Source organism: Pseudomonas sp. RC2C2 (genome assembly GCF_018390435.1).
Classification (GTDB): Bacteria; Pseudomonadota; Gammaproteobacteria; order Pseudomonadales; family Pseudomonadaceae; genus Aquipseudomonas; species Aquipseudomonas donghuensis.
This window is the reverse complement of the sequence record NZ_JAHBAX010000001.1, coordinates 2,887,763-3,116,998: the sequence shown is the minus strand read 5'-3', so window position 1 is coordinate 3,116,998 and position 229,236 is coordinate 2,887,763. Positions and strand designations below refer to the sequence as shown.

At 63.2% G+C, this 229,236-nt stretch carries 197 protein-coding genes, 4 tRNA genes, 3 rRNA genes and 3 pseudogenes (2 of these 207 only partly in view); 106 read left to right on the top strand and 101 right to left on the bottom strand.

The window, feature by feature from the left end:
- The 5 genes in view from murI to hemA are tightly spaced (each overlapping or abutting the next) and all read right to left on the bottom strand, a layout consistent with a single transcriptional unit that may run on beyond the window.
- On the bottom strand, positions 1-648 hold the 5' portion of the coding sequence (gene murI / locus KHO53_RS14325; protein WP_036993824.1) for a glutamate racemase. 153 nt of this gene lie to the left of the window's left edge; the window shows 648 of its 801 coding nt (coding positions 1-648); it begins with the start codon at positions 646-648; the stop codon falls past the left edge of the window.
- Positions 641-1,396: a molybdopterin-synthase adenylyltransferase MoeB gene (locus KHO53_RS14320; protein ID WP_010225739.1), complete on the bottom strand. Its 756-nt coding sequence runs from the start codon at positions 1,394-1,396 to the stop codon at positions 641-643. The genes murI and KHO53_RS14320 overlap by 8 nt, the downstream gene beginning before the upstream one ends.
- Complete coding sequence (gene prmC, locus KHO53_RS14315; RefSeq protein ID WP_010225738.1) at positions 1,390-2,220, bottom strand: peptide chain release factor N(5)-glutamine methyltransferase; 831 nt, start codon at positions 2,218-2,220, stop codon at positions 1,390-1,392. The genes KHO53_RS14320 and prmC overlap by 7 nt, the downstream gene beginning before the upstream one ends.
- Positions 2,221-3,303: a peptide chain release factor 1 gene (gene prfA / locus KHO53_RS14310; RefSeq protein ID WP_010225737.1), complete on the bottom strand. Its 1,083-nt coding sequence runs from the start codon at positions 3,301-3,303 to the stop codon at positions 2,221-2,223.
- Positions 3,300-4,577: a glutamyl-tRNA reductase gene (hemA, locus tag KHO53_RS14305; protein ID WP_036993821.1), complete on the bottom strand. Its 1,278-nt coding sequence runs from the start codon at positions 4,575-4,577 to the stop codon at positions 3,300-3,302. The genes prfA and hemA overlap by 4 nt, the downstream gene beginning before the upstream one ends.
- A gap of 176 nt (positions 4,578-4,753) precedes the next feature.
- Here hemA and KHO53_RS14300 point away from each other — a divergent pair, with 176 nt between their 5' ends.
- From KHO53_RS14300 to ppk2, 9 genes are all read left to right on the top strand, one after another.
- Complete coding sequence (locus KHO53_RS14300) at positions 4,754-6,478, top strand: tetratricopeptide repeat protein (protein WP_010225734.1); 1,725 nt, start codon at positions 4,754-4,756, stop codon at positions 6,476-6,478.
- Between the two features lie 4 nt (positions 6,479-6,482).
- Entirely contained in the window at positions 6,483-7,100 is a 618-nt protein-coding gene (gene lolB, locus KHO53_RS14295) for a lipoprotein insertase outer membrane protein LolB (RefSeq protein ID WP_010225732.1), read from the top strand.
- A 3-nt stretch (positions 7,101-7,103) separates the two neighbouring features.
- A complete protein-coding gene (ispE, locus tag KHO53_RS14290; RefSeq protein WP_213570437.1) occupies positions 7,104-7,955 on the top strand; it encodes a 4-(cytidine 5'-diphospho)-2-C-methyl-D-erythritol kinase in 852 nt (283 codons plus the stop codon).
- Positions 7,956-7,989: 34 nt separating this feature from the next.
- Positions 7,990-8,064, top strand: a tRNA-Gln gene (locus tag KHO53_RS14285).
- 48 nt (positions 8,065-8,112) lie between these two features.
- A complete protein-coding gene (locus KHO53_RS14280; protein WP_010225730.1) occupies positions 8,113-9,054 on the top strand; it encodes a ribose-phosphate pyrophosphokinase in 942 nt (313 codons plus the stop codon).
- 138 nt (positions 9,055-9,192) lie between these two features.
- The gene (locus KHO53_RS14275; protein ID WP_010225729.1) at positions 9,193-9,789 is read left to right on the top strand and encodes a 50S ribosomal protein L25/general stress protein Ctc; all 597 of its coding nucleotides are present in this window, start codon (positions 9,193-9,195) and stop codon (positions 9,787-9,789) included.
- A gap of 77 nt (positions 9,790-9,866) precedes the next feature.
- Positions 9,867-10,451: an aminoacyl-tRNA hydrolase gene (gene pth, locus KHO53_RS14270; protein ID WP_010225728.1), complete on the top strand. Its 585-nt coding sequence runs from the start codon at positions 9,867-9,869 to the stop codon at positions 10,449-10,451.
- Positions 10,452-10,472: 21 nt separating this feature from the next.
- The gene (ychF, locus tag KHO53_RS14265; protein WP_010225727.1) at positions 10,473-11,573 is read left to right on the top strand and encodes a redox-regulated ATPase YchF; all 1,101 of its coding nucleotides are present in this window, start codon (positions 10,473-10,475) and stop codon (positions 11,571-11,573) included.
- A 148-nt stretch (positions 11,574-11,721) separates the two neighbouring features.
- Positions 11,722-12,531, top strand: coding sequence for a polyphosphate kinase 2 (gene ppk2, locus KHO53_RS14260; RefSeq protein WP_010225726.1), 810 nt, complete (start codon positions 11,722-11,724; stop codon positions 12,529-12,531).
- Between the two features lie 34 nt (positions 12,532-12,565).
- Here ppk2 and KHO53_RS14255 read toward each other — a convergent pair whose 3' ends face one another.
- The gene (locus KHO53_RS14255; RefSeq protein WP_036993818.1) at positions 12,566-13,735 is read right to left on the bottom strand and encodes an MFS transporter; all 1,170 of its coding nucleotides are present in this window, start codon (positions 13,733-13,735) and stop codon (positions 12,566-12,568) included.
- 372 nt (positions 13,736-14,107) lie between these two features.
- Between KHO53_RS14255 and KHO53_RS14250 the strand changes: the two genes are divergently transcribed.
- On the top strand, positions 14,108-14,665 hold the full coding sequence (locus tag KHO53_RS14250) for a hypothetical protein (protein ID WP_036993816.1): 558 nt from the start codon (positions 14,108-14,110) through the stop codon (positions 14,663-14,665).
- Positions 14,666-14,671: 6 nt separating this feature from the next.
- On the opposite strand, the gene KHO53_RS14245 is transcribed toward KHO53_RS14250, so the two are convergent.
- A complete protein-coding gene (locus KHO53_RS14245) occupies positions 14,672-15,886 on the bottom strand; it encodes an MFS transporter (RefSeq protein ID WP_036993814.1) in 1,215 nt (404 codons plus the stop codon).
- 190 nt (positions 15,887-16,076) lie between these two features.
- On the opposite strand from KHO53_RS14245, the gene KHO53_RS14240 reads away from it, so the two are divergent.
- Together KHO53_RS14240 and KHO53_RS14235 are read left to right on the top strand one after the other, a co-directional pair.
- Positions 16,077-16,859, top strand: coding sequence for a FecR family protein (locus KHO53_RS14240; RefSeq protein WP_213570436.1), 783 nt, complete (start codon positions 16,077-16,079; stop codon positions 16,857-16,859).
- An 85-nt stretch (positions 16,860-16,944) separates the two neighbouring features.
- Positions 16,945-17,021, top strand: a tRNA-Met gene (locus KHO53_RS14235).
- A 66-nt stretch (positions 17,022-17,087) separates the two neighbouring features.
- On the opposite strand, the gene KHO53_RS14230 is transcribed toward KHO53_RS14235, so the two are convergent.
- Positions 17,088-17,702 carry a LysE family translocator gene (locus tag KHO53_RS14230; RefSeq protein WP_036993813.1) on the bottom strand — a complete coding sequence of 205 codons (615 nt, stop codon included), beginning with the start codon at positions 17,700-17,702 and terminating at the stop codon, positions 17,088-17,090.
- 123 nt (positions 17,703-17,825) lie between these two features.
- Between KHO53_RS14230 and KHO53_RS14225 the strand changes: the two genes are divergently transcribed.
- A complete protein-coding gene (locus KHO53_RS14225; RefSeq protein WP_100781931.1) occupies positions 17,826-18,704 on the top strand; it encodes a LysR substrate-binding domain-containing protein in 879 nt (292 codons plus the stop codon).
- Here KHO53_RS14225 and KHO53_RS14220 read toward each other — a convergent pair.
- A complete protein-coding gene (locus KHO53_RS14220) occupies positions 18,692-19,303 on the bottom strand; it encodes a YcbK family protein (protein ID WP_026001465.1) in 612 nt (203 codons plus the stop codon). The genes KHO53_RS14225 and KHO53_RS14220 overlap by 13 nt on opposite strands.
- A gap of 88 nt (positions 19,304-19,391) precedes the next feature.
- On the opposite strand from KHO53_RS14220, the gene KHO53_RS14215 reads away from it, so the two are divergent.
- A complete protein-coding gene (locus tag KHO53_RS14215) occupies positions 19,392-20,531 on the top strand; it encodes a hypothetical protein (RefSeq protein WP_213570435.1) in 1,140 nt (379 codons plus the stop codon).
- Between the two features lie 98 nt (positions 20,532-20,629).
- On the opposite strand, the gene can is transcribed toward KHO53_RS14215, so the two are convergent.
- Positions 20,630-21,268 (bottom strand): carbonate dehydratase, encoded by a 639-nt coding sequence (gene can, locus KHO53_RS14210; RefSeq protein ID WP_010225713.1) that lies wholly within the window; start codon positions 21,266-21,268, stop codon positions 20,630-20,632.
- 120 nt (positions 21,269-21,388) lie between these two features.
- Here can and KHO53_RS14205 point away from each other — a divergent pair, with 120 nt between their 5' ends.
- Entirely contained in the window at positions 21,389-21,718 is a 330-nt protein-coding gene (locus tag KHO53_RS14205; protein ID WP_036993810.1) for a hypothetical protein, read from the top strand.
- Positions 21,719-21,722: 4 nt separating this feature from the next.
- On the opposite strand, the gene rimI is transcribed toward KHO53_RS14205, so the two are convergent.
- Together rimI and KHO53_RS14195 are read right to left on the bottom strand one after the other, a co-directional pair.
- Positions 21,723-22,175: a ribosomal protein S18-alanine N-acetyltransferase gene (rimI, locus tag KHO53_RS14200; protein ID WP_036993809.1), complete on the bottom strand. Its 453-nt coding sequence runs from the start codon at positions 22,173-22,175 to the stop codon at positions 21,723-21,725.
- Entirely contained in the window at positions 22,168-22,965 is a 798-nt protein-coding gene (locus tag KHO53_RS14195) for an energy transducer TonB (protein ID WP_213570434.1), read from the bottom strand. The genes rimI and KHO53_RS14195 overlap by 8 nt, the downstream gene beginning before the upstream one ends.
- 179 nt (positions 22,966-23,144) lie before the next feature.
- Between KHO53_RS14195 and mksB the strand changes: the two genes are divergently transcribed.
- The 3 genes from mksB to mksF are packed head-to-tail and all read left to right on the top strand — an operon-like array spanning position 23,145 to position 27,941.
- Positions 23,145-24,422: an Mks condensin complex protein MksB gene (gene mksB / locus KHO53_RS14190; RefSeq protein WP_036993806.1), complete on the top strand. Its 1,278-nt coding sequence runs from the start codon at positions 23,145-23,147 to the stop codon at positions 24,420-24,422.
- Positions 24,412-25,113 carry an Mks condensin complex protein MksE gene (gene mksE / locus KHO53_RS14185; protein ID WP_010225708.1) on the top strand — a complete coding sequence of 234 codons (702 nt, stop codon included), beginning with the start codon at positions 24,412-24,414 and terminating at the stop codon, positions 25,111-25,113. The genes mksB and mksE overlap by 11 nt, the downstream gene beginning before the upstream one ends.
- The gene (mksF, locus tag KHO53_RS14180; protein ID WP_213570433.1) at positions 25,110-27,941 is read left to right on the top strand and encodes an Mks condensin complex protein MksF; all 2,832 of its coding nucleotides are present in this window, start codon (positions 25,110-25,112) and stop codon (positions 27,939-27,941) included. The genes mksE and mksF overlap by 4 nt, the downstream gene beginning before the upstream one ends.
- A 108-nt stretch (positions 27,942-28,049) precedes the next feature.
- Here mksF and KHO53_RS14175 read toward each other — a convergent pair whose 3' ends face one another.
- The 5 genes from KHO53_RS14175 to rplU all read right to left on the bottom strand — a co-directional run bounded on the left by KHO53_RS14175 (position 28,050) and on the right by rplU (position 31,726).
- On the bottom strand, positions 28,050-28,493 hold the full coding sequence (locus tag KHO53_RS14175; protein WP_162471134.1) for a CreA family protein: 444 nt from the start codon (positions 28,491-28,493) through the stop codon (positions 28,050-28,052).
- 22 nt (positions 28,494-28,515) lie between these two features.
- Positions 28,516-29,634 carry a glutamate 5-kinase gene (proB, locus tag KHO53_RS14170; protein WP_213570432.1) on the bottom strand — a complete coding sequence of 373 codons (1,119 nt, stop codon included), beginning with the start codon at positions 29,632-29,634 and terminating at the stop codon, positions 28,516-28,518.
- A 75-nt stretch (positions 29,635-29,709) separates the two neighbouring features.
- Positions 29,710-30,933, bottom strand: a complete 1,224-nt coding sequence (cgtA, locus tag KHO53_RS14165; RefSeq protein ID WP_010225700.1) for an Obg family GTPase CgtA — start codon at positions 30,931-30,933, stop codon at positions 29,710-29,712.
- Positions 30,934-31,125: 192 nt separating this feature from the next.
- On the bottom strand, positions 31,126-31,383 hold the full coding sequence (gene rpmA, locus KHO53_RS14160) for a 50S ribosomal protein L27 (protein ID WP_010225698.1): 258 nt from the start codon (positions 31,381-31,383) through the stop codon (positions 31,126-31,128).
- 31 nt (positions 31,384-31,414) lie between these two features.
- Entirely contained in the window at positions 31,415-31,726 is a 312-nt protein-coding gene (gene rplU, locus KHO53_RS14155) for a 50S ribosomal protein L21 (RefSeq protein ID WP_010225695.1), read from the bottom strand.
- 252 nt (positions 31,727-31,978) lie between these two features.
- Between rplU and KHO53_RS14150 the strand changes: the two genes are divergently transcribed.
- The 3 genes from KHO53_RS14150 to KHO53_RS14140 all read left to right on the top strand — a co-directional run bounded on the left by KHO53_RS14150 (position 31,979) and on the right by KHO53_RS14140 (position 33,798).
- Complete coding sequence (locus tag KHO53_RS14150; protein WP_010225693.1) at positions 31,979-32,947, top strand: polyprenyl synthetase family protein; 969 nt, start codon at positions 31,979-31,981, stop codon at positions 32,945-32,947.
- Between the two features lie 136 nt (positions 32,948-33,083).
- Positions 33,084-33,425 carry a zinc ribbon domain-containing protein YjdM gene (locus KHO53_RS14145; RefSeq protein WP_010226371.1) on the top strand — a complete coding sequence of 114 codons (342 nt, stop codon included), beginning with the start codon at positions 33,084-33,086 and terminating at the stop codon, positions 33,423-33,425.
- A 124-nt stretch (positions 33,426-33,549) separates the two neighbouring features.
- Positions 33,550-33,798: a PA4570 family protein gene (locus KHO53_RS14140; protein WP_010226372.1), complete on the top strand. Its 249-nt coding sequence runs from the start codon at positions 33,550-33,552 to the stop codon at positions 33,796-33,798.
- A gap of 116 nt (positions 33,799-33,914) precedes the next feature.
- On the opposite strand, the gene bamJ is transcribed toward KHO53_RS14140, so the two are convergent.
- The 5 genes from bamJ to KHO53_RS14115 all read right to left on the bottom strand — a co-directional run bounded on the left by bamJ (position 33,915) and on the right by KHO53_RS14115 (position 38,601).
- Positions 33,915-34,532: a BamJ family beta-barrel-assembly machinery protein gene (gene bamJ, locus KHO53_RS14135; RefSeq protein ID WP_010226378.1), complete on the bottom strand. Its 618-nt coding sequence runs from the start codon at positions 34,530-34,532 to the stop codon at positions 33,915-33,917.
- An 86-nt stretch (positions 34,533-34,618) separates the two neighbouring features.
- On the bottom strand, positions 34,619-34,924 hold the full coding sequence (locus tag KHO53_RS14130) for a DUF6482 family protein (protein WP_010226380.1): 306 nt from the start codon (positions 34,922-34,924) through the stop codon (positions 34,619-34,621).
- 134 nt (positions 34,925-35,058) lie between these two features.
- Positions 35,059-35,547: a TIGR00645 family protein gene (locus KHO53_RS14125; protein WP_010226381.1), complete on the bottom strand. Its 489-nt coding sequence runs from the start codon at positions 35,545-35,547 to the stop codon at positions 35,059-35,061.
- A gap of 100 nt (positions 35,548-35,647) precedes the next feature.
- Positions 35,648-35,989, bottom strand: coding sequence for a PA4575 family protein (locus KHO53_RS14120; protein ID WP_010226382.1), 342 nt, complete (start codon positions 35,987-35,989; stop codon positions 35,648-35,650).
- A 173-nt stretch (positions 35,990-36,162) separates the two neighbouring features.
- Positions 36,163-38,601: a Lon protease family protein gene (locus KHO53_RS14115; protein WP_036993802.1), complete on the bottom strand. Its 2,439-nt coding sequence runs from the start codon at positions 38,599-38,601 to the stop codon at positions 36,163-36,165.
- Between the two features lie 277 nt (positions 38,602-38,878).
- Here KHO53_RS14115 and KHO53_RS14110 point away from each other — a divergent pair, with 277 nt between their 5' ends.
- The 4 genes from KHO53_RS14110 (at position 38,879) to KHO53_RS14095 (ending at position 42,403) form a co-directional block, all read left to right on the top strand.
- On the top strand, positions 38,879-39,367 hold the full coding sequence (locus KHO53_RS14110) for a DUF3015 domain-containing protein (protein WP_010226385.1): 489 nt from the start codon (positions 38,879-38,881) through the stop codon (positions 39,365-39,367).
- 77 nt (positions 39,368-39,444) lie between these two features.
- Positions 39,445-41,298: a DUF7840 domain-containing protein gene (locus KHO53_RS14105; protein ID WP_213570431.1), complete on the top strand. Its 1,854-nt coding sequence runs from the start codon at positions 39,445-39,447 to the stop codon at positions 41,296-41,298.
- A gap of 184 nt (positions 41,299-41,482) precedes the next feature.
- Complete coding sequence (locus KHO53_RS14100; protein WP_010226388.1) at positions 41,483-41,839, top strand: hypothetical protein; 357 nt, start codon at positions 41,483-41,485, stop codon at positions 41,837-41,839.
- A gap of 66 nt (positions 41,840-41,905) precedes the next feature.
- On the top strand, positions 41,906-42,403 hold the full coding sequence (locus KHO53_RS14095; protein ID WP_010226390.1) for a GreA/GreB family elongation factor: 498 nt from the start codon (positions 41,906-41,908) through the stop codon (positions 42,401-42,403).
- Here the strand turns inward: KHO53_RS14095 and gdhA are convergent.
- Complete coding sequence (gdhA, locus tag KHO53_RS14090) at positions 42,400-43,737, bottom strand: NADP-specific glutamate dehydrogenase (RefSeq protein WP_010226392.1); 1,338 nt, start codon at positions 43,735-43,737, stop codon at positions 42,400-42,402. The genes KHO53_RS14095 and gdhA overlap by 4 nt on opposite strands.
- Positions 43,738-43,981: 244 nt before the next feature.
- Positions 43,982-45,646 (bottom strand): energy-dependent translational throttle protein EttA, encoded by a 1,665-nt coding sequence (gene ettA / locus KHO53_RS14085; protein WP_010226393.1) that lies wholly within the window; start codon positions 45,644-45,646, stop codon positions 43,982-43,984.
- Positions 45,647-46,027: 381 nt separating this feature from the next.
- Between ettA and KHO53_RS14080 the strand changes: the two are divergent.
- Positions 46,028-49,744: pseudogene (locus tag KHO53_RS14080) on the top strand (sensor domain-containing protein); the annotation flags it as partial.
- A 196-nt stretch (positions 49,745-49,940) separates the two neighbouring features.
- Entirely contained in the window at positions 49,941-51,194 is a 1,254-nt protein-coding gene (gene glyA / locus KHO53_RS14075) for a serine hydroxymethyltransferase (protein WP_010226395.1), read from the top strand.
- Positions 51,195-51,315: 121 nt separating this feature from the next.
- Here the strand turns inward: glyA and yjiA are convergent, their stop codons facing one another.
- From yjiA to KHO53_RS14060, 3 genes are all read right to left on the bottom strand, one after another.
- On the bottom strand, positions 51,316-52,284 hold the full coding sequence (gene yjiA, locus KHO53_RS14070) for a GTPase (protein WP_010226396.1): 969 nt from the start codon (positions 52,282-52,284) through the stop codon (positions 51,316-51,318).
- Positions 52,285-52,374: 90 nt separating this feature from the next.
- Positions 52,375-52,572 (bottom strand): YbdD/YjiX family protein, encoded by a 198-nt coding sequence (locus KHO53_RS14065; RefSeq protein WP_010226397.1) that lies wholly within the window; start codon positions 52,570-52,572, stop codon positions 52,375-52,377.
- A gap of 18 nt (positions 52,573-52,590) precedes the next feature.
- Positions 52,591-54,657, bottom strand: a complete 2,067-nt coding sequence (locus KHO53_RS14060) for a carbon starvation CstA family protein (protein WP_010226399.1) — start codon at positions 54,655-54,657, stop codon at positions 52,591-52,593.
- Positions 54,658-54,840: 183 nt separating this feature from the next.
- Between KHO53_RS14060 and KHO53_RS14055 the strand changes: the two genes are divergently transcribed.
- Together KHO53_RS14055 and KHO53_RS14050 are read left to right on the top strand one after the other, a co-directional pair.
- Positions 54,841-55,206 carry a PilZ domain-containing protein gene (locus KHO53_RS14055; RefSeq protein WP_010226401.1) on the top strand — a complete coding sequence of 122 codons (366 nt, stop codon included), beginning with the start codon at positions 54,841-54,843 and terminating at the stop codon, positions 55,204-55,206.
- A 262-nt stretch (positions 55,207-55,468) separates the two neighbouring features.
- Entirely contained in the window at positions 55,469-56,989 is a 1,521-nt protein-coding gene (locus KHO53_RS14050; RefSeq protein WP_213570429.1) for a nucleobase:cation symporter-2 family protein, read from the top strand.
- Between the two features lie 60 nt (positions 56,990-57,049).
- On the opposite strand, the gene KHO53_RS14045 is transcribed toward KHO53_RS14050, so the two are convergent.
- The 10 genes from KHO53_RS14045 to radA all read right to left on the bottom strand — a co-directional run bounded on the left by KHO53_RS14045 (position 57,050) and on the right by radA (position 70,149).
- Positions 57,050-58,216 carry a Fic family protein gene (locus tag KHO53_RS14045; protein ID WP_213570428.1) on the bottom strand — a complete coding sequence of 389 codons (1,167 nt, stop codon included), beginning with the start codon at positions 58,214-58,216 and terminating at the stop codon, positions 57,050-57,052.
- Positions 58,217-58,378: 162 nt separating this feature from the next.
- Positions 58,379-59,725, bottom strand: a complete 1,347-nt coding sequence (locus KHO53_RS14040) for a TolC family outer membrane protein (protein ID WP_213570427.1) — start codon at positions 59,723-59,725, stop codon at positions 58,379-58,381.
- A 5-nt stretch (positions 59,726-59,730) separates the two neighbouring features.
- Entirely contained in the window at positions 59,731-61,065 is a 1,335-nt protein-coding gene (locus tag KHO53_RS14035; protein ID WP_159388091.1) for an HlyD family type I secretion periplasmic adaptor subunit, read from the bottom strand.
- A 2-nt stretch (positions 61,066-61,067) separates the two neighbouring features.
- Positions 61,068-62,837 carry a type I secretion system permease/ATPase gene (locus tag KHO53_RS14030; RefSeq protein ID WP_213570426.1) on the bottom strand — a complete coding sequence of 590 codons (1,770 nt, stop codon included), beginning with the start codon at positions 62,835-62,837 and terminating at the stop codon, positions 61,068-61,070.
- A 160-nt stretch (positions 62,838-62,997) separates the two neighbouring features.
- Entirely contained in the window at positions 62,998-63,615 is a 618-nt protein-coding gene (locus KHO53_RS14025; protein ID WP_010226413.1) for a heme acquisition protein HasA, read from the bottom strand.
- 81 nt (positions 63,616-63,696) lie between these two features.
- A complete protein-coding gene (locus KHO53_RS14020) occupies positions 63,697-66,390 on the bottom strand; it encodes a TonB-dependent receptor (protein ID WP_502937695.1) in 2,694 nt (897 codons plus the stop codon).
- A gap of 178 nt (positions 66,391-66,568) precedes the next feature.
- A complete protein-coding gene (locus KHO53_RS14015; protein WP_010226415.1) occupies positions 66,569-67,030 on the bottom strand; it encodes a hypothetical protein in 462 nt (153 codons plus the stop codon).
- A gap of 76 nt (positions 67,031-67,106) precedes the next feature.
- Complete coding sequence (locus KHO53_RS14010) at positions 67,107-68,105, bottom strand: FecR family protein (RefSeq protein ID WP_010226416.1); 999 nt, start codon at positions 68,103-68,105, stop codon at positions 67,107-67,109.
- A 68-nt stretch (positions 68,106-68,173) separates the two neighbouring features.
- Positions 68,174-68,677: an RNA polymerase sigma factor gene (locus tag KHO53_RS14005; protein WP_010226417.1), complete on the bottom strand. Its 504-nt coding sequence runs from the start codon at positions 68,675-68,677 to the stop codon at positions 68,174-68,176.
- A 104-nt stretch (positions 68,678-68,781) separates the two neighbouring features.
- Positions 68,782-70,149 carry a DNA repair protein RadA gene (gene radA, locus KHO53_RS14000; protein ID WP_010226418.1) on the bottom strand — a complete coding sequence of 456 codons (1,368 nt, stop codon included), beginning with the start codon at positions 70,147-70,149 and terminating at the stop codon, positions 68,782-68,784.
- A 174-nt stretch (positions 70,150-70,323) separates the two neighbouring features.
- Here radA and mscL point away from each other — a divergent pair, with 174 nt between their 5' ends.
- Entirely contained in the window at positions 70,324-70,737 is a 414-nt protein-coding gene (gene mscL / locus KHO53_RS13995; RefSeq protein ID WP_010226419.1) for a large-conductance mechanosensitive channel protein MscL, read from the top strand.
- Positions 70,738-70,785: 48 nt separating this feature from the next.
- Here the strand turns inward: mscL and KHO53_RS13990 are convergent, their stop codons facing one another.
- Positions 70,786-71,562 (bottom strand): ferredoxin--NADP reductase, encoded by a 777-nt coding sequence (locus tag KHO53_RS13990; RefSeq protein WP_010226420.1) that lies wholly within the window; start codon positions 71,560-71,562, stop codon positions 70,786-70,788.
- Between the two features lie 278 nt (positions 71,563-71,840).
- On the opposite strand from KHO53_RS13990, the gene KHO53_RS13985 reads away from it, so the two are divergent.
- Both KHO53_RS13985 and KHO53_RS13980 read left to right on the top strand, forming a co-directional pair.
- The gene (locus tag KHO53_RS13985; RefSeq protein WP_213570424.1) at positions 71,841-72,545 is read left to right on the top strand and encodes an autoinducer binding domain-containing protein; all 705 of its coding nucleotides are present in this window, start codon (positions 71,841-71,843) and stop codon (positions 72,543-72,545) included.
- A 92-nt stretch (positions 72,546-72,637) separates the two neighbouring features.
- Positions 72,638-73,762, top strand: coding sequence for a methyltransferase (locus KHO53_RS13980; RefSeq protein WP_036993779.1), 1,125 nt, complete (start codon positions 72,638-72,640; stop codon positions 73,760-73,762).
- A gap of 170 nt (positions 73,763-73,932) precedes the next feature.
- Here KHO53_RS13980 and KHO53_RS13975 read toward each other — a convergent pair whose 3' ends face one another.
- The 3 genes from KHO53_RS13975 to KHO53_RS13965 are packed head-to-tail and all read right to left on the bottom strand — an operon-like array spanning position 73,933 to position 76,551.
- On the bottom strand, positions 73,933-74,088 hold the full coding sequence (locus KHO53_RS13975) for a DUF2474 domain-containing protein (protein WP_010226425.1): 156 nt from the start codon (positions 74,086-74,088) through the stop codon (positions 73,933-73,935).
- A 12-nt stretch (positions 74,089-74,100) separates the two neighbouring features.
- The gene (gene cydB, locus KHO53_RS13970; protein ID WP_010226427.1) at positions 74,101-75,108 is read right to left on the bottom strand and encodes a cytochrome d ubiquinol oxidase subunit II; all 1,008 of its coding nucleotides are present in this window, start codon (positions 75,106-75,108) and stop codon (positions 74,101-74,103) included.
- Between the two features lie 3 nt (positions 75,109-75,111).
- Complete coding sequence (locus KHO53_RS13965; RefSeq protein ID WP_036993776.1) at positions 75,112-76,551, bottom strand: cytochrome ubiquinol oxidase subunit I; 1,440 nt, start codon at positions 76,549-76,551, stop codon at positions 75,112-75,114.
- Positions 76,552-76,912: 361 nt separating this feature from the next.
- On the opposite strand from KHO53_RS13965, the gene KHO53_RS13960 reads away from it, so the two are divergent.
- Positions 76,913-78,139 carry an MFS transporter gene (locus KHO53_RS13960; RefSeq protein WP_010226430.1) on the top strand — a complete coding sequence of 409 codons (1,227 nt, stop codon included), beginning with the start codon at positions 76,913-76,915 and terminating at the stop codon, positions 78,137-78,139.
- A 94-nt stretch (positions 78,140-78,233) separates the two neighbouring features.
- Here the strand turns inward: KHO53_RS13960 and KHO53_RS13955 are convergent, their stop codons facing one another.
- Together KHO53_RS13955 and KHO53_RS13950 are read right to left on the bottom strand one after the other, a co-directional pair.
- Positions 78,234-78,782, bottom strand: a complete 549-nt coding sequence (locus tag KHO53_RS13955) for a DJ-1 family glyoxalase III (protein WP_010226432.1) — start codon at positions 78,780-78,782, stop codon at positions 78,234-78,236.
- A 39-nt stretch (positions 78,783-78,821) separates the two neighbouring features.
- Positions 78,822-79,301, bottom strand: coding sequence for a GNAT family N-acetyltransferase (locus tag KHO53_RS13950; RefSeq protein ID WP_213570423.1), 480 nt, complete (start codon positions 79,299-79,301; stop codon positions 78,822-78,824).
- A 204-nt stretch (positions 79,302-79,505) separates the two neighbouring features.
- On the opposite strand from KHO53_RS13950, the gene KHO53_RS13945 reads away from it, so the two are divergent.
- Both KHO53_RS13945 and trmA read left to right on the top strand, forming a co-directional pair.
- The gene (locus tag KHO53_RS13945; protein ID WP_010226435.1) at positions 79,506-80,801 is read left to right on the top strand and encodes an NCS2 family permease; all 1,296 of its coding nucleotides are present in this window, start codon (positions 79,506-79,508) and stop codon (positions 80,799-80,801) included.
- A complete protein-coding gene (gene trmA, locus KHO53_RS13940; protein WP_036993770.1) occupies positions 80,798-81,883 on the top strand; it encodes a tRNA (uridine(54)-C5)-methyltransferase TrmA in 1,086 nt (361 codons plus the stop codon). The genes KHO53_RS13945 and trmA overlap by 4 nt, the downstream gene beginning before the upstream one ends.
- Before the next feature lie 77 nt (positions 81,884-81,960).
- On the opposite strand, the gene KHO53_RS13935 is transcribed toward trmA, so the two are convergent.
- Positions 81,961-83,133 carry an alkaline phosphatase family protein gene (locus tag KHO53_RS13935; RefSeq protein WP_213570422.1) on the bottom strand — a complete coding sequence of 391 codons (1,173 nt, stop codon included), beginning with the start codon at positions 83,131-83,133 and terminating at the stop codon, positions 81,961-81,963.
- Positions 83,134-83,304: 171 nt separating this feature from the next.
- Here KHO53_RS13935 and KHO53_RS13930 point away from each other — a divergent pair, with 171 nt between their 5' ends.
- Positions 83,305-84,165 carry a shikimate dehydrogenase gene (locus KHO53_RS13930; RefSeq protein ID WP_026001507.1) on the top strand — a complete coding sequence of 287 codons (861 nt, stop codon included), beginning with the start codon at positions 83,305-83,307 and terminating at the stop codon, positions 84,163-84,165.
- Between the two features lie 100 nt (positions 84,166-84,265).
- Here the strand turns inward: KHO53_RS13930 and KHO53_RS13925 are convergent, their stop codons facing one another.
- Both KHO53_RS13925 and quiC read right to left on the bottom strand, forming a co-directional pair.
- On the bottom strand, positions 84,266-84,934 hold the full coding sequence (locus tag KHO53_RS13925) for a TetR/AcrR family transcriptional regulator (RefSeq protein ID WP_213570421.1): 669 nt from the start codon (positions 84,932-84,934) through the stop codon (positions 84,266-84,268).
- Between the two features lie 77 nt (positions 84,935-85,011).
- Positions 85,012-86,922 carry a 3-dehydroshikimate dehydratase QuiC gene (gene quiC / locus KHO53_RS13920; protein WP_010220551.1) on the bottom strand — a complete coding sequence of 637 codons (1,911 nt, stop codon included), beginning with the start codon at positions 86,920-86,922 and terminating at the stop codon, positions 85,012-85,014.
- 302 nt (positions 86,923-87,224) lie between these two features.
- Here quiC and KHO53_RS13915 point away from each other — a divergent pair, with 302 nt between their 5' ends.
- The gene (locus tag KHO53_RS13915) at positions 87,225-88,565 is read left to right on the top strand and encodes an MFS transporter (protein WP_026001163.1); all 1,341 of its coding nucleotides are present in this window, start codon (positions 87,225-87,227) and stop codon (positions 88,563-88,565) included.
- Here the strand turns inward: KHO53_RS13915 and KHO53_RS13910 are convergent.
- From KHO53_RS13910 to KHO53_RS13900, 3 genes are all read right to left on the bottom strand, one after another.
- Positions 88,562-89,440 carry a DMT family transporter gene (locus KHO53_RS13910; protein ID WP_213570420.1) on the bottom strand — a complete coding sequence of 293 codons (879 nt, stop codon included), beginning with the start codon at positions 89,438-89,440 and terminating at the stop codon, positions 88,562-88,564. The genes KHO53_RS13915 and KHO53_RS13910 overlap by 4 nt on opposite strands.
- An 18-nt stretch (positions 89,441-89,458) precedes the next feature.
- On the bottom strand, positions 89,459-90,265 hold the full coding sequence (locus KHO53_RS13905; protein WP_213570419.1) for a sugar phosphate isomerase/epimerase family protein: 807 nt from the start codon (positions 90,263-90,265) through the stop codon (positions 89,459-89,461).
- 151 nt (positions 90,266-90,416) lie between these two features.
- Entirely contained in the window at positions 90,417-91,193 is a 777-nt protein-coding gene (locus KHO53_RS13900; RefSeq protein WP_213570418.1) for an IclR family transcriptional regulator, read from the bottom strand.
- A gap of 172 nt (positions 91,194-91,365) precedes the next feature.
- Between KHO53_RS13900 and KHO53_RS13895 the strand changes: the two genes are divergently transcribed.
- Positions 91,366-93,078: an FAD-dependent oxidoreductase gene (locus KHO53_RS13895; protein ID WP_213570417.1), complete on the top strand. Its 1,713-nt coding sequence runs from the start codon at positions 91,366-91,368 to the stop codon at positions 93,076-93,078.
- Positions 93,079-93,204: 126 nt separating this feature from the next.
- Here the strand turns inward: KHO53_RS13895 and pcaG are convergent, their stop codons facing one another.
- Together pcaG and pcaH are read right to left on the bottom strand one after the other, a co-directional pair.
- A complete protein-coding gene (gene pcaG / locus KHO53_RS13890) occupies positions 93,205-93,810 on the bottom strand; it encodes a protocatechuate 3,4-dioxygenase subunit alpha (RefSeq protein ID WP_010226894.1) in 606 nt (201 codons plus the stop codon).
- Positions 93,811-93,823: 13 nt separating this feature from the next.
- On the bottom strand, positions 93,824-94,543 hold the full coding sequence (gene pcaH / locus KHO53_RS13885) for a protocatechuate 3,4-dioxygenase subunit beta (protein WP_036993763.1): 720 nt from the start codon (positions 94,541-94,543) through the stop codon (positions 93,824-93,826).
- A gap of 201 nt (positions 94,544-94,744) precedes the next feature.
- Here pcaH and ypfJ point away from each other — a divergent pair, with 201 nt between their 5' ends.
- From ypfJ to KHO53_RS25990, 3 genes and pseudogenes are all read left to right on the top strand, one after another.
- On the top strand, positions 94,745-95,629 hold the full coding sequence (gene ypfJ, locus KHO53_RS13880; protein WP_213570416.1) for a KPN_02809 family neutral zinc metallopeptidase: 885 nt from the start codon (positions 94,745-94,747) through the stop codon (positions 95,627-95,629).
- Positions 95,630-95,838: 209 nt separating this feature from the next.
- Positions 95,839-96,903: pseudogene (locus KHO53_RS25995) on the top strand (methyl-accepting chemotaxis protein); the annotation flags it as partial.
- Positions 96,895-97,758 carry a methyl-accepting chemotaxis protein gene (locus tag KHO53_RS25990; protein ID WP_374045265.1) on the top strand — a complete coding sequence of 288 codons (864 nt, stop codon included), beginning with the start codon at positions 96,895-96,897 and terminating at the stop codon, positions 97,756-97,758. The pseudogene KHO53_RS25995 and the gene KHO53_RS25990, both read left to right, overlap by 9 nt.
- Before the next feature lie 113 nt (positions 97,759-97,871).
- Here the strand turns inward: KHO53_RS25990 and ggt are convergent, their stop codons facing one another.
- The 3 genes from ggt to mdaB form a co-directional block, all read right to left on the bottom strand.
- Entirely contained in the window at positions 97,872-99,539 is a 1,668-nt protein-coding gene (gene ggt / locus KHO53_RS13870; RefSeq protein ID WP_100781913.1) for a gamma-glutamyltransferase, read from the bottom strand.
- Positions 99,540-99,656: 117 nt separating this feature from the next.
- Positions 99,657-100,553, bottom strand: a complete 897-nt coding sequence (locus tag KHO53_RS13865) for a LysR substrate-binding domain-containing protein (RefSeq protein WP_213570415.1) — start codon at positions 100,551-100,553, stop codon at positions 99,657-99,659.
- Positions 100,554-100,620: 67 nt separating this feature from the next.
- Complete coding sequence (mdaB, locus tag KHO53_RS13860) at positions 100,621-101,211, bottom strand: NADPH:quinone oxidoreductase MdaB (RefSeq protein ID WP_010226902.1); 591 nt, start codon at positions 101,209-101,211, stop codon at positions 100,621-100,623.
- A 190-nt stretch (positions 101,212-101,401) separates the two neighbouring features.
- Between mdaB and KHO53_RS13855 the strand changes: the two genes are divergently transcribed.
- Positions 101,402-101,716, top strand: coding sequence for a putative quinol monooxygenase (locus KHO53_RS13855; RefSeq protein WP_010226903.1), 315 nt, complete (start codon positions 101,402-101,404; stop codon positions 101,714-101,716).
- On the opposite strand, the gene KHO53_RS13850 is transcribed toward KHO53_RS13855, so the two are convergent.
- A complete protein-coding gene (locus tag KHO53_RS13850) occupies positions 101,706-102,470 on the bottom strand; it encodes a sulfite exporter TauE/SafE family protein (RefSeq protein ID WP_213570414.1) in 765 nt (254 codons plus the stop codon). The two genes, KHO53_RS13855 and KHO53_RS13850, sit on opposite strands and share 11 nt — an antisense overlap.
- 77 nt (positions 102,471-102,547) lie before the next feature.
- Here KHO53_RS13850 and KHO53_RS13845 point away from each other — a divergent pair, with 77 nt between their 5' ends.
- The 7 genes from KHO53_RS13845 to KHO53_RS13815 are packed head-to-tail and all read left to right on the top strand — an operon-like array spanning position 102,548 to position 109,260.
- The gene (locus KHO53_RS13845) at positions 102,548-103,480 is read left to right on the top strand and encodes a LysR substrate-binding domain-containing protein (RefSeq protein ID WP_010226905.1); all 933 of its coding nucleotides are present in this window, start codon (positions 102,548-102,550) and stop codon (positions 103,478-103,480) included.
- A gap of 46 nt (positions 103,481-103,526) precedes the next feature.
- Positions 103,527-104,132 (top strand): CDP-alcohol phosphatidyltransferase family protein, encoded by a 606-nt coding sequence (locus tag KHO53_RS13840; RefSeq protein ID WP_010226907.1) that lies wholly within the window; start codon positions 103,527-103,529, stop codon positions 104,130-104,132.
- Positions 104,133-104,162: 30 nt separating this feature from the next.
- The gene (locus tag KHO53_RS13835) at positions 104,163-105,917 is read left to right on the top strand and encodes a bifunctional alpha/beta hydrolase/class I SAM-dependent methyltransferase (protein WP_010226909.1); all 1,755 of its coding nucleotides are present in this window, start codon (positions 104,163-104,165) and stop codon (positions 105,915-105,917) included.
- The gene (locus KHO53_RS13830; protein ID WP_213570413.1) at positions 105,917-107,236 is read left to right on the top strand and encodes a phosphatase PAP2/dual specificity phosphatase family protein; all 1,320 of its coding nucleotides are present in this window, start codon (positions 105,917-105,919) and stop codon (positions 107,234-107,236) included. The genes KHO53_RS13835 and KHO53_RS13830 overlap by 1 nt, the downstream gene beginning before the upstream one ends.
- Entirely contained in the window at positions 107,233-107,691 is a 459-nt protein-coding gene (locus KHO53_RS13825; RefSeq protein ID WP_010226913.1) for a hypothetical protein, read from the top strand. Before KHO53_RS13830 ends, KHO53_RS13825 begins: the two co-directional genes overlap by 4 nt.
- An 11-nt stretch (positions 107,692-107,702) precedes the next feature.
- Entirely contained in the window at positions 107,703-108,326 is a 624-nt protein-coding gene (locus KHO53_RS13820; protein WP_213570412.1) for a lysophospholipid acyltransferase family protein, read from the top strand.
- A 1-nt stretch (position 108,327) separates the two neighbouring features.
- A complete protein-coding gene (locus KHO53_RS13815; RefSeq protein ID WP_010226917.1) occupies positions 108,328-109,260 on the top strand; it encodes a phosphatidate cytidylyltransferase in 933 nt (310 codons plus the stop codon).
- Positions 109,261-109,263: 3 nt separating this feature from the next.
- On the opposite strand, the gene KHO53_RS13810 is transcribed toward KHO53_RS13815, so the two are convergent.
- Positions 109,264-110,022 carry a sulfite exporter TauE/SafE family protein gene (locus KHO53_RS13810; RefSeq protein WP_010226919.1) on the bottom strand — a complete coding sequence of 253 codons (759 nt, stop codon included), beginning with the start codon at positions 110,020-110,022 and terminating at the stop codon, positions 109,264-109,266.
- 101 nt (positions 110,023-110,123) lie between these two features.
- Here KHO53_RS13810 and KHO53_RS13805 point away from each other — a divergent pair, with 101 nt between their 5' ends.
- Both KHO53_RS13805 and KHO53_RS13800 read left to right on the top strand, forming a co-directional pair.
- Positions 110,124-111,032, top strand: coding sequence for a LysR family transcriptional regulator (locus KHO53_RS13805; protein WP_036993738.1), 909 nt, complete (start codon positions 110,124-110,126; stop codon positions 111,030-111,032).
- Between the two features lie 105 nt (positions 111,033-111,137).
- Positions 111,138-111,482 carry a cupin domain-containing protein gene (locus KHO53_RS13800; RefSeq protein WP_036993735.1) on the top strand — a complete coding sequence of 115 codons (345 nt, stop codon included), beginning with the start codon at positions 111,138-111,140 and terminating at the stop codon, positions 111,480-111,482.
- Positions 111,483-111,584: 102 nt separating this feature from the next.
- Here the strand turns inward: KHO53_RS13800 and mmsB are convergent, their stop codons facing one another.
- Together mmsB and KHO53_RS13790 are read right to left on the bottom strand one after the other, a co-directional pair.
- A complete protein-coding gene (gene mmsB / locus KHO53_RS13795) occupies positions 111,585-112,472 on the bottom strand; it encodes a 3-hydroxyisobutyrate dehydrogenase (protein WP_010226922.1) in 888 nt (295 codons plus the stop codon).
- 10 nt (positions 112,473-112,482) lie between these two features.
- Entirely contained in the window at positions 112,483-114,009 is a 1,527-nt protein-coding gene (locus tag KHO53_RS13790; protein ID WP_036993732.1) for a CoA-acylating methylmalonate-semialdehyde dehydrogenase, read from the bottom strand.
- A 136-nt stretch (positions 114,010-114,145) separates the two neighbouring features.
- Between KHO53_RS13790 and KHO53_RS13785 the strand changes: the two genes are divergently transcribed.
- Positions 114,146-115,093, top strand: a complete 948-nt coding sequence (locus KHO53_RS13785) for a LysR family transcriptional regulator (protein WP_010226925.1) — start codon at positions 114,146-114,148, stop codon at positions 115,091-115,093.
- 1 nt (position 115,094) lies between these two features.
- Here the strand turns inward: KHO53_RS13785 and yfiB are convergent, their stop codons facing one another.
- From yfiB to aptA, 13 genes are all read right to left on the bottom strand, one after another.
- Positions 115,095-115,586 (bottom strand): outer membrane lipoprotein YfiB, encoded by a 492-nt coding sequence (gene yfiB, locus KHO53_RS13780; RefSeq protein WP_026001547.1) that lies wholly within the window; start codon positions 115,584-115,586, stop codon positions 115,095-115,097.
- Positions 115,587-115,598: 12 nt separating this feature from the next.
- Positions 115,599-116,870, bottom strand: coding sequence for a diguanylate cyclase DgcN/YfiN (dgcN, locus tag KHO53_RS13775; protein ID WP_036993730.1), 1,272 nt, complete (start codon positions 116,868-116,870; stop codon positions 115,599-115,601).
- Positions 116,867-117,442 carry a regulatory sequestration protein YfiR gene (gene yfiR, locus KHO53_RS13770; RefSeq protein WP_010226930.1) on the bottom strand — a complete coding sequence of 192 codons (576 nt, stop codon included), beginning with the start codon at positions 117,440-117,442 and terminating at the stop codon, positions 116,867-116,869. Before yfiR ends, dgcN begins: the two co-directional genes overlap by 4 nt.
- Before the next feature lie 113 nt (positions 117,443-117,555).
- The gene (gene recD / locus KHO53_RS13765) at positions 117,556-119,637 is read right to left on the bottom strand and encodes an exodeoxyribonuclease V subunit alpha (RefSeq protein WP_213570411.1); all 2,082 of its coding nucleotides are present in this window, start codon (positions 119,635-119,637) and stop codon (positions 117,556-117,558) included.
- Entirely contained in the window at positions 119,634-123,323 is a 3,690-nt protein-coding gene (gene recB / locus KHO53_RS13760) for an exodeoxyribonuclease V subunit beta (protein WP_213570410.1), read from the bottom strand. Before recB ends, recD begins: the two co-directional genes overlap by 4 nt.
- Positions 123,320-126,799 (bottom strand): exodeoxyribonuclease V subunit gamma, encoded by a 3,480-nt coding sequence (gene recC, locus KHO53_RS13755; RefSeq protein ID WP_213570409.1) that lies wholly within the window; start codon positions 126,797-126,799, stop codon positions 123,320-123,322. The genes recB and recC overlap by 4 nt, the downstream gene beginning before the upstream one ends.
- A gap of 127 nt (positions 126,800-126,926) precedes the next feature.
- A 5S ribosomal RNA gene (rrf, locus tag KHO53_RS13750) occupies positions 126,927-127,042 on the bottom strand.
- Between the two features lie 137 nt (positions 127,043-127,179).
- Positions 127,180-130,069 (bottom strand): 23S ribosomal RNA (locus KHO53_RS13745).
- A 214-nt stretch (positions 130,070-130,283) separates the two neighbouring features.
- A tRNA-Ala gene (locus KHO53_RS13740) sits at positions 130,284-130,359 on the bottom strand.
- A gap of 10 nt (positions 130,360-130,369) precedes the next feature.
- Positions 130,370-130,446: transfer RNA gene (locus KHO53_RS13735), tRNA-Ile, on the bottom strand.
- A gap of 85 nt (positions 130,447-130,531) precedes the next feature.
- Positions 130,532-132,068, bottom strand: a 16S ribosomal RNA gene (locus KHO53_RS13730).
- Together the 16S, 23S and 5S rRNA genes with 2 tRNA genes alongside form the textbook arrangement of a ribosomal RNA operon.
- 593 nt (positions 132,069-132,661) lie before the next feature.
- Positions 132,662-134,155 (bottom strand): CoA-acylating methylmalonate-semialdehyde dehydrogenase, encoded by a 1,494-nt coding sequence (locus tag KHO53_RS13725; protein WP_036995578.1) that lies wholly within the window; start codon positions 134,153-134,155, stop codon positions 132,662-132,664.
- Between the two features lie 74 nt (positions 134,156-134,229).
- Positions 134,230-135,576, bottom strand: a complete 1,347-nt coding sequence (gene aptA / locus KHO53_RS13720) for an omega-aminotransferase AptA (RefSeq protein ID WP_010221755.1) — start codon at positions 135,574-135,576, stop codon at positions 134,230-134,232.
- A gap of 238 nt (positions 135,577-135,814) precedes the next feature.
- On the opposite strand from aptA, the gene KHO53_RS13715 reads away from it, so the two are divergent.
- The 7 genes from KHO53_RS13715 (at position 135,815) to KHO53_RS13685 (ending at position 142,750) form a co-directional block, all read left to right on the top strand.
- Positions 135,815-136,834 (top strand): AbrB family transcriptional regulator, encoded by a 1,020-nt coding sequence (locus tag KHO53_RS13715; RefSeq protein ID WP_010221754.1) that lies wholly within the window; start codon positions 135,815-135,817, stop codon positions 136,832-136,834.
- 48 nt (positions 136,835-136,882) lie between these two features.
- Positions 136,883-137,797 carry a LysR family transcriptional regulator gene (locus tag KHO53_RS13710; protein WP_010221753.1) on the top strand — a complete coding sequence of 305 codons (915 nt, stop codon included), beginning with the start codon at positions 136,883-136,885 and terminating at the stop codon, positions 137,795-137,797.
- 58 nt (positions 137,798-137,855) lie between these two features.
- Positions 137,856-138,518, top strand: a complete 663-nt coding sequence (locus tag KHO53_RS13705; RefSeq protein ID WP_010221752.1) for a TetR/AcrR family transcriptional regulator — start codon at positions 137,856-137,858, stop codon at positions 138,516-138,518.
- 9 nt (positions 138,519-138,527) lie between these two features.
- A complete protein-coding gene (locus tag KHO53_RS13700) occupies positions 138,528-139,112 on the top strand; it encodes an IMPACT family protein (RefSeq protein WP_213570408.1) in 585 nt (194 codons plus the stop codon).
- A gap of 338 nt (positions 139,113-139,450) precedes the next feature.
- Complete coding sequence (locus KHO53_RS13695) at positions 139,451-140,137, top strand: SDR family oxidoreductase (RefSeq protein ID WP_010221750.1); 687 nt, start codon at positions 139,451-139,453, stop codon at positions 140,135-140,137.
- Positions 140,138-140,252: 115 nt separating this feature from the next.
- On the top strand, positions 140,253-141,608 hold the full coding sequence (locus KHO53_RS13690; RefSeq protein ID WP_010221749.1) for an 8-oxoguanine deaminase: 1,356 nt from the start codon (positions 140,253-140,255) through the stop codon (positions 141,606-141,608).
- 188 nt (positions 141,609-141,796) lie between these two features.
- Positions 141,797-142,750, top strand: a complete 954-nt coding sequence (locus KHO53_RS13685) for an adenosine deaminase (protein WP_213570407.1) — start codon at positions 141,797-141,799, stop codon at positions 142,748-142,750.
- A 102-nt stretch (positions 142,751-142,852) separates the two neighbouring features.
- Here KHO53_RS13685 and KHO53_RS13680 read toward each other — a convergent pair whose 3' ends face one another.
- The 3 genes from KHO53_RS13680 to vimR all read right to left on the bottom strand — a co-directional run bounded on the left by KHO53_RS13680 (position 142,853) and on the right by vimR (position 146,515).
- A complete protein-coding gene (locus KHO53_RS13680; RefSeq protein ID WP_213570406.1) occupies positions 142,853-144,229 on the bottom strand; it encodes an MFS transporter in 1,377 nt (458 codons plus the stop codon).
- 122 nt (positions 144,230-144,351) lie between these two features.
- Positions 144,352-145,068 (bottom strand): ArsR/SmtB family transcription factor, encoded by a 717-nt coding sequence (locus KHO53_RS13675; RefSeq protein ID WP_010221746.1) that lies wholly within the window; start codon positions 145,066-145,068, stop codon positions 144,352-144,354.
- Positions 145,069-145,606: 538 nt separating this feature from the next.
- Positions 145,607-146,515, bottom strand: a complete 909-nt coding sequence (gene vimR, locus KHO53_RS13670) for a transcription regulator VimR (RefSeq protein ID WP_010221745.1) — start codon at positions 146,513-146,515, stop codon at positions 145,607-145,609.
- A 116-nt stretch (positions 146,516-146,631) separates the two neighbouring features.
- Here vimR and KHO53_RS13665 point away from each other — a divergent pair, with 116 nt between their 5' ends.
- A complete protein-coding gene (locus KHO53_RS13665) occupies positions 146,632-147,645 on the top strand; it encodes a zinc-binding alcohol dehydrogenase family protein (RefSeq protein ID WP_010221744.1) in 1,014 nt (337 codons plus the stop codon).
- Between the two features lie 125 nt (positions 147,646-147,770).
- On the top strand, positions 147,771-147,935 hold the full coding sequence (locus KHO53_RS13660; protein WP_010221743.1) for a hypothetical protein: 165 nt from the start codon (positions 147,771-147,773) through the stop codon (positions 147,933-147,935).
- Here KHO53_RS13660 and KHO53_RS13655 read toward each other — a convergent pair.
- Together KHO53_RS13655 and KHO53_RS13650 are read right to left on the bottom strand one after the other, a co-directional pair.
- Positions 147,919-149,100: a multidrug effflux MFS transporter gene (locus KHO53_RS13655; protein ID WP_213570405.1), complete on the bottom strand. Its 1,182-nt coding sequence runs from the start codon at positions 149,098-149,100 to the stop codon at positions 147,919-147,921. The genes KHO53_RS13660 and KHO53_RS13655 overlap by 17 nt on opposite strands.
- 114 nt (positions 149,101-149,214) lie before the next feature.
- A complete protein-coding gene (locus KHO53_RS13650) occupies positions 149,215-149,412 on the bottom strand; it encodes a heavy-metal-associated domain-containing protein (RefSeq protein ID WP_010221741.1) in 198 nt (65 codons plus the stop codon).
- 147 nt (positions 149,413-149,559) lie between these two features.
- Between KHO53_RS13650 and KHO53_RS13645 the strand changes: the two genes are divergently transcribed.
- From KHO53_RS13645 to cueR, 3 genes are read left to right on the top strand one after another with little or no spacing between them, the layout of a single operon-like run.
- Positions 149,560-149,946 carry a hypothetical protein gene (locus KHO53_RS13645; protein ID WP_010221740.1) on the top strand — a complete coding sequence of 129 codons (387 nt, stop codon included), beginning with the start codon at positions 149,560-149,562 and terminating at the stop codon, positions 149,944-149,946.
- 54 nt (positions 149,947-150,000) lie between these two features.
- Complete coding sequence (locus KHO53_RS13640; protein ID WP_010221739.1) at positions 150,001-152,403, top strand: heavy metal translocating P-type ATPase; 2,403 nt, start codon at positions 150,001-150,003, stop codon at positions 152,401-152,403.
- Positions 152,400-152,804 (top strand): Cu(I)-responsive transcriptional regulator, encoded by a 405-nt coding sequence (cueR, locus tag KHO53_RS13635; protein WP_010221738.1) that lies wholly within the window; start codon positions 152,400-152,402, stop codon positions 152,802-152,804. The genes KHO53_RS13640 and cueR overlap by 4 nt, the downstream gene beginning before the upstream one ends.
- Before the next feature lie 6 nt (positions 152,805-152,810).
- Here the strand turns inward: cueR and KHO53_RS13630 are convergent, their stop codons facing one another.
- Entirely contained in the window at positions 152,811-153,704 is an 894-nt protein-coding gene (locus tag KHO53_RS13630) for a PA4780 family RIO1-like protein kinase (protein WP_036995573.1), read from the bottom strand.
- A 280-nt stretch (positions 153,705-153,984) separates the two neighbouring features.
- On the opposite strand from KHO53_RS13630, the pseudogene KHO53_RS25985 reads away from it, so the two are divergent.
- Positions 153,985-155,073: pseudogene (locus tag KHO53_RS25985) on the top strand (cache domain-containing protein); the annotation flags it as partial.
- A 90-nt stretch (positions 155,074-155,163) separates the two neighbouring features.
- Entirely contained in the window at positions 155,164-155,931 is a 768-nt protein-coding gene (locus KHO53_RS25980; protein WP_502937694.1) for a methyl-accepting chemotaxis protein, read from the top strand.
- Between the two features lie 114 nt (positions 155,932-156,045).
- On the opposite strand, the gene KHO53_RS13620 is transcribed toward KHO53_RS25980, so the two are convergent.
- Positions 156,046-157,323 (bottom strand): acetyl-CoA C-acetyltransferase, encoded by a 1,278-nt coding sequence (locus KHO53_RS13620; RefSeq protein WP_010221734.1) that lies wholly within the window; start codon positions 157,321-157,323, stop codon positions 156,046-156,048.
- A 117-nt stretch (positions 157,324-157,440) separates the two neighbouring features.
- On the opposite strand from KHO53_RS13620, the gene KHO53_RS13615 reads away from it, so the two are divergent.
- The 7 genes from KHO53_RS13615 to KHO53_RS13585 all read left to right on the top strand — a co-directional run bounded on the left by KHO53_RS13615 (position 157,441) and on the right by KHO53_RS13585 (position 163,817).
- The gene (locus KHO53_RS13615) at positions 157,441-158,793 is read left to right on the top strand and encodes a 3-oxoacyl-ACP reductase (protein ID WP_213570403.1); all 1,353 of its coding nucleotides are present in this window, start codon (positions 157,441-157,443) and stop codon (positions 158,791-158,793) included.
- A gap of 1 nt (position 158,794) precedes the next feature.
- Positions 158,795-159,649 carry a MaoC family dehydratase gene (locus KHO53_RS13610; RefSeq protein ID WP_010221732.1) on the top strand — a complete coding sequence of 285 codons (855 nt, stop codon included), beginning with the start codon at positions 158,795-158,797 and terminating at the stop codon, positions 159,647-159,649.
- A 61-nt stretch (positions 159,650-159,710) separates the two neighbouring features.
- Positions 159,711-160,016 carry a MazG-like family protein gene (locus KHO53_RS13605; protein WP_010221731.1) on the top strand — a complete coding sequence of 102 codons (306 nt, stop codon included), beginning with the start codon at positions 159,711-159,713 and terminating at the stop codon, positions 160,014-160,016.
- Positions 160,013-160,762 (top strand): methyltransferase, encoded by a 750-nt coding sequence (locus KHO53_RS13600; RefSeq protein WP_010221729.1) that lies wholly within the window; start codon positions 160,013-160,015, stop codon positions 160,760-160,762. Before KHO53_RS13605 ends, KHO53_RS13600 begins: the two co-directional genes overlap by 4 nt.
- Positions 160,763-160,785: 23 nt before the next feature.
- Positions 160,786-161,412, top strand: coding sequence for a DUF4136 domain-containing protein (locus tag KHO53_RS13595; RefSeq protein WP_036995569.1), 627 nt, complete (start codon positions 160,786-160,788; stop codon positions 161,410-161,412).
- A 19-nt stretch (positions 161,413-161,431) separates the two neighbouring features.
- The gene (locus tag KHO53_RS13590) at positions 161,432-161,992 is read left to right on the top strand and encodes a DUF4136 domain-containing protein (protein WP_026001226.1); all 561 of its coding nucleotides are present in this window, start codon (positions 161,432-161,434) and stop codon (positions 161,990-161,992) included.
- A 100-nt stretch (positions 161,993-162,092) separates the two neighbouring features.
- Positions 162,093-163,817: a pilus assembly protein TadG-related protein gene (locus KHO53_RS13585; RefSeq protein ID WP_213570402.1), complete on the top strand. Its 1,725-nt coding sequence runs from the start codon at positions 162,093-162,095 to the stop codon at positions 163,815-163,817.
- Here the strand turns inward: KHO53_RS13585 and KHO53_RS13580 are convergent.
- Both KHO53_RS13580 and KHO53_RS13575 read right to left on the bottom strand, forming a co-directional pair.
- Positions 163,802-166,501 (bottom strand): PAS domain-containing sensor histidine kinase, encoded by a 2,700-nt coding sequence (locus KHO53_RS13580; protein WP_213570401.1) that lies wholly within the window; start codon positions 166,499-166,501, stop codon positions 163,802-163,804. The genes KHO53_RS13585 and KHO53_RS13580 overlap by 16 nt on opposite strands.
- Complete coding sequence (locus KHO53_RS13575) at positions 166,498-166,941, bottom strand: TadE/TadG family type IV pilus assembly protein (protein WP_213570400.1); 444 nt, start codon at positions 166,939-166,941, stop codon at positions 166,498-166,500. Before KHO53_RS13575 ends, KHO53_RS13580 begins: the two co-directional genes overlap by 4 nt.
- A 75-nt stretch (positions 166,942-167,016) precedes the next feature.
- Between KHO53_RS13575 and KHO53_RS13570 the strand changes: the two genes are divergently transcribed.
- Positions 167,017-167,487, top strand: a complete 471-nt coding sequence (locus KHO53_RS13570; protein ID WP_213570399.1) for an A24 family peptidase — start codon at positions 167,017-167,019, stop codon at positions 167,485-167,487.
- 134 nt (positions 167,488-167,621) lie between these two features.
- Positions 167,622-168,404, top strand: coding sequence for a response regulator (locus KHO53_RS13565; RefSeq protein WP_010221720.1), 783 nt, complete (start codon positions 167,622-167,624; stop codon positions 168,402-168,404).
- A gap of 87 nt (positions 168,405-168,491) precedes the next feature.
- Here the strand turns inward: KHO53_RS13565 and KHO53_RS13560 are convergent, their stop codons facing one another.
- The 6 genes from KHO53_RS13560 to cpaB are packed head-to-tail and all read right to left on the bottom strand — an operon-like array spanning position 168,492 to position 173,794.
- Positions 168,492-169,379, bottom strand: a complete 888-nt coding sequence (locus tag KHO53_RS13560; RefSeq protein ID WP_159388070.1) for a type II secretion system F family protein — start codon at positions 169,377-169,379, stop codon at positions 168,492-168,494.
- Position 169,380: 1 nt separating this feature from the next.
- Positions 169,381-170,262, bottom strand: a complete 882-nt coding sequence (locus tag KHO53_RS13555; protein WP_010221717.1) for a type II secretion system F family protein — start codon at positions 170,260-170,262, stop codon at positions 169,381-169,383.
- Positions 170,259-171,527, bottom strand: a complete 1,269-nt coding sequence (locus tag KHO53_RS13550; protein WP_213570398.1) for a TadA family conjugal transfer-associated ATPase — start codon at positions 171,525-171,527, stop codon at positions 170,259-170,261. Before KHO53_RS13550 ends, KHO53_RS13555 begins: the two co-directional genes overlap by 4 nt.
- Complete coding sequence (locus KHO53_RS13545; protein WP_010221715.1) at positions 171,524-172,714, bottom strand: CpaE/TadZ family protein; 1,191 nt, start codon at positions 172,712-172,714, stop codon at positions 171,524-171,526. Before KHO53_RS13545 ends, KHO53_RS13550 begins: the two co-directional genes overlap by 4 nt.
- A complete protein-coding gene (locus KHO53_RS13540; RefSeq protein ID WP_213570397.1) occupies positions 172,707-172,844 on the bottom strand; it encodes a hypothetical protein in 138 nt (45 codons plus the stop codon). Before KHO53_RS13540 ends, KHO53_RS13545 begins: the two co-directional genes overlap by 8 nt.
- Positions 172,845-172,864: 20 nt before the next feature.
- The gene (cpaB, locus tag KHO53_RS13535) at positions 172,865-173,794 is read right to left on the bottom strand and encodes a Flp pilus assembly protein CpaB (RefSeq protein ID WP_010221714.1); all 930 of its coding nucleotides are present in this window, start codon (positions 173,792-173,794) and stop codon (positions 172,865-172,867) included.
- A 316-nt stretch (positions 173,795-174,110) separates the two neighbouring features.
- Between cpaB and KHO53_RS13530 the strand changes: the two genes are divergently transcribed.
- Both KHO53_RS13530 and KHO53_RS13525 read left to right on the top strand, forming a co-directional pair.
- Complete coding sequence (locus KHO53_RS13530) at positions 174,111-174,317, top strand: Flp family type IVb pilin (protein ID WP_010221713.1); 207 nt, start codon at positions 174,111-174,113, stop codon at positions 174,315-174,317.
- 62 nt (positions 174,318-174,379) lie between these two features.
- Complete coding sequence (locus KHO53_RS13525) at positions 174,380-174,787, top strand: response regulator (protein ID WP_010221712.1); 408 nt, start codon at positions 174,380-174,382, stop codon at positions 174,785-174,787.
- Positions 174,788-174,867: 80 nt separating this feature from the next.
- Here KHO53_RS13525 and KHO53_RS13520 read toward each other — a convergent pair whose 3' ends face one another.
- Both KHO53_RS13520 and pbpC read right to left on the bottom strand, forming a co-directional pair.
- Positions 174,868-176,535 carry a ShlB/FhaC/HecB family hemolysin secretion/activation protein gene (locus KHO53_RS13520; protein ID WP_213570396.1) on the bottom strand — a complete coding sequence of 556 codons (1,668 nt, stop codon included), beginning with the start codon at positions 176,533-176,535 and terminating at the stop codon, positions 174,868-174,870.
- 98 nt (positions 176,536-176,633) lie between these two features.
- Positions 176,634-178,988: a peptidoglycan glycosyltransferase PbpC gene (gene pbpC / locus KHO53_RS13515; RefSeq protein WP_010221710.1), complete on the bottom strand. Its 2,355-nt coding sequence runs from the start codon at positions 178,986-178,988 to the stop codon at positions 176,634-176,636.
- A gap of 104 nt (positions 178,989-179,092) precedes the next feature.
- Here pbpC and KHO53_RS13510 point away from each other — a divergent pair, with 104 nt between their 5' ends.
- Positions 179,093-179,386 (top strand): hypothetical protein, encoded by a 294-nt coding sequence (locus tag KHO53_RS13510; protein ID WP_213570395.1) that lies wholly within the window; start codon positions 179,093-179,095, stop codon positions 179,384-179,386.
- A 50-nt stretch (positions 179,387-179,436) separates the two neighbouring features.
- Here KHO53_RS13510 and KHO53_RS13505 read toward each other — a convergent pair whose 3' ends face one another.
- Complete coding sequence (locus KHO53_RS13505) at positions 179,437-184,392, bottom strand: alpha-2-macroglobulin family protein (RefSeq protein WP_036995562.1); 4,956 nt, start codon at positions 184,390-184,392, stop codon at positions 179,437-179,439.
- 146 nt (positions 184,393-184,538) lie between these two features.
- On the opposite strand from KHO53_RS13505, the gene KHO53_RS13500 reads away from it, so the two are divergent.
- On the top strand, positions 184,539-185,882 hold the full coding sequence (locus KHO53_RS13500; protein WP_213570394.1) for an MATE family efflux transporter: 1,344 nt from the start codon (positions 184,539-184,541) through the stop codon (positions 185,880-185,882).
- A 124-nt stretch (positions 185,883-186,006) separates the two neighbouring features.
- On the opposite strand, the gene speA is transcribed toward KHO53_RS13500, so the two are convergent.
- The 4 genes from speA to KHO53_RS13480 all read right to left on the bottom strand — a co-directional run bounded on the left by speA (position 186,007) and on the right by KHO53_RS13480 (position 190,253).
- On the bottom strand, positions 186,007-187,920 hold the full coding sequence (gene speA / locus KHO53_RS13495) for an arginine decarboxylase (RefSeq protein ID WP_100782922.1): 1,914 nt from the start codon (positions 187,918-187,920) through the stop codon (positions 186,007-186,009).
- Between the two features lie 153 nt (positions 187,921-188,073).
- Entirely contained in the window at positions 188,074-188,445 is a 372-nt protein-coding gene (locus KHO53_RS13490; RefSeq protein ID WP_010221702.1) for a translation initiation factor Sui1, read from the bottom strand.
- 193 nt (positions 188,446-188,638) lie between these two features.
- Positions 188,639-189,175 (bottom strand): NUDIX hydrolase, encoded by a 537-nt coding sequence (locus KHO53_RS13485; protein ID WP_010221700.1) that lies wholly within the window; start codon positions 189,173-189,175, stop codon positions 188,639-188,641.
- A 4-nt stretch (positions 189,176-189,179) separates the two neighbouring features.
- Positions 189,180-190,253: a DUF2333 family protein gene (locus tag KHO53_RS13480; RefSeq protein ID WP_010221699.1), complete on the bottom strand. Its 1,074-nt coding sequence runs from the start codon at positions 190,251-190,253 to the stop codon at positions 189,180-189,182.
- A 281-nt stretch (positions 190,254-190,534) separates the two neighbouring features.
- On the opposite strand from KHO53_RS13480, the gene KHO53_RS13475 reads away from it, so the two are divergent.
- The 6 genes from KHO53_RS13475 (at position 190,535) to accC (ending at position 198,729) form a co-directional block, all read left to right on the top strand.
- A complete protein-coding gene (locus tag KHO53_RS13475) occupies positions 190,535-192,151 on the top strand; it encodes a response regulator (RefSeq protein ID WP_213570393.1) in 1,617 nt (538 codons plus the stop codon).
- A 107-nt stretch (positions 192,152-192,258) separates the two neighbouring features.
- The gene (locus KHO53_RS13470; protein WP_010221697.1) at positions 192,259-194,220 is read left to right on the top strand and encodes a methyl-accepting chemotaxis protein; all 1,962 of its coding nucleotides are present in this window, start codon (positions 192,259-192,261) and stop codon (positions 194,218-194,220) included.
- A gap of 164 nt (positions 194,221-194,384) precedes the next feature.
- Positions 194,385-196,175: a protein-disulfide reductase DsbD gene (locus KHO53_RS13465; protein ID WP_213570392.1), complete on the top strand. Its 1,791-nt coding sequence runs from the start codon at positions 194,385-194,387 to the stop codon at positions 196,173-196,175.
- Positions 196,176-196,346: 171 nt separating this feature from the next.
- Positions 196,347-196,799: a type II 3-dehydroquinate dehydratase gene (gene aroQ, locus KHO53_RS13460; protein ID WP_010221695.1), complete on the top strand. Its 453-nt coding sequence runs from the start codon at positions 196,347-196,349 to the stop codon at positions 196,797-196,799.
- 98 nt (positions 196,800-196,897) lie between these two features.
- Complete coding sequence (accB, locus tag KHO53_RS13455; protein WP_036995559.1) at positions 196,898-197,356, top strand: acetyl-CoA carboxylase biotin carboxyl carrier protein; 459 nt, start codon at positions 196,898-196,900, stop codon at positions 197,354-197,356.
- A gap of 17 nt (positions 197,357-197,373) precedes the next feature.
- Complete coding sequence (accC, locus tag KHO53_RS13450) at positions 197,374-198,729, top strand: acetyl-CoA carboxylase biotin carboxylase subunit (RefSeq protein WP_010221693.1); 1,356 nt, start codon at positions 197,374-197,376, stop codon at positions 198,727-198,729.
- A 135-nt stretch (positions 198,730-198,864) separates the two neighbouring features.
- Here accC and KHO53_RS13445 read toward each other — a convergent pair whose 3' ends face one another.
- Positions 198,865-200,739 (bottom strand): sigma-54-dependent Fis family transcriptional regulator, encoded by a 1,875-nt coding sequence (locus tag KHO53_RS13445; RefSeq protein WP_213570391.1) that lies wholly within the window; start codon positions 200,737-200,739, stop codon positions 198,865-198,867.
- A gap of 256 nt (positions 200,740-200,995) precedes the next feature.
- Between KHO53_RS13445 and KHO53_RS13440 the strand changes: the two genes are divergently transcribed.
- The 13 genes from KHO53_RS13440 (at position 200,996) to tspR (ending at position 216,897) form a co-directional block, all read left to right on the top strand.
- Positions 200,996-202,054: an ATP-NAD kinase family protein gene (locus KHO53_RS13440; protein WP_010221690.1), complete on the top strand. Its 1,059-nt coding sequence runs from the start codon at positions 200,996-200,998 to the stop codon at positions 202,052-202,054.
- Between the two features lie 22 nt (positions 202,055-202,076).
- Positions 202,077-203,054, top strand: a complete 978-nt coding sequence (locus KHO53_RS13435; RefSeq protein WP_010221689.1) for a thiamine pyrophosphate-dependent dehydrogenase E1 component subunit alpha — start codon at positions 202,077-202,079, stop codon at positions 203,052-203,054.
- A gap of 35 nt (positions 203,055-203,089) precedes the next feature.
- The gene (locus KHO53_RS13430) at positions 203,090-204,109 is read left to right on the top strand and encodes an alpha-ketoacid dehydrogenase subunit beta (protein ID WP_010221688.1); all 1,020 of its coding nucleotides are present in this window, start codon (positions 203,090-203,092) and stop codon (positions 204,107-204,109) included.
- Positions 204,106-205,212 carry an acetoin dehydrogenase dihydrolipoyllysine-residue acetyltransferase subunit gene (locus KHO53_RS13425; RefSeq protein WP_213570390.1) on the top strand — a complete coding sequence of 369 codons (1,107 nt, stop codon included), beginning with the start codon at positions 204,106-204,108 and terminating at the stop codon, positions 205,210-205,212. The genes KHO53_RS13430 and KHO53_RS13425 overlap by 4 nt, the downstream gene beginning before the upstream one ends.
- Positions 205,213-205,302: 90 nt before the next feature.
- Positions 205,303-206,367: a 2,3-butanediol dehydrogenase gene (locus tag KHO53_RS13420; RefSeq protein ID WP_232531862.1), complete on the top strand. Its 1,065-nt coding sequence runs from the start codon at positions 205,303-205,305 to the stop codon at positions 206,365-206,367.
- Between the two features lie 98 nt (positions 206,368-206,465).
- On the top strand, positions 206,466-207,344 hold the full coding sequence (prmA, locus tag KHO53_RS13415) for a 50S ribosomal protein L11 methyltransferase (RefSeq protein WP_010221685.1): 879 nt from the start codon (positions 206,466-206,468) through the stop codon (positions 207,342-207,344).
- A 40-nt stretch (positions 207,345-207,384) separates the two neighbouring features.
- Positions 207,385-208,650 (top strand): DUF3426 domain-containing protein, encoded by a 1,266-nt coding sequence (locus KHO53_RS13410; protein WP_036995553.1) that lies wholly within the window; start codon positions 207,385-207,387, stop codon positions 208,648-208,650.
- 213 nt (positions 208,651-208,863) lie between these two features.
- Positions 208,864-209,877, top strand: coding sequence for a tRNA dihydrouridine synthase DusB (dusB, locus tag KHO53_RS13405; RefSeq protein WP_010221683.1), 1,014 nt, complete (start codon positions 208,864-208,866; stop codon positions 209,875-209,877).
- The gene (fis, locus tag KHO53_RS13400; RefSeq protein WP_003186237.1) at positions 209,874-210,194 is read left to right on the top strand and encodes a DNA-binding transcriptional regulator Fis; all 321 of its coding nucleotides are present in this window, start codon (positions 209,874-209,876) and stop codon (positions 210,192-210,194) included. Before dusB ends, fis begins: the two co-directional genes overlap by 4 nt.
- Before the next feature lie 82 nt (positions 210,195-210,276).
- Complete coding sequence (purH, locus tag KHO53_RS13395; protein ID WP_213570389.1) at positions 210,277-211,884, top strand: bifunctional phosphoribosylaminoimidazolecarboxamide formyltransferase/IMP cyclohydrolase; 1,608 nt, start codon at positions 210,277-210,279, stop codon at positions 211,882-211,884.
- A gap of 168 nt (positions 211,885-212,052) precedes the next feature.
- On the top strand, positions 212,053-213,348 hold the full coding sequence (purD, locus tag KHO53_RS13390; RefSeq protein ID WP_010221681.1) for a phosphoribosylamine--glycine ligase: 1,296 nt from the start codon (positions 212,053-212,055) through the stop codon (positions 213,346-213,348).
- Between the two features lie 135 nt (positions 213,349-213,483).
- Positions 213,484-216,255, top strand: coding sequence for a hybrid sensor histidine kinase/response regulator (locus KHO53_RS13385; RefSeq protein ID WP_010221680.1), 2,772 nt, complete (start codon positions 213,484-213,486; stop codon positions 216,253-216,255).
- A 45-nt stretch (positions 216,256-216,300) separates the two neighbouring features.
- A complete protein-coding gene (tspR, locus tag KHO53_RS13380; protein ID WP_036995548.1) occupies positions 216,301-216,897 on the top strand; it encodes a type III secretion system genes modulator TspR in 597 nt (198 codons plus the stop codon).
- Here the strand turns inward: tspR and KHO53_RS13375 are convergent.
- From KHO53_RS13375 to cobG, 7 genes are all read right to left on the bottom strand, one after another.
- Positions 216,894-217,520, bottom strand: coding sequence for a hypothetical protein (locus tag KHO53_RS13375; RefSeq protein ID WP_010221678.1), 627 nt, complete (start codon positions 217,518-217,520; stop codon positions 216,894-216,896). The two genes, tspR and KHO53_RS13375, sit on opposite strands and share 4 nt — an antisense overlap.
- Entirely contained in the window at positions 217,513-218,199 is a 687-nt protein-coding gene (locus KHO53_RS13370; protein WP_036995547.1) for a hypothetical protein, read from the bottom strand. The genes KHO53_RS13375 and KHO53_RS13370 overlap by 8 nt, the downstream gene beginning before the upstream one ends.
- A gap of 70 nt (positions 218,200-218,269) precedes the next feature.
- A complete protein-coding gene (locus tag KHO53_RS13365) occupies positions 218,270-218,965 on the bottom strand; it encodes a hypothetical protein (RefSeq protein ID WP_010221676.1) in 696 nt (231 codons plus the stop codon).
- A 102-nt stretch (positions 218,966-219,067) separates the two neighbouring features.
- On the bottom strand, positions 219,068-220,768 hold the full coding sequence (gene cobJ, locus KHO53_RS13360; protein WP_213570388.1) for a precorrin-3B C(17)-methyltransferase: 1,701 nt from the start codon (positions 220,766-220,768) through the stop codon (positions 219,068-219,070).
- Positions 220,768-221,502 carry a precorrin-2 C(20)-methyltransferase gene (locus tag KHO53_RS13355; protein ID WP_374045236.1) on the bottom strand — a complete coding sequence of 245 codons (735 nt, stop codon included), beginning with the start codon at positions 221,500-221,502 and terminating at the stop codon, positions 220,768-220,770. The genes cobJ and KHO53_RS13355 overlap by 1 nt, the downstream gene beginning before the upstream one ends.
- Complete coding sequence (locus KHO53_RS13350) at positions 221,499-222,125, bottom strand: precorrin-8X methylmutase (protein WP_010221672.1); 627 nt, start codon at positions 222,123-222,125, stop codon at positions 221,499-221,501. Before KHO53_RS13350 ends, KHO53_RS13355 begins: the two co-directional genes overlap by 4 nt.
- Complete coding sequence (gene cobG, locus KHO53_RS13345) at positions 222,118-223,452, bottom strand: precorrin-3B synthase (protein WP_283772000.1); 1,335 nt, start codon at positions 223,450-223,452, stop codon at positions 222,118-222,120. Before cobG ends, KHO53_RS13350 begins: the two co-directional genes overlap by 8 nt.
- A 116-nt stretch (positions 223,453-223,568) precedes the next feature.
- Between cobG and cbiE the strand changes: the two genes are divergently transcribed.
- The 8 genes from cbiE to KHO53_RS13305 all read left to right on the top strand — a co-directional run.
- Positions 223,569-224,780 carry a precorrin-6y C5,15-methyltransferase (decarboxylating) subunit CbiE gene (gene cbiE, locus KHO53_RS13340; protein ID WP_159388056.1) on the top strand — a complete coding sequence of 404 codons (1,212 nt, stop codon included), beginning with the start codon at positions 223,569-223,571 and terminating at the stop codon, positions 224,778-224,780.
- The gene (locus KHO53_RS13335) at positions 224,773-225,870 is read left to right on the top strand and encodes a cobalt-precorrin-5B (C(1))-methyltransferase (protein WP_010221669.1); all 1,098 of its coding nucleotides are present in this window, start codon (positions 224,773-224,775) and stop codon (positions 225,868-225,870) included. Before cbiE ends, KHO53_RS13335 begins: the two co-directional genes overlap by 8 nt.
- On the top strand, positions 225,867-226,580 hold the full coding sequence (locus KHO53_RS13330; protein ID WP_010221668.1) for a cobalt-precorrin-6A reductase: 714 nt from the start codon (positions 225,867-225,869) through the stop codon (positions 226,578-226,580). Before KHO53_RS13335 ends, KHO53_RS13330 begins: the two co-directional genes overlap by 4 nt.
- 232 nt (positions 226,581-226,812) lie before the next feature.
- Complete coding sequence (locus KHO53_RS13325) at positions 226,813-227,250, top strand: NfeD family protein (protein WP_010221667.1); 438 nt, start codon at positions 226,813-226,815, stop codon at positions 227,248-227,250.
- A gap of 25 nt (positions 227,251-227,275) precedes the next feature.
- Positions 227,276-228,133 (top strand): SPFH domain-containing protein, encoded by an 858-nt coding sequence (locus KHO53_RS13320; RefSeq protein WP_010221666.1) that lies wholly within the window; start codon positions 227,276-227,278, stop codon positions 228,131-228,133.
- Between the two features lie 96 nt (positions 228,134-228,229).
- Positions 228,230-228,622 carry a DUF2946 domain-containing protein gene (locus tag KHO53_RS13315; RefSeq protein WP_010221665.1) on the top strand — a complete coding sequence of 131 codons (393 nt, stop codon included), beginning with the start codon at positions 228,230-228,232 and terminating at the stop codon, positions 228,620-228,622.
- 47 nt (positions 228,623-228,669) lie between these two features.
- Entirely contained in the window at positions 228,670-229,140 is a 471-nt protein-coding gene (locus KHO53_RS13310; RefSeq protein WP_010221663.1) for a copper chaperone PCu(A)C, read from the top strand.
- Between the two features lie 19 nt (positions 229,141-229,159).
- Positions 229,160-229,236: the 5' portion of a DUF2946 domain-containing protein gene (locus KHO53_RS13305; RefSeq protein WP_036995534.1), read on the top strand. It continues 343 nt past the right edge of the window; 77 of the gene's 420 nt are visible here — the first part of the coding sequence; the start codon lies at positions 229,160-229,162; its stop codon lies beyond the right edge, outside the window.

The following is a 229,236-nucleotide window of genomic DNA, read 5'->3' as shown; positions in this document are numbered from 1 at the left end:
GCGGGCAACCGCAGCGCCGGTATCGATAATTGCCACCGAGGCCGGGACCATTTCCGCCAGCAGAGGCTTGAGGAAGGGGTAATGGGTGCAGCCCAGGATCAGCGTGTCGCAGCCAGCGTCGAGCAAGGGATTTACATAGCCTTGCAGCAGTTCGCGCACCACCGGGCTGTTCAGGTCGCCAGCTTCGATGCACTCCACCAGGCCAGGGCAAGGCTGGGTAACAACCTGCACATCGTTGGCAAAACGATCGAGCAAGGCGACGAACTTGGCGCTTTGCAGGGTGCCGGTGGTGGCCAGCACACCGACCACGCCACTACGGGTAGCGGCAGCCGCAGGCTTTACCGCTGGCTCCATCCCCACCAGTGGCCACTGCGGATACTGTTCGCGCAAATCAGCCACCGCGGCCACCGTCGCCGTGTTACAGGCCAGGACCATGGCCTTGGCACCCTGCTCACGGAAGAACTCAGCGACGATGCGACAGCGCTGGCGAATGAATGCCGGCGACTTCTCACCATAGGGGATGTGCCCGCAATCGCCGACATACAGCAGCGACTCATTGGGCAACAGGCGCTGGATCTCGGCCAGTACCGACAGGCCGCCAACACCGGAATCGAAGACGCCGACCGGCGCCGCCGCGCCGTCAGCCATGATCCTTGCCACAGACGCTGCAGCCCGGGTCGCGCTTGACCCGCAGCTCACGGAAACGGCTGCCCAGGGCATCGATCAGCAACAAGCGCCCTACCAGCGGTTCGCCAAACCCGGCCAGCAGCTTCAGTGCCTCAAGCGCTTGCAGGCTGCCGACCAGACCGACCAACGGGCCGAGTACACCGGCTTCACTGCAGGTCAGCTCGGCTTCGCTGCCATGGCCGTACAGGCAGTGGTAGCACGGGCTTTCAGGGCGGCGTGGGTCGAACACCGACAACTGCCCTTCCAGGCGAATCGCCGCGCCGCTGACCAATGGCTTGCCCAGGGCCACGCAGGCGGCATTGACCGCTTCGCGGGTGGCAAAGTTGTCCGAGCAATCCAGTACCAGGTCCACCGCCTTAACCGCCTCGGCCAAGGAGTCTTCGTCCAGGGCGTGGCGATGGGCGAGCAACGTGATTTCCGGGTTGATCGCCGCGAGGCGTAGCAGTGCCGAATCGACTTTGCTCATGCCCACCGATGCGCTGTCGTGCATGACCTGGCGCTGCAGGTTGGTGACGTCCACCGTGTCGAAATCGGCCAGGTGCAGTTCGCCAACACCGGCAGCCGCCAGGTACAAGGCGACCGGCGAACCCAGGCCGCCCAGGCCGACAACCAGCGCCCGGCTGTTTTTCAGGCGCAGCTGACCGTCGATATCCACCTGCGCCAGGAGGATCTGCCGGCTGTAGCGCAACAGCTCCTGATCGGTCAGCACGACAGCCGGCCCAGGGTGATGCGCTCGTGGCCATTAAGGTCAAGGCGGCTTTCGATCTGTTCGAAATCATGCCGGGCCAGCAGCTCGCGCACGGCGGCGGCCTGATCGTAACCGTGCTCGAGCAGCAGCCAGCCGCCGGGCAGCAGGTGCGCCGGCGCCTGACTGACGATGCTGCGCAGATCGTCCAGGCCATCGTCGCCGGAGACCAGCGCGCTGCTTGGCTCAAAGCGCACGTCACCGGCCACCAGGTGCGGGTCGGCAGCGGCAATGTACGGCGGGTTGCTGATGATCAGGTCATAGCGCTCGCCGCCCAGGGCATCGAACCAGTGGCTGCTGCGCACCGTCACGTTGTTCAGTTGCAGGCGCTGGCGGTTACGCTCGGCCAGGGCCACGGCTTCCAGCACCCGGTCAACCGCAGTGACCTGCCACTGCGGGCGCTCACTGGCCAGGGCCAGGGCAATCGCGCCGGTACCGGTGCCCAGGTCGAGCAGCTTGACCGCACTTGCCGGCAGCAACTGCAGAGCGGTTTCGACCAGCAGCTCGGTTTCCGGCCGTGGGATCAGGGTGTGCGGCGCCACCTCCAGGTCGAGGTTCCAGAACCCCTGCTGACCGAGGATATAGGCGACCGGTTCACCGGCGCGCCGACGCTGCAGGTAATCGGCAAAGGTCAGCGCCGCTTCGCTGCTGACAATCCGCTCCGGCCAGGTGTGCAGGTAGCTGCGCGACTTGCCGATGGCCGCAGCCAACAGCAGTTCGATATCCAGACGCGCCGTCGGCGAATCCGGCAGCTCCGCGCCGCGGAGCAAGCTGGCAATAATCGTCATTTACTCACCCAGTGCAGCCAGTTGGTCAGCCTGATACTCGGCCAGCAATGGCTCGATGACCGCATCCACCCCACCGGCCAGCACATCATCCAGGGAATACAGGGTCAGGTTGATGCGGTGATCGGTTACCCGCCCCTGTGGATAGTTGTAGGTACGAATCCGTTCGGAGCGGTCGCCGGAGCCAACCAGCAGCTTGCGCTCGCTGGCCATGGCATTCTGCGCCGCGCTGGTCTGGATGTCGTTGAGCTTGGCCGACAGCCAGGACATCGCCCGGGCGCGGTTCTTGTGCTGGGAACGTTCTTCCTGGCACTCGACGACGATGCCGGTGGGCAAGTGGGTGATGCGGATCGCCGAGTCGGTCTTGTTGATGTGCTGACCACCGGCACCGGAGGCGCGGTAGGTATCGACGCGCAGGTCCGCCGGGTTGATCTCGATCGCCACCTGCTCGTCCGGCTCGGGCAGCACCGCCACGGTGCAGGCCGAGGTGTGGATACGGCCCTGGGATTCGGTTTCCGGTACGCGCTGGACGCGGTGGGCACCGGACTCGAACTTCAGCTTGCCATAGACGCTGTCGCCTTCGACCCGGGCGATGATCTCCTTGTAACCGCCATGCTCGCCTTCGTTCTCCGAGAGAATTTCCAGGCGCCAGCCGCGCTTTTCAGCGTAGCGCGAGTACATGCGGAACAGGTCGCCGGAGAAGATCGCCGCTTCGTCACCGCCGGTACCGGCGCGGATTTCCAGGAACACATTGCGCCCGTCGTTGGGGTCCTTGGGCAACAGCATGCGCTGCAGCTGGTTTTCCAGGACAGCCAGTTGCTCCTTGGCCTCGCGAACTTCTTCCACCGCCATTTCGCGCAGGTCCGGATCGCTGTCCTTGAGCAGCGCCTGGGCACCGGCCAGGTCATCCTGAACCTTGCGCCACTGGGCGTAGGCAACGGCGACCGGCTCGACTTCGGCGTATTCACGGGAATAGGCGCGAAAGCGAGTCTGGTCGGAAATGACCTCGGCATCGCCCAGCAGGGCGGTCAGTTCCTCGAAGCGGTCCTGGAGCGTGTCCAGTTTATTCAGCAGCGACGCTTTCATTGCGGGGTTTTATCCGTCGAACCCTCGGAGAGGGCAAAGAGTTCCTGGGCCATGGCCAGCGCATCGAGGCGGCCTTCGGCAGAGAGCTTTTTCAGCTGCACGCTGGGCGCATGCAGCAGTTTGTTGGTCAGGCCACGGGCCAGTTGCACCAGCACGTCATCGGCGCTGGCGCCATTGGCCAGCAGGCGCTGGGCCTTTTGCAGCTCCTCGTCGCGCAGGCGTTCGCTCTGCTGACGGTAAGCCTTGAGTACATCCACCGCAGCCAGCTCGCGCAGGCGCAGCATGAAATCTTCGGCGCCCACCGAAACCAGCTCTTCGGCGGCCTGGGCAGCACCCTGGCGGCTCTTGAGGTTTTCGGCGACCACCTCGTGCAGGTCATCGACGGTGTACAGGTACACATCGTCCAGCTCGCCAACCTGCGGTTCGATATCCCGCGGCACGGCGATGTCGACCATGAAGATCGGCTTGTGCCGGCGCTGCTTCAGGGCGCTTTCCACCGCACCCTTGCCGAGGATCGGCAATTGGCTGGCGGTGGAACTGATGACGATATCGCTGTTGACCAGCTCCTGGGGAATGTCGGCCAGCAATACCGCATGGGCGCCGAACTGTTCGGCCAGGGTGCTGGCGCGCTCCAGGGTCCGGTTGGCGACGACAATGCGCCGTACGCCCTGCTCGTGCAGGTGACGGGCCACCAGGGTAATGGTTTCACCGGCGCCGATCAGCAGTGCCTGGCTACGGCCCAGGTCGCTGAAGATCTGCTTGGCCAGGCTGACGGCGGCGAAGGCCACCGACACCGGGTTTTCGCCGATGGCGGTATCGGTACGCACCTGCTTGGCGGCGCTGAAGGTGGCCTGGAACAGGCGCCCGAGCAGCGGGCCGATGGTGCCGGCTTCGCGGGCCACGGCATAGGCCGACTTCATCTGCCCGAGGATCTGCGGCTCGCCCAGCACCAGCGAATCGAGCCCGGAGGCTACCCGCATCATGTGCCGCACAGCATCGTGATCTTCATGGATGTAGGCGCTGGCGCGCAGTTCATCCAGGCTCAGCTGATGATATTCGGCCAGCCAGCGCAGAATACTCTCTGCGCCCAGGTGGTCCTGCTCTATATAAAGCTCGCTGCGGTTGCAGGTCGAAAGGATCGCGGCTTCGCGGCTGGCGGTCAGTCGGCAGAGCTGCTGCAAGGCGTCCACCAGCTGCTCAGGGGTAAACGCCACGCGCTCGCGTACGTCTACCGAGGCAGTCTTATGGTTGATACCGAGGGCAAGAAAGGCCATGCAAGGTCGCTGATTGTGACGAGAAGCCGATAATTGTCCTACTTCGCAAGGCGCAGAACAACCACTGCTCGCTATTGTCTCTATAGTCTACCTCTACCGAGACCTTCGCTTATGGGTTTGCCCCGGCGCTTGTGTCATGATGATCCGACCGCTGGTAAGCCGCCCAAATCCCGATTATGAATAGATCCTACGCGTTGCTCCTTGCCCTTGCCTTGCTCCAGGGCTGCCAGACCCTGGCTCCGCATTCACCGGATGCCAAGTCGCCTGCAGAGGCTGCCCCGGTGCAACCGGCCAAGCCCACCGTCTACGGGTCGTTCAGCCAGGACACCGTCTACAGCCTGCTGGCCGCCGAACTTGCCGGCCAGCGCGACCGCTTCGACATCGCCCTGGACAACTACGTCAGCCAGGCGATCAAGACCCAGGACCCAGGCATCTCCGAGCGCGCCTACCGCATCGCCGAATACCTGGGTGCCGACCAGGCTGCCCTGGACACCGCACTGATCTGGGCAAAGAACGCCCCGGACAGCCTCGACGCCCAGCGTGCCGCCGCCATCCAGCTGGCCCGCGGCGGTCGCTATGACGAGTCCATGGCCCACATGGAAAAAGTCCTTCAGGGCCAGGGCGACACCCACTTCGACTTCCTCGCCCTGTCGGCCCTGGAAACCGACCAGGACACCCGCGAGGGCCTGCAAAAGAGTTTCGACCGCCTGCTGGTGAAATACCCCGACAACAGTCAGTTGGTGTTCGGCAAGGCGTTGCTGCTGCAACAGGACGGCAAGGCCCAGGCCGCCCTCGACCTGCTCGAAGCGCACCCGCCCGAAGACGGCGAGATCGCTCCGGTATTGTTGCGTGCCCGCCTGCTGCAGGGCTTGGACCGCGGCAAAGAGGCCCTGCCGCTGCTGCAAAAAACCATTCGCCAGTACCCGGACGACAAACGCTTGCGCCTGACCTATGCGCGCATGCTGGTCGAACAGGACCGCCTGGCCGATGCCAAGGCCGAGTTCGTCAGCCTGGTCCAGCAGTATCCGGATGACGACGAGCTGCGCTACTCGCTAGCCCTGATCAGCCTGGAAACCAAGGACTGGGACGAAGGCGCCGGCTACCTCGAAGAGCTGATCGCCCGCGACAGCCATGTCGATGCCGCACACCTGAACCTGGGCCGCATCCATGAAGAACGCAACGACCCCGAAAGCGCGCTGAACGAATACGCCCTGGTCGGCCCCGGCACCGACTACCTGCCGGCACAATTGCGCCAGGCCGATATCCTCATCGCCAACGGCCGTAGCGCCGAAGCTTCGCGGCGCCTGGCCGCAGCCCGGGAAAGCCAGCCCGATTACGCCATCCAGCTGTACCTGATCGAAGCCGAAGCCTTGGGCAACAACGACAAGGACGCCCAGGCCGAGCAGGTTCTGCAGCAGGCGATCAAGCAGTACCCGGACGACCTCAACCTGCTCTACACCCGGGCCATGCTGGCGGAAAAACGAAACGACCTGACCCAGATGGAAAAGGATCTGCGCAACATCATCAGCCGCGAGCCGGAAAATGCCATGGCCCTCAACGCCCTTGGCTACACCCTGGCTGACCGCACCAGCCGTTACGCCGAAGCCAAGGCGCTGATCGACAAGGCACACCAGATCACCCCGGAGGATCCGGCGGTGCTCGACAGCCTCGGCTGGGTCAACTACCGCATGGGCAACCTTGACGAAGCCGAGCGCCTGCTGCGCCAGGCCCTTGAGCGGTTCCCCGATCACGAAGTGGCCGCCCACCTGGGTGAAGTACTCTGGGCCAACGGCAAGCGCCGCGAAGCCCGCCAGGTCTGGGCCAAGGGCTTTGAAGCCCAGCCCGACAGCCCCATCCTGCGCAAGACCGTCCTGCGCCTGACCGGATCCGAGACTCTATAAGCCTATGTTTTTGCGCCACTGCATCACCTTCACCCTGATCGCCCTGCTTGCCGGCTGTGCCGGCTTCGGCTCCCGTGAGGCCCTGCGGGGCGAGGGCAGCCCACAGCTGTGGCGCGAGCACAAGCAACAGCTGAGCACCCTCGATGGCTGGCAGATCAACGGCAAGGTCGGCATCCGCGCGCCGAAAGACTCCGGCAGCGGCACGCTGTTCTGGCTGCAGCGCCAGGATTACTACGATATCCGCCTGTCCGGCCCGCTGGGCCGCGGCGCCGCGCGCCTGACCGGGCGCCCCGGTGGCGTCACTCTGGAAGTCGCCAACCAGGGCCGCTTCGAGGCAAATAGCCCCGAAGCCCTGCTCGAAGAGCAACTGGGCTGGGAGCTGCCGGTCTCGCACCTGGTCTGGTGGATTCGTGGCCTGCCCGCCCCCGACAGCAAGAGCCAGCTGACCCTCGACGGCGACAGTCGCCTGGCCAGCCTCAAGCAGGACGGCTGGGACGTGCAGTACCTGAGCTACGCCGAACAAAACGGCTACTGGCTGCCCGAACGCATCAAGCTGCACGGACAGAACCTCGACGTGACCCTGGTGGTCAAGGACTGGCAACCACGGCAACTGGGCCACTGATCTATGAACACTGCAACCCTGACCCTGCCGGCACCGGCCAAACTCAACCTGATGCTGCACATTCTTGGTCGCCGCCCTGACGGCTACCATGAGCTGGAAACCCTGTTCCAGTTTCTCGACCATGCCGACGAGCTTTCCTTCGCCTTGCGCGAAGACGGTGAAGTGCGCCTGCACAGCGAGATTGCCAATGTCCCCCACGACAGCAACCTGATCGTCAAGGCCGCGCGCAAGCTCAAGGCCTTGAGCGGTTGCAGCCAGGGCGTGGATATCTGGCTGAAGAAAATCCTGCCGATGGGCGGCGGCATTGGTGGCGGCAGCTCCGATGCCGCCACCACCCTGCTCGGCCTCAATCATTTATGGCAACTGGGCTTGAGCGAAGACCAACTGGCCGAGCTGGGCCTGACCCTGGGCGCTGACGTGCCGGTTTTCGTCCGCGGCCATGCGGCATTCGCTGAGGGTGTGGGTGAGAAGCTGACCCCGGTCGACCCCGAAGAGCCCTGGTACGTCGTGCTGGTCCCGCAAGTATTTGTTAGCACAGCAGAAATTTTTTCAGATCCGCTGTTGACACGTGATTCCTTGCCCCTTAAGATGCGCCCCGTTCCCAAGGGAAACAGTCGAAATGACTGCCAACCGGTGGTAGAGCAGCGTTACCCAGAGGTACGCAATTCATTGAATTTGTTAAACGAATTCACTGACGCTCGGCTTACCGGAACTGGAAGTTGTGTGTTTGGGGCCTTCCCAAACAAAGCTGAAGCTGATAAAGTTTTGGCCCTTCTTGCAGAGACCCAAACAGGGTTTGTAGCTAAGGGAAGCAACGTTTCGATGTTGCATCGCACGCTGCAGAGCCTGCTCTAGGAATCGAGCACCAGGTGCTCGCAGCAACAGATACAGGGGCGTCGCCAAGCGGTAAGGCAGCAGGTTTTGATCCTGCCATGCGTTGGTTCGAATCCAGCCGCCCCTGCCATTTTCCTTATACTCATCCAGGTATACCCTCAGCCTTCAGGTACTGCGCGTGTCCAAGATGATGGTCTTTACGGGGAACGCCAACCCCGATCTGGCTCGGCGTGTCGTACGTCAGCTGCATATCCCACTGGGTGATGTTTCTGTCGGAAAATTTTCCGACGGCGAAATCAGCACTGAGATTAATGAAAATGTTCGCGGTAAGGACGTTTTCATCATTCAGCCGACTTGCGCGCCAACCAACGATAACCTGATGGAACTGGTAGTGATGGCCGATGCCTTCCGCCGCTCCTCAGCTTCCCGAATCACTGCCGTGATTCCTTACTTCGGATATGCCCGCCAGGATCGCCGTCCGCGTTCGGCGCGTGTAGCTATCAGCGCCAAAGTCGTCGCTGACATGCTCACCGTCGTAGGTATCGACCGTGTTCTCACCGTCGACCTGCACGCTGACCAGATTCAGGGTTTCTTCGATATTCCGGTAGATAACATCTACGGCTCCCCCGTTCTGGTGGATGACATCGAAGACCAGCGTTTCGAGAACCTCATGATCGTGTCCCCGGACATCGGCGGCGTCGTGCGTGCACGTGCTGTTGCCAAGTCCCTGGGCGTTGATCTGGGCATCATCGACAAACGCCGTGAAAAGGCCAATCACTCCGAAGTGATGCATATCATCGGCGACGTCGAAGGACGTACCTGTATTCTCGTCGACGACATGGTCGACACCGCCGGCACCCTGTGCCACGCGGCCAAGGCCCTGAAAGAACACGGCGCTGCCAAGGTTTACGCCTACTGCACGCACCCTGTCCTGTCGGGTCGGGCGATCGAGAATATCGAGAACTCCGTGCTGGACGCACTGGTGGTGACCAACACCATCCCGCTGTCCGCTGCAGCACAAGCCTGTGACCGTATCCGTCAACTGGATATCGCACCGGTTGTTGCCGAGGCGGTTCGCCGCATCAGCAATGAAGAATCGATCAGCGCGATGTTCCGCTGAGGGTTTTACCCTCGCGAACTCACGTTGACGTAAAGCGCCCCGCCCCAACACTGGTTGTTGGGGCGGGGCTTTTTTGCCCATCCCGCTTTGGCGCTGGTCGCAAACGCCACTCGGGAATGGCTATTTTGGAGATACAACATGACTGATTTCATTCTGAACGCCCAAGCGCGTACTGACCTGGGGAAAGGTGCGAGCCGCCGCCTGCGTCATTCCGCCAACATCCCTGCCGTTGTCTACGGTGGTGGCCAAGCTGCTGAATCCGTGACCATCCTGACCAAGGAAATCACCAAGCTGTTCGACAACGAAGCTGCCTTCAGCCACGTTATCGAACTGAACATCGACGGCAAGAAACAAAACGTCGTTGTTAAAGCCATGCAGCGTCACCCTGCCAAGCAGTTCATCATGCACGCTGACTTCGTCCGCGTTGTTGCTGGCCAGAAACTGACCGCCAAAGTACCTGTGCACTTCATCAACGAAGAAGCTCCGGTCAAGAAAGGCGGCGAGATCTCCCACACCGCCAACGAGATCGAAGTTTCCTGCGAAGCCAAAGACCTGCCTGAGTTCATCGAAGTCGACCTGGCCAACGCCGAAGTCGGCGCGATCATCCACCTGTCGGACCTCAAAGCTCCGAAAGGCGTTGAGTTCGTCGCTCTGGCTCACGGTAACGACCTGGCTATCGCCAACGTTCACGCTCCGCGTGTTGCGCCTGAAGCTGCAGAAGGCGCTGCCGAGTAATCTACTCAGCACGCCGGCGTTGACCGGGTTACAGCGCCCAGCGCTGTAACCCACAACTCCAAGGAAGAGCCCCTGACGTGACCGCCATCCAACTGATCGTCGGCCTGGGAAACCCCGGCCCCGAATACGAACAGACCCGGCATAACGCAGGGGCTCTTTTCGTAGAACGCATTGCCAGCGCCCAGCGCGTCAACCTGACTGCTGATCGCAAGTATTTCGGCCTGACGGCAAAATTCAGCCATCAGGGCAACGACGTTCGTCTTCTGATTCCGACCACCTACATGAACCGCAGCGGCCAGGCCGTTGCTGCACTGGCGAATTTTTTCCGCATCCCGCCAGATGCCATCCTGGTGGCCCACGACGAACTCGACCTGCCTCCCGGCGTCGCCAAGCTCAAGAAGGGCGGCGGCCACGGCGGGCACAACGGGCTGCGCGACATCATCGCCCAGCTCGGCAACCAGAATGACTTTCACCGTCTGCGGCTTGGCATCGGCCACCCGGGTGACAGCAGCAAGGTCTCCAGTTTCGTCCTCGGCAAGGCGCCACGCGCCGAGCAGGAGAAACTGGACGCCAGTATCGATTTTGCCCTCGGCGTGCTGCCGGACATCCTCGCCGGCGACTGGACGCGTGCGATGAGAGAGCTGCACAGCCAAAAGGCCTGACTCCACGAAGAGGGATTCACCATGGGTTTCAATTGCGGCATCGTCGGCCTGCCCAACGTCGGCAAGTCCACCCTGTTCAACGCCCTGACCAAATCCGGCATCGCCGCTGAGAACTTCCCGTTCTGCACCATCGAGCCGAACAGTGGCATCGTGCCGATGCCTGATGCGCGCCTGGACGCCCTGGCGGCCATCGTCAAGCCGAACCGCGTGCTGCCGACCACCATGGAATTCGTCGACATCGCCGGCCTGGTGGCTGGCGCCTCGAAAGGTGAAGGCCTGGGCAACAAGTTCCTGGCCAACATCCGCGAAACCGACGCCATCGCCCATGTGGTGCGCTGCTTCGAAGACGAGAACGTGATTCACGTCTCCAACAGCGTCGACCCCAAGCGCGACATCGAGATCATCGACCTGGAACTGATCTTCGCCGACCTCGACAGCTGCGAGAAGCAACTGCAGAAGGTTGCGCGCAACGCCAAGGGCGGTGACAAGGACGCCCTGGCGCAGAAAGCCATCCTCGAAAAACTCATCCCGCACTTCACCGAAGGCAAGCCTGCGCGCAGCCTGATGAAGGCCATGGGCGCTGACGAGAAGGCGCTGATCCGCGGCTTCCACCTGCTGACCAGCAAACCTGTGATGTACATCGCCAACGTTGCCGAAGACGGCTTCGACAACAACCCGCACCTGGACGTGGTCAAGGCCATCGCCGAAGAAGAAGGCGCGCTCGTGGTGCCGGTGTGCAACAAGATCGAAGCCGAGATTGCCGAGCTCGACGACGGCGAAGAGAAGGACATGTTCCTCGAAGCCCTGGGCCTCGAAGAGCCAGGCCTGAACCGCGTGATCCGCGCCGGTTACTCGCTGCTCAACCTGCAGACCTACTTCACCGCCGGTGTGCAGGAAGTACGCGCCTGGACCGTACGCGTCGGCGCCACCGCTCCACAAGCGGCCGGCGTGATCCACACCGACTTCGAGAAAGGCTTCATCCGTGCCGAAGTGGTCGGCTACGACGACTTCATCCAGTACAAGGGTGAAGGCGGCGCGAAGGAAGCCGGTAAATGGCGCCTGGAAGGCAAGGACTACATCGTCAAAGACGGTGATGTGATGCACTTCCGCTTCAACGTCTGATCCGCTCCCTGATGAGCCCGAAACCCCTTGAGGCTATGCTTCAAGGGGTTTTTCTTTGCCTGCGTTGCGCACAAATGCTGGCCAAAACCCAGGTCTATACTCAAAGCCGCACTCAAACGGCTTTCGTCCACAGACCAGGTATCGGCGCATGGCTAAAAAGAAGGAAAAACAAAGCAACAGCGAACGCCTCCCCCGTAAAGAGTACGAGCAAGCACTCAAGGCCCTGCACGTCGAGCTGGTCAAATTGCAGCAATGGGTGGTAGCCAAGGGCCTGAAAGTCTGCATCGTCTTCGAAGGTCGCGACGGTGCCGGCAAGGGCGGAACGATCAAGGCCATCACCGAACGCGTCAGCCCGAGGGTGTTTCGCGTAGTGGCGCTGCCAGCACCGACCGAACGGGAAAAAAGCCAGATGTACGCCCAGCGCTACATCCAGCACATGCCCTCGGCCGGCGAAGTGGTGATCTTCGACCGCAGTTGGTACAACCGCGCCGGTGTTGAGCGGGTGATGGGGTTCTGTACCGAAGAGCAGTCCCGCAAGTTTCTTTCGGTGGTGCCATCGTTCGAAAAGATGCTGGTCGAGTCCGGCATCGTTCTCATCAAGTACTGGCTGGAAGTCAGCCCCCAGGAGCAGGAACGGCGCCTGAAAGAGCGCATCACCGACGGTCGCAAGATCTGGAAACTGACCCCGATGGACCTCAAGTCCTTCACCCGCTGGGACGACTACACCCGCGCGCGCAATGAGATGTTCGCCGCCTCGGATACCTCATGGGCCCCCTGGTACGTGGCCCCTTCAGAGGACAAACGACGGGTGCGCCTGAATATCATCAGCCACTTGCTCAAGCAGGTGCCCTACGAGGACATCACCCACAAGCAGAAGATCGAGCTGCCCAAGCGCGGCAAGATCGGGCGCGACAAAAGCACCAGCTACACGTCGCGCATGGTTCCCGAGCGCTTCTGAAAGACACCTGGCGCGCGACAGCGCTGCAAGTGTGCTACAGAGTGCCCTGATCGGCGCGCTGGGCCCTGAAGGCCCGCCGCCGGGCACTGCGGGCGAACACCACGAACAGCGCCGCCATGGCCGTCAGGGCCATTGGCAGGCCATGGGGCGCAACGTCCATGGCCGCGCCGCTGATCAGCGGCCCGAGCAGGCTGCCGACGCCCCAGAGCAAGCCGACGCTGGCATTGGCGGTGACCAGGTCCTGGCCCTTGAACTGCTGGCCGATCAGCACCAGCGCCAGGGTATAGACCCCGCCCGCCACCGCACCGAGCAGCACCAGTGCTGGCCATAGCAACCATTGCATGCCGATCAGCCACGGCAGCGCCAGGCCGATCAACATCGCCACCACGCCGCACACCAGGTGTACCGTCGTGCGCTCGCAGCGGTCGGCCAGCCAGCCGATCGGCAGCTGGAAGAGCATGTCGCCGGTAAGGATCACCGTCACCATCAACGCCGCCACCCCCACCGCATAGGCATGGTTGGTGGCGTACACCGGCAGCAGCGAAAGAATCACTGCATCGAAGAACGAGAAGAACAGCACGCCCATGCACAAGGCCGGCGCCACGCGGAAAAAGCCCGCCAGGGAAAAGCTCTTGCCGCCCTCCTCGCCATGCTCGACATGATCATTGGGCACCGTCAGCACGATACACAGCAGCGCCAGGCCGTAGCAGGCGGTCACCACTGTCGTCACCCAGGTGCTCTGTGCCCCGAGCAGCGCCAGCATTGCCGGGCCGAGCATCTGGAAACCGGTGAACGCCGTGGCGTACAGGGCCATGATCTTGCCGCGGTTGTGCTCCGGACTCAGCTCGTTGACCCACGACTCGCCGAGGATGATCGCGATGCCCATGCCGATCCCCAGCCCCAGCCGCAACAGCCCGAGCAAGTAGATCGAAGAGAAGCCCCACTCAAGCAAACCGATGCTCAGGGTGCACAGGCCGAAGCACAACAGGTAGATGGTACGCCGGGTCAGGTGCCGGCAACAGGCATCGACCATGAACGCCGACAGCATCATCCCCGCGGCCGGAATCGCCGAGACGATACCGATCTGCAAAGTACTGGCGCCGGCGTCGAGCAAACGCAGGGACACCAGCGGCAAGCTCGCCCCGAGACTGAAACCGACCACCGACACCGCAAACAACAAGCCCAGCAACAAACGCATATTCATCACAACTCCAGACTCACCGGCGCAGGCACGACATCGCACCTGCGCAGGCGCATACATGACCGTAAAAGGATTCGGTTAGCGGCGAGCTCAGCCACGGCAGAACGCCGGGCACACAGCCTCAGGGTCAGGAGGTGTGAAGGTGCGGCGAGAAGGTAAACGCGAACAACACGCTGCGCCGACGCTTGAGCACCGTGTCACACGGCCAGTCGCACACGACGGCCTGGATAACAGCCGGCTGGATGGCGCAAGGACGGGAAAAGCGGTTCATGGGTCGACTACAGGAAAAAGGCAGGCCGGCACTCTAGGGGAAGCCCGGGCCAGACGTCAATCTCGCTGTGCTACTCTCGCGCCATCATGGAAGAGGATCAGCGCATGTCCGAACATCATCAGTTCATTTTCCCCCGCTATCGCCACCTGCCCGCGCCCGATTGGAAAAGCCTGGAGCAACAGCTGCTGACCCTGGGCTGGCTCGAGCCCGCTGCGGCCGATGCCCTGGATGAAACCGGCGACAGTGACGACAGCCTCTGGTGCAGCCCGTTGTACCGACCGAGTGCCGAGTTGTTCCGAAGGCTCAGGGTCGAAGCGGACCCCGCGCAGGTCGTGCGCCTGTTCGAGTTCGAGCCCGGCCAGCCGTTTGTCTGCGCGGGCGAGAACTTCAGCCTGCCAGGGCAATACCTGCAGGCACAGGTGGCCGAAGAGACCTTCATGCAGTTCATGGGCGACGCTATCGAGGCGCCGCACACCACCTGGTGCAGCCCCGTCGACAAAACGACGTACTACCTGATGGATCTGGATTGGGACTTCAGCTTCGGCGTTGGCGAGCAGGTCCTGCGCAGCGACCGCCTCAACCGCGCCGAAACCGAACGCCTGGCGGCACTGATCGGCGAACTGGCCGGGCAGCCGATGAGCTGCGCCCACCGGCATCGCTAGGCAGCTTCAACGCTTGCCGGTGGACGGCAGGAGGATTGCCAGCAGGCCGAACAGCGGCAGGTACGAGCACAGGCTGTAGACGTATTCGATGCCCTTGAGGTCGGCCAGATAGCCCAGCGCCGCTGCGCCGATGCCGCCAAAGCCGAACATCAGGCCGAAGAAGATGCCAGCGATCATCCCCACGTTACCCGGCACCAGTTCCTGGGCATATACAACAATGGCCGAAAACGCCGAGGCGAGGATAAAGCCGATGATCACGCTGAGCACGCTGGTCCAGAACAGGTCGACGTAAGGCAGCAACAGGGTGAATGGCGCGACACCCAGGATCGAGAACCAGATCACCGCCTTGCGCCCGATGCGGTCACCGATCGGCCCGCCAAAAAAGGTTCCGGCCGCTACTGCGCCGAGAAACAGGAACAGGTGTAGCTGCGAGCTGGCCACCGAGAGGTCGAACTTCTCGATCAGGTAGAACGTGAAGTAGCTGGTGAAGCTGGACATGTAAAAGTACTTGGAGAACACCAGCAACCCCAGCACCACCAGGGCGCCGATCACCCGCTGGCGGGAAAGGCTATGGGTCGCGCGCTGGCCTTGCTTGGCCTTGAACAGGTTCAGGTGTGCCCTGTACCAGCGGCTCAGGCCATAGGTGACCAGCACGGCGCAGACAGCGAACAGGCCGAACCACACCACATTGCCCTGACCGAAGGGGATGATGATCGCCGCCGCCAGCAACGGGCCGAAGGCGGAGCCTGCATTGCCACCAACCTGAAAGCTTGACTGCGCCAGGCCAAAACGCCCACCCGAGGCCAGCCGGGCAATACGCGAGGTTTCCGGGTGGAAGGTCGACGAACCAATGCCCACCAGCGCCGCCGCCAGGAGGATCATCGGGAAGCTGGCGACATACGCGAGCATGACGATACCCACCAGGGTGCACAGGGTGCCCAGCGGCAGCAGGTTCGGCATCGGCTTGCGATCGGTATAGAAACCCACCCAGGGCTGCAGCAACGAGGCGGTGATCTGGAAGGTCAGGGTGATCATCCCGACCTGGGCGAAGCTCAAGCCATAGTTGGCCTTAAGCAGGGGGTAGATCGACGGCAGCACCGACTGGATCAGGTCGTTGATCAAATGCGCCAGGGCACAGGCGGCGATGATGCGCATCACCAGCGGGCTGCTCTGGGCAGTGGCGGTACTGGCGGGTGACGACGAGGCAGTGCTCACAGCCATGACAAAAGCTTCCATCCGGTGGGCGGGATCCAATTATCCAGAATTCGTTAGCAAGCGCACTATTCTTTTCGACCAACGTACTTTTGACGTTCTTGTTAATGATTATCAATAACGATATAGTCAGTGCGCTTTCACCACCCCCACTGCCCGCCTATCCGAGGCCTGCATACGCCATGCCCGCTGACCTGCCATGACCCCATCGCCAAACCAACTGGAACTGCCGGCGCGCCGCCTGCACAAGATCGAACGCCGCGTGGCGCCACGCTCCTGGGGCGTTTGGGCAGTGGCGGCCAGCCTCTTGCTGATCAGCGCCCTGGTGATGCTGCAACTGCCATTGCTGCAGCGCCTGAACAGCGATGTCGCCACCGCCGTTGGCGAACGCCGGCAGATCCAGCTGGCCGATGGCTCGCGGCTGACCCTCGACAGCGCCAGCGCCGTAGATGTCGACCTGCGTGGGCCTGTGCGTACGCTGCGCCTGGTGCAAGGGCAGGTGTTCATTGAAGTGACCCACGATGGCCGGCCTTTTGTCGTCAACATCGATCAGGCGCAGGTGCAGGTGCTGGGTACGCGCTTCTCCGTCAGCCGCGGCCGCGATCATGACGAAGTGGTGCTGCTCAAAGGCAAGGTCGAGGTCAGCAGCGGCGGCGACAAACGCATGCTCGCCCCCGGTGAGCGCGTGACCCTGAACGGCAGCCGCCTGGGCCAGGTCGAGAAGGTCGATGCCGAACGCCGGCTGGCCTGGCGCGAGGGCCAACTGCGGGTACGCGACGTGCCGTTGCGCCAGGTGCTGGAACAGCTTGCCGAATACCAGGGCGGCCGCCTGTTGTACATCGACGAACAGCTCGGTCAGCGCCCGGTCAGCGGCAGCTTCAACCTCGACCAGGCCAGCAGCGCAATCAATGCTCTGGCCCGCAATCAGAACCTGAGCGTAAGCAGCCTGGCCGGGCAATGGATCATCGTGCCGAGCCCATAAATGGCTAAGCAGTTGATCGCGCGTTAATTTTTTTGAAAAAGAGTGTTGACACAAATCCGTTTCAGGCGAATAATGCGCGCCACTTGGCTACATAGCTCAGTTGGTTAGAGCATAGCATTCATAATGCTGGGGTCCGGGGTTCAAGTCCCTGTGTAGCCACCAAGTACTAAAAAGGGCTTACCGCAAGGTAAGCCCTTTTTTCTTGCCTGCGATTTTTACCCCGCCCGCTTAACGTACATTGGCAAACACCACTGCCACCCCCAGGCCGATCAAGGCCACGCCAATCACCCGATCGACCAGGCGCTGGCGCTCAAGCATGGCCCGGCGCAATACCGCGCTCGAGAAGAATACCGCCACCAGGCTGAACCACAGCCAATGGGCGAACGACATGAACGCGCCATAGCCGAAGTTGATCGCCAGCGAGCTGCCCGGTTGCACCACCTGGGTGTAGGCGCTGACCACAAAGAGCATGGTCTTGGGGTTCAGGGCATTGGTCAGAAAGCCCGAGCGCAAAGCCACCAGCACCCCGAGCTGACGGGCGCTGGTACCGTCCAGGGAAATCCGTGTGGTGTTGGTCAGCGACTTGTAGCCAAGATAAATCAGGTACCCCGCCCCCAGCACCTTCATGGCCAGAAACAGCGCCGGACTCTGGCTGATGATCACCGCAATGCCCAACACGGTGTACAGCACATGCACCTGCACCCCCAGGGCAATGCCCAGGGCCGCAGCCAGGCCCGCACGCCGGCCGAAGGCGTAACTGCTGCGGGTCACCATGGCAAAGTCGGCGCCCGGGCTGATCACCGCTAACACGGTGAACAGGGCAACGGCGATGATTTCATTCACGTAAAGCTCCTCGATCTGCTAGGCCAATGCACAGATACGTCTGCGCGCGGCCATTATCGAAAGCTTCTGGCAAGGCAAAAAGCGATTTATAGTGAGTGAAATCCGCTAGTTTTTCTCACAGATATGAAGCTGCCAGCGCTTTCTGCCTTTCGCTATTTCGACGTCGCCGCACAAACCCAGAGCTTCGTGCGCGCTGCCGAGCTGCTCAATGTCACCCACGGCGCCGTGAGCCGGCAGGTACGCCTGCTGGAAGAGTCGCTGGGGGTGCAACTGTTCGAGCGGCGCAACCGGGCGATCTTTCTCACCGCCGCCGGGCGCGCCCTGCACGGCACCACCCTGTCGGTGTTCGAACAGCTGGAGGGCGCGGTGTACCGCCTGCAGCAACAGGCGCGGGAGAACGTGCTGGTGCTGTCGTGCGAGCCGACCATCGCCATGCGCTGGCTGATCCCCCGGTTACCGGCCTTTCATGCCGCCCACCCGGATATCCACCTGCACCTGGTGGCGGCCGGCGGGCCGATCGACTTCGCCCGCAGCGGTGTCGACCTGGCCCTGCGCCGCGATGATTTTCGCTGGGATGCCAACCTGCATGCACTGAAGATCTGCGACGAATGGGTCGGGCCGGTGTGCAGTGCCGGCCATGCCCTGCCCGAACCAGGCCTGGCCGGCCAACGCCTGCTGCACAGTGCTTCGCGGCCCAATGCCTGGGCTACCTGGCTACACCGAAGCGGCGAATCGGCCAAGGGCAGCAGCCGCGCCGATTACGAGCACTTTTACCTGTGCATCCAGGCGGCGGCGGCCGGGCTGGGCGTAGCCATGGCTTCGCGCTTGATGGTCCAGGACGAAATCGACAGCGGCCAACTGCAGGCGCCACGCGGCTTCATCCAGGATCAATCAGCCTACTACCTGCTCAGCCCCCAGGCGATTCTTGACGATGGCAAAAGCCGCTGCTTCGCCGAATGGGTGATCGAGCAATCACACGCTTGCCTGGCTCACCTGGCCTGAGCCTTGCCGGCCATCGCCGGGGCACAGAAGGAGGAACCGCTGCTGAAGTCGCTCCCCCAGGTGCGGTAGCCTGCCGTGTCGATGTGAATGCGCCCCGATGGGTATCGCCCCAGGCCCATGTTCCAGCCCTTGCCGTGGGCCTGCCAGAAGCGGCACAGCGGCGCCGGGTCGGCCCAGCCCGGCAACAGCAAGTCGACCGCAAAGGCGCGGGTATGGGCGCTGGCCACGGCGCCGCCAGCGCAGCGGTTGAGCACTGGGTTGCGGTAGGCCGACACCACTTCATAGCGTTTGAGCACGCCCTGATCGTTCAGGGTCTTGAGCAACTGCAAGGTCGAACGCACTGCCGGCCACTGCACCGCTGGCGCCACCGCAAACGGCTCGGCCTTGCACAGACGCCAGTCACTGGCCGAGCGCAGCAGTTGGTGGATTGGCACCACCCCATACAGGCGCGCATCCACCAGCATCTGGCGAAAGGGCCGGGTCTGATGATCGCCCGCCCACTGGGCAAACAGATGCAGGTCACGCTCCTCGGCCTGCGCAGTGCCCAGCACTGTCAGCAAAAGTCCTGCACCAATACCAGCCTTACGCCACGGATTCATCAGCTTGCCCCCCCTTCCCAACCCCCGGGAAATTCCTCCAGTATGGTAAGCCTCCCGACTGCAGGGAGAAACTGACAAGGAGTTAATCATGCACAAGACTGCTCCATTGACCTTTGCCCTGGCCGCCCTGACCTTGAGCAGCGCCGCCCTGGCTGACACCCGCATCGACCTGGGCAGCCAGGAACGCGTGACCCGGCTGTTTGCCTACCCCAACAACTGCAATGTCATCTGCTTTCGTGACTGGAGCCTGGAACGAACAGTAGAGCACTACCTGACCCAGAGCGTGCAACGCGACGGTTACGCCACCGCGACCGTGAAGGTCAATCGCGACAACGACAAACTGCATGCTGACATCCAGGGTGTGCCAAGCGACTACAGCAAACCCCTGCAAGCGCTGCTCACTACCGGCGATCTGGCCTATCAAGGCGCCAACCAGCTCAACAGCGAAGGCAAATGGGCCTACAGCTGGAACCTGTTCCTGCCGCTCGGCATGGCCCTGGAAAATCGCCGCAGCATTCAGCTCTTGCACTTCCCGCCGGACTACTCGCTGACCCAGGCCCAGGACTACCTGCGCTCCAACACTACCGACCGCTGGGCCACGCTGCTGACCTTCAACGGCATCCCCGCGGAACAAACCCCGGCCTACCAGACCATCGTCGACATCGCCCCGATCGCGGCGCCAGCCAGCGCCGGCAAAGACCTTGAAGGCGTGTATGGCTACTTCAAGGACTATCAGGTGCAGATGGTCAAGGAGGTGACCCGAACCGGCAATGGCGCATCCTTGCCAATGGTTGCCTTCGGTTCGCCGGTGCGCAGCTGGATCGAGCAGCAGTATGGGCCCAAGCTCTACGTTCTGGGCCTGGCGACTATCAGCCCGACGCCCGGGCAAAAGGTGTCGGTGCTGGGTGCCAACCACCCGAGCGCGATCTGGTATGCGGCGGATAAAACCAACTATAACGGCGACCAGGACAAAGCCGATCAGGCCGGGCTGAAGATGATGGGCCAGGACTTGAGCGCCGCCTGCTGGCAGTCGGGCATGGGCCGCAACCCGGCGGCGGATGCCAAGGCCACCCTGGGTGCCTGTACGCAGAAGTGGCAGGTGACAGCGAAGAAGCAGACGTGCGAGCTGTATTTCCGCACGATTCGCAACATGACCCCGGAGCAGGCCAGTGCCAAGTGCAATACCGGGGAGGTGACGCGCACGTTGCGTGACTTGCAGAAAGCTTGAGGGGTATCCATCGCGGGGCAAGCCCGCTCCCACATGGACCGGTTCATACAGATCCTGTGGGAGCTGGCTTGCCAGCGATTGGCCGCCCCGCGATAGGCTCAGTCCTGCGGACGCAACCGGTACTGCGGCGGCAGCTGGTCCAGGCCACTGATAGTCGCGTTCAAGCTCTTCCAGCGCCCATCCTTGATGCCGTAGATGCAGCCATGCACCGACAGGCTCTGCCCGCGGTGCCAGGCATTCTGAACGATAGTGGTATGGCCGACATTGGCCACCTGCTGGATCACGTTCAGCTCGCACAGGCGGTCCACCCGCTCTTCCTCGGTCGGCAGCTTGGCCAGCTCCACGCGGTTTTCGTAGTACAGGTCGCGAATCGAACGCAGCCAGCCATCAATCAGGCCCAGCTGACGATCCTGCATGGATGCCCGCACCCCGCCGCAACCGTAATGGCCGGTAACCAGGATGTGCTTGACCTTGAGCACGTCCACCGCGTACTGGATCACCGACAGGCAGTTCAGGTCAGTGTGCAGCACCACGTTGGCAACGTTGCGGTGAACGAACAGGTCGCCCGGCAGCATGCCGACGATCTCGTTGGCCGGTACCCGGGCGTCCGAACACCCGATCCAGAGGAACTCCGGTGTCTGCTGACGCGCCAGCTTGGCGAAGAAATCCGGATCTTCCTGCTTGATCGCATCGGCCCAGCGCGCGTTGTTATCAATCAGTTCTTGTAGATCGTGCATGTTCAAGCCTCATGGTTGATGCCCATCCTGTGACAGGCGCCGGCCTGTTCAGGTCACGCCTTTGAATCTTCCGGCAAACGGCAGGTCAACCGTTTAGGCCCCTCTGCAGGAGGATCGACCATGAGCCAGAAACACCGCCCGCTTCACGCCCCGCAGCCCGCCCCGAGCGATGAAGACGAAGACGAAGACCCCATGGGCTCGGTTGAAGAATTGCACTTTGACGAGGATACCCCCAACGTTGATGTCGGTTTCGACCCAACCGACGATGACCTCGAGCCGGAAACCCTGATCCCCGAAGACGGCGCCCGCTCCGCCAACGAGCCGGGAGCAAATCACCCTGCGGACTGGGACCTGAGCGTAGTCGACCAAGGTGACATCGGCGGCGGCAAAGGCCTGGATGAAGCAGAGCTGGCACGCCGCGACCCGCTGGACGGCAAGCCGGAGCGCTGACCCCTTACTCGAACAGGGTGCAGGCCATGACCAGGGCGTCTTCGCGACCGCCAGCAACCGGGTAGTAATCACGCCGGCGGCCGATTTCATTGAAGCCGTAGCGCTCGTACAGGCGATAGGCCGACTGGTTGCTGGCACGCACTTCGAGGAAACACTCACGACCGTTGAGCGCATAGGCGCGCCTCATCAGCTCCTCCAGCAGGCGCAGGCCCAGGCCGCGACCCTGGCTTTCCGGCTTGACGGTGATATTGAGCAGGTGCGCCTCGTCGATGATCACGTTGATCACGCCATGGCCGACCTGCTGCTCGCCTTCGAACATCAGCCAGATTTCATAGGACTTGAGACCGTCGAGGAAGATCCCGCGGGTCCAGGGGTGGCTGAAGGCGGCGTATTCGATCTTCAGTACGGCATCCAGATCCGCCTCGGTCATCCGGCGGAAGCTGATCGTGTCACTCATCACTTGGTTTCCAGCGCGCCATCAGCCGGCGCATGGCTTGCCAGACGTGCGCCTTGCGCTGCGGCTCGTCCATCAACAGTTCGAGCCCCGGCAAGGCCCAGGCAGCGCCCAGCCCTTCAACCGGCAACTCGCGGTAATAAGCATCGGCGTCGGCCTCGCCGGCAAAACGCACGGCAGGCAGGCCGATCAGCCACAGGCAGACGCACGGCGCTTCTTCAAGCCGGGCCTGGATAAAGCCCTGGACGAAATCGGTCGCCGCCTGCGGCCCCTGATCGAGGTTGCCGCGCACCAGCAACGGCCAGCGCACCGGCTCGCCGATGATCTGCGGGCTGTCCGGCAGGCCGGCGGCGCGCAGCATGTCCTTGAGCAACAGATAGGAGGGGTCGCGGCTCTGGAATGGCTCGCCGGTGGCAAGCTCCACCAGCAGCAGGCAATGGCCGGCGCGCAGCAGTTGCAGGGCAAAGCGTGGAGGCGGCACCGGGGCCGGCCTGGCCGGCACTGGCGCCTTCTCGGCCTCTTCCACTGCTTTGGCCGCCACTTTCGGCATGCTGCCCGGGCGCGGGATCTCGATCTTCGGTCGCTCAACGGTGCGTGCTACCGGCGCGCTCGCTGCTACGGCAGCGGCAACAGGCGCCTGCTCCTGCGGCTCGAACGCCGGTTCCTCCAGCGCCGCCACCGGCAACAACAGCTCCGGGCGCGACGGTGCAGCGAACGGCAGTTCGGCACGCGGCAGCCAGTGCACCACTTGCATGGCGTTGAGGTAAGCGCGGCGGCGGGACTCGATTAACAAGAAGGATCGGCCATCTGTGGATAAGTCAGGGGCGATATTCTAACGTTGTTCGCCGTTTGGCGCCGCTGTTGATCGGCAGAAAACCGCTCGACAGCAGGATCAAGCGATCAGGGGGTGAATCGACAGGCGTCTGATGCAGTACAATCGGCGCTTTTATTTGGCAACGAGTCGACCCGCCAATGATCGAACCCAAGCGCGTCCTGCGCGCCCTAGCCGAACACTGGGCCCTGCTCGAGCCGTTGTGCGAGCGCTTCGACGGGGGCACCCTGAGCCTGGCCGAACTGCGCCAGCAACTGGCCACCCAGCAGTTGGAGAGTACCCCCCAGGACATCACCAGCCTGCTCGACGTGTGGATCCGCCTGGATATCCTGGTGCCGGTGGCCAAAAGCCCGAACCGTTTCGAGCTCAACGCCCAGATCCATGACTTTCTTGCCTACCTGCGCCGTGAGCACCGCCTGGGCCTGTGCCTGGAGATCGAAGCCTACCTGCGCCACCTCGAGCGCCTGGCCGGGCATATCCAGGACGCCTTCGAGATTCGCGACGGCAACGACCTGGCGCGCCAGCTGCGCCTGCTCGACATGCGCGTGCGCGACGTCCTGAAGAAGCTCGACAACGACGAACAGGCGCTGGTCGCCGTGGCCGAACGAGCCAAGACCAGCGACCGGCAGATCCCCCTGCGCCAGCGTTACGCCGAAGTCCTGGCGACCTGGGACGAATATGTCGAACCGATGATCCAGCTGGTCAACGCCGACGGCGCCTTCGAGCAAGGCGTGCGCAAGGTCGAGACCGTGCTGCTGCGCTTGCTCGGCGAGCAGGCGCGCCTCGGCCATCTGGTCGACGACGACATGCTCCTGCGTACCCATGCGCGCATCCTCGAGATGCAGACCAGCGCCCAGTTGACCCTGCGCCATGCCCGCGAACTGCTGCTGCCGCTGCGTGAAGAAGCGCGCCGCCACAACGCCGTGACCCGTGGCGCCGCCCTGGCCCTGTCGGTGATCCGCCGCAAGGGCCTCGATGCCGTGCCGCAGGCGGCCATGCCGCTGTTCACCCGCCCGCAGAGCACCTTCCTCGGCAGCGCCAGCCAGGTCGAAGCCTATGTCTATGCCCTGGCCCGTTTCGAGCCCAAGCCTGCGCAGTTCCCCAAGGCCCACAAAAGCCACAAGGGCGACGCACCGCGCGCACCGCGCACGGTCAAGGAAATGCTCGAACGCTGCGAGGACGCCCTGCCGCTGCCGGACCTGATGGTCTGGCTGCTCGACCAGGAGCCCGAAGGCGCCACCGACGAGCTGCTGTACTGGTTCTCGCGCCTGTCGCGGGAAAAACGCTTTGCCCGCGAGCGCCTCGAGCGCCGTGAATACACCACCCGCGAACACCTGGTCAGCCTGCGTTCCTTCGCTCTGACATCGAGCCGCGAACCATCGCCTGAGCCAACTGCGAGCCCTGCCCATGCATCTTGATCTTTCCGAACTGTCCCAGCTCGCACCGATCTTCCGCGAGCTGTTCAAGGGCTTCCACATCAGCCGCCGCGACCCGGAGCTGTACGCCCAACTGTCGAACTTCCAGGACCAGTACCGCGGCCTGTTCAAGGCCCTGGGCTTTGAACTGGTGTGCGACACCCGTGGCTTCTACTACTTCGTCCCGGACCTGGCCGCCGCCCAGGTCAACAAGACCGCCCAGCGCCTGTCGCTGTTCACCTTCATCCTGGTCGAACACCTGGCCGACCAGGGCCGCGACCCGATGTCGGTGCTCGACGGCGGCAGCCTTGGCCGCGACGAACTGCCTTCGCTGCTGGAAAAGTACCGCGACCTGTTCATCCAGGCCGAAGTGCAGACCCCGGACGAGCTGGAAGAAAAGATCATGCGCCGCATGACCCAGCTCGGCTTTGCCCACGAAGAGAACGGCATCTACCGCTTCCTGCCGCCGATGCACCGCTTCCTCGACGTCTGCCTGTCGGTCCAGCAGGACCGCGACCTGGCCGCCAGCCTGCACAGCGCCCTGCCGCTGCCAACGCCGGTGCTGGTCGAGGAAGAGAGCCCGGAAGAGCTGAACCGTACCGACGACCCGCTCGACCTCAGCCCGTTCGAAGAAAGCGAAGAAGACGCCTTGGCCCGAGCCATTGCGCAAGAGCAACAGGAGATTGACGCATGAGCCAGGAACGCTACGGCATTCGCCGCTTCGCACTGCTCAACACCGCCGGCTACAGCCTGGGTCTGTTCCCCCTGGAACACCCATTGTCGGTCTACGGTGCCAACAACTTGGGCAAGAGTGCCTCGATCAACGCCCTGCAGTTCCCGATCCTGGCGCGCATGTCCGACATGAGCTTCGGCAAGTACAGCCTGGAGCAGTCGCGGCGCTTCTACTTTGCCAGCGACACCAGCTACATCCTCTGCGAGGTCAACCTGCCCCACGGCCCGCACGTGATCGGCGTGGTCGGCCGCGGCCCGGGGGGTGGCTTCGGTCACCAGTTCTTCGCCTATGCCGGCGAGCTGGACCTGGCCCACTACCAGAAGAACGACACCTGCCTGCGCCAGAAAGAGCTGTTCAGCAACCTCGAGCGCAACGGCCTGAAAGCCTATGAGCTCAAGCCTGACGAGCTGCGCCGGTTGCTGGTCGGCGGCCACACCTCGATCCCGCTGGACCTGACCCTGATCCCGCTGCGCTCCACCAGCGAACAGAGCCTGAAAACCTTCCGCGCCCTGTTCATCAACCTGCTGCACATGCGCGAGATCACCGCAGCCAAGCTCAAGCAGCTGTTCCTCGATGCCTTCGAGCACAGCCTGCGTTCGGGCAGCGTCGACTACATCGCCGCCTGCGAAGAGGCCTTCCGCGACGTACGGCGCATGGAGCAGGACTACAACTCGCTGGTCGCCGCCGGCCCGCTGGTCGAGGCCCTGGCCAACGGCGTGGCCCAGCGCGACATCCTGCGCGGCAAGCTGCATCGCCTGTCGCCACTGCTCGACTCGCTGCTCGGTACTTGGCAGGACTACGCCAGCACGCGCAAAGAAGAACTGGTGATCCAGGCCGAGCACTATAAAAACGAACAGGACAGCCTGCAGAACGACCAGCGTGGCGGCACCCAGGAGCTGATGCGCCTGGAGCGCGAGATCACTGGCGTGCAACGCTGGCTCGGTGAGCTGTCGGTGCTCAAGCACCGCTTCGCCCTGGTCGACGACGTCAAGGTCCTGGAACAGCAACTGCTGGCCGCCAAGGACGCCCACGACGAACTCGCCGGCGCCCTGGCGCAGTCGCGCCAGTTCAGCGCCGAAGACCTCGAAGAGCGTCTGCGCGAGCTGGAAAAACGCCTGAAGTCGGTCAAGCAGCAACTCGATCATGCCGACAACAACAGTTATGCACGCCTGCGTGAAGAGTTCTCGCAGCAGGACGTCGAGCGCCTGATGCGCCTGTTCAACGGCGCGCTGTTCAGTCTGCCGCTGGGCGAGCGCGGCATCGAGCTGGACGACAGTGATGTCTGGGTCAAATCCCTGGAAGCGGTGCTCGACGGCTTCAAGGGCGAGCGCTTCGAAGCCCCGGGCCTGTCCATCGACCTCTCGCACATCGAGCCCCCTGCCCTGCAGGCCCTGGCCGACCGCGCCGCCCTGCGTGACCAGAAGGAACGCCTGGAGAAAGAGCTCAAGCAGCTCAAGACCCAACAGGCCGTGGCCGCCGACCGCGCTGCGAGCAAGACCCAGACCGAAGCCCTGTACCAGCAGGTACTGGATGCGCAGAAGGCCCTGGAAGACTTCCGCCGCAGCGAGACCCTGTCCGCCGAAGAAGGCGACAAGCTCGAACAGCTGGCGCAGATGGAAGCCGCCCAGGACGAGCTCAAGCGCTCCAGCGACGCCTTCACCGAACGCGTCCAGCAACTGTCGGCCAAGCTGCAACTGGTCGGCCGCCAGATCGCCGACATGGAAGCCAAGCAGCGCACGCTCGACGACGCCCTGCGCCGTCGCCAGCTGCTGCCCGCCGACCTGCCGTTCGGCACGCCGTTCATGGAGCCGGTCGACGACAGCATGGACAACCTGCTGCCGCTGCTCAACGACTACCAGGACAGCTGGCAGGGCCTGCTGCGGGTCGATGGCCAGATCGAAGCGCTGTACGCCCAGGTACGCCTCAAGGGCGTGGCCAAGTTCGACAGCGAAGACGACATGGAACGCCGCCTGCAGCTGCTGATCAACGCCTACTCGCACCGCACCGAAGAAGCCCTGACTCTGGGCAAGGCACGCCGCGCCGCGGTCACCGATATCGCCCGGACCCTGCGCAACATCCGCAGCGACTACGACAGCCTCGAGCACCAGCTGGCGCTGTTCAACCGCGAGATCAACAAGCGCCAGGTGTCCAACCTGCAGAGCTTTCGCATCGTCCTGGCGCCGAACAAGGAAGCGCTCAAGCACATCGACCAGATCATCCACAGCGCCGGCCAGTACGAGGAAGGCGAAACCCTGTCGGTGTTCGACCTGAGCCAGAGCGCGGAGCAGGACAACAAGAACGAAGAGGCCAAGGAGTACCTGGCGCGGCTGGTGGCGGCCAACCACAACCAGCTGGGCCTGAAGGACCTGTTCGAACTGGCCTTCGAGATCACCAAGGTCGGTGGCCAGCCGGTGATCCACACCGACATCGACGGTGCGGCGTCCAACGGCACCACCATGACCATCAAGGCGCTGACCAACATGTACCTGTTGCTGCACCTGATGGACCGCGACCTGGCCGGTCGCGTGCGCCTGCCGTACTACCTGGACGAGGCGGCCGACATCGACGAACGCAACCAGGCAGCGCTGCTGGAAACCAGCTTGCAGCTGGGCTTCGTACCGATTCTGGCGAGCGTCAAGCCGCAGGTTTCGGCGCATGTCGCCATCGACCTGGAAGGCGGCAGTGGGCCGAACGGCATCTACATCGACGAGGCGGACTGGAAGTACATCAGCCGCCGTGATGTGGAGAAGGCGGTGGTGCGGGTAGAAGAGGAAGAAGCTTCGGCTTGAGGCCTCTCCAGGGGCCTTTCAGGCCCCATCGCCGGCAAGGCCGGCTCCCACAGGGATCACGGTGGTCCTTGTGGGAGCTGGCTTGCCAGCGATGCATTCAACTCGGTTTTACTGAGCCCACGGCAGGATCGGAATCGCCGTTACCGCGTTCTGCGGACTGCCTTCGATCACACGATCCGAGTACACCAGATAGACCAGGGTATTGCGCTTCTTGTCGAGAAAGCGCACCACCTGCATGGTCTTGAACACCAGCGAGGTACGCTCCTTGAACACCTCGTCACCGTCCTTGAGCTGCTCCTTGAAGCGAATCGGCCCGACCTGACGGCAGGCGATCGACGCCTCGGCGCGGTCTTCAGCCAGGCCCAGGCCGCCTTTCAGACCGCCAGTCTTGGCCCGCGACAGGTAGCAGGTCACGCCCTCGACCTTCGGGTCGTCAAACGCCTCGACAACGATGCGGTCATTCGGCCCGACGATCTTGAACACCGTCGATACCTGGCCAATCTCCTCGGCCGACGCCAGTACCGGCAACGCCAGCAGCGCCGCTGCAATCATCCCTTTGAACACACGTATTTCCTCAGACCAGAATCAGGTTGTCGCGGTGCACCAGCTCCGGCTCGGCGATGTAGCCCAGCAGGGCCTCGATCGCGTCGGACGGCTGGCCAATGATTTTTTGTGCTTCCAGGGCGCTGTAGTTGGCAAGGCCGCGGGCGACTTCGAGGCCATCCGGACCAACGCAGACCACCATCTCGCCACGCCGGAAGCTGCCCTGCACGGTCTTCACACCGACCGGCAACAGGCTCTTGTTGTCCTTGCGCAGGGCCTTCACTGCGCCATCGTCGAGCACCAGGGTACCGCGAGTTTGCAGGTGGCCAGCCAGCCACTGCTTGCGCGCGGCGAGCATGCCGCGCTCAGGCGACAGCAGGGTGCCCAGGCGTTCGCCCGCCTTGAGGCGGTCGAGCACGCGCTCCAGGCGGCCACCGACGATGATCGTGTGGGCACCGGAACGCGCTGCCAGGCGCGCGGCACGCAGCTTGGTCTGCATGCCGCCACGGCCCAGGGCGCCACCGGTGCCACCGGCCACGGCATCGAGGCTCGGATCGTCGGCACGGGCTTCGTAGATGAGCCGCGCATCAGGGTTGTTGCGCGGGTCGGCATCGAACATGCCGTCGCGGTCGGTGAGGATCACCAGCAGGTCGGCCTCCACCAGGTTGGCCACCAGCGCCGCCAGGGTGTCGTTGTCGCCGAAGCGGATCTCGTCGGTAACCACCGTGTCGTTCTCGTTGATCACCGGCACCACACCCAGTTCCACCAGGGTGCGCAGGGTGCTGCGGGCATTGAGGTAGCGCTTGCGGTCCGACAGGTCGTCGTGGGTCAGGAGGATCTGCGCGGTGTGCCGGCCATGCTCGGCAAAGCTCGATTCCCAGGCCTGCACCAGGCCCATCTGGCCGATCGAGGCCGCGGCCTGCAGCTCGTTCATCGCACTCGGTCGCTTGGTCCAGCCCAAACGGCTCATCCCGGCGGCAACCGCCCCGGACGACACCAACACCAACTCGACACCCGCCTCATGCAACGCCACCATCTGCTCGACCCAGACACCCATGGCCGCGCGATCCAGGCCCTTGCCATCTGCTGTCAGCAGGGCACTGCCGATTTTCACGACCCAGCGCTGCGCACCCGTCACCTTGCTCCGCATCTTCTTCCAACCTATTCAGATCTTTAGATACCAAAACGCCGCTCCTGAGAGCGGCGTTTAGTGTACTGCAACGAATCAGTCGCGCACGTAAATGATTTCCGGGCCGTCTTCGTCGTCCTCGTCCCAATCATCGTCATCGTCGTCGCCGATGTCGTGCACGCTCTTGACGCCGCTGCGGCGCAGGGCGCGGGCGTCGTCCAGGGCCTGCAGCTGAGCACGGGCTTCGTCTTCGATGCGCTGGTCAAGCTCAGCCAGCTCTTCGGCGTAGGCCGGGTCGTTGGCCAGGCGGTCGGCGCGGTCTTCGAGGTAGCGCATGATGTCGCGACTGAGCTGCTCGGTGCCCTGCTTGGAGATCGCCGAGATCACGTAGACCGGGCCTTCCCACTGCAGGCGCTCGACCACTTCCTTGACCCGCTCGTCACGCTCGTCGTCCATCAGCATGTCGGTCTTGTTCAGCACCAGCCAGCGGTCACGCTCGGCCAGCGACGGGCTGAAGCGGGTCAGCTCGTTGACGATGACTTCGGCGGCATCGGCGCTGCTGCTTTCATCCAGCGGCGCGAGGTCGACAAGGTGCAGCAGCAGGCGGGTACGCGCCAGGTGCTTGAGGAAGCGGATACCCAGGCCGGCGCCGTCGGAGGCACCTTCGATCAGGCCGGGAATGTCGGCGATGACGAAGCTCTTCCAGCGGTCGACACTGACCACACCCAGGTTCGGCACCAGGGTGGTGAACGGGTAGTCGGCGACTTTCGGCTTGGCGGCCGATACCGAGCGGATGAAGGTACTCTTGCCGGCATTCGGCAGGCCCAGCAGACCGACGTCGGCCAGTACTTTCATTTCCAGTTTCAGGTCACGCTGCTCACCCGGTTTGCCCGGAGTGGTCTGGCGTGGCGCACGGTTGGTACTGGATTTGAAACGGGTGTTGCCCAGGCCGTGCCAGCCGCCCTGGACCACCATCAGCTTCTGGCCCGGCTTGACCAGGTCGCCGATGACTTCCTGGGTGGCGGAGTCGATCACCGTGGTGCCGACCGGCACGCGCAGGATCAGGTCGTCGCCCTTCTTGCCGGTGCAGTCGGTGCTGCCGCCGTTGGAGCCGCGCTGGGCCTCGAAGTGACGGGTGTAACGGTAGTCGACCAGGGTGTTGAGGTTGTCGTCGGCAACCATGTACACCGAGCCGCCGTCGCCACCATCACCGCCGTTGGGGCCACCGTTCTCGATGAATTTCTCGCGGCGGAAGCTCATGCAACCGTTACCGCCATCACCGGCTTTGACCCGGATCGATACTTCGTCAACAAACTTCATAAAAACCGCCTCTCGTCAGCTGGACGAGCTGAGTGACACAAAGACATAAGGCTCTTGCAAAAGTGAGCGCGGCGGCCCCGTCACGATAGTAACAACCCACGCCGGCAGCCCATACAAACAGCTTTGCAAGAGACTCACCCCACAAACGAAAAAGCCCCGTCGCGAGACAGGGCTTTTCCAGCGTTCGCGCGATTACTCGGCGACAACGCTCACGTAACGACGACCGAAGGCGCCTTTTACTTCGAACTTGATCTTACCCGCGATCTTGGCGAACAGGGTGTGATCCTTGCCCATGCCAACGCCGTAGCCAGCGTGGAATTGGGTGCCGCGCTGACGCACGATGATGTTGCCAGGAATGATAGCCTGGCCGCCATACATCTTCACGCCAAGGCGTTTGGCTTCTGAGTCGCGACCGTTACGGGTACTACCACCAGCTTTTTTGTGTGCCATGGTTCAATTCTCCAGAAATGGATTCAGGCGATTAAGCCGAAATACCGGTGATCTTGATTTCGGTGAACCACTGGCGGTGGCCCATACGCTTCATGTGGTGCTTACGGCGGCGGAACTTGATGATGCGCACTTTGTCGTGACGACCTTGGGAGATCACTTCAGCAACAACTTTGGCACCAGCAACGACTGGAGCGCCGATGTTCACGTCGTCGCCATTGGCAACCAACAGAACGCGGTCGAAAGTCACGGATTCGCCAGTGGCGATTTCCAGTTTTTCGATTTTCAGGTATTCACCTTCGGCGACTTTGTACTGCTTGCCACCGGTAACAATTACTGCGTACATGGGTATTTCTCCGATAATCCTGCTCACCCAGCTCTTTATAGGAAGAGTATTGGCTGGCATGGCTGCATAGGGCTGGAACGGCCCAGTGCAATTGCGTAAGGCAGGTGCTGCCCAGGAAGTTCAGGGTGCGCGATTGTACGCAAGCCCTGCTTTGCTTGCAAGTCCCACCCCCGACCCGCGGGCAGCGCGCCTTGACACGCCGGGACCCGCGACCTAGCATGCCGCGCAACCTTTATGGAGCACCTGTGGCCGATGCAACCCCAAGCTTTCTACCGTGCGGTAGCGGACGACTTCAGCGCCGTTGACGAGATTATCAAGAAACAGCTGACTTCGCGTGTACCGCTGGTATCGAAAATCGGCGACTACATTACCTCGGCTGGCGGCAAGCGCCTGCGTCCACTGCTGGTGCTGCTGTGCGGCAAGGCCCTGGGCCGCGAAGGCGACGACCTGCGCCTGCTGGCCGCCACCATCGAGTTCCTGCACACCGCCACCCTGCTGCACGACGACGTCGTCGACATGTCCGGCATGCGCCGTGGCCGCTCCACCGCCAACGCCCTGTGGGGCAACGCGCCAAGCGTGCTGGTCGGTGACTTCCTGTACTCGCGCTCGTTCGAGATGATGGTCGAACTGGGCTCGATGCCGGTCATGCAGATCCTCTCCAAGGCCACCCGGGTCATCGCCGAAGGCGAAGTCCTGCAGTTGTCCAAGGTGCGCGACGCCAGCACCACCGAAGAAGTCTACATGGACGTCATCCGCGGCAAGACCGCGATGCTGTTCGAGGCCTCGACCCACAGCGCCGCGGCCCTGGCCCAGGCGAGCGAGGAACAGAGCGAAGCCCTGCGCACCTTCGGTGACCACTTGGGCGTGGCCTTCCAGCTGGTCGACGACCTGCTCGACTACAAGGGCGATGCGCAGACCCTGGGCAAGAACGTCGGTGACGACCTGGCCGAAGGCAAGCCGACCCTGCCGCTGATCTACACCATGCGCGAAGGCACCGCCGAACAGGCCGCGCTGGTGCGTCAGGCGATCCAGAAGGGCGGCATCGAAGACCTCGAGAGCATCCGCGCGGCCGTCGAAGCCTCAGGCTCCCTGGACTACACCGCCAAACTGGCCCGCGACTACGTGGCCCGCGCCATCGCCTGCCTGGACGTGCTGCCAGCCAGCGAATACCGCGACGCACTGGTCGAACTCAGCGAATTCGCCGTCGCCCGCACGCACTGATTCGCCACTTCCCTAATCGCGGGGCAAGCCCGCTCCCACACGGTGGGAGCGGGCTTGCCCCGCGATTGCATTCGCCCCACGACAACAAAACCCTATACAATGTAGGTTTTGTACCTGTACGTCTTGAGGAACCTTAGTGAGCACTTTGCCACCCTGCCCCAAATGCAACTCCGAATACACCTACGAAGACGGCGCCCAGCTGGTCTGCCCCGAGTGCGCCCACGAGTGGTCGGCTGCCGGTGATGCCGAAGCAGCCAGCGATGAGGCGGTAAAAAAGGATGCAGTGGGCAACGTCCTGCAGGACGGCGACACCATCACCGTGATCAAGGACCTCAAGGTCAAGGGCACCTCGCTGGTGGTCAAGGTCGGCACCAAGGTCAAGAACATCCGCCTGTGCGATGGCGACCACGACATCGACTGCAAGATCGATGGCATCGGCCCGATGAAGCTGAAATCTGAATTCGTCCGCAAGGTCTGATTCTGGTGGGTTCGGGGCCGCCCTGCGGCCTCGACAGCCCACAACCTGGAAAAAACCGCCAATAGGCACTTGCTATTTTGATAATAAGAATTATTCTCATTGAACGCTTTCAAGGAGAATAGCCATGACTTATCTGATAGACGCCTGGCTTGACCGCCCCCATCCATACTTGCGCATCCTGCACCGGGAAACCGGCGAGGTCTGTGCCGTGCTTGAAGAAGAAGCACTGGACGAACTGCGCGACCAGGGCGACCTGGATCTCAATGGTTTGAATTCGAGTGAGCCGGGTGTGCTCAAGGAACTGGTGAGGAACCTGTTCCTGTTCTGCTATGCGCGGGCGTTGCGCCCGGGTGGCGGGACCGATTGGAACTGAAACCGCATCGCCGGCAAGGCCGGCTCCCACAATGGACCGGTGTGAAGCGAATCCTGTGGGAGCTGGCTTGCCAGCGATGAGGGCCGAAAGGCCCTCTGACGTTCTTAAAGAACGTCTTACAGAACGTCCAGCAGCTCGACGTCGAACACCAGCACGCTGTGCGGCGGGATGCTGCCAACGCCCTGAGCGCCGTAAGCCAGCTCGCTCGGCACGTACAGGCGCCATTTGCTGCCGGCATTCATCAGTTGCAGGGCTTCGGTCCAGCCGGCAATCACGCCGCTGACCGGGAATTCTGCTGGCTGGCCGCGCTCGTAGGAGCTGTCGAACACGGTGCCGTCGATCAGGGTGCCGTGGTAGTGGGTACGCACGCTGTCGTCGCGGCTTGGCTTGGCGCCTTCACCTGCGGTCAGTACTTCGAACTGCAGGCCCGAAGCCAGGGTGGTGATGCCGTCACGCTTGGCGTTTTCAGCCAGGAAGGCCTTGCCTTCGCCAGCGGCAGCTTCGGCCTTGGCAGCAGCTTCGGCTTGCATGATTTCGCGGATGACCTTGAAGCTGGCCGACAGGTCGGCTTCGCTGACGCGGCTGTCCTGGCCGTTGAAGGCGTCGGTCAGGCCGGCCAGGATGGCGTCCAGGCTTACGCCTGGTGGCGGGTTGTCACGCAGTTGGCCACCCAGCTGACGGCCGATGCCGTAGCTGACGCGAGTTTCGTCGGTAGACAGGTTGAGTTCGGACATTTGCTTGCTCCGCTGCAGGGCGCATGACAGCCGCGCCCTTTATGAAAAGGGCGAGCAGCCTAGCACACTGCGCTGGCGCAGATCAGCTACCAGGCCGAACGTCGTGGCATCGGTATTTTCAGGTCGCCATCGCCGGCATCGCCACCGCCGCACATCTCATCATCCATCGACCAGTGCACCAGGTGCACTGGCACCGCTGGCAAACCGCTGAGCAGGCGTTGCGCATCGACTACCGAATGCACTTTCAGGCGCTGCCCATGGGTGTCCGAGAGCGGATGGGCGTGGCCCTTTACCCGTGCCTCGATAATGAAATCACCGCCCTCGATGGCGATCAGGTTGAGCTCTTCGACATGACCGGCTCTGGCCTCGGTGTTCAGTTGGTGAAGGTTCATTGCGATACCTCGTTACCGGAACTTCGAGTGACCGTTCATTCTCTGTACAGCCGCGCACAAAGCACAAGGCAAAACCGCAACCGCCCGTCCGTTTTGCAACGCACGGGCGGTTGTTGACTGGGCAAAACGCCTGATCAGTGCTTGGTGACCTTGTCCAGGTAACCCATGGCAAAGGCCGAGACCACGAAGGTCATGTGGATGATCACGTACCACATCAGGTACTGGGGCTCGATGTTGCGCGCGTCCATGAACACCCGCAGCAGGTGGATCGAGGAAATCGCCACGATCGAGGCGGCGACCTTCATCTTCAGCGAAGACGAGTCCATCTTGCCCAGCCAGCTGAGTTTTTCCTTGTCCTCGTCGATGTCCAGTTGCGAGACGAAGTTCTCGTAACCGGAAATCATCACCATCACCAGCAAACCACCGACCAGGGCCATGTCGATCAGCGACAGCAGCACCAGGATCAGGTCGGCTTCGGCCAGGGCGAAAACGTTGGGCAGGACGTGGAAGATCTCTTGGAAGAACTTCAGTGCCAGCGCCAACAGGCCCAACGACAGACCAAAATAGATCGGCGCGAGCAGCCAGCGCGAGGCATACATCGCATTTTCGATAATACGTTCCATTGAAAACTCGTCAGGTTGGCAAAAAAGCGAGCGCGAGTATAACAGCCACCCATGACAGAAAAAGCCCGTGGCACGCTGCCACAGGCGTGGCGCCTGCGACTCAGGTTTCCGGATGGAACTGGAAGTCGCCGACGTGATGGACGCGCTCGCCGTTGATCCGGCGCAGCTGGGCTTGCAGGTGCACACACCAGATCTGCGGATCATCGGCCAGCTGATAACCGTGCAAGGTCAGGCTGTCGACAATGGCATTGAGCACCGACTCGGCCACGAACGGCCCGTGAAACGGCCCTTGGGCCTTGATCGCAGAGGGCTGCTCGCCAGCCATGCCGGCGGCAAACAGCAAGGTCCACATGCCATTGTCACCGGCCAGTGGGCGGATACTGCATTCAATGCGGGTCACCAGGCCCAGGCATTGACGGGTGAGGCTGAGGCTGCGCGGCATGGCGAAGGTCCTCGGTAAACCCTTGTTCAGCCCTCAGGTGAAGGCTGTCTCGTTCCTGTACCTACGACTGTCCCTGATCTGAAGAATAGAAGAATTCCACCCAGGCGTGGAAAAACCGGCGCCGAATGGTCACACCCCATTTAGCGCCGTTTTTTTGACTCGTACCACTCAGTTCAAGAAGCTTTTACCTGCGCCAGGGCCTGCTCGGCATGTTCCTTCTCTGCCTCCTTGAGGTCCTCTTCACTGATCATCTCGGCGATGACCCGCAGGCGCTCCACCACCCGGGCGTTGACGCTGCCTTCAGGGAACTGGCCCTCTTCATCCGGTTCACCGGCAGGCTCACCGACCAGCAGGCTCAGGGCCTCGTCGGCCTGGCTTACCGCATAGACGTGGAACATACCGGCGCGCACCGCCTGCAGCACCCGCTCATCGAGCATCAGCGTGGCAACGTTGGCACGCGGGATGATCGCGCCCTGTTCACCGGTCAGGCCACGTGCTTCGCACAGGCGGAAGAAGCCTTCGATTTTCTCGTTGACCCCACCCACCGCTTGCACTTCACCGAACTGGTTGATCGAACCGGTAATGGCGAAGCACTGCTTGAGCGGCGTCTTCGACAACGCCGAGATCAGCGTGCAGGCCTCGCCCAGGGAAGCGCTGTCACCGTCGACGTAACCATAGGACTGCTCAAGGGCGATACTCGCCGAGATCGCCAGGGGGAATTCCTGGGCATAACGGCTGCCCAGGTAGCCGGTAAGGATCATCACCCCCTTGGAGTGGATCGGCTGACCAAGGTTGACCTCGCGCTCGATGTCGACGATGCCGCTGCCACCCGGGTAGACCGTGGCGGAAATCCGCGCCGGGATACCGAATGCCGAATCGCCGACTTCGAGCACGGTCAGGCCGTTGCACTTGCCCACCGCGGCACCGTCGGTGTCGATCAGGATGATGCCGGCCAGCATGTCGTCGAGAATCCGCGCCGACACGCGGCCAGTGCGGGTGGCCTTGGCCTTGAGGGCACGTTCGATGTGCCCGGCGTCGGTCATTTCGTCGTTGGCCAGGTGGCGGATGAAGTCCGCCTCGCTGACCAGTTGGAACAGGTCGCCGATGCGCGCCGACAAACGCCCCTGGTGCTCGGCCAGGCGCGCGCTGTAGGTGGCCAGGCGCGCCACCGCATCAGCGCTCAGCGGCGCCATGCCCTCTTCGCTGGTGCGGGTCTTGAGCAACTGGGCGAACTGCTCCAGGCTCTCGTCGACCATGGGGATGTCTTCGTCGAAATCGACCAGTACCCGGAACATTTCCTGGAAGTCCGGATCGTGATCCTGCAGGGCGTAGTACAGCTGCCGCGCGCCGATGATCACCACTTTGATATTCAGCGGGATCATCTGCGGATTGAGGGTCACGGTAGCCAGGCGGCCGTACTCGCCCAAGGGCGATTCCATCTTCAGCTTGCGCGACTGCAGGGCGCGCTTGAGCGCGTCCCAGACAAACGGCTCGCCGAGCATCTTCTCGGCCTCAAGAATCAGGAAACCGCCGTTGGCCCGGTGCAAGGCCCCGGGGCGCAGTTGCCGGTACGTGGTGTACAGCGCCCCCTGGTCGGTGCTGTATTCGATACGGCCAAACAGGTTGTCGTAGGTCGGGTGCGGCTCGAACACCACCGGCGCGCCGCCGCTGGCGTGATGGCCGACCACCAGGCTTGGCGAGTACTGCTCTTCGAGCAGCTTGCGCGCCTGGGCATCGGTCTTGCTGTCATCGACCAATTGCTCGACCACGGTGCGCAGCAGGTACACCTGCATGGCCTGCAGATAAGCGCAAACGGCGGCGTTTTCTGCGTACTTTTCAGACAGCGGCGCCAGCAATGGCTGCAAGGCCAGGGTGATGGTTTCTTCGTTGAGGTGGCGTAGCTGGTTGCTCGACTCGCGCTTCCATTGCGGCAGGCTCGCCAGCTCTTCGTTGAGGCGCTCCTCCAGGGCGGCGATGTCGTCGTGGAAACGCTCACGCTCGGCTTCCGGCAACTGGGCGAATTCGGCTTCGTCCAGCGCCTTGCCATCGGCCATCGGGGTGAAGGCGACGTTGCTGCTGTCGCGGTACAGGGCTACGTCCTTTTCCAGTGAGGCGCGCTCGATCACATCCAGGGCGCGGTCGTAGCGCTGGTTGAAGGCGCGATCGATGGCGCTCTTCTTCTGCTGGTAGGACGGGTGCTCGAAGACCGCCGGGAAAGTCGCCAGCAGGTTGTCGATCAGGCCACCGATGTCGCTGATGAACGCCCCGGCGCTGCCTGGCGGCAACTCCAGGGCGCGCGGCTCGCGTGGCTCGTCGAAGTTGTTGACATAAACCCAGTCCGAGGGCGTATGCAGGCGTTTGCCTTCCGCCTTCAGGTAGCGTTTGACGAACGAGAAACGGCCAGTGCCGGGCTCGCCCATGACAAATACGTTGTAACCAGGGCGCGGCATGGCGACGCCGAACTGCAAGGCTTCAACCGCACGCTCCTGGCCAAGCACACCGCGAAAAGGCTCCAGATCATTGGTGGTGGAAAAAGCGAACTGTTCAGCGGAAAACGGCCGGGTCAGGGCTTCGGGCGCAAGACGCAGGCTCGCAGCGACAGGATCGGGCATCGGGCTTCCTTACTTCGGCGGGGCAGATGTCAGCATTCTGGCGCCGTGCGCGTACGCCTTGCAAGGCTCATCGCTGCGAATTGTCGCAGGGGCGAAAAGCCGATCTACGTCAACATTTTCAGGCAATCTTTCGCAATAAATCACGCAACCCTTAGATCGTGCCTAAACTCCAAACTGCGCGGCTGGGTAAATAACCGACCCGCCCTGGCAACTGGTCCTACAGATATGCCAGACAACCCTGACCTTTGGTATGTACTTCTAGAAAGAGAACAATGCTATGAAACGGATTCTTCTGGGTACTCTGTTCACTGCGGTTTCCCTCAATGCCATGGCCCAGGCGCCTGGCGGACCGGACTGCGGCTGGGGCAACATGCTGTTCGAGGGCCAACGCGGGACACCGGCCCACTTCCTGGCCTCCACCACCAACGGCACGTCCGGCAACGCCACTTTCGGCATGACCTCGGGCACCAACGGCTGCTCGACCAACTCTGCGCTGACCTATGGCGGTAAATCATGGTTCGCCATGAACGGTATGATGAACGAACTCTCCGAGGACATGGCCAAGGGTCAAGGTGAAGCACTGACCACCTATGCCGTGGTGCTGGGCGTTGCCCCGGAAGATCGCGCGCACTTCGCCGCGGTTACCCATCAACACTTCCAGGACATCTTCAAGACCGCCGATGTCACGGCTGAAGACGTGCACAGCAACACCCTCGCGGTGCTCAAAAGCGACCCGCGCCTGGCCAAATACGCCACCCAGGCTTAAGCTCGGCCCACCCGCCCCGTCACCGGGGCGGGTTGTTGTCCGCCTCTATCGGCATCATTCAGACTTAGTTGCCCGACATGCTCAAACGCCTTGCCTACCTGGCGCTCTGTGCCTGCGCCCCGCTGCATGCTGCCCCTACATTCGATGACGCACGCCTGAAGCAACTGGCGGCCGAGCGCTACTGGATCGCCCTCGGTCACTACGAGACGGCCAAGCTTGGCGGTTGGCGCAGCTACGTCGACGACCAGCGCTTCTTTCTCGCCGCAGACGGCGCCCATCACCCGGACCAGGAGCTGCGCGCCACCGTCCAGGCGCTGTATGCCCCGGCGAGCCTCGGCAACAAACACGCCCAGTGCGTGTTCCCGGCGCGTACCCGCTGGTTGCGCGAGCAGTTGCAACTCAGCGACCTGCCAACCCCGGACTGCCAGGAATACACTCAGTGGTTCAAGGACGTCTCACCGCACAGCGCGGTGATGATCTTTCCGGCCGCCTACCTGAACAGCCCGTCGTCGATGTTCGGCCACACCCTGTTGCGGATCGACCAGGCCGACGTGCAGAGCAACGCAACCGCCCTGCTCAGCTATGCGATCAACTTCGGCGCCTATATCGAAGGCAGCGACAACAGCATCCTCTATGCCTGGAAGGGCCTGATGGGCGGCTACCCGGGCCTGTTCGCCCTGGTGCCCTACCAGGAAAAGCTCTCCGAGTACCGCAGCCTGGAAAACCGCGACCTGTGGGAATACCGGCTGAACCTGACCCCGGAAGAAACCGGGCGCATGGTCGAGCATGTCTGGGAACTCAAGCAGATCCAGTTCGACTATTTCTTCTTCGACGAAAACTGCTCCTATCGCTTGCTCGAACTGCTGCAAGTGGCACGCCCGAGCCTGGACCTGACCTCGCAGTTCCCGTTGACCGCGATTCCCACCGACACGGTCAAGGCCGTCAAGCAGTCCGGCCTGGTCGAACGCATCGACTACCGGCCGTCACGCGAACGTGAGCTGCTGGAGCGGGCCAAACCGCTGGATGCCGGCGAGCAACAGCAGGTGCTGGCGGTCAGTGCCGACACCGCCCAACTGCAAAGCCCCGAATTCACCGCCCTGCCGCGCGAGCGCCAGGCCCTGGTACAGGACGCCGCCTATCGCCTGGAGCGTTACCGGGCCAACGGCCAGGAGCGCGACCCGGCACGCAGCAAACGCAGCTTCGAGCTGCTGCGGGCGATTAACCGCAACCCGCCACCGGAGCTTGAAATCGAACGCCCGGGACTGCCTGAAGACGGCCATCAGTCGCGCACCTGGCAGTTGGGCCTGGGTAGCCGCGATGATCGCGCCTATGCCGAGTATGGCCTGCGCATGGCCTATCACGACCTCAACGACAACGCCTACGGCTTTCCCCTCGGCGCGCAGATCGAGATCCTTCAGCTCAAGCTGCGCCAGTACGAAGGCAACGACTGGCAGGTGCAACGCCTGGACCTGGCCACCATCCGCTCGCTGACCCCGCGCAATGCCTTGCTGCAACCCTGGTCGTGGCAGGTCGCCGGAGGGCTGGAGCAGGTGCTGGGCAAGCATGGCGATGAGGTACTGGTCAGCCACGTCAACGGCGGCGCCGGCGGTACCTGGCAGCTGGCCGATGACCTGCTTGGTTTTGCCCTGGGCACGGTGCGGGTCGAGCATAACAATGACTTTGCCGGTTTCATCGCCCCGGCAGCGGGGTTCAACACCGGGCTGCTGTGGCGCAATCCGCTGGGCAACCTGAGTGTCGAGGCCAAGGCCGACTACTTCACCAACGGCGAGGTGCGGCGTAGCCTGAGCTTGAACCAGCAGTGGGAATTGTCCCGCGATCTGGGCCTGCGGCTCAGTGCCAGCCGCGACTTCAGCAAGTTGGCGTCGGCGCAGAACGAGGTGATGCTGGAATTGAAGTGGTACCAGTATTAGCAAGGCTGCGCCTTGCATCGCTGGCAAAGCCAGCTCCCACAGGTCAGGTGTACACGGTCCAGTGTGGGAGCCGGCCTCGCCGGCGATGGGCTGCGCAGCAGCGCCAATGCCCTGATCACATCCTTTTGACACGCCAGCGACAATTCCCCACCTAGACTTTCCCTGGCAAGCGGAGAGTTTGAACATGCGGCGGTATTGGCTGGTCATGGTGGTAATGGGCGTGCTCACAGGTTGCCAGACAACCCACGAGCAACTGATCAATCAGGGTTATCCACCGGCCTACGCCGATGGTTTCCAGGACGGTTGCAGCAGCGGTCGCCAGGCCGCCGGGGTGATGGCCGGGGATTTTCGCAAGGACGTGCCGCGCTACCTGCACAACCGTCAGTACGAGTCCGGCTGGGACGATGGCTTTCGCCAGTGCCACGCCATGCAGGAGAACCAGGACCTGCAGGAATACCGCGCCCGACACTGGGATGACCGCGATGAGCAGTGGCAGGAAGAAAAGGATCGGGATGCCGCGCGCGCCTATCGACGCAAGTAGGTCGCAATCGGACATCCGATGCAACCACCGGGCTGTCAGCATGGTCTCCCATGAAAGGAGGCCCTCATGAGCCGAGCATTCGTCAACGAAGACCAGGCCGCCGCCCAGGCCAGCCAGCCGGTGGAACGCCGGATCAGCGAGCAGCCCAACCATGTTACCGCCTGCGGCCTGACCCTGCTGCAACAACGGCTCGCCGAGCTGAACAGCTTGCGCAGCGAACTCCTGAGCCAGGGCGATCAGGCTGACCAGCAGCGCCTGGCCGAAATCGAACGCGACCTGCGCTACTTCAGCGCCCGGGTGCAAAGCGCCCAGGTCGTCGCCCCCGCCACTTCCCATGAAAAGGTGCAGATCGGCAGCCGGGTACTGTTCGTCGATGAGCAGGGCCAGCAGCATCAGGTGCAACTGGTCGGTGAAGACCAGGCCTATGCCGCCAGCGGCCTGATCAACTGGGGTTCACCTCTGGGCCGGGCGTTGCTGGGAGCCGCGCCCGGTGATGAGGTGCTGTGGCGACGACCGGCAGGGGATCTGCGAATCGAGATCGTCGCCATCGAGCCGGAAGCTTAAACCACGCCCTGGGCCAGCATGGCATCGGCAACCTTGACGAAGCCGGCGATGTTGGCGCCCTTCACGTAGTTGATCCGGCCGTTCTCTTCGCCGTAGTGCACGCAGGCATGGTGGATCGATTGCATGATGTTGTGCAGCTTGCTGTCCACTTCACCGGCGGTCCACAACAGGCGCATGGCGTTCTGCGACATCTCCAGGCCACTGACGGCCACGCCACCGGCGTTGGAGGCCTTGCCCGGAGCGAAGAGGATGCCGGCTTCGATGAAGATATCCACAGCCTCGAGGGTGGTCGGCATGTTGGCGCCCTCGGCCACGCAGATGCAGCCGTTGCGCAGCAGGGTGCGGGCGTCTTCGGCGTCCAGTTCGTTCTGGGTCGCGCATGGCAGGGCGATGTCGCAGGCCAGGGTCCAGGGGCGCTGGCCCTTGCGGAACTCCAGGCCAAAACGTTCGGCCAGCTCGCTGATCCGGCCACGCTTGACGTTTTTCAGCTCCATCAGCGCATCCCACTGCTCATCGCTCATGCCGGCTTCGCAGTACAGCGTGCCTTCGGAGTCGGACAACGAGATCACCTTGCCGCCCAGGTCCATGACCTTGCGCGCGGCATACTGGGCAACGTTGCCGGAGCCGGAAATGGCCACCCGGCGACCGTCGATGCGCAGGTCCTGGCGCTTGAGCATCTCTTCGGCGAAGTACACGCAGCCGTAGCCGGTGGCTTCCGGGCGGATCAGGCTGCCGCCGTAGGTCATGCCCTTGCCGGTCAGCACCGAGGTGAACTGGTTGGCCAGGCGCTTGTACTGGCCGAACAGGAAACCGATCTCGCGGGCGCCGACGCCGATATCACCGGCCGGCACGTCGAGGTCGGCGCCAATGTGGCGGTACAGCTCGCTCATGAACGCCTGGCAGAAGCGCATGACCTCGGCATCGCTCTTGCCCTTCGGATCGAAGTCCGAGCCGCCCTTGCCGCCGCCCATGGGCAGCGAGGTCAGGGAGTTCTTGAACACCTGCTCGAAAGCCAGGAACTTCAGCACGCCGAGGTTCACCGAGGGGTGGAAACGCAGGCCGCCCTTGTACGGGCCGATGGCACTGCTCATCTGGATGCGGTAGCCGCGGTTGACCTGGACCTTGCCCTGGTCATCGACCCACGACACGCGGAACAGGACCGCCCGCTCCGGCTCGACCATACGCTCGAGGATACCGGCCTGCAGGTAATGAGGATTGGCTTCGAGGAACGGCCAGAGGCTGCGCAGCACTTCTTCGACGGCCTGATGGAACTCAGGCTGGGCCGGGTCGCGTTGCTTGAGGCGAGCGAGGAAATCTTCGACAGATTCGATCATGTAGACATTCACCAGATGGAGTGGGCTTATTGGTTTTTTCCCCGACTGTACCAAGAAGCCACCGCACCGCAACAGGGCGAAATGTCGTTTTTATGAAATTAAATGGTGCATTTGTATAAGTGTATACACTTCATCTTTCAGCGCTAAATCTGTGGGAGCTGGCTTGCCAGCGATGAATTCGACACAAATCCAGGCAAAAAAAAACGGGACCCGAAGGCCCCGTTCCAGTGCACAGCACTGAGGGTTATGCCAGTTTTTTGTGCCGTACCCGGTGCGGCTGAGCAGCGGCTTCGCCCAGGCGCTTCTTGCGATCGGCTTCGTACTCGGTGTAGTTGCCTTCGAAGAACACCGCCTGCGAATCGTCTTCGTAAGCGAGGATGTGGGTGGCCACACGGTCCAGGAACCAGCGATCGTGAGAGATCACGATGGCGGCGCCCGGGAAGTCCAGCAGGGCTTCCTCCAGCGAACGCAGGGTTTCGACGTCGAGGTCGTTGGACGGTTCGTCGAGCAGCAGGACGTTGGCGCCCTCTTTCAGGGTCAGGGCCAGGTGCAGACGACCGCGCTCACCACCGGAGAGGTCCTTGACGAACTTCTGCTGATCGCCGCCCTTGAAGTTGAAACGGCCCACGTAGGTGCGCGACGGAATCTCGTAGGTGCCGATGCGCAGTTGGTCGGAGCCGTCGGAGATCTGCTGGAACACAGTCTTGTTGCCGTCGAGGTCTTCGCGGCTCTGGTCAACGCAAGCCAGTTGCACGGTTTCACCGATCTCGATGCTGCCCGAGTCCGGCTGTTCCTTGCCCATCAGCATGCGGAACAGGGTCGATTTACCGGCACCGTTGCCACCGATCACGCCGACGATGGCGCCTTTTGGCATGGAGAACGACAGGTTGTCGATCAGCACGCGATCGCCATAGCCCTTGGTGACGTTCTTGAACTCGATGACCTTGTCACCCAGCCGTGGACCGGCCGGGATGTAGATCTCGTTGGTCTCGCTGCGCTTCTGGAACTCCTGCGACTGCATTTCTTCGAAGCGTTGCAGACGGGCCTTGGATTTGGACTGACGGGCCTTGGCGCCTTTGCGCACCCACTCCAGTTCTTCCTTCATGGCCTTTTCGTGGGCCGACTGCTGCTTGGATTCCTGGGCCAGACGATCGGACTTGGCTTCCAGCCAGCCCGAATAGTTGCCTTCGTACGGAATACCGGCGCCGCGGTCGAGTTCGAGGATCCAGCCGGCGACGTTGTCGAGGAAGTAACGGTCGTGGGTAATGGCAACCACGGTGCCCGGGAAGTCGTGGAGGAAATGCTCCAGCCAGGCGACGGAATCGGCATCCAGGTGGTTGGTCGGTTCGTCGAGCAGGAGCATGTCAGGGGCCGACAGCAGCAGACGGCACAGGGCCACACGGCGCTTCTCACCACCAGACAGGTGCTCGACCTTGGCTTCCCAGGCCGGCAGGCGCAGGGCGTCGGCGGCCACTTCCAGCTGACGCTCGAGGTTGTGGCCATCGCTGGCCTGGAGGATGGCTTCAAGCTTGGCCTGTTCGGCAGCCAGCTTGTCGAAGTCGGCATCCGGCTCGGCGTAGGCGGCGTAGACTTCGTCCAGGCGGGCCTGGGCGTCCTTGATCACACTGACCGCTTCCTCGACCACTTCACGCACGGTCTTGGCCGGGTCCAGCTGGGGCTCCTGCGGCAGGTAGCCGATGTTCAGTTCGGGCATCGGACGGGCTTCGCCGTCGAACTCGGTGTCTACACCCGCCATGATTTTCAGCAGGGTGGATTTACCCGAGCCGTTGAGGCCGAGCACGCCGATCTTGGCGCCGGGGAAAAACGACAGGGAGATGTTCTTCAGGATTTCCCGCTTCGGCGGGACAACCTTGCCCAGCCGATGCATGGTATAGACGTATTGAGCCATGGATAAACCTAGCGTCAGAGACGAAAAAATAAGGACGATACAGATGAAGGAAGCCGTAGCCCCCAGGAAAGGGCCAAAGCTACCGTAATGCGCCGGGTTGGGCAAACCGCCGACGAACAGGGCTGGCACTTTGCCACGTTTGCGGGCATGCTAGCCGCCCTTCGGGCGTCCGGCTTATAGTGCGCAACCGGAGCCGTCGCCAGGAACGCGGCACTTGCCAACCAGCAGCTCTAAACCTGCCATCCAGCCATACCGCAGGATCAACGTTTGACCAATCTCTCTCAGCCGTCATCCCTGCGCAAGCCGGCCACTGCGTCAGGCTCGCCGCTGCGCGGTTCATTGAAAGGCGCGCTGGCCCTGTTGGTGCTGTTGCTGCTCGGCCTGCTGCTGTGGCAGTTGATTGCCCAGTTCCGTCATACCCAGGCTGACCAGTATCAGCAAAGCTTGAACGACAGTGCCGAGCTCGCCGATCACATGAGCCTGAACATGGCGCTCAAGGCCCAGGTGGTGCTCAATCAGTTCCAGCAATACCGCGTGTCGCCTGGCCCGGAACACCTGCCAAAAGTCATCGCCCAGTTGCGCCAGCAACAGCCGAACCTGCTCAGTGTCGCCTGGATCGGCGCCGACGGCAGTCTACAGGCCGACAGCCTGAACGCCAGCCCCGATTACCAGGTGCTGGACGAGCTGCTGCGGCTGAACCAGGGGCGCGACTACTATTACAGCAACAGCGCCGATAACCAGCAGGTCTACCTGTTGCTGCGCCAGCCGGGCGAAGCGCCCAGCGGCTACTGGTTCCTGCGCCTGGCGCCGAGCTACTACAGCGACCTGACCACCCACCTGGACCGGCCCAACCACCCCTTGTGGTTGCTGGAAAACAGCCGTACCGGCGACATCATCAACCGCCATCAACCGACTCCCGGCAGCGATGAGCCGCTGCAAAGCGTGATGCTGGCGTTTCTCGACAACAGCACCTGGCAGCTGCGCGGCCTGTTCGATGCAGGCCTTGCCCGCCAGCAACTGTTGCCGGCACTGATCGGCAAATGCGTACTGGGGCTGTTCTGCGCATTGATACCGCTGCTGGCCTTGATCAACATGCGCCGCCGGCATCGCCTGCTGCAGGAAAGCCGTCGGCGCTACCACGACATTTTCGAAGGTACCGGGGTCGCCCTGTGCGTGCTCGACCTCTCCGGCCTGCCCGGTCAGCTCGAGCGTTATCGCCTGCGCAGCCGCCCGGCCCTGGAACAGCGCCTGGCGTTCGACCAGCCTTTGCGCCGGGTGCTGCTGCAAGAACTGAAAGTCACCGAAGTCAATCAGGTGGCCCTGCAACTGCTCGGCGTCAATTGCTGTGACAGTGCCTGGCAGCGCCTGGTCGAAGGTTCGCAGACCGACAGCGACGGTATCGGCGTCCAGCTGCTCGGGGCGATCCTCGACAACCAGCAACAGCTGGAGCTGGAGGTACGCCTGCCGACGGCGGATGGCGAAGACCTGCACCTGTGGCTGATGGTGCGCTTCCCGCAGCAGCGCCGTGATTATCAGGCGGTGATCCTCAGCATCAGCGATATCACCAGCCGCAAGCAGGTCGAGCTGTCGTTGCTCGAACGCGAAAGCTTCTGGTCGGACGTGGTGCGCACCGTGCCTGACCAGCTGTACGTGCAGGATGTGCAAAGCCAGCTGATGATCTTCAGCAACCGCAACCTCGGCCAGACCCTGGGCTACAGCCGCGCGGAGCTGGCGAAGATGGGCGATCATTTTTGGGAGTTGCTGCTGCACCCGGACGATGCCCAGCTGTACCGGCAATTGCGCCAGCAACAACGCCACTCGGGTTATGTCGAGCAACTGCATTGCCAGCTGCGTTTGCGCCACCACGACCAGTGCTGGCGCCGCTTCGACATTCGCGAACAGGCCCTGACCCGCAACAGCGCAGGTTGCGTGACGCGGATCATCGGCGTCGGCAAGGACGTTACCGAGCAGATCGAGGCCAGCGAATCCCTGCGCGACAGCGAACAACGCTACCGCATGCTCGCTGAAAGCATCAGCGACGTGATCTTCTCCACCGACAGCCAACTGCAACTGAACTACGTCAGCCCGTCGATCCAGGCGGTCCTGGGCTTTGAAGTGGAGTGGATCATCGAAAACGGCTGGCATTCGACCATCGCCAACCCGGCCCAGCTCACCGGCATCTACAGCCTGGTCGAGCGGGTCAACAAGGCCCTCGGCGACCCCGAACAGCTGGAGCAGTTGCGCACCCAATTGCCGACCCAGCTGTTTTTGTTCGACTGCCTGCGCGCCGATGGCCGCAAGATCCCGATCGAGCTGCGCCTGGTGCTGGTCTGGGATGACCAGGAGCGCTTCGAGGGCATCCTTGGCGTCGGCCGCGACATCAGCCAGCAACGCCGCGCCGAGAAAGACCTGCGCATGGCCGCCACGGTATTCGAGCACTCGACCTCGGCGATCCTCATCACCGACCCGGCCGGTTACATCGTCCAGGCCAACGAAGCCTTCAGCCGCGTCAGTGGCTACGCCGTGGCCGATGTACTGGACCAGTTGCCGAGCCTGCTGACCGTCGATGAGCACCAGGATGCCCACCTGCGCTACGTGCTCAAGCAGCTGCACCAGCGCGGCACCTGGGAAGGCGAAGTGTGGCTCAAGCGCCGCAACGGTGAACACTACCCGGCCTGGGTCGGCATCACCGCGGTACTCGACGATGAAGGCGACCTGGCCAGCTACGTGTGCTTCTTTACCGACATCAGCGAGCGCAAGGCCAGTGAACAGCGCATCCACCGCCTGGCCTACTACGATGCCCTGACCCACCTGCCCAACCGCACCCTGTTCCAGGACCGCCTGCACACGGCCCTGCAGCAAGCCGATCGGCACAAGGCCTGGGTGGTGCTGATGTTCCTCGACCTCGACCGCTTCAAGCCGATCAACGACTCCCTCGGCCATGCCGCGGGCGATCGCATGCTCAAGGACATGGCCGAGCGCCTGCTCGACTGCGTCGATGACGACGACACCGTGGCGCGCATGGGTGGCGATGAATTCACCTTGCTGCTGCAACCGCGCGCCACCCGGGAAATGGCCTTGAACCGCGCCATTCACGTGGCCGAACAGATTCTCGGCAGCCTGGTGCGACCGTTCGTGCTGGAGAACCGCGAGTTCTTCGTCACCGCCAGTATCGGCATCGCCCTCAGCCCGCAGGATGGCAGCGAGCTCAGTCAGCTGATGAAGAACGCCGACACCGCCATGTACCACGCCAAGGAGCGCGGCAAGAACAATTTCCAGTTCTACCAGGCCGACATGAACGCCAGTGCCCTGGAGCGCCTGGAGCTGGAAAGCGACCTGCGCCACGCCCTGGAGCAGAACGAGTTCATCCTTTATTACCAACCGCAGTTCAGCGGCGACGGCAAGCGCCTGACCGGCGCCGAGGCGCTGCTGCGCTGGCGCCATCCGCGACGCGGGCTGGTGCCGCCAGGGGACTTCATCCCGGTGATCGAGGAGCTCGGCCTGGTGGTCGATGTCGGCGATTGGGTGCTCAAGGAGGCCAGCCGCCAGCTCAAGGCCTGGCACCAGGCCAAGGTGCGGGTGCCGAAGGTCTCGGTGAACATCTCGGCGCGCCAGTTCTCCGACGGCCAGTTGGGCGAGCGCATCGCCACCATCCTCAAGGAAACCGGCCTGCCGCCGGCGTGCCTGGAGCTGGAACTGACCGAAAGTATCCTGATGCGCGAGGTCAACGAGGCCATGGTGATCCTCGACAGCCTGAAGAACCTCGGCCTGAGCATCGCGGTCGACGACTTCGGCACCGGCTATTCGTCGCTCAACTACCTCAAGCAGTTCCCCATCGACGTGCTGAAGATCGACCGCACCTTCGTTGACGGCCTGCCCGAGGGTGAACAGGATGCGCAGATTGCCCGGGCGATCATCGCCATGGCCCACAGCCTGAACCTGGCGGTGATCGCCGAGGGCGTGGAAACCCACGAGCAGTTGGAGTTCCTCCGTGAGCACGGCTGTGACGAGGTGCAGGGTTACCTGTTCGGGCGGCCGATGCCGGCGCATCAGTTCGAGGCGCAATTCAGCAACGAAACCTTGTTCATGTTCGAGTAGGCAGGAAGCTGCAAGCCTTAAGCTACAAGCGGCAAGTTAGAAGCGTTACGCGTTCGGCCTTTGACTTGCCGCTTGAAGCTTGCAGCTTGTCGCTCATGAGCCCCATTTGTCTGCGACATGATGCCCTTTCATATGCCAGACAAAAGCTGATGAGGTAGAATGCCCGCCTATTTCAGCACGATCCTTGAGGACCGCCATGTTCAGCCGTGATTTGACCATTGCCAAGTACGACGCCGATCTCTTTGCCGCCATGGAGCAAGAAGCTCAGCGCCAGGAAGAACATATCGAGCTGATCGCCTCGGAAAACTACACAAGCCCCGCTGTCATGGAAGCCCAAGGCTCGGTGCTGACCAACAAGTACGCCGAAGGCTATCCGGGCAAGCGCTACTACGGCGGTTGCGAATACGTCGACGTGGTCGAGCAACTGGCCATCGACCGTGCCAAGGAACTGTTCGGCGCCGATTACGCCAACGTCCAGCCGCACGCCGGTTCGCAAGCCAACAGCGCCGTCTACCTGGCCCTGCTGTCGGCCGGTGACACCATCCTGGGCATGAGCCTGGCCCACGGTGGTCACCTGACCCACGGCGCCAACGTCAGCTCCTCGGGCAAACTGTACAACGCCATCCAGTACGGCATCGACGCCAACGGCCTGATCGACTACGACGAAGTCGAGCGCCTGGCGCTCGAGCACAAGCCGAAGATGATCGTTGCCGGCTTCTCGGCCTACTCGCAGATCCTCGACTTCCCACGCTTCCGCGAAATCGCCGACAAGGTCGGTGCCTACCTGTTCGTCGACATGGCCCACGTTGCCGGCCTGGTCGCTGCAGGCGTGTACCCGAACCCGGTGCCATTCGCCGACGTGGTCACCACCACTACCCACAAGACCCTGCGCGGTCCACGTGGTGGCCTGATCCTCGCCCGCGCCAACGCCGAGATCGAGAAGAAGCTGAACTCCGCGGTATTCCCGGGCGCCCAGGGCGGCCCACTGGAGCACGTGATCGCCGCCAAGGCCATCTGCTTCAAGGAAGCACTGCAGCCTGAGTTCAAGGCCTACCAGCAACAAGTGGTGAAAAACGCCCAGGCCATGGCCGGCGTGTTCATCGAGCGCGGTTTCGACGTGGTTTCCGGCGGTACCCAGAACCACCTGTTCCTGCTGTCGCTGATCAAGCAGGAAATCTCCGGTAAAGACGCCGACGCCGCCCTGGGTCGCGCCTTCATCACCGTCAACAAGAACTCGGTTCCAAACGACCCACGTTCGCCGTTCGTCACCTCCGGCCTGCGCTTCGGCACCCCGGCCGTGACCACTCGTGGCTTCAAAGAGGCCGAGTGTAAAGAACTGGCTGGCTGGATCTGCGACATCCTCGCCGACCTGAACAACGAAGCGGTGATCGACGCCGTTCGCGAGAAGGTCAAGGCCATCTGCGCCAAGCTGCCGGTATACGGCAAGTAAGCACAGCGTCATGATGTGAAAAAGCCCGGCTCAAGAGCCGGGCTTTTTTGTACCTGTAGGAGCGGGCTTGCCCCGCGATGCAATAGTGATCGCACCATCGCATCGCGGGGCAAGCCCGCTCCTACAGAGTCAAAGCCTCAAACCCTTCGCGAATCTTCGCCTCCGGCAAATCGTCGGCAATGAACACCATCACACTCTCGCGCACTTCCCCCTCTGCCCACTCAGTATCCCAGTCAAAGCCATAAAGCTTGAGCACGCCCTGGAACACCAGGCGCCGCTCCTCTGCGGCAATGTTCAGCACGCCCTTGTAGCGCAGCAGCTGCTTGCCGTGCTCCTCCAGCAACTGGTTCATGAAGTCGCTGAGGCGATCAATGTCCAGCGGCGTATCGGTGCGCAGCACCAGGCTGGAGATCCGATCCGGCGTCGCCGTCTGCACGACCGGGCGCAGGCTCAAACCGCCACCCAGGTCGGCATTGAGGTTGAAGCCGCGCACATCGAGCAATTCGGCCAGGTCGATCTTGCCATGCTCCACCACCCGAATCGGCGCACGACGGTTGATCCGCCCCAGGCGCTCGCTCAGGGCCTGGAAGCTGGCGCCATCGACCAGGTCGGTCTTGCTCACCAGCAGGCGGTCGGCAAAGCCGATCTGCGCCTGGGCAATGGTCTGGGTCAGGTGCAACTCAGCGTGCGCCGCATCCACCAGGGTGATGATGCCGTCGAGGAGGTAGCGCTCGCGCAGTTCTTCGTCGATGAAGAAGGTTTGCGCCACCGGCGCCGGGTCGGCCAGGCCCGTGCACTCGATTACCAGGCGGTCAAAGGCGATCTCGCCGCTGTCCAGGCGCTCGAGCAGCAGGTACAGCGCTTTGGTCAGGTCGGTGTGGATGCTGCAGCACACGCAACCGTTGGCCAGGGTCATGACCTGCACCGGTTCATCGCCCAGCAACTGCGAATCGATGCCGGCATCGCTGAATTCGTTTTCGATGACGGCGATCTTCAGGCCATGCTCGGCCTTGAGCAGGTGACGCAGCAAGGTGGTCTTGCCGGCGCCGAGAAAGCCACTGAGTACGGTGACGGGAATGGGAGATAACAAACCGAATACTCCTGAACGCTGAAAATGACTGTGGGAGCCCGGCGCGAACCAGGCTCCCACAGCTTTGTCACTTGCCTTGCATGCCGCTTTTCAACAGCACTTGGGCCCACCCTTGCCGCCGTAACGAGCCTCCTGGCGTTCGCGGAAGAACTCCTCGTAGGTCATCACCGGCTTGTCCGGGTGCTTGGTCTGCATATGCTCGACGTAGTTGTCGTAGTCGGGCATGCCGACCATCAGGCGGGCTGCCTGCCCCAGGTACTTACCCAGTCGACCGAGATCGTTGAACATCACTGCATTCCTCTTCGGTTACGCATCCGGCAGGGCCTGGAACGGGGACTCTTTGTCAGTCCGCTCTTTTTTGCCCAGGGCAGCGATGCCGACCTTGAGGGCGAAGAACAGAATGCTGAAGACCACGAACAGGAACAGGCCGGTCAGGGCCGCGTTGGTGTAGGCGTTGAAAATCACGTGCTGCATCTGGCCGATGTCCTTGGCCGGGGCCAGCACCTGCCCGGCGTCGAGCGCCGCGCTGTACTTGTTGGCCAGGGCCAGGAAGCCGACTGCCGGGTTCGGGTCGAACAGCTTGATGAAGCCGGCAGTGGTGGTGCAGATCAGCAGCCATACCGCAGGCACCAGGGTGACCCACATGTAGCGTTGGCGCTTCATCTTGATCAGCACCACGGTGCCGAGCATCAGGGCGATGCCGGCGAGCATCTGGTTGGAGATGCCGAACAGCGGCCACAAGGTGTTGATGCCGCCCAGCGGATCGATCACGCCCTGGTACAGCAGGTAACCCCACAGCGCCACGCAACCGGCGGTGGCGAGCAGGTTGGCGCCCCACGATTCGGTGCGTTTGAGTGCAGGTACGAAGCTGCCCAGCAGGTCCTGAAGCATGAAGCGCCCGGCACGGGTACCGGCGTCCACAGCGGTGAGGATGAACAGCGCCTCGAACAGGATCGCGAAGTGGTACCAGAAGGCCATGGTGTTTTCACCCGGCAGCACCTGGTGGAGGATCTGCGCGATCCCCACCGCCAGGGTCGGCGCACCGCCGGCACGAGCCAGGATGGTGTGCTCGCCGATGTCCTTGGCCACCGCTTCGAGGGCGTCCGGGGAAATGGCAAAGCCCCAGCTGCTGACGGTCTGCGCCACCGACACGACGTCGGCGCCAACCACTGCGGCCGGGCTGTTCATGGCGAAGTACACGCCTGGCTCGATCACCGAGGCGGCAACCATGGCCATGATCGCCACGAACGACTCCATGAGCATGCCACCGTAGCCGATGTAACGGGCGTTGACTTCGTTATCCAGCAGTTTCGGCGTGGTCCCCGAAGAAATCAGCGCGTGGAAGCCCGATACCGCGCCGCAGGCGATGGTGATGAACAGGAACGGGAACAGGGTGCCTTTCCAGACCGGGCCGGTACCGTCGGTGAACTGGGTCAGCGCCGGCATTTTAAGCTCGGGAGCGATGATCAGGATACCGATGGCCAGGCCGACGATGGTGCCGATCTTGAGAAAGGTCGACAGGTAGTCACGCGGTGCCAGCACCAGCCACACCGGCAGTACCGCGGCAACGAAACCGTAGCCCACCAGCATCCAGGTGATCTGCACGCCGGTGAAGGTGAACGCCGGGCCCCAGACCGGGTCGGCGGCAACCTGGCCCCCCAGCCAGATCGACAGCAACAGCAGCACCACGCCAATCAGCGAAATCTCACCGATATGGCCCGGGCGGATGTAGCGCATGTAGATGCCCATGAACATCGCGATCGGGATGGTCGCCATCACCGTGAACATGCCCCATGGGCTCTCGGCCAGGGCCTTGACCACGATCAGCGCCAGCACCGCAAGGATGATGATCATGATCAGGAAGCAGCCGAACAGGGCAATGGTGCCCGGAATCCGGCCCATCTCTTCACGGACCATGTCGCCCAGCGAGCGGCCGTTGCGGCGGGTGGAGAGGAACAGGATCATGAAGTCCTGTACCGCACCGGCCAGCACCACCCCGGCAATCAGCCAGAGCGTGCCCGGCAGGTACCCCATCTGCGCCGCCAGCACCGGACCGACCAAGGGACCGGCACCGGCAATCGCGGCGAAGTGGTGACCGAAAAGAATGTGTTTGTTGGTCGGCACGTAGTCCAGACCGTCGTTGTTAAGCACCGCCGGAGTGGCCCGACGTGGGTCCAGCTGCATCACCTTGGTGGCGATGAACAGGCTGTAGTAGCGATAGGCGACCAGGTAGATGGCCACCGAAGCGACGACAATCCACAAGGCGTTGATGGCCTCGCCACGACGCAGGGCGACCACACCCAGCGCACAGGCTCCTATGACTGCCAGCGCCAACCACGGAATGTGGCGTAGCAGGCTATTATTGTTGTTCATGGTTTGCTTCCAGCTAGTGGATAAAAGACAGCCTTTCGAGTCTAGCGATACTGGCAGGAAAGGCCAGCCCCCACGTTGGTCTAGAGCCCTCCAGCGTGGGTTGGACAAACCTCGTTATGCGCCCTTGCGCGGGCCTTGGCAAGTGCTGAGCTATAGTCAGGAAGAACCCCGGAGTGCCTGAACATGAGCGACCCCCAAGAACGTCGACGTTTCCAGCGAGTAGCCTTCGATAGCCCCACCGAACTGCGTCAGGGCGATCGGTACTGGCCGGTCGAGCTGATTGACCTGTCCCTCAAGGGCTTGCTGATCAAGTGCCCAGAACCTTGGGACCCCGACCTGACCCAGGACTTCGAGGCCCTTGTCCACCTGGGGGAGCAAGTAACGCTATGGATGCAGGTGGAACTGCGCCATGAGGAAGGCAATCGACTGGGTTTTGTTTGCCTGCGTACTGATATCGATTCATCGTGCCATTTGCGGCGTTTGGTCGAACTCAACCTGGCCGACAACCCCGAAATGATGCGTGAACTGCGGGAATTGATCGAAGATTAGAATCTGTTAGCACCCTAACCACCAGCCTACCCCTTGCTTTTCTGTCCATCTGGACAGCTTTTTCAGCCTCCCTGTCATTTCTCACGCAGCCTTGCGAGGGCTGCGCGCAGCTGTTGGAACGATCTCTGCATCCAGCCCTGAAGCCAAACCATAGGTAGGACTGTTCCTACGCAAATCTAAAAATTGTATACAATTGTTCTGGCATTCATGTGTAGGACTTGTCTACAGTAGCGCCACAACAATAAAACTGAGAACTTGCCCCATGAATACGTCCTCCCCTAGCACGTCTTCAGCCCAGCGTCCCGAAGACGAGAACCTGGGCCTTGGCGCCAACCTGGCTTATGGCCTGCAGCATGTTCTGACCATGTACGGCGGTATCGTCGCCGTGCCTCTGATCCTCGGCCAGGCAGCCGGCCTGGGCCCCGCCGATATCGGCCTGCTGATCGCCGCGTCGCTGTTTGCCGGTGGCCTGGCAACCCTGCTGCAAACTCTCGGCCTGCCGTGGTTCGGTTGCCAGTTGCCGCTGGTGCAAGGGGTGTCGTTCGCCGGTGTGGCGACCATGGGCGCGATCCTCAGCAGTGAAGGCGGTGGCGGCTTGCCCGGGGTATTGGGCGCGGTCATGGCGGCGTCGCTGATCGGTTTTCTGATTACCCCGGTGTTCTCGCGGATCACCAAGTACTTCCCGCCGCTGGTCACCGGTATCGTCATCACCACCATCGGCCTGACCCTGATGCCGGTGGCCGCACGCTGGGTGATGGGAGGCAACAGCAAGGCGCCGGATTTCGGCAGCATGGCCAACATCGGCCTGGCTGGCCTGACCTTTGTCATCGTCCTGGTCCTGAGCAAGCTGGGTAGCGCGACCATCTCGCGGCTGTCGATCCTGCTGGCGATGGTCATCGGCACCCTGATCGCCTGGTCGCTGGGCATGGCTGACTTCAGCAAAGTTCTCGACGGCCCGCTGGTGGCGTTGCCGACGCCGTTCCACTTCGGCATGCCGACCTTCCACATCGCCGCCATCCTGTCGATGTGCATCGTGATCATGGTGACCCTGGTGGAAACCTCGGCGGACATCCTCGCCGTCGGTGAAATCATCGACACCAAGGTCGATTCCAAACGCCTGGGCAATGGCCTGCGCGCCGACATGGCCTCGAGCATCCTGGCGCCGATCTTCGGCTCCTTCACCCAGAGCGCCTTCGCCCAGAACGTCGGCCTGGTAGCCGTGACCGGGGTCAAGAGCCGCTACGTGGTGGCCACTGGCGGGGTGATCCTGGTGGTGCTCGGCCTGCTGCCGATCATGGGCCGGGTGATTGCCGCGGTGCCGACCTCGGTACTGGGTGGCGCCGGCATCGTGCTGTTCGGCACCGTTGCCGCCAGCGGCATCCGCACTTTGTCCAAGGTCAGCTACAAGAACAACGTCAACCTGATCATCGTTGCCGCCTCCCTGGGCTTCGGCATGATCCCGATTGCCGCGCCGAACTTCTACGCGCAGTTCCCCAACTGGTTCGAGACCATCTTCCACTCCGGCATCAGCTCGGCTGCGATCATGGCGATCGTGCTCAACCTGGTGTTCAACCACTTCACCGCCGGCAACTCCGACCAGCAGTCGGTATTCGCCGCCGCCTACGAACGCACCCTCCACTACTCGGACATTTCCGCCCTGCGCGATGGTGACTACTTCGAAGACGGCAAGCTGTTCAACGCCGAAGGCAAGGAGGTACCGGTGATGAGCGAGGCCGAGCATGGAGAGCCGCCGGCGCGACGAGAGGCGATTTCGGAGCACTGATTGGGTTGCGCTTGATTCAACAGGGCCGGTGCTTATGCACCGGCCTTTTCTATTGCGCCGTTATTGATGCGCCGATGACAGCTGCTGGGTAATGAATCCCTCGGCGGTCAGCGCACGGATAACCCCACGCAAAAGGTAGCTGTGGGAAAAGCCCAAGGTGTATTGGCGGGCATTGGGCTTGATCGGGACCAGCATGCCGCGCTCAACCAGTTTCTTGATCTGATACGTACGTTGAGGGCCATTCAGTCCCGGCATCGCGGCTGCCAGGTCACTCGATCTGGCAATTGCGCTGTCACTATCGAGCAGCAACCGGAGCACTCCGTACTCAAGCTCGGTAAGCAACGCCCGCTCACGGGCATGGGCCAGTGCTGGAGACAGGATGGCCTGTTTCAAATAACGGTAATCCAATAATCGATCAAGCTTCCTGAGTTCGTCCAGAATGCCCCGCAGAACATACTCGCACCACCGCTCCTGCCCTTCGGCCGTACCGGCATCCGCTTGGGCAAGCATTTCGTAATAGCGTTCGCGGTCATTGCAAAACACCGCGGTCGGGTTGAGCAAACGCCCACCTGCAGCGACGTTGAATCCATATTTGATCAACATCACATAGGTCAATAACCGCACCACGCGGCCATTGCCATTGCTGAACGGGTGAATCCAACCGAATCGATGATGAGCGATGGCAACCTTCATCAGATCGTACTTTTGGGGATCCCTGCGATTGATGAAAGCAACCAGCTCTTCCATGTAACCTTGGACCTGCACCGGATCGGGCGGGAGATGGCTCGACTGGGCGATACGCACCTGTCCAGCGCGGAAACTGCCAGGGGTTCGATCCCCTTCCCTGTCGAGGTCGTCGACGGTAATGGCATGCAACTCTCGCAGCAGATGCAAACCGACGTCATCCGCCTCATTGAAATGGTCCTCGACAAAAGTCATGGCTTTTTCGATATTGGATATTTCGCGAAGCTGGTCCGATGCGGAGTCAGTCCCCTCCACTTTGCTTTCGACATAGTCCGCAAGTGTCGTGTGGTTACCTTCGATACGTGCCGAACCCAAGCTCTCTAGAAGGTGGAAAATGCTCTTGAGCTGGAAGAACAGACTGGAAGGTGTGGTGCCAGCAAGCCGATAGCGACGTAAGTGCTCAAGCTCCGTCAAGACATCCACCAATGGCGAGTCGAAGGAAGGGTTAAGCAGTGCCAGTTCGTGGTGCTTGAAAGTCGGCATGTCGAATTATCTCAAGAGCACTTCTTCAGTAAGTCAAAAAATAGCACATGAAAGCCCTGTAAATACTGGGCTTTATAAGAAAGCGCTTAAGCAATTATGTCAAAACACGGCGAGTAGCCAAGTCAAACGCTTGGTTACTGCAAGTCAAATGGCAAGCTGAACTCAGCCTGCAGCCAAATCCCCCGGGCCGCTGGCAAAGTAGCCATTCAGTTGCTGCAAATCCTGCGGTTCCAGCACCCCAGCCAGATAACGCAGCTGCAACCAGGCGCGCAGGTAATCGTAGCGCGCCTGCGCCAGGTCGCGGCGGGCGCTGTACAACTGCTGTTCGGCATCGAGCACGTCGAGGTTGACCCGCTCGCCACCGGCCACGCTTTTGCGCGTGGCCGTGATCAAGCCGCTGGCTGACTTGACCGCCAACTCATAGGCGCGGATCTTCGCCGTGCTGCTGGCACAGAGGTTGAACTGCTTGCGCAACTGATTGAGCGTGTCGGCAATCTGCCCATCCAGGCTGAAGCGCGCACTGTCGCGCTCGGCAGCCGCCTGGCGGGTGGCCGCCGACACGCCGCCGCCGGCGAACAACGGCAGGCTGACCTGGATGCCGATGCTGTCGGTGTCATAGCGCTGGTCGTAGCTGCTTTCGGAGCTGGAGCTGGATTTGCCGGTGCTGGCATAGGCACTCAGGGTCGGCAGGTGGCCGGCGCGCTGACGCTCGACGGCGTAGTCGGCGGCAACCAGGGCGTGACGCTGGGACGCCAGTTCGGCGTTGTAGGCCACGGCAAGATCCCGCCAGCTTTCGAAGCGCAGTGGCTGCAAGGGTTGAACGCGGAAATCACCATTCAACGGCGCCAGGTCGGCAACCTCCAGCGGCTCGCCGATGATCGCCTGCAGCGTACGCAGGGCAGCATCGAGGTTGTCGCTGGCTTCGATCTCTTGCGCCTGGGCCAGCTCGTAGCGTGCCTGGGTTTCCAGCAGGTCGGTACGGGTACCCTCGCCGCCCTTGAGCAAGCGCCGATTCAGTTGCAATTGCTCGGCATAGGCACGGCGCTGGGCCTGGGCCAGGGCGATCTGCTCGTTGGCGAACAGCGCCTCACTGTAGGCGTCGAACACCCGCACCGCCAGCTCCTGGCTGCGGCTGCGAAAACGCTCGTCCGCCAGCAACGCCTTGGCCACACCCTGGCGGTACTCGGCCCAGGCACCATAGTCGAACAGCGGCTGTTGCACGGTCAGCGTCGAGGTGTAGCTGCGGTAGTCACGCTGGCTGGTGACGTTGCCACGGGCGTTGGTCTGGGTCACTTCGGAATCGTTGCGGGCATTGTTGTAGCGGTAGGACAGGTTCGGCAGCAACGCTGCCCGGCCGATGGCGCGGCTCTCAAGGCCGGCATCGCGCTCGGCGATGGCGGCATGGAAGGCCGGATCGTTGCGCAGGGCCAGGGCATAGGCATCGCCCAGGTCCACTGCAGCGGCCGACAGGCTGGTGCCCAACAACAGCAGGCATGACCACACACGCATCGACATCATTCCTCCGCCAGGGCGACATGCACCCGGTCGGTCAACGGCTTGAACAGGTAATTGAGCAGCGAGCGCTCGCCGGTACGCACGAAGGCTTGCACCGGCATGCCGGGGCGGATGTCCTGGCCGGCCAGTTGCTGCAAGCCGGCGTCACTGACCTTGGCGCGTACCTGGTAGTAGGGCTGCTGGGTTTTCTCATCGACCAGGCGGTCGGCCGAGACCAGGGTCAGCTCACCCTCGACCCGTGGCGTTTTGCTCTGGTTGAAGGCGACGAACATGATCTCCACCGGCAACCCCGGGTGCAGGCGGTCGACCAACTCCACCGGCGCACGGGCATCGATCAGCAACGGCGCATCGCTGGGGACGATCTCCATCAGTTGCTGACCGCGGGCGATCACTCCGCCATTGGTGAACACGCTCAGGCCCACCACCGTGCCGCTGGCCGGGGCGCGCAGCTGGGTGTTGGCCAGTTCGAAGGCGGCGCTGCGCAGGCGGTTGCCGAGGTCTTCGGCGCTGGACTGCATCTCGCTCAACTGCTGGCCGACTTCGCGCTGGTACTCCTGTTGCCGCTGGGCCATGCGCAGTTTCAGCTCCAGAACCTGGCGGCGGGTGCGGCCGATATTGCCCAGGTCCTCCGAAATCGCGCCGTTGATCTGCGCGTACAAGCGCTCGCTGTCGAGCAGGCGGTTGCGTGCAATGTAACCGTCACGGGCCAGATCACGCAGCCCCTGCAGTTGTTCATCAAGCGCAGCACGTTGTTCCTGCTTGTGGCTCATCGAGCCCTGCACACCGGCCAGCATGGCCTCGGCGCCGGCGATGTTCTCGCGCAGGCCGGCCAGCTCCATGTCCAGCGACTGGCGCCGGCTGTTACGCAACTGGCGCTGCAGTTCCAGGGCGGTGGCCACCCAGGGCTCGGCCGCCAGGGCCTGCAGCTCGGTCGGGAAGGTGATCGATGCCAGCCCGTCACGCTCGGCTTGCAGGCGCGCTTCACTGGCCCGGGCGTTAACGTACTGAACCCTTAACGAATCATGCTGGGCCTGAGCCTGGGTGGCGTCCATCTGCACCAGCACCTGCCCGGCACTGACACGGTCGCCGTCGCGCACCAGCAGACGTTCGATGGTGCCGCCCGTGGGATGCTGCACAGCCTGGCGACTGCCGGCGACCACCACGTTGCCCGAAACCGGCACGCCCTTGTCCAGCGGTGCCAAGGCGGCCCAGAGGATGAAACCGCCAAAACCACCGATCACCAGCCAGCGGCCCAAACGGCTGTGGCGGCGGGCATCGAGGGTCAGCAGGTTGTCGGGAATGGCATGCGCGTGAAGCGACTGAGGGACGGTCATGATCAGGATCTCGGGGTGCCGTAGCTCATGCTGACGCTGGCCGCGCTGCGTAGCGCCGGGGTGGGGGTGGGAATGCCGGCCGGCTTATGGCTGCGCTGCAGGTCCTGCAGCACCCGCGCGCTCGGACCGAAGGCCTGCATCTGGCCGCTCTGTAGCACCAGCAACTTATCCACAGCCGCCAGCAGGCTGGACTTGTGGGTAATCAGGATCAGCGTGCGCTGCTGCGCCTTGATCTGCTTGATAGCCTCAAGCAAAGCGCGCTCGCCAACATCATCCAGGTTGGAATTGGGTTCATCGAGCACGATCAGCGCCGGCAGGCCGTACAACGCCCGGGCCAGGCCGATGCGCTGGCGCTGGCCACCGGACAGCCCCGCCCCGCCTTCACCCAACTGGGTGTCATAAGCATTGGGCAGTTTCAGGATCAGCTCGTGCACACCGGCCCGTTGTGCGGCGGCCACCACCTGTTGCGAGTCGACCGCACCCAAGCGGGCGATGTTCTCGGCAATGCTCCCGGCGAACAGCTGCACGTCTTGCGGCAAGTAACCGATGTGGGTGCCGAGCAGGCCCTTGTCCCAGTGCTGCAGCTCGACGCCATCCAGGCGCACCTTGCCGGCAGCCGGCAAGGCAGCGCCAACCAGCAAACGCGCCAGCGTCGACTTTCCCGAGCCGGACGCGCCAATAATCCCCAGGCTGTCGCCGGCCGCCAGCTCGAAACCGAGATTGACCAGGCACGGCTTGCGCGTGCCCGGCTGCATCGCACTGAGCTGCTCCACCAGCAAGCACCCGCTCGGTGCCGGCAACGGCATGCCGGCCGCGCGCGGCGGTTGCTCGCTGAGCAAACTGTACAACCGCTCATAGGCCTGGCGTGCCGACCCCCACTGGCGCCACACGGCAATCAGCTGGTCGATCGGCGCCAGCACCCGGGCCATGAGAATGGAGCCGGCGATCATCATCCCCGGGGTAATCAGTTGCTCGATCGCCAGCCATGCGCCCAGGCCCAGTACCAGCGATTGCAGGGCCAGGCGCAGGCCCTTGGACACTGCGGTGATCGCTGCCGTGCGTTCGCTGCCGAGGTTCTGGCGCAGGAGAAAACCGTGGTGCAACCTGGCCCAGCGCTGACGCACCGCCGCCAGCATGCCCATCGCCTCCATGACTTCGGCATTACGCAGGTTGGCGCCAGCCTGCTGTCCGGCCTGCTGCGACAGCTGCCCGGCTTCGGCGAATGGCGCCTGGGTCAGGCGCTCGTTGATCCAGGCGAGGATCGTCAACAACACGGCGCCAACCAGCGCCATCAACCCCAGCCAGGGGCTGAACAGGAACATCACCAGCAGGTACACCGGGAACCATGGCGCATCGAAAAAGGCGAACAGCGCCTGGCCGGTGGCGAACTGGCGCAAGGTGGTCAGGTCGCTGAGCACCTGGGTCGCCGCCCCCTTGTGGCCGGCCAGGCTGGCCTGATAGGCGGCCTCGAACACGCGCGGGTTGAGGCGCATGTCCATCTGCGTGCCGAGACGGATCACCACCAGGCTGCGCACCCACTCCAGCAGGCCCATGAAGGCGAACAGGCCCAGCACCATCAGGCTGAGCATCAGCAAGGTCATCTCGTTGCCCGAAGACAGCACCCGGTCGTAGACCTGCAGCATGTACAGCGCTGGTGCCAGCATCAGCAGGTTGATCACCGCAGTGAACAGGCCAATGTTGGCAAAGCCGGCGCGGCAGGCCTTGAGCGCCTGCAATACTTCGTTCGCAGGGCGGGAGCGGGTTGCTTTCATGAAGGACCTCAATAGGGCGAGCCCGCGGGCGGTTGACCTCGCCGGCGCAGGCTCGCAGAATTCGCACCACCGCCGCCTGGGCCCGGCAAAGACGCAGGCGGCGGGGTAAGCCAGCAGCGAATGGAGGAGTGATCTTCCATTCGCTTTTTTTTGCCTGGGGTCAGGCGGCCAGGGCAAAGTCCTCGGCCAGGGCTTGAACGCCCACCACATCAGCCGAAGCGACATTCAGCGGGCCACCGGCCAGGGCAGCGCTGATGGCGTCGAAGGTGTCGTCGGTGGATACGCCGTAACCGGCCAGCAGGTTGTCCAGCACGCCTTCCAGGGCCGAGGTGTTGCCCTGCATCAGGCCGTAGATCACGCTCTGCACTTCGTTGCCGGCGCGACCGGCGCCCAGCGCCGCCTCCAGGTCCAGGCCATTGAACGTGACCACTTCTTCGGCCAGGGTGAAGTTGCTGCCATTGCCGCCACCGAGCTTGTAACCCAGCGAAACGCTGTCCACTTCGCCCCACAGGTAGTGGTTCATGTTGCTGCTGGCCGGTTGGCCCGGGTTGAACACATAGTGCAGGCCGTTGGTGGTATCGCTGCTGGCTACGAAGGCGTAGTCGGAACCATTGGCACCGTGGGTCGCATACTGCTCGCCGTTGAAGCCGCCTTTGTTGAAACCGCCGGTGTTGCTGTAGCCATGACCTGCGGTGGCGAAACCGGCCGCCCAGGTGGCCAGGTAATCGTCAACGGTGTAGGAGGCGTACGCTGCATCGTAAGAAACGGAAAGGCTCATGTCTCATCCTCTAAATAGTTGAGGGTTGTGGTTCGAAGGCGTGTTCCATGCCTTCGGTGTTGCCCGGTATGGGCAATTCGGTCAGAACTTGTACTCGAGCATCCCGGTCAGGGTCCGGCCACGGGCCAGGGACAGGTTGTTGCTGTCGCCCATGGCCACGAAGTACGCCTGGTCGGTGAGGTTTTCCAGGCTCAGGGCCAGGTTCAGCTGCGGCGTCATCCAGTAGCTGCCGTACAGGTCGTAGACCTTGTACTGCGGCCACAGGGCCTGATCGAGGTAGGAGTAGTTGTGGGTGTCCAGGTTGGTGCCGTTGCCTTTGCTGTAACGCAGGCGGGCACCGACATCGAGCTGGTTGTCGAGAAAACGCAAACCGACGGTGAGCGAACCGCGATCAGCCGGCATGTAGGTGGCGTTACCCATGATGTCGCCGCAGCGGCTGTAGTTGTTGAGCTCTGCATTGTCGAACGCCTCGCTCACCGGCACCCGCCGCATGATGATGCGATTGCCGACCTTGAGCGGGCGCAGCACCGTGCCCACGCGCTTGAGATCCTTGGCTCCCCCCAGGTAGAACTGCGGCGAGCAGAACTCGTTGCTGCCGATCATGTGGGTGTAGCTGAGCTTGCTGTAGAACCGCCCGGCGTCGTAATCCACGGCGTATTCCACGCCACGGAACTGGGTCTGCTGCTGGTTGTTCTGGTACGCCATGCGTCCGGTCGAGGTGCCTGCTGCGGTCAGGCCCGGCACATCGACGTTGATATCGAGGAACGAGAAGTTGTCGATCCGGGTGTCGAAGTAAGCGACCTTCATGCCCAGCCGATCGCCTTCACGGAACAACGACTCCTTGAAGATGTTCACCCCCAGCTCCCAGTCGTGGGAGCGTTCGGCTTGCAGGAACGGGTTGGGGTAGACCATCTCGGCGCCACCGCCGCCGTGGGGACGGCCGGACATGAACACTTCGGTGACCGAGGGTGGCCGCCAGCCACGGCCCCAACGGGTGTACAGCTGCAGCCAGTCGACACCCGGCTTGACGGCAATGCCGAAGGTCGGCGAGAAGCGCCCTTCTTCCTGTGCCTCGTCAAACAGCAGGTGCGTCGCCGGCTTGCCCAGGTCGGCCTCAAACGGTCCGTCCGGGTACATCCACACGGTCATGCCGGTTTCACCCGTGAGCCGGTAGCGGTCATAGCGCAGGCCGGCATCCAGGGTCAGCCAGTTGCCGTGTTCGTACTGCATTTGCCCGAACAGGCTGGCCATGACGCGCTTGCCGCCCGGCGTCGACCCCTGAACGTAGGGGTAGGCTTCTTCGTTGCTGGCCGGCACGCGATCGGTGCGCGGCTTGAATTTGTCCTGGAACAGCTCGGTGCCGTAGTCGAACGTCAGCTGGTCGCTCGCCCCAAAGTAGAAGCGCGAGGTGTTCTGCAACTGCAGGCCCCAGGTATCGGTCTGGAAGCGATCGCTGTAGGCCGCATAGTAGTTTCCGCTTTGCGGGCTGGCATTGTTGCCGGCATTCCAGCGATCCTGGCGGGTGCTGACGAAATAGAGCTTGGCCCTAAAATCGATCAGGTCGCTGTCGGGGCTGAAGCTGTAGTCGAGGGCGACGTTCTTGGCATTGATGTCGTTGCTGCCGGAGCGCTGGTAGAAGTACTGGTCCTCGGTGTCGTTGAGCCAGGTCCAGGCATCCTTGCTGTCGGTGTCGGTCTCCATGTAGCTCAACTGCACGCGCTGATCCTGGGGCAGGTTCAGGCCCAGTTTGATCATCTGCGAACGGGTGACGCTGCCCATGTCTTCGACTTCACCCTTGAGCCAGTCGTCCCAGGCGGCGGGAAACTGGTTCTTCAGGCGAATCTCGGTGCCGAGGTTGTCTTCATTGTTGCTGCCCGCCCGGTAGTTGCCGAAATGGCGCTCACTGACGCCGAGCAAGACATCGCCGACGTCATTGCCGAACGCGAACAGCGCACTGCCATTGAAGTACGTGCCGTTACCCAGTTCACCGATACCGTGACCGGCGCGCAGGCGGCCGCCGTATTCCTTGCCGGCACCGAGAAACTCGCTGGCCTGCACGGTGTTGAAACTGGCAATACCACCGATGACCCCGGCGCCGCCCATGCCTGAGCGCGAACCTTTTTCGATCTCGACACTGCTGATGAACTCCGGGTCGACGAACATCACCCCGTTGCGCTGCTGGTGACCGTTGACGTTGAAGTTCTGGCGCATGCCGTCGATGTTCATGTTGACCCGGCCGTAGTCCTGCACGCCGCGGATATTCACCGACAGGCCCGGGTCGCGCTGGTTGACGGCGGTGTAGACGCCGGCGGTTTCTTCGAGCATGTCGGCGGCATGGCGTGGCGGGCGCTTGTCGATCTGCTCGCGGGTGATGACGCTGACCGAACGGGGAGTCTGATAAACCCAATCGGCATTGCTGTTCGAGTCGACATGCGTGGCGCCCAGCTCCAGCGCCTGGCCGTCGTCGCTCACCCGCTCCAGGCCGACCCGGTCGGAGCCGCTGAAGCGATAGCGCACGGGCGAGCCGCGCAACAACAGGCCAAGCCCTTCCTGTGCCGAATGCTCGCCGCGCAAGCCTTCACTGCGCAGGCCTGCCAGCTTGCGGCTGTCGAAGAACACCTGCACCCCGGCCTGTTCGGCGAAGGCCAGCACAGCACTGTCCAGGGCCTGGGCGGGAATGTCGAAGTGGATCAGCGCGGTGCGCTGGCTGGGTGTCGCGGGCTCGGCCGCCTGGACGCTGCCAATCCCCATCGGCAAGGTCCAGGCGCCCAGCATCAGGCTGCTGGCAAGGGCTACCCGACCGAGCGGCCGGGTGCGTCGTTGGTGTGGATTGCTCACGTCTGTTGCTCGCTGTGTTGGCGTTTTCTAGTAATGAAAATCAATCTCAACAAACAGACGTGCAACGTGGGGAAAGTCAGTAAAGAAATTTCAAAAGAAATTTAACCCGTGAACATCAGACGCCGCAGGTGAGCGCCGATTGCCCTTGTTTACGGTCCTTGCCGCTGTTTTCGATGATCGATGCCGTCACCGCAACCTCATCGCCGCTGGCCGACATGTCACCGTCTTCGGCCACCCGGTAGCCCAGTTTGCGAAACAGCATACGTACCTGATCGGGCGGCGCATCAAAATAGATCCCGTGCCATTCATAGCCGATGAATACCGCCGTGACCTTGATGCCATGGAAGGGCAGGTCGACCGGGTAGCTCACCTCCTCTTCCTGCGCCTCGGCAGGCAGGGCCTGACGCTTGGCAATCGCCTTGTCGAAGTAAGGCTCAAGCGGTGCACCGAACTCGCAGGTGGCGGGGTCGAACTGCACCAGGTTGTCGTCGGCCGCCAGCACCTGAGTGCTGCACAATCCGAGCAGCAAGGCGCCGGAGAGGGATGAAGCAATACACGCGAGAAAACCACTGGCCATATCCCTGCCTTCAGATCATCGTGAAAACGCCAGTTTCGTGGAAAAAACCGCTGCCGACAATCGCCCGCCAAGGCACTCAATAGATCAGGGTCAGCCCCGGCAGATCCAGCCGACTGACCTTGAGTTCATCGGTCAGCAGGCCCAGCGCGGCGTCCAGGTTATCCAGACGAAACATGCCGCTGACTTCACGCCGTGCCAGGGCCTGATCGGTGATCAGCAGGTGCCCGCTACGATAGCGATTGAGTTGCGCGGCCACCTCAGCCAGCGGTTCGCGCTCGAACACCAGCACGCCGCGCTGCCAAGCGGTGGCACGACGCACGTCCTGCTCAGGCCACAGGCGAATACCGTGGGTCGTGTCGTAGCGCAGGCTCTGACCTTCCTTGAGCAACTGCTCGCCGCTGCCCGTTTGCGCGGCGTCCTGCAAGGTAACCGCAACACTGTGCTCGAGCATGCCGACCCAGGTGCCGCCATCAGGCTCGGGGCCCACCACGAAACGCGTGCCCAGGGCACGGCTGCTGCCCCCTGCCCGCTCGACCACGAAAGGCCGTTGTTCGGTGCCGGAGACCGGCGCAACAGTAAACACCGCTTCACCGGCCAACAGGCGCACACGACGTTCGCTGTCGCTGTAGGCCAGCTCGATGCCACTGTGACTGTCCAGGTCGACCTGGCTGCCATCGGGCAAACTCACCCGGCGCACTTCACCTTTGGCCGTTGCGTAATCGGCGTGCAATGCCAAGGAAACGCTGGGCAACTGATCCACAGCGACAACCGCCAGCACCCATGCAGCCGTAGCGCTCAATGCCCAGCGCAAGCGTGAACGGCGTCGGCGCCCGGCCAGTGGACGGGCCACGGCAAGCGACGCCCTTGGCGCACCCTGGTCAAGCGAGCCAAGACGGCCAAGGTCGGCCCAGGTCGCCTGGGCAAACGCCAGCGCCTGGGCATGGCGCGGATCACTGGCCAACCAGCGCGCCAGCGCCTGCTCCTGCTCGGTTCTCAACGGGCCGGCGCTGAGCAGCACCGCCCACTCGGCGGCCTGCTCGCGAATGGCTTGCTCTGGCGAGTTCTGGCTGGTCACACGGTTCTCTCGAGTTCTGGTTATGTGAGTGCTGACGTCTGAAGGCGCATTTCCCAGTAAACCGTTCGTCATCCTGGTTCCTGCAGACACTGCATCACATAGGCCAAGGCCTTGGCCAGATGCTTCTGCACCGAGCTGTCGGAAATGTCCAGCGCGCGCGCCACCTCGGCGTGAGTCATGCCTTCCAGGCGGTTAAGGCGGAACACGTCCTGGGTACGCGGCGGCAAGTCGGCCAGCGCCCTGCGCAGGCGGCGCATGTGCTGTTCAGTGGCGGCATGTTCATCCAGGCCCGGGCGGTCTTCGACGATGGTTTCCAGTGCCTCGTGAGGCACCGAATCGGTCTTGCGCCGTTGCTGCTGACGAACATGATCGATCATCAGATTGTGCGCAGTGCGATAGAGATAGGCCGGGGTGTTGTCGATCCGTTCATGGCCCTGTTGCTCGGCCAGGCGCAGAAAGCTCTCCTGCACCAGGTCGGCAGCCAGTTGCGGATCACGCACCTTGCGCGTCAACACCCCCTGCAAGGTTTTCGCGTGCTTGAGGAACAGCCGCTTCAAGTCGGACTCCGCCACGCGAACTCCCTGTGGATGGCCGGAAGAAGGCGGTATGCTACTCGTTAGTGAGAATCACTTGCAACTTCACCCCGGCAAGCCTTGCACGCGCCGGGGTGCGCAGGTCACTCGAACAGCGCGTCCAGTGCCTGCTCAAGCCGGGTCACGGCAATCACCTGCAATCCGGGCGGCGCTTCCTTCGGTGCGTTGCCCTTGGGCACGATGGCACGCTTGAAGCCATGCTTGGCCGCTTCCTTCAGACGCTCCTGGCCACTGGGTACCGGGCGTACTTCGCCGGACAGGCCGACCTCGCCAAACACCAGCAGGCCGTTGTCCAGCGGGCGGTTGCGCAGGCTGGACATGATCGCCGCCATCAGCGCCAGGTCGGAGGCTGTCTCCAGCACCTTGACCCCGCCGACCACGTTGAGGAATACGTCCTGGTCGTGGGTAGGGATGCCGCCATGGCGATGCAGCACCGCCAGAAGCATCGCCAGGCGGTTCTGGTCCAGGCCGAGGGTAACCCGCCGCGGGTTGGACAGGTGGCTGTCATCGACCAGCGCCTGTACCTCCACCAGCATCGGCCGGGTGCCTTCCCAAGTGGCCATGACCACACTGCCCGGCACCTCTTCCTGGGCACGCGTGAGAAAGATCGCCGACGGGTTGGAAACTTCCTTCAAGCCACGGTCGGTCATGCCGAATACACCCAGCTCGTTGACCGCGCCAAAACGGTTCTTCACCGCGCGTAACAGGCGCAGGCGGCCGTCGGACTCGCCCTCGAAATACAGCACGGTATCGACCATGTGCTCGAGCACGCGCGGCCCGGCCAGCGCGCCTTCCTTGGTCACGTGACCGACCAGGAAGATCGCCGTGCCGCTCTGCTTGGCATAGCGCACCAGCAACGCCGCACTCTCGCGCACCTGGGAAACGCCGCCGGGAGCCGACTGCAACTGTTCGGTGAAGATGGTCTGGATCGAGTCGATGACCATCACCTTGGGCTTCTCGACCCGCGCCGTGGCGATAATGGTTTCGATGCAGGTTTCGGTCATCACCCGCAGTTTGTCCTGGGGCAGGCCCAGGCGCCGGGCACGCATCGCCACCTGTTGTTGCGACTCTTCGCCGGTGACATACAGCGCCGACATGCGCGTGGCGATGGCGCACAGGGTCTGCAGGAGGATGGTCGACTTGCCGATCCCCGGGTCGCCACCGATCAGCACCACCGAGCCATCGACCAGGCCGCCGCCGAGCACCCGGTCCAGTTCGGCGCTGGCGGTGGTGAAGCGCGGGATTTCTTCGACACTGACTTCGGCCAGGGTCTTGATCTGCGCCTGTTGCCCAGCCCAGCCGGTGCGCCCGCTGGGGGCCGCGGCGGCGCCGCTTTCCAGCACGGTCTCGACCAGGGTGTTCCAGGCGCCGCATTCAGCGCATTGCCCGGCCCATTTCGGGAAGGTGGCGCCGCACTCGGTGCAGCCGTACATGCGCTTGGCCTTGGCCATGGGACGGTCCTCTGGAAAAAGGCACCATCATAGCCGACCTCGACAGCCTGGGCGGGCACAGAAAACCACAAAACTATTCGGTATAACCGCAGTCTGTTGCAGCAGCGCGGAGCATGAAGCGCATAGCTGATTTACACTGCGTTTACCAATCTCATCTGTTACAAGGAATAAACCATGGGCGTGCTCAGTGAATTCAAGGCCTTCGCGGTCAAAGGGAATGTCGTCGATATGGCCGTCGGTATCATTATCGGTGCCGCCTTTGGCAAAATCGTTTCATCTTTCGTAGGTGATGTGATCATGCCACCGATCGGTCTGCTGATCGGCGGCGTCGATTTCAGTGACCTGGCGGTAACCCTCAAAGCCGCCGAAGGCGACATACCGGCCGTGGTAATGGCCTATGGCAAATTCATTCAGACCATCCTCGACTTCATCATCGTCGCCTTCGCGATCTTCATGGGCATCAAGGTCATCAACCGCCTGAAACGCGAAGAAGCCGCCGCACCCACCCTGCCGCCGGTACCCAGCAAAGAAGAAGAGCTGCTCACCGAGATCCGCGACCTGCTCAAGGCGCAGAATCGGCAACCCTGAGTGCAGGGATAAAAAAACGGCGCCTGCGGGCGCCGTTTTGCTTGCGGCTTACCAGTAGGTCTCGACGGCTACCTGGCCGGGGCGGCGGCTGAGGCTGAGGTTCATGTCGCGTTGTTTGAGCACTTTGCGGGTGTCATCGACCATCTGCGGGTTGCCGCAGAGCATCACCCGCGAATGTTCCGGGGTCAGCGCCAGGCCTGCTGCGCGTTCCAGATCGCCATTCTCGATCAGGGTGGTGATGCGCAGGTTCAGGGCGCCGGGATGCTGTTCACGGGTAACGATCGGGATGAACTGCAGCTTGCCGGCAAATTCCGCCAGGTAGTCGCGTTGCTCAAGGCCCGCGATCAGCTCCAGGTACGCCAGCTCCCGGGCTTCGCGCACCGAGTAGACCAGCTTGATCGATTCGAAGCGCTCCCACACCTCGAAGTCCTGGAGGATCGACAGGAACGGCGCAATACCGGTGCCGGTTGCCAGCAGCCACAGGTCGCGGCCGTCGACAAAGCGGTCGAGGGTCAGGTAACCAAAGGCCTGGCGATCGATCAGCAGGCTGTCGCCTTCGCCCAGTCGGCTCAGTTCACTGGTGAACTCACCGCCCGGCACCACGATGGAAAAGAAATCCAAGTGCTCGTCGAATGGCGAGGACACCATCGAATAAGCGCGCCAGACCACGCTGCCGTCAGCCTTGGTCACCCCTAGGCGAGCGAACTGGCCGGCACGAAAACGAAAGCCCTGGTCGCGGCTGGTACGCAGGCTGAACAGGCTGGGGGTCAGTGGCTGGACGTCGAGCAGCGTCTGGCGGGTGAACTTTTCAGCACTGGCAGTCATGACTCGCTCCAAAGAAAAGATGGCCCAGTGTCGCGCAAACGCTGCGGGATAAACACCGTTGGTTTGTAGTGGCATCGACCAGTGGCGTGGTCAGTACCAGTGATAGCCCATTGATTTCAAACTGATATCAAACAACTACGCCACTGTGTGCTAAAGAACATCCCTGTAGAAATGTTCACATTTCTATAGCCAAAAAACCCAACAAAATCGTGGGACATTTCCTACACTACTTTCCACCTTTATTCAGTTGTTGGATCCATCAACGAGAGACTGGCCCCATGCCGCACTGGAAAGAACAGCAGCTAGAGCAGTTGCTGGGTGAAACCGACGAACAACGGATGTTTGAGCTCGCGGTTTCCCTGGCCCAGCAATTGGGCATGGAGTACCTGGCCTTCGGCATGCGCGTGCAGATCGCGACTCTGGCGCCTCAACTAAGAACCTTCAACAATTATCCCGACGCCTGGAACGAACACTACCAACGCTGCAACTACCTGGACATCGACCCAATCGTCGCCCACGGCCATCGTTCGCTAATGCCGATCCTGTGGTGCGATGACCTGTTCCGAGAGACGCCTCAATTCTGGGAAGACGCCCAATCCCACGGTCTGCGCCATGGCTGGAGCCAGTCGGCACACGATATGCGTCACAACGAAAGCATGCTCAGCGTCGCCCGCAGCCAACAAGCAATCAGCCTCGAAGAGCTCTACGACAAGGCCGGCCAGACGATCTGGCTGTGCAACCTGCTGCATACGCTGATGATTGACCGGCAGCCGGGGCACGAAACACCGTCCTGCAATTTATCCACGCGGGAGACCGAAGTACTGAAATGGTCTGCCGCCGGCAAGACCGCCGCCGATATCGCCTGCATCCTTTCGCTGTCGCAGAGCACGGTGAACTTTCACATCCGCAGCATCATCAGCAAAACCAACGCGAGCAACAAAGCCGGCGCGATCGCCATTGCGGCGATGCGTGGCCTGATCTGAGCCAACAGCCCCGTCCCCCTGCAAAGCACGGTAGAATCACGGCCCTGTAGAGCGCGCCACGCGCGCACATCAATGCCCCAGAGCCTTACACCATGCCCCTGCTGACCAGCCCTTTCGCCGAACTCGACCTGCTTCGCCAGCCCGAGCAAGCCAACGACCCCCTGCAAGCCTTCGATGCTGCCGACGAGTATTTGCTGGAGCACCTGGCCGAGCAGTCACCGACGGCGAGTACCCGGGTGCTGGTGCTCAATGACAGCTTCGGTGCCCTGGCCACCAGCCTGGCCCCCCATGTAGCGGTGCTCAGCAGCGGTGATTCGCACCTGGCGCATCTGGCCCTGGAAAAGAACCTGGTGCGTAACGGCCTGGCCTTCGATGCAGTACCGTTCGTGGCGGCCAGCAAGCCGTGGCAGGGGCCGTTCGACCGGGTGCTGGTACGTGTGCCCAAGACCCTGGCGTTGCTCGAGGAGCAACTGATCCGCTTGCAGGGCCAACTGACGCCCGGCGCGCAAGTGGTTGCCGGCGCCATGATCAAGCACCTGCCCCGCGCGGCGGGTGATCTGCTGGAGAAGTATATCGGCCCGGTGCAGGCATCGCTGGCGAAGAAAAAGGCCCGGCTGCTGATTGCCACCTTCGAGCCAAAGCCGGCGTTCACCTCCCCTTACCCGACCCGCTATCAACTCGACGCGCCACACCTTGAGCTGCTCAACCACGCCAACGTGTTCTGCCGCGAAGGCCTGGATATCGGTACCCGGGCGTTCCTGCCGCACCTGCCCAAAGACCTCGGCGATGCACGGGTCGCGGACCTGGGCTGCGGCAACGGCGTGCTGGCGATCGCCAGCGCCCTGGCCAACCCGCAGGCGCAGTACACCCTGGTCGATGAATCGTACATGGCGGTGCAATCGGCACTGGAGAACTGGCAGGTGGCGCTGGGCCAGCGTGAAGTCACTGTACGCGCTGACGACGGCCTGGCCGGGCAGCCGGCACAGTCGCTGGATGTGGTGCTGTGCAATCCGCCGTTCCACCAGCAGCAGGTGGTCGGCGACTTCCTCGCCTGGCGGATGTTCCAGCAGGCTCGTGAGGCATTGGTGGTCGGCGGCGCACTGTACATCGTCGGCAACCGTCACCTGGGGTATCACAGCAAGCTGGCGCGCTTGTTCCGCGGGGTCGAGCAGGTGGCGGCGACGCCGAAGTTCGTGGTGCTCAAGGCGCGTAAATAAACCAGCACCGCGTCACCTGCATCGCTGGCAAGCCAGCTCCCACAATAGACCGGTGTCCACTGGCCCTGTGGGAGCTGGCTTGCCAGCGATGAGGCCCTAAAAAAAACCCTCCGCAGCTGACGCTGCGAAGGGCTGTAAATCCGCCGCAAGGCGGGATGGGAAATATCGTTTCAGTGCGTGCTCAGTCCGGCCGCACTCATGAACAGGCGCATCAGCCAGGCCACCAGGGCCAGGCTCAGCACACTGCCCACCCAGATCAGCGCCAACCAGCCCAGGCGCTGCCAGAGCGGTTTCTTCTCTTCGTCAATCGTGCCTTTGCCAGTCATTGCCATGCTCCCCTAGTGGTAACCATCTTCGTGGGTCACCTTGCCGCGGAACACGTAGTAGCTCCAGAAGGTGTAACCGAGGATGAACGGGATGATGAACAAGGTCCCGACCAGCATGAAGCCCTGGCTCTGCGGTGGCGCAGCAGCATCCCAGATCGAGATCGACGGCGGGATGATGTTCGGCCACAGGCTGATGCCCAGGCCGCTATAACCAAGGAAGATCAGCACCAGGGTCAGCAGGAACGGGGTGTAGTGAGCATTACGCGCCACCGCCCGGAGCAAACCGTAGAGGGTCACCAGCACCAGGATTGGCACCGGCAGGAACCAGAACAGGTTCGGCAGGCTGAACCAGCGCTCGGCAATGTCCGGATGGGCCAGCGGCGTCCAGATGCTGACGATACCGGTCACCGCCAGCAGCACCAGGGCCAGCGGGCGCGCCAGGTCATGCATCTGCAGCTGCAGTTTGCCTTCGGTCTTCATGATCAGCCAGGTGCAGCCGAGCAAGGCGTAGGCGACGATCAGGCCCAGGCCGCAGAACAGGCTGAACGGGGTCAACCAGTCGAGGCTGCCGCCAGCGTAGTTGCGATCGACCACCTCGAAGCCTTCGATGAAGGCGCCCAGCGCCACGCCCTGGAAGAAGGTCGCCGCCAGCGAGCCGCCGATGAACGCCTTGTCCCACAGGTGGCGCTTGGCCGCAGTGGCCTTGAAGCGGAACTCGAAGGCCACGCCGCGAAAGATCAGCCCGACCAGCATCAGCATCAACGGCAGGTACAACGCCGAGAGCACCACTGCGTAGGCCAGCGGGAAGGCGCCGAACAGCGCCGCACCACCGAGCACCAGCCAGGTTTCGTTACCGTCCCAGACCGGCGCCACGGTGTTCATCATCACATCGCGGTCCTGCTCGCCCTTGACGAAGGGAAAGAGAATGCCGATGCCCAGGTCGAAGCCGTCCATGACCACGTACATCATGATGCCGAAGATGATGATGATGGCCCAGATAAGCGGAAGATCAATGCCCATGATTCAGTTCCCCTTGTTCAGGCTGGCGGGCTCGCCATTGTCATGGTCGTCATCGGCGGCGGACAGCGGCCGGGCGGGGGTGCGTTGCTGGCCAGGGCCACCGGGATTGGTCTCGTCGCCTTCACCGGTTTTCGGCCCTTTGCGCACCAGGCGCATCATGTAGCCCAGGCCAGTGCCAAACAGCGCGAAGTAGACCACCACGAACATCACCAGGGTCAGGCCGAGCTGGCCGTAGCTGTGGTTCGAAGCGCCATCGGCGGTACGCATCAGGCCGTAGACCACCCAGGGCTGGCGACCGATCTCGGTGGTGAACCAGCCGGCGAGGATCGCGATCAGGCCGGACGGCCCCATCCACAGGGTCAGGTACAGGAACGGCCGCGAGCTGTAGAGCTTGTCGCTTTTGCGCAGCCACAAGCTCCAGAGGCCGACGAAGATCATCAGCATACCTAGGCCGACCATGACCCGGAACGACCAGAACACGATGGTCGAGTTAGGCCGGTCTTCTTTCGGGAATTCCTTCATCGCCGGCACTTGCTTGTCCAGGCTGTGGGTCAGAATCAGGCTGCCCAGCGCCGGGATTTCCAGCTTGAAGCGGGTGGTCTCGGCCTGCATGTCGGGGATGCCGAAGAGGATCAACGGGGTCGGTTCGCCCGGCACGTTTTCCCAGTGGCCTTCGATCGCAGCAATCTTCACCGGCTGGTGCTTGAGGGTGTTGAGGCCGTGGAAGTCGCCGATCACTGCCTGTACCGGGGCCACGATCAGGGCCATCCACATGGCCATCGACAGCATCTTGCGGATCGCCGGGTTATCGCGGCCGCGCAACAGGTGCCAGGCTGCCGAAGCGCCGACGAAGAACGCCGTAGCCACAAAGGCGGCCGTCGCCATGTGCGCCAGTCGGTAGGGGAACGACGGGTTGAAGATCACTGCGAACCAGTCCACCGGAACGACCACGCCGTTGACGATTTCGTAGCCCTGCGGGGTCTGCATCCAGCTGTTGGAAGCAAGGATCCAGAAGGTCGAGATCAAGGTGCCGATGGCCACCATGACCGTGGCGAAGAAGTGCAGGCCACGGCCGACACGGTTCCAGCCAAAGAGCATGACGCCAAGGAAACCGGCCTCGAGGAAGAAGGCCGTGAGTACTTCATACGTGAGCAGCGGGCCGGTGACGGAGCCGGCGAAGTCGGAGAACTTGCTCCAGTTGGTGCCGAACTGGTAAGCCATGACCAGGCCGGAGACCACCCCCATGCCGAAGTTGACGGCAAAGATTTTCGACCAGAAATGGTAAAGGTCACGGTAGACGCTGTTGTTGGTTTTCAGCCACAACCCTTCGAGAACAGCCAGGTAGCTCGCCAGGCCAATGGTGATGGCCGGGAACAGGATGTGAAAGGACACGGTAAACGCGAACTGAATTCGGGCGAGATCTAGAGCCTCTAATCCGAACATAGTGCTTCCTCTGTCAGGTAATCCGGCGTCAGGCGATGGCCTTGGCGCCAACTGCCCCCACGGTAGTTGAGTGCGGCAAGTTGGAATTGTTCTGTAAACATCACATCGCAGGGAATTCGGCCGTCTGGCCCTACCGTTGCAAATGAAACAATTGATCCAGATCAACGGTTGCCTGAAAGGATAGTCCTGAACGGCCTGCGCGCTTGTGTGGTTGATTGCCGCGTGACCGGTTGTCTCACCCCCTTTACCGCGCCCTAAAACAGTGCGCTAACCGCACGCAGGCCGAACTCCTCGCAACCTACTGTTACAAAGTGATGATAATCTGCACCGCCGATCCCTTCGCCGAGGCTCTGTTTCGCCGATGTCAGACCCTGTTCTGCTACTGCGTCATCACCGTCCCTTCCTGGCCTTCTGGCTGGCCCGGGTGTTTACCGCCAGTGGTTTCCAGATGCTCACCGTGGCGATCGGCTGGCACCTTTACCAGTTGACCGGCAATGTCCTCGACCTGGGCCTGGTGGGCCTGGTGGAGTTCGCCCCGCGGGTGCTGTTCATGCTGCACACCGGGCACGTTGCCGACCGTTATGACCGGCGCCGGGTCGCGGCCTTGTGCCAGAGCGCCCAGGCCATGATCGCCCTGGTGCTGGTGGTTGCCAGCAGCACCAACAGTGTCAGCCGCGAACTGATCTTCCTGTTGGCGTTTTTGCTCGGCAGCGCACGCTCGTTCGAAATGCCGGCAACTCAGGCGCTGCTGCCGAACGTGGTGCCTTCCGAGCTGTTCCCGCGTGCAGTGGCCGCTTCTGCCTCGGCGATGCAGGCAGCAACGATCGTGGCGCCGGCGGTAGGCGGCTTTCTGTATGCCTTCGGCAGCGTCTGGGTGTATGGGCCGACGGTGGCGCTGTACCTGATCGCCTGTGTACTGACCCTGGGCCTGGTCTCCCGTCAGCAACCGGGCAACCAGGGCCGCGCCAGCCTCGAATCGTTGATGGCCGGGATTCGCTTTATCCGCAGCCGCCCGGACATTCTCGGCGCCATCTCCCTGGACCTGTTCGCCGTGCTGCTGGGCGGCGCCACCGCACTGCTGCCGGTGTTTGCCAAGGACATCCTGCTCACCGGCCCATGGGGCCTGGGCCTGCTGCGCTCGGCGCCGGCGGTGGGCGCCTTGCTGATGTCGCTATGGCTGGCGCGCTTCCCGGTGGAGCGCAAGGTCGGGCGGGTGATGTTCACTGCCGTCGGCGTGTTTGGCGTGGCGACCATCGCCTTTGGCCTGTCCACTTCGTTCTGGTTTTCCCTGGCCGTGCTGGCGGTGCTGGGTGCCGCCGACATGATCAGCATGGTGATTCGCGGCGCCTTCGTGCAACTGGAGACCCCGGACGAGATGCGGGGCCGGGTGAGTGCGGTGAACGGGCTGTTCATCGGTGCGTCGAACCAGCTCGGTGAGTTCGAGTCGGGGGTGACGGCGCACTGGTTCGGCACGGTGCCGGCGGTGGTGCTGGGCGGGGTCGGGACGCTGCTGGTGACCGGGGTGTGGATCAAGCTGTTCCCGACCTTGGCTGGGCGCGATCATATGCAGAACAGGCCCGAGGATTGACCTCAGGGGCCTCATCGCTGGCAAGCCAGCTCCCACAAGTCCGGTGCATGCAAAACCTGTGGGAGCTGGCTTGCCAGCGATAGGACCAGCACTGTCACACCCGCAACAGGCCTGCCACCCGCTTGCGCAGCGCCCGCCCCGCCACCTGTTCAACCAGCACCAAGGCAAACTCCAGCGCCGCCGCCGAGCCCTGCGCGGTGATGCAATTACCATCCACCACCACCGGCTGATCGACAAAACTGCACCCGGACAAGCCCTGGCTGACACCTGGATCACAGGTCATGCGCCGCTGACGCAACACGCCATAGGCCTGCAGCGCCAAGGGCCCTTCGCCGATCGCGGCAAAAAACTTCCCGGCCTTGGCCTGATCCTTCACCTGCTGCGCCAGCGGCTGGTGGGCAGTCATGTGCTGTGCGCCTTTTTCGCCCCCGGGCAAGACCATCAGGTCAAACGGCTGGGCAAGCAGGTCGACCAGCATGCCGTCGGCGGTCAAACGCGTGCCACGGGCACAGGTGAGCATCCGCCGGCCTTCAATGCTGGCCACCACTACTTCCAGTTCGGCGCGGCGCAGCACGTCGATCAGGGTCACGCTTTGCAAGTCATCCACGCCTTCGGCGACGACGATCAGGGCTCTGTGGGTCATCAACTGCTCTCCGCCGGGGTATCTAACAAGCGTAGTCGCTCACAGCGCCAGGGTCAGTTGACACTCATACCCCTTGCGCGCGCGGTAGCCATCACCACTGTCGACCCAGCCGGTGGCCCGGTACAAGGCCAGGGCGGCGTGGTTGCCCGGGTCCACCGATAGCTGCAGGCAGCGCACCGCGGGCCACAGGTCGCGCACCAGGCCCGGCAATGCCTGCATGCAGAATCGCCCCAGACCACGCCCCTGCAGGCGTCGATCCACCTGCAAGGCATTGACCGTCGCGGCATCGACCCTGGCCCAGGGCGCCAGGAACGCCCCGCGCTGGAGCAACAGGAAGGCACGCGGCACGGCCTCCACCAGCAGCGCCACGCCGCGCAGGTCAGGGCTGTCGGTACGGTGCAGGATGTACAGCGCGCCGGCCATATCACCGGCATAGCGCTGTTGCTCGGGCTGCACCTGGATGTCGATCAGCCGATCGTGCTGGGCCGGGGTGAGGTCGCGGTAGTCGATCAGTTGCACAGCGTGGTCTCGTGAGGGGGGAACGGCGCAGAACCTGCAGATATCTGCAGTGTATCGCGACATTAATTACCGCTGCCCGAGCATGCTGGTATGATGCGCGGCTTTTTTCCGACCCAGGGAAAAACCACAGTCTCCCGGTACAGTCTGTGCTTTGCTAACTGGGTCGATACATTCACGGCGCCGGGAGCGCCACAGGGAGCAGGCATGCTGGAAAGGCTGTTTCAACTAAAAGCACACGACACCAATGTCCGCACCGAGATTCTCGCGGGCGTGACCACCTTCCTGGCCATGGCCTACATTCTGTTCGTCAACCCGAGCATCCTCGGCGAGACCGGCATGGACAAGGGCGCGCTGTTCGTCGCGACCTGCCTGGCCGCGGCCATCGGCTCGACCACCATGGGCCTGATCGCCAACTACCCGATCGCCCTGGCACCGGGCATGGGCCTGAACGCCTTCTTCACCTACACCGTGGTCCTGCACATGGGCCACACCTGGCAGGTGGCCCTGGGTGCGGTGTTCATCTCGGCCGTGTGTTTCTTCCTGCTGTCGATCTTTCGCATCCGTGAATGGATCGTCAACAGCATCCCGTTGCCGCTGCGCTCGGCGATTGCCGCCGGTATCGGCCTGTTCCTGGCGCTGATCGCCCTGCACAACGCCGGCATCGTCGTCGATAACCAGGCGACCCTGGTGGGCCTGGGCGATCTGAAGAAGCCAGCGCCGATCCTCGCCACCCTGGGCTTCTTCCTGATCGTTGCGCTGGAGGCCATGAAAGTCCGTGGCGCGGTGCTGATCGGTATCCTGGCGGTAACCGTGGCCTCGATCGGCCTGGGCTTCACCCCGTTCAACGGCGTGGTGTCGATGCCGCCGTCGCTGGCGCCGACCTTCCTGGAACTGGACATCAAGGGCGCACTGGACGTCGGCCTGATCAGCGTGATCTTCGCCTTCCTGTTCGTCGACCTGTTCGACAACTCCGGTACCCTGATCGGCGTCGCCAAGCGCGCCGGCCTGATGCGCAAGGACGGCCACATGCCGAAAATGGGCCGTGCGCTGATCGCCGACAGTACCGCCGCCATGGCCGGCTCCCTGCTGGGCACCTCGACCACCACCAGCTACATCGAATCCGCTGCCGGCGTGAGTGCCGGTGGCCGTACCGGCCTGACCGCCATCGTCGTGGCCATTCTGTTCCTGCTGGCGTTGTTCTTCGCACCGCTGGCCGGTAGCGTGCCGGCCTTCGCCACCGCCCCTGCGCTGTTGTTCGTCGCCGTGTTGATGGCTTCGGGCCTGGCTGAAATAAACTGGGACGACATTACCGAAGCCGCGCCGGTGGTGGTTACCGCCCTGGCCATGCCGCTGACCTACTCGATCGCCAACGGCATTGCCTTCGGTTTCATTGCCTGGACCGCGATCAAGCTGCTCTCTGGCCGTGCCCGTGACCTCAACGCGGCGCTGGTGATCCTCTCGATCCTGTTCGTCATCAAGCTGGGCTGGTTCAACGCATGAGTGCTGTCTTCGATCCTTCGACCTACACCCAACAGCTCGACGCCAAGGTCGCGCGCCTGCGCGAGCTGCTGGCGCCGTTCGCGGCTCCCGAACCTGCGGTGTTCGACTCGCCGCGCGAGCACTATCGCCTGCGCGCCGAGTTTCGCCTGTGGCGCGAAAACGAGCAGCGCTTCTACGCAATGTTCGCCCCGGGCGAGAAGTACACGCCGATCCTGATCGAAGACTTCCCGATTGCCAGCCAGCAGATCAACGACCTGATGCCACGGCTCAAGGCCGCCTGGCAGGCCAGTTCGGCGCTGAGCTTCAAGCTGTTCCAGGTGGAGTTCCTCACCACCCTGGCAGGCGATGCAATGATCACCCTGTGCTACCACCGCCCGCTGGACGAGCACTGGGAAGCCGCCGCGCAACAACTGGCCAGCGACCTGGGCGTGAGCATCATCGGTCGCTCCAAGGGCAAGCGCGTAGTGATCGGTCGCGATTACGCCGTCGAAGAGTTGCAGATTGCCGGGCGCACCTTCCGCTACCGCCAGCCTGAAGGCGCCTTCACCCAGCCCAACGGCGCGGTCAACCAGAAGATGCTCAACTGGGCGTATGAGGCCCTGGGCGAGCGCGAGGACGACCTGCTTGAGCTGTACTGCGGCAACGGCAACTTCACCCTGCCGCTGGCCACCCGGGTACGCAAGGTACTGGCCACCGAGATCAGCAAGACCTCGGTGAATGCCGCCCTGCACAACCTCGACGACAACGCTGTGGATAACGTGCGCCTGGTGCGTTTGTCGGCTGAAGAGCTGACCGAAGCACTGAACGAGGTCCGGCCATTCCGCCGCCTGGAAGGCATCGACCTCAAGAGCTACCAGTTCGCCAGCGTGTTCGTCGACCCGCCGCGCGCCGGCATGGACCCGGACACCTGCGAGCTGACCCGACGCTTCGACAACATCCTGTACATCTCCTGCAACCCGGAAACCCTGGCGGCGAATATCGCCCAGTTGCACGACACCCATCGCATCGAGCGTTGCGCGTTGTTCGACCAGTTTCCGTATACCCACCACATGGAGAGTGGGGTGTTGCTGGTTCGGCGTTAGTCGGCGTCGGCTTCATCGCTGGCAAGCCAGCTCCCACACCACCCTGAGGGAGCTGGCTTGCCAGCGATAGAGGCCCTTCAACCAAGCCCCGAACACATCAACAACGGCACCAGCTGATCCTCATCGGTCAACGCCCCATGGTGCCCCCGCCACTGGCTGGCGTGCTTCTCCACCTCGCTGCGAATGATCCCGCCGGCCCCGCTCGGGATCACGATCAAATCGCCAATCCGCGCTTCCGCCTGGCTGAGCAACACATCGCCGAACAGCCCCTTGGCAATTGCCTGGGCCTTGCTCAATACCCGGTATTGATCCCCGAGACGATTCTGCCAACGTTCGTGCACACGATCCTGCTGGTGCTCGTGGGTATACAGATAACGCGCACGAATATCCCCGGCCATCGCCCGCACGCCTTCCTGGAGCACGGGGTCCAAGTCAAAATCATGCACCTGTTCGCTGTCCAGCGCTTGCATGCCGTGATCGGCAATCACCATCATCCGGGCCTGTTCGGGCAAGCGTCGGGCGATGGCCTGGGCCAACTGATCGGCAATCGCCAGTTGCTTGAGCCAACCCTCGGAGCCTGGGCCGAACAAGTGCCCGGCAAAGTCCAGGTCGCCGAAATAGGCAAAACAGAACGCCGGCCCCGGCACCGCCAGGGCGGCGTTGATCAATTGCGGATAAGCGTCATAGGCCGGTGCCGGGAGGATCGTGCCGGCCTTGTAGATCGCCCGGCTGAAGTCGGAGTTGGCATAGCGCCCGAGCATCACCGTGCTGATGGCGACGCCCTGCGCGGCGGCCTGGCTCCAGGCATCGGCGGGCACGATAAAGGCCTCCGGCGGCGGCGCGACGCTGGCCTGCGCCTCGACCTGCAAGGGCGACGTGGTCCAGGTCAGCGGCGACAGTTCGGTCTGTTCATCCAGGGCAAACCCGCAGCCAACGATGCCGTGGGCGCCGCTGCCCAGCCCTGAGGTCACCGAGGCCAGGCTGGTCGCAGTGGTGGCCGGAAACCCGACCTTGAAGTGGCTGTCCGGCTGCATCAATGAGGCAAGAAACGGTGCATGCCGGGCATGCGCCTGCAGCAGGTTCCAGCCCAGGCCATCGATCAGTAGCAGGCAGGTGCTGCGCGAATGATCGAGGCGAAAGGCATTGCGAAAACCATGGCCACCCAAGGCGGCGAAGATCGACTGGGTCAGGTTGGCCAGGCCTGGCCAGGTCTCACCCAGCGACTGCAGCTCGTTGATCGGCGTTGCCATGTCTCCCTCCGTGGTCAGGTGCAAAGCAACATGTGTAGCACAGGCTGTGCGATCAGCGCACAGAAAACACATCTGCGGGCCTACGGCCAATTGACCAAATTAACCATTCGGTACATTTTCTAACTGACGCGCTCCCTCTTCATTACCAAGAACAACAACGGAGTTTTCAGCATGGCTTTGGCCTCCTCTTCCGGCATCCTCGCCGGCCTTATCGGCGCCGGCATCCAGGCCTCGCGCACCCCGGCGCTGCACGAGCACGAAGGCGCCGCGCAAGGCCTGCACTACCTGTACCGGCTGATCGACCTGGATCAGCTCAAGCTCGACAGCAGCGCCCTCGAAGAGCTACTGACTGCGGCCCAGTACATGGGCTTCACCGGCCTTAACATCACCTTCCCGTGCAAGCAGGCGATCTTGCCACTGCTCAATGAACTGTCGCCGCAAGCCCGGGGCATCGGCGCGGTGAACACCGTAGTGTTCAAGGATGGCAAACGCATCGGCCACAACACCGATTGCCTGGGTTTTGCCGAAGGTTTTCGTCGCGGCCTGGCCGATGCGCCGCGCCGCCAGGTGGTGCAGATGGGCGCAGGTGGCGCCGGGGCTGCGGTGGCCCATGCGCTGCTGGAAGAAGGCGTCGAGCAGCTAACGGTGTTCGATGTCGAACTGGCCCGCGCCCAGGCCCTTGTGGATAACGTGAACCAGCACTTTGCAGGCAGCCGCGCCAGGGTCGGCCATGATCTGCAGAGCGCCATGGCCAGCGCCGACGGCCTGGTCAACACCACGCCCATGGGCATGGCCAAGCTGCCGGGCATGCCGGTGCCCAAGGCGCTGTTGCGGGCTGAACTATGGGTGGCGGAGATCGTTTATTTCCCGCTGGAAACCGAGCTGCTGCGCGAAGCCCGGGCCCTGGGTTGCCGCACCTTGAGCGGGGCGAACATGGCGGTGTTCCAGGCGGTGAAAGCGTTTGAACTGTTCAGCGGGGTGAAGCCGGATGCGGCGCGGATGATCGAGCACTTCAACAGCCTGGGTGACTGAAAAGCATCGCCGGCAACGCCGGCTCCCACAATGGATCTGCATGCGCCGCAACTGTGGGAGCTGGCTTGCCAGCGATGGGCCGCAAAGCGGCCCCGGACCTTCAGGCCTGCAAGAACCTCAGCACCGCCTCGCAAATCATTTGCCGATGCCGGTCCTTGACCGCCTTGTCCTCGAAATCCACCTGGAAGATCTCGCCAAAGGTATGCCGGTTCGACACCCGGTAGAAACAGAACGAGCTGATCAACAGGTGCACATCCAGCGCCTCCAGCCCCTGGCGGAAGACTCCCTCGGCAGCCCCGCGCTTGAGCACTTCATCCAGCGCTGTCAGCACCGTCTTGTTCATCGAGCGAATGGTCGACGAGCGCTTGACGTACTCGCCGTGGTGCATGTTCTCGTTGCAGACGATGCGCACGAAGTCGACGTTGCGATCATGGTGATCGAAGGTGAACTCCACCAGCCGGCGGATGCCCAGGCGTGGCTCGAGCTCGGCCAGGTGCAGGTTGCTTTCAGTGCTGCGGATATCGCCGTAGAGCTTCTCCAGTACCTCGACGTACAACTGCTCCTTGCTGTTGAAGTAGTAGTAGATCATGCGCTTGGAGGTTTGCGTGCGCTCGGCGATCGCATCGACCCGGGCGCCAGCCAGCCCCTGCTGGACGAACTCGCTGATTGCCGCCTGGAGAATGTTCTCACGGGTCTTTTCCGGGTTGTTCTTGCGGCCCTTGCGCGGCGCTTGTTCAGGGGCTGCGCAGAGTGCTGGGGTAGTCGTCATACGGGACTCATGGCCATCGGTTAACCCGGCAATTATGAGCCCCGGGTGCTGAGTAAGGAAGCCTCGCCGCCTGTGCTCTACAACTTGGCCTGCGCCGGCGCGCCGGCACGGGCCTTGGCCATGGCGGCCAGGCGCACGGCGACGTTGGCCGCACCATAGCCACTGTAGCCGTTACGCCGCTGCAGCACTTCGAAGAAGAAGCGTTCCTCGAACGGCTCGGTATACACATGAAACAGTTCACCACCCTGGGCGTCGCGGTCGTACAGCACGTTGTAGTAGGCCAGCTCGCTGAGAAACTCGTCGTCGAAATCAAAGCGCGCGGCAAGGTCGTCGTAATAGTTGAGCGGGATGTCGAGCAAGGCCACGCCGGATTCCTTGGCCTGTTTGACCGCAGCAAAAATATCGGCGCAATCAAAAGCGATGTGGTGCACGCCCGAGCCCCGGTAATGCGACAGGGCATGGGCAATCGCTGTGTTGCGGTTTTCCGAAATGTTCAGCGGCAGGCGGATCGAGCTGCAGCGGCTGCGCAAGGCGCGGCTCTTGACCAGGCCATAAGGGTCCGGCAGCACGACTTCGTCATCGGCGCTGAAATCCAGCACGCTCTTGTAGAACAGTGCCCAGCTGTCCAGGCCGTCGGCCGGCAAGGCCAGGGCCATATGGTCGATGCGGGTCAGGCCCAGGCTGTTGCCCGGTTGGACCTGCACACTGAAATCGGTGTCATAGATGGTCCGGCCCTGGGCGTCCTGGTCAACCAGGTAGATCAGGCTGCCGTCCGGTGCGCGCACCGCGGCCAGCTCGCGCTCGTTGGGGCCGACCAGGCCACGGTAAGGCTGGCCATGGTAGGCCACGGCACGGGCCAGGGCCTGGGCGCTGTCCTTGACCCGGATCGCCGTGGCGCACAGCGACGGACCATGGCTTTCAAAGAAGTTGTGGGCGAACGAATAGGGTTCGGCATTGAGGATCAGGTTGATGTCGCCCTGGCGCAGCAGGCTGACATTCTTCGAGCGGTGCACGCCGGCGCGGGTAAAGCCCAGACGCTCCAGCCAGATACCCAGCTTGGCCCCCAGGGCATCGTCGACGGCAAACTCAAGGAACTCGATACCGTCATAGGCACTGGCAGGCGGTGGGGCGAACAGCAGGTCCTCGCTGGCGGGCGCTACGCGCTCTTGCTCAAGACGCTGACGGGTTTTTTCTTCCAGATACAACAGCGAGCGCAGGCCATCGGCGGCATTGGCCCGTGGCGGCGCGGCGCGGAATCCATCGTTGAAGATTTCCAGCGACAACGGGCCACTGTAACCACTGGCCAGGATCGGTGCCAGAAAGCCTGCCAGGTCGAACTCGCCCTGCCCCGGGAAGCAGCGAAAATGCCGGCTCCACTCCAGCACGTCCATGGCCAGGATCGGGGCATCGGCCATCTGCACGAAGAAGATCTTGTCCCCCGGCACTTGGGCGATGGCCCTTGGGTCGCCCTTGAGCGACAGGGTGTGGAAACTGTCGAGGATCATCCCAAGGCTGGCATGGTCAGCGGTTTTGACGATGTCCCAGACCTGCTCCCAAGTGTTCACATGGCGGCCCCAGGCCAGGGCTTCGTAGCCGATGCGCAAACCACGGGCACCGGCCCGTTCGGCCAGCAGGCGCAGGTCGTCCACCAGCACCTGGCGCTCTGCAAGGGAGTCGGCAGCGACGTTGCTGCACACCAGCACCAGATCGGTGCCCAGCTCCTGCATCAAATCGAATTTGCGCTCGGCCCGCTCCAGGTTGCGCGCCAGGCGATCGCGGCGGCAGCCCTCGAAGTCGCGAAACGGCTGAAACAAGGTAATTGCCAGGCCCAGGTCAGCGCAGCGCTGGCGAATTTCACGCGGGCTGCCGGCGTAGTACAGCAGGTCATTTTCAAAGATCTCGACCCCATCGAAGCCCGCGGCGGCGATGGCTTCGAGCTTTTCTGGCAAAGTACCGCTCAAGGATACGGTGGCGATCGAACGCTGCATTATTCTGGCTCCGATGGGCAGGCAAAAACCGGGTAGAGGAATTATTGGCGTTGAGCAATTTTTGCTCAATAAAAAAGGTACGAACTAGTTAGTTTTGTGTTCGATTATCGCCCAAAATAGCGTTCGATGAATTGACCCTTTTTTGACCACAGGCGCACCATTTCGACACGGGGCAAGTGACCCACGAGCCAAAAGCTCCCCGCCACCTGCCAACTACTCGACTGCCGAACACCTCGGCGACCGTTGCGTTGCGTTCCACCCCAAGGCTTGACCCATAAACATAAAAATACGGGTAACCCGCGATGATCCACTCTCAACCCACCCGCATGGCCCAGCCTCTGGGCAGTACTCCGCACGCAGGCATCGGCGACAAGCTGCGTGGCGCCATGGCCGTCGGCAAGACCCGTTGGGTCATGCTCGCCCTGGTGTTCTTCGCCACCACCTTGAACTACATCGATCGCGCCGCTCTCGGCGTGATGCAGCCGATCCTGGCCAAGGAAATGAGCTGGACGGCGATGGATTACGCCAACATCAACTTCTGGTTCCAGGTCGGTTACGCCATCGGCTTCGTGCTCCAGGGCCGCTTGATCGACCGGGTCGGCGTCAAGCGCGTGTTCTTCTGCGCCGTGCTGCTCTGGAGCCTGGCCACCGGTGCCCACGGCCTGGCGACCTCGGCAGTGGGCTTTATGGTCTGCCGGTTCATCCTTGGCCTTACCGAAGCGGCCAACTACCCGGCCTGCGTCAAGACCACCCGCCTGTGGTTCCCGGCCGGTGAACGGGCGGTGGCCACCGGCATCTTCAACGCCGGCACCAACGTCGGCGCCATGTTCACGCCGATGCTGCTGCCGTTGATCCTCACCGTCTGGGGCTGGCAAGCAGCGTTCATGGGCATGGGCGCGCTGGGCCTGGTGTGGGTGGTGTTCTGGGGCCTGAAGTACTTCAACCCCGAAGACCACCCTAGCGTCAGCAAGGAAGAACTGGCCTATGTGCAAGGCGAAGCAGAACCGGATCAGGCTCGCGTGCCGTTCTCACGCATCCTGCGCATGCGCGGTACCTGGGCCTTCGCCCTGGCTTACTCGGTGACCGCGCCAGTGTTCTGGTTCTACCTGTACTGGCTGCCGCCGTTCCTCAATCAGCAATACAGCCTGGGCATCAGCGTGACGCAGATGGGTATCCCGCTGATCGTCATCTACCTGAGTGCGGATTTCGGCAGTGTCGGCGGCGGCATTCTCTCCTCGTTCCTGATCGGCCGCGGCATGGCCCCGGTCAAGGCGCGACTGCTGTCGATGCTGTTGTTTGCCACCACCATCATCGGCGTGATCTTCGCCGCCGGCGCCAACAACCTGTGGGTCGCGGTACTGGCGATTTCCCTGGCGATCGCCGCGCACCAGGCCTGGACCGCCAACATCTGGAGCCTGGTAATGGACTACACACCCAAGCACATGATGAGCACGGTGTTCGGTTTCGGCGGCATGTGCGCGGCGATCGGCGGCATGTTCATGACCCAGTTGGTCGGCTACATCCTCACCACCACCAACAACAACTACACCCTGCTGTTCACCATGATCCCGGCCATGTACTTCATCGCCCTGACCTGGATGTACTTCATGGCCCCACGCAAGGTGCCAAAAGTCGAGGCCTAACGGCGCCTCTGCAACCAGGCGGCGCCCAGGCCGCTCAGGCAGATCAAGGCAATCCCCACCAGCCCGGCCATGTCCGGGCTGTGTCCGAACAGCACCAGGCCGAGAATCCCGGCGAACACGATCTGGCAGTAGCTGAACGGCGCCAGCATGGCCGGTGGCGCATGGCGAAAGGCCTGGGTCAGGAACAGGTGCGCAGTCATCCCACAAGTGCCCAGGGCTACGGCCATCAGGCCGTGGATCAGGCTCGGGGTCTGCCAGAACATCGGCACCACGGCGCTCATTACCAGGGTGTTGAGCAGGCCAGTGAAGAAGTTGCTGGTGGTCGGGCTATCGGTGCCGCTGAGTTTGCGCGTCAGCAACTGGTAGAAGCAGAAGCACAGCGCCGAGCCGAACGGCAGCAATACCGCCGGGGTGAACAACGCCCCACCCGGATGAATGATCACCGTCACCCCGACGAAACTCACCAGCACCGCCACCCACTGCCCACGCGTGACCTTCTCGCCCAGCAGTGGCAGCGACAGCGCCGTGACCAGCAACGGCGCGAGGAAGTTGACCGCCGTCGCCTCGGCCAGCGGTATGTACTGCAAGGCCGTGGTAAACAACAGGCTGGTGCCCAGCAGGCACAAGGCCCGCAAGGTCTGCAGCCCCGGCCGCCGGGTACGCAGCACGCGCAGGCCCGACGGCGGCAGGAAGATCACCATCATCAGCAGGGTGTGCACCAGGTAGCGCGCCCACACCACCCAGAGAATCGGGTAGAACCCCGCCAGGTACTTCGACAAGGCGTCGTGGCTGGCGAACAGAAAAGTCGCCAGCACCACCAGGGCAATGCCCTTGAGCGGTTGGCTGACAGCGTCGAGCGCAGTGGGACGGGGCATCGATAAAAGCTCGCAGGTTCAGAGTTGACGGAGCAACTGATGGGTCTTGTCCAGGGCCATCTGCGCCCGCTGCAAGGCACTCAGGCCCTGGTCGCGAACGGGAATTTCCAGGCTCAGGGCGATATTTTGCGGCAGGCTACGCAGCAGGCCGGGCAAATCGCAATTGCCGTTACCGGGAAAACGCCGCTCGTTGCGCGCCTGGCGCAGGATTTCAGCCATGTCGTCCGGGCGCGGGCCGGCCACGTCGCACAACTGCGCATAGCGTAGCCGCGAGGCCGGGACCTGGCGCAGTTCTTCCAGCGAGGACGCCGAGCGGTCGAAGTGAAAGGCGTCGACCAACACCCCGCCATTGTCGTGCCCGGCCTGTTCGACGATACGCCAGGCCTGGGTGAGGTTCTTGGCGTCGGTCCAGGGCATGAACTCCAGGTGTGGGTGCAGGCCGTATTGCCCGGCCAGGTCGCAGAGGGCGGCGAAGTTGTCGGTCTGGCGCTGTTCGTCGGGGTCGTTGCCAGCCACCAGCAACTCGCTGGCGCCAAACTCGGCGCCCACCGCCAGCAAGGTCTCGAAGTCGGCCACGCGGGTGTCGGGTTTGAGCCGCAGTATCTCCACATCCAGCACCTTGATGCCGGTGTCGCGCAGGCGCGCGGCAGTCTGGCGACGCAGGCCAGCGTCGGCCACCAGCGGGAAGTGGTGCTCCTCGGCCGTGGCCGGCTCCAGACGCAGGCCGACATGGCTGTAGCCGGCACGGGCGGCGACCTCGACCATGTCCACAGGCGACAGCTCGAGTACCGTCAGGGCGGCGAGGGACATCACGCGTTGCGTCATTGTTGTTGTCTCGGCGGGTTGAACTTGGAAATATTTAGAACCCAGTTCCAATTTCAATGCAAGCAAAAAAACGACACCCATCGCTGGCAAGCCAGCTCCCACAGGTTCGGTGTATGCAGTACCTGTGGGAGCTGGCTTGCCAGCGATGCTTTTAAACGAACAACTCGGACGCAGGGCTCGCCGCCGACAACTCCGCCACCGCCGCCAATAACACCGGCGCCAGGTCGTGCATGCGCGCCTCGCTCATCCGCGCGCTGGGCCCGGCAACGCTGAGCACTCCTAGCGCGTGACCGTCGAGCGGGTGACGCACTACTGCCGCCAATGCCGAAGTACCCACTGCCGAACTTTCCACCACCCAGGCATAACCATGTTCGCGGGCGATGCGCAGGCGCTCCAGCAGCTCGGCATTGGATTTCGGCGCATTGGGGCCGAAATCCGCCGGGTCGGCAATCCCTTGGCGCTCCACCAGCAACAAGGCCTGGGCATCGCTCAAACTCGACAACCAGGCATGCCCGGAGGCGGTGTAGAACAACGGCGCATCACGGCCCATGTCGGGGTCGTAACGCAAGCCGGAACGGGCGCCCTGGGCCTTGGCGATCCAGGTCTGGCGCTCACCGTCGATCACCCCCAGGCGCACCAGTTCACCGGTCTGCTGCGCCAGCTGATCGAGGATCGGCTGGACGATATCGGCACCGCTGCTGGCCAGGTAGCGAAAGCCCATCGCCACCAGGCGAGTGCTCAGGTGGTAACGGCTGCTCTCGACGTTCTGGCGCACATAACCCAGGCGCATCAGCTCGGCGAGCATGCGATGGGTGGCGCTCTTGGGGATGTCCAGCTCTTCGGCCAGGGTCTGCAGGGGCAGCCCGCGCGGGGCGCTGGTAAGGCGTTCGAGAAGGTTGAACGCGCGTTCGATCTGACTGCCGGCCATGGTCATGGTCCCTGAAATTTGTGCCGATTCTAAAGAGCCCCGGCGAAAGCGCAAATCACTGTCCGATCTTCGCCCACTTTGTCGTGGCACGCCTTGGCTGCGCAATCTCTCGAACCGTAGAATATGGAATCAAGTTCCAAAATATAACAAAACTTGTTGGAGGATACTGCCCATGCCCGTCGACACCCCGCTGGTCGAATGCGATGTACTGGTCATCGGCTCCGGCGCCGCCGGACTGGCCGCTGCGGTGACCGCCGCCTGGCATGGTGAAAAAGTCATCGTGGTCGAAAAAGACCCGGTGTTCGGCGGCGCCACGGCCTGGTCCGGCGGCTGGATGTGGGTGCCGTGCAATCCGCTGGCGCAGCGCGCCGGGATCATCGAGGAGCGCTCGCAGCCACGTACTTACCTGGAACATGAACTGGGCGAACGTTTCGACGGGCAGATGATCGATGCGTTTCTCGAGGCGGCACCCAACATGGTGTCGTTCTTCGAGCGCCATACCGCCCTGCAATTTGCCGACGGCAATGGCATTGCCGACATTCACGGCAATACCCCTGGCGCCGGCACCGGCGGGCGTTCGGTAATTGCTGCACCCTACGATGGCCGCCAGTTGGGCAAAAAGTTGCTCACGCGCCTGCGCAAAACCCTGCGCGAAACCTCGTTCATGGGCATGCCCATCATGGCCGGCAACGACCTCGGTGCCTTCCTTACCCTGACCCGTTCCTGCCGCTCGTTGCTGCATGTGAGCAAGCGCTTCAGTCGCCACCTGCTCGACCTGGCAACCCACGGCCGGGCCCTGCAACTGGTCAACGGCGTAGCCCTGGTCGCGCGGCTGGCCAAGTCGGCTGAAGACCTCGGCGTGTTGCTCTGGGAATCGGCAGCGGCTCGCCAGTTGATCCGCGAGCATGGCCGGGTCAGCGGTGCGCTGATTGAAACCGCACGCGGGCCGATCCGAATCAATGCGCGCAAGGCCGTGGTGCTGGCCGCCGGCGGCTTTGCCAATGACGTCGAACGGCGCAAGGCGCTGTTCCCGCGTACACCTACCGGTCACGAGCACCTGGCCCTGCCGCCGCTGGGCGTCAACGGTGACGGCCTGCGCCTGGGCGAAAGCGTTGGCGGCCAGGTCGCCGATGACCTGCACAGCCCGGTGGCCTGGGCGCCGGTGTCGCGGGTGCCGCACACGGACGGCAGCATTGGGCATTTCCCGCACATCATCGATCGGGCCAAGCCCGGCATCATCGGCGTGCTCGCCAACGGCAAGCGCTTCGTCAACGAAGCCGACGGTTACTACGACTACGTCAGCGCCATGGTCGCCCAGGCGCCGGGGGACAAGGTCGAGTCGTGGCTGATCTGCAGCCATGCCTTCCAGCGTCGTTATGGCCTGGGCATCTCGCGGCCGTTTCCTTTACCGGTGCAGCCGTTGATCAAATCCGGCTACCTGAAAACTGGCGACAGCATCGAAGCCCTGGCGCGGGCCTGCGGGATTGACGCTCAGGGCCTGGTCGCGACCGTCGCCGAGTACAACCGGCATGCCCGCAACGGCGAAGACCCGCAGTTCGGCCGCGGCTCGACGCCCTACAACCGCAAACAGGGCGATGCCCTGCACGGGCCTAATCCGTGCGTGGCGCCGATCGAGCAGGGGCCGTTTTATGCGGTGAAAGTCGAGCCGGGCTGCTTCGGCACCTTTGCCGGGCTCAGGACCAACGCCAATGCGCAGGTGCTGGACGAGCACCAGCAAGCAATTACCGGGCTGTATGCGGTGGGTAGCGACATGGTCAGCATCATGGGCGGGCATTATCCGGCGGGCGGAATCAATCTGGGGCCGGCGGCGACCTTTGGTTACATCGCCGGGCGGCATATTGCCGGGGTGACAACGTACGAATGAGGGAGCTCTTGGGGCTGCTGCGCAGCCCATCGCCGGCAAGCCGGCTCCCACAGGTCGGGCGCACGCAGGTCTATTGTGGGAGCTGGCGTTGCCAGCGATGGGCTGCAAGGCAGCCCCAAGAAAGCATCAGAAATCGAAGAACACCGTCTCGCCTTCACCCTGAATGCGGATATCAAAGCGGTAAGCCAGCTTGCCGTCCACTTCACAGCGGCTCGCCACCAGGGTCTCGCGCCGTTGTGGCTGCTCGATCAGGTTGAGCACCGGGCACTGGGCATTGGCTTGGGCCTCGTCATCGAAGTACAGGCGGGTCTGCAGGTGGATATTGATGCCGCGGGCAAACAGGCTGACGTTGATGTGCGGCGCCATTGGCACACCTGCGGCGTTTTTCGCCACGCCCGGTTTGATGGTGTGCAAGGTCCACTCACCGGCATCGAATGTCGTGGCGGTACGGCCAAAACTGTTGAACGGTTTTTCCAGGTCGAAGTCGCCCTGGTAGTCGCCATTGTGGTCGGCGTGCCAGAACTCCAGGAACGAGTCGCGCACCAGGTGACCGTTGCCGTCATAGACATTGCCGAACACCAGGATGTGCTCGCCCGGGGCATCAGCACGCGCCATGCGGTTCCAGATCTCCTGGTCACGAGTCGGGTTGCCGGCAGCCTCCAGGGCCAGGCCGATATGTACGTAGGGGCCGGCGGTCTGCGAAGGGGTTTCCGGCAGCAGTTCGATAGGCATTGGTAGCGCCTCCTCAGCAGTTTTCGAAGTGGGTCTTGCGCTGCCCGCGCAACACGATGTCGAAGCGATAGGCCAGGCAATCCATGGGGTTGGCATTGCTCATGTCCAGGCGTGCGATCAGGCTCTGCACCGCGTCAGGGTTGGCAATCGACTTGACGATCGGGCACATCGGAATCAACGGGTCGCCTTCGAAATACAGCTGGGTAATCAAGCGCGTGGCAATCGACGGGCCGCTGATCGACACATGGATATGCGCCGGGCGCCAGTCGTTGGGGCCATTGCGCCAGGGGTACGGGCCCGGCTTGATGGTGCGGAAGCTGTAGTAGCCTTCGCGGTCGGTCAGGGCACGGCCGACGCCACCGAAGTTGGGGTCCAGCGGCGCCAGGTAGCGGTCGTTCTTGTGCCGGTAGCGGCCACCGGCGTTGGCTTGCCAGATCTCCACCAGGGTATGCGCAATCGGCTTGCCGTACTGGTCGCAGACGCGGCCGGCGAGGACGATGCGCTCACCGATCGGCAGGCCGCCGTTGTTGAAGTTGAGCAGCAGGTCATGGTCGTGCGGGCCGAACTTCAGGTGCGAGAAATCCGGGCCGGTGCTTTCGCTGATCGACTGCGGGATGCTCACCAGGGCCTGGCGCGGCGAACGGGCGACGGACGTCTTGTAGTCCGGGGTGAAGGCTTTCGGGTGCCAGTTACGGTCACGGATAGCGAAGCGACTGTTGTCTTGCGCAGACATGCCGTTCTCCTGTGTTTGGAATTATTGGAGGGCCTGGGCGTGGCAGGCGAGCTTGCAGTTTCCGGTATGCGGGGCCCGGCGAATACTGAAAAGAACAGCGCCATACATAACCAAATGGTTATGTGTAAATCAGGAATCTGACAGAGCCCCGTGCGGTGATCTAATCTTTGTGCCCATGTTTCCAAGCTCCGGAGAGCACTCATGCAATGGCGAAAAGGCAGGCGTAGCGACAATGTGGTCGATGCCCGTGGCGAGGGCGGTGGCGGCATGCGCTTCGGCGGTGGCAAAGGCCTGAGCCTGGGGGCGATCCTGTTGATTGTCGGGATTGGCTGGATCACCGGCCAGGACCCACTGCAGATCCTCGGCCAACTGGCCGGGCAGATGGACCAGCAGCAGACCGCGCCGGCCACCAACGGCACGGGCAAGACGCCACCGGCCAATGACGAGCAGGCCGAATTCGTACGCTCCGTGCTCGGCGACACCGAAGACACCTGGAAGGCCATCTTCGCCCAGGCCGGCCGCCAGTACCAAGACCCCAACCTGATCCTGTTCAGCGGCCAGATCAACTCGGCCTGCGGCTTCGCCTCTTCGGCGGTCGGACCGTTCTATTGCCCGGCGGACCAGAAGGTCTACCTGGACATGAGCTTCTTTCGCGAAATGGACCAGCGCTTCTCGGCCGCCGGCGATTTTGCCCAGGCCTACGTGATTGCCCACGAAGTCGGCCATCACGTACAAACCCTGCTCGGCGTCTCGGCCAAGGTCCAGGCCGCACGCCAGCGCGGCGAACGCATGGAGGGCGACAACGGCTTGCTGGTGCGTCAGGAACTGCAGGCCGACTGCCTGGCCGGGGTCTGGGCCTACCAAGCGCAAAAACGCCTGAACTGGCTGGAACCGGGCGATGTCGAAGAAGCCTTGAACGCCGCCAACGCCATCGGCGATGACCGTCTGCAGCAGCAGGGCCAAGGCCGGGTGGTACCGGACTCGTTCACCCACGGTACCTCGCAACAGCGCCAGCGCTGGTTCAAGACCGGCTTCGCCAAGGGCGATATCAACCAGTGCGACACCTTCAGCGCACGCACGCTCTGACCCGTCTCACTACGGTTTCGCGGCCACCTGAAACCTCAGGGTGGCCGCGGAAACGCCCTGTTACCTACCGCTGATCATTTTTGCTGAAAAAGCGTTTCAGCTCCGGCGCAAGCCGCCGATAAACCCTGCTCAGAACATCGGCTGGCCATCAATAACAACAACCTTCCACCGATTCGGATCAAGAAGCACAACGTTCCTGGAGGGATTGCATGAATAGCTGGTTTGCCAACATCAGCGTCAACCTGAAACTCGGCCTGGGCTTTGGCCTGGTGCTGTTGCTTACCGGCCTGCTGGCCCTCACCGGCTGGAACAGCCTGGGCAGTCTGATCGATCGCAGTAACTGGATGAGTGATATCACCCAGCTCAACAGCGACCTGACCAACCTGCGCATCACCCGCCTGCAGTACATGCTGACCAACGGCGACGATGCGGCGGCCGGCAACGTCCAGGTCAAGCTCAATGCCTTCAGCGAACAGCAGCAAAAACTGCTGAAGAACTTCAAGAGCCCCGAGAACATCAAGCTGCTCCAGGACCTGGGCCAGACCATCAGCGCATATCAGGTGTCGATCAACAAGATGCGCGCCGGTTACAAGACCAGCCTGGCCGCACGCGATTCGATGAACCAGGCCGCGGCCCGCGCCATCGAGCTGATCGAAACGATCAACCGCGACGTGCTGGCGCTGCCCGAGGGTGACGCCAGCCGCCTGGAGCAGTTTCGCACCATCACCCAGGCCAAGGAGCAACTGCTGCTGGTACGCCTGGCCGTGCGCAGCTACATCGCTGACATCAGCAGCGAAACCGAGCAACTGGCCTTGCGTCAGCTCGACACCGCCCTGGCCGAAATTGCCAGCCTGAACCGCCAGCTGCCAGGCGAAGCCGCGCGCATCAAGCAGTTCGAAACCGCCGTCATGGCCTACCGTGACGCCGTGCGCCAGTTCCGCGATGCCACTGCCGATATCGCCGTAGCGCGTCAGGAAATGACCGTTCAAGGTGCCGACATCGTCAAGACCAGCGACGCCCTGTACCAGATCCAGCTTGACCGTCGCGACAGCGAAAGCACCCAGGCCCGCTCCCTGCAACTGACTGCCACCTTGCTGGCGCTGCTGGTTGGCGTACTGGCGGCGGTGATCATCACCCGCCAGATCACCCGCCCGCTGCGCGAAACCCTGGCCGTGGTCGAGAAGATCGCCGCCGGCGACCTGACCCACAACCTGCGCGTCACCCGCCGCGACGAACTGGGTGTGTTGCAACAAGGCATCCAGCGCATGGGCTCGACCCTGCGTGACCTGATCACCGGCATCCGCGACGGCGTCACGCAGATCGCCAGCGCCGCCGAAGAGCTGTCGGCCGTTACCGAAGAAACCAGCGCCGGGGTCAACAGCCAGAAAGTTGAAACCGACCAGGTAGCGACCGCCATGCATGAAATGGCCGCCACCGTACAGGAAGTGGCACGCAACGCCGAGCACGCCTCAGAAGCCGCCACTGAAGCCGATAGCCAGGCCCGTGCCGGTGATCAGGTTGTCGCCGAAGCGATCGGCCAGATCGAACGCCTGGCCGAAGAAGTGCACCGTTCTACCGAAGCCATGGGCCTGCTGCAGCAGGAAAGCCAGAAGATCGGCAGCGTCATGGACGTGATCAAGTCGGTGGCCGAGCAAACCAACCTGTTGGCACTCAACGCCGCCATCGAAGCGGCCCGTGCCGGTGAAGCCGGGCGTGGTTTTGCCGTGGTCGCCGACGAAGTCCGTGGCCTGGCCCAACGCACGCAGAAGTCCACCGAAGAAATCGAAGAGCTGGTGGCCGGCCTGCAGAGCGGTACCCAGCAGGTCGCCAATGTGATGCTTGGCAGCCGCAACCTGACCGACAGCAGCGTCGAGCTGACCCGCAAGGCCGGTGCCTCGCTGGAAAGCATCACCCGCACGGTGTCGAACATTCAGTCGATGAACCAGCAGATTGCGGCGGCGGCGGAGCAGCAGAGCGCGGTGGCCGAGGAGATCAGCCGCAGCATTCTGAACGTACGTGACGTGTCCGAGCAGACGGCGGCGGCCAGTGATGAGACCGCAGCGTCGAGTGTTGAATTGGCGCGCCTGGGCAACCAGTTGCAGACCATGGTCAGCCACTTCCGCGTCTGACCCGCTGAAGCCGGGGCTGCTTTGCAGCCCATCGCCGGCAAGGCCGGCTCCCGCAATGGATCTGTTTACACCGACCCCTGTGGGAGCTGGCTTGCCAGCGATAGCTTCACCCCTTATTTAACGATCTGCCCCACTCCCCGCCCACGCGGATCGGAAGCAGTTTCCAGCGCCGTGCCATTAACGCGGATGGCCTGGATATCGCCCATCTCCCAACCCTGATCTTCCAGGGTGTAGCCCATCTTCTTCAGCGCTTGCGCGACCTCGCCGTTAAGCGGTGCAAAGGCATCGAAATAGATCGTGTCCTTGGGCAGCAACTGGTGATGCACGCGCTGCGCGGCCACGGCTTTTTCCAGCGGCAGGTTGTAGTCATAGAGGTTGTTCAGCACCTGGAAGATCGAGGTAAAGATCCGCGAACCACCCGGGGTACCCAGCACCAGGGTGACATTGCCATCGCGGGTCACCAGGCTCGGGCTCATCGACGAGAGCATGCGCTTGCCCGGCTCGATCGCGTTGGCATCGCCACCGACCACACCAAAGGCGTTGGCCACGCCCGGCTTGGAGCTGAAGTCGTCCATTTCGTCGTTGAGCAAAAAGCCTGCGCCCTTGACTACCACACCGCTGCCATAGTCCCAGTTCAGGGTGTAGGTGTTGCTGACCGCGTTACCGTCCTTGTCGACGATGGAGAAATGCGTGGTCTGGTGCGGCTCAAGGCCCGGGCGGACTTTCTCGGTGTCCGAGATGGCCGTCGGGTTGACCTCCTGGGCGCGCTTGGCGAGGTAGTCCTTGGCAATCAGCTGCTCCACCGGCACCTTGGAAAACGCCGGGTCGCCAAGGTAGTCGGCGCGGTCAGCAAACACGCGTTTTTCGATCTCGGCCAGCAGGTGGATGTAGCGCGCCGAGTTCAGCTCGACGCCCTTGAAGTCGGCGGCGCGCGCTTCCTTGATACCCAGCAACTGGGCCAACGCGATGCCGCCGGAGCTTGGCAGCGGCGCGGTATAGACGGTGTTGCCGCGCCAGTCGATCTTCATCGGCTCGCGCCATACGGCTTTGTAGGCCTTGAGGTCGTCCTTGCTGATCAGGCCCTTGTCGGCCTGCATCTGCGCGACCAGCAGGTCAGCGGTCTTGCCTTGGTAGAACTCGCTGACGCCCTTGTCGGCGATGCGCTCCAGGGTTTGCGCCAGCTCCGGCTGCTTGAAGGTCTCGCCGACTTTCATGCTGCCGAAATAGTCGTTGAAGTTGGTGCTGTCCTTGAACAGGCCCAGGGCATCTTCGCGGTATTGGTACTGTTTGGACGCAACCTTGAAGCCGCTCTTGGCGTACCCCACCGCCGGGGTCAGTAGCTCGGCCCACGGCAGCTTGCCGAATTTCTGATGCGCCTCCCAGAGCCCCATCACCGTGCCCGGCACGCCGGCCGCGCGGGCACCGACAAGGCTGAGGTTCTCGATGATCTCGCCCTTGTCGTCCAGGTACATGTTACGGCTGGCGGCCTTCGGCGCGGTTTCTCGGTAGTCGAGGAAGTAGGCCTTGCCGTCGACATAGAGGGTCATGAAACCGCCGCCGCCGATGTTGCCTGCCTCAGGGTAGGTGACCGCCAGGGTAAAAGCGGTGGCCACGGCCGCGTCCACCGCGTTACCGCCTTTTTTCAGGATATCGGCGGCGACCTGTGCACCATATTGATCAGGTGCAGCCACCGCACCACCCTCCAGGGTCACCGCGTAAGCCGCGTTACTGGCGAGGATCGCGGCGCCCAGGGCCAGGGATCGGAACATCACAACGCGCATGAGAGCTTCCTTAGTGTTGTTTTCGTTGAACAGCCATTAAGGCTGATGTCCGACGAGTTATCAAACACCGTGGGGGATTTCGCCGCGCATAGACAGAAGCTGTCGCGTATGGAGTGATCAGCAGGCGTAGACCGCCAGCTTGTTCTGAATGAATTCGAGGAAGCACTGAATGCGCAACACCAGTTGGGTATTGCGGTAGTACACCGCATTGATCGGCTGGCGATAGCCGCTGTTGTGCTCGGCCAGGATCACCTGCAGGCGCCCGCTGCGGATGTCTTCATGGGTCATGAAGTGCGACAGGCAGACGATGCCTTCACCGGCCAGGGCCAGCTCACGCAGGGTTTCACCGCTGGAGGCCGACAGGCCCGGGCGGATCAGCAGGCGGTCGCCCTCGGCATGGCGCAACGGCCAGTGGTTGAGGGTTTCGGTCTGGGTGAAACCGAGCAGTGCATGCCCTTGCAGGTCTTCGACCCGTTCAGGGGTGCCGTGGCGGGCCAGGTACTCGGGGCTGGCCAGCACGTTCAACGGGCTGCAACCGAGCGCGCGGGCATGCAGGCTGGAGTCGGCCAGTTCGCCGATGCGGATGGCAACGTCGGTGCTCTGCTCGATCAGGTCGATGATCAGGTCGCTGGTGTTGAGTTCCAGCTGGATCTGCGGGTACAGCGCGCGGAACTCGCCGACCCAGGGGACGATGGCGTGCAACATGAACGGCAAGGCCGCATTGATGCGCAGGCGCCCGGACGGCGTCTGGTGGTGCACCGACAGATGCTCTTCGAGCTCGTCCATCTGCTGCAGGATCGACTTGGCCCGCTCGAAGAAAAACCGCCCTTCTTCGGTCAGGTCCATGCGCCGGGTGGTGCGGTTGATCAGGGTGGTGCCAAGCTTGGCTTCCAGGCGCGACAGGGTCCGGCTGATCGCCGATGGCGTTTGCCCGCCCTGCTCGGCAGCCGCGGTAATCGAGCCGCACTCGATTACCGAGACGAACACCTGCAATTCATCGGACTTGGCTTTCACGGCTGTACCCCGGGGTTGGCAACAGCCGTGATAGATAGCCGCTTGGCGCGGCCAGCGCAAGGCTTCATCAGGCTTGAGCCTGGAAAACCTCGGCCAGGTGCTGCTCGTAGGCGGCCACGGCGGCTTCGACGTTGGGGCGCTTCATCACGTCCACGGCAAGATACGTCGGCAGGCCGCTCATGCCGAGGAACTGGTTGGCCTTGTGGAACGGGAAGTACACCGCGTCCACGCCCTTGCCTTCGAAGAAGTCGCTGGGGTCATCAAAGGCTTGCTGCGGCGCGTTCCAGGTCAGCGACAGCATGTACTGCTTGCCCTGGATCAGGCCACCGCTGCCGTACTTTTGCGAGGCATCGGAACGGGTGCGACCATCGTTAGCGTAGAGGCTGCCGTGGCCGGCGGTGAAGACCTCGTCCAGGTACTGCTTGACGGTCCACGGCGCGCCCATCCACCAACCAGGCATCTGATAGATGATGACGTCGGCCCAGAGGAACTTCTGCACCTCTTCGGCGTTGTCGTAGCCGCCGTCGATGTAGGTGGTCTTCACATCGAACCCGGCGCGATCAAGGAATACCAGCGCGGCTTCGTGCAGGGTTTCGTTCAAGCGGCCATCGGAGTGGGCGAACTTTTTACCACCGTTGAGCAACAGGACTTTTTTCATAGGTGCCTCATCTGTGTTCGATCAGGGGCAAGCAAGCCTGTGACCGAGTGAATTTGATGGCGGCAGAATAGAGATCGGCCTTGCGGGGAAACAGCCGCGCCGGGGCAAAATACATTTGATCAAAAAGCACGAATCCAACGCTTATTGTTGCCTTAGAATCGTTTAACCCCTTCCTTTCAGAGGCTTCTTCATGAGCGAGCAGTACGGTTTCATTCTCAAAGCCAAGACCCGTCCGGAAATGTCCGAAGCGTTCGAAGCGCTGTTTCGCGCCTACGTCGAGCCAAGTCGCCAAGAGCCAGGCTGCATCGAGTACCACATGCTGCGCGACAAGCAAGACCCCAGCCTGTTCGTGTTCTACGAGATCTGGGCCAGCAAGGCGGCGCTGGATGTGCATTCGGCCCTGCCGCACATGCAGGCGTTTTTCGACAAGCGCATGGATTATCTGGAGCGCGACTTCGACATCCAGTTGATCGACATGCTCAGCCCCTCTTCGGCTAGCCGTTAAGCAACAGGTGCGCGCCGAGCAGGGCAAGGCCAATAAAGAAGCAGCGCTTGAACAGCTCGGCGCTGATGCGCTGACGCAGCCACTGGCCACCGAGCATGCCCAGTAGCGCCGGCGCCAGCACCAGCAATGACGCGCCCAGGGCCTGCGCGCCGAGCGCATCCTGGCCCGCCAGGCCGATCGCCAGGGCCAGGGTCGAGACGCTGAACGCCAGGCCCAGGGCCTGGACCATTTCGTCGCGGCTCAGGCCCAGGCTCTGCAGGTAAGGCACCGCAGGAATCACAAACACCCCGGTGGCAGCGGTGATCACCCCGGTGCTCAGCCCGCAGAGCGGCCCAAGCCAGGGTTCATGTGCAGCCGCCAGGCGCACTGCTCGACCGAACAGGCCGTACAACGCATACGCCAGTAACGCCCCACCCAAGGCACGCGCCGCCCATTCGCCACTGTTGATGCCCAGCCAGGCGCTGCCCAGCAAGGTGCCGACAAAAATCATCGCCAGCATCGGCCACAGCCTTTTCAGCAGGGCCCGCAAGTGTCCACCAAAGGCCAGTTGCCAGAGGTTGGTCAGGGTCGAGGGCACGATCAGCAAGGCCGCTGCCTGCGCCGGGGACATAGCCATACCGAGCAGGCCCATGGCTATGGTCGGCAGGCCCAGGCCAATCACGCCCTTGACCGCGCCGGCCAGCACGAAGGTCGCCAGGACCAGCAGCGTCAGCGCTGGACCGATATCCTGATAGAAGCCGAACAAGGTAGTCATGGCGCTATCCTGCACCTGGCCTGCGAAGCTGAAAATCTGCCATATACTCAGCCAGACTATTGCTCAGGTAGAGGCTGATGCATTTCGATCTGATTGACCTGCGACTGTTCCAGCACACCCTGGAGTGCGGCAACATCACCGCCGGCGCCCAGCGCAGCCACCTGTCGCTGCCGGCCGCCAGCGCGCGCATCCGCGCCATGGAAAGCTCACTGGGCACGCCGCTGCTCGAGCGCAACCGCCGAGGCGTGCAGGCCACGCCTGCCGGGCAGGCGCTGCTGCAGCATGCTCGGCTGATCGGCCAGCAGGTCGAGCGCCTGCAGTTCGACCTCGGGCAGTACGCCCAGGGCCTGCAGGGCCAGGTCCGGCTGTTGTGCAACACCGCGGCGCTGACCGAATACCTGCCGGAATTGCTCGCAGGCTTTCTCCAACAGCACCCGGCCATCGATCTCGATATCCACGAACTGCCCAGCCTGCGCATCGTCCAGGCGATCACCCAAGGCATGGCGGAAATCGGCATCATCTCCAGCGCGGTGGCCAGCGAGCACCTGCAGACCCTGGCGTTTCGCGACGACCCGCTGATGTTGATCATGCCGCCCGGGCATCCGCTGGCCAGCCACGCCAGCCTGCGCTTTGCCGACACCCTCGGCCACGGCTATGTCGGCCTGCAAGCCGACAGTGCCCTCGCCCTGCACCTTGAAGAGCAAGCCCTGCACCTGGGCCGGCGCCTGCAGGTACGGGTGCGCGCCGACGGCTTTGACGGGGTGATCCGCATGGTCGCCCATGGCGCCGGCCTGGGCATCGTGCCGATGGCCGCCGTGCAGCGTTGGCAGGGGCTGCTGCCCTTGCGCAGCCTGGCGCTGAACGAGCCGTGGGCCAACCGCCAGTTGCGCCTGTGCAGCCGGGATTTTGCCAGCCTGCCCGGGCATGCACGGGCCCTGCTCGACTGCCTGAGTGCCGGCGCTATTGCTCCGGCAGGGGCAATCCACCGACAATCGCCCCCGCGGACCTAGTTGCTGCTGCACTGATCGCCAACCGAGTCGTAAAGGGAGTTTCACCGTGCCGTCGATCTACCAGCTCAAACCCCGCTTTCAGGCGCTGTTGCGCCCGACGGTCGAGCGCTTGTACCAACGCGGTGTCACCGCTAACCAGGTGACCCTGAGCGCCGCCGTGGTTTCCGTCTTGCTTGGCCTGTTGCTGGCCTGGCTCCCGCAGGTCACCTGGCTGTTCGCCCTGGTGCCGGTGTGGATGCTGCTGCGCATGGCCCTCAATGCCATCGACGGCATGCTCGCCCGTGAATTCGGCCAGCAATCCAAGCTCGGCGCCTACTACAACGAACTCTGCGACCTGATCGCCGACAGCGCCCTGTACCTGCCCTTCGCGCTGCTGCCGGGCGTCTCGGCGGCGCTGCTGGTGATCGTCGTGCTGGCGGCGCTGATCAGTGAATACGCCGGGGTCATGGGCCCGCTGGTCGGTGCCGAGCGCCGCTACGACGGGCCCATGGGCAAGAGCGACCGTGCCTTTGCCTTCGGCGTGCTGGGCGCCGGCGTTGCCAGCGGGCTGTTGCCGGCCAGCTGGATCAACGGCGTGCTGCTGGTGATCTTGCTGCTCTCGCTCTATACCCTCTACAACCGGGTCAGCCGCGGTCTGGCGCAAACCCGCTGAAGCTCTTTGTGCCAGATAAGGATATTTGCCATGCGCAACGCGCAATCGCTGCATTTCACTACCCACGACGGCGTCGAACTGCATTACCGCCACTGGCCCGCCGACGTCGCTGACGACCAGCCGCGCCGCGCCGTGGTGATGTTCCACCGCGGCCACGAACACGGCGGGCGCATGGCGCATCTGGCCGATGAACTGCAACTGCCCGACCACGACATCTTCGCCTGGGACGCCCGTGGCCACGGCCAGTCACCCGGGGCCCGGGGCGACAGCCCGAGCTTCGCTTGCAGCGTGCGCGACGTGCAGACCTTCATCGAACATATCGCCCGCGAGCATGGCATCGCCGAAGAGGACATGGCAGTGCTGGCGCAAAGCGTCGGTGCCGTGCTGATCGCCACCTGGGCCCACGACTACGCGCCCAAGGTGCGCTGCCTGGTGCTGGCCTCGCCGGCCTTCAAGGTCAAGCTGTACGTGCCGTTCGCCCGCCCGGGGCTGAAGCTGATGCGCGCCTGGCGCGGCAACTTCTTCGTCAACAGCTACGTCAAGCCGCGCCTGCTCAGCCACGACCCCGAACGCATCGCTTCGTATGAAAGCGACCCGCTGATCAGCCGGCCGATTTCGGTGACCATGCTGCTTGGCCTGTATGAAGCCGCCGACCGCGTGGTGGCCGATGCCCAGGCAATCCAGGTGCCGACCCAGGTGCTGATTTCCGGCGCAGACTTCGTGGTCAAGCGCAAACCCCAGGAGCAGTTCTTCGAGCGCCTGGGTAGCGTGCATAAAGAGAAACACATCCTCCCCGGGTTCTTCCACGACACCCTTGGCGAGCGGGACCGCAGCCATGCCCTGGCGCGGATCCGGCGCTTTATCGAGCACTGCTTCAGCCAGGCGCCGCAGCGCCCTTCGCTGCTCGATGCCGACCGACTGGGCGCCAGCTGCGCCGAGGCCGAAAGCCTGGCCGCGCCGCTGCCACGCAACTCGCCAGCGGACCTCTACTGGCGCGCCACCCGCGCCGGCTTGCGCCTTGGCAAAGGCTTGTCGGACGGGGTCAAGCTTGGCTTCGACACCGGCTTCGACTCCGGCAGCACCCTGGACTACATCTACCGCAACCAGCCCACCGGCAAGGGCGCGATCGGACGCATGATCGACCAGAACTACCTCAACGCCATCGGTTGGCGCGGCATCCGCCAGCGCAAGCTGCATGTCGAGGAACTGCTGCGCCTGGCCATCGAACGCCTGCGCGAACAGGGCAAGCCGGTGGATATCGTCGATATCGCCGCCGGCCATGGCCGCTACATCCTTGAAGCGTTGCAGGGCCTTGAGCGCAAACCGGAGTCGATCCTGCTGCGCGACTACAGCGAGCTCAATGTCCAGCAGGGCAGCGCGCTGATCGCCGAAAAAGGCCTGGCCGAGATTGCCCGCTTCGTCCAGGGCGATGCCTTCGATGCCCAGAGCCTGGCCAGCCTCGACCCGCGCCCGACCCTGGCGGTGGTTTCCGGCCTGTATGAACTGTTCGCCAGTAACCAGATGGTTGGCGACTCCCTTGGCGGCCTGGCCCAGGCGGTGGAGCCCGGCGGTTACCTGGTGTACACCGGCCAACCCTGGCACCCGCAGCTGGAGATGATCGCCCGCGCCCTGACCAGCCACCGCGCAGGCCAGGCCTGGGTGATGCGCCGGCGCAGCCAGGTGGAGATGGATCAACTGGTGGAGGCGGCAGGCTTTCGCAAGGTCTGCCAGCGGATCGATGAGTGGGGCATCTTCAGCGTCAGCCTGGCCCAGCGGGTCGCTTGATGAGCACTGTGCGCGAGCCCGGATTGATCAAGCGCGGGGTGCTCTGGCTATTGTTGCTCGGCCCGCTGTTCTTTCTCAGCTATGGCCTGACCAACACCTACACCGCCGGGCGCAACGACGTCGGCAGCCTGGTGTTCGCCTGGGAAGGCGACATCCCGCTGTGGCCCTGGACCATCATCCCGTACTGGTCGATCGACCTGCTCTACGGCCTGTCGTTCCTGTTGCCGCTGAGCCGCCTGGAGATGGACCGCCACGCCCTGCGCCTGCTCAGCGCGCAGCTCATCTGCATCCTCGGTTTTCTGCTCTGGCCACTGCGTTTTACCGTCGAACGGCCAGCGCTGGATGGCCTGTTCGGCTGGTTGTTCGATGTGCTGATGGGCTTCGACAAACCGTTCAACCAGGCGCCGTCGCTGCACATCGCCTTGCTGGTGATCATCTGGGCGATGTTTGCCCGGCATATCCACGCAAGGCTGCCGCGCTTGCTGGTGCATGGCTGGATGGCACTGATCGGCGTATCGGTGCTGACCACCTGGCAACATCACTTTATCGACCTGCCCAGCGGCGCGCTGGTGGGCGTGCTGTGCGTCTGGCTGTGGCCGGTCGAGGGCAGGCCGGTGCTGCGCCATCTGCAACTTGCCCGCGACCCGCAGCGCTGGCGCCTGGCGCTGCGCTATGGGGCCGGGGCGGCATTGCTGGTGGGGCTGGCGATGTACCTCGGCGGTGCTGCCCTGTGGTTGATGTGGCCGGCGGTTGCGTTGCTGCTGGTGGCGCTCAACTATGCGCAACTGGGCGCCGAGGGCTTTCAGAAAGGTGCCGATGGCCGGCTCTCGTATGCCGCGCGCGGGTTGCTGGCGCCCTACCTGATTGGCGCCTGGCTCAACTCACGCGGGTGGACGCGGCGTCATCCCCAAGCGGATGAAGTGTGCGATGGCGTGTACCTCGGGCGAATTCCGGGCAAGGGGCAGGCCGCACACTTCGCCGCCATTGTCGATCTGTGCGCCGAACTGCCGGCCTCGCTCGCCCCGGGCCAGGCCTACTGCGCCCTGCCCAGCCTCGACTTGATCGTGCCCACGGCCGAGCGCTGCCGGGAAGCGGCAACGGCCATCGAACAGCTGCGCACCCAGGGCCCGGTACTGGTTTGCTGCGCCCTCGGTTACTCACGCAGCGCCAGCGCCGTGGCTGCCTGGCTGGTGCTCAGCGGACGCTGCGCCGATGCCGGGCAAGCGCAGCAACGCATTAGCCAGGCACGCCCCGGGGTGGTCCTGCATCCGCAGCACCTGCAGGTGATTGAACGCCTGCAAACGGAGCCTTGCCTGTGAGCGGCGAAACCCAACTGGCCCTGGTCGCCAGCCTACTCAAGCGCGGTCGGCAGGTTGAGCGCCTGGCCGACGGGATCAGCCTGCTGGCGGTACTTTTTGGCCTGGCGGCGCTGCTGATCGACGCGCCCGCCCCTTGGTTCAGCGCTGTGCTGTGCAGCCTGTTGCTGTTGGCCGGCTTGCTGCAGAAGTTCTTCGCCCTGCGCGTAGCGCTGGATGCCGATCTGTTTGCGCACCTGGCCGCCCGCAGCGATCAGCTCACGCAGCACACCCAGGTACTGGACCAGTCGCTGTTCAGCCTGGGGCTCAAGGCCAACCCGCTCGATCAGCGCGACTGGCAGGCACGCAGCCTGGCGGCCATGGGCCTGCTGCGCAAACAACTGCTGTGCTTTGCCGTACAAGCCGTGCTGGCGTTGGCCAGCATCCTGCTTTTGCCCTTGCTTCACGTTGCCGGATAAGGACCTTGCCCATGCTTGCTGCCCTCACCGCCTTTGCCATCACCTCGGTCGCCCGCCTGATCACTGGCGCCCGCGCCTTGTGGCTGGGTTGCACGCCGCAACCGGTGCAACGGCTGTACTACGCCAACCACAGCAGCCACGGCGACTTCGTGCTGATCTGGGCCTCGCTGCCCCAGCCGCTGCGCCAGCACACGCGGCCGGTAGCCGGTGCCGATTACTGGCAAAAGCCGGGCATCCGCCAGTTCCTGATCAAGCGGGTGTTCAATGGCGTGCTGATCGACCGCCAGCACAGCGATGCCATAAGCAACCCCTTGCAGCCGATCCAGGAGACGCTGGCCCAAGGCGACTCGCTGATTTTCTTCCCCGAAGGTACGCGCAACCTCAGCGACGAGCCGTTGCTGGCGTTCAAGAGCGGACTGTTCCACCTGGCCAGTGCTCACCCGCAGGTCGAGGTGATCCCGGTGTGGATCGCCAACCTCAACCGGGTCATGCCCAAGGGTCGCGCCCTGCCGCTGCCCTTGCTGTGCACCCTGAGCTTTGGCGAGCCGCTGCACCTGCAAGCGGACGAAAGCAAGCACGCGTTTCTCGACCGGGCCCGCCAGGCCCTGTTAGCCCTGGCCCCGAAGGAATCCTGAGATGGACAACAACACCCTTTCGCTGTTCGCCGGCATCGGCGGCCTGCTGTTGCTCGCCAGCCTGATCGGCCGCCTTCTCAAATGGCGCGCGGGCCCGGCGCCCCACGCTGTCATCGACAACCTCAATGCACGGATCAACGCCTGGTGGGTGATGGTCCTGGTCATCGGCCTGGCCTTCCTGTTCGGCAAGCTGGGGGTGATCCTGCTGTTCTACTGCGTGTCGTTCTACGCCCTGCGTGAGTTCCTGACGCTGACGCCGACCCGGCGCAGCGACTACCCGGCACTGGTCGCGGCCTTCTACGTCGCCCTGCCGGTGCAGTACCTGTTGATTGCCATGGACTGGTACGGGCTGTTCAGCATTTTCATCCCGGTCTATCTGTTCCTGCTGCTGCCGATCCTGGCCAGCTTCGGCGGCGATACCACGCGCTTTTTGGAGCGCGCCTCGAAGGTGCAGTGGGGCTTGATGATCGCGGTCTACTGCCTGTCCTCGGTACCGGCCTTGATGACCCTGGAGATCCCCGGATACGAAGGCCGCAACCTGCTGCTGATCGCCTGGCTGATCCTCGTGGTGCAGATCTCCGATGTGCTGCAGTACGTCTGCGGCAAGCTGTTCGGCAAGCACAAGGTGGCGCCCAAGCTGTCACCGTCAAAGACCGTCGAAGGCCTGGTCGGTGGTGTGGCGCTGGCCACCCTGATCGGTGCCACCTTGTGCTGGATCACCCCGTTCAGCTTCTGGCAGGCGGCACTGATGGCCCTGACCGTCAACCTCATGGGCTTTGCCGGCGGCCTGGTGATGTCGGCCATCAAGCGCGACCGCGGCGTGAAGGACTGGGGCCATATGATCGAAGGCCACGGCGGCATGCTCGACCGCATGGACTCGGTGTGCTTCGCCGCACCGGTGTTCTTCCACTTCGTGCGCTACTGGTGGGTGTGACCGTTACAGCAACAGGTCGTAGGACAGCTTGCCGATCAGGATCAGCAGCAACACCAGAAACAGCGCGCGAACAAACGGCACGCCCTTGCGCACCGCCAGCCAGGTACCGGTCAGCGCGCCGAGGATGTTGAAGGCGGCCATGGGAATGGCGATCAGGTAGAGCACGTTGCCGGTGGGGATGAAGAACATCAGCGCGGCGACGTTGGTGGCGATGTTCACCAGCTTTGCCGACGCCGACGCATGGAGGAAGTCGAACGCGAAGCAGCGAATGAACAGGAAGATCAGAAAGCTGCCGGTGCCCGGCCCGAACAGGCCATCATAGAAACCGATGGCACCGCCGATGACGATCGCCAGCAGTTTCTCGCGGGTGCCGATGCGCATCGGCTTGTGCAGGGCGCCGAAGTCCTTTTTCCAGAAGGTGTAGATCGCCATCAGTACGATCAGCACCAGCACCGCCGGGCGCATCAGCGATTGCGGCACCAGCGACACCGTCGCCGCGCCGACGAAGGCCATGGCAAAGGCCGCACAGGCCGCCGGGATCACCAGGCTCCAGTCGATCACCACCTTGCGCACGAACGAGCGTGCGGCAAACGCCGTACCGCATGCCGAAGCAACCTTGTTGGTGCCCAGCAGGGCCGCCGGTGGCGAGGCTGGCAGGACGTTGAACAGCGCCGGGATCTGGATCAGCCCGCCACCGCCCACCGCGGCATCGATCAGGCCGGCGGCAAAGGCAAACACGCAAAGAATGACGAGATCGACCATGGATTCAGGCTCTGACGATGATGGATGGACGCGCCAAGGTTAACCAACGTGCGGCTTTTGTGTTGCAATGCCATATTGCGAAAACTGCAACGAGGTAGTGCATGGCCCTGAATATGCTGGCAGAGCTGGAAGCCTTGGCGATGGTTGCCCGCAAGCGCAGTTTCGTCGCTGCGGCGCGTGCCCTGGGGCGCTCGCCCAGTGCGGTGACCCGTGCCGTGCAAGCCCTGGAGCAAAGCGCCGGGGCCAAGCTGTTGAATCGCTCGGCCAACGCCGTGAGCCTGACCGAGGCTGGGGAGCGCCTGTTGCCCTACGCCGAGAAAATGCTCGATCTGCAACGCGAGGCCGACGAAGAGCTGGCCGGGCTCAGCGGCCTGGCGTCCGGATGGGTGCGGTTTTCCGCCCCGGAATCGCTGGCCCAGGTATTGCCCGGATTGATTGCGCAGTATGGTGAGCGCTATCCACAGGTGAACGTCGATGTGATCTTCAGCGACGAGCCGATCGACCCGGGTAAAAGCAAACTGGACTTCTCGATTCGCGGCGCCTTCGCCCGGGACAGCGAACTGATCGGTTATCCGCTGTGGCGTTATTCTCGCTCACTGTATGCCAGCCCCGCTTACCTGCAACGGCATGGCGCACCCGAATCGATCGAGGCGCTGGAAACACACGCATTGATCCTGCATACCGCGCCACGGATTCTCAAGGAGTGGCAGTTTCGCAGCGCCGATCAGGCCGTCAGCCTGCGGGTGCATCCAAGGTTTCGCTTCAGCTCAGGAGTGGCCGTATTCCAGGCCGCCCTGGCCGGTGTCGGCATCGCCCGCCTGGCTGACTGGCTGGCCGAACCCGAGGTACAGGCCGGGCGCCTGCAGCGGGTGTGCCCCGAGTACCGGCTGACCGCCAGCAACGGCGACAGCCCGCAAATGCACGCGGTGTACCCGGCCGGCACGCTAGCGCAGCGGGTCAAGGCGCTACTGGAGGTGATCCGCAGCTTTGGCGACAACCTCGACCGATAAGCACAGGTTTGCGCTCCCAGACACCCAAAGGTCGAGACCAGACATATGCCGAGAGCCAATCGCCCCTATGGTGACAGACCTTTGAGCAACCCTCTGGAGCCTGGAATGTCCGATTTCATCACCGTGCTGCGCGAGACCTGCCCTACCCCCGTGCTGGATGCGACCAAGTGGCAACGCATCGGCGGCGACCCGCACACCGTCAACCTCAACGCCTATGTGTCGTCCGATGGCAGCAAGATCATGGGCACCTGGATCTGCACGCCGGGCACCTTCCAGGTCAATTACGAGAAGTGGGAGTACTGTCACTTTCTGGATGGCTATTGCGTGATCACCCCGGAAGGTGAACAACCGGTGCATCTGCGGGCCGGTGACGTGTTCGTCATCGAACCTGGGATGAAAGGCACCTGGGAGGTGGTGGAGACGGTGCGCAAGTATTTCGTTTTTGCCTGACAGCAGGGGCTGCCTTGGCAGCCCATCGCTGGCAAGGCCAGCTCCCACAGAATTAGGTGTGCGCAGTACCTGTGGGGGCCAGCCTTGCTGGCGATGCTCTTTTTACTCGGGCTTGCGATAACCTTCGACAATCGCCGAGAAATCCTTGCCACCCTCGCCACGCAGACTCATGGCCTGGTACAGCTGTTGGGCCACCGCGCCAAGAATCACCGGCTGGTGCGCCTGGCGTGCCGCCTCGGTGGCCAGCCCCAGGTCCTTGAGCATCAGCTCGGCACCGAAGCCACCGGTATAGCCACGCGATGCCGGGGCCGTTTCGATGATGCCTGGCCACGGGTTGTAGGTGTCCGAGCTCCAGCAACGGCCGGTTGAGCTGTTGATGATCCCGGCCAGTACCTTGGTGTCGATCCCCAGCGCGTTACCCAGGGCCATGGCCTCGGACACGCCGATCATGGAGATGCCCAGCAGCAGGTTGTTGCAGATCTTGGCGATTTGCCCGGTGCCGACATCGCCGCAGTGGACGATGTTGCGGCCCATCTGCGCCAGCACCGGCTGCAGGGTGGCGAACAGTGCGTCGCTGGCGCCAACCATGAAGGTCAGGGTGCCGGCTGCGGCGCCGCCAGTCCCACCGGACACCGGTGCGTCGGCCAGGTCGACGCCCTGCTTGGCCGCAGCAGCCGCTACATCGCGGGCCGTCTGCGGGTCGATGGTGCTGCAGTCGACCACCGGGGTACCGGCCTTGACACCGGCCAGCACACCGTCTTCGTTGAGGTACACACCGCGCACGTGGGCAGCAGCTGGCAGCATGGTGATCACCAGCTCGCTCTGCTGCGCGGCGTCACGCGGCGAGCTGCTGATCTGTCCGCCGAGCTCGGCAAGTTCAGCCAGCACGGTCTTGTTCAGGTCGAACAGGTTCAGCTGATGCCCGGCCTTGATCAGGTTACGGGCCATGGGCGCGCCCATGTTGCCCAGGCCGATGAATGCGATACGCATGATGAACTCCTTAGCGCAGGCTGATGGTAGTGTTCACGCCATCGTTGACGCTGTCATCATCGAACCAGCGGCTGGTGACGGTCTTGGTCTGAGTGTAGAACTGCACCACCTGTTTGCCGTACGGGCCCAGATCGCCGAGCTTGGAGCCGCGCGAGCCGGTGAAGCTGAAGAACGGTACCGGCACCGGAATCGGGATGTTGATGCCGACCTGGCCGACGTCGATCTCGGTCTGGAACTTGCGCGCCGCCGCGCCGCTCTGGGTGAACAGGCCGGTGCCGTTGCCGAAGGGGTTGCGGTTGACCAGGGCGATGGCTTCGTCGAGGGTGTCGACTTCCAGCACCACCAGTACCGGGCCGAAGATTTCCTGGGTGTAGATCTGCATGTCGGTGGTCACCCCGGAGAACAGGGTCGGGCCGACGAAGTTGCCTTGCTCGTAGCCCGGCACGCTGACCTCGCGGCCATCGAGCTCAAGCGTGGCGCCTTCCTTGATGCCGTTTTCGATCAGGCCCAGCACCCGCTCCTTGGCGCGCTTGGAAATCAGCGGGCCGACATCGGTGCCCGGCTCGCTACCGGCGTTGACCTTGAGCTTGGAGGCCAGCTCCTTGAGCTCCGGCAGCCACTCGCGGGCCTTGCCCACCAGCACCGCCACCGAGGTGGCCATGCAGCGCTGACCGGCCGCCCCGAAACCGGCACCGACCAGGGCGTTGAGGGTTTGCGTGCGGTTGGCGTCCGGCAGCACCACTGCGTGGTTCTTGGCCCCCATCATCGACTGCACACGCTTGCCGTGCTGGCTCGCCAGGTTGTAGACGTGGGTGCCGACTTCGGTGGAACCCACGAACGAGATGGCCTTGATATCGCTGTGGGTGCACAGGGCATCGACCACCTGCTTGCCACCATGGACGACGTTGAGCACGCCGGCCGGCACACCGGCTTCGATTGCCAGCTCCACCAGCATCATGGTCGACAGCGGGTCCTGCTCGGACGGTTTGAGCACGAAGGTGTTGCCGCAGACGATGGCCATCGGGAACATCCACAGCGGGATCATCGCCGGGAAGTTGAACGGGGTGATACCGGCGCAAACGCCGATCGGCTGGCGCAGGGTATAGGTATCGACGCCACCGGCGACGTTTTCGGCGAATTCGCCCATCTGCAGGCTGCCGATGCTGCTGGCATGCTCGACCACTTCCAGGCCGCGGAAAATATCGCCTTCAGCGTCGGCGATGGTCTTGCCCTGTTCGGCGCTGAGGACCACGGCAATGCGCTTGGAGTGTTCACGGATCAGCGCCTGCAGCTTGAGCATGATGCGCATGCGCGCGCCGATCGGGGTGTCGCGCCAGGTCTTGAACGCACGCTGGCCGGCGGCAATCGCGGCGTCGACTTCTTCGGCGGTGGCAAAGGGTACACGGGCCAGCACTTGTTGAGTGGCCGGGTTGACCACATCACGCCATTCGCTGGTTTTCGATTCGACCCATTGGCCATCGATCAGCAGCTTGACCTGCTCGACCTTGGTCTGGCCGGAAGTAAGGGATGCGTTCATGTGCGTTCTCCTGAAATTGTTGTTAGGGAGAGATCGACGCCGCCGGGTCAGCCACAGCGGGCGCTTGGGTCCAGGGCTTTTTTGGAGTATAGATGTGCAAACATCTAATAAGAACGCACATAAAAGCCGGACCAACATGCAAAAAAACATCACTTCCCTGGGGTCGTTGAACTGGGATGACCTGAAGTTCTTTCTCGAAGTGGCGCGCACCCGCAAGGCCAGCAGCGCGGCCAAACGACTGGGTGTCGACTACACCACCGTGTCGCGGCGGATCAGTTCGCTGGAGGTGGCACTGGGCACCCTGCTATTCGAAAAATCACGAACCAACGGCTTTGTCCTTACCGCCGAGGGCCAGCGCCTGCTCAGCTATGCCGAGTCGATCGAGAGCACCCTGCACATGGCCTGCGAACAGGTGTCGGGCTCCGGCGTGGCGCTGTCGGGGCATGTGCGCATGGGCTGCACCGAGGGCTTCGGCAGCTTCTTTGTCACCCCGCAACTGAGCCATTTCGTCGACGCCTACCCGGCGATCTCGGTGGACATCCTGCCGCTGCCGCACTTCATCAGCCTGTCCAAGCGCGAGGCCGACATCGTCATCGCCCTGGAGCGCCCGGAACATGGGCCGTACGTATGCTGCAAGCTGTGCGACTACCGCCTGCGCCTGTACGCGACCCAGGAATACCTGGACAGCCACGAGCCGATCACCCGCAGCAGCGACCTGGCCCGGCATCAGTTCATCAGCTATGTCGACGACCTGGCCTTCAGCTCCGAGCTTCTGTACCTGGCCAACCTGATCCCGGCCGCCAGCGCCAACCTGCGCAGCACCAGCGTGATCGCCCAGTACGTCGCGGCCCAGCAGGGGCGCGGCCTGGCGATCCTGCCGTGTTTTCTGGCCGCGCAGGATCCGCGCCTGGTGGCGATTCTGCCGGAGGAGGTGGCGATTACCCGGCAGTTCTGGATGTACTGCCGCGAAGACTTGAGGAAACTGAAGCGGATTACCCTGCTATGGGATTACATCCGCAATGTCACCGAGCGCAACACCCCGCTGCTGATGGGCGAGTCGCGCACGATGAGCTTTGCCGACTGATTCAGTCGGAGGCGACCACGATCGACACCCGGCGGTTTTCCAGGCGTCCGGCGCGGGTGTCGTTGCTGGCCACTGGCTCGCTGCTGCCCAGGCCACGGGTTTCGACGTTCTCGGCACGCATGCCAATCGCAATCAGCACCTTGGCCACGCTCTGTGCCCGGCGCGTGGACAACTGCTCGTTGTAAGCGGCGCGGCCCGAAGCATCGGTGTGGCCATCGACGCGCACGCTCTGGATGTTCACCGACAGCAGCGACTTGCCAATGCGCTCGACAATGCTCCGGCTCTGGGCGTTGAGGGTGTCGACATCGCTGCCGAACAGCACTTTGCTCGACAGGCCGAACTCCCAGCCTTCATCGGTGAGCTGGAAGCCCTCTTGCTTGAGCAAGGCAATCTGTTCGGCAGTGAGGCCCTTGGGCGGCACGCTCTGGCAACCGCCCAGGGCGAACAGCGCCAGGACCAGGCAGATAACGTGAAAACGTAGACGTTGGCTCAGGTGAATCACGGTTCAGCTCCTGTTTTTTACGTGATGGGCAGAGCGCTCCGTCTCTGCCATTTGCCCCTGCCCGCGCAGGTTGCGCTTGGCCTGATACATCGCCGCATCGGCGGCATTGAGCAGATCTGACGGGCTGCGGCCGTCATCGGGGAAATAGGCGATGCCGATACTCAGCGAGGTAATGATGCTCCGCCCTTCGCTCAGGCGGATCGGCAACTTCATGCTGGCGGCAATCTTCTCGGCAATGCGCAAGGCATCTTCGCGCGTGTGCAGCGGCGCCAGCAGCACCGCGAACTCGTCCCCACCCAGACGGGCAACCAGGTCATTTTCGCGCAGTTGCGCGCGCACCCGCATGGCTACGCTGATCAGCACTTCATCGCCCGCAGCATGGCCAAAACTGTCGTTGACCTCCTTGAAGTTATCACTGTCGAGAAACAACAGTGCCAGATGCTCCTGGTGCTTGTCGGCATTGCGCAGGGTGCGGCTCAGGCGGCCCTCGAAAAACGCCCGGTTCGGCAGACCGGTAAGGCTGTCATGGCTGGCCTGGTGGGCAAGGCTTTCATTTTCGCTTTGCAGGTGGCTTTGCCAGGACTCCAGTTCGTCAAGCAGGGCGTTGAAGTCATTGCCCAGTTCATTGAGCTCGGCAATCTGCGCCGCTGGCACGCGGCGGTCGAAGCTACGTTCACGGCGCGCGGCATGAGCGACATTGGCCAGACTGCGCAGAGGCCCGACAATATCGCCAAACATCCGCCGCGACAGATAGAGGGCGCTAAAAGCACTGAGTGCCGTGCACAGGAGGATGCCGGCCAGGCCACTGAGCAGGAAGCGCACCAGGCTACCGCCCTGGCCCACCAGTTCAATGTGCCCGACCTGCTGGCCCTGGTGCAGCACCGGCAAGATGATCGGTTCTTCCAGCAGGCTGCGGGCAATCACTTGCTCGGTCTGCGCCAGAAAGCCGCTCTCACTGCGCTGCCAGCGGGCCAACAGTACACCGCCATCATCGAAAACCTTGGCATCGGCCACCTCTTCAGTGGTGGCGATCAGTGCCAGCGCCTCGTTGGCCGCACCGGCATCGTTGAACACCACCGCCGCTTCCACGGTGTAGTTGATCGAACGGGCAATCAGGTGCAGGTTGTGATTGGCGTACACGCGCAAGGCCAATACGCCGAGCACGGTCAGGGAAACGCCGGCCAGGCCGACCGCCAGCAGCGCGACGCTCAGGTGGCGGCGTCCGAGGACGGCACGCAGGGTCGGGCGCTCGCGCCCCTTGCCAAAGCCAATCATGGTTGCGCCGCCCGTCGCCGCGATAGCTGCAGCACACTGGGGTGAATGCGCACGCCGCTGCGCGCCACCGAGTCGAGGTTGACGTCAAAGGCCACCTGGCGGTCGCTGACCCGCAGGCAGAACAGGCTGCCGACCGTGCACGGGTCGTCGGCTTCGCTCATGCTCAGGACCGGATGGCCGCTCACTGCAGTGAACAGCCGGGCGCGTTCGTCCTGGCTGAGCTTGCCGATATAAATCGCATCGCATTCATTGGCAATACGCGGGTCGTCGGCCAGCAAGCGGCGCACCTGTACCGGGCGGCCGGTGGCCTGGGTAGTGCCCTTGACCAGGTCGTCGGCGTATTCGGTCGGGCCGATCAGGCACAAGCGCAGTTGCACCGGTTCAACCGGCCAGCGTGCATAGCTGAGGATACCCAGCACCACCTGGGTGACGGCCTTGGCCCGCTGCTCGGCCAAGTTCGAAGTGGATCCAGCCTCGGCACCGGCCTGCGACGCGAACAGCAACAACAATGCGGTCAGCAGCGAACGCGTCAGGCTCCTCACGCGTCCCGATGTCGGGGCGGCCAGATTCATGAAGGAAATCTCTTAAGACCATGCAGGATGATGCCGCAACGATAGCACAGAGGCCGATTTTCCAGCGAGGCAGCAGCCCGCCGATGATCCGGTAAAAGGCCGAATCGCCGTGGTTATACCTGCTCCAGCATCAGCCCGGAGATCCGTTTGACCTTGCGCCGCACCGCGTCCTCGAACACGCCCTGGCGCGGCTCGATCAAACTGAAGCAGGTCTTGGCCCGGGTGATACCGGTGTAGATCAACTCCTTGGTCAACACCGGGTTCAGGGCGTCCGGCAGCACCAGCGCAGTATGGGTGAACTCCGAGCCCTGGGACTTGTGCACGGTCATGGCGAATACCGTTTCGACTTCGTTGAGACGGCTGGGCAGGACGAAACGCACACCGCCGTGCCCGTCGTTGCGGGCGAAAGCCACGCGCAGCACGTGCTGCCCGTCATGCTGCTCGTCCGGCAGGCGCAAGGCGATGCCGATATCGCCATTCATCAGGCCCAGACCGTAGTCGTTGCGGGTCATCAGCACCGGACGGCCTTCATACCAGGGCTGTTCACTGTCGATCAGCCCGGCGGCGCCGAGTACCCGGCCAACCCGCTGGTTCAGGCCCTCGACACCCCAGGGCCCCTTGCGCACGGCGCAGAGCAACTGGAAGGTCTCGAAGCCTTGCAGCACCTGCATGGCCCAGGTCTCCCAACGCGGATCCTCCACCGGCGTGCCGAGTGGCGGGCGCTGCTGGCGGAGGGTCTGCAGGTAGCTGCGATAGCCCTGGGGCCCGGCGTTGCCGCGGCCCAGGCCTTCGAGCAGCAGGCGATCGAAGTTGCGATCCTGCTCGCCGCGCAGGCTCAGGGCAAACACATCGTCCTGCTTCTGGTTGAGCAGGGCCCGTGCCTGTTCGGCATCCTGGCGGTTGACCAGGCGCGCCAGCTGGCCGATGCCACTGCCTTCGCCGAAGCGCCGCGAGTAGCGCAACATCACCACTTGCTGCGCCAGGGGATACTGCCCGGCGCTGCCAGCCAGCAGCTCGCTGGCGGCCAGGGCTTCGCCACTGACCTGCTCCAGCCAGGCCTGCGTCTCGGGGCTATAGCGCCCGGCTTCGGCATCGCGGCACAGGTCACCCAATACCGCACCGGCCTCCACCGAGGCCAGCTGGTCCTTGTCGCCCAACAGCACCAGGCGTGCGTGAGGTGGCAAGGCGCCAAGCAGGTTGGCCATCATCTCCAGGTCAATCATCGAGGCTTCGTCGACCACCAGCACATCCAGCGGCAGCGGGTTACCGGCATGGTGACGGAAATGCCGCGAGCCCGGGCGACTGCCGAGCAGGCGGTGGACGGTGGAGACGTCGGTGGGAATGTTCTCACGAACCTCGGCGGCCACCGCCAGGCGCTCGACCTGCTGGCCGATGGATTCGGTCAGGCGCGCGGCGGCCTTGCCGGTCGGCGCTGCCAGGCGGATGCGCAGCGGGCGGCCGGCCTCGACGGCGGGCGCTTGCAGCAAAGCCAGCAAACGCACCACCGTGGTGGTTTTGCCGGTGCCCGGCCCGCCGGTGATAATGCTGAAAGCGCTGCGCGTAGCCAGGGCGCAAGCGAGCTTTTGCCAATCCACCTGGCCAGTGGGCGCACCGCCGTCGAACAGTTGCGCCAACCGCGCGCAAAGGTCCACCGGGGTTGGCTCGACCTGCTGCAGGCGCTCGCGCAAGGCGTTGTCGATCCGCCGCTCGTAGGCCCAGTAACGGCGCAGGTACAGGCGCTGGCCGTTGAGCACCAGCGGGCGCGCGCTGTCTTCATCGCTGCCGCCATGGGCCACCAGGCGACTGCGGCTCAGTTGCTGCAGCCAGGTGTCGAGCGCCAGGCGCTCAAGCAGTTGCGATGGCAACAGCAACGGCCCGGCCAGGGCATCGCCTTCGGGCGGCAGCGACAGGGCGAAATCCGGCTCGGCCAGGGTTTCGCCCAGGTCCAGGCACACATGGCCATGGCCCAGTTGATGGCTGGCCAGGGCCGCCGCCAGCAACACCAGGGGTTCGCCGCACGGGTCGCGCTCGCCGAGAAAACTCACAAAGGCACGATCCAGCGCACGCAGCCAGCCCCGTTCGACCCAGCGATCAAGCAAGGCAAGCAGGTCGGCGCTCTTGCCCAACGGCTCCAGCTCCGCCAGGTGGCGGGCATCCAGCGGCGTCGGCAACAGGTCGTCGAGGCTACGGCTCATGGTGCGTCTCCGAGAAACAGGTCGTGTTGTTGCGGGGTGCTGACACCGCGGAACAGGGCGTCGAGCTGCTCGATCAGCTCACGCGGTGGCTTGGCGAAATACAGGCCGCGGGATGCCGAATCGACACCGCGCAGGAAGATGAACAGCGCGCCGCCGACATGCCGGTCGTAGTCATAACCGGGTAGCCGTGCGCGCAACTGGCGGTGCAGGGCCAACAGGTAGAGCACGTACTGCAGGTCGTAGCGGTGGCTGAGGATTGCCCCTTCCATGGCCAGTTCGCTGTAGGCCTGGTCATCAGGGCCGAGCCAGTTGGATTTGTAGTCCGCCACGTAGTAGCGGCCGTCATGTTCGAAGGCCAGGTCGATAAAGCCCTTGAACATGCCATTGAGCAGCGCCGGTTGCGCGGCCAGGCGTGCGACGCCCTGATGGGTGTATTCGCACACCAGTTGATCGAGCCTGCCGACATCGACCTTGTGGCTGGCAAACCAGAACTCCATTTCAATCTGGTACTGGTCCAACTGGCTCAAGGACAACGGCGAACTGTCGGGCGCCAGGGCCATGGGTTGCTCGAGCAATTGCTGCAACCATTTGCTGAGGGTCGGGATCCAGCCGGTCCAGTCGCGGCGGTTGCAGCGCTGGCCAACGGTGCGGGTCAATTGCTCGGGGGCAGCGCTGACCTGGGCGAAACCTTCATGCCCGGCCCATTCGAGCAGGCCGTGGAGGAAGGTGCCGGGGTTCGGCCCACGGGGGAAGCGATGAATATCACCGCTGCCGGGCATGACTTCACGCAACTGCTGCAGATCGGGCCGCTCGTCATCAAGCAGTTGTTGCGCCTGGGAGCTGTCGGCCGCCAGGGTCATGGCCTCTTCGCCGATACGCAAGGCGCTGTAGGAAGCGATCCACCAGTTTTCCGCAGCCCGGCGTTTGGGCTGGCGTGCGGGCAGCAGTTCGGTCTGGTTGCGTGGGGCGCTGTAGGCCTGTTCATCGGGCACTGGCAAAGCGATGCTGGCGATGGATGGGCAAACGGATTGCAAAGCCTGCAGCCAATCGCCCAACTGGGTCGAGGCTGGCAAGGCGCTGCCGCCGCCCAACAGGTAACCCAGGGCCGAACGGTGCAAGGTCGAGGTCTTGCCGGTACCACGCTTAAGGTCGGCGACACCAAGCCAGCAGGCATGCTGGGCGCGGGTCAGTGCCACGTACAGCAGGCGCAAGTCCTCGGCCAGGCGCTCATCGTCGGCCAGGGCGATCTGGTCGGCATCCGGGGTCAGGGTCAGGTGTGCCTGGCCTTCGCTGTCGTGCCAGGCCAGTGGCAAGCGCGAGCCATCCACCGGCTTGCTGGTGCAGATGAAGGGCAGGAACACCAAGGGATACTCCAGGCCCTTGGACTTGTGGATGGTCACCACCTTGACCAGTTGCTCATCGCTTTCCAGGCGCAGGATCTGCTCCTCGCCGGCCTGCCCGGAACTGGCCAGGTGTTCGCCCAGATGACGAATCAACGCCTGCTCACCATCGAGCTCGGTAGCCGCCTGTTGCAGCAGCTCGGCCAGGTGCAGCAGGTTGGTCAGCACCCGCTCGCCATCGCTGCGGGCGATCAACACCTGCGGCAGGTCGAAGTCGTGCAGCAGGCGCCGCAGCATCGGCAACACCCCCTGGCTGCGCCAGATCAGCCGGTACTGGCGGAACTGCATGACCCAGCGCTCCCAGACCCGCTCATCCTGGTTCAATTGTGCCAGGGCGCTAAGCGGCAAGTTGAGGGTGATGCTCGCCAGCGCGGCCTTGAGCAGGCGCTCGGCGTCCGGCTCGGCGCAGGCCTTGAGCCAGGCCAGCAGGTCATGGGCCTCCTGGGCGGCGAACACCGAGTCTTTGTCCGACAGGTACACGCTGCGTACATCGCGAGCCGCGAGCTCGGCTCGGATCAACTGCGCCTCGCGGCCATCGCGTACCAGAATGGCGATGTCCGACGGCAGGCAGCCGCGCAGTGGCTGATCAGCCTGAACGAAACCACTGCGCCCCTGCTGCCCGCCATTGAGCAGGGCGACGATCTGACTGGCGCAGCTGGCGGCCAGTTGCTGGCGATAAACGGCGCCGGACACCGGCTCTTCACTGCTCAGTTGCCAGAGATTCAGTGCGGGTACCGGCGAGCCATCGACCTGCAACTGCTCGCTACGGCCCTTGGCCTTGACCTCGAGAAATGGCACCGGGTTGTCGCTGCCGTCGCGAAACAGGAAGGCGCCACGCCCCTGCTCGCGCACTTCGGCCTGCATGAACACATGGTTGACCGCCGTGACCATGGCCTGGCTTGAGCGGTAGTTGGTATCGAGGCTGTGCAGGCGCCCGGCCGTGGCCCGTCGTGCCCCCAGGTAGGTGAAGATGTCGGCGCCGCGGAAGGCATAGATCGCCTGCTTGGGGTCGCCGATCAGGAACAGGCCGGTGTCGCGAACGTTCTCTTCAATCCGGTAGATGCGCTGGAAGATCCGGTACTGCACCGGGTCGGTGTCCTGGAATTCATCGATCAGTGCCACCGGGAACTGCTCGCGGATCAGCCCGGCCAGGCGCTCGCCAGCATCGCCATGCAGCGCATGGTCGAGGCGCAGGAGCATGTCGTCGAAACCCATCTCGGCGCGGCGGCGTTTCTCCTGTTCGAAGCGTGCGCCAACCCAGGCGGCGGCATGTTCGAGCAGACAGGCATCGGGAGTGGGCAGCCCCTGGAGCTGATCACGCAAACCTTCCATTGCCTGCAATGCCGGGTGACTTGGCGCTTCGCCCTTCCAGGCTTCAGCCATGCCGGCGCGGGTAAAGCGACTGAAGCCGGTACCCAGGTCCAGCTCCAACGCCTGATCGTCCTCGGCCCAGGCCTTGAGCTTTTCACACCAGGGCTCGAAGTAGCGCGCCTGCATCTTGCGCCCGTCGACCTGCTTGGCGGCCAGGCCCTCACGACAGATCTGCAGCAACTCGCCGGACCATTGCGCCCAGGGCGCCTTGAGTGTGCGCAGCAATTCAGCGCGTTGCTCCAGCACCGCGTCGATCAGCGCCTGCGGCTCTTCTTCATTGCTGTCGATGTGCTGGCGCCCGAACAGCGCGCGCACCCGGGGCAGCAAGGTTTCAGGGCTGACCCAATGGCTGCGTACCCAGGCCAGCGCATCGCCCTGCATGCTGTAGCAGAAGCGTCGCCAGTAATCACGCATGACCTGGCCCAGCAGGTCGCTATGGTCGGTTTCCAGGGTCTGGGTAAACAGGCTGCCGCTGTCGAAGGCATGCTCGCGCAGCATGCGCTGGCACCAACTGTGGATGGTCGATACCGCGGCTTCGTCCATCCACTGCGCGGCCACGTCCAGGCGGTTGGCACAGGCGGCCCGCAGCGACGGCTGATAGTCATCGCGCAGTTGCTGGAGCAAGGGATCGGCTTCGCTCAATTCACCACGGAAGTAGCGCGCGGCTTCTGCCAGGCGGGTGCGGATACGCTCCCGCAGTTCCTTGGTAGCGGCGTCGGTGAAGGTCACCACCAGGATCTGGGGTGGCAACAGCTCGCGGCCAAAGCCCTGCTCGCCGCCATGACCAAGCACCAGGCGCAGGTACAGCGCCGAGATGGTGAAGGTCTTGCCGGTCCCGGCGCTGGCTTCGATCAGCTGACTGCCGTGCAGGGGAAAGGTCAGGGCCAGGGGGGCTGGGGCAACAGCAAGGCTCATCGAGCGCTCTCCTCTTTGCCCAGCGTCTGCCAGGGCGCTTCGAACATCGGGCGGTACAGGGCTTCGCACCAGCCTTCGAACTCTTCACTGGCACTGAGTGCCGCGAAATCGCTGAACTGCCGGGCCAGCGCGGTGCTTTCGCTGCGCTCGCCAAAGGTATTCTGGCCATCGCCGTCGTAAGCCTTGGTCGCCGCGGCCAGGGCCTTGTCTGGATCGCTCTGGGCCAGCCAGGCAAAGGCGGTCTTGACGGCTACCGGCAGGGGCGCATTCATACCGGCCTGGCGGGCCAGCAACAGATCACCCAGCAGCTCGGCGGCGCGGGCCTGCTCCAGGGGCGCGAGCAATAGGGTGATGTCGGTGGCGACCACCGCGCTATGCAGCTTCAGGCCAACCGCACAGGCCGCCAGGTGTATGACCCAGGTCGGCGTCAGACGGTGCCATTTGAGGGTGCGGCCATTGCTGATGCCGTTGGGCAAGGTCGTGATGCTCAGCAGCGAATCATCTTCACGCTGATAGACCCGGCCCAACCAACCTTCGAGCTTGAGCTGGCGGTACTCGAAACGGATTGGCAGGGCGTTGTCCACAGGCATCGGCCATTGCTGCAGCAACTGTTGATAACGCTGCAGCACGCCGGGCAACGGCTCGATCAGTTCGGCCTGCAGGCAATCTCCGAAGCCTGCTAGCGGCAACAACCCGTAGCCCTGCAAACGCCGGGCCTGGGTGGTCAGTGCCCGCTCGCTGTCTTGCGGGTCGGCCAGGGCTGCGGCCAGCAGGCTTTCGCTCAGGCTGTAGCGCTGCAGGGCATCGAGCACAAACGGCTCTTCATCGGCCAACGGCGCTTCCACCGACTCGAAGAACACTTTCAAGCGTTGGCTGAAAAAGTGCCGAAGCGGATTGCGGAGAAAATCCTGCAGCAAGGTCAGGGTCAGCGGTTCATCGCTGCTGTACGGCGGCAGCTCATCCTCTGGCTTGAGCTGTTGTTCGTCAGGCAGATGCAGCGTGCGCCACTCGCGGGCATAACTGAACAGGCCGCTGCCTTTGTGGAAGTAGCGCGCACTGAAGGGCTGCAATGGATGCTCCACGGTCAGGGCATGCAGCAACTGCTCACCGGCATTGAGCTTGCCGCCAGCGGCAGCGCCGGCCAGACGCCAACCGCCAGCCAGGTGGTCGCGCAACTGGCCGATCAGCACCGAGGCCGGGCGTTCGCTGTTGTCGCGGATGCTGCGCCCGACCCAGCTGACGTACAGCTGGTCACGGGCCGAAAGCAGCGCTTCGAGCAACAGGTAACGGTCGTCCTCACGCCGCGAACGATCACCCGGACGGTAGTCACTGCCCATCAGGTCGAAGTCCAGCGGCGGTTGCGCACGAGGATAGTCGCCATCGTTCATGCCCAACAGGCAGACCACCTTGAACGGGATTGCGCGCATCGGCATCAGGGTGCAGAAGTTCACTGAACCGGCAAGAAAGCGCTGGGACAAGCGGCCCTGGTCGAGCCCGGCCAACCAGGCTTCACGCACCACGGTGAGCGGCAGCAAGTCTTGCAGGCCGACTGATTCACAGGTCTGCAACCAGGTTTCACGCAAGGTCTGCAGTTGCACCAGCAGATAGTCGTCATGCTCGGTTTCTGCGAAGAAGAACACTTGCAGCAAGGCATGCAGGCGCTCACCCCACTCGGCCGCCGTTGCCGCTTGAGACAGTTGTTCGTGGGCGATTTCCAGAGCGTCGAGCAAGGCCACCAGCGGGCCGATCAAGGCAGCATCCAGGCCGCCGATTTCATCGAATGGCTCGATACCATCACACCCTTCACCGACACCGACGGCGTACCCCAGCAGCATGCGTCGCAAGCCGAATCGCCAACTGTTCTGTTCGAGGTTTGCCGGCAAGCCGAGGCCGGCGCGTTGCTCGGCGTTCAGCCCCCAGCGGATACCGGCGCCTTCGATCCAGCGGTGCAGGGTTGGCAGGTCGCTTTCCTTGATGGCGAAGCGCGCACGCAAGGCGGGCACATCCAGCAGGTCGAGGATCTCGCTGACCGCGAAACGGCTGTCGGGCAACTTCAGCAGGTGTTCCAGGGCAATCAGCAGCGGGTCGCGGCCACGCTGGCCCTGGTCGGTCAGGGTGAAGGGGATGAAGCGTGGGTCGTTGCGGTCCAGCTGGCCGAACACGGCGCGGATGTGCGGCGCATAGGTATTGATGTCCGGGAGCATGACGATGATGTCACGGGGGCGCAGCGTCGGGTCGGCACTGAAACGGGCGAGCAACTGGTCGTGGAGGATTTCCACTTCACGCTGCGGGCTGTGGCCGACATGGAAACGTACCGAGCGATCTTTGCCTGGGTCGACGTCTGGCCAACGCTCGCGGGTTTCAGCCAGCGGACGCAATTCAAGAATGTCGTCCTGCAACTGGTTGAGCAGGCTCTTGGGCTCGTTGTCGCTGAACAGGTCGATGCGCCCGTCGCTGAAGGCTGCGCGATAACTGCCAGGGTCGTCATAGCTGTCGAGCAGGTTGATGTAGTCGCGGCCCTGCTTGCCCCAGGCGGCCAACAAGGGATGAGCGTGCTGGTGCAGGGTTTCGGCGTCGATCAGGCTGGGCATGCCCTGCTTGCGCTGCTGGCGCTTGTATTGATGACGTAGCAGGTCCTTGTCGGCAACGATGTCGGCCCAGTGATGACGGCAGGGGTTGTGCACGCAGAGCAGCACCTGGCTGAAACGAGCCAGGCCGGCCAGCGCTTCCAGCGCCTGGGCGGGCAGCGAGGAAATGCCGAAAACGATAACCCGTGACGGTAAGCCAGGCGGTGCCTGCTCCAGGCTGTTGATGCGCTCGATGAAGCGTTGATGGACACCGGCGCGGCTCTGGGCCACGCCCTCTTCTCCGACATCCAGCAGCAAGGCGCGCCACAATTCGGCCTGCCAGCAGTTGGCGGGCGGCAGTGGTTTTGATTCGCCACGGGCGGTATTGAGCACATGGCGACCGGCTGCCCAGTCCTTGAGCCAGTCGGCACGATACACCTGATATTGGTCGAACAGGTCGGCCAGGCGTTCGGCCAACTGGTAGCGCTTGCGCAGGTCGTTGTCGTCGGTGAGAAAGCGCTGCAAGGGCTCGAAGTGCGGTTTGTCGATGACCTCCGGCAGCAGGCGCATCAAACGCCAGGTCAGCGGCGCCTTGTCGAGCAGCGATACCTCGGGGATTTCTTCGCGGCCCAGCACCTTGCGGTACAGCTGCCACATGAAACTGCCGGGCAGCTGCACCTCGACTGCGGCGGCGATACCGCAGCCGCCTTGATCGTCGTCTTGAGGGTCTTCGGCCAAGGCCAGCTTCAGCCACTGGGCGATGCCGTTGCTTTGCACCAGGGCGATTTCGTTTTCCAACGGTGCCAGCGGGTAACGCCGCATCCAGCTCACCACCAGGCTGCGCAGTTCATCCAGGCGGTTGCCGTGAACCACCATGAAACCTGGTATGAGTGGGTTTGCGTGCGGCATTGGGCATCCTTGAGGCTGTGCGGGCAGGGGGAAACCTTATCATGCTCGGGGAGCCTGACTGTGTTGTGCAACAGCCAGAAAGACAAAACCCCTACCTGCGTACGCAGATAGGGGTTTCGGAATTTAATCTTGACGATGACCTACTCTCACATGGGGAAACCCCACACTACCATCGGCGATGCATCGTTTCACTGCTGAGTTCGGGATGGGATCAGGTGGTTCCAATGCTCTATGGTCGTCAAGAAATTCTGTTGCCAGAAGGTCTTGTCAGACACTCCAGCGAATCGGGTATGTGATGTTTTGTGAGTTACAAATTCTCGGCTTTGCAGTCTTCACAACACCGCAATCTGGTCATTCGACGCAAATTGCTTGGGTGTTATATGGTCAAGCCTCACGGGCAATTAGTATTGGTTAGCTCAACGCCTCACAGCGCTTACACACCCAACCTATCAACGTCGTAGTCTTCGACGGCCCTTCAGGGAGCTCAAGGCTCCAGTGAGATCTCATCTTGAGGCAAGTTTCCCGCTTAGATGCTTTCAGCGGTTATCTCTTCCGAACATAGCTACCCGGCAATGCCACTGGCGTGACAACCGGAACACCAGAGGTTCGTCCACTCCGGTCCTCTCGTACTAGGAGCAGCCCCTCTCAAATCTCAAACGTCCACGGCAGATAGGGACCGAACTGTCTCACGACGTTCTAAACCCAGCTCGCGTACCACTTTAAATGGCGAACAGCCATACCCTTGGGACCGGCTTCAGCCCCAGGATGTGATGAGCCGACATCGAGGTGCCAAACACCGCCGTCGATATGAACTCTTGGGCGGTATCAGCCTGTTATCCCCGGAGTACCTTTTATCCGTTGAGCGATGGCCCTTCCATACAGAACCACCGGATCACTAAGACCTACTTTCGTACCTGCTCGACGTGTCTGTCTCGCAGTCAAGCGCGCTTTTGCCTTTATACTCTACGACCGATTTCCGACCGGTCTGAGCGCACCTTCGTACTCCTCCGTTACTCTTTAGGAGGAGACCGCCCCAGTCAAACTACCCACCATACACTGTCCTCGATCCGGATAACGGACCTGAGTTAGAACCTCAAAGTTGCCAGGGTGGTATTTCAAGGATGGCTCCACGCGAACTGGCGTCCACGCTTCAAAGCCTCCCACCTATCCTACACAAGCAAATTCAAAGTCCAGTGCAAAGCTATAGTAAAGGTTCACGGGGTCTTTCCGTCTAGCCGCGGATACACTGCATCTTCACAGCGATTTCAATTTCACTGAGTCTCGGGTGGAGACAGCGCCGCCATCGTTACGCCATTCGTGCAGGTCGGAACTTACCCGACAAGGAATTTCGCTACCTTAGGACCGTTATAGTTACGGCCGCCGTTTACCGGGGCTTCGATCAAGAGCTTCGCGTTAGCTAACCCCATCAATTAACCTTCCGGCACCGGGCAGGCGTCACACCCTATACGTCCACTTTCGTGTTTGCAGAGTGCTGTGTTTTTAATAAACAGTCGCAGCGGCCTGGTATCTTCGACCGGCATGGGCTTACGGAGCAAGTCCTTCACCCTCACCGGCGCACCTTCTCCCGAAGTTACGGTGCCATTTTGCCTAGTTCCTTCACCCGAGTTCTCTCAAGCGCCTTGGTATTCTCTACCCAACCACCTGTGTCGGTTTGGGGTACGGTTCCTAGTTATCTGAAGCTTAGAAGCTTTTCTTGGAAGCATGGCATCAACCACTTCGTCGCCTAAAGGCAACTCGTCATCAGCTCTCGGCCTTAAGATCCCGGATTTACCTAAGATCTCAGCCTACCACCTTAAACTTGGACAACCAACGCCAAGCTGGCCTAGCCTTCTCCGTCCCTCCATCGCAATAACTAGAAGTACAGGAATATTAACCTGTTTTCCATCGACTACGCTTTTCAGCCTCGCCTTAGGGACCGACTAACCCTGCGTCGATTAACGTTGCGCAGGAAACCTTGGTCTTTCGGCGTGGGAGTTTTTCACTCCCATTGTCGTTACTCATGTCAGCATTCGCACTTCTGATACCTCCAGCAAGCTTCTCAACTCACCTTCACAGGCTTACAGAACGCTCCTCTACCGCATCACCTAAGTGATACCCGTAGCTTCGGTGTATGGTTTGAGCCCCGTTACATCTTCCGCGCAGGCCGACTCGACTAGTGAGCTATTACGCTTTCTTTAAAGGGTGGCTGCTTCTAAGCCAACCTCCTAGCTGTCTAAGCCTTCCCACATCGTTTCCCACTTAACCATAACTTTGGGACCTTAGCTGACGGTCTGGGTTGTTTCCCTTTTCACGACGGACGTTAGCACCCGCCGTGTGTCTCCCATGCTCGGCACTTGTAGGTATTCGGAGTTTGCATCGGTTTGGTAAGTCGGGATGACCCCCTAGCCGAAACAGTGCTCTACCCCCTACAGTGATACATGAGGCGCTACCTAAATAGCTTTCGAGGAGAACCAGCTATCTCCGAGCTTGATTAGCCTTTCACTCCGATCCACAGGTCATCCGCTAACTTTTCAACGGTAGTCGGTTCGGTCCTCCAGTCAGTGTTACCTAACCTTCAACCTGCCCATGGATAGATCGCCCGGTTTCGGGTCTATACCCAGCGACTAAACGCCCTATTAAGACTCGCTTTCGCTACGCCTCCCCTATTCGGTTAAGCTCGCCACTGAATATAAGTCGCTGACCCATTATACAAAAGGTACGCAGTCACCTAACAAGTAGGCTCCCACTGCTTGTACGCATACGGTTTCAGGTTCTATTTCACTCCCCTCTCCGGGGTTCTTTTCGCCTTTCCCTCACGGTACTGGTTCACTATCGGTCAGTCAGTAGTATTTAGCCTTGGAGGATGGTCCCCCCATATTCAGACAAAGTTTCTCGTGCTCCGTCCTACTCGATTTCATGACTAAGAGATTTTCGCGTACAGGGCTATCACCCACTATGGCCGCACTTTCCAGAGCGTTCCGCTAATCTCAAAGCCACTTAAGGGCTAGTCCCCGTTCGCTCGCCACTACTAAGGGAATCTCGGTTGATTTCTTTTCCTCAGGGTACTTAGATGTTTCAGTTCCCCTGGTTCGCCTCTTGCACCTATGTATTCAGTACAAGATACTCAGCTTATGCTGAGTGGGTTCCCCCATTCAGAGATCTCCGGATCAAAGTCTGTTTGCCGACTCCCCGAAGCTTATCGCAGGCTACCACGTCTTTCATCGCCTCTGACTGCCAAGGCATCCACCGTATGCGCTTCTTCACTTGACCATATAACCCCAAGCAATCTGGTTATACTGTGAAGACAACATTCGCCGAAAATTTGTAATCACTCACAAATTTTACCTTAGCCTGAACACACACCAGTGAAAGTGCTGTCCAGTCTATCTTTCTATCACATACCCAAATTTTTAAAGAACGATTCTGAAAAAGTTCAGAAATCAATATTCGATGCGAATATTCATTTCTAAGCTTTGACGTAAGGTGGTGGAGCCAAGCGGGATCGAACCGCTGACCTCCTGCGTGCAAGGCAGGCGCTCTCCCAGCTGAGCTATGGCCCCAACAAGAAACTGGTGGGTCTGGGCAGATTCGAACTGCCGACCTCACCCTTATCAGGGGTGCGCTCTAACCAACTGAGCTACAGACCCAGTTAAGAGCTGTTACCGATATCGTCTTCTTCAATGAATCAAGCAATTCGTGTGGGAGCTTATAAGACAGCTGATGTCTGTCGATTAAGGAGGTGATCCAGCCGCAGGTTCCCCTACGGCTACCTTGTTACGACTTCACCCCAGTCATGAATCACACCGTGGTAACCGTCCTCCCGAAGGTTAGACTAGCTACTTCTGGTGCAACCCACTCCCATGGTGTGACGGGCGGTGTGTACAAGGCCCGGGAACGTATTCACCGCGACATTCTGATTCGCGATTACTAGCGATTCCGACTTCACGCAGTCGAGTTGCAGACTGCGATCCGGACTACGATCGGTTTTGTGAGATTAGCTCCACCTCGCGGCTTGGCAACCCTCTGTACCGACCATTGTAGCACGTGTGTAGCCCAGGCCGTAAGGGCCATGATGACTTGACGTCATCCCCACCTTCCTCCGGTTTGTCACCGGCAGTCTCCTTAGAGTGCCCACCATAACGTGCTGGTAACTAAGGACAAGGGTTGCGCTCGTTACGGGACTTAACCCAACATCTCACGACACGAGCTGACGACAGCCATGCAGCACCTGTGTCAGAGTTCCCGAAGGCACCAATCCATCTCTGGAAAGTTCTCTGCATGTCAAGGCCTGGTAAGGTTCTTCGCGTTGCTTCGAATTAAACCACATGCTCCACCGCTTGTGCGGGCCCCCGTCAATTCATTTGAGTTTTAACCTTGCGGCCGTACTCCCCAGGCGGTCAACTTAATGCGTTAGCTGCGCCACTAAAATCTCAAGGATTCCAACGGCTAGTTGACATCGTTTACGGCGTGGACTACCAGGGTATCTAATCCTGTTTGCTCCCCACGCTTTCGCACCTCAGTGTCAGTATGAGCCCAGGTGGTCGCCTTCGCCACTGGTGTTCCTTCCTATATCTACGCATTTCACCGCTACACAGGAAATTCCACCACCCTCTGCCCTACTCTAGCTCGCCAGTTTTGGATGCAGTTCCCAGGTTGAGCCCGGGGATTTCACATCCAACTTAACGAACCACCTACGCGCGCTTTACGCCCAGTAATTCCGATTAACGCTTGCACCCTCTGTATTACCGCGGCTGCTGGCACAGAGTTAGCCGGTGCTTATTCTGTCGGTAACGTCAAAATACTCACGTATTAGGTAAGTACCCTTCCTCCCAACTTAAAGTGCTTTACAATCCGAAGACCTTCTTCACACACGCGGCATGGCTGGATCAGGCTTTCGCCCATTGTCCAATATTCCCCACTGCTGCCTCCCGTAGGAGTCTGGACCGTGTCTCAGTTCCAGTGTGACTGATCATCCTCTCAGACCAGTTACGGATCGTCGCCTTGGTGAGCCATTACCTCACCAACTAGCTAATCCGACCTAGGCTCATCTGATAGCGCAAGGCCCGAAGGTCCCCTGCTTTCTCCCGTAGGACGTATGCGGTATTAGCGTTCCTTTCGAAACGTTGTCCCCCACTACCAGGCAGATTCCTAGGTATTACTCACCCGTCCGCCGCTGAATCGAAGAGCAAGCTCTTCTCATCCGCTCGACTTGCATGTGTTAGGCCTGCCGCCAGCGTTCAATCTGAGCCATGATCAAACTCTTCAGTTCAATACTGCTTGGGTTTTGAGAAAACCCTAAACTTGGCTCAGCAATCTCAAATGACTTACTTTCAAATCTTTCGATTTTTCGTGTAGCCACTTGTGATGCTGATAATCTTTTTGACTATCAGTCTGAACTCACAAGCACCCACACGAATTGCTTGATTCAGTTGTTAAAGAGCGGTTGGTTAAGAGCTTTTCGCCTCAACCGAGGCGCGCATTCTACGCTTCCCTCAGAGCCTGTCAAGCGTTTATTTTGAAGTTTTTCGTTCAAATTCAACTGCTTGACTCGCTGCGATCTCTCGTCAGCGGGAGGCGAATTCTACAGCGTTTCAAACCGCTGTCAACTGCCTTTTTCACCGCTGTCGATCTTTCGATCGAAGCCCCTCCGGAATGCCCTGAAACTGCTAACTCGTTGAAACTCAAGGAGTTTTCAGTTCCGACTGCGCCGGAAGTGGGGCGAATTATAGACAGATCCACAGGGGCGTCAAGGACTTATTTCAACTTTGTTTCAGCGGCGGCGTTTTAGCTATAAGCCACAAGCTTCAAGCTGCAAGTAGAAGCGCTAGCACCGCGCTCAACTTGCAGCTTGCAGCTAACGCCTTAGAGGCTCGGGAATGCAAACTGCGAAGCTTCATGGCTGGCACGTTGTGGCCAGCGCTGGGTAATGGCTTTGCGGCGCGTGTAGAAACGCACGCCATCCGGGCCATAAGCATGCAGGTCGCCGAACAGCGAACGCTTCCAGCCACCGAAGCTGTGGTAAGCCACCGGTACCGGCAGCGGGACGTTGACGCCGACCATACCCACTTCGATTTCGTCGCAGAACAGGCGCGCCGCTTCACCGTCACGGGTAAAGATGCAGGTGCCGTTACCGTACTCGTGCTCGTTGATCAGGCGCATCGCCTCTTCCAGGCTGTCCACACGCACGACGCAGAGTACCGGCCCGAAGATCTCTTCTTTATAGATGCTCATCTCGGGGGTTACGCGATCGAACAGAGTGCCGCCGACAAAGTAGCCGTCTTCGTTACCGGCAACCCGGTAGCCACGGCCGTCGACCACCAACTGCGCACCAGCAGCCACACCTTGGTCGATGTAGCCAACCACCTTGTCACGGGCCGCCGCGGTAACCAGCGGGCCCATGTCCAGGCCGCAGGAAGTGCCGGCGCCAATCTTCAGCGCCTTGATCTGCGGCTCAAGCTTGGCGATCAGTGCATCAGCCACCTGGTCGCCGACGCATACGGCCACGGAGATTGCCATGCAACGCTCACCGCAAGAACCGTACGCTGCGCCCATCAGCGCGCTGACGGCATTGTCCAGGTCGGCATCAGGCATCAGCACCGCGTGGTTTTTCGCCCCGCCCAGGGCCTGGACGCGTTTGCCGCGCTTGGTGCCTTCGGCATAGATGTATTCGGCAATCGGCGTTGAACCGACGAAACTCAGGGCCTTGACCTCTGGCGCCTCGATCAGCGCATCAACCGCTTCCTTGTCACCATGCACCACGTTGAGCACGCCTTTCGGCAGGCCGGCTTCGTGCAGCAGCTGGGCTATCAGCAGAGTCGAGCTCGGGTCACGCTCCGACGGTTTGAGGATAAAGCAGTTACCGCAGGCAATCGCCAGTGGGTACATCCACAGCGGCACCATGGCCGGGAAGTTGAACGGGGTGATACCGGCCACCACGCCCAGCGGCTGGAAATCGGACCAGGCATCGATGTTCGGGCCGACGTTGCGGCTGTACTCGCCCTTGAGCACTTCCGGGGCGGCGCAGGCGAACTCGACGTTCTCGATGCCGCGCTTGAGTTCACCGGCGGCGTCCTCCAGGGTCTTGCCGTGCTCTTCGCTGATCAGTTGGGAGATACGCGCCTCGTTCTGCTCCAGCAATTGCTTGAAGCGGAACATCACCTGGGCGCGCTTGGCCGGCGGCGTATTGCGCCAGGCCGGGAACGCGGCCTTGGCCGAATCGATGGCTTGCTGCACGGTTTGCTTGCTGGCCAAGGCGACCTTGTGGATAGCCTGGCCAGTGGACGGGTTGAAGACATCGGCGGTGCGCGCGTCGGCAGCAACCAGTTCGCCGTTGATCAGGTGTTGAACAGTGCTCATGCAGAACTCCAGAAAGGGGGTATGCCTGGGCGCGAGATCACTCGCGCCCGCTTCTTATATAGAGAGAGGAACGATCAATCGACCTGGTTGATGGCCTCACCCACCGCATCGAACAGACGATCCAGTTCCTGTGCCTGGCTGTTGAAGGTTGGGCCGAACTGCAGGGTGTCGCCGCCGAAGCGCACATAGAAGCCGGCTTTCCACAGCTTCATGGCAATCTCGTACGGACGCACGATGGCATCGCCGTCACGGGCGGCAATCTGGATCGCCCCGGCCAGGCCGTAGTTACGAATGTCGATGATGTTCTTCGCGCCCTTGACCCCGTGCAGCACCTTCTCGAAGTGCGGCGACAGTTCGGCGGCAGCCTGTACCAGGTTTTCCTTCTCCAGCAGGTCCAGCGCGGCGATACCGGCGGCGCAGGCCACCGGGTGCGCCGAGTAGGTGTAGCCGTGGGGGAATTCCACCGCGTATTCCGGGGTCGGCTGGTTCATGAAGGTCTGGTAGATCTCGCTGCTGGCGATCACCGCGCCCATCGGGATGGCGCCGTTGGTGACCTGCTTGGCAATACACATCAAATCCGGGGTAACGCCGAAGGCATCGGCACCGAACATCGAACCCATGCGGCCGAAGCCGGTAATCACTTCGTCGAAGATCAGCAGGATGTTGTGCTGGTCGCAGATTTCCCGCAGGCGTTTCAGATACCCCTTGGGTGGCGGCAGCACGCCGGCGGAACCGGCCAGCGGTTCGACGATCAGCGCGGCGATGTTCGAGGCATCGTGCAGCTCGATCAGTTTGAGCATTTCATCGGCCAGGGCGATACCGCCCTCTTCCGGCATGCCCTTGGTGAAGGCATTGCCCGGCAGCAGGGTGTGCGGAAGGTGATCGACGTCGAGCAACTGGCCGAACAGCTTGCGGTTACCGTTGACGCCACCCAGGCTGGTGCCGGCGATGTTCACCCCGTGATAGCCACGGGCACGGCCGATCAGCTTGGTCTTGGTGGCCTGGCCTTTCAGGCGCCAGTAGGCACGGACCATCTTCACCGCGGTGTCGGCGCACTCGGAACCGGAGTTGGTATAGAAGACGTGATTAAGGTTGCCCGGGGTCAGGTCGGTGATCTTCTCGGCCAGCTGGAACGACAGCGGGTGACCGAACTGGAAGGCCGGCGAGTAATCGAGCACGCCCAACTGGCGCGAGACCGCCTCCTGGATCTGCTTGCGGGTGTGACCGGCGCCACAGGTCCACAGGCCGGACAGCGCGTCATAGATCTTGCGACCCTTGTCGTCGGTCAGGTAGCTGCCTTCGGCGGCGACGATCAGCCGTGGATCGCGCTGAAAATTGCGGTTGGCGGTGTAGGGCATCCAGTGGGCGTCCAGCTTGAGCTGGCTGGCCAGACCGACAGGAGCGTTTTCAGGCAGATTCATCGGACAAGTCCTCGCAAGGCAATTGGGCAGCGACAAGTGTTGTTGCAGCTAAATTGGCATGAGCATAAAGTTTGGAAAACCTGGCTTTTCTAATCTTCAGATCAACTTTAGTTAAACATTCATTCAAAACTTGCAGTCGCAAGGATGTTACAAAGTGTTTCCATGCATCCCGGCAAGGCGCATGATGCCGGCGGCCCCCTTCAGGAGACTTGGCGCAGGACGCGCAAGCACGCCCACCATGAAAACCATCCTGTGTTTAATGATCTGCGCCCTGGTTGGCGCCGCCGTACAGTTTGCTGGTGTGCCTCACGGGCTGCTGCTGGGCACCATCGTCGCCAGTGCCACGCTGGTCAGCCGGCTGCGCTTTACTCCCAACCTGCGCTTTGGCCTGGAATATGTGCAACTGGTCATGGGTATCGCCACCGGGCTGATGTTCGAGGCCTGGGATAGCGCCACAGTGGCCAGCATCCTGCCGAGCCTGGGTTTTCTGCTGTTGTGCCTGAGTGCGCAGATCAGCGTTGCCGGCCTGTGGCTGTTCAAGGGCTGCGGCTGGAGCCTCAAGGATTCGCTGCTGGCGGTTTACCCCGGCGCCCTGGCTGCGGTGTTCGACTTGCTGGAGTCGGAACGGGCTTCCAGCAAGGTGATCGTCGTGCACCTGATGCGCCTGGTGTCGATCACCCTGCTGGTCAGCCTGTGCATTCGCGCAGGTAGCGATGCACCTGCAGTCGCGAGCGCCTCGCTCACCCCGAGCCTGTTGCTGACCCTGGCATCGCTGCTTGCCCTGTGCATCCTGCTGGGGCGCCTGCTGCTCAAGCTTGGTGTTCCCGCGCCCTTCATGCTCACGGCGATCATCGCCACGGCGGCCTATGTAAAGCTTGGCTTGCTGCAGGCTTTTCACATGCCCGGCTGGAGCGTGGACTTCGCCGCGCTGATCCTCGGTGTGCTGATCGGCGCCAGGTTCAGGGAAATCAGCCTCAAGGAGCTCATCCGTCACGGCAGCGCCGGGCTGATGTCCGTGGGCTTGATGCTGCTGGTCGCCGCAGCCTTTGCCGGAGTGGCCGCCAAGGTCCTGGGCAGCGACCCCTTCACCCTGTGGCTGGCCTACATGCCCGGCGCCATCGAAACCATCGCCATCGTCGCCTTCAGCGGCGGGCTGAATGTGGTGTTCGTGCTGTCTCATCACCTGGTGCGAATGCTGCTGTTGCACTTCGCCCCGGCCCTGATCGTTCAGGCCCGTCGCTGGCGCGAGAATGTCTGATCAGCGTATGTTGTGTGCCTTTCATGTCCCTGAACACAGAGGCATCGCGTGAAACGTCCACAACCCCTGGCCCAGGTCAGCGATTTCGATATCCGCCTGTTGAAGATCTACCGCAGCGTGGTGGAGTGCGGCGGCTTTTCGGCTGCCGAGAACGTGCTGGGCATCGGCCGTTCGGCCATCAGCCAGCAGATGAGCGACCTTGAACAGCGCTTGGGCCTGCGCCTGTGCCAGCGCGGACGCGCCGGTTTCTCGCTGACCGAAGAAGGCCGCGAGGTGTATCACTCGGCGCTGCAGTTGCTCAGCGCCCTGGAGAGCTTTCGCACCGAGGTCAACGGCCTGCACCAGCATTTGCGCGGCGAACTGAACATCGGCCTGACCGACAACCTGGTGACCCTGCCGCACATGCGCATTACCCATGCCCTGGCCCAGCTCAAGGATCGCGGCCCGGACGTGCGCATCCAGATTCGCATGATCGCCCCCAGCCAGGTCGAACAGGGCGTGCTCGATGGCAGCCTGCATGTTGGCGTGGTGCCGCAGACCAGCCCGCTGTCGGGCCTTGAGTACCAGCCGCTGTACAGCGAACGCTCGCTGCTCTACTGCGCGGTCGGCCATCCGCTGTTCTATGCCGACGATCGGCAACTGGACGACGAGCGTCTCAACAGCCAGGACGCCATCGCGCCGACCTTCCGCCTGCCCGCCGATATCCAGGCCCATTACCAGGCGCTGAACTGCACCGCCAGCGCCTCCGACCGCGAAGGCATGGCCTTCCTGATTCTGACCGGGCGCTACATCGGCTACCTGCCGGACCACTACGCGACGTTCTGGGTGCAGCAAGGCCGCTTGCGCGCGCTCAAGCCCGCCGAGCGCTTCTACGACCTGAGCCTGTGCTGGGTAACGCGCAAAGGCCGGCGCCCGCACCTGGTACTGGAAAGCTTCCTTGAAAGCCTGGCGGCTACTCGCTGAGAACTAATGCTGGTAGGTTAGCCAGTCATAAGACCCATTGCCTTGTCTGGAATCGTTCATGACCTTTGAAGTCCCTGCGCATCGCCTCCAAGTCTCGGGCAAGCCCGCCGGCCGCATTCGCCAGAAGAACGAGCAGGCCATCATCCAGGCCGCCGAGGACGAATTCGCCCGCCACGGCTTCAAGGGCACCAGCATGAACACCATCGCCCTCAAGGCCGGGTTGCCCAAGGCCAACCTGCACTACTACTTCACCAACAAGCTTGGCCTGTATGTGGCGGTGTTGAGCAACATCATCGAGCTGTGGGACAGCACCTTCAACGCCTTGACCGTCGACGATGATCCGGCCCAGGCATTGAGCAGCTACATCCGCACCAAAATGGAATTCTCCCGGCGCAACCCGCAGGCATCACGGATCTTCGCCATGGAGATCATCAGCGGCGGGCAGTGCCTGAGCGATTATTTCAGCGAAGACTACCGCGCCTGGTTCAAGGGCCGTGCCGCGGTGTTCCAGGCCTGGATCGACGCCGGCAAGATGGACCCGGTCGACCCGGTGCACCTGATTTTCCTGCTGTGGGGCAGCACCCAGCACTACGCCGACTTCGCCACCCAGATCTGCCAGGTCACCGGCCGCAGCCGCCTGACCAAGCAGGACATGGAAGACGCCAGCAACAATCTTATCCACATCATTCTCAAAGGCTGTGGCCTGACACCTCGCGACTGAACCTGCCTTATGCCTTCTACCCTGCTCGACACCTGCGAGTTTCGCGAAGAGATTCGCAAGAGCCGTTTCATCACCCTGGCTGCGCCGATCAGTAGCCCGGCCGACGCCATGAGCTTCATCGAAACCCATAGCGACCTCGCTGCCACCCACAATTGCTGGGCCTGGAAACTCGGCGGACAATACCGCAGCAGCGACGACGGCGAACCCGGCGGCACCGCTGGGCGGCCGATCCTGGCTGCAATCGAGGCCCAGGACTGCGACCAGGTGGTGGTGCTGGTGATCCGCTGGTACGGCGGCATCCAACTGGGCACTGGCGGCCTGGCTCGTGCCTACGGCGGTGGCGCCAATAAATGCCTGCAGCAAGCAGAAAAACGCTTGCTGGTCAGCCGCAGCGAACTGACCTGCAGCTGCAGTTTCAGCGAACTGGCGCTGCTCAAGCTGCGCGTGGCCGAGGCCGATGGCCTGGTACTGGACGAACAGTTCACCGCCAATGGCGTCGACCTGCGCCTGGCCCTTGGCGAAGAACAGATCGAAGTGCTGCAGCGTCAGCTGGCCGACCTCAGCCGTGGCCGAATCCTGCTGGAACGCGCCTGAACATTTGCCCACATTCACTGTGGGCCCGGCTGTGGATAAGCTCTGAGCATTCGGCTGTGAGCCTTTAACCACGGGGCCTGCAGAAGAACGATCATATTTTGATCAAGATCTGATGACAGTGCTTCAACTGTCGAAAAATCAGCGAGTTATCCCCAGTTATTGCCAGGGCACAGCGGCCCTGACAGGCTTGTGTCCAGCGTTCACGCTTGCACACAAATACTGTGGAGCAAACTGTGGATAAGCCGTGCACCCCTGCGCCAACGGCTTGCTGGGCCACGGCTTGGCTAGACTGGTTATTCTTTGATCAACGATTGATGCCCCCTTGAAAGGAGTTCCCTATGTCCACGAACAAGACCGCCCTGATCATCGGCGCCTCGCGCGGCCTGGGCCTTGGCCTGGTGCAGCGCCTGGTGGAAGATGGCTGGAATGTGGTTGCCACTGTCCGCGACCTGGCCAAGGCCGAAGCCCTGAGCACCCTGCCCCGGGTGCAGGTGCAAACCCTTGAGATGAACAACGCCCGCCAGCTCGATGCACTGCAGGAACGTCTCGCTGCACACACCTTCGACCTGCTGTTCGTCAACGCCGGGGTCAAGGGCCCGGAGGAGCAGAACCCGGAACAGGCCAGGCTCGCTGACGTCGGCGAATTGTTCATGACCAACAGCGTGGCGCCGATTCGCGTGGCCCAGCGTTTCGCCCCGCAACTGCGCAAAGACACCGGGGTGATCGCCTTCATGAGTTCGGTGCTGGGCAGCGTGAGCATTCCCGATGCGCCGGAACTGTGCCTGTACAAGGCCAGTAAGGCCGCACTGAACTCGATGATCAACAGCTTCGTGGTGCAACTCGGCGAACCGCAACTGACCGTGCTGGCCATGCACCCGGGCTGGGTAAAGACCGACATGGGCGGTGAAGGCGCCGACATCGATGTGCCAACCAGCACCCGCGGCATGGTCGATCAGGTTCACGCCCACAGTGGCAAAGGCGGCCTGCAATTCATCAATTACAAGGGCGAAAGCCTGATCTGGTGAAACCCCGCGCGGTGGGTGTAGACTCGACACCTCGCCCACCGCGGCGGACCTGGATCAGCAGACAGGGCAACACTGAGCTGGCTAACCTGAACCCACTTTCAGAGGAGCCGGCACCATGCCTGCGACCCGCATCTGGTTGAAAAACCCCCTCGCCATCTTCACAGCCAACAGCCTCGACGCCCGTGGCGGCCTGGTGATTGAAGACGGCCGTATCCAGCAAGTACTTGGCCTGGGGCAAAGCCCGGGCAGCCCCTGTGGACAAGTCTTCGATGCCCGTGAACACGTGGTGTTGCCAGGACTTATCAACACCCACCACCACTTCTACCAGACCCTGACCCGCGCCTGGGCGCCGGTGGTCAACCAGCCATTGTTTCCCTGGCTGAAAACCCTCTACCCGGTCTGGGCCCGGCTGACCCCGGCCAAGCTTGAACTGGCGACCCGCGTGGCCCTGGCCGAGCTGTTGCTGTCGGGCTGCACCACCGCCGCCGACCACCATTACCTGTTCCCCGATGGCCTGGAAAACGCCATCGACGTGCAAGTCGAAGCGGTACGCAAACTGGGCATGCGCGCCATGCTCACCCGCGGCTCCATGAGCCTGGGCGAAGCCGACGGCGGCCTACCGCCGCAACAGACGGTGCAACAGGGCGAAGTGATCCTGGCGGACAGCCAGCGACTTATCCACAGCTACCATGAGCGTGGCGACGGTGCGCAGGTCCAGATCGCCCTGGCGCCCTGCTCGCCGTTCTCGGTCACGCCGCAAATCATGCGCGCCAGCGCCGATCTGGCCGAAGCGCTGGACGTGCGCCTGCACACTCACCTGGCCGAAACCCTCGACGAAGAGGACTTCTGCCTGCAGCGCTTCGGCCTGCGCACGGTCGATTACCTCGACAGTGTCGGCTGGCTCGGCCCGCGCACCTGGCTGGCTCATGGCATCCATTTCAATCCGGACGAGATCGCCCGCCTGGGCGCCGCCGGCACCGGCATCTGCCATTGCCCAAGCTCGAACATGCGCCTGGCCTCGGGCATCTGCCCAACCCTGGAACTGACCCGGGCCGGGGCGCCGGTGGGTCTGGGCGTGGACGGTTCGGCCTCCAACGATGCCTCCAACATGATCCTCGAAGCGCGCCAGGCCCTGTACCTGCAACGGCTGCGCTACGGCGCCGAAGCGATTACGCCGGAACTGGTTTTGGGCTGGGCCACCCGCGGCTCGGCGCAGTTGCTCGGGCGTACCGACATCGGCGAGCTGGCGGTGGGCAAACAGGCTGATCTGGCCCTGTTCAAACTCGACGAGCTGCGCTTCTCCGGCAGCCACGACCCGCTCTCGGCCCTACTGCTGTGCGGCGCCGACCGCGCCGACCGGGTCATGGTCGGCGGCCAGTGGCGGGTTGTCGATGGCCAGATCGAGGGGCTGGATGTCCAGGCGCTGATCGCTGATCACCGTCAGGCCGCCGCACAACTGATCGCGGGCTGATAGCTCAAAGGCAAGCAATGCCAACATGATGACGGTGGCGAAGCGCACGAAGAGGATCATGCCCTCGATCGCGTTGGTTTCGCCATCGTTGAAGGTTACCCGCAGGAACCGCCTGGTCAGCTTTCTCCGCGTAGACAGCGCAACCTCTGTAGAATGGCGGCAACCGCACCTGATGAGATTCCACCACTATGTACGACTGGCTTAACGCTCTGCCCAAGGCAGAATTGCACCTGCACCTGGAAGGATCGCTGGAGCCCGAGTTGCTGTTCGCCCTGGCCGAGCGCAACAAGATTGCCCTGCCCTGGAACGATGTCGAAGCCCTGCGCAGCGCCTATGCGTTCAACAACCTGCAAGAGTTTCTCGACCTCTACTACCAGGGCGCCGATGTGCTGCGTACCGAGCAGGACTTCTACGACCTGACCTGGGCTTACCTGAAGCGTTGCAAGGCGCAGAACGTGATTCACACCGAGCCGTTCTTCGACCCGCAGACCCATACCGATCGCGGCATCCCTTTCGAGGTTGTGGTCAATGGCATCAGAGCGGCACTCAAGGATGGCCAGCAGCAACTGGGCATCAGCAGCGGCCTGATCCTCAGTTTCCTGCGCCACCTCAGTGAAGAGCAAGCCCACAAGACCCTCGATCAGGCCATGCCGTTTCGTGATGCCTTCATTGCCGTCGGCCTCGACAGCTCGGAGATGGGCCACCCGCCGAGCAAGTTCCAGCGGGTGTTCGACCGGGCCCGTAGCGAAGGCTTCCTGACCGTTGCCCACGCTGGCGAAGAAGGCCCGCCCGAATACATCTGGGAGGCCATCGACCTGCTGAAGATTCAGCGTATCGACCATGGCGTACGCGCCATCGAAGACGAGCGCCTGATGCAGCGGATCATCGACGAGCAGATCCCGCTGACCGTCTGCCCGCTGTCCAACACCAAGCTGTGCGTGTTCGAGCACATGAGCCAGCACAACATCCTCGACATGCTCGAGCGTGGCGTGAAGGTCACGGTCAACTCCGATGACCCGGCGTACTTTGGGGGTTACGTCACCGAGAACTTCCAGGCCCTGCATGAGCACCTGGGCATGACCCAAGACCAGGCGCGGCGCCTGGCGCAGAACAGCCTGGATGCGCGGTTGGTCAAACCCTGACATTGGAGCTGGACCTGTAGGAGCGGGCTTGACCCGCGATGAGGCCAGTGCAGCCTGCACATCGGGTAGCGCTCGATCGCGGGGCAAGCCCGCTCCTACAGGTTAATCCTGAATCTCGCTCAGCTCCTCCAGGGTCTTGCCGCGGGTCTCGACCCCGAACACCCCAACCACCAGCGCCGCCACGGCAAAGCACAGTGCCCCCAGGGCAAACACCCCGCCCTGCCCGGCCAACGGAAACAGCAAGCCGGTGACCATCGGCCCGAGCAGCGAACCGATACGCCCGACCGCCGAGGCAAACCCCGAACCGGTAGCCCGCGCCGAAGTGGGATAGAGCTCGGGAGTGTAGGTGTAGAGCACTGCCCACATCCCGAACAGAAAAAACTGCATCAGCAGCCCCGTGCCGATCAACAGCTCCACCTGCCCGCCAAACACCGCACTTTGCCCGTACAGGTAGGCCATGACACCACCACCCAGCAAGGTCATCACGCAGGTCGGCTTGCGCCCCCACACCTCCACCAGCCAGGCCGCGACGAGAAACCCGGGAATCCCGCCCAGGGAAATCAGCACGGTGTAGTACACCGACTGAGTAACAGCGAAACCTGACTGCTGCAGCAACGCGCTGAGCCACGAGGTCAGGCCGTAGAAGCCCAGCAAGGCAAAGAACCAGACACTCCAGATCATCAGGGTGCGGCGACGGTACCGCGTCGACCAGAGCTCAACGAACGCCGAGAAAAAGCCCGGTGTCTGCGGCGCCGTTCGTGCCAATGGCACCGGTACGGGTAATTGCTGCAGCCCCAGCGAATTCATCACCTTTGCCTCGATGCCACGTAGCACCGTATCAGCCTCCAGCAGACGACCGGATTGCTCGAGCCAGCGCGGCGATTCGGGCAGAAAAAAGCGAATGGCCAAAACGAACACCGCAGGCACCGCGAGCACCAGGAAGATGTCGCGCCAGCCAATCAGCGGCAGCAGAAAATACGACAGCACGCCGGCGGCCACGAAACCCAGGGGCCAGAAACCATCCATCAGGGCAATGTAGCGGCCGCGGCGCTTGGCCGGAATCAGCTCCGAAAGCATCGACTGGGCAATCGGAAACTCCATGCCCATGCCGATCCCCAGCAGTACTCGATACAACGTCAGGGTTTCGACCGACTGCGCGGTCGAGCACAGGTAACTGGCCAGGCCCCAGAGCACGATGCTCCACTGGAACACCGGCTTGCGCCCGAAGCGGTCACCGAGCATTCCGGACAGCGATGCGCCCAGCACCATGCCGAAGAAGCTCGAACTGGCCAGTAACCCGGCCTGGGCCGTGCTCAAGCCGAACTCGGCTTTGATCGAGCCGAGCAGGAAGGTCATCATCGCCAGGTCCATGGAGTCGAAGAAGAACGCCAGGGCGATGATGATGAAAATCAGACGGTGGTAACCACTGATCGGCAAGCGTTCCAGACGCTGCGCCGCACTGTAGTCCTGAGCTGCCATGCAAGAATCCCCCGCAGTTGTGCCAACCCCGAGTGTCACGGCATCTGCCTTCGGGCGAGTTGTCAGCAGCGACCTCGCCAAATGCCGCAACGACGCCTGCCAAGCAGGCGCCTCTCCTCGGTTCAGCCGGCAGTCTTCAGCACTGGAACCTGGGCTATGCGGTTGATGTGTGCCAAACCCGTCGCGCTGATCTGCAACATGCGCGATGTTTCACTCTCACGTATCCAGCCGGACTGCAGAAACAGCTTGAGCAGGCTGCTGCCCAGCGCGCCTCCCAGATGTGGGCGGTGATCGCTCCATTCGCTGCAGCACCGGCAACTGCTGAAGCTTCGACGTTGATGCTGGGCCAGGGCCTCGATGAAAATCCCGTAAGCGGCGAACTGCGCGCGGCCGTGCGGGGTGACGTCGATGTGCTGCTCGCTGCCCTCCAGCCAGCCGGCATCGAACAGGCGCTGATAGAGATCGGCCGCCAGCTCGCCGCCCAGGTGATCGCCACACAGCCGTGCCCGGCGCATGGACAACGGAATGCCACCCACCTCCTGCTCGCGACTGTCTTCGGGTGTTTTGACCTGGACACTGGCCAGCGCCTCGACAGCCGCCCCAACTTCCGGCGCGGCTAACCTGAAATAACGTTTGCGCCCCCGCGGTTCCAGCTTCAGCAAGCCACTGGCCGACAACCTGGCCAGGTGAGCGCAGGCCGAAGAAGGCGTCAGCCCTGCCATGCTGGCGAGCTCATCGGAAGGTCGCGCCATGCCATCGATCAAGGCCCAGAGCATCGCACTGCGTTTCGGGTCTGCCAACAAGCTGGCGATCTGGCTGATACTCGTTACTGGTTTCATATCTCAACTCCCTGCGAGATCATGTCTGATATCGATTGATTAACCATGTCGGCAGCATTTACTGCGAGGTGTCCGATGCCAGAAAGGCAGGAAGTGGAAGTTATCAAGTCATCGTGTTCCTCCTGCAACACGAACATACAAAAGTTATTCAGGCTACTTGCGGTCAAGCACCTCACCGGCAGTCAGCCCGGGCCAGGGCCAGGCGATGTCTGAGTGAGAGGTAATACTTGCCGACCTGGACATGGAAGTATCTCTCGCTGGAAATGACTGCTGGATCCATTATAAGCCGCGTTGCGCCAACGTAATCCGGTCGATTTCCAAGGTATTGGCAACCTCAGCAATGGCCACCAGGCACAAGACTGAAGATACGTTTGGACATGAACACCCCAACCCCCATGTTACATATCTTGCTAGCAATTGACGGATTATTATCAAGTTCAGATCGCCCGATAAAACCTACAACAAATTATGCTGAAACTCACAAGAATTGCATGCCAGTCATGTAGGAGTGTCACGTAATAGCAACTTCTTGGGCAGTTTAACCCAGCAGTTTCTCGAGCATTATCTGACAACGCGCTCGAAGCATATTTCGCAATAACTGCACGGGTTTGCCCAACTGCGCCCGGTGGGTGCACATCAGGTTCAGGGGCGCCGCTTCACCACGCAGTTGTGGCATTAGCAACTTGAGGCGTCCGGCCTGCACATCGTTGGCCACATCCAGCCAGGACTTGTAAGCAATACCGACACCGGCCAGTGCCCAGCGCCGGACCACATCGGCATCATCACAAAAACGATCACCGTTGACGCTCACACCGACCTCACTGGCGCCCTCGCCAAAGCGCCAATGGTCATGCACACGGCTGCCCAACTGATACAGCAGGCAATTGTGCTCGGCCAGTTGCGCCACTTCGGCCGGCTCACCGTGGCGGGCCAGGTAGGCAGGTGATGCACACAGCACCCGGCGGTTATCCGGGCACAACGGCAACGCCACCAGACTGGAGTCTTCCGGGGCGCCATAGCGCAGGGCGATGTCCGCCGCCTGGCGAAACAGGTCGGCGTTGCGATCGCCCAGCAGCAAGCGCACGTTAAGCTGCGGGTGTTCATCCTGCAGCTCGTCGAGCCACGGCAAGAGTACGTTACGACCAAAATCCGAGGGCGCCGACAACAGCAGGGTACCGCTGACCTGATCCTGCCCATGGGCCAGGACTCGCTGCCCCTCCTCCAGGCTCGCCAGGGCGGAACGGGCATGCTGCAAGTACCCCTCACCCTCGGCGGTCAGGCGCAGATTGCGGGTCGAGCGCGCCAGCAAGCGCACGCCCAACTGCTGCTCCAGACGTTTGAGCGAAGCACTGGCCACTGCCGGTGACAGGTCAAGCAAGCGTGCGGCCGCAGACAGGCTGCCCAGCTCGGCGGCACGAACGAACAACTGCAGATCATCGATACGCATCCGAGACACTCGCCATTATCAAAAAAATATTGAAAGATTCTGTAGTTTTATCGGCTTTTAACGACAAGTGAAAGCGCCAATCATGGGGTCACGCCCTATCTGCCAAGGACCACCCCATGAAAGCCATTGCTTACTATCACTCCCTGCCCATCACCGACCCGGCAGCCCTGCAGGACATCGAACTGCCAGCCCCCGAGCCAGGCCCACGCGACCTGCTGGTGGCGGTGCGGGCGATCTCGGTGAACCCGGTTGATACCAAGGTTCGCCAGAACGTGTCGCCAGAAGGCGGCGCCGCCAAGGTGCTGGGCTGGGACGTGGCCGGGGTGGTCAAGGCGGTGGGGCGCGAGGTCAGCCTGTTCCAGCCGGGCGACAAGGTTTACTACGCCGGCTCCATCGCCCGTGCTGGCGGCAACAGTGAACTGCACGTGGTGGATGAACGAATCGTCGGGCACATGCCGAAAACCCTGGGCTTTGCCGAGGCTGCGGCGCTGCCTTTGACGGCTATCACGGCCTGGGAGCTGTTGTTCGAACGTCTGCAAATCGCCGAAGGCCAGCAGGACCAGGGCCAGAGCCTGCTGATCGTCGGCGCCGCCGGCGGTGTCGGCTCGATCCTCACCCAACTGGCGAGCACGCTGACCGGTCTCACCGTGATCGGCAGCGCCTCGCGCCCACAAACCCAGGACTGGGTGCGCAAGCTGGGCGCCGATCAGGTGGTCGATCACAGCCAGCCGCTGGCTGCCGCGCTCAAGGCTCAGGGCATCGAGCAGGTCACCCATGTCGCCAGCCTGACCCAGACTGACCAGCACCTCGATCAACTGGTCGAAGCCCTGGCGCCACAAGGCAAACTGGCACTGATCGATGACCCCAAGCAGTTGGACGTCACCAAGCTCAAGCGCAAGAGCCTGTCGCTGCACTGGGAGTTCATGTACACCCGCTCGCTGTTCGAAACCGCCGACATGATCGAGCAGCACAACCTGCTCGAGCGGGTTGCCGAACTGATCGATAACGGCACCCTCAAGACCACCCTCGGCGAGCACTTCGGCACCATCAATGCCGCCAACCTGCGCCGCGCCCATGCCCTGCTGGAAAGCGGCGCAGCCAAGGGCAAGATCGTTCTCGAAGGTTTCTGAAACCCCGCGCCCGCCGCGTTTTCGCGGCGCACGCGACCGTCAGTCCGACAACTGACCCAGGTCATTCCGCTCCCCGTGGCCAGCGCTACAATGCATCAGCCAACGCCAACCTCAGGTATGCAGATATGAATATCCAGGTCAGTGCATCAGCAAAAAAGCCCGGCTGCCCATGGCAGGTTCAGCTCGACCAGCATGTGGTGAGCTTTCGCAGCGAGGCCGAGGCCCGCGCCTTCGTCAACACCCTGCAAGCCCGGCTCCAGGCCCCGCACCCGCTCAAACGCAGCGGCTGAGAGTCAAGCGCCGGGTCAGCATCGCCACGCTCACCACCGCCAGGCCGCACAAGCTGATGACGATGGCCATCGGCACCGCCGTGCCATCGTGCAGCACCCCCACCAGCGCCGCGGCACCGGCGGCCACGCTGAACTGCAGGCAACCCAGCAGTGCTGAAGCGCTGCCGGCCCGGGCGCCCTGCCCGCTCATGGCACAGGCCGAGGCGTTGGGGATGATGCAGCCCAGGCTGGCAATACAGATGAACAGCGGAATCAACAACGGCCACAACGCCGTCGGGTGCAATGCACTGATCCCCAGCAGGGTCAGCCCCGCCGCCAGGTAAACCCATACCGCACGCGCCAGCAGGAAGGCCGGGCCACGCTTGGCCAGCAGCCGCGCGTTGACCTGCGCCACCAGGATGAACCCTGCGGCGTTACTGCCGAACAGCCAGCCATAGTGCTCGGCCGGCACGCCATAGAGTTTGATGAAGACGAACGGCGAACCGGCGATGTAGGCAAACATCCCGGCAATGGCGATGCCACCGGTCAAGGCGTGGCCGAGGAAGATGCGCTCCTTGAACAGCCTCCCGTACTGGCGCAAGGCACCGGACAACGGCTGGCGCGGCTGGTTGGCCGGCAGGCTTTCCGGCAGGCCGAGCGCCACGGCCAGGGTGCACAGGGCACTGAACAGGGTCAGGGCGATAAAGATCGACTGCCAACCGTACAGGTTGACCATCAGGCCACCGAGCATCGGTGCCAGGATCGGCGCCAGGCCCATGACCAGCATCAGTTGCGAAAAGACTTTGGCCGACCCCACCGCATCGCACTTGTCGCTGACAATCGCTCGCGACAGCACCATCCCGGCGCAACCACCAAGGGCCTGGACGAAGCGCGCCACGATCAACGTGTCGAGGCTCGGGGCAAAGGCACAGGCCAGCGACGCCATGGTAAATAGCGTCACCCCGACCAGCAGCGGAATGCGCCGGCCAAAGCGGTCGGCCACTGGTCCATAGGCCAGCTGGCCAATCGACAGGCCGAGAAAGTACGCCGCGAGGGTGGTCTGGATATGCTTCTCGTCGGTGCCGAAGGCCAGCGCCATGGCCGGGAAACCGGGCAGGTAGAAGTCGATCGCCAGGGGCCCGAACGCACTCAAGGCGCCGAGAATCAGGATGGTTCGCAGGTTCATCGGAAATCCGTAGCAGGCTAAGCAAGTCCGCTAGTCTAACCGCCCTGCCGGGGTTTCGCTGACAGAGTTACGCCTGCGCGATGAATCTTTTATCCACCGCGCGGGCGTCAGAGGTCAGACGGCTTCGGCCGTGTAGCCCTCTTCGCGAATCGCCGAGAGAATTTCCTCGGCCGGCAACTCGCTCTGCACTTTTACCTGCTTCTGACCCAGATCGACCTCAACCCTGGCGTCTGCATCCTGGGCCTGAACCGCGCGAGTGACAGCCTTGACGCAATGGCCGCAGGTCATTCCTTGAACAGTGAATACTTGCATTGCAACAGCCTCCTGTGGGGTTTGAGCGCAGTCTCAAGCTTGCCACCGGGGCAAGGTCAAGTACGAGGATTGCCTGCCGGGCTGGAAATCGGCGCGCCGCTCCGCCAAGCTGCAAGCCTTAGAATCGATTTGCAGGAGTTTGAATTCATGCGCAGGGCAGCTTTGGGCCTTTTCGGCCTGATGGGAGCATTGAGCCTGATCCCCCCGGCCAGTGCCGAGGGCAATGCCGACTACAGCATTCTGACCATTTCCCGCGAGCGCCTGGAAGTGGCGACCTCGTGCGAGATCGGCGTGTACCTCGATGACCAGCTTTCGGCGCGGCTGTTTCAGGAGCAGTCGACCTCGTTCAACCTGCCGCCGGGCCAGGTCGCGGTGCGCCTGCGCCTGCTGCCGGCACAGGCCCCCGGGTGCCAGAACGGCCTGGAGAACCAGCGCAACCAAAAGCTGACCCTGAGGGCCGGTGAGATCAATAAATACCGCATTGCCGTGGATCAGAATGGCCTCAAGCTGATCAGGGCCGGCCTGGGCTATTGACCTTCCCCGCATGGCAAGGTTGATGCTTGAGGCCTGTCCAAGGAGGAGTGCCCCATGTCCGCATCTACCACGTTCGACCTGCCGATTGCCGGCATGACCTGCGCCAGCTGTGCTGGCCGGGTCGAGCGCGCCCTGCGCAAGGTCGTCGGCGCCGAACAGGTCAGTGTCAACCTGGCCACCGAACAGGCCCGGGTCCAGGCCCCGGCCGATAGCCTGCCAGCGCTGGTCGAAGCTGTTGAGCAAGCCGGCTACAGCGTGCCATCCCAGACCCTCGAACTGCAGATCGGCGGCATGACTTGCGCCTCCTGTGCCGGCCGCGTCGAACGTGCCCTGGCCAAGGTTCCGGGCGTGCAGCAGGTGACCGTCAACCTGGCCAACGAACGCGCGCACTTGCAGCTGTTTGGCCAGATCGACAGCAGCGTGCTGATCGACGCCGTCAGCCAGGCCGGTTACACCGCCAGCTTGCCGCAGAGCGCCAAGGTCAACCAGGCCGAGGCCGAACAGCGACTGCGCAAAGAGCGTTGGTCGGTGGCCCTGGCGGTGTTGCTGGCCTTGCCGCTGGTGCTGCCGATGCTACTGCAACCCTTTGGCATCCACTGGATGCTGCCGGCCTGGGTGCAGTTCGTCCTGGCCACGCCGGTGCAGTTCATTCTCGGTGCGCGTTTTTATGTCGCCGCGTGGAAAGCCGTGCGCGCCGGCGCCGGCAACATGGACCTGCTGGTCGCAATCGGCACCAGCGCCGGCTACGGCCTGAGTATCTACCAATGGGTCACGACCAGGGACGGCATTGTTCCGCACTTGTACTTCGAGGCCTCGGCCGTGGTGATTGCCCTGATCCTGCTCGGCAAGTACCTGGAAAGCCGCGCCAAACGGCAAACCGCCAGCGCCATCCGCGCGCTGGAAGCCTTGCGCCCGGAACGCGCGCTGTTGCTGGTCGACGGCCAGGAGCGCGATGTCGCCATCAGCGAACTGCGCCTGCATGACCTGGTGCTGGTCAAGCCTGGCGAACGCTTCCCGGTCGACGGTGAAGTGATCGAAGGCCTGAGCCACGCCGACGAAGCACTGATCAGCGGCGAAAGCCTGCCGGTACCGAAACAGCCGGGCGACAAGGTCACCGGCGGCGCGATCAACGGTGAAGGCCGCCTGCTGGTCCGCACCCTGGCTCTGGGCACAGAAACCGTGCTGGCGCGTATCATCCGTCTGGTCGAAGACGCCCAGGCTGCCAAGGCGCCGATCCAGAAACTGGTAGACCGGGTCAGCCAGGTGTTCGTACCGGCCGTACTGGTCCTGGCGCTGATCACCCTGGTTGGTTGGCTGCTCGATGGCGCACCGATGGAGTACGCACTGATCAACGCCGTTGCCGTGCTGGTGATCGCCTGCCCATGCGCCTTGGGCCTGGCTACACCGACGGCGATCATGGCCGGCACCGGTGTCGCCGCCCGCCACGGCATCCTGATCAAGGATGCCGAAGCCCTGGAACGTGCCTATGCGGTCAACCGCGTGGTATTCGACAAAACCGGCACCCTCACTTCCGGCAGCCCGCGCATCGTCCACAGCCGGGCACTGGTGGGCGAGCAGGCGCACCTGCTGCAACTGGCCGGCGCCCTGCAGCGCGGCAGCGAACATCCGCTGGCCAAGGCGGTGCTGGATGCCTGTGAAGAACAAGGCCTGCCTGTGGCCGCTATCAGCAACAGCCAGTCGCTGACCGGCCGCGGTATCGCCGGCAGCCTCGATGGCCGCGAACTGGCCCTGGGCAACCGTCGCCTGCTGGATGAAAGCGGCCTGCAACCCGGCGAGCTGGCCGCCAGCGCCCAGGCTTGGGAAGCCGAAGGCCGCACCCTGTCGTGGTTGATCGAACGCAGCCCGCAGGCGCGGGTGCTGGGCCTGTTCGCATTTGGTGACAGCCTCAAACCTGGCGCCGGGCAAGCGGTCCGGCAACTGGCCGGACAAGGCATCAGCAGCCACCTGCTGACCGGCGACAACCGCGGCAGCGCCAAGGTGGTGGGTGAAGCCCTAGGCATCACCGACGTGTACGCCGAGGTACTGCCCGCCGACAAGGCCGCCACCGTTGCCGCGCTCAAGCAGTCCGGCGTAGTGGCGATGGTCGGCGACGGGATCAACGATGCCCCGGCACTGGCCGCTGCGGACATCGGCATCGCCATGGGCGGCGGCACCGACGTGGCCATGCAGGCAGCCGGAATCACCCTGATGCGCGGCGATCCGCGCCTGGTGCCGGCAGCCCTGGAGATCAGCCGCAAGACCTACGCCAAGATTCGCCAGAACCTGTTCTGGGCGTTTATCTACAACCTGATCGGCATTCCCCTGGCCGCCTTCGGCATGCTCAACCCGGTGCTGGCCGGCGCCGCCATGGCCCTGTCGAGTGTCAGCGTGGTCAGCAACGCGCTATTGCTGAAAACCTGGAAACCGGCCACCCCGCCTGAGGACGATGCCCAATGAATATCGGCCAAGCCGCCCGCCGCTCGGGCCTGAGCGCGAAGATGATCCGCTACTATGAGTCGATCGGCCTGCTCAAGCCGGCCTTGCGCAGCGACAGCGGCTATCGCCTGTACCAGCAGGAAGACCTGCACCAGCTGGCATTCATCAAGCGCTCGCGGGACCTGGGGTTTTCACTGGAAGAAGTCGCCCGCCTGCTGACCTTGTGGCAGGACCGTCAGCGCGCCAGCGCCGACGTCAAGGCCTTGGCCAGCCAGCATATCGATGACCTCAACCGGCGCATCGAGGAGCTGGTGAGCTTGCGTGACACCTTGAGCGAGCTGGTTGCCCACTGCCAGGGCGACGACCGCCCGGACTGCCCGATCCTCAAGGACCTGGCAGCCGGCGGCAGTTGCTGTCACTGACGGCGTTTACTGGAGCCAGGGCGGCGCCGGTTCTTCGTCCTTGACCATGCCCCGTTCGGCGTCGGCCTTGGCCGCACGTCGACGGGCTTCATCGATGCGTGCCGCGTCGATCTCGCGCATCACCCCATCAACGTCGGCGCTGTGCTCATCATCGGCGAATACCCCGGTCAGCGGGCTTTCCGGGAGCAAGTTGCCGGCCTGGTACAGCGCCCACATCTCGCGGGCGTAACGCGTCTGCTTGAGCTCCGGGGCAAAGCGCCCGAAGTAGGCGGCCATGTTGCCGACATCGCGCTCGAGCATGCTGAACGCATGGTTGTTGCCCGCGGCATCGACCGCTTGCGGCAGGTCGATGATCACCGGGCCGTCGGGCCCGAGCAGTACGTTGAACTCCGAGAGGTCGCCATGGACCAGGCCGGTGCAGAGCATCAGCACGATCTGGCGGATCACGAAGGTGTGGTACTCCCGCGCCTGTTCAGGCTCCAGGTGCACGTCGTTCAGGCGTGGCGCGGCATCACCGTACTCGTCGGCCACCAGTTCCATGAGCAGCACACCATCGAGAAAATCATAAGGCTTGGGCACCCGCACACCGGCATTGGCCAGGCGGAACAACGCCGCCACTTCGGCGTTCTGCCAGGCGTCTTCGGCCTCCTTGCGGCCGAACTTGGAGCCCTTGGCCATGGCCCGGGCCTGACGGCTGTTGCGCACCTTGCGGCCTTCCTGGTACTCGGCAGCCTGGCGGAAACTGCGCTTGTTGGCTTCTTTGTAGACCTTGGCGCACCGTAGCTCCCGACCGCAGCGGACCACATACACCGCAGCCTCCTTGCCACTCATCAGTGGTCGTAGTACTTCGTCGACCAGTCCATCTTCAACCAGCGGTTCAATGCGTTTTGGAGTCTTCATCGGTTTCTGTCGGGGGTCCTGTCTGGCCAAACACGTGATTGTTATAGGTCACAGGTCCTGGAACCTGCTTGTCGCTGAAGCAAGACCGCACTGCGTTGTAACGGCAATCCGCCTGACTTGCCATTCTTTTTCTGCCCGATGGCGACCAATCGGTCACAAAAATCGCCAATCATCAATAAATACGGGGGATTCTTCCCGAGTAACACTTTATTTCCAGAGTCCACGGCCGATGTAGTCTGCAGCAGCCTCGTACGTTTACAAGAAAAATTCTGGAGCGCGGATGAACATAAAACAAAAACTGACCTGGGCTTTTGCCGTGATCGCCGGCTTGCCAGTGATCCTGGTCGCTACCCTGGTGGTCCTCAACCTGCGCAGTGAAGCCCGCGAAGGCTTCGTCGACGGCAGCAGCCGCGAGATCCGCCAGGTGGCCAACGCCATGCAACTGTTCTTCGAAGGCATCAGCCAGAACGTCGACTACCTGGCTGCCCAGCCACTGGTCAGCGCCACCGGCAACGAGCTGAAAAAGTACATGAGCGCAGATGCCGCACAGATCGCCTTGGGTGAACCTGACAAGAAACTCCACGATTTCTTCGCCAGCCTCGCCGCCAGCCATCCCGCCTACTCATATTTGTCCTACGGACTGAGCGACGGCGGTTACGCCATGTGGCCGGGCGACGCGAAAATGGCCAACTACGACCCACGCCAGCGCCCCTGGTACCAGGCGGCCATGGCCTCCCCGGGCAAAACCCTGCGCACCGACGCCTACTACTGGGCCGGTGACGATGCGGTGCTGGTCAGCACCGTGCGGGCAGTGCCCAACCAGCTCGGCAACCCCGGCGGCGTGGTCAGTATCGACGTCTCGCTCAAGCAGCTGACCGAGATCGTCAAGCAGATCAAGCTTGGCGAAAGCGGCTACCTGATGCTGCTCGAAGACAATGGCAACGTGCTGGTCGACCCGCGCGCTCCGGCGCACAACTTCAAGCCGCTGGGCAGTCTCGGTGCCGGGTATGCAGAACTGGCCAAGGCCGGCAAGGGCCTGGTCGAAGTCGAGCTCGATGGCGAGCGCTACATGGCCAACGTCTGGCCCTCGGAGCAACTGGGCTGGAACTTCATCGGCCTGATCCGCCATGACGAAGTGATGCACACCGCGACCCAGCTGACCTGGCTGGTGGCCGCCATCGCCATCGTGCTGGCGGCGGTGTTTGCCCTGGTCGGGGCCACTTTCGCCAAGCTCATCGTGCGCCCGATCCACAGCGTCACCAGCGGCCTGGAAGGTATCGCCCAAGGTGAAGGCGACCTGACCCGCAGCCTGGACGTGCGCGGCCGCGACGAAACCGCGCAACTGGCCAACTGGTTCAACCAGTTCCTGGCCGCGATCCGCAACCTGATCCAGAGCATCGGCCAGGCGGCGAACAAGATCCTCGCCACCTCCAGCAGCTCGACCCAGGTGTCCCACGACATGGCCGAAGCCGCCGGGCGCCAGCGTGAAGCGGTGGACATGGTGTCAACCGCCTTCCACGAAATGGTTGCCACCGCCAACGAAGTCGCACGCTCCTGCAGCCAAGCCGCCGATTCGGCCGACAGTGGCCAGCAACAGGCCCGCGAAGGCCAACAGCAGATCGATGCGGCGGTGCAGAGCGTCGATCGCCTGAGCCAGGAGATCGAGCAATCAGCGCAGTCGATGCAGCATCTCGAACGCGACAGCAACGCCATTCAATCGATCCTCGGCACCATCCGCTCGATTGCCGAGCAGACCAACCTGCTGGCCCTCAACGCCGCCATCGAGGCCGCCCGCGCCGGTGAGCAAGGCCGTGGCTTTGCCGTGGTTGCTGACGAGGTGCGGGCGCTGGCCAAGCGCACCGCCGACTCCACCGCCGAGATCGACAACCTGCTCGGCAACCTGGCCAAGCGCACCAGTGAAGTGGCCCAGCAGATGCACGCCAGCCTCGAAGTATCGCAGCAGTCAGTCAGCCGCATTAGCCTGGCGCGCAGCAGCTTCGGGCAGATCCGCGAGTCGGTGGACATCATCCGCGACATGAACACCCAGATCGCCACTGCCGCTGAAGAACAGCACCAGGTGGCCGAAGACATCAACCGCCATATCAGCCAGATCCACGGCGATGCGCAGTTGGTGGCGGAGCTGGCCAACTCGGCGCGCCAGGACTCGCAGAGCCTGGCCGGTTTGTCCAACGAACTGGATGCGCTGGTACGGCGCTTTCGTACCTGACGACTACAGGCGCAGTTCGCCCGGGGTGACGCCGAACAGGCCCTTGAACGCGCCGATGTAGGCCGAGGTGGAACGCCAGTCGCCCGGCCCCGGTGGTGAGTCAGCCGGCACGGGTCAACGCTCGATGATCGCCGTCACGCCCTGACCGCCAGCAGCGCAGATCGAGATCAGGCCACGGCCCTTGCCGGCACTGGCCAGCAACTTGGCCATGTTCGCCAGAATGCGCCCGCCGGTGGCCGCGAAGGGATGCCCGGCGGCCAACGAGCTGCCCTTGACGTTGAGCTTGCTGCGGTCGATCGAACCCAGTGGCGCATCCAGGCCCAGGCGGCTCGTGCAGTACTCGGGGTCTTCCCAGGCCTTGAGGGTGCACAGCACTTGTGCGGCGAAGGCCTCATGGATTTCGTAGTAGTCAAAATCCTGCAGGGTCAGGCCATTGCGCGCCAACAAGCGCGGCACCGCGTAAGCCGGGGCCATCAACAGCCCTTCCTGGCCTTTGACGAAATCCACCGCAGCGGTTTCACCATCGACCAGGTAGGCCAGCACCGGTAAACCGCGTTCGCGAGCCCAGTCTTCACTGCCCAGCAGCACCACCGAGGCGCCATCGGTCAATGGCGTGGAGTTGCCGGCGGTCAGGGTGCCCTGGCCGCTGCGGTCGAATACCGGCTTGAGGCTGGCGAGTTTTTCCAGGGTCAGGTCGGGGCGCAGGTTGTTGTCGCGGGTCAGGCCCAGGAAGGGCGTGAGCAGGTCGTCATGCCAACCCTCGACAAAGGCGCCAGCCATGTTCTGGTGACTGCGCAGGGCCAGCGCGTCCTGTTCCTGGCGGTCGATCTGCCAGGTCTTGGCCATCTGCTCGCAATGCTCGCCCATCGACAAGCCGGTGCGCGGCTCGCCGTTGCGCGGCAGCTCGGGTTTAAGGTGGCCGGGACGCAGCTTGAGGAAAGCCTTGAGCTTGTCGGCGGTGCTCTTGCCACGGTTGGCCTGCAGCAAGATGCGCCGCAAGCCTTCGCTCACCGCGATCGGTGCATCCGACGTGGTATCAACGCCACCGGCAATGCCGCAGTCGATTTGCCCCAGGGCGATCTTGTTGGCCACCAGCAGGGCGGTTTCCAGGCCCGTGCCGCAGGCCTGCTGCAGGTCGTAGGCCGGCGTTTGCGCTGACAGCCGCGAGCTGAGCACGCTTTCGCGGGCCAGGCTCATGTCGCGCGAATGCTTGAGCACCGCCCCCGCCGCCACTTCCCCAAGGCACAGGCCATGCAGGCTGTAGCGTTCGATCAGGCCTTCAAGCGCGGCGGTGAGCATCGCCTGGTTGCTGGCGGTGGCATAAGGGCCGTTGGAACGGGCGAAAGGAATTCGATTGCCGCCTATGATTGCGACCCGGCGCAGTGAGCGCATGCGTGCTGTCCTCTTTTTCCCCAATGGTCCGCTACAGCGTAGGTGTTTTTTGCACATTCGAACGACCAATGGCCAATCATGGTCCACACTTTGAAGCTATTTCAGGGAGAACCGCACATGAGCGACCGCTATATCGACTTCGCCAACTCCAAACTCGGCCACCGCCTGGTAGGAGCTGTCGGCCTGCCCAGCCCGGCCCGCCTGGAGCGCTGGGAAGCCGGCCGCCTGCGGCCGATCGAAGGCGCCCTGTTGCTTGGCGGCGGGCCGTTGGCAAAGACTGTCGAAGCCTTCGCCAAGCGCCTGACCGACGAGTTGTACAGCTTTGCCAGCCCCGAACTCGAAGCCAGCGAGTGGGTGGCCGGGCTGGGGCCCAAGCTCAAGGCAGTGGTGTTCGATGCCAGCGAGCTGGGCGATATCGACCAGCTCAAGCAATTGCGCGAATTCTTCCAGCCGTTGCTGCGCAGCCTGGCGCCCAGCGCCCATGTCGTCATACTCGGCCGCACCCCGGAACAGCTCGACGAGCCGCTGGCGCGCGTTGCCCAGCGCGCCCTCGAAGGTTTCAGCCGCTCGCTGGCCAAGGAGCTGCGCGCGGGCGGCACCCTGCAACTGCTGTATGTCAACCCAGCGGCCGAAGACCAGCTCGAAGGTGCGTTGCGTTTCTTCCTTTCACCGAAAAGCGCGTTTATCTCCGGCCAGGTATTGCGCCTGGAAGCCTGCGGCGCCGTGGTGCAGGACTGGAGCCGGCCACTGGCCGGGCGCAAGGCACTGGTCACTGGCGCTGCCCGTGGCATTGGTGCGGCGATTGCCGAAACCCTGGCCCGCGATGGCGCCGAGGTGATCCTGCTCGACGTGCCGCCCGCCAAGGCCGACCTCGAAGCCCTCGCCGCACGTTTGGGCGGGCGCAGCCTGGCCCTGGACATCTGCGCGGCGGATGCCCCGGCGCAGTTGCTCGAAGCCTTGCCGGACGGTATCGACATCGTCGTGCACAACGCGGGCATCACCCGCGACAAGACCCTGGCCAACATGACCCCGGAATTCTGGGACTCGGTGCTGGCGGTCAACCTCAAGGCCCCGCAACTGCTGACCCAGGCGTTGTTCGACAGCGGCGCCCTGCACGACAACGCGCGCATCGTGCTGCTGGCCTCGATCAGCGGCATCGCCGGCAACCGTGGCCAAGCCAACTATGCTGCCAGCAAAGCCGGGCTGATCGGCCTGGCCCAGGCCTGGGCAGCGAAGCTGGCCGCGCGCGGCGCCAGCATCAACGCCGTGGCCCCCGGTTTTATCGAAACCCGCATGACCGCGGCCATCCCCTTCGCCCTGCGCGAGGCCGGGCGGCGCATGAGCTCGCTGGGCCAGGGCGGCGTGCCCCAGGATGTCGCCGAAGCGGTGGCCTGGCTGGCGCAACCGGGCAGTGGCGCAGTCAATGGCCAGGTGTTGCGGGTTTGCGGCCAAGCCGTGATGGGGGCCTGAAATGACCCGTCAATGGATTGAGCTGAGCAGCACCGCGGCGCTCTCCGGGCTATACCTGCGCGCTGCACGCAAACGCAAGATCAGCGGCGACAGCCTGCCGGCCAGCGGCTTGCGCTGCCACCTTGGCGTCGACCCGCAACAGTTGGAGGCCTACCGCAAACTCTGTCACTTCAGCGACGACGGGCGCCTGCCGCCTACCTTTCCCCACGTCATGGCCTTCGCCTTGCAGATGCAGTTGCTGACCGCCGCGGACTTCCCCTTCCCGCTGCTGGGGCTGGTGCACCTGCACAACAGCATTCGTGTGCTGCGACCGCTGGGCGGTATCAGTCGCCTGCGTTTCAGCGTGTCGGTGGATAACCTGCAGCCGCACGAAAAAGGCGCCACCTTCGAGCTGATCACCGAAGCCGAAGACGGCCTCGGCCTGCTCTGGTCGCAAACCAGCCGCATGCTCTGCCGTGGCCTGAAGCTGGGCGGCGAGCCGGCAGTTGCCGATGCGCCCGAAGCCCTGGCCCTGAGCGAACTGACCCGCTGGTACGCCGACAGCGATATCGGCCGGCGTTACGCCAAGGTCTGCGGCGACTACAACCCGATTCACCTGAGCGCCGCCAGCGCCAGGCTGTTCGGTTTTCCCACCGCCATCGCCCACGGCATGTGGAGCAAGGCCATGGCCCTGGCAGCCTTGCGCGGCCACTTGCCGGTCAGCGGCTATGAACTCGAAGTGGGTTTTCTCAAACCGGTGCGCCTGCCCAGCGAAGTGATCCTCAACACCAGCCCGGCGGCGGCCGAAGGCCAGTTGCAACTCGACGGCCATGGCGAGCTGGTGCACATGCGCGGGGCCTGGCGGTCATTGCGCTGACAGCGCCCTCTTGCGTTGCAACGGCGCCCGCCTGAAGCTATGCCGCTTGAGGAGAGCGCCGATGAACTTGCAAGAACTGACCCAACGCCTGCACCGTATTCGCGACAACAACGACTGGCGCGGCTTTCACAGCCCGAAAAACCTGGCCATGGCTGCCAGTGTCGAGATGGCCGAACTGGTGGAAATCTTCCAGTGGCTGACTGAAGACCAGTCGCGCCAATTGCCGCCCGAGCAGCTGGCACACGCCGGCCAGGAAGTCGGCGACATCGTCCTTTACCTGTTGCTGCTGTGCAGCGAACTGGGCCTGGACATGGAACAGGTGGTCAACAGCAAGCTGGCCGACAGCGAAAGGCGTTTTGCCAAATGAACGACCGTCATTTCGATGAACTGGCTACCCGTTTTGCCGAGAAAATCTACGGTGGCGCCAAGGGCGCGATACGCCTGGCGGTGCTTCAGGCCGACCTCGCCGAAGCCCTGCCCGAGCGCCCCCTGCGCGTCCTGGATATCGGTGCCGGCCTGGGACATATGGCCCTGTGGCTGGCCCAGCGCGGGCATCAGGTCACCCTGGCCGAACCCGCCGCGCCGATGCTCGACGGCGCCCGCGAGCGCTTTGCCGACGCCGGCCAGCAGGCCACCTTCATCCAGGCGCCCTGGCAGGACCTGCTCGGCCAGCTGACCGAACCCTATGACCTGGTGCTATGCCATGCGGTGCTGGAATGGCTGGCCGAACCCGAGACCATCCTGCCGGTGCTGCATCAGTTGACCCGCGCTGACGGCATGCTGTCATTGGCGTTCTACAACCGCGACGCACTGGTGTACCGCAACCTGCTCAAGGGTCATTTTCGTAAGTTGCGCAGCAATGAACTGGCCGGCGAGAAGCAGAGCCTGACCCCGCAAAAACCACTTGATCCGCGTACGCTCAAGGCGCAACTTGAAGACTTGTGGCAGGTCGAAAGTGAAAGTGGTGTGCGGGTTTTCCACGACTACATGCCCCGCGATTTCCAGGCCAAGGCCGAACTGTCCGAGCTGCTGGAAATGGAACTGGCGCATCGTCGTCATCCGGCCTTCGCCGGGTTGGGCCGCTACCTGCACTGGATCTGTCGACCGCGCTGAACCGCGCCCGCCGGGAGGGTGACATGCCGTACCGTTTGACCCTGGCCCTGCTGGGCCTGGCCCTGGCCGCCTGCCAGGGCAGCAACCCTTATGTCGCCAGCTCCCGCCCGCTGCCACCGGCCCCAGCACAGGCAGCCACGACCTTCGATGCCAGCGCCTACCCCGCAGCTCCCCGCGACTACGCCCGCTACCGCAGTTGGGCCTGGCGCAATGGCCAGCTGCCGGCTGGCAGCACCTATGCCGATCCCGCCCAGCTGGCCGATGCCGTCAGCAATGCCCTCGACCAGCGCGGCCTGCGTCCGGCCCGCAATGGCCAGGAAGGCGACCTGCTGGTCAGCGCCGACCTGCGCCTGGAACGGCGCCTGCGTCAGGTTCGCGAAGATTATTCCGCCTATGACCGCTATCCCTATGGCGGCTATGGCAGTTACGGGCGCTATCACAATGGTTACGGGGTCTACACCAGCGTGCCGCTGGTGCGTACCTACGAAGTCGAGGTAATGGTGGTGCGCGTTGACCTGTATGACGCGCGCGACGGCCAGCCGGTGTGGAGCGCCAGCGCCGAAACCGCCAGCCAGGACTCCCAGGGCAAGCGCGCCGATGCCCTGCGAGAGTCAGTGCAAAAGGCGCTGGCCAGCTATCCTCCCAGTTAAAGGCAATCGGAGAACCACCATGTTGCGCCGTCTCGCTTTACTTTCGTTAATGCTGTTGCTCGGTGCCTGCCAAAGCGGCAACGTCACCCAGGACTTCGATGCCAGCCGCGATTTTGCCGCCTACCGTAGCTGGGTCTGGCAGGAGCCGGGGTTGCAATATCGCCCGGATGATCCGCGGATCAAGAGCGACCTCACCGAACAGCGCATCCGCCAGGCGGTGGCCGGCCAGCTTGACCAGCGCGGCCTGCGCCCGGCCCAGGGCAATAGCCGTGGCGACCTCAAGGTCCAGGCCTACCTGATCGTCGAGAATCGCCAGCAACAGATCACCACCCACTATGGCGGCGGTTGGGGGGGCTACTGGGGTGGCTACTGGGGCGGGCCGATGTACAACGAAACCCGCAGTGTCGACTACAAGGTGGCAACCATCCAGGTGGACATGTTCGACGCCCGCGACGGCAAGCTGGTGTGGCGCGGCAGTGCCGAGCAGATCATGAACAACTACCCGCCAAGCCCGGAAGAACGCAATACGGCGATCCACAACACCGTCGCCAAACTGATGGGCAACTACCCGCCCCGCTGAGTCTCACGGGCCAGTCGCCATAAAGGCGACTGGCCATTATCTTGGCTACACTCCCTTGCACTGCTGCCCCGCGCGGCCATCGGCCGGCAAAGGAGTGCTCGTGGCTTCTCGCTTTCCAGCACGACAACGTGGCGCTATCGGTTTGATCGCAGCCCTGACCCTGGGCATGGCCCTATTGTTCGTGCTCATGGTGGTCGACACCGGCAGGTTGTTTCTGGAACAGCGCAAACTGCAGCGGGTTGCCGACATGGCGGCGCTGGAGGCTGTCAATGGCAAGGGCACGTGCCTGGCCACTGGCCCGAGCGCGCAGGCCCTGGCGACCCAGGCGGCGACCCGCAATGACCATGCCCCAGGGCCCGATCGCAGCCTGCAGGTGGAGTGCGGCAGCCTGCAGACCGGCGCCGCCAGCTTGCGGGTTTTCACTGCCGATGCAAGCAAGGCCGATGCAGTCCGGGTGACGGCCGGCATTACCCTGCAGACCAGTATTGCCGCCGGTATCCGCTCGCTGGTGGCCTCCGCCACCTTTGACCCCAGCACCCGCCTCAGCGCCCAGGCAACCGCGGCCCAGCCCGGTCCGCCGCTGGCCCGCCTGAACATCCGCAGCACCTTGTTGAACATCGACTCATCACGCTCGGCGCAGCTCAACGCACTGATGGGCACGTTGCTTGGCAGCCAGGTCAACTTGAGCCTGGCCCAATGGCAGGGCTTGTTGCAGGCTGACGTCAACCTGCTCAACTACCTCGATGCCCTGGCGATCAAGGCCCAGGTCAGCGCGGGCAACTACACCGAACTGCTGGGCAAGACCGTTAATGTCGGTGAGGCGCTGGCGGTCATGGCCACGGTGGCTGCACAGAACAACCCGCTGGTGGATGTCAGCGGCCTGACCCAGCTCAGTGTCCAGGCCCAGAATGCCGGGGGGATCGTCCTCGGCGATTTACTGGACATCCACAATGGCGGCTCAAGTGCCGGGCTGGACGCCAAACTGCAAGCCCTGCAACTGGTCCAGGGCATGGTGCAACTGGCCAACAGCGCCCATGGTGCCGAAGTCAGCCTGCCGGTCAACCTGCTGGGCCAGGCCAATATCTCGACTAGGGTCAAGATCATCGAACCGCCGCAATTTTCCGCCCTGGGCAATCCGGCCAAAGCCACGGCAAACCCTAAAGACCCCGAGCAGATCTATGTCCGCACCGCCCAGACACGCATCCTGATCAAGGTCGACCTGGGCCCGCTGCTCGGCGGGATCAACCTGGGGATCATCCAGGTGCTACCCAACCCCAGCCTCGACCTGGGCCTGGAGGTTGCCAGTGCCAGCAGCCATGTCACCGGCTACAACTGCGCCTCGGCCGCCAGCAAAAGCCTGACCGTGCACAACGAAGCCGCGGCGGTAAAAGTGCTGATCGGCACGATCGACAGCAACAACTTTTTCTCAGCGGTCAAGCCGGTCGATGCCGCCCCACTGGTGCTACTGAGGGTGCTGGGCATCAATATCGGGCTGGGCACAAACTCACCGGTCTTCAGCCAGAGCGAAACCTTCACCTACCTCAAACCACCTGAGCTTGAACAGGACTCGGCCAACCACCTGCTCAGCTCGACAAACATCGTGGCCAGTGTCCGCAATACCCTGCAGAGCGTGGAGCTGACCCCGAAGGTCGCGCTGGTCAGCCTGTTGCTCAATACGGTTTCAGGCTTGATCGGCGGTTTGCTGGGGGCGCTGCTCGATCCAATCATCAACAACCTGCTGATGCTGCTGGGCATCGACCTGAATCAGGTGGTGATTGGTGCCAACCTCAGCTGCCACAGTGGTCGCGCTCAACTGATGATCTGAGCCCGTGGCAGCTCGATGCAGAACCGCGCGCCCAGCTCACCGTTCTCGACACTCAGGCAGCCGCCCATGGTGTCAATGATGCCGTAGCTCACCGACAGCCCGAGGCCAGTGCCGACCCCCACCGGCTTGGTGGTGAAGAACGGCTCGAAAATGCGTTCGAGCAAACGCGGTTCGATGCCGCCGCCGTTATCCTCGACCCATAGCCGCACCTGCCGCGCATCGCACTCAAGCCCCAGGGCAATCCACGGCTGCAGGTCGCGTTGCTGCTCCCGCCGGGCCAGCAGGGCATCGCGGGCGTTGACCAGCAGGTTGATCAGCACCTGCTCCAACTGATCCTGATGACCACTGACCTGCACGTCGTGCTCAGCGGGCTGCACGCGCAGCTCCACACCCTTGCCGCGCAAGCCGTCAGCCAGCAGCGACAAGGCCCCCTCCACCGCCTGCCAGGGCGCGAACAGTTGCTGCTCGACCTCCGAACGCCGACCGAACACGCGCATGTGATCGACCACCTTCGAGGCACGCAGCACCTGGGCATCGATACGCTTGAGCTTGTCTTGCAGGTAGTCGACCTGGACATCACCGTTTTCCAGACGCTTGAGCGCGTTGACCACGGCCATGCGCATGACGTTGAGCGGCTGGTTGATCTCATGGGCAAGGCCGGTGGCCATTTCACCGAGGGTGGCCATTTTCGCGCTTTGCAGCAGTTGCTGTTGGCTGCGCCTGACTTGCGTGTTGTCGCGGCCCACCGCCTGGACTTCCTGCAGTTGGCCGTGCTCGTCGAACAAGCCGCGGTCAGACCACACCCACCAGGCATGCTCACGCCCGGGCAATTGCAGGCAGATTTCAGCGCTGCTGACCGGCTGCTCCGGGGTCAACCCCGCCAGGCGCTCGACAAAGGCCTGGCGCTGCGCTGCGGACATCCACTGGCCGAGGTTCAAGCCGGCCAGTTGCGCGGCTGAACACTCCAGGTAATCGGCCAGCGGCTGGTTGCCGAACACCAGGTTAAGGTCCGGCCGGTAGCGGCAGATCATCGCTGGCGAATCCTCGACCAGCACCCGATAACGCTCCTCGCTCTGGCGCACTTTTTCCGCAGCCTCGGTCGCCTCGCTGACGTCCAGCCAGATGCCCACCACCTCCACCGGCAGGCCCAGGTCATCGCGCAGCAGGCGCGCTTCATCGAGTACCCAGTGATAGCCCCCATGATGATCACGCAGGCGATAGCGGCTGCGGCTCTGGCCTTGGCGCAGCAGCGTGCGGGTACGTTCCAGCCACAGCGGCTGGTCCTCGGGGTGCAGCCACTGCGCCGGTTGCAGGGGCTCGCCGGCCAGGGGCTGCCAGCCGAGCATCGGCGCCAGGCTGGCACTGCAGAATTCGGTCAGCAACGCGCCTTCGGCGTAGCGCTGGATATAAATCACCGCCGGTGAACTGGCGATCAGGTTTTCCAGGCGCGCCTGGGCTGCGCTGGCCTGCGCCTGCTGGGCCTTGATATCGCTGATGTCGAGCATGAAGCCTTGTACCCGGCGGTTGCTGCCACTGCCGTGCACCTGGCCGCACAAGCGATACCAGCGCGGCTGCGCCTGGGTATCGTGGTCCAGCAGGCGCAGGCTCAACTGCAAAGCGCAGCCCTCGCGCTGCAGGTCGCCAAAGGCCAGTTGCGTCGCTTCCCGGTCTGCAGGATGCACGCGGCTGAGCCATTGATTGACCGTCAGCGCCGCAGGCACGCCCAGGCTCTCGGCCAGCGCCGGGTCCAGGTGCAGCTGGGGATCGGCCAGGTGCCATTGCCACCAGCCGGCCCCCAGTTGCAGTTGCAGGCTGTCCAGGCGTTCGCTCTGCACTTGCAACTGATGGGCAGCCAGGCGACCGAGCAGCGGTTCGACAAAGGCCGCAGCAACCAGCAGGGCATCCTGGGCCTGCAGCACTTCTTGCGGCTCGACGCAGACCAGCCAGGCCTGATTGACCTGGCCTTGCGCAAAAGCCAACAGGTAGGTGGACAGCCCCGGCAACAAGGCCTGCAACGCAGGCTCGGTGGTGCTGCTGATCATGCTGGCGGGCAGCTGGCGATCCAGCACCGGCGCCATCTGTTCATCTCGCGGCCAGTGCCGTGCATCGCCGCTGCAGGCATAGGTCTGCCAGCCCTGATCGGTTTGCACCAGCACGCTCGCCCCCAGGGCCCGCCAGTGCCGCACCAGCCAGTTGAGCTGTTCTTCAGCCACCGCTTGCAGGCGTTCGATGCTGCAGGCACGCAGTGCGCAAGCCAGATGCGCCGTCAGGTGCTGCTGGCGCTCGGCAGCCAGCGCTTGCTGACGATGCTGCAGCAGGTCGCCGATATCGAACAGTTGCAGCAGCCAGCCGCCACGCTGGGCCAGCAACCAGCCACGGGTGTGCAGGGTGTGACCACCGGCCGCCTTGAAGTCCAGTTCCAGCGACTGGCCTTGCCAGTCGATCGGCTCACCTTCAAGCACCAGCAAGCTGTAGGGCTGCACATAGTCGTGCAGGCGCGCGCTGGGCTGGGTCGGCAGCGCCAGCACCGAACGCAGCGGGCCGGCCAGGCGCAATACCCTGGCCGATGCATCCAGCCACAGTTGCAGGCCTACCGCTGGTACCTCGGGCGCTTGCGGCAATGGCTCCTCGGCCGGCGCCGCGCGCCCACGCCAGCGCTCGAACAAGCCCGGGCCGCCACTCACAGTTGCAGGCTCGCTTCGGCCTTGAGGCTGGCGGGCAAGCGCGGGACTTCACCGATACCCGGCAGGTCCAGCACCGGCAACACCGAGGTCAGCTTGGCTTTGGCGTAGTCGATCTTCACTGTCAGCAGCTTGCCGGGGGTGAGCGTGACACTGGCATCGCTGTTGACCTGGAAGTCCAACGACGTCGGCATCCATGCCAGCTGTTCACCGAGCACACGTTTGGCCAGAGCATTGATGTCAGCGCTGTAGGTTGCACTGGCGGGGTCCAGCGCCACGCAGCGGCGCACCGCTTCGCTGCTGGCCTGGTTGAACGACTGCAGCATCAGCATGGGCAGTCCGTAGCTGAGCACCCCGTAGAAGACCGCGAAGAAGGTCACGAATACCGCGACAAACTCGAGGGCTGCCGCGCCTTTTTGCCGCTTGCACAGGCTTGCTTGCATGATCGCGTCTACCCTGACAGAGACACCTGAAAGACAGCATAGAATCATTCACCACAAAGGGATGACCTTTCGCCAATGCAAAGCATTGTTCTGCTGCTGTGGCTTGCCTTGTGCTCTGAACAAGATCTGCGCGAACGCCAGATCGCCAATACCCTGACCCTCGGCGCCGCCACCTGCGCCCTGGCCTATCTGTTCGTGACCGGGCACACCTGGATTGGCGCCGACGCCAGCGAAGGTGGCTGGGCGCTGGCCATCGTCATGCTCCTGACCCTCCCCGGCTACATGCTCGGCCGCCTGGGCGCCGGCGACGTGAAATTGCTCGGTGCCCTGGCCCTGGCCACCGATCGCATGCACCTGCTGGGTACGTTTATCGGTGCCGGTGTAGCCGTCGTTGCCTGGCTGCTGGGCCGTCGCTGGCTGTGGTCCCTGTTAAGTCAGAAGGTTAAGAACCGCCTGAAGCAACTGAACGAAGAGTCGTCAAAAAAACAGCCTTTCGCGCCGTTCCTGCTGGTCGGCTTTTTACTGGCTGCGGTCTGGATCCATTAGTCGAATGCTACGTGCAAATGGATGTACCCACCTTGTACATAGCCCAAAAGTGCGACTACTTTCTAATGTGTGCCGGATGGATCCAGGCTCAGCCTGGTCGAGGGAACACAAAGGCGAACAGCAGGGAGTTGCTTGTGAACAAATCAGTCAGTGAATTAAAGGTGCTGGTGGTGGACGACCTGCCACTGATCGTCGAAGAGTTGTGCGAATTTCTCCAGAGCAGTGGCTACCATTGCGTGCCCTGCCACTCCAGTACCCAGGCTATCGAACAGTTCAGTGTCGATCAGGAGATCGCGCTGGTGCTGTGTGATCTGCACATGCCCGACTACGATGGCCTGGAACTGATGCGTGCGCTCAAGGCCATTGCCGGGCCGCAGCGGCTGTTCGAAGCGATCATGCTCACCGGCCGCGCCAACAAGCAGGACGTGATCAAGGCGCTGCGCGAAGGCTTTGCCGATTACTACCAGAAGCCGGTCGACCTCAGCGAACTGCTCGAAGGCGTGCAACGCCAGGAGGCTGCCGTGCTGGAACGACGCAGAAGCTACCAGCACCTGGGTGACCTGAACCAGAAGCTGCAGTTTTTGGCCGACTCGATCGACGACCTCTACCAGGACCTGGACAAGGCCCGCGGGCTCGGCGCCCACCGCCGCGCCACCGACGTCGACCCCGAAGTGGAACCCGACAACCTGCCGACCCTGTTCAACAAGCTGTCACCGCGCCAGCTGGATGTGGCGCGGCTGGTCAGCAAGGGCAAGACCAACTACCAGATCGCCTGCGAACTGGGCATCACCGAAAACACCGTCAAGCTCTACGTGTCCCAGGTTCTGCGCCTGACCCACATGCACAACCGCACCCAACTGGCGCTGGCGCTGTCTCCCAGCTCCTCGCCCCTTCATCAACGTGTCACGGCGCACTGAGTGCAGCGCCGGTGTCAGGTGCAGGCGGCTCACCAGGTTGACCTGCGCCTGGAGATTGTCGTCGCTGCCTTCGTGCCTTGTTCCCGCTCATGAGCCCAATGCCCTGCCCAGGGCGCTAAGGCCGGGGCCGGCCAATACGATCAGCAAGGCCGGAAACAGAAACACCATCATCACCATCGACATCTTCCCAGACATCTTCGAAATCCGTTCCTGCATGCGTGTCAGCCGACGGTCATCGAGCAGTTGCTTGAGCGCCAACAGCGACTTCATTGCGCCACCGCCCTGGCTCAGCAATTGCTGGAGAATCACGCAGGTGTCGCTGAACTCGTCGACGCTGAGCAACTGCGCGGTTTTCTCAAGCTCCGCAGCCAAGGCCATACCGGAGTCGACCCGCAGCAGAATCGCCCGCAACTCCTCACTCAACACTGGCAACAGTTGTCGCGACTCCTGACTCAGCACACGCAAGGTTTGCTCCACCGCCAGGCCCGACTCGAAGAGAATCCTCAGCAAGGGTATGAAGGTCGAAACTTCGCCGGCGATCTGTTGCTGGCGACGCACAGCGGCCCACGCCAGCAGGCGTTTGGGCAACAGATAGCCCGCACCCATGGCGCAAAACGGCACTACCAGCCACGGTACCTGGGTATCGCGGTACAGGGTCTCCTGCAGCGCTATGCCCAACCCCAGGGCCAGGAACGGCACGCCAACCTGGCAAGCGGCAAACAGCGCCCGTTGCCGACTCCGCCGCCAGCCCATGCGGTCAAGCAGCAGACGGGTCTCGCTATCCAGATTCAGCGAACGCTGGCCCAGCCGGCTGCTGCCGATCTGTTGCAGCCAGTTGCCCAAGCGGTTCTCACTGCCAAGCTGGCCCTGCAGACGCCGAGCAACCAGGCGCTGACGACGACGCTGGTGCAGCAACTGGCCTGCCAGCAAGACAAATGCGGCGAAGAACATCAGGGCACAGAGCAACCAGGCCATTTCAGATACTCCGTAACATGCGCCACAACACCAGGCAGCCCAGCACTTGCAGGATAAAGGCGCCGAGCAGCAGGAACTGACCGTTGCCGTCCTGCCACATAGCCAGCAAATAGTTGGGGTTGCTGATCAGGAAATAGCCGGCCATCCCCACCGGCAACAGGCCCAGGACAGTCGCGGTCATGCGGGTTTCACCGGTCATGGCGCGCAGTTGACGGCTACCCTGCTCGCGCTCGCGAATCAGCTTGATCAGGTTCTCCAGCAGCTCGCTGGCGTTGCCGCCGTAGCGATGATTGATACGCAGGCCCAACGCGAACAGGCGCAGCTCATCCTGCTCATACAGTTCGGCCAGGTCGCTCATGGCATCGTCCAGGCTGACGCCCATCTGCACATTGCGCCGCACCCGCTGTAGAGCGCCATGCAAAGGGTCACGCGACGCATCGATGGCGCCCAGCACGGCATCGTTCAAGGTTCGCCCGGCCTTGAGGCTGCGCACACTGTGATCGAGCAACACCGGCAACTGTTCGATCATCCGCTGCAGCCGTCGGCGATAGCGCCAGCCCAGGAACAACCAGATCAGCAACGGTGCAAGCAGCACCAGCCCGACGCCTGCTGCCCACCCCAGGATCCGGCCACACAGCAGCGCTGTCAGCAGGCCGATCACCAGCCATATCAGCAGCCGGTCATTGCGCCGCTCGATACCGGCGCGCTGCAACAGGCGGTCCAGCCAGTCACGGCTACTGGGCGTCAGCGCCGAGGTCACCTGAACCTGGCCAAGACGCTGCAGGATCCGCTCCTCACCCGACTTGCGCATGCCGCTGTAGAACAAGCGCACCGATACCCCCAGCAAGGCCAGGCAGATCAAGCCAAGTACCGCAGCAATCACGGCTGCAGTTCCGAATAGTCGCGGCGCAGCTTGTCGCCGGCAGGGTTCGGTGCCTCCCGCAAGAAACCCTCGCCGTTGTGCCGATCGAGACGGAACAGGGTATTGGTGACGTACACATCATCGCGCACCCCGACTACCTCCAACACCTCGCTGACACAGCGGCGGCCATCGGCCAGGCGGGTCAATTGAATGACCACATCCAGTGCCGCACAGATCATCTGCCGCAGGGTTTTCTCGGCCACCTGGCGGCCGGTCAGGCCGACCAGGGTTTCCAGACGCAGCAAGGCGTCCTGGGCGGTGTTGGCATGTACGGTACTCATTGAGCCGTCGTGACCGGTGTTCATCGCGGTGAGCACATCGAGCACTTCGACGCCACGGATCTCGCCGAGCAGAATGCGGTCGGGGCGCATCCTCAAGGCGTTGCGGATCAACTCGCTGGCCTTGATCTCGCCATGCCCCTCGGCATTCGGCGGACGGGTTTCCAGGCGCACCACGTGAGGGTGATCGAGTTGCAGCTCGGCCACGTCTTCGATGGTCACCAGGCGCTCGCGGGGCGTAATCAACTGGCTGAGGATATTCAGCATGGTGGTCTTGCCGGTGCCGGTGCCGCCACTGACCAGGATGTTGCAGCGCCGTGCCACCGCCAACTGGATGAAGTCGAGAATGCCCTGGTCGATGGTCCGGGTGGCCAGCAGGTCGGCGCTCTTGAGCATGTCCTTGCGAAACTTGCGGATCGACAGGCACGGGCCGTCCAGCGCCACCGGCGGAATGATCGCATTGACCCGGCTGCCGTCGGGCATGCGCGCATCGACCATGGGTGACGATTCATCCAGGCGCCTGCCCAAGGGCGCGAGAATCCGTTGCATGACCCGCTCGACATGGTGGGCATCGATAAAGCGCAGATCCGTCTGCTGCAGCAGGCCAGCCCGCTCGATGAACACCCGGTGCGGGCCGTTGACCAGGATTTCGGTGACGCTGGCATCGCGCAACAGCACTTCAAGCGGACCGAAGCCGGTCAGTTCGTCGACGATTTCCTCGGCCAGGCGTTCCATCTCGTAGCGCGACAGGGCCAGGTGCAGTCGGGCGATATAGTCGCCGACCTGCTCCACCACGAATTGCGCCAGGGCCGGGCGCGAGCCTTCGAGCAGGTTGCGCCCGCTGTCCTCGATGGCATCGATGATGTAACGATGCAAGGCGCACTTGAGCCCTTGCGGGTCGGCCCCCAGGTTGTGCCGCGGGCCGCCGAACAGTTCGTCACCGCTCATTTATGCCCCCATAACCGATTGAGCCAGTTGGCGCTGACCGCAGGGTTGCTCTCGGAGCGGCGCGCCAGCCGTTCACCGAGCGCTTTCAAATGTTGGGTGAGCTGCTCGCGCGGTGCCAGTTCGAACAAGGTCAGGCCCTGGTTCTTGGCATTCAGGCGCACCTCTGGGCTGTAGGGCAAAACCCGCAGAACCGGCAAGCCATAGCGCTTGCCCAGGGCTTCGGAGTCCGGTGCGACGCCGCGCAGGTAGCGGTCGACCAGCAGGCTGGCGTGTTCGAGCTTCATGCCCTTCTCGCGCCATTGGGTCAGCACCTCCAGGTTGCGCCGGCAATCGAGGACATTCTGGTCGGTGTACCAGATCAGCTTGTCGCAATGGCTGACGAAGGTGCGCAGGGCTTCGCTGTCAACCTGCCCGGTCAGGTTCACGACGATGTGCTGGAAATGCTGGCGCAAGGCGCTGAGCAGCATGTACAGCTCCGCCGCGCTGGTGCGTTCCAGCGGTTCGTCGGTCTCGGCGTAGGCCAGCAGGCGCAGGCCCGAGCTTTCACGCGTGAAGGCGCTGTCGATCAGGGTATTGTCGAGCCGGCGCAGGTGGCGCAGGGCATCGCCGAAATGAAACGAGGCTTCCAGGCCGAGCAACGCCAGGCTGTCACCACGAGGCACGCCAAGGTCCAGCAGCAACGTTTGCTGGCCGCTGGTTTGCACCACCCGCGCCATATGGGTGGTCAGCAAGGCGCCATCAGCGGTGCACTGGGCGCCATAGAGTACCGTCAGCCCCCCAAGGCTGGGGTTGCTGGCTACTGGCGGCAGGCGTTTGCTCAAGCGCCGCACCAACCCTGCGACTTCACTGGAGCGCGAGCCATAGGCGACAAAGTCCCGCGCCCCGGCACGCATGGCATTGAGCACCAACTGGTTGTCCATGCCATCGCCCAAGGCAACGATTGCCAGCATCGGCTTGGCTTCCAGCACCCCCTCGATCAGTGCGCACTGATTGACCACCTGCTCACGATCCAGCCCCACGAACACCAAACCGGCAAAGGTGACATCGACCAGCGCCAGCAGCTCGTCAAGGCTGCCGCTGCCGGCGCCCACCACCTGCCCCAGTGGCGCCAGCGCACCTTGCAGCCACTGCAAGTCGCCATCGTTGCGGGTGATGGCGAGGAAGGTCTGGCTCAGGCTTTCACTCATGGGGATAACCCGCTGCGACGTTCGAAGTCGCCGTTTTCGAGGGCGCTGCCAGCGCCATTGGCACCTGCGGCGCAGTGCACGGCAAGGCACAGAGCATCTGCTTGGTTACCCGCTCGGAACGACTGCTCATTGAAGGGCATCCTTGCTTGGTCAGGGGGTGGGCTGTCCGGCTTGATTTCCGCGGATGATCTCTATGCCGCGCGACGGTGCGACGCTGGCCACCGGCTGGGCAGCGGGTACCTGGGCAAGCTGACTGAAGCGATAGAGTTTGCGATTGGCGCTATCGACTTCCTTGCTGCTGGCTTTGGGGTCCGCCCAATAGCGGGCCAGGCGCTTCTCTTCGGCGCTGCGTACGGCCAGGCGCAAACTGCCGGCCTGGGCGGCAAGCAGCAAGCGGCTGGCCAGTGCCTCGGGAACGGCAAGCACTACCGTGCGCGCAGCATTGGGCGGTTGCTGCGGCTGGCTCTTTTCATTCACTGGCGGCTGCGCGGGCTTGCCGTCATTGGTCAGGCCCAACTGTTCGCCGACACTGAGCAGACGCAATGCCGGCAGTACCACCTGAGCCGACGCTTGCGGGTTGCGGGTCTCTTCGCGCAGATACAGCAAGACATCGACATAGTCGCCCGGACTCAACTGCCCGGCGACGCCCACCACCTCATCCACAGCTACCGCCAGCGCGCGCTCATGGGGGTGGATCATCCGTGCCAGCGGGCCACCGGCTTCGAAGCTGCCCTGCTCCAGCCAGGTTCCAGCACTCAACGCGCGCCAACTGCTGCGCCCGAGCACTTGCTCAAGGGTCTGGAAACTGCCGGGCGGAGCCACCTGCAAGCGTTCTACTACCAGGTCGTCTGCCGTCAGCGGCACATACGCGGCAACGTCACGACGCAACACCACCACCGGCTTGCGCAGTTGGTCAGCGGCGTCTTTTGCCACTTGCTCAACGGGCGTCGGTACAGGTGCAGCGACAGGTGCGGCAAGCGGTTCACTGGGTGGGCGGCTCAGGACCAGGCCCCAGTAACCGGCCAGCAACGCACCGAGCAGAAAGAAGCCTGCGAGGATGATGGTAATGCGACTGCTCATGCCGATCCTCCTTCCCCTCAGCGTTCTTTCGGCCCTTTATGTGAAATGGCCTACAGCACTGCAGTCGGAAACAACTATTTCGCTATTTGACGGTAGCGCAGCTAAGACAAAATGCCATTACCCGTCAGATTTTTTTCCGTCGCAAAACCGGCAGCACCATAAAACAACAGCTTATTGGCGCCGGCATTGAGTTATAACTTTAGTATTAATACCTTCTTACATTTGCCGAAGTATGACCCGTTGACAATGCTGTGATGGCAAAGGGGAATCATCCAATACCCCTGCCACCTGCGCCTGCGGCGCAAGGAGAAATGCCATGCGTCTTTCCCGTGTCCTCAAAAGCTGCAAAGAATTCTTCTACCGCAAAGAGGGTGCCTCGGGCATCGAGTATGCGATTGCCGCGGCGATGGTGGCAGTGGTGCTGACAGCGTTCATCACCCCTATTTCCGGTAGTGTGTCTTCGGTCATGACCAAGGTTCAGGGGGCGATGACCAAGGCTCAAGCCACGACGCCTTCAGAGTAGGCCAGCATCACTGCTGTACCGTTTGGGTCTCTTGTTCAATCACGCTGCCATAGGACTACCTCATGCCGACCTCTTCCCCCCGTCAACAATTGCTCCTGGTGGATGACGAAGAGGACGCCTTGCTGGAGCTTGCCGAATTGCTGGAGGGTGAGGGGTTTTGCTGTCACACGGCTACCTCGGTCAAACTCGCCCTGCAACAGCTCACCCGCCACCCGGACGTGGCCCTGGTCATCACCGACCTGCGCATGCCCGAGGAAAGCGGCATTTCACTGATCAGGCGTCTGCGCGAGCACACCGCGCGTCAACACCTGCCGGTGATCGTCACCTCCGGGCATGCCGACATGGACGACGTCAGCGACTTGCTGCGTCTGCAGGTGCTGGACCTGTTCCGTAAGCCGATCTACCACAACCGCCTGCTGGAAACCCTGGACAACCTGTTCCCCAAGCCGCGGATGCAACTGGTGCAGTGAACCTTTCAGGTCTGCTGCGCAGCCCATCGCTGGCAACGCCAGCTCCCACGATAGACCTGCATATACCTGGCGATGCACGTTCATAACTGCACACTGAAACTCAAGCTGACCCGCGGCTCGCGGTCAAAGCTGTCGAGGGCGACATCCGAGAGCGGCTTGGCCAGCTCCAGCGCAAGGTTGTAGAAACGCCCGTCACCGATGCGCAGCCCCAATGCTGCTGAAGACAGGTGCGCATCACGCAGGTCCACTTCATTGAACCAGGTGCGCGCGGTATCCAGCACGGCATAAGGTTGCAGCAGCTTCAGCCAGCGGCCATCGCCGTTGAAGCTGTAGTTGACCTCATAAGCCAAGCCCCAGCCCTTGTCGCCCAGAGCCTGATCGGCGGGATAGCCGCGAGCGAAGCTTTGCCCGCCGAATACCACCCGCTCACTGTCAGGCAGGCTGTCGCCACTCCAGTACAAGGCCGCCGACACCACGCCCTGCCAGTTGCCGAACAGGCGGTCGCTCTGCAACCCGGACAGGCGCAGGCGCAAGAAATCCAGGTCGAAATCGCTGTTGGTTTTCGCCCCCAGATAATCAAGGCCCTGGTAGGCGCCACCACTGACGATCCGCAGTTGGTCTGCATTGGCCTTGCGCCACTCGCCCTCAAAGCCCAGGGCGCGCACATCGGTGCGGTTGCTCAGGCGCATGGGCGCGCCGACTGCGCGGTACAGCACATCGTCGTTGACCATGTAGAAGCGCGCGGCAACGTTGAGCGACTCGCCGGGCGCGGCGAGCAGTACCTGGCTCAAGCCGGCCGAGAAGCGGTCATTCTCGCGATGGGCCTTGAGTTGGGTGCCATCGCCGAGCAACACCTGGGCACTGGGGTTGCTGTCGTAACGCGACGCCGACAAGTGCAGCTGGCTGCCCTGGTCGTCCAGGTACTGGGCGTAATCCAGGCGAAAATAGCTTTCGTGATCTTCCCCGCGTGGCGCCAGGGTGGTGACACTGAACTGTTCGGCGAGCGCTGTCTGTGCGTTGCTGCTCACGGTGAGTAGCGCCTGGGGGTCATCGCGGGTGCCATCGGTGATGACCAGGGTTGCGCTGAACGGCCGGCGCGTGGCCTCGATGATCAGGCGGCTGGCACCATTGCTGGCATCGGCAGGCGACAACCGCGCCTGCACGCTGAAACCCGGCAGGCGACTCATCAGGGCGATATAGCGCTCGAAGGTCGTACGGGTCAGCGGGCGTTCGGCCTTGAGCCAACCCACCAGTTGTTCCACATAGGCTGCCGCCGGGCCAACCTTGCCATGCAGCTCAAGATCGTCGATGTAGCCTTCGACCAGCACCACCCGTACCCGGCCATCGGCGAAGTCCTGCTCGGGCAGATAAGCATGGGACAGCAGGTAGCCGTCCTGCTGGTAGCGCTGGGTCAGGCGCTGGGTGGCGTCGATCAGTTCGCCCAGACTGACCTCGCGGTTGACCAGGCCTTGATAGTTGTCGCGCAGGTCACTCAACGGATAGATGCTGCCGCCCTCGAAGCGCACCTTGCGCAGGAATATCCGGGTATCACGCAGTAATGGCTGGGCCAGGGTGACCGCAATGGGCACCTGCACACCCGGGTTGCTCGGCCGATAGGCATCGGCCGGCAGGTTGGGGGCGGGCAGGTTTCGTTCGATTTCGTGGCTGTCGAGAAAGCGCGGCAGGGGTTCGCTGCTGGCCACGCTCGCCCAGGACAATCCAACAATTGCGACAGCCAACGGACGCATCGGACACTCCATGATCCCGATCAGTACGCAGCCGCCAGGGCAGCGGCCTCGTCACCCCAAGCGTAGGTGCTGGCCCCGGCATCGTCTAATGCGCGTTGTCACTCGTTGACCTGGAACTCGACCCGGGCGGTTTCGCCACTTTCATCCAGGGCGCTCAACTCGAAGCGCCCGGCCTGGTCGAAGCTCGCCGTAAGGTTTTCCTGGCCGCTGGTTTCGCCCAGCGGCGCACCGTTGAGAAACCACCAGTGCCGCCCGTTACCGCCAAGGGCCGAGACCTTGAAACGCAACGGCTCGCTGCTGGTGGCCGGACGGCGTAACTGATCGCCCTGACGCACACCGACGATCGACAACGGCGGCGCGCTGGGCGGCACCTGCGGCGGGCAACCCGGATCGACCTTGGGCAAGCGCGCCTCGCGGCGTTCCACCCGTGGCAGCCAGGGTTCCAGTGGCGACGGCCATAGGGCGATGTCCCGCGCCTGGGCGCCGGGGCACGTGGCATCGACGCGCAAGCCCTGGGTGTTGACCCAGACGGTCTCGCGCAGGCCGACGCTCAACGGTTGGTCCTGGGCCAGCAAGGTCGGCGGCGTGGTGCCGTCCAGGGTCCAGGCGAAGCGCTGGCGACGGCAGTTCGGGTCCTGGCGGGCCATGGGTTGCCCCAGCGGCCAGCAGATTGCCGCAACCCCGACATTGGCCGGCACCGCCGTCACGGGAGTGGCGATACCGCGCTGGCTGTCGCGGTTGCTCAGCACGTCATGCACCTGCAGCATCAACGGCGCCGCCGAGGCCAGGCCGAACTGCCCCGGCACTGGCGTACCATCCGGGCGGCCGATCCAGATGCCGATCAGGTAGCGCGGCCCCACGCCAATCGACCAGGCATCACGAAAGCCATAGCTGGTACCGGTCTTCCAGGCCAACTGCGGACGCTGCACCAGTTCGGCGTGAGGGTCGCGATCCGGGCGCGCCTGGCCGCTGAGAATACGCCGGATGATCCAGGCGCTGCCCGGCGACAGCAGGCGCCGCTCAAGCAACGGCTCATCCGGCTGCAAGCGGATCGGCGCGCTCAAGCCATCTCGGGCAAACGCCGCATAACCACCCACCAGGTCCTCCAGGCGGCTACCGGCGCCGCCGAGAATCAGCGACAGGTTCGGCTCGGCCAACGGCGGCAGGATCAGCGGCACGCCACCACTGCGCATCTGCGCGGCGAAGCGCTTCGGCCCGTAGGCTTCAAGCAGTTGCACCGCCGGCAGATTCAATGACAATGCCAGGGCGGAACTGGCCGCCACCGGCCCGCTGAAACCCATGGAGAAGTTGCCCGGGCGATAATCGCCGTAGCGCCGCGGCACATCCTGCAGCAAGGATTCGGAATGGATCAGGCCATCGTCCATGGCCATGCCGTAAAGAAACGGCTTGAGGGTCGAGCCGGGTGAGCGCAGGGCGCTGATCATGTCGACGTGGCCAAAACGGCGCTCGTCATTGAGATCAATCGAACCCAGGTAAGCGCGTACCGCCATGTTCTGCGCCTCGACCACCAGGATCGCCGCCGAGGTACGCTCCGGCAGCCGCGCACGCCAGCCCAGCAACAGGTCTTCCAGGCGCCGTTGCAAGGAGGCATCGAGGGTGGTGCGAATCAACGGCGGGCTGAGCGGACGATTGAGTCGGCGCGCCAGCAGCGGCGCCAGCGCCGGCTCCTGACGCGGTGCCAGCAACAGAGGCTCTTCTGCTGCCTCGGCAACCCGCTGCTGCGGCCATACCTGGTACTCGGCCAGGCGTTGCAGGACCTTGTCGCGCGCCGCCTGGGCACGCTCGGGGTGGCGATCCGGGCGCAGACGGCTTGGTGCCTGGGGCAGCACCGCGAGCAGCGCCGCCTCCGACGGCGTCAGGTGCATCGGCGACTTGCCAAGGTACGCCCAACTGGCTGCGGCGACGCCCTGCAAGGTGCCGCCGAACGGCGCGCGGTTGAGGTAGATTTCAAGGATCTGCGCCTTCGACAGGTGCCACTCCAGCTGTGCCGTGCGCCACAACTGACGCAGCTTGCCGGGCAGCGTGCGCGAATGTGGGTCGAGCAGACGCGCCACTTGCATCGACAGCGTACTGCCGCCAGACAACACCCGGCCACCGCGCAGGTTCTGCCAGGCCGCCCGCGCCAGCGCCAGCGGATTGACCCCGGGGTGATGGTAGAACCAGCGGTCTTCGTAAGTCAGCAATGCCTCCAGGTAATAGGGCGAAATCTGTTCGGCGCTGACCGGGTAGCGCCATACACCCTCGGCATCGGCGAAGCGCCACAGCGGCGTGCCGTCTTCGGCCAGCACTACCCGGGCCAGATCATCCGCCGGCATCGGCAACGGCCAGAGGCGGTCGGCGAGCCCTAGCAAGGCAACAAGCAGCAACGGGATACCGAGCAGCAAGCCCAGCGGTTTTCTGATGGCGCCGCGCAGGCGCGTTAAGATGTGCATCAAGTCCTCCTGGCGTAACAGCTACGCAGGGAACCGACCCGGCCAAGGCACGGCCAAAGGCTTGGCAACGGCGCATTCGCCGAATTGATCATCAGGAAGCAACTATGCATGTAGAAGGTTTTTTCGAGTGGCTCGGCCAGGCACTGGGGGCAGTGATCCGTTTTATCGTCGACGGCCTGAGCGGGTTGTTCAACGTGCTGGCCAACGCCGGTAGCAATTTCATCGAGGGCCTGTCACGCACCCTGGGCATGGACACTTCGCTGGTCAGCATCCTCGCCCTGATCATCGGCCTGATGCTGCTGTACTCGGCGATCCGCGCGTTCATGCGCGCTTCGATCATACTCGGCATCATCTGGCTGGTGCTGGGTTTGTGGGTGCTGAGCTGGATCATTCACTGAGCAATTAGAGCATGTGGGAGCGGATTCATCCGCTCCCACAAAGCCCTCTGTCAGCGGCCTTTGACTACCAGTTCGGCAGGCGTCTCGCCCACCGCGTTGTAGTTCGGCCGGTACATCGACTCGACCTGCGGCGGCGGTACCTTGTAGGTCCCCGGGGTCACCGCGCGGGCCAGGTACAGCAGGTGGGTGGTGGAGTAGTAGTCGATGTTCAGCGCCGCTACGTAGCGGTCATCGCGAAACTCCTGATGCACCACGTTGGCGTTCTGCATCGACTCTCGCCATTCCTTCACCGCACTGCTGGCGTTCTCCAGACTGGCCGCACTTTGCGCCAGGTTCTGGTTTTCCAGCTCCAGGCCCGCCGGCAGCAGGTCGACCACCAGAGCGTCCGGCACCTGGGTGTTGGCCGTCACGGCCAGGTGCACCAGCACCAGGTCACCGCTCTTGAGCGCCTTGATGTCCAGTGCCTGGCCATTCATGCCGAGGAACTCGCGGCGAATGGTCATGCCGCTGCCTCGGGCAACCGGGGCCTGACGCGGATAACCGGACAGGGTCAGTTGCTGGAACAGGGTCTCGCTGCCTTCGTTCTGGATGGTCAGCGGCGAAGCCAGCAGTGGGCCCTCGAGTTTCATCCCCGATTGCTCGGGATTGAACTCGCGCACTTCACCGGCGCTGTCCAGGCGCGCCGACCATTTGCTTTCCGGCTTGCCCAGCAGACCACGACCGGCAAGGAACAGCGCGTTGCGCTCCTGAGTCGACAGCCAGCGGTTACCCGCCATCTGATCGGAGAGCTCGAACAGCCGTGCATCGACCTTGTCGCTGGCCAGGTTGTTCTCGGTGAGCAGCGACAGGATCAGCGCCTGGTCACGCACGGAGCTGCCGTAGTCGCCCAGCCAGGTGTTTTCGTTGCGGGTGACGGCAAGGCCGGCCTGCAGCGCCTGTTGCCCACGCGGCTTGTCGCCCATCTTGTCCAGGGCGATGGCCAGTTGTACCAACGGCAGGCCCGAGCGCGAATCGCTGCGCCGCTCGAACAGGCTGCGCAGGGCGCCCAGCGGCGCCTGCTGGGTACGCGCCAGCACCAGGGCGGCGTAGGCCTGCACGGCGAAGCGGCTGTGCTCGGAGTTCTGGCTGTAGTTGACCTCGATCAGGTTGCGCTCCTGCAGGTAACGCAGCAGACGCTCGCTGGCCTTTTTCAGGGCCTCGGGCGGTACCGCATAACCTTGCTCGCGGGCGCGCAGGAGGAAGTCGGTGACGTAGGCGGTCAGCCAGAACTCTTCCTGGTCATCGGCGCTCCACAGGCCGAAGCTGCCGTTGTAGCGCTGCATGCCCAACAGGTGCTCGATGCCCATCTCGATCTTGCGCTTGCGCACGTCCGCCGCTTCACCCTTGATACCGAGGCGCTTGAGGGTCGCGGCATCAGCGTACAGCGATGGGTACAAGCCACTGGTGGTCTGCTCCAGGCAACCATACGGATAGGCTTCGAGGGCGCGGATCTGTTCGGCCAGGTTCAGCGGTGGGCGGCTCGACAGGGCCAATGAGGCTTCAAGGCCGGCGGGTTCGAACAGTGCAAGGTCTGCGTCGGGCAAGGTCCAGGGTTGGTCTTTGAGGGCGACGCGATAGTGCTGCAGCATCGCCGGGTAGGCCGGGCGAATGCCCAGGGTCCAGTCGCGGCTGAAGGCCGTGGCTGACTCGCCCGGCAGTTGCAGGCCCTGCACGTCGACCTTGACCTTGCCCTGGCCCAGGCCACCGCTGGCCTGCACCGGCACCAGCAGGGTGACGCGCTTGCCTTCGGTGAGGTTCAGGGTCTGTTCGGCGGCGCCGAGCAGGTTCAACTGGCCTTCGGTGCTCAGGCGCACGGTCAGGTTCTGCGCCTTGCCCGACAGGTTGGACAAGTCCAGGGCCAGGGTGGTGCGGTCGCCACCGGCGAGAAAGCGCGGTGCCGAGAGCTCGGCGATCAACGGTGCGGCAACCACGGTCTTGCCTTCGGCCATGCCGTAGCGCTCGCCGGTCCAGGCCTGGGCCATCAACCGCAGTTCACCGTTGAAGTCGGGGATATCGACCGTGGCTTCACCTTCGCCCTTGTCATTGAGGGTGACCGGGGCGCTTTGCTTGGCGACGATGGTCACCGTGGTGTTCGGGCGCTTGCCGCCCTTGGCCATGGCGGCGTCACCACCGAAGGCCAGGCTGGCCAGACGGCCCTGCCCGGCTTCGATCAGTTGGCCATAGATGTCCAGCTGGTCGGCGCCATAGGCCTTGCGCCCGAACATACCGGTGAACGGGTCGGGGGTAGCGAATTCGGTGATGTTAAGGATACCCACGTCCACTGCCGCCAGCAGTACATGCACCTGTTTGGGCACGCTGCCGTCGGCATTGCGCGCCTGTACCTTGACGGTCAGCGGCTGCTTGGGACGCATCTTCTCCGGCGCGCTGAGGGTGACGGCCAGCTTACGTTCGTGACGATCCAGCGGCAGGTGCAGCACACCTACGGCGCGCTTCGGCGTGGCGTTGACCTTGCGCTCACCCGGGCGGATCACCAGGGCGCTGACATACAGGTCATGGCGCGCCCACTTCGGATCGAGCTTGACGGCGAAGCTCTTGCCTTCGGCCGGCACGTCGATTTCTTCCCACCACAGCGGGCCTTCGCTGGACTCGACCATCAGGTAACCGGTGCCTGCGGCAGGCGGCGTGACGGTGATGTTGGCGGTGGCGCCATCGGCGTAGGACGGCTTGTCGAGGGCCAGCTTGACCTGATCGGGACGCACGGCGCCGCCGTCGGCGTTGTCCTGGGCGCGGTAGCCGGCCCAGAAGCGTTCGCTCGACACCAGACCGGTCTGCGGGTCTTCGACCTCGACGCGGTACGGGCCCCAGTCAACCAGGAAGTTGACCCGCGCGGTCGAGCCGGCTTTGACATTGACCGTCTCTTCGTTCTGGGTCAGGTACTTCTCGTTGTAGTTGTAGCTCCAGCCATCGCTCTGCGAGTAGTTCCAGTAGTAGTCGCGACGCTCACGGATCAGGCGAACCTTGAGGTTGTTGACGGCCAGCTTGTTGCCTGCGTCATCGGCCACCAGCACTTCGAATTCCACCGGGCCTTCGCCGTCGGTCTCTTCACCGTCGAACAGGCCGCGCAGGCCAGGCAGGCGCCCGGCCGGCCAGATGGGTTGCTCAAGACGGCGGGTGATCGGCCGGCCACCGGACTCCTGCAAGCTCGCCTGCACGGTCAATTGCAGCGGCGAACGGGCTTCGGACCATTTGCTTTCGATGTTCAGCGTGGTTTTGCCCGCGGCATCGAGGGTAACCTCGTCCAGCTCCAGGTCCTGGCTCAGTTCCTCCTCGGTGATCGAACCGAACTTGTAGCCAGGCAGCGCCGGTACCGCTTCACGCAACGGGCGCACATAAGCCTGGCCGCTCAGGCGGTTGCCCGAGGCCGGGGCGCCATACAGGTAGCGACCATTGACCTTGATCTGCGCGGTCTGCTCCGGGCTCAACGGCTTGTCGCTGCCCTTGAGCTCCAGGGCCAGGCGCTCGGGCAGGAAGTCTTCGACGAGGAACTCGAACACCTGCTTCTTGCCGCCACCGAGGTCGAACAACAACTGCCAGCGCCCGGTCGGCGCTTCATCGGCCAGTTGCAGTTGGTACTGATAGAAGCCATTGGCATCGGCTTCCCAGACGAACTTGCGGCTGATCTGCTCATCCGGGCGGCGGACTTCCACGGTCACCGGTTGCGGCTTGAGCGGGCGGCCATCCTGGTCACGCAGCAGGCCGTTGAGCAGCACGGTTTCACCCGGGCGATAGAGGTCACGCGGGCCGAACACGAAGAACTGCAGCGGGTTGGCCTGAGGGCCGGTGATGTCGAACTCGGCCAGGTCCAGGGCAGCGCTGTTCAGGCGCAGCATGGTGGTGTGCACGCCTTGGTGGGCCAGCAGGGTTTCAGCCTTGGGCGGCGTTGGCAACTGGGCGTGGCCGTCGCTATCGGTTTTGGCCTGGGCCAGCACGCGGCCTTCGCCGTCGAGCAGTTCCAGCTCGACGCCGCTCAGCGCCTTGCCGCCTTCCAGGCCCTGGGTGAAGACATCCATGCGGTTCTGGTAGCGATGCGCCGAGACGCCGATGTCGCTCAGGGTGAACAGCGTCGCCGGTTGCGAATAGTCATAGGTGCCGGACGCGCGCATCACCGCCAGATACACGCCGGGCTCTTGCAGCGGCTTGATCCCGGCAATCGGCAGCAGTACGGTCTCGCGGGTGTTCTTCGCCGGGTTGAGGTCGAAGCGGCCGCTGTAGACCAGCTCGGCCATGTCCAGGGTTTCCTTGGACTGGTAGTAGTACAGGCTGCTGTTGCGGCCCCAGGCGGCGAGGAACGGCGAGAGTTTGTCAGGCTTGATGCGGAAGAACTCGACATCGACCTTGTTGACGTTCAGGGCGATCACCGGCAAGCCTTCGGCCAGGCGGGTCGGCAGCAGCGAGCCACGGCTGGCGAAGCCGATGGTCGACTGCATGTCGCGGGTTTCCAGGCGGCTGATCGACTCGGCGGGCAGGCGCTTGCCGTTGACCGCGAGCAGGCCGGCGTCGATGGTCAGCACCAGCTTGCGCTGCGGCTCCAGGTGGCGCAGGCGCAGCTCCATCTTGTTGGCGGAGAGTTCCCAGGCGCCGTCGACCTTGCCTTTGACGGTATCGACCAGGTGCACCTTGTCGGCGAAGTTCTGCTGGTCATCCAGCGGCACCGAGAAGGTCAGGGCCAGGGCGCTGGCGCCATCGACCTGCACCTCCGAGACATCCACCACGCTCAGTTCGCGGCCGGCATAGCGCTTGGCCAGGGTCGCGGCATCGTCCTTGACCGGAGCGGGTTTTGCCGCTTCCACTTGCGCCGCCGGGGCGGCCGGAGCCGGGGCTGCGGGTTGGTCCTGGGTCTGCGCAGGCGGTTCGACGGGGGCCGGCGCCGGTTTATCCGGGGCAGACGAATCGCAGGCACTGAGCAAGGCCAGCGCGCAGGCCAGCAACAATCCTTTGTTGAGCATGGGAGTAGTAACTCTCGGGCAGCGGAATCTTAGGCGTGCACTATATATCAACCGCGCCGCAACGGTGATACGGCGAGCGGATGTGAGACGGCCTTCGCACGATTTACTAGCGCAGCGGCTACAATGCCGGCTTGCCAGGAGCCTCCATGTCCCGTTTGCTGACCGACTGGCGCGACCGCCCGACCCATATCAAGGTCTGGGCGCTGGCCGCGCCGATGATCCTTTCGAATATTTCCGTACCATTGGTGGCCCTGGTCGACAGCGCCGTGATCGGCCACCTGCCCCATGCCCATCAATTGGGTGCGGTGGCGGTGGGCGCCAGCCTGTACACTTTCCTGGCCTGGGTCATGGGCTTTCTGCGCATGGGCTCGACCGGATTCGCCGCCCAGGCGGCGGGCCGTGCCGACGGTGCGGCGTTGCGCCAGGTGTTGCTGCAGGGCCTGTTGCTGGCGCTGTTGTTTGCCCTGCTGCTGGGCGTGCTGGCCCTGCCGTTCAGCCACTTGGCCCTGCAACTGATGCAGCCCACGGCGGCGCTGGAGCAATCGACCCACGACTTCTTCCAGACCCGCCTGCTGGGCCTGCCGGCGGCGCTGGCCAGCTTCGCCCTGGTCGGCTGGTTCCTCGGCACCCAGAACGCCAGGGCGCCGCTGGCCATCCTGCTGACCACCAACCTGTTCAACATCGCCCTCAACCTGTGGTTCGTGCTCGGCCTGGAGTGGGGCGTGATCGGTTCGGCCCGCGCCTCGGTGATTGCCGAGTGGAGCGCCGCCCTGCTCGGCCTGGCCCTGACCCGCCCGGCCCTGCGCGCCTACCCCGGGAAAATCGCCTGGGCGTTGCTGGCGCGCTGGCAAAGCTGGCGGCCGCTGCTCAGCGTCAACCGCGACATCTTCATCCGCAGCCTGGCGCTGCAGGCGGTGTTCTTCCTGATCACCGTACAAGGTGCACGCCTGGGTGAAGCGACGGTGGCGGCCAACGCCCTGCTGCTCAATGGCCTGTTGCTCACCGCCTATGCCCTCGATGGCCTGGCCCATGCGGTCGAGGCGCTGTGCGGGCATGCCATTGGCGCGGGTGATCGCCAGGCGCTACGACGTTCATTGACCGTCGCCTGCGGCTGGTCGTTGCTGGCCAGTTGCGGCTTTGCCGTGTTGTTCCTGCTGGCCGGGCATCTGTTCATCAACATGCAGACCGACATCGCCAACGTACGCGAAACCGCCTACCAGTACTTGCCTTACCTGGCCTTGCTGCCGTTGATCGCGGTATGGAGTTATCTGCTCGACGGTTTGTTCATCGGCGCCACGCGGGCGCGGGAGATGCGCAACGGCATGCTGCTCAGCGTGCTCATCGCCCTGCCGGTCGCCTATCTGGCTCGCGACCTAGGCAACCACGGCCTGTGGCTGGGCTTTCTGCTGTTCATGGCCTTGCGCGGGGTGACGCTGGGGGTGATGGGCTGGCGGTTGCAGCGGCGGGATGGGTGGTTTGTGCATCGGTAGTTGAAAGCATCGCGGGTCAAGCCCGCTCCCACAGATTCAGCATCATGCCGACCCTGTGGGAGCGGGCTTGACCCACGATAGGGTCGACGCGCAGCCCGTGACTGCACGCGACCCGCACCACTGATCAGCTCGACAGGTACGACGAGCGGGTCAGCCCCAGACGCAACGCGTCGAGGAACTGGGTCTTCTCACGGGCAGTGATCTTGGCGCTGGCGCACTTGTCGCGGTAGTGGGTCATCAACTCCTCCGGCGACAAGTGCACGTAACGCAGCATGTCTTCGATGGTGTCGTGGGTCTCGATACCGGCGTGGTACACGCTGCCGTTCGGGTTCTGGTAGATGTTCACCGAGTCGGTGTCACCGAACAGGTTGTGCATGTCACCAAGGATTTCCTGGTAGGCACCGACCAGGAAGATACCCAACAGGTAGTCCTCTCCCTCGTTGATCCCGTGCACCGGCAGGCTGGTCTCGATGCTCTGCTCGTCGACGTACTGGTTGATCTTGCCATCCGAGTCGCAGGTCAGGTCCTGCAGCACGGCGCGGCGCAGCGGCTCTTCGTCCAGACGATGCAGCGGCAGGATCGGCAGGACCTGGCCGATTGCCCAGGTGTCCGGCAGGCTCTGGAATACCGAGAAGTTGCAGATGTACTTGTCGGCCAGCTTGTCGTTGAGCTCGTCCAGCACCTGGCGATGCGAGCGCTGACGGGCCTTGAGCGAGTTGTGCAGGCGCCGGCAAACGGCAAAGTAGCACTGCTCGGCCAGGGCCTTCTCGGCCAGGGTGATCTTGCCGTCGGCGTACTGGGCAGCCACGTCGCTCATGTAGTGGGTGGCGCGCCAGTAGGTCTCGGTGACCATCTCGATATCGGTCGGGCCGAGCAGGTCGACCAGCCACTGTACGGTCTCGGGCAGGTTTTCCTTGTTCTCGATCCGCGGCACTTCGTCGTTGTGTTTCTCGACATCGGTCACCTGCACCACCAGCATGGCGTGGTGCGCGGTCAGCGAGCGGCCGCTTTCCGAGAAGATGTGCGGATGCGGCAGGCCCTGGGCATCGCAGAACTCCTTGAGCATGCCGACCACGACACCGGCGTAGTCATCCATGTCGTAGTTGATCGAGCTGGCGTTGCGCGAGTGGGTGCCGTCGTAGTCCACGCCCAGGCCGCCGCCGACGTCGATGTGATCGACCGGCAGGTTCAGTGCGCGCAGCTCGCCGTAATAACGGATGGCTTCCTTGAAACCATGCTGGTAGTCGGCCAGGTTGGCGATCTGCGAGCCCATGTGGAAATGCAGCAGGCGGATGCCCTGGTCCAGGCCGGCATCGCGAAAGCGCTGCACTACCGAGATCAGTTGCGCGGCCGAGAGGCCGAACTTGGACTTCTCGCCACCGGTATCGGCCCACTTGCTCGAGGCCAGCGACGACAGGCGCACGCGCAGGCCGATCTGCGGCTTGACCTTGAGCTCGGCGGCTTCCTCGATCACCAGGGCCACTTCCGACTCTTTTTCGATGACGATGAAGACGTTGTGGCCAAGTTTCTGCCCCATCAGCGCCAGGCGGATGAACTCGCGGTCCTTGTAACCGTTGCAGACGATGGTGCCGCCTTTCGGCGCCAGCGCCAGCACGGCCAGCAACTCGGGCTTGGAGCCGGCTTCCAGGCCAATGGAAACGTTCTGGGTGGCGATGATGTTCTCGACCACCGCTTCCTGCTGGTTGACCTTGATCGGGTACAGCGCGGTGTACTGGCTCTGGTATTCCAGGCGCGCGATGTTGGCGTCAAAAGCGCCAGTCAGCTGGCGCACGCGGTCCTGGAGGATGTCCGGGAAACGGACCAGCAGCGGCAGCGACAGGCCACTCTTGCGCAGCTCGTCAACCTGCTCGAACAGGTCGATCGGCGCACTGCCTGGCCCGTTCGGGCGGACTTCGACGCGCCCGGCCTCGTTGATTGCGAAGTAACCGGCCCCCCAATGGCGAATGCCGTAAACACTGCGGCTGTCCGCAACTGTCCATTGGCTGCCATCGTCTTTGCGTGTGCGTCGTACGGACATTGAAGTCCCCTATATAGAAAGTCGAAAAACACCGGCCTGCATGGGGCGGGCGCAGTGTAAAACCTGAAAGTGACGATTATCCGTGTTCAGGGATAGACCCTTCCTACGGGAACGAGTTTAGAAAGCGAACTGCAAAAAATCGCGATGCAGTCTTCAGCCGCCGGACTTTTTCGCTTTGAAGCCCTGTTTGATCAGCTCGGCCAACAACAGCTCGACATGATCGCCCTGGATTTCGATGACCCCGTCTTTCAACGCGCCGCCGGTTCCGCAGCGGCGCTTGAGCGTGCTGGCCAGATCCTTGAGCTGTTCCAGGGGCAGCGGCACGCCGCTGATGGTCGTCACCGTCTTGCCGCCACGGCCCTTGCTTTCGCGACGCACGCGAGCAATGCCATCGCCTTCGGGGATGAGCGTCTGTTTGCAGATGCAGGCATCTATCGGTTTGCTGCAGTCCGGGCAATGCCGGCCTGCATCAGTGGAGAACACCAGGCCACCCAGGGCGGCGAATGATGCGGCTTTCTTGGCCACTTTTGATCCTCTACGGTGAGGATAAAAACTGGTCGATGCCCCTGGCGGGGTACCGACCGCGAAGCCCCACTCTGGCAGGGGCAGCGCAACTGCCGCATGAAGCGTGCGGCAGCCTTAAAGGCCGCGCAGTGTAACGATAAATGTCGCGAATGCTAAGTACAAAACTGCGCCATTTTGCATGTGAATCGCGACGTCAGGCTTGACGGTCGATGTAGCGCTGCAAAGCCGCCAGCGAATCGGGGCAATATGGCTGCTGCCGGCTGTCGGCCAAGGCCTGTTCGACGGGGATGAAACGCGCTTCGCTGACCTCTTCCGGCTGCAGGCGCAAAGGCCCGTCCCAGACCGCCGAAAACACCGCACACCAGAGCCGGTTGCCAGGTTGGTCAAAGAAAAAGCACTCGTGGGCCGTGAGCTCGACCCCGGCCACCCCGAGCTCTTCTTCAAGCTCGCGGGCCGCCGACTCGGCGAAGCTTTCGTCGGCCTGGACCATGCCACCGGCGGCGACATCCCAGTAACCCGGGTAGATCGCCTTGCTCTCGGTGCGCCGGTGCACGCACAGCTCACCAACGGAGTTGAACAACAGGATATAGGTACCGCGCCCGATCAAGCCGCGTTCGCGTAGCTCGGCGCGGGGCAAGGCGCCGAGCAACCGGTCGTTTTCGTCGACCCAGGCGATCCGTTCGCGGTCGGAGGCGGCGCGGTGCGCCGCCTCCTGCTTGGAGATCGACACCGGTTCAGCCCTGGGTCAGCAGTTGACGCAGGTCGATCACCGCAGCGTTGGCCCGCGAGATGTAGTTGGCCATCACCAGCGAATGGTTGGCCCACATGCCAAAACCGCTGCCGTTGAGCACCATCGGGCTCCACAGCGGTTCCTGCGAGGCTTCCAGCTCACGGATGATCTGCCGCACGCTGACCGTGGCATTCTTCTTCGCCAGCACGTCGGCGAAGTCGACCTCGATGGCGCGCAGCAGGTGCGACAGCGCCCAGGCCTGGCCGCGGGCTTCGTAGAACACGTTGTCGATCTGCAGCCATGGGGTTTCGACCACTTCCTCGTCAACCTGCGGCACCTGGCCCGGCACCACCGATTCAGTCTTCAGGGTGCTGTTGAGCTTGACCCGGCCAACGCTCGCCGACAGCCGCTGCGACAGCGAGCCCAGGCGGGTGGCGACGTCGCCCAGCCAGTTGTTGAGGTTGTCGGCACGGGTGTAGAACAGCGCGCCCTGCTGGTCCGGCGAGGCCAGGCGGTTCTGGTAGCGGGTCAGGGAGTTGATGCCTTCCTGGAACTCGGATTCGCTCGACGGCAGGATCCAGCTCTTGTTGTCGAAGTTGAAGCGCGGCTCGGCCTTGGCCAGGTCCGCATCTTCGGTGGACTGCGACTGCGAGCGGGCAAAGTCCTTGCGCAGGGCACGGCTCAGGTCACGTACCTGGACCAGCACGCCGTATTCCCAGCTGGGCATGTTGTCCATCCACAGGCCTGGCGGGAAGCGGTCGTTGGAAATGTAGCCGCCGGGCTTGTTGAGCAAGGTGCCGGCCACGGTCTTGAGCGTCTCGATGGTGGTGTAGCCGACGACCATCTGCTTGCCGGTTTTTTCGGCGGCCGCCTGGGCGTTCTGCTGTACCGGGAACAAGTCGGGTTCGGCGCTCCAGTACCAGCCCAGGCCCACGCACACCAGCAGGTACAGGCCGATCAGCGAGCCCAGGGCGCGGCTGAACAGCAACCCGCCGAAATAGCTGCGGGTGGCGGCGGTGCGCGGCTCGACCCGCTCACGCGCCTCGGCTTTGCCTGTACGGTTTTTCCAGTCCAGCATGGCGTTGTCCTTTCAGTCACGTCGGTTCAAGGGGTTCGACCGCAACCCCCGGGCTTCGTGCCAGCGCGATGGCGTTTTGTGCCGCGCGCCACCTGCCGGGGTCGGCAAGTATCGCTGCACTATAAATCAAGCACGGCGGTTCGCATAAGCGACTATTGGGTCAGCAAATGAATAAACGGACTTGTACAGTTTATTGATACAAGGCACTCGATTGCCGGGAAAGTGGTGCTAGCATAGAGCCACCACTCGACCTCAGCCTCACCCTTATAAGTAGTCAGGACATGACCGAGCCAGAAGACCCCAATCGTGAGCGCCTCAAGCAACACTTTGCCCAGCGGGTCATTCATCAGGCCCGGCAAATCCTCGAAATCTGGCAGCGCCTGCAGCGCAGCGAGTGGTCCACTGGCGACCTGGGTGAGCTGTGCGAGGCCAACCTGCGCCTGCAACGCTATGCCGAACGCTTCGAGCAGCCCGAGCACAGCCAGTTGGCCGAAGCCATCGGCCATACCCTGGAGGCGGTCGAGGCCAACAGTGCGCGCCTGAGCAGCCAACTGATCAGCGAACTCAACCGGCTGATGCAGCGTCTGTCGCGCACCGGCCTGCGCCAGGGTGACCAGCTTGAGCAAGTGCCGCTGCCCCCTTTGCGCAAGCCGGTGTACATCATGCTCCAGGACCACGACCGCGCTGAGCGCCTGGCCCAACAGCTGGAATTCTTCGGCTTGGGTGTACAGGCCTTGTACAGCGCAGCCGCATTCCAGGCGACCATGAGCGAACGGCTGCCTTCGGCGATCGTCATGGACGTCGACTTCACCGGCCCCGGTGTCGGCCTGCAACTGGCGGCCCAGGCCCAGCAAGGCCTGGAACAGCGGTTACCGTTGCTGTTTTTCAGCCTGCACGAGACCGACACCCCGACGCGCCTGGCCGCCGTACGCGCCGGCGGTCAGGAATTTCTCACCGGCACCCTGGAAGCCTCGAGCCTGCTGGAGAAAGTCGAGCTGCTGACCAGCGTCACCCAGTACGAACCCTTCAAGGTGCTGATCATCGACGACTCGCGGGCCCAGGCCCTGCACACCGAGCGCCTGCTCAACAGCGCCGGGATCGTCACCCGCACCTTGATCGACCCGATCCAGACCATGGCCGAGCTTGCCGACTTCCAGCCTGACCTGATCATCCTCGACATGTACATGCCGGCCTGCACCGGCACGGAACTGGCCAAGGTGATCCGCCACAACGACCGTTATGTCAGCGTGCCGATCATCTACCTGTCGGCCGAAGACGATCTGGATAAACAGCTCGACGCCATGAGCGAGGGCGGTGATGACTTTTTAACCAAACCGATCCGCTCGCGACACCTGATCACCACCGTGCGCAACCGCGCCGCCCGCGCGCGCAACCTCAAGGCACGGATGGTGCGCGACAGCCTGACCGGGCTGTACAACCACACCCACATCCTGCAACTGCTGGAAGACTGCAGTTTCCGCGCGCGCCGCGAAGAACAGCCGCTGAGCTTCGCCATGCTCGATATCGATCACTTCAAGAAGGTCAACGACAGCCACGGTCACCCCATGGGTGACCGGGTGATCAAGAGCCTGGCGCTGTTCCTCAAGCAGCGCCTGCGCAAGACCGACTTCATCGGCCGTTACGGCGGAGAAGAGTTTGCCATCGTCATGCCCAACACCGACCTGGGTGCCGCGCACAAAGTGCTCGATGAGATTCGCCGGCGCTTCGCCGAGATCCATTACCCCGCCCAACCTCGCGACCTGTCCTGCACCTTCAGCGCCGGCGTTGTACAGTTGAGCGAAGGTCTGGATGCCCTGAGCATGGCCACCGCCGCCGATGAGGCGCTGTACCACGCCAAAGGCGCCGGACGCAACTGCGTACAACGGGTGGAAGCATAAAGGCAAAGTGCCAGTTTTTTTCGCAAAACCGCCCGTCTCGTCATAACCCGGTCATAAAAACGCAATAACTTCAGGCGCTTACCATTCGGCCGTTGGTAGACCCGGACATGCGCCTGAAGCTGCTTACCAATTTCAATACCCTGTTGCTGGTTACCGTGTGCATCGCCCTGGGCGCTACCCTGTGGTGGTCGCAGCGCGCCCTGGAGCGCCCCTACTTATTAATGGAGCGCTACCTGTCGCTGTCGCAGCAATTCCAGAACCAGGCCGCACGCAACATCCAGGACTACCTGAGCAGCGGCGACGCCCTGCGCCATGCCACGGCGGTGCAAGCCACCGCCGCCCTGCAGGCCGAACTCGAACAATTGCCAGCCGCGCTTGCAGCCCGGCTGCGCCCGAGCCTGGACAACCTGCAGCGCTTCACCGCCAACGAACTGCTCGGTGCCGGCAAGCTGGCCGGCGACCCCCAGGCCCTGCTGCTCCAGGCCGAACGCGAGCTGGGCGCCAGCCTCGAACAACTGGCCAATTATGCCCAGAGCAGTACCCGTAGCGATGCCGGGCGTTATGCACCGGCGCTGTTCAACGCCTCCCTGCACCTGTCACGGCTGTCCCTGGCCCGCGACAAGCTGGTCAGCAGCGGCCGGAGCGAACTGGCAGATGAAGTCGAGCGCGAACTGCAGCAGATCGCCGCTCAGGCCCAGGTACTTGAGCAGTTGCCGCTGCTGGGCGTAACCGCCGCCCGCGAATCCAGCGCCGATGACTTTGCCGCGCTGATGGGCCTGGAAACCCAGGCCAGCACCGAGGCCGAAGACCATGGCGTGGCGCTCAAGCGCGAGCTCAACAGCCTGATCAAGCGCTACCCGGGCGAACTGCAGCGTACCCGCGAACAGATCCAGCAGCGCAGCGCCCTGGCGAACAGTACCTTCGAGCGCATCGCCGCCGTTCAGCAGGCCATCGCCGAGCTCGAACCCGGCGTGCGCAGCCAGCATGCCGCCATCCAGGGCGAAGTGCGGGTGATCCAGGGCCTGATGATCGGCCTGATCCTGCTCATCGCCCTGCTCATCGACACCCTGCAGCGGCGCCTGGCACGGGTGCTGACCAACCTGGCGCCGGCGCTGTCGCGCTGGGCCGAGGGTGACTTCGGCCAGGCCATTGCCCTGGGGCGGAGCAACCGCGAGATGCATGACATCCAGGACTCGCTCAATCGCCTGCGCGCCTACTTGGTGGAGCTGGTCGGCACCATTCGCCATAACGCTGAACAAGTCGCCGGCAGCAGCCACGCCCTGGCCGGCATGAGCAGCGCCCTGCACGATGGCGCCGAACGCCAGGCCGGCGATACCGCGCAAATCCGTGATGCCCTGGGGGAACTGGAAGCAACCATCCTGCAGGTGGCCGGCGATGCCAGCCAGGCCGCCGACGCCAGTCATGACGCCGGGCGCGCCGTGGAGCAGGGCCAGGCGGTGATCGGCCAAAGCCTGACCGGGCTGCGAGCACTGGTCGATGAGGTGCAGGGCAACGCACAGATGATCGAACAACTGGCGCAGGAGTCGGCAACCATCGGCAGCGTGCTGACGGTCATCCGCTCGATTGCCGAGCAGACCAACCTGCTGGCCCTCAATGCGGCGATCGAAGCGGCGCGGGCCGGGGAAATGGGCCGTGGTTTTGCCGTGGTCGCCGAAGAGGTGCGCTCACTGGCGCAGCGCACCACCGGTGCCACTGGCGAGATCCAGACCTTGATCGGCCGCTTGCAACAGGCGGCACGCGACTCGGTGCAAGGCATGCGCGCCCAGCTCGAACATGCCCAAATCACCGCCGATCAGGCCCAGGCGGCAGATGGCGCGCTGGATGAAATTGTCGCGGCGATCCAGACCATCTCCGCCACCGCGGTACGGATTGCCGATGTCACGGCCCAGCAAAGTGGCGCGGTGAGCGAGATTCGCGATCACAGCGAACGGATTCATGGCCTCGGGGAGGACAACCTGCAGCGTATTGGCGAGGGCCGTGAGCAGGGTGAGCAATTGCTCCGGCTTGGGGGGGAGTTGAACACGGCGGTACGGGCGTTTCGGCTCTGATCCAAGACGGTGGCGCCACCATCGCCGGCAAAGCCGGCTCCCACAGTAGATCTGCATCCACCGGCCCTGTGGGAGCTGGCCTTGCCAGCGATGCAGGCGCCGCGTAACTGCACGTAACGGCGCAGTCCGCTATCATGCAGGCACTTTTGTCCTGCGAGACCGCCATGCGCCGCCTGCTTTGCCTCCTGTTTCTGCTCCTGGCCTTGCCCGCCGCCGGTGCCGGCCTGCTCGACAATCGCCCCAGCGCCACCCTGGGCGCGGCGTCGCTGAACAACAGCGCCGATTTCCTGCCGGTGCACGAAGCCTTCAAGCTGAGCCTGGTGCAGGATGAAGGGCAAAGCCTGAAGCTGCGCTTCGTCGCCGCCGATGGCTACTACCTGTACCGCCACCGCTTCCAGTTCCGCAGCGAACCTGCCGACATCGCCCTGGGCACGGCACAGATCCCGCCCGGTGAAGCCAAGCACGACGAATTCTTCGGCGACGTCGAGGTCTACCACGGCATCCTCGACATCGAAATCCCCCGCCCGGCCAACGAACAGCGCCCCTTCACCCTGCTGGTCGGCTACCAGGGCTGTGCCGACAAGGGTCTGTGCTACCCGCCGGAAACCGCGCGCCTGAGTGTCGATGGCACTGCGAGCAGCGCTTTGCCAGGCGCTGCGGCCGTCGGCAAAGCCGGGTGGGACTGGCAAAGCCTGCTGCTGTTCTTTCTCGCCGGCGTCGGCCTGACCTTCACGCCCTGTGTGCTGCCGATGCTACCGATCCTCTCCGGGGTGGTATTGCGCGGCCAGGCCAGCGGTTGGCGCGGGTTTGCCCTGTCGCTGGCCTACGTGCTGCCGATGGCCGCCTGCTTCGCCCTGCTGGGGGCGCTGATGGGCCTGTTCGGCGCCGGCCTTAACCTGCAGGCGCGCCTGCAGTCGGTCTGGGTGCTGGTGCCGTTTGCGCTGTTCTTCGTGCTGTTCGCCCTGGCCATGTTCGGCCTGTTCGAGCTGAAACTGCCCCATGCCATCAGCAGCCGCCTGGAGCGCCTGGTGGGCCAGACCAAGGGCGGTTCGCTGATCGGCGCGGCGATCCTCGGAGTGTTCTCCAGCCTGCTGGTGTCGCCGTGCGTGTCAGCGCCACTGGCCGGCGCGCTGCTGTACATCAGCGCCAGCGGTGATGCCCTGGGCGGTGCGCTGAAACTGTTCGCCCTGGGCCTGGGCATGGGCGCGCCACTGCTAGTGATCGCGACCGGCGGCGCAGCCTGGCTGCCAAAGAGCGGGCCGTGGCTGGTGACGGTGAAAAACGCAATCGGCGTGCTGTTGCTGGGCCTGGCCATCGGCCTGCTCAGCCGCGTGCTGCCGGGCCAGGTCACGCTGTTGCTGGTCGGCCTGCTGGCCGCTGGCACCGCGGTGTTCCTCGGCGCCCTGGAGTTCACCCTGAAAACCACCCGCCAGCGCCTGGCGCAGTTGTTCGGCCTGGCCCTGCTGTTCTATGCCCTGGCCTGCTGGTACGGCGCCTTGAGCGGCCAGACCGACCCGCTGCGCCCGTTGCCTCAGGCAGGCATTGCCAGCACCGGCGCAAGCGTCCAGGCCAGCAGCGCCAGCGACTGGCAGACCCTCACCACCCCGGCGGCGCTGGACAGCGCCCTGGCCGCCGCCAAGGCTGCCGGCCAGCCGGTGCTGTTGGACTGGTACGCCGACTGGTGCATCAGTTGCAAGGTGATCGAGCATGAAGTGCTCAATGCCCCGGCGGTGCAAGCGCAGCTCAAGGAGTACAAGCTGCTGCGCTTCGATATCAGCGAAAGCAACGCCGAACAGCGCGCCCTGCTCGACCGTTACCAGCTGTTCGGCCCGCCCGCGCTGCTGTTCTTTGCCGCGAACGGCAGCGAAATGAGTGCTGATCGTGCGGTTGGCGAGATAAACGCCGGCGAATTTGCCGAGCATCTGACGCGCATTCGCGCCAATCTGGGTCTATAACTTCCTCTGGCCGCTAAAAAGCCAAAATCAATGACCGAAATTAATAAAGTAGTCACATATTTAGCGTGAATATCGGTCATCGTGCTGGCTATTGCCGGTAACTGGACAGTGCCCGCCGGTTTACGGCATAGTCGCCGCGCAAAGTTTCCTAACGATAAAAAGGAACCACAGATGGCAACGCTACTGGTGCTGCACGGCCCCAACCTGAACCTGCTCGGCACCCGCGAACCGGGCGTCTATGGCGCCGTGACCCTGGCCCAGATCAACCAGGACCTGGAGCAGCGCGCCCGCGCCGCCGGCCATCACCTGCAGTACCTGCAAAGCAATGCCGAGTACGAATTGATCGACCGCATCCATGCTGCGCGCGGTGAAGGCGTGGACTTCATCCTGATCAATCCGGCGGCTTTCACACATACAAGTGTCGCATTACGTGACGCGTTGCTGGCGGTGAGCATCCCATTCATCGAAGTGCATCTGTCCAACGTGCACAAACGCGAACCTTTTCGCCATCACTCCTACTTCTCTGATGTCGCCGTAGGGGTGATTTGCGGCCTGGGTGCCACGGGTTATCGCCTGGCCCTGGAGTCTGCCCTGGAACACCTGGCTGCTAACGCAAAGCCCTGATGACGAGACCCTGGCCTACGGGCCTGGGCTCACAAGAAACGTTTGCTAACACGTTTTTATATTTACGCCCCTGACCGAACCTTGGGAGTTGATGATTAATGGATATCCGTAAAGTCAAGAAACTGATCGAACTGCTGGAAGAGTCTGGCATCGACGAGCTGGAGATCAAGGAAGGCGAGGAATCCGTACGGATCAGCCGCCACAGCAAGACTCCAGCCCAGCAGTACTACGCTCCGGCTCCAGTCGCCGCTCCTGTTGCCGCACCAGCAGCCGCACCTGCCGCCGCCGCGCCAGCCGCCGAAGCCGCCGCACCGAAACTGAACGGCTCCGTTGCCCGTTCGCCAATGGTCGGTACCTTCTACCGCAAAGCCTCGCCAACCTCGCCAGCCTTCGTTGAAGTCGGCCAGACCGTGAAGAAAGGCGACACCCTGTGCATCGTCGAAGCCATGAAGATGATGAACCACATCGAAGCTGAAACCAGCGGTGTGATCGAGTCCATCCTGGTAGAAGACGGTCAGCCGGTTGAGTTCGACCAGCCGCTGTTCACCATCGTTTGAACCGCGGAGAGCCAACGATGTCTGCGAAGCTGGAAAAAGTCCTGATCGCCAACCGCGGGGAAATTGCCCTGCGGATCCTGCGTGCCTGCAAAGAGCTGGGCATCAAGACCGTCGCCGTACACTCCACGGCTGACCGCGAACTGATGCACCTGGGCCTGGCAGACGAGTCGGTCTGCATCGGTCCTGCTTCGGCCAGCCAGTCCTACCTGCACATCCCGGCCATCATCGCCGCGGCCGAAGTGACCGGCGCTACCGCCATTCACCCGGGCTACGGTTTCCTCGCGGAAAACGCCGATTTCGCCGAGCAGGTCGAGAACTCCGGTTTTGCGTTCATCGGCCCGAACGCCGACACCATTCGCCTGATGGGCGACAAGGTTTCGGCCAAGGACGCGATGATCAAGGCTGGTGTTCCAACCGTGCCGGGTTCCGACGGCCCGCTGCCGGAAGACGAAGAAGAAGCCCTGCGCATCGGCCGTGAAGTCGGCTACCCGGTGATCATCAAGGCCGCCGGTGGCGGTGGTGGTCGCGGCATGCGCGTGGTGCACAAGGAAGAGGACCTGATCTCCTCGGCCAAGCTGACCCGTAGCGAAGCGGGCGCCGCCTTCGGCAACCCGATGGTCTACCTCGAGAAGTTCCTGACCAACCCACGTCACGTGGAAGTCCAGGTCCTGTCCGACGGCCAGGGTAACGCCGTGCACCTGGGTGACCGCGACTGCTCGCTGCAGCGCCGCCACCAGAAGGTCCTCGAAGAAGCGCCAGCACCGGGCATCGACGAGAAAGCCCGCCAGGAAGTCTTCGCCCGCTGCGTCAAGGCGTGCGTCGACATCGGCTACCGTGGCGCCGGCACCTTCGAGTTCCTCTACGAGAACGGTCGTTTCTACTTCATCGAAATGAACACCCGTGTTCAGGTGGAGCACCCGGTTTCGGAAATGGTCACCGGTATCGACATCGTCAAGGAGATGCTCAGCATCGCCGCTGGCAACAAGCTGTCGTTCACCCAGGATGACGTGGTGATTCGTGGTCACTCCCTGGAGTGCCGGATCAACGCCGAAGACCCGAAGAAGTTCATCCCGAGCCCAGGCACGGTCAAGCATTTCCACGCCCCGGGTGGCAACGGCGTTCGCGTCGACTCGCACCTGTACAGCGGTTACGCGGTTCCACCGAACTACGACTCGCTGATCGGCAAGCTGATCACCTACGGCAAGGACCGCGACGAAGCCATGGCGCGCATGCGCAATGCCCTGGACGAGATCGTCGTCGACGGCATCAAGACCAACATCCCGCTGCACCGCGACCTGGTGCGTGATGAAGGTTTCTGCAAAGGCGGCGTCAACATTCACTACCTGGAACACAAACTGGCTAACCAGGAGTGATTCGGCAGTGATGTGAAAAAGACCCCGGTCCTGTGACCGGGGTCTTTTTTTGGGGCTGCTGTGGGAGCGGGCTTGACCCGCGATGGCGGTTTTCAGGCAAATCGCATCGCGGGTCAAGCCCGCTCCCACAGAGAATCAGCTTTTGGTCATCCGCGGCATCTCGATCCGGTGCTCATGCACCCGCCGATACAACGTCGCCCGCGAAATCCCTAAGGCCTTGGCGGTTTCCCCCGGTTTCCAGCGGTGACGAATCAGCGCATCGAGCAACTGCTGACGCGCCGGGCTGACACTGGCCTGAACCTGCACCTGGACCTGCCCGCCACGAATCTCCAGCGGCAAATCATCAAGCTGCAAGGTGCTGCCGGAACAGATCGCACAGGCATAACGCAGGACCTGGCGCAGCTGACGCAAATTGCCCGGCCAGGGGTAATTGAGCAGCGCCTGCAGCGCACCGTCGCTCAAGCCGACATCAACGCCACAGCCCTTGGCTTCTTCGCCCAGCAACTGGTTGATCAGCGCCAGCCGGTCACTGCGCTCACGCAATGGCGGCAGTTCGAAACGGGCATTGGCCAGACGAAAGTACAGGTCTTCGCGAAAACTGCCGGCCGCGACCATTGCCGTCAGGTCGCGATGCGTGGCGCAGATCACCTGGATATCCACCCGCTGGCGCGCCGAAGCGCCCAAGGGCGCCACCTCGCCTTCGGCCAGCACACGCAGCAAGCGGGTCTGCAGGTTCAATGGCATATCGCCAATCTCATCGAGAAACAGCGTACCGCCATCAGCCTGTTGCAGCAGGCCCTGCATGCCCTTGCTGGAGGCGCCGGTAAAGGCTCCGGCGACATAGCCGAACAGCTCGCTCTCGATCAGGTTCTCGGGGATGGCGGCGCAGTTCAGCGCCACGAACGGCTTGCGGCTGCGCTGGCTCATGGCATGCAACTGGCGGGCAAACACCTCCTTGCCCGAACCGGTTTCGCCCAACACCAGCACGGCCAGGTTGCAGTCCTTGACCCGGGTCGCCAGGCGCAGGCTGTGCTCGACCCGCTCATCAACCGGCTGGCGGGCAATGGCCGCGCTCCGCCGCCCAGGCTTGCGCCGCGGCGAGCTGATGCGCACATGCAGTTCGCCGCTTTCACCGCGCCAGCGCAGGCGTTGGGCCGATTCATCGGTGGCGGCGCGCAGGGCATCGAGGTCGAACAGCTCGCCGATATGTTCCGGCAGCTGCCCGTAACGTTCCAGCAGCACCTTACGCGCCAGGCTGTTGAGCGCCTGCAATCGGCCATCGGCATCCCAGGCCAGCAGGTAATCCGGCTGGCTGTCGACATAACCCGGCGTGCTGTGGGCACGCAGCACCCAGTGCGGTTCGGCACTGTGCATGAAAAACGCGTTCTCGATCTCCCGCGCGCTCTGCACCACCATCTGCCGGATCAGGTGCTGGCTACGCCGATCGTCCGGTGATTGCAGCGCCGAGACATCGACCACGCCGAGCAGCTCGCCCCGGGGGTCGAACACCGGCGCCGCCGAGCAGGTCAGGCCGATGAAGGCGGCACGAAAATGATCGCGCTTGTGCACCGTCGCCGGTGCCTTGCTGGTCAGCACCGCCGCCACTCCGCAAGTGCCCTCCTCGCCCTCCGACCAGCAGGTGCCCAGGTACAGCCCGGCCTTGCGACAGTCGTTGCGTATGATCGGCTCGACCCGGTAATCGATGGTCCGCCCCTGGGCATCGGTCAGCAGCACGCAATAGTCGGCATCGCGCACCCGTCCGTGCAGACGCGCCACCGCATCGCCAGCAATGCGCAGGAACAGCTCGGAACGTTCGCGGCATTCGTCGAGCAGGCTTTGCGAGAGGATGCGCGGCCCCTGCTGGGACGCAGGGTCGAGCCGGTGCTGCTCCATCGAGCGACGCCAGGAGTCGAGGATCAGCGGCGGCACCGGCACCTGAGGCAGGCGTTCGGCGTTCTTCAGCACGCGGCTGACACAGTCGACGTGGGCTTTGGAGTTCGCGGCAAGCATGGGGCCTCCGGTTCTCGTGTTCTTGTCGTTATGGGCCTCATTAAGCGCCGAATGCCAAGGGTGAACAAGCACTCTGTGGATTCCCGGCCGGCTGAGACGCTGCGTCTCAGCGTCTCGCCCATAGCCAGCAGCGCTGACACCGAGCGTCTTGCCCCTGCCCGGGCCAACACCGCACAAACCGCTCTAGAGTGGACATCCGCATAACTTGGCACCGGCCTTGCTCCTGCCCCTGGCAAACAAGAACCAGAGGTGTGCCATGCGCCAACCCGCCCTGACCGTGGGGATCATCGCCAATCCGGCCAGCGGCCGCGACTTGCGCCGACTGACTGCCAATGCCGGGCTCTACTCCAGCACCGACAAGGCCTCGGCGGTGCAGCGCCTGCTCGCCGCGTTTGCCGCCACCGGTATCGAACAGGTGCTGCTGCCGCCTGACATGACCGGCATCGCCGCCGCCGTGCTCAGGGCCAGCCTCGGCCCGCATGCCGAGCAACAGCGCTGGCCGCAACTGACCATCCTCGACATGCCGCTGCGCCAAACCGTTGAAGACACCCGCCACGCCGCGCGCCTGATGGCCGCCCAGGGTGTGGCCCTGATCGCCGTGCTCGGCGGCGACGGCACGCACAAGGCGGTCGCCGCCGAAGTCGGCGACATCCCGCTGCTGACCCTGTCCACCGGCACCAACAACGCCTTCCCGGAACTGCGCGAAGCCACCAGCGCCGGCCTGGCGGGCGGTCTGTTCGCCAGCGGCCGCGTCCCGGCGCCAATTGGCCTGCGCCACAACAAGCGCCTAGTGGTGCGAGTGCCGGAACAACAGCTCTGCGAATGGGCCCTGGTGGATGTCGCGGTGTCGCCGCAACGCTTCATCGGCGCCCGCGCCATCAGCCGCGGCGAGGACCTCGCGGAAGTCTTCACCACCTTCGCCGAACCTCACGCCATTGGCCTCTCGGCACTGTGCGGGCTGTGGTGCCCGGTGTCGCGTACAGCACCCGAAGGCGCCTGGATTCGCCTGCATCCACAGGCTGAGCAAGCCTTGCTGGCACCGCTCGCCCCCGGCCTGTTGCAAGGCTGCGGGGTGACCGCCTCAGGGCTATTGATACCTGGCGTTGCCTACTCCCTGAGCCTGTCCAGCGGCACCTTGGCGCTGGACGGCGAGCGCGAAATCGAGTTCAGCGAACGCGACCAGCCAAGCATCTGCCTCGACGCTTTCGGCCCCTTGAGCATCGACGTCGAGGCGGTGCTGGCCTATGCCGCGCACCATCGCCTGCTGGCGGTCGGCCGCGAACACCCGCAACACCCTGCGAACCAACCGTGTTGAGACAACCCCGGAGAACAACAAGATGTCCACTCACCTGTCTACCGAGCAATTGCTGCATGCCTATGAAGTCATGCGCACCATTCGCGCCTTCGAAGAGCGCCTGCACGTGGAGTTCGCCACCGGCGAGATCCCCGGTTTCGTTCACCTGTATGCCGGCGAAGAGGCCTCGGCCGCTGGCGTCATGGCCCACCTGCGCGACAGCGACTGCATCGCCTCCAACCACCGCGGCCACGGCCACTGCATCGCCAAGGGCGTCGACGTGTACGGGATGATGGCCGAGATCTACGGCAAGAAGACCGGTGTGTGTGGCGGCAAGGGCGGTTCGATGCACATCGCCGACCTGGAGAAAGGCATGCTCGGCGCCAACGGCATCGTCGGTGCCGGTGCGCCATTGGTGGCCGGGGCGGCGCTGGCAGCGAAAATCAAGGGCACCGATGACGTCGCCGTGGTGTTCTTCGGCGACGGTGGCTCCAACGAGGGCGCGGTGTTCGAGGCGATGAACCTGGCCTCGATCATGAACCTGCCGTGCATCTTCGTTGCCGAGAACAACGGTTATGCCGAGGCCACCGCGTCGAACTGGTCGGTGGCCTGCGATCACATCGCCGACCGCGCCGCTGGCTTCGGCATGCCCGGGGTGACCATCGACGGCTACGACTTCTTCGCCGTGCACGAAGCGGCAGGCGCGGCCATCGAACGTGCGCGCTCGGGTCAGGGCCCGTCGCTGATCGAGGTCAAGCTGACCCGCTACTACGGCCACTTCGAAGGTGACGCGCAAACCTACCGCGCACCGGATGAAGTGAAGAACCTGCGCGAAACCCGCGACTGCCTGATGCAGTTCCGCCAGCGCAGCACCCGCGCCGGCCTGCTCAGCGCCGAACAACTGGACCAGATCGATGCTCGGGTCGAGGACCTGATCGAAGACTCGGTGCGCCGGGCCAAGTCCGACCCGAAACCCGACCCTGCCGCCCTGCTCAGCGATGTGTACGTGTCATACCCCTGAGCCTGCCTGACAACAAGAACAAGTGGAGAAGTATCATGGCGAGAAAAATCAGCTACCAGCAAGCCATCAACGAAGCCCTGGCCCAGGAAATGCGCCGCGACAGCAGCGTTTTCATCATCGGTGAAGACGTCGCCGGCGGCGCCGGGGCGCCTGGTGAAGAGGACGCCTGGGGCGGCGTACTCGGCGTGACCAAAGGCCTGTACAAGCAGTTTCCCGGCCGCGTGCTCGACGCGCCGTTGTCCGAGATCGGTTATGTCGGCGCGGCGGTCGGCGCCGCCACCCAGGGCCTGCGCCCGGTGTGCGAACTGATGTTCGTCGACTTCGCCGGCTGCTGCCTGGACCAGATCCTCAACCAGGCGGCGAAATTCCGCTACATGTTCGGCGGCAAGGCGGTCACCCCGCTGGTGATGCGCACCATGGTCGGTGCCGGCCTGCGCGCCGCCGCACAGCATTCGCAGATGCTCACCTCGCTGTGGACACACATTCCCGGCCTGAAAGTGGTCTGCCCGTCCTCGCCATACGACGCCAAGGGCCTGCTGATCCAGGCGATTCGCGACAACGACCCGGTGATTTTCTGCGAGCACAAGCTGCTCTACAGCATGCAGGGCGAGGTGCCGGAAGAGCTCTACACCGTGCCGTTCGGCGAAGCCAATTACCTGCGCGACGGCGACGACATCACCCTGGTGACCTACGGGCGCATGGTTCACCTGGCCATGGAGGCTGCCGCCAACCTGGCGCGCCAGGGCATCGACTGCGAGGTCCTCGACCTGCGCACCACCAGCCCGCTGGATGAAGACAGCATCCTTGAGAGCGTGGAAAAAACCGGGCGCCTGGTGGTAATCGACGAAGCCAACCCGCGTTGCTCGATGGCTACCGACATCAGCGCCCTGGTGGCGCAAAAAGCCTTCGCCGCCCTCAAGGGGCCGATCGAAATGGTCACCGCCCCGCACACCCCGGTGCCGTTCTCCGACGCCCTGGAAGACCTGTACATCCCCACCGCGGCGAAGATCGAAGCCGCGGTGCACAAGGTGATTGGCGCGAGGAGTGCCGCATGAGCCAGATCCATACCCTGACCATGCCCAAGTGGGGCCTGTCGATGACCGAAGGGCGCATCGACACTTGGCTCAAGCGGGAAGGCGAGCAGATCAACAAGGGCGACGAGGTGCTGGATGTCGAGACCGACAAGATCTCCAGCAGCGTCGAGGCGCCGTTCAGCGGCGTGCTGCGCCGCCTGATCGCCCAGCCGGATGAAACCTTGCCGGTGGGCGCCCTGTTGGCGGTGGTGGTCGAAGGCGAAGCGGACGAAGCCGAGATCGACGCGGTGGTGCAGCGCTTCCAGGCCGAATTCGTCCCCGGCGGCGACGGTGAACAGGACAGCGGCCCGGCGCCGCAGAAAATCGACCTGGGCGGGCGCACCCTGCGCTACTTCGACCTCGGCGAGGGCGGCACGCCACTGCTGCTGGTGCACGGCTTTGGCGGCGACCTGAACAACTGGCTGTTCAACCATCAGGCCCTGGCCGCCGAGCGCCGGGTCATCGCCCTCGACCTGCCCGGGCATGGCGAGTCGGGCAAAACCCTGCAACGGGGCGACCTCGATGAACTGAGCCAGACAGTGATCGCCTTGCTCGACCACCTGGATATCCAGCACGCGCACCTGGCCGGGCATTCCATGGGCGGGGCGGTGTCGCTCAACCTGGCACGCCTGGCGCCGCAACGGGTGCGCACCTTGACCCTGATCGCCAGCGCCGGCCTCGGTCGCGAAATCAATGGCGACTACCTGCAAGGTTTCGTCGACGCCAGCAACCGCAACGCACTCAAGCCGCAACTGACGCAGCTGTTTTCCGACCCTGGCCTGGTGACCCGGCAGATGCTCGAAGACATGCTCAAGTTCAAGCGCCTGGAGGGTGTCGACTCGGCGTTGCGCCAACTTGCCGCGGCCCTGGCTGACGGCAGTGTGCAGCGCCACGACCTGCGCGCGGTGGTTGCCCAACAGCCCAGCCTGGTGATCTGGGGCGCTGCCGACGCAATCATCCCCGCCAGCCATGCCGAGGGCCTGCCGGCCGAGGTCGAGATCCTGCCGGGCCAGGGCCATATGGTGCAGATGGAGGCCGCCGAGCGAATCAACCAGCGGCTGGCGGCCTTCCTCGCCAGCCATTGAACCAACCCGCGCCGCCGTCACCACGGCGGCGCTTTCGTGTACGCCAGGGAGATAACAACAATGAATGATCTTTCCAAACCCGCCGCCAGCATGCGCGCAGCGGTCTGGCACGGCCGCCAGGACATTCGCGTCGAAGATGTGCCGTTGCCCGCCGACCCGCCGCCGGGCTGGGTGCAGATCAAGGTCGACTGGTGCGGCATTTGCGGCTCCGACCTGCACGAGTATGTCGCCGGCCCCGTGTTCATTCCGGTGGAGGCGCCGCATCCGCTGACCGGCATTCAGGGCCAGTGCATTCTTGGCCATGAGTTTTGCGGCGAAATCCTCAAGCTCGGTGACGGCGTGCAGGGCTATGGCATAGGTGACCCGGTGGCTGCCGATGCCTGCCAGCACTGCGGTACCTGCTACTACTGCACCCATGGCCTGTACAACATCTGCGAACGCCTGGCCTTTACCGGCCTGATGAACAACGGCGCCTTCGCCGAGCGGGTCAACGTACCGGCCAACCTGCTGTATCGCTTGCCCGAAGGCTTCCCGCGCGAAGCCGGGGCGCTGATCGAGCCACTGGCGGTCGGTATGCATGCGGTGAAGAAGGCCGGCAACCTGCTCGGCCAGAACGTCGTGGTGGTCGGTGCCGGGACCATCGGCCTGTGCACCATCATGTGCGCCAAGGCAGCCGGTGCCGCCCAGGTAATAGCCTTGGAAATGTCCACTGCGCGCAAGGCCAAGGCCCTGGAGGTCGGCGCCACGGCAGTGCTCGACCCCAAGCAATGCGACGTGCTGGCAGAGATTCGCGCCCTGACTGCGGGCCTCGGTGCCGATGTCAGCTTTGAATGCATCGGCAACAAACACACCGCCAAGCTGGCCATCGATATCATCCGCAAGGCCGGCAAATGCGTGCTGGTGGGCATTTTCGAGGAGCCCAGCGCGTTCAACTTCTTCGAACTGGTGTCCACCGAAAAGCAGGTGCTCGGCGCCCTGGCCTACAACGGCGAGTTTGCCGACGTCATCGCCTTCATTGCCGATGGGCGCCTGGATATCAGCCCGTTGGTCACCGGCCGTATCGGCCTTGAGGCGATTGTCGGCCAGGGCTTCGAGGAACTGGTGAACAACAAGGAGGAGAATGTGAAGATCATCGTCTCGCCGGCCAGGCTCTAGGGACTACAGGGATCCCACAAACCCTTCGCACTCAAGTAAACTGGCGGGCTTCTCGCAGCCTCGGGCTGCCCCTGTAGATTTTTCCAAAGGTGCCCGCCATGCCTTGGCTGCAAGTACGTCTGGCCATCAGCCCGGAACAAGCCGAAACCTATGAAGATGCCCTGCTCGAGGTAGGCGCCGTTTCGGTCACCTTCATGGATGCCGAAGATCAGCCGATCTTCGAACCGGACCTCAACACCACCCCGCTGTGGTCGCACACTCACCTGCTGGCATTGTTCGAAGCCGATACCGACGCCAACGCGGTGTTCGCCCACCTGCAGTTGCTGACCGGCGCCGAACTGCCCGAGCACCAGGCTGAAGTCATCGAAGACCAGGACTGGGAACGCAGCTGGATGGACAACTTCCAGCCGATGCGTTTCGGCCAGCGCCTGTGGATCGTGCCAAGCTGGCATGCGGCGCCCGAGCCCGAGGCGGTCAACCTGCTGCTCGATCCGGGCCTGGCCTTTGGCACCGGCACCCACCCGACCACCGCCCTGTGCCTGGAATGGCTCGACGGCCAGGACCTGAAAGACACCCAGGTGCTCGACTTCGGTTGCGGCTCGGGCATCCTCGCCATCGCCGCGCTGCTGCTCGGCGCCCGCGAAGCGGTCGGTACCGACATCGACGTGCAGGCCCTGGAAGCCTCACGCGACAACGCCGGGCGCAACGGCATCGCCGACGAGAAATTCGCCCTGTACCTGCCCGAGCACATGCCGGCCATGCAGGCCGACGTGCTGGTCGCCAACATCCTCGCCGGCCCGCTGGTCTCGCTGGCCCCGCAACTGTCGGCGCTGGTGCGTCCGGGCGGCTTGCTGGCGCTGTCGGGGATCCTCGCCGAACAGGGCGATGAAGTCGCCGCGGCCTACGCCAAGGACTTCGACCTCGACCCGATCGCCGTACGCGATGGCTGGGTACGCATCAGTGGTCGCCGCCGCTAAGTGCGCCTAGAATAACCTTCTGCATAACCCGGACCGCCGCATGACCGACAGTTTCGTCACCCAGTGCCCGCATTGCCAGACCAGCTTTCGCGTCAGCCACAATCAGTTGAGCGTGGCCCGCGGTGTGGTGCGTTGCGGCGCCTGCCTGCAAGTGTTCAACGCCGCCCGGCAACTGCTGGAGCAAAGCGCGGCGCAGAACCCACCTGCACAACCGGCGCCTGTCGAACCTGTGGTGGAGCCTGCGCAAGCACCCAGCCAGCATGAGTGGAGCGCCGCCGAGCTGGACCTGGACCAGCTCGACCTCGATCAGGAACTGGCGCGCCTGGAACAGCGTGAAATCCAGCCAACGACCGAGTTCAAGGCCGCCGTACCGCGCCAGGACAACCTCAGCGCGCACCGCGACAGCCCCGAGCAGGACGACCAGCATTGGCCCGACAGCCTGTTCAGCAGCCCGGCTTCAGAGCGCGAGCAACTGAGCGCCGAGCTCGACGAGCCGCAGCCGCCACTGATCGAGCAGGAAGCCCTGGACCTCGCCCCGGCACCCGGTGAGCGCACCGAACCATCGTTGTCGCTGGATGTGCTCGACGACGACCTCGATGCGCCGGCTGCGCCCGCGTCTGCGCTGCATGCCGATGATGACGAACTGCCCGGCGAGCGCCTGTCGGCCCGTGAGCCTGACGACGACCTGGACCGCCCCGAGCCCGGACTGGACGAGCGCCGCGAGCCGGGCCTGGGCCCCGCCAGCGGCCGCCCTGCCCGCAAGGAGCCGCTGCTCGACCTGGTCGACGACCCGATCCAGCTCGGCTGGCAGAAGCCCAAGGTCAACTGGGGCAAGCGCCTGCTGTGGCTCTTGCTGATCCTGCTGGCCGCCGCGGCGCTGGCTGGCCAGTACATCTGGTACCAGTTCGACGAACTGGCCCGCCAGGACCGCTACCGCCCCTGGTTTCAGACGATCTGCCCGACCGTCGGTTGCCAGGTGCCGTCACGGGTCGACATCGCCCGGATCAAGAGCAGCAACCTGGTGGTGCGCAGCCACCCGGACTTCCACGGAGCCTTGATCGTCGATGCAATCATCTACAACCGTGCGCCGTTCTCCCAGCCGTTCCCGCTGCTGGAGCTGCGTTTTGCCGACCTGAACGGCCAGTTGATCGCCAGCCGCCGCTTCAAGCCCACCGAGTACCTCAGCGGTGAGCTGGCCGGCAAGGGCGAAATGCCCAGCCAGACACCGATCCACATTGCCCTGGACATCCTCGATCCGGGCCCCAAAGCGGTCAATTACAGCCTGTCATTCCGGTCCCCGGAATAACAGGCGAGCGGCAAGCTGCAAGCTTCAAGCTACAAGAAAAAGCAGCCCCATACGCTGATCCGTTTTTGCTTGCGGCTTGAAGCTTGCAGCTTGCGGCTTAAAGCCAACTGTTCAGATTTTATCCAAATCCATCTTTATCCGGTCACCGAGAGCGGGTATCATGCCAACCCTTTTTCGAACTCTAATGATCCGGCCCCACAACAGGGAACTCCTATGTCGGCGGTACGCATCGGCCCATACACACTGCAGAACGCCCTGATCCTCGCGCCGATGGCCGGGGTCACGGACCAGCCATTTCGTCAGCTGTGCCGACGAATGGGTGCAGGCCTGGTGGTGTCGGAGATGGTCAGCAGTGACATGAGCCTGTGGAACAGCCGCAAGTCGCGTCTGCGCATGATTCACGAAGGTGATCCCGAGCCGCGCTCGGTGCAGATCGCCGGCGGTGACGCGCAGATGCTCGCAGCTGCGGCCCGGGCCAATGTCGAGGCCGGCGCCCAGATCATTGACATCAATATGGGCTGCCCGGCAAAAAAAGTCTGCAACAAGGCCGCAGGCTCTGCTTTATTGAAAGATGAAGCCCTGGTCAGCGAAATCCTCCACGCGGTGGTTGCCGCCGTGGACGTGCCGGTCACGCTGAAGATCCGCACAGGCTGGGACAGGGCCAACAAGAACGGCCTGACTGTGGCGAGGATCGCCGAGCAGGCTGGCATCCAGGCACTGGCGGTACATGGACGCACACGCGCCGACCTCTACACCGGCGAAGCCGAGTACGACACCATCGCGGCAATCAAGCAGGCGGTGTCGATCCCGGTTTTTGCCAATGGCGATATCACTTCGCCAGAAAAGGCCCGAGCGGTGCTGGCTGCCACCGGTGCCGACGGTCTGCTGATTGGCCGGGCTGCCCAGGGGCGGCCATGGATCTTTCGCGAGATCGAGCATTACCTGCGCACCGGCGAAACACTGCCGGCGCCGCAGTTGGACGAAGTGGAACGAATTCTGCTGGAGCACCTGACCGCGTTGCACGCCTTTTACGGCGATGTGATGGGCGTACGTATCGCCCGCAAGCACGTCGGTTGGTACCTGGCAACGCTACCGGGCGCCAGGGAGTTTCGCGCCCAGTTCAACCGTTTGGAAGACACGCAAGCGCAGTGCGCCAACGTTCGCAGCTTCTTCAGCGAACGTGAACAGAGCCTTGAGACAGAGGACGGACAAGGGGTGGCCGCATGACGATGATGACCGAGACTTTAGTGAGTGGAACAACGCCCGTGAGCGACAACGTCAACCTGAAACAGCACCTGAATACACCGAGCGAAGAGGGCCAGACCCTTCGCGGCAGTGTGGAAAAGGCGCTGCACAACTATTTCGCCCATCTTGAGGGCGCGGCCGTCACGGACGTGTACAACCTGGTGCTCTCGGAAGTCGAAGCGCCGTTGCTCGAAAGCGTAATGAACTACGTCAAGGGCAACCAGACCAAGGCCAGCGAGCTGCTCGGGCTCAACCGCGGCACCTTGCGCAAGAAACTCAAGCAGTACGATTTGTTGTAAGCAAGCATCCAAACCAGAAAAGGCGGCTCCCATTCGATGAGGTCGCCTTTTTTGCTGACTCCACCGCGTTATGGAATCTGAAATGACCGACCAGACTACCCGCCTGCCGATCCGCCGCGCCTTGATCAGCGTCTCCGACAAGACCGGGATCCTTGAATTCGCCCGTGAGCTGCAACAGCTCGGCGTCGAGATCCTGTCCACCGGCGGCACCTTCAAGTTGCTCCAGGACAATGGCGTTGCCGCGGTGGAAGTTGCCGATTACACCGGCTTCGCCGAAATGATGGACGGCCGGGTCAAGACCCTGCACCCGAAAATCCACGGCGGCATCCTCGGCCGTCGTGGTACCGACGACGCCATCATGGCCGAACACGGGATCAAGCCGATCGACCTGGTCGCGGTCAACCTCTACCCGTTCGAAGCCACCATCTCCAAACCTGGCTGTGACCTGCCGACCGCCATCGAGAACATCGACATCGGCGGCCCGACCATGGTTCGCTCGGCGGCCAAGAACCACAAAGACGTCGCCATCGTGGTCAACGCCAGCGACTACGGCCAGGTGCTGGAAAGCCTCAAGGCCGGCGGCCTGACCTACGCCCAGCGTTTCGACCTGATGCTCAAGGCATTCGAGCATACCGCCGCCTACGACGGCATGATCGCCAACTACATGGGCACCGTGAACCAGGCCAGTGAAACCCTGAGCACCGAAGGCCGCAGTGAGTTCCCGCGCACCTTCAACAGCCAGTTCATCAAGGCCCAGGAAATGCGCTACGGCGAGAACCCGCACCAGAGCGCGGCGTTCTATGTCGAGGCCAAGCCCGCTGAAGCCGGCATCGCCACCGCCGTACAGCTGCAAGGCAAAGAGCTGTCGTACAACAACGTGGCCGACACCGACGCCGCGCTGGAGTGCGTGAAGAGCTTCGTCAAGCCGGCTTGCGTCATCGTCAAGCACGCCAACCCGTGCGGCGTGGCCGTCAGCCCGGACGCCGAAGGCGGCATCCGCCAGGCCTACGAACTGGCCTACGCTACCGACACCGAGTCGGCGTTCGGCGGCATCATCGCCTTCAACCGCGAGCTGGATGCTGAAACCGCCAAGGCCATCGTCGAGCGTCAGTTCGTCGAAGTGATCATCGCCCCGAGCGTCAGCGACGAAGCCCGCGCCGTGGTGGCTGCCAAGGCCAACGTACGCCTGCTGGCCTGCGGCGAGTGGTCGGCTGAACGTGCCGCTGCCTGGGACTTCAAACGCGTCACTGGCGGCCTGCTGGTGCAGAGCCGCGACATCGGCATGATCACCGCGGGCGACCTGAAAGTGGTCACCAAGCGCGCGCCGACCGAGCAAGAGATCCACGACCTGATCTTCGCCTGGAAAGTGGCCAAGTACGTCAAGTCCAACGCCATCGTCTACGCCAAAAACCGCCAGACCATCGGTGTCGGCGCCGGCCAGATGAGCCGCGTCAACTCCGCCCGTATCGCGGCAATCAAAGCCGAGCACGCGGGCCTGCAGGTGCAGGGCGCGGTCATGGCATCGGATGCGTTCTTCCCGTTCCGTGATGGCATCGACAACGCTGCCAAAGTGGGCATCACTGCGGTAATCCAGCCGGGTGGCTCGATGCGCGATGCCGAAGTCATCGCAGCCGCTGACGAAGCCGGCATCGCCATGGTCTTCACCGGCATGCGTCACTTCCGGCACTGAGTGAAGCAGCGACAAGCTCCAAGCTGCAAGCTGCAAGAAAAAGCGCATCGAGTCGCATCCTCTTGCAGTTGCAGCCCCTTAAATTTCAGAGTTGCAAGCTACGCAAAAGGCAGCACTGGCTGCTTTTTCTTGTAGCTTGCAGCTTGCAGCTTCTCCGAAGGAGCCTTCATGAATATTCTGATTATCGGTAGCGGCGGTCGTGAACACGCCCTGGCCTGGAAAGTCGCTCAGGACCCACGGGTCGAGAAAGTCTTCGTTGCCCCGGGCAACGCCGGCACCGCCACCGAAGCCAAGTGCGAGAACGTCGATATCGACGTCACCGCCCTGGAGCAACTGGCCGATTTCGCCGAAAAGAACGTCGCCCTGACCATCGTCGGCCCTGAAGGCCCGCTGGTCGCCGGTGTCGTCGACCTGTTCCGCAGCCGCGGCCTGGACTGCTTTGGCCCAACCAAGGGCGCAGCCCAGCTGGAAGGTTCCAAGGCTTTCACCAAGGACTTCCTGGCGCGCCACAAGATCCCGACCGCCGACTACCAGAACTTCACCGAGATCGAGCCGGCCCTGGCCTATCTGCGGGAAAAAGGCGCGCCGATCGTGATCAAGGCCGACGGCCTGGCCGCCGGTAAAGGCGTGATCGTCGCCATGACCCTGGCCGAAGCCGAAGACGCCGTGCGCGACATGCTCGCCGGCAATGCCTTTGGTGATGCAGGTTCGCGCGTGGTGATCGAGGAGTTCCTTGACGGCGAGGAAGCCAGCTTCATCGTCATGGTCGATGGCCAGAACGTGCTGCCAATGGCTACCAGCCAGGACCACAAGCGTGTCGGCGACGCCGACACTGGCCCGAACACCGGCGGCATGGGCGCTTACTCGCCAGCACCGGTGGTCACCGCCGACGTGCACCAGCGCGTGATGGACCAGGTGATCTGGCCGACCGTGCGTGGCATGGCCGAGGAAGGCAACGTCTACACCGGTTTCCTCTATGCCGGTCTGATGATCGACAAAGCCGGCAACCCGAAAGTCATCGAGTTCAACTGCCGCTTCGGCGACCCGGAAACCCAGCCAGTCATGCTGCGTCTGGAATCAAGCCTGGTGCTGCTGATCGAAGCCGCCTTCGCCAAGGCCCTGGACAAGGTCGAAGCGCAGTGGGACCCGCGCCCGAGCCTGGGCGTGGTCCTGGCTGCCGGTGGCTACCCGGGTGACTACAGCAAAGGCGCCGCGATCAACGGCCTGGATGCTGCCGCGAAGCTGGAAGGTAAAGTCTTCCACGCCGGTACCGCACTCAAGGACGGCCAGGTGGTTGCCACCGGTGGCCGCGTACTCTGCGCCACTGCCCTGGGCAACAGCGTCGAGTCTGCCCAGCAACAAGCCTACCGCCTGGCTGCCGAGATCAACTGGGACGCCAGCTTCTACCGCAAGGACATCGGCTACCGCGCCATTGCCCGCGAACGCGGTGAACACCAGCAATAAGCAGGTGCCTGGAGGCCGCGACGCCGCAAGCGTCCTGCCTCCGGCTTGTCGACAAGGCCCGCCATGGGCCTTGCCTTCGGCTTGGCGCGCCGCGCATAGTTACCATCCGGCATTCAGCTAAGAAGGGATTTCGTCGTGCGTTGGCTCAGGATTGCCATTGGCCTCACCGTCAGCTTGCTGACCCTGCTCTGCCTGTTCCCGGCTGCGGCCGAACAAGGCAGTGGTTGGGCGGTATTGCTTGACGATCAGGCCAGCCTGCAATTGAGCGATGTACGCTCGGAACGCTACCGCAACCAGTTCAGCCCCCTCGAACTCAACGAACTCAACGCTGCCACGCCCGACCAGGCGTTGTGGCTGCACTACCGGCTGGAGCCCGGGCAGCAGGAAAAACTGCTGCGGGTCTTCGCCCCCGACCTGTCGCGCCTGGACCTGTACGCTCTCGACGGCGATCGGCTGATCAAGCAGATCCACAACGGTCGCCTGAACGACAGCGACGATCCTTACCTGCGCAGCAGCGACCATGTGCTGGCCCTGCCCAACAGTGCGCACGCGCTGGACATCTACCTGCGCCTGGTATCAGAGCACCAGCTGCGCCCGGCCATCAGCCTGGAGCCTGCCGCCCAGGCCGCCGCCGACCAGCGCCAGCCGCTGTTCTTCGGCCTGCTGTTCGGCTGCCTGCTGATGCTGATGCTGCACAACCTGATCCGCTTCGCTTACTCACGCTCAAGTACCAGCCTGGCCCTGGCGGTCTACCACGCGCTGATGCTGCTCAGCGCACTGATTCTGCTCAACCTGAGCGGCCCCTGGTGGAGCCTCTGGCACTCGGCACAAACACCGGCGGCCTACCTTACTGCCCTGCTGGCGTCGCTGGCCGGCCTGACCTTTACCCTGCGCTTCTTCACGCCTTGCGAACAACCGCGCCTGAGCCGCCTGCTGCAGGGCGAGATGCTGGTGATCGCGCTCTGCGGCCTGCTGCTGTTGTTCGTTGATACCCTGCCATTGAACCTGATGACTTATGCATTGATGGCCCTGGGTAGCCTGACCATGCTGCTGGTTGCCAGCTACCACTGGTACAAGGGCTACGCTCCGGCGCGGCTGTTCGCCGTGGCCATGCTGGCGTTCAATATCGGCTGCCTGGTGGTGTTGCCGGCCCTGCTCGGACTGACCCGCACGCCGACTCAATGGCTGCTGTTCATTCTCCTCGGGCTGACCAGCGTCAGCGGCCTGCTGCTCAACCTGGCGGTCAGCGAGCGCTTGCGGCGCATCAGCGAAGAGCGCTTCAGCGCCAGCCGTGAACTGGCCGCCAGCAACGCCGAGATCAACGCCAAGGCCGAATTCCTGGCCAAGATCAGCCACGAGATCCGCACGCCCATGAACGGCGTACTGGGGATGACCGAGCTGCTGCTCGGCACCCCGCTGTCGGTCAAGCAACGCGACTACGTACAGACCATCCACAGCGCCGGCAACGAGTTGCTGACCCTGATCAACGAGATTCTCGACATTTCCAAGCTCGAGTCCGGGCAGATCGAACTGGATGACGTGCAGTTCGACCTCAATGCGCTGATCGAGGACTGCCTGAGTATCTTCCGGGCCAAGGCCGAGCAGCAGAACATCGAGCTGATCAGCTTCACCCAGCCACAGGTGCCGCGAGTCATCAGTGGCGACCCGACGCGCCTGCGCCAGGCCCTGCTGAGCCTGCTGGAAAACGCCCTGAAAAAAACCGACCAGGGCGAAATCCTGCTGGTGGTCGCCCTCGACCAACGCGGCGACAGCCCGCGCCTGCGCATTGCCGTGCAGGACAGCGGCGAGCCGATCCCGCCAGGCGAACGCGAAGCGCTGCTGCAGGCAGAGCTGCACAGCAAGCATTTCCTTTCCAGCAACAAGCTCGGCGGCCACTTGGGGCTGGTGATCGCCAAGCAACTGATCACCCTGATGCAGGGCGAGTTCGGTATCAAGACCAGCCACACCATGGGCAATACCCTGTGGATGACCCTGCCGCTCGACCCGCACCGTCTCGAACAGCCGCCTGCCGATCTCGACGGCCCGCTGCGCGGTGCCCGGGTGCTGGTGGTGGACGACAACGACACCTGCCGCAAGGTGCTGGTCCAGCAATGCAGCGCCTGGGGCATGAACGTCAGTGCCGTGCCGTCGGGCAAGGAGGCCCTGGCCCTGCTGCGTACCAAGGCGCACCTGCGCGACTACTTCGACGCGGTACTGCTCGACCAGAACATGCCCGGCATGACCGGCATGCAACTGGCGGCGAAAATCAAGGAAGACCCGAGCCTCAACCACGACATCCTGCTGGTGATGCTCACCGGTATCAGCAACGCGCCAAGCAAGGTCATCGCCCGCAATGCCGGGGTCAAACGCATCCTGGCCAAACCGGTGGCCGGCTATACCCTCAAGACCACCCTGGCCGAAGAGCTGTCCCAGCGCAGCAAGGGTCAGCCGAACATCCCGGTGCAGGCCGGGCTGTCGGCGCCACTGAACCTGCCCAGCGATTTCCGCATCCTGGTGGCCGAAGACAACAACATCTCGACCAAGGTGATTCGCGGCATGCTCGGCAAGCTTAGCCTGGAACCGGACACCGCAAGCAATGGCGAAGAAGCCTTGCAGGCGATGAAGGCCAACCACTACGACCTGGTATTGATGGACTGCGAAATGCCGGTGCTTGATGGCTTCTCGGCCACCCAGCAGCTGCGCATCTGGGAAGTCAGCAACCAGCGCCGGCGTACGCCGGTGGTCGCCCTGACCGCGCACATCCTCGCCGAGCACAAGGAGCGTGCGCGCCTGGCCGGCATGGACGGGCACATGTCCAAGCCGGTGGAGCTGTCGCAGTTGCGTGAATTGATCGAACACTGGGTGGCGCGTCGCGAAGCCGAATCAAGCCAGATTCCGACCCCATAATTCGCATACACTTGCTTCACTTCACCCTTGCTGCGAGCCTCGACCATGCTCCATGAGTTGTTCAGCGTCTACCTGAAAATGCTCGTGCTCTACAGCCCGTTCTTCGTGCTCTCGTGCTTCATCAGCCTGACCCGCGGCTACTCCAGCAAGGAGCGCAAGCAACTGGCCTGGCGTGTGGCAATCGCCGCGCTGATCGCCAGCGTGCTGCTGTACCTGTTCGGCCGGGTGATCTTCGGCATATTCGGCATCACGGTGGATGCGTTTCGCATCGGCGCCGGCAGCGTGTTGTTCATTTCGGCGCTGGGCATGGCCCAGGGAAAATCGGCGGTGCAAACCGACAATGTGCAGCAGGACGTGACCATCGTACCGTTGACCATACCGCTAACCGTCGGCCCCGGCACCATCGGTGCGCTGCTGGTGATGGGGGTTGGCCAGCCGCACTGGGATGACAAACTGCTGGCCATCGTCAGTATCGCCCTGGCCAGTTTCACCGTCGGCCTGGTGTTGTACCTGTCGAACCGTATCGAGCGGATTCTCGGCGACCAGGGGTTGCAGATTGTCAGCCGCTTGATGGGTTTGTTTGTCTGCGCCCTGGCGGCGCAGATCATCTTTACCGGGATCAAGGGTTACCTGGTGCCCTAGACCAGAAATGTGCCCAGGTTGCGCATACGACCGGCCTGGCGCATTTTTTCCACCTTGGCGCGCAGCTCCTGATCGAACAGCGCGACGTTGAAGCGCACCAGCTCGGCCTTGACCTGCCGGGTCTGGCGCTCGCGGAACAGAAAGCCGGCACGCGTCTGCGTAAGCGCCATCGATTCGTGATACAGCACCATGTCTACCTGCCCGGCCTTGCCTGGAGCACAGGGTAGCAATTGAAAAACCCCCGTTTTTTGCACCCGCTGCTCAAAATGCGCCAGCGCGTCGCGTGCGCCCCTGAGGGCCTCCAGGGTCCCGCCCATCGATAGTGCCAGTTCACTACCGCCGCTGGCCGCCGCAATGCTGCGCAGAGCCTTGTCGACGATGTTCGGTCGTTCACCGCCGGGCCAGTGCACCTCGCTTGCCTGAAGCGGGTCGTAACCGTAGAACATCAATTGCCGACGGTAATAGTTGAACCAGTCGTCGATCAGTCCCTGCTCGTAGGCATCACGGGTAACCATCTCGGCTGCCGATATGGCCAGTAGCACCGAATCGCGCTGCGCTGCGCTAACCTCGGGATGAAATGACAGGATGCTCGAGTCGGCGACCACGCCCGTTAGCTTACTCATGATTATCACCTTCAGGTTGACTGTCGAGCGCCATCACATAGTTGTGCTCCTGCTGCTTGCGCGCCATCAAACTGCGCAGATCGGCGCGCGAACCCTCGAACATCTTGCCATCCAACACAGCCGCCCCGCCGTTAATCACAACCTCGTTGCATAACACTTCGCCGGCCAACGACTGCTCGATTCCGGCCACTTCAGGCGCCTGTACGAGGGTAATGGAGATACTGCACAGGTCGATTACAGGACCGGGGTGTACCAGCCCGATTTCCATGATCAGAACTGCACCCGTATCGCGTGCCTCGAAAGTAAACCCACCAAAACACTCCAGGCCCTGTGCATCCCGAGTCAACGCCGCAATCCCTTGATCGATGATTGCACTTGCGCCGGTATATCGGGTTTCCAGCCAGAGTTGCAGAGGTTGGATCGCAGAGAGTAGCGAGCAATCAGATGCGGATTTGCTCTCATGATGGAACTTGGTGAAGATCCAGTCGCGTTCAGTCAGGGTGTTGCGATAGCGTTCGTACCACGTCTGGTAATTCAAAAAACGCGAGCCAGCGAACTTGTTCGCCACCAGTTGCGCATACAACACAGAGTCGAGTACCGCCTGGCGTTGATCCGGCAGTACGTCGGGGGCGATAAGCAACAACGAGCCACCATTCACCCATACACAATAGTCTTCCATGATCCCTCCTGGTCCAGTAGAAACTTGAATGTCAGGATGGCTAAAGCCTCCAGCCATCCCGACCGTCCAATCAGATATCGTGGAGGAGGACACGGCTCTGCTTGTGTTGTTTCAGCTTGTCGATAATGGCATCGCGAATGCTGTGATAGAGCTTGCGGTTCAGCATTAACGCTGCCGCTGCCTCGTAGGTATCAGAAGAGCTGCCCGCCCATTCGAACAAGGCCCAGTCAGCGTCTTTACCCGACTTGCTCGTCTGCACAGCACTTGTCACCAGCACGACGTCGTCGCTTTCGGTCACCAGGCAAGCGGCGAGGCCTACAGAGCCGGTTTTGCTATTGTCGGTCTTACGTTTGATTATTTGCTGAGCCTCTTCACTAAGGCCAAGCTTTTTCAGCGCCCCGTCAGCCAGCTTGCGCAGGGCCGTACCCGCCGGCCCGCCCAGAACAGCGCTGCCAATTCCGCTCACGGCTTTGGAGGCAATGGCGCCGATCTTGAGCGATTGGGATCCCGACTCAGTTTTTTGGTACTTCTGACGGACTACGACCCAGCCACAGTCCTGCATGACGCTGAGAAACTTCTTGAACCACTCTTCACACTGGGTATTAGGGTTGAAGAGTTTCCCGGCAACTTCGGAAGAAAACTGATAGGAGTCAATTACATCTTCACGGGTTGGATCTTTGATCTTGCCGGCAATGGCCAGCAGCGCGCCTGGAATAGCGATAGCCAGATCTTTAGAGGGCTCTTCTTTTTTAGCGACGTCGTTCATCTCGAATAATCCTTTATATGAAGCCCCGCTCGACATCGGCGGGAACTTCACACTATTCGAGACACGACCTTCGGTCAGGGCCGAAAGCCTTCCACGCCAGCATCAACCCTGCGCCGGATACCAGCGCGGGGTATAGACCCACTGCCCACCGTCCGCGCGGGCAAACTCGCAGGTAGTCGAGGACCCGACCAGCACCATGGTGCGCATGTCGACCATTTCCGGCTGCAGCTCACCGAGCGTGACCACCCTTAGCGTCTGCCCCGGCCTACCGATGTCGCGGCCAAGGACTACAGGGGTCAGGGCGGTGCGATGTTGGCGGACGATTTCCAGGGCCCGCCCAAGCTGCCACGGGCGCGAGCGCGAGATCGGGTTGTAGAAGGCCAGCGCCAGGTCGGCCTGGCAGGCCAGGTCCAGGCGCTTCTCGATGATCGACCAGGGTTTGAGGTTGTCCGACAGCGACAGCACGCAGAAGTCATGGCCCAAGGGAGCGCCGGCCTGCGCCGCAGTCGCCAGGGAAGCGGAAACACCGGGCAGCATTTCCAGCTCCACTGCATGCCAGTGTGGATCGCTCGACTCGTGCAATGCTTCGAGCACCGCCGCAGCCATGGCAAACACACCTGGGTCGCCCGAAGACACCACCACTACCGAGCGTCCTTGCGCCGCCAGCTCGAAGGCGTGCCGGGCACGCTGCATCTCTTCGCGGTTGTCGGTGCAGTGCAGCACCTGATCGGCACGGAACGGCCCGGCCATGCGCACATAGGTTTCATAGCCGAGCACATCGTTGGCTCGCGCAAGCTCCGCCTTGACCGCCGGCACCATCAGGTCGGCAGCGCCAGGCCCGAGGCCGATCACCGCCAGGCGCCCGCGGGCGCGGCCGATGTGCTGCGGGTCGATCGGCTGGTTCGAGACCACGATGGCCAGGCCATCGCTCACCGGCTGCGGTGGCAGCAATTGCGGCATTGCCTGAGCGGCCAGGGCACTGGCATCGCCGGCACCCGGGGCAAAGCGCAGTGCCACGCCCAGCTCGGCTGCAGCCGCGTGCAGGTCTGGGTTGGCCATGTGCTGCTCTGCTGCCAGCAGGCAGGCCAGCGCCGGCTCGGCAATCCGTGCTGCCTGCAGAGCAGTGCGAATGGCCTGGGCCAGCTCCGGCAGCACCTCGCTGACTGCCACCAGCACACAGCGCGGATAGATCACCAGCTCATTGGCAGAGGCTTCACGGGCGTCACAACCGACATGAATCGCCAATTGCGCCTGCTCGCTTTGCGGCAGCTGCGCCTGTTCAAGCCAGGGCGCGGCGCCGTCAATGCGCACGCTTTCACCGGCCAGCAGATCGGAAACGAAACGCTTGCCCAGCTCAAGGTCGGCCAGGGCATAACCGCTGGGCGGGTTGAGCAGGCAGGTACCGAAACGCAGCTCGCCACTGGTAGTGATCGCCGCCGCCACACCCAGGCCGGCACCGATTTCCCGGGCCATGAGATTGACCCCGCCGAGGCCGCCGAGCAGCGGCACCACGGCACTGCCATCCTCGGCCACCGCCAGTACCGGCGGCTCGGCGCCCTTCTCCAGCAACAGGCCGGCCAGGGTGCGGATGACGATGCCGGCAGCGCACAGGGCGATGATTGGCGTGTCTTGCTGATAGAGCTGGCGCACGGTAGCGCCGAACGCCTGGTAACTGCGGTCGGCGCCTTCGACCCGGCCTTCAAGGCCATGGATCAGCGCGTCCGGGTACAGCTGCTGGATCTTACGGGCAGTGGCCAGGCTGCCTTTGCCAAGGATGACGATGGCCGGGGCTTTACGGGTCATCAACCTTGCCACCTTTCACCGGGCACGATGATCAGCGAGAAGTATGGCGAGGACTGCGGATCGACCTCGTCCAGGGCGACGATCTTCTGGTTGGCCATGGTCGCCCGCTCCACATACAGGGCCCGTTCGGCCAGGCCGAGCTCGGCCAGCACATCGCGAACCTTGGGGAAGTTACGCCCAAGTTTCATGATCACCGCGGCATCGGCATCGGCCAGGCGGCGCTTGAGTTCATCATGGGGCAGCACGCCAGAGAGCACCGACAGGCTCTGGTTGCGATACACCAGCGGCGCACCGAGCACCGAGGCGCCGCCGAGCATCGAGCAGACCCCCGGGATCACCTGGGCTTCGTAGCGTTCGGCGAGACGGTCATGCAGGTACATATAGGAGCCGTAAAAGAACGGATCGCCTTCGCAGATCACCGCCACGTCGCGGCCGGCATCCAGGTGCGCGGCAACCTCAAGGCTGGCGGCATCGTAAAAATCGCTGATGACCTGTTCATAAGACAACGGCGCCGGCAGCACTTCGGTGGTCACCGGGTACACCAATGGCAGCAAGGTCTGGGCTTCCTGCAGATGGCTTTCGATGATGCCGAAGGCGTTGCCGCGCTTGCCCTTGGCAACGAAGTAGGCCACCACTGGCGACTCGCGCAGCAGGCGCAATGCCTTGACGGTGATCAGTTCCGGGTCGCCGGGGCCGACGCCCAGGCCCAGCAAACGTCCACGAGCCTGCATCATTCGACCTCCGTGGCCAGCGCATTGACCGCCGCGGCGGCCATGGCGCTGCCGCCCAGGCGCCCCTGCATGATCACGAACGGCACGCCACGGCTGTCGGCGGCGAGCATCGCCTTGGACTCGGCGGCGCCGACAAAGCCCACCGGGAAGCCGAGGATCAGCGCGGGTTTGGGCGCGCCGGCGTCGAGCATTTCCAGCAGGTAGAACAGCGCAGTCGGCGCGTTGCCGATCACCACCACGCTGCCTTCCAGGTGCGGCCGCCACAGCTCCAGGGCCACCGCCGAACGGGTGTTGCCCAGCTCACGGGCAAGCGCCGGCACCTGCTCGTCGCGCAGGGTGCAGATCACCGGGTTGTTGGCTGGCAGGCGTGCACGGGTAATACCCTCGGACACCATCCGCGCATCGCAAAGGATCGGCGCGCCGGCGGCCAGGGCATCGCGCCCGGCCTTGCCGGCACCCGAAGAGAACTGCAGGCCATCGATCGCATCGACCATGCCGCAGGCGTGAATCACGCGGACCGCGAGCTTTTCCAGATCGGCCGGGATGCGATCGAGCCGGGCTTCCTCTCGAATGATCGCGAAGGAATTGCGATAGATCTCCTGACCATCGCGGATGTAATCAATCATCAAGGGTGCTCCGTGAGCCGGCGTCTAGCAGTGCGCCGGCTTCTTTTAGTGTGAGGTTGCGTGCGCGCAGGCGGCCGAAGCCCGGCTCGGTTGCGTCACGCAGGTACAAGTCGTAGTGGCCGGGGCTTTGCGCCAGCAAGGTGGCGTGCGCCACGTGGGCCATGGCGCAAGAGCGCGGACAGCCACTCAGGTGCACGCTGGCCGGGGCACCGGGGGCCAGCAGAGTCGCCAGCAGGCGGGCATCGCCCTTGGTTTCGGCCTGGCCTTTGGCGCAGCCGGCGGAACCGGTGCAGGCGACCAGACGGGACAGTTGTTCACTCGCCGAGACCAGCAGCCCCAGTTGGGCCAGACTCTCGCTGACCCGCTCGGCATGGCGCTGGGCAATAGCGGGCAGCAACAGGCTTTGCCAGGGGGTCATGCGCAGGGTGCCGTCGCCCTGTTCACGTGCTAGCCGGGCCGCGACGCGCAGCATCGAAGGGTTCAGGCGGCCCAGCGGCGCTGCGGCACCGACAGCGCTCAGGCCGGTTTGCAGTTGGGGATAAATGCCCAGATAGCTAGCCGCTGTCAGCGAGCGGCGCCATTGACAGACCGCTGCGTCAGCCCGGATCGGCAAGCCCAACCCGGCGGTAAAGGCCTGCGGTGCATGCTCGGCCAGCAACTGGCGCATCCGCGTCTGCTCAGGCCGGGCCAGATCGAGAAACCGCTCGAGCACCGCCAGTACCAGTTCGTGCCCGCGCGTCAGGGGCACGGCGCCCAGCGGCGCATCCTGGGCCGGGCAGCCCGCCAGGCCGAACGCCAGCCACAGTTCGTCGTCAAGCTTCAGCGGGCTGAGCCACAGGTCATGGGGGTGCTCGAGCATCGCCAGGGCCTCGCCGCCATCCAGCTGCACGGCGAACTTGGCCGAGAGCTGATGAAAGCGCGGGGTGGTTTCCAGCGACTGCAGCACCTGCTGCGCCAGTGGCCGGGTGTCGAGCAGCATCTGCGGATCGATGCCTGCGGTGGGGCTGAGCATCAGGTTGCGCACATCGTCGCCGGCGGCCTCGCGTGGCCCAAGGCTGGCAGCCAGCAGCAGCTCGATCAGCCCGCTATGGTCGCAGCCGATGCCGCGAATCTGCAGGTTGCCGCGGTTGGTGACTTCTATTTCACCCCCCGCATAGCGCTCGGCCGCAGTGGCAACGGCCTCGGCCTGATCCGCCGTCAGCGCTCCGCCTGCCAGCTTGATCCGGCAGATGCCGCCGTCCAGCGCCTGGACGATGCGCCACAACCCCGGACAGGCCGAGGGACGCAGCGAAGCTTGGGGCTGGTGGGCCGATACAGGCTGGTTCAAAAGGTCACCCGGCAATCGTGAAAAGGCACTTCAGTGTAGAAGGCGCGGTATTATGCCTGCTTTGTCCGAAGGCATGAAAAGCCTGCCGGTCGGATTGCGTTGAATTGAGGAAATCCATGTCGCCCTGGCTGACAGTAGTAGGTATCGGTGAAGACGGTTTCAGTGGCCTGGGCAAGAATGCCCGGCGCGCGCTGCTGGGCGCCTCACGGGTGTTTGGCGGCCAGCGCCAGCTGGATCTGCTGCCGCACTGCATCACTGGCGAACGCCTGCTCTGGCCCAGCCCTTTTTCCCTGGCGCCGGTCCTGGCCCTGCGTGGCGAACCGGTGTGCGTGCTGGCCAGCGGCGACCCGATGTTCTATGGCGTGGGCGCAAGCCTTGCGCGGCAGCTCGATGTCAGTGAAATGAACGTGCTGCCGATGCCCTCCTCCTGCGCCCTGGCCGCCGCCCGCCTGGGCTGGCCGTTGCAGGAGGTACTGAGCCTTTCGGTGGTGGCGCGGCCGATCGCGGCGCTCAACGCTCATCTGTACAGCGGCATGCGCCTGCTGGTGCTGAGCAACGATGGCAGCAGCCCGGCTGCCATCGCCGCATTGCTGCGTGAGCGCGGTTTCGGGCCGAGCCGGCTGCAGGTCTTCGAGCACCTTGGCGGCAACGCCGAACGCCGACTCGAGGGCACTGCCGAGCACTTTGCGCACACACAGGTTGCCGACTTGAATCTGATCGCCATCGAATGCCTGGCCGCACCCGATGCGCCGCGCCTGTCGCCCCTGGCAGGTCTGCCGGACAGCGCCTTCAAGCACGATGGCCAGCTGACCAAGCGCGATGTGCGTGCCATTACCCTGGCGCGCCTGGCGCCGCGACCGGGTGAACTGCTCTGGGATGTCGGCGCTGGCAGCGGCTCGATCGGCATCGAGTGGATGCGCGCCCACCCCAGTTGCCGGGCGCTGGCCATCGAGTCCGATGAGGGGCGCCAGCAGTTGATCGAACACAACCGCGATGCCCTCGGCGTGCCCGGCCTGCAATTGATCCGCGGCCGCGCACCGATGGCCCTGCAGGGCCTGGAGCGCCCTGATGCCATTTTCATCGGCGGCGGCGTGACCCGCGCAGGCGTGTTGCAGCATTGCTGGGAGCAACTGCGCCCGGGCGGGCGTCTGGTGGCCAATGCCGTGACTCTGCAAAGCGAGCTGGCCCTGGTCAACTGGCGCGAGCAGCATGGCGGCGAGCTGACCCGCATCCATATCGCCCAGGCGCAACCGCTGGGCGAGTTCGATACCTGGCGCCAGGCCCTGCCGATTACCCTGCTAGAAGCGGTCAAGCCTGTCGATGCGTGACGAGACCCGGGAACAACCCGCCCCGCTGCGCAGCGGCCTGACCACCGGCAGCTGCGCCACCGCTACCAGCCTCGCAGCGGCCCGCCTGCTGCTTGCCGGCGAGGGCAATGACGCCGTGCACATCACCCTGCCCAAGGGCAAGGTGGTGCAGATGCGCCTGGAGTTCTGCCGCCTGCTGGAGGATGGCGCCGAGGCCGGCACCCTCAAGGATGCCGGCGATGACCCGGACGTTACCCACGGCGCCCTGCTTTACAGCCGCGTGCGTTTACAGGCGGAGCCTGGCGTACGCTTTGTCGCTGGCAAGGGCGTCGGCACGGTGACCCGCCCCGGGCTGGTACTGGCGGTTGGCGAGCCGGCCATCAACCCGGTACCCCGGCGGATGATGACCGAACACCTGCAGCGCCTGGCCGCCGAACACGCTTACGCAGGCGGGTTCGAGGTCACGGTGAACGTCCAGGACGGTGAAAGCCTGGCGCTGAAAACCATGAACCCGCGCCTGGGCATTCTTGGCGGCCTGTCGATCCTCGGCACCAGCGGCATTGTCCGGCCGTTCTCCTGCTCGGCCTACATCGCCTCGATCCACCAGGGCATTGACGTGGCGAAAACCAACGGTTACCAGCACATCGCCGCCTGCACCGGCAACGCCAGCGAAGACACCATGCGCCGAGTCTACAACCTGCCGGAAATCGCCCTGATCGAAATGGGCGACTTTGTCGGCGCGGTGCTCAAGCACCTGCGCAAAGTGCCTGTGGATAAACTCAGCCTGTGCGGTGGCTTTGGCAAGATCAGCAAGCTGGCCGCCGGGCACATGGACCTGCACAGCCGCCATTCGAGCATCGACCTGCCGCAACTGGCCGACTGGGCGGCGGCGATCGGTGCCGACGACGCCTTGCAAGACGCGATTCGCCAGGCCAACACCAGCCAGCAGGCGCTGGCCCTGGCCAGCGCCGCCGGCGTTGCCCTGGGCGACGCGGTCTGCGCCCATGCCCTGGCCTTTGCCCGCAGCGTAGTACCGGCGCAGGTGCAGGTGGAGGTGTTTGCCATCGATCGCCAGGGTGGCATCGTTGGCCATGCGGGGGGCTTTGCATGAAACGCATCCTGTTGCTCGGCGGCATCACCGAAGCCCTGGCCATTGCCCGCACCCTGGACCCGCAGCACGTCTACAGCCTGGCCGGAATTGGCCGGGTGCCCACTGACCTGAAGTGCCAGGTGCGGGTCGGAGGCTTTGGCGGTGCCGAGGGTTTGGCCGCTTACCTGCTTGCGCACAACATCGATCTGCTGATCGACGCCACCCACCCCTACGCCGCCCGGATCAGCGCCAACGCCGCTCGCGCCGCGCAGCTCACCGGCGTGCCGTGCTGGGCTTTGCGCCGCCCGGCATGGCAAGCCCAGGCCGGCGATGACTGGCGCGAGGTGGCCGACTGGGCCGAGTTGATCGATGCCCTGCGCCCGTTCCAGCGGCCGCTGTTCACCCTCGGCCGTGAGCCGCTGCAGCATCTGCAGGAAATTCCCGCCCATCAGTTCTGGACCTTGCGCGCCCTTGAAGCCTGCCCTGGCAATGAGCGCTGCGAAGTGATCGGCGCACGCGGGCCGTTTCACCTGGACGACGAACGCGCGCTGTTCGAGCGGCGGCAGATCGATGTGCTGATCAGCAAGAACAGTGGCAGCGGGGCGACCGAACCCAAACTTGAAATCGCCAGGCAACGGCGAGTGCCGGTGTTGATCCTCAAGCGACCGGAACTGCCGCCAGTCGACAGAGAATTCTTCAGCCCTTCAGAGCTATTGGCAGACCTGCCTTGATGGATTTGCTTGCACCACAACCTGTGGGAGCGGGACTTGCCAGCGATCGACTGCAGAGCGGTCGCAATCCAGACAACACAGCTTTATCGCCTAGCCTGGCCTCATCGCTGGCAAGCCAGCCCCCACAGAAGGCGAGCTATATTTTAGGAGGTTTCTTACTGGGTTGATTTGCCCCATCCCCACCCCACTGCCTTACACTACGCCCCTCCTCACCCCGGAAGACTTCACCCATATGGAAATGCAATGGTGGATCTGGCTGGTATTCGGTTTCGGCCTTGTAGTGCTTGAACTGGTCCTGCCAACCTTCTTCATCCTCTGGTTCGGCATCGGCGCCGTGCTGGTTTCGTTCATCGCTTTTCTGGCGCCGAGCCTGCAACTCGACATGCAAATGCTGCTGTGGGTGGTGTTCTCATCCATCACCACGCTGTTGTGGTTCAAGGTGTTTCGCAAGAAGCAGCCAGACACCCGCTGGACCGCCGACAGCGTGATCGGCGAGGTCGGCCTGCTCACCGCCACGGTCTCTGAATTCCAGAAAGGCCGCGTGCGCTTCCAGAAACCCATCCTGGGCAACGAGGAGTGGATCTGCGTTGCCGATGCCGAGATCCCCTCGGGCGAGCGCGTGCGCATCACCGCCATCGAAGGCAATACCGCCCGGGTTACCCGGGCCTGATCAGCAAAAAAGGAAGCTTTGACTCATGACCAGCCTTATCGTCGTCGGCACGATCGCCGCATTCGCCCTCCTCACCCTGTTCAAGGGCGTGCGCATCGTGCCCCAGGGCGAGGAGTGGATCGTCGAGCGCCTGGGCCGCTACCACAGCACCCTCAAGCCAGGCCTGAACCTGCTGATCCCGTACATGGACGTGGTCGCCTACCGCCTGCCGACCAAGGACATCATCCTCGATGTACAGCAGCAGGAAATCATTACCCGCGACAACGCGGTGATCGTCGCCAACGCCCTGTGCTTCGCCAAGGTCGTCGACCCGCAGAAGGCCGCCTACGGTGTCCAGGACTTCACCTTCGCAGTGACCAGCCTGACCATGACCTCGCTGCGCGCCATCGTCGGCGCCATGGACCTGGACGAAGCGCTGTCGAGCCGCGAACAGATCAAGGCGCGCCTGCGCGAAGCCATGTCCGAGCAGACCGAAGACTGGGGCGTGACCGTGCGCTCGGTAGAGATCCAGGACATCAAGCCGTCGCAGAACATGCAGGCGGCCATGGAGCGCCAGGCCGCCGCCGAGCGTGAACGTAAAGCCGACGTCACCCGGGCCGAAGGCGCCAAGCAGGCCGCCATCCTTGAAGCCGAAGCGCGCCAGCAGGCAGCCAAGCTCGACGCCGAAGCGCAGATCAACCTCGCCGAAGCCTCGGCGCGTTCGATCACCCTGGTCAAGGACGCGGTGGGTACCGAGATCACCCCGGCAATGTACCTGCTGGGCGAGCGTTACATCGGCGCCATGGAGAGCCTTGCCAGCAGCGACAACGCCAAGGTCGTGGTGCTGCCCGCCGACCTGCAGGAAACCGTGCGCGGGCTGATGGGCCGCAACAAGCAGGCCTGATGCTGGCCGGGTGTGCGGCACTTCACCGCACCCCCGGTAATTTTCCCTATACTGGGCGTTACAATAGCCACCTCTGATTCCTGACCGGATCTTTCCATGTCCCCATATCGGCCCGCCATTGCCTGGATCGCCTGCTTCGCAGTGCTGTTCAATCTGCTGGCCATGCCGTTGGCGTCCGCAGCCCCCAAGGGGCCGGCCGAACAACTGCTATGGGGCGCCTTCTGTTCGAGTGTCGGCGGCAAGGCCAAGGCGCAAATCATTGCCCTGGGCAAGATCGACCTCGGCCAGCAAGGCGATGATCACTCCAGCATGCAGCACTGCTGGTGCTGCTCTGGCGCAGCGCCCTTGCTGGCATTGCCTGGCCACCCACCACGCTTGCTGATGCCCAGCCAGGATTTCGCCCGTGCGCCTGCGCTGCTTGCCATCCACCAGCCGACACCCCGGCAACAGTGGCCGGCCCTCAACCCACGCGCCTCCCCTCTGGTCTGAGTTCACTGCGCTACCTGCTGCGAACCTGAATCGACTGGAGAATCACCATGTTCAAGAACGCCCTGCTGCTGGCCGCACTGATGCTGCCGGCGACCTTTGCCAATGCCCATGAATACACCGTAGGCGAGCTGCATATCGCTCACCCGTGGTCGCAGGAACTGCCGCCCAACGCGCCCAACGTGGCGGCCTATTTCGTCGTGCATAACAACGGCAAGACGGCCGACACCCTGCTCAGCGTCAACAGCCCGATCAGCGACGATGCCCAGTTGCACGAGCATGTGCACAAGGACGGCCTGATGAAAATGCAGCAGGTACAGAGCGTCGACGTCCCTGCCGGTGGCGACCTGAAGTTCGCCCCCGGTGCCTACCACGTGATGCTGATGCAGCCCAAGGACCGCAGCCTGCTGGCTGATGGCAAGCGCTTCCCGCTGACCCTGCATTTCAAGAACGCCGGTGATATCACCGTCGAGGTCGCGGTACAGAAGCAGGCACCCGAGGAAGCCGCCCACAGCCATTGATCGCTGAAGGCTGCCCGGCGTGACGATCGCCCGCAGCAGGTTCAGCCACACCGCGCGTCCTGAGTCGAGGACGGTTCGCGGCAGCTGGCTGAGCCT

What these genes read in the sequence shown, in the direction of transcription:
- prmC (WP_010225738.1), bottom strand. Translation starts at nt 2,220, where the DNA reads ATGACGATTATTGCCAGCTTGCTCCGCGGCGCGGAGCTGCCGGATTCG.
- prfA (WP_010225737.1), bottom strand. Translation starts at nt 3,303, where the DNA reads ATGAAAGCGTCGCTGCTGAATAAACTGGACACGCTCCAGGACCGCTTC.
- hemA (WP_036993821.1), bottom strand. Translation starts at nt 4,577, where the DNA reads ATGGCCTTTCTTGCCCTCGGTATCAACCATAAGACTGCCTCGGTAGAC.
- KHO53_RS14300 (WP_010225734.1), top strand. Translation starts at nt 4,754, where the DNA reads ATGAATAGATCCTACGCGTTGCTCCTTGCCCTTGCCTTGCTCCAGGGC.
- lolB (WP_010225732.1), top strand. Translation starts at nt 6,483, where the DNA reads ATGTTTTTGCGCCACTGCATCACCTTCACCCTGATCGCCCTGCTTGCC.
- ispE (WP_213570437.1), top strand. Translation starts at nt 7,104, where the DNA reads ATGAACACTGCAACCCTGACCCTGCCGGCACCGGCCAAACTCAACCTG.
- KHO53_RS14275 (WP_010225729.1), top strand. Translation starts at nt 9,193, where the DNA reads ATGACTGATTTCATTCTGAACGCCCAAGCGCGTACTGACCTGGGGAAA.
- ychF (WP_010225727.1), top strand. Translation starts at nt 10,473, where the DNA reads ATGGGTTTCAATTGCGGCATCGTCGGCCTGCCCAACGTCGGCAAGTCC.
- ppk2 (WP_010225726.1), top strand. Translation starts at nt 11,722, where the DNA reads ATGGCTAAAAAGAAGGAAAAACAAAGCAACAGCGAACGCCTCCCCCGT.
- KHO53_RS14255 (WP_036993818.1), bottom strand. Translation starts at nt 13,735, where the DNA reads ATGAATATGCGTTTGTTGCTGGGCTTGTTGTTTGCGGTGTCGGTGGTC.
- KHO53_RS14250 (WP_036993816.1), top strand. Translation starts at nt 14,108, where the DNA reads ATGTCCGAACATCATCAGTTCATTTTCCCCCGCTATCGCCACCTGCCC.
- KHO53_RS14245 (WP_036993814.1), bottom strand. Translation starts at nt 15,886, where the DNA reads ATGGCTGTGAGCACTGCCTCGTCGTCACCCGCCAGTACCGCCACTGCC.
- KHO53_RS14240 (WP_213570436.1), top strand. Translation starts at nt 16,077, where the DNA reads ATGACCCCATCGCCAAACCAACTGGAACTGCCGGCGCGCCGCCTGCAC.
- KHO53_RS14225 (WP_100781931.1), top strand. Translation starts at nt 17,826, where the DNA reads ATGAAGCTGCCAGCGCTTTCTGCCTTTCGCTATTTCGACGTCGCCGCA.
- KHO53_RS14220 (WP_026001465.1), bottom strand. Translation starts at nt 19,303, where the DNA reads ATGAATCCGTGGCGTAAGGCTGGTATTGGTGCAGGACTTTTGCTGACA.
- KHO53_RS14215 (WP_213570435.1), top strand. Translation starts at nt 19,392, where the DNA reads ATGCACAAGACTGCTCCATTGACCTTTGCCCTGGCCGCCCTGACCTTG.
- can (WP_010225713.1), bottom strand. Translation starts at nt 21,268, where the DNA reads ATGCACGATCTACAAGAACTGATTGATAACAACGCGCGCTGGGCCGAT.
- KHO53_RS14205 (WP_036993810.1), top strand. Translation starts at nt 21,389, where the DNA reads ATGAGCCAGAAACACCGCCCGCTTCACGCCCCGCAGCCCGCCCCGAGC.
- rimI (WP_036993809.1), bottom strand. Translation starts at nt 22,175, where the DNA reads ATGAGTGACACGATCAGCTTCCGCCGGATGACCGAGGCGGATCTGGAT.
- mksB (WP_036993806.1), top strand. Translation starts at nt 23,145, where the DNA reads ATGATCGAACCCAAGCGCGTCCTGCGCGCCCTAGCCGAACACTGGGCC.
- mksE (WP_010225708.1), top strand. Translation starts at nt 24,412, where the DNA reads ATGCATCTTGATCTTTCCGAACTGTCCCAGCTCGCACCGATCTTCCGC.
- mksF (WP_213570433.1), top strand. Translation starts at nt 25,110, where the DNA reads ATGAGCCAGGAACGCTACGGCATTCGCCGCTTCGCACTGCTCAACACC.
- KHO53_RS14175 (WP_162471134.1), bottom strand. Translation starts at nt 28,493, where the DNA reads ATGATTGCAGCGGCGCTGCTGGCGTTGCCGGTACTGGCGTCGGCCGAG.
- proB (WP_213570432.1), bottom strand. Translation starts at nt 29,634, where the DNA reads ATGCGGAGCAAGGTGACGGGTGCGCAGCGCTGGGTCGTGAAAATCGGC.
- cgtA (WP_010225700.1), bottom strand. Translation starts at nt 30,933, where the DNA reads ATGAAGTTTGTTGACGAAGTATCGATCCGGGTCAAAGCCGGTGATGGC.
- rpmA (WP_010225698.1), bottom strand. Translation starts at nt 31,383, where the DNA reads ATGGCACACAAAAAAGCTGGTGGTAGTACCCGTAACGGTCGCGACTCA.
- rplU (WP_010225695.1), bottom strand. Translation starts at nt 31,726, where the DNA reads ATGTACGCAGTAATTGTTACCGGTGGCAAGCAGTACAAAGTCGCCGAA.
- KHO53_RS14150 (WP_010225693.1), top strand. Translation starts at nt 31,979, where the DNA reads ATGCAACCCCAAGCTTTCTACCGTGCGGTAGCGGACGACTTCAGCGCC.
- KHO53_RS14140 (WP_010226372.1), top strand. Translation starts at nt 33,550, where the DNA reads ATGACTTATCTGATAGACGCCTGGCTTGACCGCCCCCATCCATACTTG.
- bamJ (WP_010226378.1), bottom strand. Translation starts at nt 34,532, where the DNA reads ATGTCCGAACTCAACCTGTCTACCGACGAAACTCGCGTCAGCTACGGC.
- KHO53_RS14130 (WP_010226380.1), bottom strand. Translation starts at nt 34,924, where the DNA reads ATGAACCTTCACCAACTGAACACCGAGGCCAGAGCCGGTCATGTCGAA.
- KHO53_RS14125 (WP_010226381.1), bottom strand. Translation starts at nt 35,547, where the DNA reads ATGGAACGTATTATCGAAAATGCGATGTATGCCTCGCGCTGGCTGCTC.
- KHO53_RS14120 (WP_010226382.1), bottom strand. Translation starts at nt 35,989, where the DNA reads ATGCCGCGCAGCCTCAGCCTCACCCGTCAATGCCTGGGCCTGGTGACC.
- KHO53_RS14115 (WP_036993802.1), bottom strand. Translation starts at nt 38,601, where the DNA reads ATGCCCGATCCTGTCGCTGCGAGCCTGCGTCTTGCGCCCGAAGCCCTG.
- KHO53_RS14110 (WP_010226385.1), top strand. Translation starts at nt 38,879, where the DNA reads ATGAAACGGATTCTTCTGGGTACTCTGTTCACTGCGGTTTCCCTCAAT.
- KHO53_RS14105 (WP_213570431.1), top strand. Translation starts at nt 39,445, where the DNA reads ATGCTCAAACGCCTTGCCTACCTGGCGCTCTGTGCCTGCGCCCCGCTG.
- KHO53_RS14100 (WP_010226388.1), top strand. Translation starts at nt 41,483, where the DNA reads ATGCGGCGGTATTGGCTGGTCATGGTGGTAATGGGCGTGCTCACAGGT.
- KHO53_RS14095 (WP_010226390.1), top strand. Translation starts at nt 41,906, where the DNA reads ATGAGCCGAGCATTCGTCAACGAAGACCAGGCCGCCGCCCAGGCCAGC.
- gdhA (WP_010226392.1), bottom strand. Translation starts at nt 43,737, where the DNA reads ATGATCGAATCTGTCGAAGATTTCCTCGCTCGCCTCAAGCAACGCGAC.
- ettA (WP_010226393.1), bottom strand. Translation starts at nt 45,646, where the DNA reads ATGGCTCAATACGTCTATACCATGCATCGGCTGGGCAAGGTTGTCCCG.
- glyA (WP_010226395.1), top strand. Translation starts at nt 49,941, where the DNA reads ATGTTCAGCCGTGATTTGACCATTGCCAAGTACGACGCCGATCTCTTT.
- KHO53_RS14065 (WP_010226397.1), bottom strand. Translation starts at nt 52,572, where the DNA reads ATGTTCAACGATCTCGGTCGACTGGGTAAGTACCTGGGGCAGGCAGCC.
- KHO53_RS14060 (WP_010226399.1), bottom strand. Translation starts at nt 54,657, where the DNA reads ATGAACAACAATAATAGCCTGCTACGCCACATTCCGTGGTTGGCGCTG.
- KHO53_RS14055 (WP_010226401.1), top strand. Translation starts at nt 54,841, where the DNA reads ATGAGCGACCCCCAAGAACGTCGACGTTTCCAGCGAGTAGCCTTCGAT.
- KHO53_RS14050 (WP_213570429.1), top strand. Translation starts at nt 55,469, where the DNA reads ATGAATACGTCCTCCCCTAGCACGTCTTCAGCCCAGCGTCCCGAAGAC.
- KHO53_RS14045 (WP_213570428.1), bottom strand. Translation starts at nt 58,216, where the DNA reads ATGCCGACTTTCAAGCACCACGAACTGGCACTGCTTAACCCTTCCTTC.
- KHO53_RS14040 (WP_213570427.1), bottom strand. Translation starts at nt 59,725, where the DNA reads ATGCGTGTGTGGTCATGCCTGCTGTTGTTGGGCACCAGCCTGTCGGCC.
- KHO53_RS14035 (WP_159388091.1), bottom strand. Translation starts at nt 61,065, where the DNA reads ATGACCGTCCCTCAGTCGCTTCACGCGCATGCCATTCCCGACAACCTG.
- KHO53_RS14030 (WP_213570426.1), bottom strand. Translation starts at nt 62,837, where the DNA reads ATGAAAGCAACCCGCTCCCGCCCTGCGAACGAAGTATTGCAGGCGCTC.
- KHO53_RS14025 (WP_010226413.1), bottom strand. Translation starts at nt 63,615, where the DNA reads ATGAGCCTTTCCGTTTCTTACGATGCAGCGTACGCCTCCTACACCGTT.
- KHO53_RS14020 (WP_502937695.1), bottom strand. Translation starts at nt 66,390, where the DNA reads ATGCTGGGCGCCTGGACCTTGCCGATGGGGATTGGCAGCGTCCAGGCG.
- KHO53_RS14015 (WP_010226415.1), bottom strand. Translation starts at nt 67,030, where the DNA reads ATGGCCAGTGGTTTTCTCGCGTGTATTGCTTCATCCCTCTCCGGCGCC.
- radA (WP_010226418.1), bottom strand. Translation starts at nt 70,149, where the DNA reads ATGGCCAAGGCCAAGCGCATGTACGGCTGCACCGAGTGCGGCGCCACC.
- mscL (WP_010226419.1), top strand. Translation starts at nt 70,324, where the DNA reads ATGGGCGTGCTCAGTGAATTCAAGGCCTTCGCGGTCAAAGGGAATGTC.
- KHO53_RS13990 (WP_010226420.1), bottom strand. Translation starts at nt 71,562, where the DNA reads ATGACTGCCAGTGCTGAAAAGTTCACCCGCCAGACGCTGCTCGACGTC.
- KHO53_RS13985 (WP_213570424.1), top strand. Translation starts at nt 71,841, where the DNA reads ATGCCGCACTGGAAAGAACAGCAGCTAGAGCAGTTGCTGGGTGAAACC.
- KHO53_RS13980 (WP_036993779.1), top strand. Translation starts at nt 72,638, where the DNA reads ATGCCCCTGCTGACCAGCCCTTTCGCCGAACTCGACCTGCTTCGCCAG.
- KHO53_RS13975 (WP_010226425.1), bottom strand. Translation starts at nt 74,088, where the DNA reads ATGACTGGCAAAGGCACGATTGACGAAGAGAAGAAACCGCTCTGGCAG.
- cydB (WP_010226427.1), bottom strand. Translation starts at nt 75,108, where the DNA reads ATGGGCATTGATCTTCCGCTTATCTGGGCCATCATCATCATCTTCGGC.
- KHO53_RS13965 (WP_036993776.1), bottom strand. Translation starts at nt 76,551, where the DNA reads ATGTTCGGATTAGAGGCTCTAGATCTCGCCCGAATTCAGTTCGCGTTT.
- KHO53_RS13960 (WP_010226430.1), top strand. Translation starts at nt 76,913, where the DNA reads ATGTCAGACCCTGTTCTGCTACTGCGTCATCACCGTCCCTTCCTGGCC.
- KHO53_RS13955 (WP_010226432.1), bottom strand. Translation starts at nt 78,782, where the DNA reads ATGACCCACAGAGCCCTGATCGTCGTCGCCGAAGGCGTGGATGACTTG.
- KHO53_RS13945 (WP_010226435.1), top strand. Translation starts at nt 79,506, where the DNA reads ATGCTGGAAAGGCTGTTTCAACTAAAAGCACACGACACCAATGTCCGC.
- trmA (WP_036993770.1), top strand. Translation starts at nt 80,798, where the DNA reads ATGAGTGCTGTCTTCGATCCTTCGACCTACACCCAACAGCTCGACGCC.
- KHO53_RS13935 (WP_213570422.1), bottom strand. Translation starts at nt 83,133, where the DNA reads ATGGCAACGCCGATCAACGAGCTGCAGTCGCTGGGTGAGACCTGGCCA.
- KHO53_RS13930 (WP_026001507.1), top strand. Translation starts at nt 83,305, where the DNA reads ATGGCTTTGGCCTCCTCTTCCGGCATCCTCGCCGGCCTTATCGGCGCC.
- KHO53_RS13925 (WP_213570421.1), bottom strand. Translation starts at nt 84,934, where the DNA reads ATGACGACTACCCCAGCACTCTGCGCAGCCCCTGAACAAGCGCCGCGC.
- quiC (WP_010220551.1), bottom strand. Translation starts at nt 86,922, where the DNA reads ATGCAGCGTTCGATCGCCACCGTATCCTTGAGCGGTACTTTGCCAGAA.
- KHO53_RS13915 (WP_026001163.1), top strand. Translation starts at nt 87,225, where the DNA reads ATGATCCACTCTCAACCCACCCGCATGGCCCAGCCTCTGGGCAGTACT.
- KHO53_RS13910 (WP_213570420.1), bottom strand. Translation starts at nt 89,440, where the DNA reads ATGCCCCGTCCCACTGCGCTCGACGCTGTCAGCCAACCGCTCAAGGGC.
- KHO53_RS13905 (WP_213570419.1), bottom strand. Translation starts at nt 90,265, where the DNA reads ATGACGCAACGCGTGATGTCCCTCGCCGCCCTGACGGTACTCGAGCTG.
- KHO53_RS13900 (WP_213570418.1), bottom strand. Translation starts at nt 91,193, where the DNA reads ATGGCCGGCAGTCAGATCGAACGCGCGTTCAACCTTCTCGAACGCCTT.
- KHO53_RS13895 (WP_213570417.1), top strand. Translation starts at nt 91,366, where the DNA reads ATGCCCGTCGACACCCCGCTGGTCGAATGCGATGTACTGGTCATCGGC.
- pcaG (WP_010226894.1), bottom strand. Translation starts at nt 93,810, where the DNA reads ATGCCTATCGAACTGCTGCCGGAAACCCCTTCGCAGACCGCCGGCCCC.
- pcaH (WP_036993763.1), bottom strand. Translation starts at nt 94,543, where the DNA reads ATGTCTGCGCAAGACAACAGTCGCTTCGCTATCCGTGACCGTAACTGG.
- ypfJ (WP_213570416.1), top strand. Translation starts at nt 94,745, where the DNA reads ATGCAATGGCGAAAAGGCAGGCGTAGCGACAATGTGGTCGATGCCCGT.
- KHO53_RS25990 (WP_374045265.1), top strand. Translation starts at nt 96,895, where the DNA reads ATGGGCTCGACCCTGCGTGACCTGATCACCGGCATCCGCGACGGCGTC.
- ggt (WP_100781913.1), bottom strand. Translation starts at nt 99,539, where the DNA reads ATGCGCGTTGTGATGTTCCGATCCCTGGCCCTGGGCGCCGCGATCCTC.
- mdaB (WP_010226902.1), bottom strand. Translation starts at nt 101,211, where the DNA reads ATGAAAAAAGTCCTGTTGCTCAACGGTGGTAAAAAGTTCGCCCACTCC.
- KHO53_RS13855 (WP_010226903.1), top strand. Translation starts at nt 101,402, where the DNA reads ATGAGCGAGCAGTACGGTTTCATTCTCAAAGCCAAGACCCGTCCGGAA.
- KHO53_RS13850 (WP_213570414.1), bottom strand. Translation starts at nt 102,470, where the DNA reads ATGACTACCTTGTTCGGCTTCTATCAGGATATCGGTCCAGCGCTGACG.
- KHO53_RS13845 (WP_010226905.1), top strand. Translation starts at nt 102,548, where the DNA reads ATGCATTTCGATCTGATTGACCTGCGACTGTTCCAGCACACCCTGGAG.
- KHO53_RS13835 (WP_010226909.1), top strand. Translation starts at nt 104,163, where the DNA reads ATGCGCAACGCGCAATCGCTGCATTTCACTACCCACGACGGCGTCGAA.
- KHO53_RS13830 (WP_213570413.1), top strand. Translation starts at nt 105,917, where the DNA reads ATGAGCACTGTGCGCGAGCCCGGATTGATCAAGCGCGGGGTGCTCTGG.
- KHO53_RS13820 (WP_213570412.1), top strand. Translation starts at nt 107,703, where the DNA reads ATGCTTGCTGCCCTCACCGCCTTTGCCATCACCTCGGTCGCCCGCCTG.
- KHO53_RS13815 (WP_010226917.1), top strand. Translation starts at nt 108,328, where the DNA reads ATGGACAACAACACCCTTTCGCTGTTCGCCGGCATCGGCGGCCTGCTG.
- KHO53_RS13810 (WP_010226919.1), bottom strand. Translation starts at nt 110,022, where the DNA reads ATGGTCGATCTCGTCATTCTTTGCGTGTTTGCCTTTGCCGCCGGCCTG.
- KHO53_RS13805 (WP_036993738.1), top strand. Translation starts at nt 110,124, where the DNA reads ATGGCCCTGAATATGCTGGCAGAGCTGGAAGCCTTGGCGATGGTTGCC.
- KHO53_RS13800 (WP_036993735.1), top strand. Translation starts at nt 111,138, where the DNA reads ATGTCCGATTTCATCACCGTGCTGCGCGAGACCTGCCCTACCCCCGTG.
- mmsB (WP_010226922.1), bottom strand. Translation starts at nt 112,472, where the DNA reads ATGCGTATCGCATTCATCGGCCTGGGCAACATGGGCGCGCCCATGGCC.
- KHO53_RS13790 (WP_036993732.1), bottom strand. Translation starts at nt 114,009, where the DNA reads ATGAACGCATCCCTTACTTCCGGCCAGACCAAGGTCGAGCAGGTCAAG.
- KHO53_RS13785 (WP_010226925.1), top strand. Translation starts at nt 114,146, where the DNA reads ATGCAAAAAAACATCACTTCCCTGGGGTCGTTGAACTGGGATGACCTG.
- dgcN (WP_036993730.1), bottom strand. Translation starts at nt 116,870, where the DNA reads ATGATTGGCTTTGGCAAGGGGCGCGAGCGCCCGACCCTGCGTGCCGTC.
- yfiR (WP_010226930.1), bottom strand. Translation starts at nt 117,442, where the DNA reads ATGAATCTGGCCGCCCCGACATCGGGACGCGTGAGGAGCCTGACGCGT.
- recD (WP_213570411.1), bottom strand. Translation starts at nt 119,637, where the DNA reads ATGAGCCGTAGCCTCGACGACCTGTTGCCGACGCCGCTGGATGCCCGC.
- recB (WP_213570410.1), bottom strand. Translation starts at nt 123,323, where the DNA reads ATGAGCCTTGCTGTTGCCCCAGCCCCCCTGGCCCTGACCTTTCCCCTG.
- recC (WP_213570409.1), bottom strand. Translation starts at nt 126,799, where the DNA reads ATGCCGCACGCAAACCCACTCATACCAGGTTTCATGGTGGTTCACGGC.
- KHO53_RS13725 (WP_036995578.1), bottom strand. Translation starts at nt 134,155, where the DNA reads ATGAGCACTGTTCAACACCTGATCAACGGCGAACTGGTTGCTGCCGAC.
- aptA (WP_010221755.1), bottom strand. Translation starts at nt 135,576, where the DNA reads ATGAATCTGCCTGAAAACGCTCCTGTCGGTCTGGCCAGCCAGCTCAAG.
- KHO53_RS13715 (WP_010221754.1), top strand. Translation starts at nt 135,815, where the DNA reads ATGAAAACCATCCTGTGTTTAATGATCTGCGCCCTGGTTGGCGCCGCC.
- KHO53_RS13705 (WP_010221752.1), top strand. Translation starts at nt 137,856, where the DNA reads ATGACCTTTGAAGTCCCTGCGCATCGCCTCCAAGTCTCGGGCAAGCCC.
- KHO53_RS13700 (WP_213570408.1), top strand. Translation starts at nt 138,528, where the DNA reads ATGCCTTCTACCCTGCTCGACACCTGCGAGTTTCGCGAAGAGATTCGC.
- KHO53_RS13695 (WP_010221750.1), top strand. Translation starts at nt 139,451, where the DNA reads ATGTCCACGAACAAGACCGCCCTGATCATCGGCGCCTCGCGCGGCCTG.
- KHO53_RS13690 (WP_010221749.1), top strand. Translation starts at nt 140,253, where the DNA reads ATGCCTGCGACCCGCATCTGGTTGAAAAACCCCCTCGCCATCTTCACA.
- KHO53_RS13685 (WP_213570407.1), top strand. Translation starts at nt 141,797, where the DNA reads ATGTACGACTGGCTTAACGCTCTGCCCAAGGCAGAATTGCACCTGCAC.
- KHO53_RS13680 (WP_213570406.1), bottom strand. Translation starts at nt 144,229, where the DNA reads ATGGCAGCTCAGGACTACAGTGCGGCGCAGCGTCTGGAACGCTTGCCG.
- KHO53_RS13675 (WP_010221746.1), bottom strand. Translation starts at nt 145,068, where the DNA reads ATGAAACCAGTAACGAGTATCAGCCAGATCGCCAGCTTGTTGGCAGAC.
- vimR (WP_010221745.1), bottom strand. Translation starts at nt 146,515, where the DNA reads ATGCGTATCGATGATCTGCAGTTGTTCGTTCGTGCCGCCGAGCTGGGC.
- KHO53_RS13665 (WP_010221744.1), top strand. Translation starts at nt 146,632, where the DNA reads ATGAAAGCCATTGCTTACTATCACTCCCTGCCCATCACCGACCCGGCA.
- KHO53_RS13660 (WP_010221743.1), top strand. Translation starts at nt 147,771, where the DNA reads ATGAATATCCAGGTCAGTGCATCAGCAAAAAAGCCCGGCTGCCCATGG.
- KHO53_RS13655 (WP_213570405.1), bottom strand. Translation starts at nt 149,100, where the DNA reads ATGAACCTGCGAACCATCCTGATTCTCGGCGCCTTGAGTGCGTTCGGG.
- KHO53_RS13650 (WP_010221741.1), bottom strand. Translation starts at nt 149,412, where the DNA reads ATGCAAGTATTCACTGTTCAAGGAATGACCTGCGGCCATTGCGTCAAG.
- KHO53_RS13645 (WP_010221740.1), top strand. Translation starts at nt 149,560, where the DNA reads ATGCGCAGGGCAGCTTTGGGCCTTTTCGGCCTGATGGGAGCATTGAGC.
- KHO53_RS13640 (WP_010221739.1), top strand. Translation starts at nt 150,001, where the DNA reads ATGTCCGCATCTACCACGTTCGACCTGCCGATTGCCGGCATGACCTGC.
- cueR (WP_010221738.1), top strand. Translation starts at nt 152,400, where the DNA reads ATGAATATCGGCCAAGCCGCCCGCCGCTCGGGCCTGAGCGCGAAGATG.
- KHO53_RS13630 (WP_036995573.1), bottom strand. Translation starts at nt 153,704, where the DNA reads ATGAAGACTCCAAAACGCATTGAACCGCTGGTTGAAGATGGACTGGTC.
- KHO53_RS25980 (WP_502937694.1), top strand. Translation starts at nt 155,164, where the DNA reads ATGGCCGAAGCCGCCGGGCGCCAGCGTGAAGCGGTGGACATGGTGTCA.
- KHO53_RS13620 (WP_010221734.1), bottom strand. Translation starts at nt 157,323, where the DNA reads ATGCGCTCACTGCGCCGGGTCGCAATCATAGGCGGCAATCGAATTCCT.
- KHO53_RS13615 (WP_213570403.1), top strand. Translation starts at nt 157,441, where the DNA reads ATGAGCGACCGCTATATCGACTTCGCCAACTCCAAACTCGGCCACCGC.
- KHO53_RS13610 (WP_010221732.1), top strand. Translation starts at nt 158,795, where the DNA reads ATGACCCGTCAATGGATTGAGCTGAGCAGCACCGCGGCGCTCTCCGGG.
- KHO53_RS13605 (WP_010221731.1), top strand. Translation starts at nt 159,711, where the DNA reads ATGAACTTGCAAGAACTGACCCAACGCCTGCACCGTATTCGCGACAAC.
- KHO53_RS13600 (WP_010221729.1), top strand. Translation starts at nt 160,013, where the DNA reads ATGAACGACCGTCATTTCGATGAACTGGCTACCCGTTTTGCCGAGAAA.
- KHO53_RS13595 (WP_036995569.1), top strand. Translation starts at nt 160,786, where the DNA reads ATGCCGTACCGTTTGACCCTGGCCCTGCTGGGCCTGGCCCTGGCCGCC.
- KHO53_RS13590 (WP_026001226.1), top strand. Translation starts at nt 161,432, where the DNA reads ATGTTGCGCCGTCTCGCTTTACTTTCGTTAATGCTGTTGCTCGGTGCC.
- KHO53_RS13575 (WP_213570400.1), bottom strand. Translation starts at nt 166,941, where the DNA reads ATGCAAGCAAGCCTGTGCAAGCGGCAAAAAGGCGCGGCAGCCCTCGAG.
- KHO53_RS13570 (WP_213570399.1), top strand. Translation starts at nt 167,017, where the DNA reads ATGCAAAGCATTGTTCTGCTGCTGTGGCTTGCCTTGTGCTCTGAACAA.
- KHO53_RS13560 (WP_159388070.1), bottom strand. Translation starts at nt 169,379, where the DNA reads ATGGCCTGGTTGCTCTGTGCCCTGATGTTCTTCGCCGCATTTGTCTTG.
- KHO53_RS13550 (WP_213570398.1), bottom strand. Translation starts at nt 171,527, where the DNA reads ATGAGCGGTGACGAACTGTTCGGCGGCCCGCGGCACAACCTGGGGGCC.
- KHO53_RS13545 (WP_010221715.1), bottom strand. Translation starts at nt 172,714, where the DNA reads ATGAGTGAAAGCCTGAGCCAGACCTTCCTCGCCATCACCCGCAACGAT.
- KHO53_RS13540 (WP_213570397.1), bottom strand. Translation starts at nt 172,844, where the DNA reads ATGAGCAGTCGTTCCGAGCGGGTAACCAAGCAGATGCTCTGTGCCTTG.
- cpaB (WP_010221714.1), bottom strand. Translation starts at nt 173,794, where the DNA reads ATGAGCAGTCGCATTACCATCATCCTCGCAGGCTTCTTTCTGCTCGGT.
- KHO53_RS13530 (WP_010221713.1), top strand. Translation starts at nt 174,111, where the DNA reads ATGCGTCTTTCCCGTGTCCTCAAAAGCTGCAAAGAATTCTTCTACCGC.
- KHO53_RS13525 (WP_010221712.1), top strand. Translation starts at nt 174,380, where the DNA reads ATGCCGACCTCTTCCCCCCGTCAACAATTGCTCCTGGTGGATGACGAA.
- KHO53_RS13520 (WP_213570396.1), bottom strand. Translation starts at nt 176,535, where the DNA reads ATGCGTCCGTTGGCTGTCGCAATTGTTGGATTGTCCTGGGCGAGCGTG.
- pbpC (WP_010221710.1), bottom strand. Translation starts at nt 178,988, where the DNA reads ATGCACATCTTAACGCGCCTGCGCGGCGCCATCAGAAAACCGCTGGGC.
- KHO53_RS13510 (WP_213570395.1), top strand. Translation starts at nt 179,093, where the DNA reads ATGCATGTAGAAGGTTTTTTCGAGTGGCTCGGCCAGGCACTGGGGGCA.
- KHO53_RS13505 (WP_036995562.1), bottom strand. Translation starts at nt 184,392, where the DNA reads ATGCTCAACAAAGGATTGTTGCTGGCCTGCGCGCTGGCCTTGCTCAGT.
- KHO53_RS13500 (WP_213570394.1), top strand. Translation starts at nt 184,539, where the DNA reads ATGTCCCGTTTGCTGACCGACTGGCGCGACCGCCCGACCCATATCAAG.
- speA (WP_100782922.1), bottom strand. Translation starts at nt 187,920, where the DNA reads ATGTCCGTACGACGCACACGCAAAGACGATGGCAGCCAATGGACAGTT.
- KHO53_RS13480 (WP_010221699.1), bottom strand. Translation starts at nt 190,253, where the DNA reads ATGCTGGACTGGAAAAACCGTACAGGCAAAGCCGAGGCGCGTGAGCGG.
- KHO53_RS13475 (WP_213570393.1), top strand. Translation starts at nt 190,535, where the DNA reads ATGACCGAGCCAGAAGACCCCAATCGTGAGCGCCTCAAGCAACACTTT.
- KHO53_RS13470 (WP_010221697.1), top strand. Translation starts at nt 192,259, where the DNA reads ATGCGCCTGAAGCTGCTTACCAATTTCAATACCCTGTTGCTGGTTACC.
- KHO53_RS13465 (WP_213570392.1), top strand. Translation starts at nt 194,385, where the DNA reads ATGCGCCGCCTGCTTTGCCTCCTGTTTCTGCTCCTGGCCTTGCCCGCC.
- aroQ (WP_010221695.1), top strand. Translation starts at nt 196,347, where the DNA reads ATGGCAACGCTACTGGTGCTGCACGGCCCCAACCTGAACCTGCTCGGC.
- accB (WP_036995559.1), top strand. Translation starts at nt 196,898, where the DNA reads ATGGATATCCGTAAAGTCAAGAAACTGATCGAACTGCTGGAAGAGTCT.
- accC (WP_010221693.1), top strand. Translation starts at nt 197,374, where the DNA reads ATGTCTGCGAAGCTGGAAAAAGTCCTGATCGCCAACCGCGGGGAAATT.
- KHO53_RS13445 (WP_213570391.1), bottom strand. Translation starts at nt 200,739, where the DNA reads ATGCTTGCCGCGAACTCCAAAGCCCACGTCGACTGTGTCAGCCGCGTG.
- KHO53_RS13440 (WP_010221690.1), top strand. Translation starts at nt 200,996, where the DNA reads ATGCGCCAACCCGCCCTGACCGTGGGGATCATCGCCAATCCGGCCAGC.
- KHO53_RS13435 (WP_010221689.1), top strand. Translation starts at nt 202,077, where the DNA reads ATGTCCACTCACCTGTCTACCGAGCAATTGCTGCATGCCTATGAAGTC.
- KHO53_RS13430 (WP_010221688.1), top strand. Translation starts at nt 203,090, where the DNA reads ATGGCGAGAAAAATCAGCTACCAGCAAGCCATCAACGAAGCCCTGGCC.
- KHO53_RS13425 (WP_213570390.1), top strand. Translation starts at nt 204,106, where the DNA reads ATGAGCCAGATCCATACCCTGACCATGCCCAAGTGGGGCCTGTCGATG.
- KHO53_RS13420 (WP_232531862.1), top strand. Translation starts at nt 205,303, where the DNA reads ATGCGCGCAGCGGTCTGGCACGGCCGCCAGGACATTCGCGTCGAAGAT.
- prmA (WP_010221685.1), top strand. Translation starts at nt 206,466, where the DNA reads ATGCCTTGGCTGCAAGTACGTCTGGCCATCAGCCCGGAACAAGCCGAA.
- KHO53_RS13410 (WP_036995553.1), top strand. Translation starts at nt 207,385, where the DNA reads ATGACCGACAGTTTCGTCACCCAGTGCCCGCATTGCCAGACCAGCTTT.
- dusB (WP_010221683.1), top strand. Translation starts at nt 208,864, where the DNA reads ATGTCGGCGGTACGCATCGGCCCATACACACTGCAGAACGCCCTGATC.
- fis (WP_003186237.1), top strand. Translation starts at nt 209,874, where the DNA reads ATGACGATGATGACCGAGACTTTAGTGAGTGGAACAACGCCCGTGAGC.
- purH (WP_213570389.1), top strand. Translation starts at nt 210,277, where the DNA reads ATGACCGACCAGACTACCCGCCTGCCGATCCGCCGCGCCTTGATCAGC.
- purD (WP_010221681.1), top strand. Translation starts at nt 212,053, where the DNA reads ATGAATATTCTGATTATCGGTAGCGGCGGTCGTGAACACGCCCTGGCC.
- tspR (WP_036995548.1), top strand. Translation starts at nt 216,301, where the DNA reads ATGCTCCATGAGTTGTTCAGCGTCTACCTGAAAATGCTCGTGCTCTAC.
- KHO53_RS13375 (WP_010221678.1), bottom strand. Translation starts at nt 217,520, where the DNA reads ATGAGTAAGCTAACGGGCGTGGTCGCCGACTCGAGCATCCTGTCATTT.
- KHO53_RS13370 (WP_036995547.1), bottom strand. Translation starts at nt 218,199, where the DNA reads ATGGAAGACTATTGTGTATGGGTGAATGGTGGCTCGTTGTTGCTTATC.
- KHO53_RS13365 (WP_010221676.1), bottom strand. Translation starts at nt 218,965, where the DNA reads ATGAACGACGTCGCTAAAAAAGAAGAGCCCTCTAAAGATCTGGCTATC.
- cobJ (WP_213570388.1), bottom strand. Translation starts at nt 220,768, where the DNA reads ATGACCCGTAAAGCCCCGGCCATCGTCATCCTTGGCAAAGGCAGCCTG.
- KHO53_RS13355 (WP_374045236.1), bottom strand. Translation starts at nt 221,502, where the DNA reads ATGATGCAGGCTCGTGGACGTTTGCTGGGCCTGGGCGTCGGCCCCGGC.
- KHO53_RS13350 (WP_010221672.1), bottom strand. Translation starts at nt 222,125, where the DNA reads ATGATTGATTACATCCGCGATGGTCAGGAGATCTATCGCAATTCCTTC.
- cbiE (WP_159388056.1), top strand. Translation starts at nt 223,569, where the DNA reads ATGTCGCCCTGGCTGACAGTAGTAGGTATCGGTGAAGACGGTTTCAGT.
- KHO53_RS13335 (WP_010221669.1), top strand. Translation starts at nt 224,773, where the DNA reads ATGCGTGACGAGACCCGGGAACAACCCGCCCCGCTGCGCAGCGGCCTG.
- KHO53_RS13330 (WP_010221668.1), top strand. Translation starts at nt 225,867, where the DNA reads ATGAAACGCATCCTGTTGCTCGGCGGCATCACCGAAGCCCTGGCCATT.
- KHO53_RS13325 (WP_010221667.1), top strand. Translation starts at nt 226,813, where the DNA reads ATGGAAATGCAATGGTGGATCTGGCTGGTATTCGGTTTCGGCCTTGTA.
- KHO53_RS13320 (WP_010221666.1), top strand. Translation starts at nt 227,276, where the DNA reads ATGACCAGCCTTATCGTCGTCGGCACGATCGCCGCATTCGCCCTCCTC.
- KHO53_RS13315 (WP_010221665.1), top strand. Translation starts at nt 228,230, where the DNA reads ATGTCCCCATATCGGCCCGCCATTGCCTGGATCGCCTGCTTCGCAGTG.
- KHO53_RS13310 (WP_010221663.1), top strand. Translation starts at nt 228,670, where the DNA reads ATGTTCAAGAACGCCCTGCTGCTGGCCGCACTGATGCTGCCGGCGACC.